Below are 198,532 nucleotides of genomic sequence, written 5' to 3' on the forward strand. Positions count from 1 at the left end.
CTTCAGATACTTTAGAAACAACTACAGAACCTTCAAGACCTGCATTTTCAACAATAGTTCTTAACGGAGATTCAACAGCGCGAGAAACAATTTGAATTCCTGTTGCTTCATCAGCATTGTCTGCTTTTAAGTCTGCTAAAGCAAGTTTAGCTCTTAATAAAGCAACACCACCACCAGCAACGATTCCTTCTTCAACAGCAGCACGAGTTGCGTGTAACGCATCATCAACTCTGTCTTTTTTCTCTTTCATTTCAACTTCAGAAGCTGCACCAACGTAAAGAACTGCAACACCTCCAGCTAATTTAGCCAAACGTTCTTGCAATTTTTCTTTGTCATAATCAGAAGTCGTAGTTTCCATTTGACCTTTGATTTGGTTCACACGGTTTTTGATGATATCAGCTTCACCAGCACCGCTTACGATAGTTGTATTGTCTTTATCGATCGAAACTCTTTTTGCGTTTCCTAACATTTCGATAGTTGTATTTTCAAGAGTATAACCTCTTTCTTCAGAAATTACAGTTCCACCAGTTAAGATTGCGATATCTTCTAACATTGCTTTTCTTCTGTCTCCAAAACCTGGAGCTTTTACAGCAGCAATTTTAAGAGCTCCTCTTAATTTGTTTACTACTAAAGTAGAAAGTGCTTCACCGTCAACATCTTCAGCAATAATTAATAATGGTTTTCCTGATTGAGCAACTGGCTCCAAAACTGGAAGTAATTCTTTTAAAGAAGAAACTTTTTTGTCGTATAATAAGATGTATGGAGAGTCTAATTCAACTTCCATTTTCTCTGGATTTGTTACGAAGTAAGGAGAAAGATATCCTCTGTCAAACTGCATTCCTTCAACAACGTCAACGAAAGTATCAGTTCCTTTAGCTTCTTCAACAGTGATTACACCTTCTTTTCCAACTTTAGCGAAAGCTGTAGCGATTAATTCACCAATAACTTCGTCATTATTTGCAGAGATAGAAGCAATTTGTTTGATTTTGTCAGAATCACTTCCAACAACTTTAGCTTGTTTTGCTAAGTCAGCAACGATAGTTTCAACCGCTTTGTCGATACCACGTTTCAAGTCCATTGGATTTGCACCTGCAGCAACGTTTTTCAAACCTTCTTTTACTATCGCTTGTGCTAAAACTGTAGCCGTTGTAGTTCCGTCTCCAGCTAAATCATTAGTTTTAGAAGCAACTTCTTTTACCATTTGTGCGCCCATATTTTCTAATGGGTCTTTCAATTCGATTTCTTTTGCAACAGAAACACCATCTTTAGTAACAGTTGGTCCACCAAATGATTTTCCGATAATTACGTTACGACCTTTTGGTCCAAGAGTTACTTTTACAGCATTTGCCAATGCATCAACACCACGTTTTAAACCGTCACGTGCTTCAATATCAAATTTTATATCTTTTGCCATTTTTTTTATTGCTTTAGGCAGTAGGCTTTAAGCTTTATGCTTTTCTACTGCTGATTAGTAATTTTATTTGCTTTAGGCTTTAAGCAATAGTCTTTAGGCTTTGTTGAAAAGCTTAAAGCTTATAGCATATTGCTTACAGCTTTATTAATACTTGTTTTAACTTGTAAATTTTGCTTTTTATACTATTAATTTTTTCTAGTTGATTTTCAGCAATCTCATTATTTAGATATTGCAAATCTTTAGCTAAAATCATTAAATATTCGGTTTCATTCGCAGAACCCAAAGCTATGTTGAGAAATTGATTGAACTCTTTGTCACTGTTTCTTCCGCATCCTTCACTTATATTAGTTGGAATTGAGGAAGAAGCCCTTCTAATCTGACTTGTTAATCCATATAATTCTTCTTTTGGAAATGAAGAAGTCAATTTATAGATTTCTAAAGTTAAAGAATGACTAAGCTGCCAAATATCGTATTTTTTAAAATCTCTCATTATTTTTTGGCTTTACGCTTTAGGCAATAGGCTTTATGCTTTTTTACGTTTTTAGAAAAAGCTTATAGCTTAAAGCTTACGGCTTATAGCGAAATTAAATAATTGCTAAGATGTCGTCTTCGCGCATAATCAAATAATCAGTACCTTCTAATTTTAATTCTGTACCAGCATATTTTCCGTAAAGTACAGTATCTCCAACCTTAACAGTCATTGTGTGATCTTTAGATCCGTTTCCTACTGCAACTACAGTTCCTTTTTGTGGTTTTTCTTTGGCAGTATCAGGAATAAAAATACCTGAGGCAGTTTTAGTTTCAGCTGCAACAGGCTCAATAAGTACGCGGTCTGAAAGCGGTTTAATGTTTAATGCCATGATTTTATGTTATTATAAGTTATACGTTTTTTTATGTTCTATAAACTTTCAGAAATTATGCCATGCTAGAAAAACTGACATTATTTCTTAAAAAAAATGCCAGCTTTGACAGGCTGGCATTAGATTTTTATATCGAGCTAAAATTATTTTGTAGCTGGTGCTGCTGGAGCAGGAGTATTTCCTTGTGCTGGAGCTGCAGGTGCATTTACAGGAGCTTCAGTTTTGTCAATGATTTTAGATTCTGTATCGCTTAAAGATCCAGAGAAGCTTAAGCTTGAAAGTAAAATTAGCACAATTAAAACAGTAGCTAAAGTCCAAGTACTTTTATCTAAAAAGTCAGTTGTTTTTTGTACTCCACCTAACATCTGCGTTCCGCTGATAGTAGAAGACAATCCGCCTCCTTTAGGGTTTTGTACCATAATAACTACGATCAATAGAAAACAAACTATTGTGATTAAAACTAAAAAAATTGAAAATGTGCTCATTACTTAATTATTGTTATTGTTATTTTGTTGTAAAATCTTAATATCCGATATGCGGTCTGCAAAGAAAGTAATTTTTTCTGGATATTTCAAAATTAATATTTCATATGCCTGAATTGCCTTTGTATATTTCTTTTGTTCCAGATAAACTCTAGCCAAAGTCTCTGTCATTAGGTATGAATTGTCCTCAGGACCGCTCTCAATTTGCACTGCTGGAGCATTGTTTCCAGGTTTTATTGGAGAGATTTTCGGGTTGCTTACGATAAACTTATCGATAATTTCAGCTTTTTTTTGTTTCTCTTCAATAATTAATTGCTCTTGTCGGGCTCTTCCTGCTTCCTGTTCTTCTGGAGAAAGTTCGCTTGAACGGTCAATAGGTTCTGTTCTAGATAATTGCAGCCATTCTTGAAAAGAGTGTTTTTCACTTAAAGAAAAATCCAAAGGTTTTCCGATTTCTAAATGTTCTGCAGCTGTTTTTGCAGGTTCATTAGATTCTTCTTCTTCGATTATTTCTTCAATCGTGTCTTCGTTTTCCTCTTTTATTTCTTCTTCCTTATCCTCAGATTTAATAACTTCTTGAATTTCTTCTTTTGGCTCTGTAGGTGCTTTTGTCTCAGATTCTTTAATTGAAGAAAGAATAGATCGTTCAACGGTATTCATTTTAAACTCCGGAATAATCATTTCTTCAATAACACTGTCATCTTCCTCTTCTTCAACCGAGTTTAGAGAAGGCTCTTCTACAGCAGGTTCTTCTATAATAGGATCAGCTTTTGCTTCTTCAGTTTTTACAGGCTGCTCGATAGTCGCTTCTGCTTCTTTGATAGAACTTAAAATTGAGTTTTCGATTCGCTCATTTTTTGGTTCTTCCTTGAGTTCTTTGGTTTCTACAGGTTCTGGTGCAGAAAGTGTTTCAGAAACTTTAATAGAGTTTAAAATTGAATTTTCTACGCGATCAATTTTAGGTTCTTCAGTTTGTGTTGGTTCTGAAAAGGAAGCTCTTTCAGCTTCTTCTGCATCATGCGAATTACTAAGTTCAACAGAATCAACTTTCTTTTCTTCCTCTATTACCGGTTTTTCAAAAGTTACGTTTTGGGCAGCTTTTATTGCGGTTAAAGTAGATAAATCTATTTCAGGAAGCAGTTCTGGTTTTTCAAAAGTTACAGTTTGCGCTTCTTTTATTGCGGCAAAAATGGAAAAATCTATTTCAGGAATTGGTTTTAGCTCTTCCTCTTTTATTATTGGTTTTTCAAAAGTTACAGTTTGCGCTTCTTTTATTGCAAGAAAAATAGAAGGATCTATTTCTGGCAGTTTTTTAGGCTCTTCTATAATTATTGGTTCTTGAGCCTTTATTTCCTCGGCTTGTACGAGTTCTTCGGTTTTTACAGAATCTTCAATTTGTACAGACTGTACAACTGAAGGCGTTTCAATAACAGAAATTTGAGCTTCTTTAATTGCTTCTAAAAAAGGCTGTTTTTCAATGTCGGCTTTTACTTCAATTGCTTTTTGAATCTGCTCTGGCGATATTATTTCACTATCAAAAACAGTAATTTCAAGAAGATCTCTCAATTTTTGTTCGTAAAAATCATTTTGAATAGAAGTAAAGGCCTCAGAAGTTATAAAATCAAACAAAACAGAACGATCAGACGTATATGCAGCCGTAACTTTTAAAGCATAATTATACTTAAAACTGTTCTGATTGTAAAGCCCTTTTAATCGCAATGCGCGTGCACTTTGGAAATATGGGAATTCATTCAGAACACTTCCTAATGCGTCCGCCTGCTTCTCTGTAATAGCATCGGGTTTGTTCATTAAGTAGATATAATCGCTAACGTTCATTGTTTTTTGTTTAATCGTTTATTTGTTTAATCGCTTATTTATTTTGTCTAACTTTTAATCGATTAAACGGTTAGACGATTAAACGATTTAACAAGTTGAACTACCATTTTGCTAATGAAGCGTTAAAGATATCTTGGGTAATTCTTTCAAAAATAACTCTGATTGCTTCATTTAAAACAGAACCTGTAGGAAGATCTCGTCCAGGGAAATCATAATAGAATTCAAAAGATCTTTCAAAATCATCTGTTTCTTTCTTTTTATTCATGAATCGCACATTGACACGAATAGACAAACGGTTTTGTGCCGCTTGCTGATCTGCAGTTGCAGTCATTGGCGTTATTCTATAATCTGTAATTTCACCTTCATAAACCAAATCACCACCATTGCTAACTAAGTTTAAGTTGGTTTGATTCATAATCAAATCCTGTAAAGTCAAAGTAAAAGTTCTATCAATTCCAGGTTCAATTAAGTCTGCATTATTCTGGAAAAAGTTAACTTGAAATGTTTTAGCATCAATTTTTCCAGTTCCAGTAAAGTTGTAAACAGAACAGCCACTTAGCATGAAAAGACTTAATAAGGCAAAAAGAGAATATATTTTTTTCATAATGTTTATTGGTAAAATTCCAATCCCGAAGTGTCGGGATAAAATCCCAAATTCCAATTGCGTTCAAATATAGTAATTGGATTTTTTAAAATTGAAATTTAATTATTTTTATAAATCGAATTGTTTGATTTTGCGGTATAGAGTTCGTTCAGAAATACCCAATTCGTCTGCCGCGGCTTTACGTTTTCCTTTATTTTTTTCTAATGATTTTTTGATCATTTCGATTTCTTTTTGTTCCAAACGTAAAATTTCTTCCTCTTCGATGGTTTCAGCAAACAAATAATTGTCGTCTTGAATTTGATAATTATCTTCACGAACAACAGGAGTTGTTACAACAGCAGTTCTTGGTTCTTCTTCAAAATCAATTTCGCTGTCATTTTGCTGATTTCCGTATATTTTCTGAATCAAATTCGGATTAATATCTTGTACTTTCGAAGTGCCATTTTTCATCAACTCGAGAGTCAGTTTTTTCAAATCGTTCAAATCACTTCTCATGTCAAAAAGCACTTTGTACAAAATGTCTCTTTCAGTGCTAAAGTCACTTTCTTTTTTGCTATCGCTAATAACAGAAGGCAGATTGCTTCCTTCGGCTGGCAAATAAGATTTAAGAATTGATAATGTTATATCACGATTAGTTTCTAAAACAGAAATTTGTTCCGCCACATTTCGAAGCTGACGAATATTTCCGCTCCATCTAAATTTCTGTAATAGCTGAACAGCGTCATCATCCAGTCTTAAAGGTGGCATTTTGTATTTATGAGCAAAATCGGCCACAAACTTTCTGAACAACAGATGAATATCGTCATTTCTTTCGCGTAAAGGCGGTAACGTGATTTCGACTGTACTTAAACGATAGTACAAATCTTCACGGAATTTTCCTTTTTCGATGGCGTTAAATAAATTCACATTTGTTGCAGCAACAATACGAACATTTGTTTTTTGAACTTGAGACGAACCTACTTTTATAAATTCACCATTTTCCAAAACACGAAGTAATCTCACCTGAGTTGTTAATGGTAATTCTCCAACTTCATCAAGAAAAATTGTTCCGCCGTCTGCCACTTCAAAATAACCTTCACGCGTACTTGTAGCTCCTGTAAAAGCGCCTTTTTCGTGACCAAAAAGTTCACTGTCAATGGTTCCCTCCGGAATCGCTCCGCAGTTTACGGCGATATATTTACCATGCTTTCTGTGCGAAAGCGAATGTATAATTCTTGGAATATTTTCTTTACCAACACCACTTTCCCCAGTTACCATAACCGAAATATCAGTTGGAGCAACCTGAATGGCCTTTTCGATAGCACGATTTAATTTCGGATCATTTCCAATAATCTCAAATCGTTGTTTTATTGCTTGAACTGTTTCCATGTTAGATTTTGTTTCAAGTTTCTATTTGTTTTAGGTTTTGCCTAAAACTTTGGCTTGTATTTTTTTTGTTTTGCCACAGATTAAAAGGATTAAAAAGATTTTTTTAAATTTAAATAATATATCTTTTATGTTGAAGAGATTTTGTTTGAAAATTGACTAACAAACCAACTTCTGAATTTGATAATTTTATATAATTTAAAATTTGCGCAATATGCTCACTTGAAAATTCTTTAATAGCCTTTACTTCTAAAATTATGTCTTCATTAATTACAAAATCAGCATAAAATCTATGAGGCAACACTTTTCCTTTGTACTCAATTGAATATTCTTTTTCTCTTTCAAATGGAATATTATTTTCTTTAAATTCTACTTCAAGAGCATCTTTGTAAACCACTTCTAATAAACCTGGACCAAGATTTCGATGCACTTCCATGCAAATTCCGATAATCTTATAAGTTTCTTCTTTTCTATAATATTGCATAAATTTTAATTTTTCATCACGATTTAAAAGTAAGAAAAATATTAAAAAAATCCTTCTAATCCTTTTAATCTGTGGCTAAAAAAAATTAATTCATGCTGCTCAAACCAACAGCTTCACCTTTTAAAGTTCCGCTTGTACAGCTTGTGATTTTTACGTTTACGAAATCTCCAATTTTGTAGTTTTCTTTTGGGAAAACCACTGTAATACTTTGCGAGTTTCTTCCAGAGAATTCTTCTTTTGATTTTTTCGAAACTTTCTCCACTAAAACTTCAACAACTTGACCAACGAATTCTTCGCTTCTAAGCCAAGCGTGTTTTTGTTGCAAATCGACAATTTCCTGTAATCTTCTGGCTTTTGTTTCCTCTTCAACATCATCTTCCATTTTTCTTCCAGCCAAAGTTCCAGGGCGTTCCGAATACGAATACATATAACCGAAATTATATTTTACGTATTCCATCAAACTCATGGTGTCTTGGTGATCTTCTTCAGTTTCAGTTGGGAAACCGGCAATCATATCTTGCGAAATCGAAGCATCAGGAATAATTGCTTTAATTTTATCAATCAAAGCCATATATTCTTCACGAGAATGCAGACGATTCATTTCTTTCAAAATTCTGTTACTTCCAGATTGAACTGGCAAGTGAATGTGTTTACAGATATTCGGGTATTTCGCAATAACATGCAAAATACTTTCGTGCATATCCTGCGGATTAGAAGTCGAAAAACGAATACGCATTTTAGGAAAACCAACTGCAACCATTTCAAGCAATTGATCAAAATCAACCGCAGTTGCTTTTTGCATTTCAGAAGCATTTACAAAATCCTTTTTCAAACCGCCTCCGTACCAAAGGTAACTGTCAACGTTTTGTCCAAGAAGTGTAATTTCTTTAAAACCTTTGTTCCATAAATCCTGAATTTCAGCCATAATACTTTGTGGTTCACGACTTCTTTCGCGTCCGCGTGTAAAAGGCACAACGCAAAAAGTACACATATTATCGCAACCACGAGTGATTGAAACTAATGCAGTGATTCCGTTACTCATCAAACGAACAGGCGAAATATCTCCGTACGTTTCCTCTTTCGATAAAATTACGTTGATGGCGTCGCGTCCTTCTTCAACTTCAGCCAATAAATTTGGAAGATCTTTGTACGCATCTGGACCAACAACAAGATCAACTATTTTTTCTTCTTCCAAAAACTGACTCTTTAAACGTTCGGCCATACAGCCTAAAACGCCTACTTTCATTTTAGGATTAATACGTTTTACAGCGTTGTATTTTTCAAGACGTTTGCGAATAGTTTGTTCCGCTTTATCACGGATTGAGCAAGTGTTTACCAAAACCAAATCGGCTTCTTCTAAAACTGAAGTTGTGTTATATCCTCCGTCAGATAAAATGGAAGCTACGACTTCGCTGTCCGAAAAATTCATCGCACAGCCGTAACTTTCTATAAATAGTTTTTTAGTATTCTCAGGTTTATTTTCCAGAACAAGACTTTCGCCCTGTTTGCTTTCTTCAATAATCTTTTCCATTATAAAAATTCAAAGTGCAAAGATAGGTTAATTGTATCTAATATGACAAGATGGCAGAAAAAGAATTTTAGATTTCTGATTTTAGATTTTAGATTGGTCACAATCAAAAAAAGCGAAGCTTTTTAACAGAAAATCTAAAATCTAAAATCTAAAATCTAAAATCTAAAATCTAAAATCTAAAATCTAAAATCTAAAATCTAAAATCTAAAATCTAAAATCTAAAATCTAAAATCTAAAATCTAAAATCTAAAATCTATTAAGGAGCTATTTCCAGCTTTCCGTTTCAAGTCCTCATAAAAAAGCAAAGTTTCTAATGTTTAAAAAAGAGCTTCCGTTGGTCGCTTTTTTTAAACAAGAAACTTTTGCTTTTTTTACTCCGGGCTTTTCACTTCAATCTGGGCTAGGGAGAATCGGTTTCAAAAAGCACATTTCTCGGTCAGAAATCATTAAAAGTTATACCTATATATATAATAGAGAATATTACAGATAAATCTGCAATTTTAAGTTTCATAATATCAAAATACTTCAAAAATGCATTCGTAAGGTCAATATTTAAAAAAAATAGATACTTTTGTTGCAGAAAATAAGAGCAATGGCAAAGAATTTAGTAATAGTGGAGTCACCTGCAAAGGCGAAAACGATCGAGAAATTTCTCGGAAGTGATTTTCAGGTGGAGTCGAGTTATGGTCACATAGCCGATTTACCATCAAAGGAAATAGGAGTAGATGTAGAAAATGGTTTTAAACCTAAATATGAAGTTTCTCCGGATAAAAAAGCCTTGGTAACGAAACTAAAGTCACTTTCTAAGAATGCCGAAATGGTTTGGTTAGCGAGCGATGAGGACCGCGAGGGAGAGGCTATTTCATGGCACTTGGCGGAAGAATTGAAGCTAGATACAAAAAAAACCAAACGAATCGTTTTTCATGAGATTACAAAAACTGCGATTCTAAAAGCAATCGATAATCCAAGAGAAATTGATTATAATTTAGTAAACGCACAACAAGCACGTCGTGTTTTAGATCGTTTAGTAGGTTACGAATTATCTCCTGTTTTATGGAGAAAAATCAAAGGCGGACTTTCTGCTGGTCGTGTACAATCTGTTTCTGTACGTTTAATTGTAGAAAGAGAACGTGAAATTCAAAATTTTAATGCAGTTGCAACCTATTCAATTGTTGCAGAATTTGTAAACGAAACGGGAAAAGCTTTTAAAGCAAAACTTCCAAAAAATTTCAATACTAAAAAAGAGGCCGAAGATTTTTTAAATCAAAACATCGGTTCTAAATATAAGGTAGGAGATTTAGAAACTAAACCTACCAAAAAATCGCCAACAGCACCTTTTACAACTTCTACGTTGCAACAAGAGGCTGCAAGAAAATTGTACTTGCCAGTTGGTATCACAATGCAGTTAGCACAGCGTTTATACGAAGCGGGACTTATTACTTATATGAGAACTGACTCTGTGAATCTTTCTTCGGAGGCGATGAACGCGGCTGAGGCAGAAATCATAAAATCTTACGGAAAAGAATATTCTAAGCCTAGAACTTTTGCTAATAAAAACAAAGGAGCTCAAGAAGCGCACGAAGCAATTCGTCCGACAGATATGTCGCGACACACTGTAAATATTGATCGTGACCAAGCGCGTTTGTACGATTTGATCTGGAAAAGAACGTTGGCTTCTCAAATGAGCGATGCGCAATTGGAAAGAACAAACGTAAAAATCGAAGCAGATAATCATAGTGAAATTTTTACAGCTTCTGGAGAAGTATTGCTTTTTGAAGGTTTCTTAAAAGTATACTTAGAAGGTCATGATGACGATGAAGAAGAGCAAGAAGGAATGCTTCCTGCTTTAAAAGTAAATGAAAAATTGGCCAACAATTATATTACAGCCACAGAACGATATTCAAGACCGCCTGCACGTTATACAGAGGCATCTTTAGTTAAGAAATTAGAGGAACTTGGAATTGGTCGTCCTTCTACTTATGCACCAACTATTTCGACAATTATTAATAGAAATTATGTTGAAAAAGGAACATTGGAAGGTGTAGAACGTAATTATACTCAGCTGACTTTGCAAAATAGTAAAGTAGGAGAAAAAGTTCTTAAAGAAAATACAGGTTCTGATAAAGGAAAATTAGTTCCAACAGATATCGGAACTATCGTTACAGATTTCTTAGTAAAGAATTTTGGAAACATTTTAGATTATAATTTCACGGCAAAAGTAGAGCAAGACTTTGACGAAATTGCTGAAGGAAATATTGATTGGGCTAAAATGATGCAGGATTTCTACAATAAATTTCACCCAAATGTTAAAGAAGTTGAAGCAAATGCTGAACGCGAAAGCGGTGAGAGAATTCTAGGAAAAGATGCAGACGGAAGACAAGTTTCTGTTCGTTTAGGAAAATTTGGACCAATGGCTCAAATTGGAGAAGCAGATGATGAAGATAAAAAGTTTGCAAGTTTAATGGCAGACCAAAATATAGGAAACATTACACTTGAGGAAGCTTTGAATTTATTTTTACTTCCAAAGAGTTTAGGTGAATATAAAGGAGAAGAGGTTGAAGTAAGTAATGGACGTTATGGTCCGTATGTTCGCCACGGAAGTGTATTTATTTCATTGCCAAGAGGAGAAGATCCGCTTAATGTTTCTAAAGAAAGAGCTCAGGAATTAATTGACGAAAAAGCACTTGCAGATGCGCCAATTGCAGTTTATAAAGGAGAAGCAGTTCAAAAAGGAGTGGGACGTTTTGGGCCATTCATTAAATGGAACGGACTTTTTGTAAATGTAAGCAAGAAATACAATTTTGATGATTTATCTCAGGCTGATGTTGAGGAATTAATTGAAGATAAACTTCAGAAAAACATTGACAAAGTTCTTCATAATTGGGAAGAAGAAGGAATTGTAGTAGAAAAAGCCCGTTGGGGACGTTCTGTGATTCTGAAAGGAAAAATCAAAATTGAATTAAGTAAAGATGTTGATGCAACAAAATTAACATTAGCTCAGGTTCAAGAAATGATTGCCGCAAAAACACCAGCAAAGAAAACTGCTGCTAAAAAAACAACAACAGCTAAAAAAGCACCAGCTAAAAAAACAGCTGCTAAAAAGAAATAAGTATATAAATGGAATTTGATTTTCTAGAACCAGTTAATGACGGAATTGTAAAATTCGTCGGAGCACTGTCTTCACAAGAGCTTGGAAGCAAAGTTGTCTTCCATACCCAAGATCAGTTTCCTGATATTGCACAGATTAATATTGCTATAATTGGTGTTTTAGAAGACCGTACAAATATTAATATAATTAACGAAGTTAATCTTTCTGCTGTACGTAAAAAGTTATATGGTATGTTTCCAGGTAACTGGGATGCTTCAATTGCCGACTTAGGAGATATTCTTGCAGGTGATTCTGTAGAGGATACATATTATGCATTAAAGAAAGTAACTTCTGCATTAATTAAGAATAAAGTCATTCCTATAGTCCTGGGAGGTTCTCAAGATTTGACCTATGCATTATACCGTGCTTACGATGATTTGGAGCAGATGGTAAATCTGGTTGCGGTCGATAATAGATTTGATTTTGGTAAAGAAAATGAGTCAGTTTCTGCTAATTCATATCTGACAAAAATCATTATTGATGAGCCAAATAACCTTTTCAATTACTGTAATATAGGATATCAAACCTATTATAATTCACAAGAAGAAATCGACTTGATCGAAAAGTTGTTTTTTGATGCTTATCGTTTGGGTGAAATTTCGAATAAAATTACTTTGGCTGAACCTGTTTTTAGAGATGCAGACTTGGTAAGTATAGATTTGAATTCTGTAAAATCCTCTGCTTCAGCAAATATGGTTACTTTCGAACCAAATGGGTTTAATGGAAAAGAAATTTGTGCTTTGGCTAGATATGCTGGTATTAGCGATAAAGTTTCTTCTTTTGGAATATTTAATCATAATAGCACAACGGCCGAATCGGCTATTATTGCTCAGATTGTATGGTATTTTATCGAAGGATACCACTACCGCTCAAAAGAATATCCATTTGGAAGTCGCGCAAACTATTTAAAGTATATAATTCCGCTTGATGATGAAGAATTAATATTTTATAAAAGTGATAAAACGGATCGTTGGTGGATAGAAATTCCATTTGAATCAAACGGCAACAATAAATTGAAAAGAAATACGTTATTACCATGTTCTTACGACGAATATTTGTCGGCTTGCAATCAAGAATTGCCAGAAAGATGGTGGAAAGCACAACGAAAAAACGCTTTATAGATCAAAAATTTAAGAGAAATTTTAAATTTTAAAAATATGTCTAAAAATGTTAAAATAAATTAGTAGGAAAAAATATATAATATATAAAATTTAACGTTTTACATCGGTTTTTTGTCACAGTTTATCGATCAAATATTTTTTTTTTATTTTTTTTAACATTATTTTTGAACGGTAAAATAAATTCGCAAGTAGTATTGTTTTTTAGATAAATAATAAATACGTTTACGGACTTTTAATAATGAATAGATAATCCCAAATTTATATGAAGAAGTTTATTGCATTTGCAGCAATGTTAACACTAGTAATCGGCTGTGGTAAGTCAGGTGACAAAGGTGAATTAGTTGGTGTTACAGGAGGGAAATGGCATCCCGAGAAGCCTTATGGAATGACATTAGTTCCGGGCGGGTCTTTTATTATGGGTAAATCAGATGCTGATTTAGCTAATGTAGAAGATGCTCCAACTAAAACCGTAACTGTTCGTTCATTCTATATGGATGAAACTGAAATTACAAATAGTGAGTATCGTCAATTTGTAGAATGGGTAAAAGATTCTACAATGAGAGTTCGTTTAGCAATCTTAGCTGACGAAACAGGGCAGAAACCCGCTGAAGGAAAAGGAAATAAAGCTGGAAGTATTTCTGACTACGCTTTTAATGATTCTGATCCAGAAAAAATGACAGCTTATGATAAGTATATGTATGACAACTACTATAGTGTTGGTACAAAAGATGATCCGTATGCTGGAAGAAAATTAAACAAAAAAGTTAAATTAATTAAGGATACAAAAGCATACCCAGATGAGTATTACACTGAAGTAATGGATTCTATGTATTTGCCAATTGAAGAATCATACAATGGTTTAAGAACAATTGACGTAAATAAATTGAAATTCCGTTATTCTTGGATGGATATTCAAGCTGCTGCAAAAGCAAAAGTTGGAAAAAGAAGTGACTTCGTAAAAACTGAGCAGGTAAATGTTTATCCTGATACTGCAGTTTGGATTAAAGATTTTGCTTACTCATATAATGAGCCAATGCATAACGATTATTTCTGGCACAAAGCTTATGGAGATTATCCTGTGGTAGGTGTTACTTGGAAACAAGCTAAAGCATTCTGTGCTTGGAGAACTTTAAACAAAAACAGTTATATTAAATCTAAGAAAAAAGGACGTGACTTAGTAAACTCTTTCAGATTACCAACAGAGGCAGAGTGGGAGTACGCTGCTAGAGGAGGTCTGGAGTCTGCTACTTACCCATGGGGAGGTCCTTACACTAAGAGTGATAGAGGTTGTTTCTTAGCAAACTTTAAGCCAAGTAGAGGAGATTATGCTGCTGACGAAGCTTTATATACTGTTGAAGCTAAATCTTACGACGTAAACGGTTACGGATTATATAACATGGCAGGAAACGTTTCTGAGTGGACAGATTCAGCTTATAATCCAAATGCTTACGAATATGTATCAACAATGAATCCAAACGTAATTGACGGTAAAAACCAAAGAAAAGTAGTTCGCGGAGGTTCTTGGAAAGACGTTGCTTATTTCCTACAGGTAAGTACTCGTGACCACGAATATGCAGATTCTGCTAGAAGTTATATCGGATTCAGAACAGTACAAGATTACATGGGAACGCAAGTTACCGGAAACAGAAAAAAGTAATTTTATAATTTTATCAATATCCAACAAATCTATTTTAAACCTAAAAAAAAAGTATTATGGCATTATTAAGTAAAAAAGCAATGAATTTCGCTTATGGTATGGGAGCGGCAGTGGTAATCGTTGGAGCGTTATTCAAAATTACTCACTTTGAGATTGGACCATTAACAGGTACAGTTATGCTTTCAGTAGGATTACTTACTGAGGCGTTAATTTTTGCGCTTTCTGCTTTCGAACCAGTTGAAGACGAACTAGATTGGACTCTAGTTTACCCAGAATTAGCTAACGGACAAGCTAGAGAGAAAAAAGCTAAAGTTGAGAACTCAACAGAAGCTCAAGGATTATTGTCTCAAAAATTAGACGCAATGTTGAAAGAAGCTAAAATTGATGGTGAATTAATGTCAAGCTTAGGAAACTCAATCAAAAACTTCGAAGGAGCTGCAAAAGCGATTTCTCCAACTGTAGATTCAATCGCAGGACAAAAGAAATATGCTGAAGAAATGTCTACAGCAGCTGCACAAATGGAATCATTAAACAGTTTATATAAAGTTCAATTAGAAAGTGCTTCAAGAAATGCACAAGCAAACAGCGAAATTGCTGAAAACGCTTCTAAATTAAAAGAACAAATGGCATCTATGACTGCAAATATCGCTTCATTAAACAGCGTTTACGGTGGTATGCTTTCTGCAATGAGTAACAAAGGATAATTAGTTTTCAACTAATATTAAATTTATTAATAAAGAACTAATTAAAAAAAAATGGCAGGAGGAAAATTAACCCCTAGACAGAAGATGATCAACCTGATGTATCTGGTTTTCATCGCAATGTTAGCAATGAACGTATCAAAAGAAGTTATTTCTGCTTTTGGTTTGATGAATGAAAAATTCGAAGCTGCAAATACTTCATCGGTTACAACAAATACTTCTTTACTTCAATCATTAGATCAGAAGGCTAGTGAAGCAAAAGGTGAGTTCGCAATTGCTGCAGTTACTGCTCACAAAGTTGAAACTATCTCAAAAGAATTTTATGATTATATCGGAAGCTTAAAAGCTCAGTCTATCAAAGGTTTTGAAGTAGAAAAAGAAACTGGAAAATTACCTTACGAGGCAATGGATAGAGGTGATAATATCGACGACTGGTTCACAGGAGACGGTTACACTAAAAAAGGTAACGAAATTATCGCTAAAATCGAAAAATATAAAGCGGACATGAAAGCTGCTTTATCGGATAAAAAATATGGTCCAATTATCGCAGAGATTGAAAAGAAATTTGATGTTTCTGACGTAAAAAACAAAGAAGGTATAAAAGAAAAATACTTAGCTTACCACTTTAAAGGATTTCCTGCAATTGCATCGGCTGCAAAACTTTCAGCTTGGCAAAATGACGTTAAAAAAGCAGAAACTGATGTTTACAACAGTGCTTTAGGAAAAGCTGCAGTTGCTGCTGCTTCTTATAGCAACTATCAAGCGATTGTTGTTTTAGATAAGAACGCTTATTTCCAAGGTGAAAAAGTTACAGGTAAAGTTGTTTTAGGTCGTTATGATGAAAACACTACACCTACTTCATTCCAAGGTCCTGGACAAATTGTTAACGGACAAGCTGTTATCTCTTTAACTGCTGGTGGAGTTGGAGAACAAGACATCAACGGACAATTTACTTTCTTAGAGGATGGGAAAAACATTCCTTTAAAATTCTCTGGAAAATATGTTGTAGTTCCAAGACCAAACGCTGCTACAATCTCTGCAGACAAAATGAACGTTGTATATAGAGGAGTTGTTAACCCAATCTCTGTATCTTTCGCAGGTGTTGATGCAAACAAAATTGTTGCTAGTGCTCCAGGTTTAGCTTCTGCTGGAAAACCAGGAAAATATAACATGAGCCCAGGTCAAGGTACTGAAGCTACAATTTCTGTAACAGGTACTTTACCAAACGGTGATAAAGTAACAGATAAGAAAACATTCAGAATTAAAGGTATTCCTGGTCCAACAGGAACAATTAGAGGTGAAATGGGTGTTGTAAAAGGACCTAAATCTAACCTTGAAATTGCTACTATTGGGGCTAAACTTCTTGATTTTGATTTTGAAGTTGGTTTAGATGTTGTTGGATTCAATATGAAAATTGCTGGACAGCCTACAGTTGTTGTTACAGGAAACAAAATGAATGCACAATGTAAACAAGTACTTGCAAGAGCAGGAAAAGGAGACCAAGTTACTATTTCTGAAATTAAAACTAAACTTGTTGGAGCTGGTAGTTATTTATTACCAAGAACTGCTCCTGTAATTTACGAAATACAATAATAAAGTAGTGTAAACTACGATTCAATATCTTATAACGATACAAGATGAAAGTAAGAAATTTATTAATAGCTATTGTTTCTATCGCTGGAGGTTTTGCTTCTAATGCGCAATCTAATTTGCTAAACGCTAAAACTCCTGCTCAGATTGGACTTAAAACTCCTGCTCAATTAATATCTGATAATGATAAGCCTTTGGCTTATGGTTATGTAGATGATAGAGATGTCTTGATGGGAAAAACAACATGGGAAATTATTGATTTAAATGAAAAAATTAACTTTCCAATGTATTTTCCGGTAGATACAGCTAATATTGGTCCTAACAGACGTTCTCTTTATGACGTTTTAACTAAAGCTATTAAAAGTGGGAAAGTTACTGAAGTGTATACTGACAGTTATTTCAACACTAAAAAATCTATGAAAGACATCGAAGGATCATTATCTCGTATTGATACAACAGATGCAGGTAGAGAGTTGATTAACCAGTATCCTGATGACTACAAATCACGTGTTGTGAAGAAAAAAGTAGTTTCTGGTAAAGGTAAAAATAAGTCAGTTTCTTATGTTGAAGAGACAGTTGGACCAACAAGAACGGTTCCTGCTGAGTATATCTTAAAACAAGATTTAACTGCTGCAGATGTTACACAGTATAAAATTAAAGGATACTGGTATTTTGATAAACGTCAAAGTGAATTGAAATATCGTTTACTTGGACTTTGTCCAGTAACTCCAGACGTTTATACTATGAATAGTGATGAAAAGGATTATATTGAATTGTTTTGGATATTCTTCCCAAATGCCAGAGAAGCATTGCATGAAGCAAAAGCTTTCAATGACAACAACTCAGCTCTTCCAATTTCATTTGATCAGATTTTAAATTCTAGACGCTTTAATGCTGTGGTTTACAAAGAGGAAAACCTTTATGGTGACAGAGCAATTAGCGATTATATGAAAGACAACGCACAAAATCAGTTGTTAGAATCTGAAAGAGTGAAAGAAAAAATTCGCAACTTTGAACAAGATATGTGGAACTACTAAGTTGATACATAGCACAATAATTGAAAAACTCTTACTACATTTGTAGTAAGAGTTTTTTTTATGTCAATAAATTTGTGAAAGATGACTAGATAGCTACTAGCTGCATTATTTTTATTTATGTAAGAAAAATAACAATATTTATAATAAAATTTCGTTTAATGACTTGTAAAAATTATAATGATGAAAGTAGAAAATTTATTAATTGCTATTGTTACTGTTCTTGGGAGCTTATCTTCCAGTGCTCAGCCTAATTTGCTTAATGCCAAAACTGCTGATCAGATAGGGATTAAGACGCCTGCTCAAATGATATCTGATAACGACAAACCTTTAGCGTATGGTTATGTTGATGATCGAGATGTTTTGATGGGAAAAATGGTTTGGGAGATTATCGATTTAAATGAAAAAATTAATTTCCCGCTGTATTTTCCTGTTGATACTGCTAATATTGGACCAGATAGGCGTTCGCTTTATGACGTTTTGACGAAAGCGATCAGAAATGGAAAGATTACTGAGGTTTACGCAGACAGTTATTTTAATACTAAAAAGTCTTTAAAGGATATTCAAGGAGCATTATCCCGTGTAGATACTACCGATGCAGGTCGAGAGCTTATTAATCAATATCCTGATGATTACAAAACACGTGTTGTGAAGAAAAAAGTAGTTTCTGGTAAAGGTAAAAATAAGTCAGTTTCTTATGTTGAAGAAACGGTTGGTCCAACTAGAACAGTTCCTGCTGAATATATTTTAAAACAAGATTTGACTGCTGCAGATGTTAGTATGTATAAAATTAAAGGTTTTTGGTATTTTGATAAAAGAGAAAGTGATTTAAAATATCGTTTGCTCGGAATTTGTCCGGTAACTCCTGATGTTTATACAATGAATAGTGATGAAAAAGATTATATCGAACTCTTTTGGGTTTTCTTCCCAAATGCTCGGAATGTCTTGCATGAAGCAAAAGCTTTTAATGATCAAAATTCAGCGTTGCCTATTTCATTCGATCAGATCTTAAACTCGCGACGTTTTAATTCTATAATATATAAAGAAGAAAATGTATATGGTGATCGCGAGATTAAGGATTATATTAGGGATGATGCACAAAGCCAATTGTTAGAATCGGAAAGAGTAAAAGAGAAGATTCGTAATTTTGAACAAGATATGTGGAATTACTAAGGTTTTAAACCAGATAATAAGGAAAACTCTTGCTACCTTTGTAGTAAGAGTTTTTATTTTATCTATATTGCCAATGCTTGATTATTTAATCGTCGGATCTGGGCTTGCCGGTATTTCCTTTGCAGAAATAGCCTTAAAGAACAATAAATCTATTTTAGTTGTTGATGACAAATCGCAAAATTCTTCGCGAATTGCGGGAGGTTTGTATAATCCAGTAATTTTGAAACGTTTCAGTGAAGTTTGGAATGCAAAAGAGCATTTGGTTTTAATGAACGAGTTTTATGATCAGATTGAAGGCAAACTACAGGAAAAATTCAACTTTAAAATGCCTATTTTGAGAAAGTTTTTTTCGATTGAAGAACAGAACAATTGGTTTGCTGCCTCTGACAAAATTAATTTAGCTCCTTTTTTGTCTACAAAACTAATCACAAAAAAATATAATAGTATTCATTCTCCTTACGATTATGGAGAAGTTTTGCATACTGGTTATGTTAAAACGGGTCAATTATTAGAAAGCTACAGAGAATATTTAAAAGAAAATAATTTACTTTTGGAAGAATCTTTTCATAGCTCTTTTCTGGATATTCTTGATTCAGGAATTCAATATAAAAGTATTAAAGCCCGCAATATTATTTTTGCAGAAGGTTTTGGATTGCATAAAAATCCATATTTTAATTATCTGCCTTTGGATGGCACAAAAGGGGAGCTGTTTTTAATAAAAGCACCTAATTTGAAATTAGATGTTATTGTCAATACAAGTGTTTTTATTCTGCCAATAGGAGGTAATTTGTTTAAAGTTGGAGCAACCTACAATTGGCATGACAAAACAGATCTTCCGACCGAAGAGGGTAAACAAGAGCTTTTAGATCGTATAAAAGAGATTATTACCTGTGATTTTGAAATAGTAAAACATTTTGCTGGCGTTCGTCCAACAGTTGCCGATAGGCGGCCTTTAGTAGGAACTCATGAAGCATACAAAAGTATTCATCTTCTTAATGGATTAGGAACACGTGGTGTGATGTTGGGACCTGCTTTGGCAAAAATGCTATATGATAAAATCGAAACAGGAGCTCCAATAGATAAAGAAGCAGATATAAAACGTTTCCACAAAAGATATTTAAAATCTCTTAATTTTGACCAGCGTTAGGATCATAAGAAACAAACATATTAATGTATAGGTTTCTTGAAAGACGTAATACGAACGGAAATAAAACAACCAATGTGACGATAATTGAAATGAAAGCCTGTTCTATTGTTGCTCCAAAAAAGACAAAAGAAACAATAAAAGCTGCAATTCCGACTGCAACATTTAGCCCGTAACTAACATACATAGCGCCATAAAAAAACGAAGGTTCGATTTGATATTTGAATCCGCAGTGGCTGCAATTTTCATTCATTTTGAGCACTTTACTCAAATGAAGTGGATTCTTGTCTTCATACATACTTTCTTTTTGGCATTTTGGACAACTTCCTGTTATTATGCTATTTAGTTTGGAGCCTCTTTTGAACATTTTAAGTAATTTTTTTTAGTCTTTTAATTCGCCTCAATTGTATTGGAATGCCAGTATGAATAGGAGAATTTATTTGAGCAAATATAAGGTATTTTCAAGCTTTAAGCTATTTAAATCAGGATAAAAACTTACAGCTTATCTTGATTTGACTCAATGCAGAAAATTAAAAAATTAGACAAGGTTTTTGGTTTTTGAATTTTCCAAAAGCTATTGTTTTTCAGTATAAATACTTCAATTAAAAGTCATACTTTTGCACTTTCAAAATTGTAAATTATAATAGTTTATTTGCAGTTTGTTTTTTATTAATGAAATAAAGGTTTTTTAATCTTTAGTTTTTGATCAAATTATGCTTAATATACACAATCTTTCTGTTTCTTTTGGAGGAACCTATTTATTTGAAGAAGTAACGTTCCGTTTAGGTGCTGGCGACCGCGTAGGTCTTGTTGGTAAAAATGGAGCAGGTAAATCTACAATGCTGAAGATGCTGGCAGGAGATTTCAAACCAGATTCAGGAGTTATTTCTCAAGAGAAAGATATTAGAATGGGATTCCTTCGTCAGGATATTGATTTTGAACAAGGAAGAACTGTTTTGGAAGAAGCGTATGAAGCCTTTACAGAAATTAAAATTGTAGAGAAAAAATTAGAAGAAATCAATCATCAATTGGTTACCAGAACCGATTATGAAAGTGAAGAATATGGACAAATTATAGAAGATTTGTCTGATTACACGCATCGTTTTGATCTTCTTGGAGGATATAATTATGTTGGAGATACAGAGAAAATTCTTTTAGGTCTTGGTTTCAAAAGAGACGTTTTTAATAACCAAACAGAAACGTTTTCTGGAGGGTGGAGAATGCGTATCGAGCTTGCAAAACTTTTATTGCAGGCAAATGATGTGTTGCTTCTGGATGAGCCAACCAACCACTTAGATATTGAAAGTATTATTTGGTTAGAGAATTTCCTTCGCAACTATCCTGGAGTTGTGGTGATCGTATCGCACGATAAAATGTTCTTGGACAATGTTACCAATAGAACAATCGAAATTTCTTTAGGAAAGGCTTACGATTTTAATAAACCATATTCTCAATATTTAGAATTGCGTCATGAGATTCGTGAGAAGCAATTAGCAACTCAAAAGAATCAGCAAAAAAAGATTGAAGAAACAGAAAAATTAATCGAGAAATTCCGTGCAAAAGCTTCTAAAGCTTCGATGGCACAATCGTTAATTAAAAAGTTAGATAAAGTAGAAAGAATCGAAGTTGACGAAGATGATAATTCGGTAATGAATATCTCTTTTCCAGTTTCTAAAGAACCAGGAAAAGTTGTTATTGAAGCTGAACATGTAACGAAAGCTTATGGAGACAAAACGATTCTTAAAGATATTAATCTGCTTGTAGAAAGAGGAAGTAAAATTGCTTTCGTTGGACAAAATGGACAAGGAAAATCGACTTTCATCAAAGCTCTTGTAAATGAGTTTGAATACGATGGAACTATTAAATTAGGACACAATGTTCAATTAGGATATTTTGCTCAAAATCAAGCTGAATATTTAGACGGAGAAATTACTTTGCTTCAAACAATGGAAGATGCGGCAACAGATACAAACCGCATGAAAGTTAGAGATATGTTAGGTTCTTTCCTTTTTCGTGGAGATGATGTCGAGAAAAAAGTAAAAGTGCTTTCTGGAGGTGAACGTAACCGTTTGGCGCTTTGTAAATTGTTATTGCAACCAATCAATGTGTTGCTGATGGATGAGCCTACGAACCACTTAGATATTAAATCTAAAAACGTTTTAAAAGCGGCACTTCAAAAATTTGGCGGGACTTTATTATTAGTTTCTCACGACAGGGATTTTCTTCAAGGAATGTCAAATATCGTTTACGAATTTAAAGATCAAAAAATTAAACAATATCTTGGAGACATCAACTTTTTCTTAGAACAGCGTAATTTGGAAAATATGCGTGAGGTTGAGAAAAAAGATGTTGTTAAAAAAGAGGCTCCAAAAGAGAAAGAAGTTAGCAAAGTATCTTACGAGGATCAAAAGAAAACAAAAGCGCTTCAGAATAAATTAAGCAAAATCGAAAGTCAGATTCAGCAGTTAGAAAAAGAGATTCAACAAAATGATAAAATGCTAGAATCGAATTATGACAAACATATTGAAGATGCGTCATTCTTTACTGCGTACAACAAAAAGAAAGCGGATTTAGATCAATTGTTGATTGACTGGGAAGTTGTTCAAGAAGAAATTGATAGCTTTAACTTATAGTTTTCAGTCGCAGTCTCGGTTTTCAGTCACAGTGAAATATTAAAAAACCTTTGTCAGAGTTCTAAACTTTGACAAAGGTTTTTAAGTTTAAGATTATCCAAAATAAAGTCCATCAAGAGACTGAAAACCGAGACTGCGACCGATAACTAAAAAAAATCTATTTAATAATCCCAATAGATCTAGAATGTTCAATCGCTTTGCTGCTTTCTTTAAAATAGCAAACGGAAACATTTAGGCTTTCTAAATTATTTAAAATTCTCTTTACTTCTTTTTTCTGAGTTTTGCCTGTTTGCCTAATATAAACTGCAATGACTGTAACGGGGAATATTTTGCAGATTCTTTCATAAAGCATTGGATCATGTTGGGAATCGTCTCCCATTAAAACATATTTTAGGGTAGGATAAAATTCAACGACATGTTTGATTTTTTCGAATTTATGATCATGATTTCCTCGACCGCTCATAAAGAAATCGGTAATTCCCCTTTTGATGTCTTTTAGCAAAAAAACTGCTTTTGGCAATTTGTTAATTCGAGTGAATTTAGCAATAAATCGGTACAAGTTCCATTCGCTGCTTGAAATGAAAAAAAAGGCATTCACTTCTTCTGCGTTATCTCTTCCTGCAGAACTTAAAGCTTGATAGTGAGGTACAACGTCTTTAAAGACTTTTCGATCATTTACATTTTTAAACAATAAAATATAAATTTTCCGAAAGAAATTATTTGTGTGCGAGATCAGAAAAGTGTCGTCAATGTCAGATATAATTCCGAGTTTTCCTTTGTGAGGCCGAATAAAACTGCCTTTGCAGGTTACATTTTCATTTTGATATTTTAAGCTGACTTCGTAAGGCATCCATCCAAAATGGGTTTCTTTTTCTACCGGAATACAAAACTTAAAATAACCATCATCTAACGTTTTGGTATGAATTATTGCGCCATTATAATGAAGATAAACATCAAAATTTTTAATGGTTTTTATTCGGAACAATTTAAGGATAGAAGTGGCATTTTTTAATTTCCTTTTTTCGAAATTATAGTTCTGTTCTCTTTTTAAAACGTGCCCCATTACAATTAACTCTTGCTGATTTGCATAACCGCGATATAATTGTAAAATTGGTTTCATTAATTACGTATATTTATGTAACTGTAATTTACTTATTTTAATTGGTTTTAAAAATAAAATTTTGAAAAAGAATATCATATTCATCGTAAACCCTATATCGGGAGACCTTGATAAATCTGAATTAATTGAAGCTGTAGAAGAATTTGCAACTACAAATCATTTTGATCTGCAAGTTTATGAAACCACAGGTAAAAGCGATTCTAAAGCGATACAAACATTGTACAATCAATATAATCCAGAGCGAATAATTGTTGCTGGAGGAGATGGAACCATAAAGATGGTGGCCGAGGCAATGGAGGAACACGATGTAATAATCGGGATTTTGCCTGCGGGTTCTGCAAACGGACTTTCGGTTGACTTAAATCTTCCCAACGGAATCGAGGAGAATCTTAAAATAGCGTTTTTGCACCATTATATCGAAATGGATATGATTTGCATCAACGGTAAAAAAAGCATTCATTTAAGCGATCTTGGTTTGAATGCAAATCTGGTTAAAAACTACGAGCAAAGCGATGTTCGAGGTTTTTGGGGATATGCATTGCAGGCTTTTACAACGCTCAAAGAATCAGAAGAACCTTTTGTGGCAACAATTTCAGCAAATAATAAAACGGTAGAGCATGTTGCAAGAATGATTGTAATTGCCAATTCGCAAAAATATGGAACAGGCGTAGTTATTAATCCAAATGGTGCTATGAATGACGGAAAGTTTGAGCTTGTAATTTTGAAAAGTCTTGATCTGCTTTTAATTGGCAAAATTATTACCGGAAATATGCCAATCGATTCTGATGATATTGTGATTATTTCAACTGACAAAGCAGAAATAAAAACAGATTATCCCGTTAATTTTCAAATTGATGGAGAATATTGCGGAGCACAAACTTCATTAGAAATTAAAATTCTTCACAAACAAATGAAAATTGCTGTTCCTTGATTTTATTTAAACGGATTACGTTCTTGCCATTCCGTTTTTGGTTCCAAATAATTAAAAAACCTTGAAATGTTATGGTTGATTAATGCATTGCTATGCGTAATTAAACCATACATTTTTACAGGTTTTGCCCCAACAGAACTTTTGATTTCGAGAGCTGTTCTTGCAAAAACAATTTCTTTGAAACCTTTTTTAATAGAATAAGCAATCATATCGTAGAGCATGTTTAAATACAACATTTTTTCGCGCTGTATACTTTCGTCATAACCGAGAAAATAGGTATCCATTACCTCTCCATTTTTGATTAAGGTATTGAATCCAATTAGTTTTTCGTCTAAGAAATAGCCATACAGAAGAAAGTTTTCGCCCATGATTTCTTTGAAAAAGCTGAAATGATTTCTTGCTAGAAAAAAGGTATTGAAAGGCGCATTTTTTGCAACATGAAAATACAAATCGTAAATCACATCTTCATATTGTTTAATGTCAGAAAGCGACATTTGCTGTTTTACAATTCCTTCCGATTTTTTGCGCGCTCGTTTGAATTGATCACGATATTTTTTGGATAACGCATCAATATAATCTTGTTCTGTTTTCCAGTTTTCATTGATTTCAAAAATCATATTTGGCTGTGTAGAAAACGTATAATTGTTTTTGAATTCAGCCTGAAGAGGTTCGATTTCTTTTGCTGTAAAATCTTTTATGCTGGTAATATGAACTTTCTTTCCGTTTTCTTTTAAATCCTTTTTTAACTGATTAATCGCTTTGTGAAGTGTTTTTATTGCTTTCGATTCTTTTATTTTTTTATCAAAAATAAAAGCATTCTGTCCTGTAAGCATATTGTTTCCAACGAATAAAACGTGCGAAGCAAAATTCTTTAAAGCAAAATTACGAACAGAAGTTTTTAAGCATTTATCACGTTCTCCGAAAGATTCTAGTTTTTCTGCAAATAGGAATTGCGTTAATACAATTCCGATTAGTTTTTTTTCTTCAAAAAGACCGATAAAATGACAAGTCATATTTACTGGACAAGAATTTTCCAGTACTTCGAGATATTCTCGTGTCAAAAAAATATTATTTACTGCGAGCGAGTTCCATTCTAAAGGCAATAACGATGCGCTTTTGTAAATCTGGAAAGAATAAGTTGTATTCAAAAGAGAGAGCTAATTTCTTCAAAATTAGATAATATTTATAATAACTACCCTGCTTTAAGTTATTATTAATAAAATCCCGTTTGAAAAGAGTTTTTCAAACGGGATTTTATATGTTGTTTTTTAAGCAAATCCGCAAATGATTCCGCCCATAAGAGTTAAGGTAAGAATCCAATATCCAGCGTGAATGAAAATATATTTCCAAGATTTTCTTTCGAATAAACCGTTAATTCCAATTAGCGGAAACGCGAAAAATAATCCAGACATAAAACCGTGAAGTGCACCATGTTTAAAGGTTCTGTAGGCCATGCCGTAATCTGCCATAAAAGCAGTAAATGAAGGTTTTGCACTGTCGATCAACGGTGGTCCGCCAACCATTCCGATTGCTCCAGACTGATGAATAGTTAGCGACATTAAAGTTGTCGTAATCATTAGCGAAAAAACATACGTCAATCCGAAGATTTTAAGCATATTTCCCTTTTTTAACTCTTCTTGAGTCAGATTGTTTTCTTTCATCCAGATCGTTCCGAATACTTTTGGGCTGTACCAGATAAAACCGGTTACAAGGGTGACAATTGCTGCGACAAACAAAGTAATGAAGTTAATTTGCATGATATGAGGTTTTTAGGGTTAGTTCTTCAAATGTAATAAAAATATTAAGCACTAAATTGTTTTGATATTTATTAAACGAAATCTTGATTGACACAATCCAAATTTGAGAATGTTCTAAGCTAGGTTTAAGAAAAGTGTTAAGATAGTTGTGAAAAGATTGTTTATTTGTTGGTATTTTGTGGATGTTTTTGTGAATTATGTCAAACGAATTATATAATTTTACACACGTAACAAATCCCAAATCTGTTATGAAAATTTTAATTACATTTTCTTTATTATTTGCTTTTTCGCAAAGCATTTTGGCAAATACCGTTTCGGATAAAGAAAAAGAGGCGCTTATAAAATTGTATCATGCAACAAACGGTTTGCAATGGAAAAAACAGTGGAATTTAAGTCTGTCTGTTTCGACTTGGTACGGTGTTAAAGCTGAAAATGGAAAAGTAGTAGCACTCAATTTAGCAGATAATAATCTGCAAGGAGAATTGCCTGATGCGCTTTACGATCTTGTAAATTTAGAATCGCTCAATTTGGAAAAGAATAAAATTGAAGGAAGCTTGTCTTCTTCTATTTTTAATCTGAAAGAATTAGAGTTGCTCAATATTGCGGACAATAAATTATCTGGTGCAATTCCGGCATCAATTTGTCAATTAGCGAAATTGAAAGATTTAGAGCTTTTTATGAATAATATTTCTGGAGAGCTTCCGTCGGATATTGGAAAGCTGAATCAGTTGGAAATTTTAGCTGTTTTTAGCAACAAAATTACCGGGAAACTGCCTGTTTCTATTTATAAAATTTCTGGGCTGAAAGTGCTGCTGTTGAACAACAATAAGTTGTCAGGAAGTTTGGCTAATGAAATCATAAATTGGAACGCACTCGAGAATTTTAGTTTGTTTGATAATGATTTTACGGGCGAGATTCCTTTGGAAATTGAAAAGCTTGCCAATTTGGAAGAATTAAATCTTTCGTACAATAAATTTACAGGCGAGGTTTCAAAAAAGATAGCGCTGTTAGACGCTTTAAATATGACAATGATGGATGAGAAAGGAAATCCATTTTTATTAGAAATAAACCAAGAAAATAAATTACAATAGTTCACCCAAAATTAATCGATGCTTATGAATGAATTTTACATTTAGTTAATTGTTAAAACCGTAATTTCTTACGGTTTTTCGTTTTTTTAAACTTAAAGGTTTCTTGAAAAAATAACATATAATTTAGAAAGGATTTTTTATGTTTGTCTAAAATTTTTATAACTTTAATTAAAGTATTAAAAACACAAAAGCTGATTATTAAGCGTTAGTCCTAACCAATTAAAAAAGAAAATTATGACACTTCAATATCAAGGTGAACAATACGGAAAACCAACAACTTTTACAATTAGAATTATTGGTAATAACTTGTCAAAAAGCAGTTCAAACTATCAGATTGATCTTTTGGTTGGAGATAAAAAACTGCCAACTTTTACAAGTGAAATTCACCAAAGCCTTTCTAATTGCTTAAAAGAAATCTACTTGTTTAGAAAACACAACGGGATCAAATTTGAAGAATCAACAGAAAAAATTGTTTCGCTTTATGTTCCTTATGATGAAGTTTTGTACAATCACAATAAATATGCTTTGTTTAGAGCATAAATTTTTCTCAAAATAGAATAGAATAGCAAAAAAGACCAATTGTATTGGTCTTTTTTATTTTATTACAATAAAAAAAAGAGAAGTGATTTCAGATGAAAAAACTTCTCTTTTTTGTTTATCGGATTATCTTCAAATAAGCGCTATAAGGATTGTCTGCAATTGAGGTACGCATATAATATACATTTTCGTCTTTTTCTTTTAAATCGAACTGAATTAAGCCTGCGTCGCAATAATAGTAAAGCAAGTTGTCATCATTTGGAAATTCAATATTTGAAATTGGAAGTGTTGTTAGTTTTTCTTCAAAAGCTATTTCGCCGTTTGATAAGTCCAGTTCAAAAAGTTTCTTATTGCGAGTGTATCCCCAAAGATTATCAACTTCTTTAATGATATATTCTACGTTATCGCCTTTAAAATCCGTTTTCCAAAGCTGAGTTCCTGTTTTGGAATCAACAGCATAAATAGATGAAACTTCTGAGCCTTGTGCTGCAAAATATAGTTTTTTGTCGTGACAAACTATACGTTCCTTCACGTTATTTTGATTTTCGTCTATTTTAAACTGCCACAGAACATCTAGGCTATTTGGTTTTAAAGCGTACAGCCAGTTTTTGTCGCCAGCTATAAAAATATTTTCGCCATCCGTAACAGGTTTTCCAGTCATGGTTTCGTCAAAACTTTTTTGGTTTAGCAGTTTTCCTGTGCTGGCTTCAAAACAATACACATTGTTTCCGCTTTGGGTGAAAATCTTATTATCGAAAAATAATGGCTCAATGTCGTTGTTTGGAGTGTCTAATTTGTAGTTCCAAGCCAAGCTTCCGTCTTTTAAATCCAAAGCATACAAATTACTGCTCTGATTTTGATTTTGAGCAGTTATAAAAAGTTTTCCATTAGCTATAATTGGAGTTTGGTCTTTCAAAACAACCTGATCTTTGATGTTGCCTAATCTAGATTTCCAAAAAATAGTTCCAGTTCCGTTGTCAGCTGCATAAATTTCACCATTTATGAACGGAATATACACAACTCCATCATGAATAGTTATTTTGTTAGCGCACATTTCAGCATGAGCATCAGAAGCTTTTACAGTCCAAACAATGCTTTCTACTTCCAAATCCCAAGAAAAAAGTGAACCGTCATAATCGTAAATTAAAATGGAAGTATCGTCTAAAGAGATCTTTTTTAGCGGTTTTAAAGACTTGTTAGTCACAGCTTCCTCGGCAGGTAATTTGCTGTTAGTATAATTAGTTTTGCTGGCAGGGGCTTGTCCAGACATATTTGCAAAGGCGAATACAAATAAAAGGGCAATAAGATTTTGTTTCATTTTAAGATCTGGGTTGATTTTCTGATTGTTTTTTAGTAACCTGAAATTACTCATTCATAACTTTTTGTTTACTCAGTTATTGTGTTTGCTGTGTTATGTTTAATATTTAGGACATATTTGTAGGTTTTGTAGGTTCTCAATATTATTCTCAAAACGTTCAAACATTTAACGAAGTAAATATAAACAAAAAAAGCTCCAGATTTCTCTGAAGCTTTTGTCTTAGTAAGTAGTCCGTGGGGGAATCGAACCCCCCTTACCAGGATGAAAACCTGGCGTCCTAACCGATAGACGAACGGACCTGCTTTGCTATTGCGGGTGCAAAAGTGCAACTATTTTTGGATTGTACAAAGCTTTTTTGAAAAAACTTTTTGAGCAATTTTGAAAAAAGACCCCCTTTGATCAATTTTTGTTTGTTGGTAATCGAGGTTAATGGTTTTGTATTTATTTGATTAATAATTATTTGTTTTGAGTGTAAAGGTTGAAAAAAGGCAGTTTTGCGATTTTTTTTGAGGAGGAAATATTTTTTAAAAAACATTGTTTTTTTTATAATTGAAAGAATATATTTACTTGTTTTTTCATGTTGCAAATTGAAAGTTCTAGATTTCTCAGAAGCTTTTGTCTAGATTTTATCTTTTTTGAAAAAATAATTATGAATTTATGCAAATAAGAAGAACGTACTTAAAATTAACACTAATAAAAAAAGAGACAGTAGAGTCTCTTTTTAATCAATTATTTTTTCTTTTAGTAATTTCTCTAAAGCCTGAATTTGTTCGTCTTTTGCTTTCAAAAGCTCCAAATTTAATCTTTTAATTTCTTCTAAAGCTTCAAGCCATTTTTCAACAGGATTTATGTTGAAAGTTGAATTAGGATTTCCAACACATGCATTATCTCCAAAAGTATTAGAAATAATATTTATCGCCTGTTCTTCATCAAAATTCTGAAAAGCTTCAACAGGAATTCTTAAAGAGTTCGAGATTTGTTTAAGCAGAGAATCTTCAATAACATCTTTTTGCTCCAGCATAGAAATTTTCTTCTGGTTCCAATCTTCGCCTAGATCATAAGCCAATGCTTCTTGTTTGATGCCAAGCATTTCTCTGAATCGTTTTACGTTTCTTCCCTGGTGAATTTTCTGTTCCATAAATGAATCTTGATTTTCTGATGGCTCAAAGATAAAGCCATTTCGATTAAAAAAACCTGAATTTCAAAGATAAAAAAATATCCCGTAAAATATTATTTTGTCAGATATTATATCGAAATTTGAAATGGTTTATCCTTTTGGAAGAATATAATTTTTTCCTCGCTTCATTTAATTTGAAATTTGTGAAATGTCTAATTAACAACGAGATAATATGGAAGTAAAGATCATAGAGCTAGAAAAAAAATACTGGCACGGAGTTGAAAAAAATGATTATGAAACGGTAAAAAATCTGACGCTGTTTCCTTGTATAGTTGCCGGAAAAAACGGTGTTCAAAGTATCAGCGAGGATGAGTTCAAAAAAATGTTCGACTCTGGGCAGACCAATAAAATAAAAGTGCTTAACATCTACGATGTAAAAGAAAAGATAATTGCCGAAAATACTGCTGTAATAGGATATCTTTTGGATTTTACAATATTAGATGACAGTCAAACACCTATAAAATGTGCCTGCACTTCGACTTGGATTAAAGAAAATAACAAATGGGCGTGTGTGCAGCATACTGAAACAGAACTAGAAAAATAATAATATAAAGTCTCGACAAAAGTCTAGAAAATAAAAAAGCTTCAGATTTCTCTGAAGCTTTTTTTTGAATTATTAAGTTTTTAGAAAAAGAAATAACCAACAGAAACTTGAAACACTCCGTTTTTATTTTTGATAGAAGAGCCTTCTACATTATTAATATCGGTTAAACCTAGATTGTATCTTACGCCAAAATTAAGTCCGTTTTCCAATTTATAGCCTACGCCAAAATTAACTCCAAAATCGACAGTATTAAATGCATCTTTTACATTGACACTTTCATTTTTAGCAGAAACTAAGAAACCTATTTGCGGTCCAGCTTCAAGACTCAATCCTTTTGTTACATAATATTTTCCCATTAAAGGAATGTTCAAATAATTTAAAGCAACAATATCATTATCGAAACTATATCCCTGACGAGAATACATCAACTCGGGTTGAAAAGAAAATTTTTCAGAAATTGGAATTTCTGATACAGCACCAAAATGATATGATGTTACAGAATCAACATTTTCGGTATTATCTCCGCCAACAATTGCAAAGTTTAAACCTGCTTTTGCTCCAAATTTAATTTTTTGGGCATTTACATTCACAAATCCTAAAACTGTAAAAACAGCTAGTAATAAAATTTTTTTCATAAAAGTTAATTTGAATTATTTGAAGCCAAAATTCGAATAAGAAAAAATAGAAAAGGTTTCAAAAGCTTAAAATTGTATAAATCGGGACTTATTTGCGTGTGTTTTTATATTCATTTGGCGTCTGGCCAGTTGCTTTTTTAAAGGCTTTGTAAAAAGTTGTTTTTGAAGTAAATCCAGATTCCAATCCCATTGCCAGCAAATTATAGTTTTCATATTCAGAATTTGAAATCATTTCCTTGACGGCTTCAATTCGATAGTTATTGATGTAATTGGCAAAGTTATCTCCAGTTATTGTGTTCACAATTTGAGAAACATATCCAGGGCTTATGCCTAACTGTTCTGCTATTTTTTCTCTGTTTAATGTACTGTCAGTATAAATGTGATGTTCTTTGCAAAGAAGTTCTAATTTTTGGAAATAGAGATTATCGGCAGTTATGGTTTCTCTATATTCTTCTTGACTGCTGTCTTCCGTAATATGCAAATCGGCAGATGAAATCGCCAAATCGCTGTTTAGAAAATTGTATACAGCATCTTTGTTTTTAGCCAATCTATATCTGTAAATGCCTACATAAGCGGTCCAATGAATTATGAATGTTGCAGATAAAGCCAAAACATTCATAGTAGGAGAAATATCAAATTGAAGAAATAAGCCAGCAAGAGCAGTAATTAGAAAAGCAAATAGCAATGAAATAATAATTGTTAATAAGGTAATTATCCATTTCTTTTCCTCAGAATCTTTTATGTGTCTTACCTTAAAATAAGAGTAAATTGGAAGGATTGGCAGGAATGTAACGGCTAATGCGAGATGAATCAGCCCAAGTATATTAAGAAGAGTGTTGTATGAATCGGGAATGGTATAAAGTCCTGTAACATGATCAAGATCTTGTGAAATGCAAAGGACAGCGGAATAAATAAATGGAATAAAACACCAATACTGTTTTTGTTTGCTTTTTTGGGTGTCATCAATCCGGTTGATAATAAACAAGAACAGGAAAGCAGGTATTAGAAATGTCCACTCGATGTGTTCAATAAAGTGTAAAATAGGATAGGAAGTTGCCACTTTTTCAACTTCAAAAACATGATTTAGTAAAATGATTGAAAATGTAAATAGCAAATAGGCTAGGTATTTATTTGATTTACTATTGAAAAGTGAAGACTTTAAAATGACTAAGCCTAAAACGATTCCCTGAAAAATTGCAATATTTAAAAGTGTGGTATAAATCAAGTTTTTAAAATAAAAGTTCTATAAGATTTTGTTCTTTGGGATTGTAAAATATAGCTTATTTCATACGAATTAACAGAACGAATTTAGAGTAATGCGAATGATTTTCTTAACGGATTAAGAAATGATTAACTAAAATGTTAAAGTGTTCTTGGTCTTTCAATTAAGGAAAAAGAAGATGCGAGCCAGAGAATTCGGCTATGATTATTTATAAATCGGCTCATATTAATTGTTTTTTTATTTGGTTTTAATTGTAAATCCTTTAACAGTAAATGAAATGAATTAACTATAGTTTCGTCCAATAAAATAATAGGAAATAGACTAAAAACAATTTTATACTGTAGCCCAATACTTATAGTATATTAAAAAAACTGCTTATAGATTGATCTTTACACTTTTCTTTAACACAGCCATTTTTCAAGGTATAGTTCTTGGAACCATTATCTTAAAATCACCATTATTTAAGAGCAATGCCAATAAATATCTGGCTTATGCAATATTTGCACTTTCCATTCTTATTGCCAATCTCGTTTTCGAAATAATTGATGTTTACACCAGTATGCCTTTTCTACGATTTCTGGATGATGTTGAATGGGCTTTTATCTTTCCGGTTTTCATCTTTATGTTTGTAATACATCAGGTGAATCATCCCATCAGAAATTCGAAAAAGATTCGATGGCTTTATGTGCCATTTTTGTATTCGGCTTTTTCAAATATTTTTTATGATTGTGATGCTGTTGCGCACATTTTTACTATTCCTGTTTCTCTTAAAAGCTTTTTAGAAACGCTAGGTAATTTTGATTTTTTTATAATTCTTGTGTTTATGCCTTTTATGGCTGTTTTTACTTTCAGTTTTATTAAATTTTCAAAGGACAAACAAGAAAAAAAATGGATCACTTTTTTATGGTTTCTGGTTTATGCATTAATGCTGTCTTGGATAATGGCAATTTTTATAGCACTGTTTTTTCAGTATGATGTTTCCTATACCATGAAAATTCTCGCTCTTTTTGCTACGTTTTTAATTCATTGCACAGCATATTACGGCGTGTTTAGATATAGGCTGGCTGATAATAAGGAAGGAATAGAAAAGTTGCTGTATCAAGAAATATCCTCAGAGAATTTTGCATCTGTTGAAGAGGTTATTCTTAAAAAAGAAAACGAGGTAAATGCATTGGATTTGTTTACAAAAGAAAATCCTTATTTCAAAAGACTGCAGTCACTTTGTGAAGAACATGAAATTTACAGAGACAGCAGTCTAAACAGAGAAAAAGTAGCAGAAGAGTTAGGAATAAGTGCAGGGTATGTTTCGCAACTTGTAAATGCCATTACCGAAGACAACTTTGCCAATTACATTAATAACTATAGAGTGGAAGCAGTTAAGAAAATGATTCTCGATTCGGACTATGAAAACTACAGTTTGTTGGCTATAGGTTTGGAATCAGGTTTCACTTCAAAAACTACATTTCACAACGCATTCAAAAAGGCTACAGGAATGACGCCAAACAGTTTTCGCAACAGCAATAAATAAGTTCGGATTTCTCCAGTTTTAAGATATTCGGACTTTGGCATTTTTTAATTCATATAGTTTTGGCCATGATAATCAACTTAATCATTTCAAAACTATATGAAATTAAATCGGCTTCTGTTTAGTGCGGCTATTTTGTCTGCAGTATCTGTTCAATCCCAAACTACTCCCAAAAAGAATCAGCTCGAGTTTTCTGTTGGAAACAATTTTGGGTATTTGAAAAATCTTGAATTTGCTCCCGTAGCATTGTATGAGTATGAAGGGCTGGTCTATAAATTAAATTATACCCGAACCAGTAAAAGAGAGAATCTTTTTGAAGTAAAACTGGACTACCTTTCAGCGGGACTGAAGACCGATAAGCTTTCCAATCTTAATACAGATTTTGCAAAATTCGGCTTAGGCTTTTCCTATCTGAAAAAGATTTACAGTACCGATAAATTTACAGTACAAGCAGGAATTCAGTCGCAGACCAATATTTCTATTTATGATAATCCGGATCAGTCTGTTTTTAGCAATGGGGACTACTATACATTACATCAAGAATTAGGAATAGCAGGCAAATTGAGATACCAATTTGCTAAAAAACACTATCTATCTTCAAAATTAACTCTTCCTCTTGTTCTGCTTAGAGTTACCAATGCCGAAGGTAAATTTTATACTTTAGATAATTATCAGAGTGTTTTATGGAATTTAGAATATGGATATGAAATTTCCAATCATTTTGATGTAAAGGCAACTTACAACTTTAATTATTCCCGACTTCAAATTCCGAGCGCTTATAGAGAATTACAGCATCAATTAAACCTTGGCATTAACTATAAATTCTAATCATGAAATATATCAAATCTACAGTTTACGCATTTATTTTTCTGTCTGCTTTTCTGTTAACGTCTTGCGCCGATATGCTAGTGGGAGATGAAGGGAAATATGACGAAGATGTCTATTTAAATTACAAAACAAAAACAGTGCTGGAATTGCCTTTTGAAGAGGACTGGTACATCGTTGCGGGCGGAAAATCGCTAGAAAAAAATCATCATTTTATGCCTAGTCGCCACCAGAGATATGCGCTCGACATGGTCCAAATAGTAAACAGAAGCAACAAAACAGGAGACGGAACCAAAAATGAAGATTATTATTGTTTTGGCAAACGATTAAACGCACCTGGCGACGGAAAAATTATTGCAATGGAAAATGCCATAGAAGACAATGTTCTTGGAGTTAAAAACAGCAAACAGCCATTAGGCAATTATATTATAATTGATCATTTGAATGGAGAATATTCCTTTATGATTCATTTTAAAAAGAATTCCATTATCGTTGCAGTAGGAGATACTGTCGTGAGAGGGCAGCAAGTAGGTTTGGCAGGAAATAGCGGTTATTCTACTGGCCCGCATTTGCATTATCATTTACAGACAACTCCGTTGCTAGATACTGGCGTTGGTATTCCCATACAATTTGTAAACTATTATACCGACGATGTTTTTACACAAAGAGGAGAACCTGTTACTTCTCAAACAGTGAGGAAAAATTGAGAATTTATACAAACAAAAAAAAGCTTCAGAGAAATCTGAAGCTTTTTCTTAGTAGCGGGAACAGGACTCGAACCTGTGACCTTCGGGTTATGAGCCCGACGAGCTGCCTACTGCTCTATCCCGCGATGTTTCGGGTGCAAAGATACACACTAAATACGGTTATGCAAATAATTTCGGCACTTTATTTTTTATAATTTAAAAAAAGGATGTCTTTTTTTATAATTTATAAGCTAGTAATTCTTCGTAAATATTTCCTTTTAAGCCTAATAGCAAGCCAAATGCAGGTTCGGTTTTTAGACCTTTTTCTTTTAATTTTATGATTTCTAATCGGAAGTTTTCGTCTCTAGAACATAGAATTTGATGTTCAATAAGCATATGTCTATACCCATTTTGAAGTTCGGTTGGCGTATTTTGTCCAAAGATTTCGATTTCAAAAGCGTCAATAAAGAAGTTGGCAATAATAGATTCTCGGTTATTTATAAGATCTTCTCGAATGGTAAAATGGTTTTCTTTTCCGAAAAGCAGTTTTGTTTTTTCTAAGAAATCAGATTTGTTTTTCCAATAGCAGATAATATCCAAATCGCTGTTTTCGATATCAATGTTTATCGGAATTGTACCAACCAAAATAGAATCAAATTCGGCAAGATTTTCCAAAACTTTATATTTGGTTAAAATAGTGAATGCGGCTTGCTGTTTAAGATTTCCGGTTTGTAAATATGATAAGTCCTTGAAATTAATCATTTATGATGTCGCTTTTTTCTTCGTTGATTTCCTGTTCTAATCTTTTATTGATGTCGATTTTGGCATTCGTGAAAACAAAAATCGTAGCGCCGTATTCTCTCGCATACTGATTGGTGATTTGACCGCCAATTGCTGCCGATTCAAAATACGGACTTGTTTCTTTTAATTCTTCATTGTTTTCGTCAAATTCCTTAACGCGAATAAGGTTTTTATAGCGAATGCTGAGATCAAACCAATTCACATAATCTGCGTTGAAAGAAACCGCTTTGATTCCTTTTTTAGAATAAAAATTAATGGCTCCAGCTTGTCCGTAATTATCGCAAAGCACAATAGTTTCTTTCTGATTTGGGAGTAAAGCATATACCGAATCTGTTTTTCTAGCCAATTCTTTCCAACCCAACATATCGGCAAAATCTTGAGGCAGATGATGATCTTTTCCATCTTCCCAGCGAAGCATTCCTAGTTTTTTGTATGGCTCTGGATGTGCAACCATATATTCAGGACTTTTATTTGGAAAAGCAACATTGTAAATCGGAATAAAAAGCAATAACGGAATCAGAATAAAAACAGGTTTTAGAAAACGTTTCCATCCATTATTAAGAATTTCTGAAATATAAACAGCTCCAAAAGCGAGATAAATAGGATATAATCCAATGGCATAATACGCTTTTGCTTTGAAGTAAATAAAAATTAAAAGCGTGAAAATAAATGAGGCAAAAAAGAGCTGATATTTTCTGAAAGGCTGATAGAATAAAACGGCGTAAAGTCCAGCTAAAATCACTAATAATCCGCCAATGAAAAACAGAATTTGTTCTTTTAAAAAATCACCTAAATCAACATTCACCAATTGCGTTTCTGCTAATTCCTTCATGTGATGCACAATCGGAAAATGATTGCTGTACTGCCAATATAGATTTGGTAAAATAAGAATGAGTCCGAGAATCAAAGCAAAATAAAATTCTTTTTTTGCTAGTATTTTGCGCTGTTTAGAAAGTAAAATAGCAGGAATTAATCCGAGTAATAAAAACACGATATTGTACTTGTTCAAGAAACCGAAGGCAAAAACTACTGCGCCAAAATAAAGCCATTTTGTATTTTCTGAAGACAGATATTGTATTAAAACATAATAAAGTGCTGTCCAGCATAAAATATCAAAAGAGTTCGGCTGATAAAGCATGTTTAAACGCAACAAACACGAAAACAAAACGCACAATCCACCTAAAATTAAAGCGTAAAGATTGCCTTTTAAAAGCTCGATAGCTTTCCAAACAATCAAAAGTGTCAAGGCGCCAAATAGGGCAGGGAAGAACTTAACCCAGAAAATCGAATTTCCAAACAGTAGAATAATATATGAAAACCAAGACGTAACTGGCGGAACAGATAAATAACCCCAAGCCAAATGATGGGCTTGATCTAAATGCAGATATTCGTCGCGCTGTAAATCGTATTCGGGACTAATTAATACATATTGAAGTATGAATTTTAGAATTATAAATCCGAATAAAATCAGGTTTTTTTGGGTCATGTGATTTTGGTTTTTGGTCTTCGATTGATAATCTACAGCTAATATATTATTTATTTTGAATTAAAGTTAAACAGATGAATTTTAGGGAAATAAAAAAAGCTCCAGATAATTCTGAAGCTCTTTATTTTTTTATGCATTTAGGATATTATTCCTCTGAAGCAGTTTCAAATTCCATGTGATCGACAATTTCAACCTCTGGTTTTTCTGGCTTAGAAGCTTTTAATGTATTGAATCTTTCTAACATTTCTGTTTCTCCTTCTTCACCGCTGAAATAAGGAAAAACATCCATAATTGCTGTTTCTGTAATAGCCGGAATAGAATATTCTCCCATTGTACTTTTCATTACATGAAGCGTGTTGTCAAAAGCTTCGCGAACATCATTTGCCTGAATCAGCATATACATGCTCGTTTTTCTCTCTTTTCCGCTTTCTTCATCATAAGCAATTAAAGTGATTTTAGATTTAAACCATCTGTCTGCATTTTCAAAAGGATGAATTTCGGCATAATTTGCCACTTTAATAGCCGTGATTTTAAATTCTTCACTAGTATAAGCGGCCATTTCTTCGGTCATTCTTTTTTCAGCTTCTGTATAAGACAAAGCGTCAACCAAATAAGGCTCGGTTAAAACTTTTTGCCCTCCAGTTTCATCTGTTTTTCTATATTTTACTTTGCATTCGTACCAAATTGCGCTCATCTGTTTTAAAATTTTAAGGATGTCAAAGATAGATTATACTGCAAAATAAACAGTTAAATCTTCAAATAGATATTCACAATTTTGCTTCGTTTTGGTAACATTTTGATGTTCTGAAAGTTGTGTTTTTAATACGCAATTTATCTTCATTACAAAAAAATAAAAATTTTCTGATTTCTTTTTTTGGGGCTAAAGTGATGGAAAACAGGTGTTTTTTTGTTTTGAAATAACAATTGAAAAAAATCTGAAAATTTCTTAAATCCAAAGAATCGATTTGTACGTAAGTGTCCATAACAATAGCTAGAAATAAGGTAAATTCAAGTGATATTGGTTTTTGGAACATATTGAATCTTACCGCATTTCTAGCTATTGTTATTTTATGAATTATTAAAAATAATAGGTTGGGGAAATTAGACGTTCTTAAGTTGAAAGAGACTTTGAAATATTTGGAAAGCAAACAGGGTGAATTAAAAAGACAGAATCAGAACGATACGAGAAGTCTAGAATCAATGATTAAATATTTGAAAAAAGATATGATGGAACAGTATAATTTGTCCGATCATCATCAGCTGATAAAACAAGAAATAAAAGACACCGAAACTTTTATCGAGAACGTAAAAAACATCATAATAATCAATTCGTTAACATAGTTTAGTATTGTAAAATTTTACTTTTATTCTAACTTAAATTTTTCGTTTTTGCAATCCAGAATTAATTTGTGATTGAGGAAAAGTTTGTTGCCAATCATTCCCTGCATTCCAGAACGCTTCATTAAAAACTTTTGAAGGTCTGAAGTGCCTTCTATATACGTAACTTCAGAAAGATCTAAAGTCAATTTCTTAAATTTTATTTTCCTTTTCGCGGAAGCGGAATATACGCTCAATGTATTTCCCCAAGAATTACCTTTTTCGGTTTTTACAGCGCTGTTTTTAATTCTGTATTTCTGCCAAATTTCTTTTGTTGTTATAAGTTCATAACCGCTTGATCCAGAATCGTACAGCAATTTTAGATTTTCATTTTCGATATTTGAAGGAATTAAAATTTTACGTTTTTTGAATTCAAAATTGGTAAAATCAGTTTCTTCAATTTTTTCAATAAAAGAGCATTGATTGTTTTTAAAATCTAAAATGGTAATTCGTTTTTCTAATAAATCGGTTCCGATTGTGCCAATTATGTTCTTCGCTTTTGAATCATGAAAATTGATTTTTTTGCCATAATCTAAAACTTCAAAAGTATTTGAAATAACCTTCATATTTCCGATTGTAAAAGCTGTTGAAATTTTATTGTTTTTAATATCAATTTCTGACTGATTTTGAAATTTTTCAGCGATCGATTCCAATGATTTTTTGTAGAAAACCGTAGAATGTGAACCCGAATCAAACTGCATGAAAAACGTTTGATCGATTCCTTCAATTTTTATTGGCAGAAGCAAAGCAGAATGAGAATTTTCGTCGCTAGAAATCCATTTTATCGGAATGTTTTCGGCAATTCCAGAAACCTTTAAATAGTTATCTGGTGGAGTAAATTTCTTCTGAAAATAAAAATATCCTCCGAACAAGAATAAAACGATGCTGGCTAAAAATACGAGTGCAATTTTCTTAAATAATTTCATGGTCTATTTTTTCTGCAAGATTCGGGTTTCGATTCCGATTTCTGTGCAAAACCCATACGACAGTTTTACGCCATTTTTATGACTTTTGTTATAAGAAGTTGTTTTTCAATTTTATAGATAATTCTTGTTTTTGGTTTAAACTGATTCCGTTTACAATAACGATTAAAAGTTTTAAGCTGAGAAATGCAATTAAAGGAATAATAAAAAGGGGAAATTTTAAAGAAAATGCACTTTGGATAAAAGGACACGCAATCATCAAAACGGAAAGAATAAGGCTTAAAACAATTTGAAGACTTACAATTTGTTTTCCCAATTCTTTGTTTGTAATATCTTGCGTTTTGTAAGTTAAGATTAAAGGAAAAATAACGCTTCCAAACGGAATAAAAAGTCCAGATAAAACAGAAAAATTAATGAGTTTGGCTCTTTCGATTTGAATATTTTCCTTTTTAATAATGAGATTTTCAGGATTTGTTTCTAGAGCTTCAGAAATGGTTTTTAAGGTGAAGCCTTTCAGAATATTTCCAGCTTCAATTCTTTGAATAGTCCGCAAAGAAAGACCCGATTTTTCGGCAAGTTCGTTTTGAGTCATGTTTTTTTCTTCTCTCAAAAATTTGACTTTATTCTTCATTGTTTTAGGTTGAGGTCTAGAGACGAAATTATGAAAAAAACTTTTGATGAAAGCAGCATTTAAAAACCTTGAATTATAGGCAAATTCGAAGTTTTAATAAAAAATTAAGTTTTTTTCTTTAACAAAAATTACTAACTTGTTGTGTAATAAAAGATTTCTTAATGTTATTGTTATAAAATTTTCCAGTTATGCGAGTATCCGTTGTTCGAAAAAATATAAAATTATTACCAGATTCAAAAAGAGTTGTTGCCCGATATTTTATGAATGGGCAGGAAAGAACCCAGCAAATGGTGCTTCGGATTATGATGTTGGATGAAAAACAAGTTCTGCAAACTTTAGAGCAGACACTTCGTGAATTTGCAAGAAGGCATCGAAATATTTCGGCAGTATTTTTTAGACACTGCGAACGAATTCGCCCTATAATTGAAGGAATGCAAATTGATTATGAAGGCATGTCACTTGACAGAAAAATGCTGATTGGATCGTATTGCACAATGGAATACGCCATAGAATCGGCTGCAATTTTTAATCCATCAATTGTAGAAGATTCTGACCAGACAGGATTAGAGATTGGTGAAAAACGCGTTATTATTTCTTTTCGTGCAACTGGAGAAGGTCATATCTCTTCAATTGTATTTAGAAGAGCAATCTTAGATCGAGATAATAATCTGCAAATCATGAAAATTGGAAGTCATATTGACAAGGCAGAAATTGAGCATAAAACGTTATTTAATAAAGAACGATTTTTGAGTAAGTTATATGAAATGCATACTACAGACAAGTATATTGCTCAAATTATGCAGGATTTACCAGAAGAGTTTGAATTTGCAGTTCTCAAAAATACTTTGCTTGAGGCTTTGCAAGATCCTTTAATTCGTGAGGAAAGAAAAGTGGCACTGCAAGAAATATTATGGCTGGCCAATTCTTTTTACGATTTACAGTTCAAACATGATTCTGATATAACAGAACGTGTCATATTTCCGATTTCCGATTCTGAAAGCCGCGGAATAGAAGATGCGCGTTTTGTGCGTTTTTATGATGATGATGGTTCTACTCGAGTGATGGCAACTTATACGGCTTATAATGGACATACAATTTTGCCTAAATTAATTTCGACAGAAGATTTTTATAGTTTTAGAGTTATGCCCCTGCATGGAGAAGGAGCGCAGAATAAAAATCTAGCTTTGTTTCCTCGAAAAATAAAAGGGAAATATGCCATGCTTGCCAGAATTGATGGCGTTAATAATTATATCATGTATTCGGACCGTGTGACACAATGGAATACGCCTGTCTTACTGCAAGAACCTCGTTATCCTTGGGAATTTACGCAAATAGGAAATTGCGGTTCACCACTTTGGACAGAAGAAGGCTGGCTTGTTATCACACATGGAGTTGGTACAATGAGACGCTATTGCATTGGAGCTTCACTATTTGATTTAGATGATCCTTCAAAAGAAATAGGAAGACTTACAGAGCCATTGCTTTCTCCTTTAGAAGATGAGCGAGAAGGTTATGTCCCAAATGTCGTGTATTCTTGCGGAGCGATTATTCATAACAACAGTTTGATTTTGCCTTATGCGGTGTCAGATTATTGTTCAACTTATGCTGTGGTAGATATGGTTGAGTTGCTAGATGCGCTTAAGAAAAGCAAATAATAATCTTGATTTAATTTAAGTCAACAGTTTTATTTAATCTGTATAATCTGCTTTAATTTTTTTTAATCTGCGTGAAATACTTTTGCACATTGATTTTTCACGCAGATTTGAAAAGATTAAAGCAGATCAAATTAGATTTTTATCTTTTATTGAGGTTTGGGATTTTCTCCGTTAGATTTTTCCAATATCGTTTTGGCATGTGTTTGATATGAAGCTTCGTGTTTTTTCTCGATTCTATATTGACACTTCTGAAATAATTACGCCATAAATTCTGGAAAAACTCTTCGTTTTCATCATTGATTTCGGCTAAAAAACTCGACGAAGAATTCGATTCAAATTGCATTTCTACAGTCGAGACATTTTCAAGATCATAGTAAATTCCGTACTTGCGTTTTGAATCGTAAATGAGCCAGCGCTGGTCTGCATAGCGGTTTTTAAAATGCTGTTCAATAAGCGGTAAAACATCACAATCTGGTTCTACAATCGCATAATACAATTCATCTTTTGTTAGTTTAAAACGAACAAAGGCTTTCATTCTATGACTTTCTTTTCCAGTTAAATGTGCTGCTTTTTTTACATTCAAAACTTCACTTCGGCTTAAATCTCCTTCGATATTAATCGGACTTGCAAAAACATATTCAACAAATCGAAACAAGGTTTCTTCTATCTGTTCCAATTCAGATAAAAAAGCAAAATAAAGATTGTTGAAACCTTGATGCGAAAGGCGTTGCTGTAAACCATTTAAAACTCGATTTGCTTTTTCATTATCTGTTATTACAAAATGGGTATTGGAGAAAAGCAACGTATTTGAAATCTCTTCTTTAGCAAAAACAATGTCTTTTAGTTTGTATTCGTAGATTTCAAAAACAGCTGTTAACCAACCTTCATAACTTCCATCATAAATTATTTGTGTCATTTGAATTAAAATAAAGCAAGCTGATTCGAAAAATTATTCTTGTATTTACTGTTTTGCAAATTCAAAATCTGATTTTTTATTTGAGTGGAAGTCAGGTCTTTCTGCATATAAAAAGGCGAAGAAAAAGCCAAGAAAAACTTCGATCGGTTATAGGCAATTCCTAGTTTCTTTAAATCTTCGGGCTGTAATTTTTTGAAAGTTCTAGCAGCAACAATTTTTTTAGCGCTCAAAAATCCTATTCCAGGAATTCGCTGAATTAATTCTAAATCTGCAGTATTAATATCAACTGGAAACTGATGCATATTTCGCAAAGCCCATCCTAATTTCGGATCAATATCCAAGTCAAGATTGGGCTGGTCAAAACCAACAATTTCATTGACATTAAATCCGTAATAACGAATTAGCCAATCGGCTTGATACAATCGGTTTTCGCGAATCATCGGAACAGGAGTTCCAATCGCTGGAAGCCTGTTGTCGTAGCTTATCGGCACATAACCCGAATAATAGACGCGGCGCATTTTCATTTGTTCGTAAAAATAATTGGCCATTCCGAGAATTTCCATGTCATTTTCTTTTGTTGCGCCAATCACCATTTGCGTGCTTTGTCCGGCAGGAGCAAAAAGCGGTGTTTTGTAATTGGATTTTTTCTCTTCTTGATAACCGATAATTTCATTTTTAAGATATTCCATCGGTTTAATTACATCTTTATGATTTTTGTCTGGAGCCAGCAATTTAAGACTTTGTTCTGTCGGCATTTCGACATTTACACTCAAACGGTCGGCATATAATCCCGCTTCTTTTAACAATTCTTCGCTGGCACCTGGAATCGCTTTTAGGTGAATGTAACCATTAAAATTTTCTTCAAGCCTTAGTTTTTTGACGATTTTTACCAGACGTTCCATAGTATAATCGGGATTATCAAAGATTCCTGAACTTAGAAATAAGCCTTCAATGTAATTTCTTCGATAAAAACCAATCGTTAAATCGACAACTTCCTGAACAGTAAAAGCAGCACGCTTGATATCGTTGCTTTTTCGACTCACACAATAGGCGCAGTCAAAAATGCAATGATTGGTTAGCAGGATTTTAAGAAGAGAAACACAGCGTCCGTCTTCTGTATAGGCATGGCAAATCCCGCTTCCAGTATCACCTAATCCCTTGTTTTTGTTTTTACGGGTACTTTGTCCCGATGAGCAAGAAACATCATATTTGGCTGCATCTGCTAAAATTGCTAATTTTTCCATCACTCTTTCCTGTACCATTTTGCTCTTTTTTTAGTTGTTTTTGGAATAAAAATTCATCCTTTCAAAACTAAGAATTCATCTTAAAAAAGGTGTAAAAGAGGCTGTTCTAAATTGTATCAATTTTTTTTTGAAAGGTTATTTTTACATTAAAAAAATAACTATATTTAAAACTCAAAAAACAGGTATAAATACGGTATTATAAATTGTTGAAACTTTATATATTCGTCGAAATTGAAAAACTGATTTCCCCCCTTAACATTAGTTTTTCAGATTTAGAAGTATTAGCAAATATTAGAAACAAACGGCTAAAACAATGAAATTTGTAAAAGGACAAGATGTTTCCTACACAGCATTGAGTGGGATATCTTATAAGGGAACCATTATCGAAAGAAAAATGGATTTTAAAAAGGGGTTTATAATAAAATCGACTTCGAAAGAAAGAGATTTTCATTATCTTATTGAAATACAAAAAAATGGCACGACTGAGAAAATCCTATGTGCCGAAAATCATCTTAAATTATTGGAAAAGAAAAAACGCACGGCAAAAAAAGCAGCTTAGTTTTTTTTCCGAGTTGAGAGAAAGACTCAATTTCGAGAATTTCTCTTTGTAACCGAATTAGTTTTTTATGTTTTGTAAAGAATCAAATTTCGTCTTTCAGTCCGATTCTTTTTAAACTGTTTACCATTCTAAAAACAACCTCATCAGAAAGTATAAAACTAGAAAGTATTTCTTTAATTTCTGTTGCAGTTTGAGTTTGTAGTTCTAGAAGGTTATTTAAGTGGTTTTTTGCTTTTGCATCTTCATTTAAGAGAGAAAACGAAACAGCTTTCAGCAAAGAATCCCAGATTGTCTCGCTAAAATCCATTTTCTCTGCCCAATAGAGCGATTTTTGATATTCTTTTTTGTGAATGTAATAGCAGCAATATCCAATATTAATCCACCAAGGATGCGAAGGATTTATACGTGTTGCATTTTCCAATAAATTAAATCCTTTTTCATAATAGCCAGCAAAAATTAGCATGCAGCCAATTCCAGAAGCAATTCCAGACGAATTAGGATTTATTTTGATGCATTGTTCTGCAGCAGAAAGACAGTTGTCCTGATCTTTTTTAAAGCAGTTTATAAGCGTCTGTGCGTACCAAGCCTGCTGGCAACTTGGATCTGTTTTTAAAGCTTTTGAAATGCAATGACTGCTCTTATCAATTGTTTTTTTGCAATTATCTATTCCAAGAGCGATAGAAGCCAGATGCATTTCGCCGAGCATTGCCCAAACAATAGCGTGGTTTGGATCTAATTCTACGGCTTCATTTAAGTTCGATAAAGCATTTGCATAATTCTCGACTGTGTAAGAACATTGATATTCATGATAGCTGCAGATCGCCTTTAAAATACTCGAATTATTGGCTATTTTAGAAGGCGCTGTTTTTACCATTTCTTTAAAAATAATGCCGTAATAGCCGCCCATTGTAGAAACGATATCTTTTACAATTTCATTTTGAATTTTAATTCCGTCATCGATCGTAGCAGGCGTAAACACTTTAGTTAATATAAACTTTCCAGAAGATGAGTCTACTAAATTGATTCTGATTTGCAGTTTATTATCGATAATTTGAATGTGTCCTGTAATGATAAAATCGGCTCCAACGAGACTGGCAGCTTCCAAAATATTTTCATTAATTTTTGAAATTACACCAGGAGGAAAATGACCTATAACAGAAATATCTTGAAAACGCGAAAGTTCCGCGCTTATTTCTTCGGAAAGAATTTGCGAAAAAGCTTCTAAATCTGGTCTTTGAGTGATTGATTTGAAAGGAAAAACCGTAATCACCGGATTTGTTTTACTGGTACTGATAGGGAGATCAATGTGTCTCATTTTGTTGTTATGAATAAATTCAGGAACGTAACCACCTTTTGGGACATGAATAATCACCGAATTGTCTTTTCCGTCGGTAGAATAATATTCATTGAGTAATTTTCTTAATCTTCCTGCATGAATGCGCACCATTGCATCGTCATGAGGATTAAAATGAGAAGGTCTGCTTAAAGCATTTACAGCTATAGAATATTCTTTAATGAATTGCTGCCTTTCATCAATAGTTTCTGTCACGATATAGCGCAGAAAATTACTCAACAGCATCGAGTTTTTGAAAGAATAAAACTTTAAAACATTTTCCAGTTCATTATAAATGGTATCCGTGGGGATTTTTTTTATAGACTCCATAATAAATTATTTAAAATTATTAATGGCGAAAAAAAAAGTCTCAGGCGTATAAAATGTTAAATATGATGTACTTACAAATTTATAAAATTATGTGAATATTTAACATATTAATATTATTAATCTGATGTTTTAACGGTTAAATGTAACGGTTAATAACTCTAATGGTGCATTAGCATTGATTATATTTGTTTGATAATCAGCTGGTGTAGGTTTGTTTTTTTGCTTTTTTAACAAAAAAACAAGCGGCATTTATGAAGTTTTTGATTTTTTGTCTACCCAAAAAACGAAATCTCAGGAATATTGAAAAAAACTTTAGGAGCCAAAACCAGTGCTGAGAAATACAGATTTTTAAAATGAAGTGACTTTTATTTTAAGCCCAGATTGTAAAAAACAAATGAATAGTTAAGTAGTATCCCACAATAAACAAACTATAATCATTATGAAAAAAAGGTTTTTACAAATGGTAGCGATGAGACATCGAGCCATTATAATTTGTTTTCTCATTTCCACTTTTGCTCAGGCTCAAGATGAAGGGTCTAAAAGCATGGAAATCTACGGTTTTATTATGACCGACATTGGTTATAATTTTAATCAAATTCAATCCGATTGGTATGATGTGGTAAGACCGACTAAATTGCCTTCATACAAAAATGAGTACGGCCCAGATGGAAGTTATTACGCTTCTGTCCGCCAGACGAGATTAGGTTTTAAAAATTACTTTGATACTGGACTTGGAGAATTAAAAACACAATTCGAATTTGAATTATTTGGAACAGGTGTAGACGCCGGACAAACTACCTTTCGTTTGCGTCATGCGTATGCCGAATTAGGAAAATTTGGAGCAGGGCAAACTTGGAGCCCATTTATGGATATTGGTGTATTTCCGAATTCATTAGAATATTGGGGACCAACCGGAATGGTTTTCTTCCGTAACATTCAAATTCGCTACATGCCAATTCAAGGCGATACTCGTTTAACCATTGCATTAGAAAGACCTGGAGCAAGTGCCGATCAAGGAGATTATGGTAATCGTGTTGAACTGCAAGGTGTAAAAGCCAGATTTCCGTTGCCAGATCTTTCAGCAGAATATCACGTTGGAACGAAATGGGGATATGTGGAGTTAGCTGGTATCTTAAGAAAGATTGAGTGGAAAGACCAAAATAATGATCAGTTCGATTTATCTGGAGATGCTGTAGGATGGGGACTTAACTTAAGTACCAATATCAACTTTAGTAAAAATGATGTTTTTAGAGGGCAAGTGGTATATGGGGAAGGAATTCAGAACTACATGAATGACGCTCCCGTAGACGTGGCAATTGAAAATACTCCTGGTAATATAACAAGACCTGTAAAAGGTGTTGCGCTTCCTTTGGTGGGTGTTGTAGCCTTTTTAGATCATACTTGGAGTGATAAATTCAGCACCGCAATTGGATATTCTATGATTGACATAGATAACTCAGATGGACAAACAGACGACGCTTTTAAAAAGGGACAATACGCTCTGGTAAATGTCTTGTATACTCCTGTAAAAAATTGTACGGTTGGAGCAGAATTTCAGTGGGGTGACCGCGAAAATTTCAACGACGGATGGAGCACTTCTATAAGCAAGTTGCAGTTTTCTTTTAAATATAACTTCTCAGAAGCATTTTATAAAAAGAACCAATAAGGCTTCCTGTTTTTAATCAATAAAAAAGAAAAAATATGTATAAAACTGTACAATATCTGATGTTGTTCGGATTGTCTATAAGTGCTCTTAATGCTCAGACCCGAACAGAAAAAGATCTTCTAGGAGAAAAACAGATTCCTGCAAACGCATACTACGGAGTGCAGACAGCCCGCGCATTAGAAAATTTTCAGATAAGCGGAATGACAACGCAATTTTACCCTGATTATGTAAGAGCCTTTGCCATAGTAAAATTGGCTGCAGCGCGTGCCAATGCCGATGTGGGTCGACTTAAAAAAGACAGATTGGCTGCCATTGAAAAAGCTTGCCAAGCAGTAATCGACGGAAAATATCACGATCAATTTTTGGTTGATTTGTATCAAGGTGGCGCGGGTACTTCTGCGAATATGAATGTGAATGAAGTTCTTGCGAATATTGCATTGGAACTAAGCGGACATAAAAAAGGTGAATATCAATTTATCGAGCCTCACGATGATTTGAATATGGGACAATCAACAAATGATGTCTACCCAACAGCCATAAAAGTAGCCTTATTGCTTCATAACGATAAACTGGTTAAAGAAGCTGATCTTTTAGCGAAAGCATTTCATAAAAAAGGAGATGAATTTAAAGACATCATAAAAATGGGACGAACTGAAGGTCAGGATGCTGTACCAATGACAGTGGGGCAGGAATTTCATGCCTTTGGAAATCAGCTTGATGCGGAGATTGGCGCTTTAAAGAAATCTGAAGTTTTTTTATGTGAACAAAATATGGGCGCTACTGCCATCGGAACAGGAATTACGGCCTCTCCAGGATATGCTGAAAAAGTAGCGACACATCTTGCTAAAATTACAGGAAAACCAATTGTAATGAGCAAAGACCTCATCGCCGCAACAACTAGTCAGCAGGGATTTGTAATGTATTCTTCTACGCTAAAAAGTATGGCGGTTGCCTTGTCAAAAATAAGCAGTGATTTAATCATTTTGGCTTCTGGTCCGCGTACAGGACTTTTCGAAATCAATTTGCCAGCACTTCAGCCAGGATCTTCTATCATGCCAGGAAAAGTAAATCCGGTTATGCCAGAACTTATGAATCAATTGTGTTTTAAAGTAATCGGAAATGATCTTACCGTTACCCTCGCGGCGCATTCTGGTTTATTACAGTTAAATGCTTTCGAACCTGTTGAAGCCATTGCTATGATGGAATCTCAAGGATTATTTTTTAAAGCGATGCCTCTTTTTAGAAAAAATTGTATAGACGGAATTACAGTTAACAAAGACATTTTAGCGCATTACATGGATAGAAGTGTGGGAGTTGTAACGGCTCTGAATCCGATTTTGGGTTACGAAAAAACAACTGAATTGGCAAAAGAAGCACTTGCAACCAATAAAGGAATTTTGGAGCTTATTCGTGAGAAGAAATTATTGACAGAAGATCAAATTAAAAAACTTCTTGATCCAGCGACTTTGACAGGCCAAAAATAAACTCAAACCAAAAAGAAAAAATCATGAAATCAAATATAAACTTTTGCAATAAGATGTTCTTACTGATGATGCTTTCGCTAAGTGTCGGCATGTTTGGACAGGCTAAGCCTAAAGTATTAATCTTAGCAACAGGTGGAACAATTGCAGGTTCTGCGAAAAGCGGAGTGCAATCTGGATATACTTCGGGACAAGTAACTATTGATGCGATGGTAAATGCGGTTCCCGATGCTATGAAATTGGCGGATATTAAAGGTGAACAAATCTCAAATGTAGGATCTCAGGACATGTCATTTGAAATTATGCTAAAAGTTGCCAACAGAATTAACGAATTAGCTTCTAGTAAAGACGTTGATGGTTTTGTAATTACACACGGAACGGATACTATGGAAGAAACAGCTTATTTCTTAAATCTAGTGGCTAAAACAGATAAACCAGTAGTGCTTGTAGGTTCAATGCGTCCATCGACAGCCATTAGCGCAGACGGACCTTTAAATCTTTATAACGCTATTGCAGTCGCTGCAGATCCTAAAGCTAAAGGATACGGAGTGCTTTTGGTAATGAACGATTGGATTCATTCGGCACAATCTTTAACAAAAGTGAGTACTACAGCGGTGCAAACTTTTATGTCTCCAATTCGCGGACTTATCGGAACTACTTCTTATGGAGTAAATGATTTCTTCCACCATCCTGATCAAAAATTTGGAAAAACGTCAGAATTTGATGTTAAAGGTGTAAGCGCTTTTCCTCGTGTAGATATTATTTACGCTGATGCGGATATGAAAGCAGACTTAATTGATGCTTCGATTGAAAAAGGAGCAAAAGGAATTGTAATTGCCGGAGTTGGAAACGGAAATATGAATAAAGCTTCTCTTGATGCTTGCGCGAAAGCGAGTAAAAAAGGAATTATAGTGGTAAGAAGTACACGTGTTGCTACAGGAATTGTAGGGCGCAATGTAGAATGCAATGATGACGAATTAGGTCTTATTGCGTCTTACGGATTGAATCCGCAGAAGTCTAGAATTCTATTGTCTGTTGCTTTGCTTAAACAGAGAAGTTTGGCAGAACTTCAAAAGATATTCGAAGAGTATTAGACTTTTTATACAGTCCAATTGAAAAAATAAACGCAAACCAATCAAAAAAAAGCAAAATGAAAACAAATCTAAAATTCATAATCTTACTTCTATTGATGCTTGTAAATCCATTGATTAATAAAGTATCAGCTCAAAAAGAATTGGCTTATCAAGCTGCTATCGATCGCGCTTATGATAAATATAAAGATCTGAAAGAAGGTAAAAATGCAGATTACATAAAAGAATTGGCCAATGTTGATCCGAATATTTTCGGAATTGCCATTGTAACAGCTGATGGGAAAGTTTACAGCAAAGGAGATCTAAATCAGCGTGTTTCTATTCAATCCATTTCAAAAGTTTTTACACTGGCGCGCGTTATCGAAGAACAAGGGCCAAGAGTGGTGGCAGATAAAATTGGCGTAGATGCAACAGGTCTTCGCTTTAATTCGATTGTGGCTGTTGAACTTCAAAAAGGAAAAGAAATCAATCCGTTGGTAAATCCAGGAGCAATTGCAGCTGTGAGTTTGATAAAAGGAAATGATTCTGTAGCAAAATGGAAAAGTATTCAAGATACTCACAATGCTTTTGCAGGAACTAAATTGAAATTAAATATGCCAGTTTATATAAGCGAAGCAGGAGATAATTTAAGAAATCAGGCAATTGCACATTTGCTTTTAGCATATGGACGTATGTATTTTGATCCAGTTCAATCTACAGATGTATATACCAAACAATGTGCAATTAATGTAAATGCAAAAGAGCTTGCGGTTATGGCATCGACTTTGGCAAACGGAGGCGTAAATCCAATTACAAAAGAAAAAGTGGTTTCGCCAGAAACTTGCGCCTTCACAATGGGAATTATGTCTACAGCGGGACTTTATGATGATTCTGGACAATGGCTGTACGCTGTTGGTCTTCCTGCAAAAAGTGGTGTCGGAGGAGGTCTAATCGCTGTTTGTCCGGGCAAATTTGGAATCGCGGTTATTTCGCCTCCGCTAAATGCAGCTGGAAATAGCGTAAAAGCCCAAAAAGCCATTTTTGATATTGCAAAAGAACTTGGCGTAAACCCTTATATCGTTACACCAAAAAAATAAGCTTTTTGACTTTCAAAAGTAATAAACGAAGTTTAATCTAAGCCTGTAAGCGTATGCAGAGAAAAATAAAAATAAGTGCGATACTGTTTCTTTTATGCATACAGTCTATTGTTTTATTTGGACAGAAAAAAGATGATTATTTATTTAATGACAGTCATTTTCATCTGACCAATTATATACAGGAGGGAATCTCCATCGATAAGTTCTTAGAAATTATGGGGAATAAGGCAGGACGTTCCACCTTATTCGGAATTCCGTTGCAACAGCAATGGTCGTATCAAAACTCGGGCAATTATAGTCCGACGTATTATCTCCAGACTGATGCTCCTTTGTACTATTACTCTTTTACCGATGCTTTTATTGCCATGCAGTATAAATCGCTTAGCAAAGAGAAACAAGCGAGATTAGATCCTATGATTACAGGATTCAATCCGTCAGACATGTATGCGTACAAACACATTGAACGCGTGTTGCGAACTTTTCCTGGAGTTTTTACAGGAATTGGAGAGTTTTCGATACACAAAGAATTCGTATCCTCAAAAGTAGCAGGCGAGGTGGCCAGTTTGACTAATCCGGCTTTAGACAGCATTATGGATTTTGCTGGAAAAGCAGGTTTGCTGGTTATCCTTCATAATGATATGGATATGCCAATGGCCAAACAAAAAACAGAACCGGTGTATTTGAATGATATGAGAGAGTTGCTAAAACGTCATTCCAAAACAACTATAATCTGGGCTCATATCGGACTTGGAAGAATTGTATATCCTGCAGGTTACGGAAACGATTCTTCAACCGATAGACCACCAAATCATGTTGATATTGTAGAAAATATCTTGAATGATCCAGCTTATGCAAATGTCTATTTTGATATTTCTTGGGATGAAGTGGCGAAATACATTGTCTCATCGCCAGAAATTATTAAAAAATGCGCCGAATTAATGGATAAATATCCCGACAGATTTTTGTTCGGAACAGATGTAGTAGCTCCTCCAGATCAGAAATTTTATATGGCTGTTTACGAAAAGTATCAGCCACTTTGGAAAGCCCTCAAGCCTGAAACAAGCGAAAAAATTAGAAAACAGAATTATATTAAGCTTTTTGACGAAGCCCGCAAAAAAGTGCGAGCATGGGAAAAAGCCAATGTAAAACAGTGATTTTTTATTTGTTGAGGTAAGTATTTGCAAATTTTTTAAAAGCCATTTTATATGAAAATAAGATATCTCTTTTTAGTATTTGTGTGCCATTTTTCTTGGGGACAGATAATGAATACAACCATGCCAGACAGCACTTTCGTTAAAGAAACAGAAGACGAAGGTCATCGCGGAGGAACTGGCTTTAAGCTGGCCGACGGCAAATATGGTTCAATGACACTTTCTTTTTATGTTTTAGCTCGATATTTAAACCAGATGGGTATAGATGACAGTTATACCAATTATAAAGGAGAAGTTATTCCGATCGATAGAAGACAAGATCTTCAGTTTCAAAAAGCTAACCTTTATTTTAGAGGATGGGTTGCTGACCCAAAAATAAGATATACTGTTTTCGTTTGGACTTCAAATGCCACTTTAGGACAAGGTGCGCAAATTGTGGTAGCAGGAAATCTACAGTATAAGTTTAATAAATATTTTGAATTAGGAATCGGCATTAATGGTCTGCCATCTGTACGTTCTATTTTAGGCCAGTGGCCAGAATGGCTCCGATCAGACGCCAGACCAATTGCTGATGAATATTTCAGAGGTTCTTTTACCACTGGTATTTACGCACAGGGACAAATTGCAGACAATGTTTATTATAAAACAATGCTTGGTAACAATCTTAGTCAGTTAGGAGTAGATGCTGGTCAATTAGACAATACAATGGACACTTGGAGCGGTGCCATTTGGTGGGTAACCAACAATTTTGGAAGAATTCCAACTTATGGCGATTACGAAAAACATGCTAAACCAGCTACAATTTTAGGAGGAGCTTTTACACGAAGCACCGAGAATCGCCAATCTCAGCCAGATACAAATGCTCCAGAAAACTCTCAAATTCGATTGTCTGATGGTACGGGGATTTTTGCTTTAAATGCTTTTGCTCCAAATACGCAGGTTATCAATGCAAAATATGAAATGGCAGCTTTTAATACTGGTGTAAAGTACAACGGTTATTCGCTAGATGCTGAGGTATTTATGCGTTGGCTTTCAAAATTTGAAACATCAGGAGAAATTCCAGTAAACAAACTTTTTGATTCAGGATTTACAGTTCAAGGTTCTGCAATGCTAGTAGATAAAAAACTACAGGCATACAGCACGTATTCTTATATAAATGGAGATTACGGAAAACCTTGGGAAGTGACCTTGGGAGTAAACTGGTTTCCGTTTAAAACCAAATTTTTTCGCATAAACCCAGAGGTAATGTACGAAAGCCATACGCCAGTTGGATATTTAAGTTATCCGACACAAGTTGGATCAAAAGGTGTAATTGGTATGTTAAACGTTGAATTGAATTACTAAAAAGACCTGTATTTACAAACATATTTTAAGCCTGTTTGTAAAAGGAAATAATCTTATAACAAATCGAAAATTAAATGCGTATGAAAAATAAAATAACTACAAGAGCGGTTCTAGCAGGGTTCTGTGTTTTATTGGTTTCCTGCAATACAAAAAAGGAAGAAAATGCAGTGATTGACTTAAAGCAAGTCAAGAAAGATATTCAGGCAAAAGAAAATGAATATGCTGCAACATACAATGCTGGCCAGTTGAAAGAGATCGGGTATTATGCTGATGACGCGATTACTTTTTATCAAAACAGACCGCCAATTATTGGTAAAGATGCTAGATATGAATTTTTAAAATCAGATTTAGAAAATAATACGAATGTGATATCATTCGAAACCAAAGAAGTTTTTGTTTCTCATGATGGCAATCAGGTTGTAGAAGTAGGATATTATAAAGTAACCGACTCTACAAATGTTCCAATTAATACAGGAAACTATATGAGCCTTTTCGAAAAAAGAGATGGCAAATATGTGTGCTTAAGAGACATGAGTGCTTCTGATGGATTGACAGAATAAAGCAACATTCGAAAAGTATAAACATTTTATTCCAAAAAAATAATAATTTAAAAAATACAGTTATGAAAAACTTACACTTATTATTCGCTATTTTTTTACTAACAGCAGGAGCGGCAAATGCTCAAACTGCCAATTCATTTTTGCTTAATTTGTATGGAGGTTATACCTTTTCTGATAAGGTAGATTTTGATTCTTCATATGCAAAAATAGAAGATGGTTTTGAATATGGATTAGGTCTGGAATATTTTATAATGGATAACGCTTCTATTGAATTAAAGTATAACAGACTTGATACAAATATGCCTTTGTATACGAAAGCTACTATACCTAATAATGGTAATCCTATTCCGCCAGGAACTCAGGTTAATGCAGGAGATGACAAAGGCGCTATTAATTACATATTAGCAGATTACACGTATTACTTCGGTTCAAGTTCTCAAAAGGCGCTTCCATTTTTGGGTGCAGGCTTAGGGGTGGCTATTCTCGAAACGCCAAAGAGCGGCAGCGGAACTTATTTTGCATGGGAAATTAAGGCTGGTGTAAAAGTAAAAACTAATTCGCCATTATCGATTAATCTTCATGCTTATCTGCAGTCTATGTCGGCAGCTGTAGGATATGATTATTATTGGGATTACTATTGGGGTCCAGTAGCAGTTACTGATTATGCCTCAACATTTCAATTTGGACTTGGCGCTTCTTTAAGCTATGACTTTAGCAAATAATTAAAAACTTAAAAAACTTAAAATTATGAAAAAGATACTATTTATACTTTCATTAGCTTTTGGATTGAATGTAACTGCACAGGGTTCTATGAATGAAATTAAGATGATCCAAGATCTTTATGGAAAATCAAAGACAGATGTTGTACATGAATATTTAGGTTTAACCGAAGCTCAAGAAACAGCATTTACGCCTATTTATGATAAATACGAAGCAGAACGAAAAGCTTTAAGTCAGCAGAAGATTAGAATTCTAGAAGACTATGCAAATAATTATGCAACCTTGAGCGAAGCTAAAGCGACAGAATTAACCGCAGCAAACTTAAAATACAATCAAGATTCTGATAAATTGCTTTCTAAAACACATTCTAAATTGGCAAAAGCCATTGGCGGAATCAACGCGGCAAAATTTGTACAGTTAGAGTTGTATTTGCAAGTAACGATACGTGCCGAAATTCAGGATGCCATTCCTTTTATTGGCGAATTGGATAAAACCAAAAAGCACTAGACGATTTCTGGGTACAGAGTAGAAAGTATAGAAAGAATCATTTTCTACTCCGCTTATTAATATTTTATACTCTTACTATGATAAAGAAATTCACAAAATATTTGACAGTTGCATTAATCATGTTTGCCCAGCTAATTTTTAGCCAGTCTGATGGCGAAGCAAAAGAACTTGGACTTCCTGGGGATAATCTTGATTTGTATGCTGTGATGACTCTGTTTCAGAAATCAAAAACCATTGAGGAGTTTGAAAAAAACCTGAATCTGGAGAAAACAGGAATTAATAACTTGGACTTGAATCTGGATAAAAAAGTAGACTTCATAAAAGTAAACACCAAGAAAAATGGTGACTCGTTTACATTTGTCCTTCAAGTTGCGGTAAACAAAAAAGAGAATCAAGACGTTGCCGTTATTTTGGTTGATAAAGACAAAAGTGGCAAAGTAAAAATGCAGATTGTGGGCGATGAGCTATTATACGGAAAAGATTATGTTATAGAACCCGTAAGCAAATCGACTCCTGCAAAAACAGCAAATCCTGGGTATACAGGAAACGAACCTGTAGCTAGCGCGCCAGCTGTAACAGCAGTTGTGGTAGAAACGGTGCCAATTGTACAATATGTGTATTCACCGGCTTATGTGCCGTATTATCCGCCTTATTACTACGGATTTTACCCTCCTTACTTTGCAGCTTTTACAGTAATGGCAGTAGGTATTTATCGTCATAACCATTATTACCATCATCATGGTTATCACGGTGGGCATTATCATGGAGGAAATAACGTATATATTAATAACAGAAGCAATTTTAATAACTACAACAATAATAAAATGCGGTCTAATACGGTGCGAAATAATACTACCAATAATCGATACAATACCAATCGAGGAGGAGCATCTGCAAGCACACGACCATCAGCAGGAAATACTGGCACATCAGGAAGAACACGCCAAAGTTCATTGCCAAGTGCAGGGACTTCAAACCTTAATAATAATAGAGGAAGTTCTTCAAATTTTAATAATAATAGAAGTAGTTCTTCCAATTCCAATTTTAATCGAGGAGGATCTTCATCAAGAGCAAGCGCAGGACAAATGGGCGGAGGCTCTCGAAGTATGGGAGGCGGAGGCTTCGGTGGAGGTGGAAGAAGAAGATAACTGTAGTTTAAAGCAAATGATATAAAATAGGTCGAATTTTATATGGCGTTTTAAAATGCTTCATCAAAAAAATGCGTAAGTTCTTTTGGGTTTACGCATTTTTGGTTTTTAAATACAACTTATTTTATTTTCTTTTAGACAAGTTTCAATATTGGTTAAGGTTCCACTTTTTCTTTTTTCGTTGGAGTTTATATCGTGCGCCAAAAAGTGAGTACACATATTTATGGCTGCAGAATCTCTTTCTAAATCCGATTCAAATCCTCCAATAAAATTCCATTGACTTGCTTTTGTTTTGTATTTATCTGGTGCATACCTTGGTCTTTCTCCCATATGCAGAACAGTAACATTTGGTGTTGCACACTTAAGAACTTCCATTGTTAAAGTATCTACGCCTTTAAAATCACAAACTATAAAATGTACATTTTCAGATTCTAATAATTTATCTATAGCGTTTTTGTAATGATGTATATAATCACTAAAGCTGAGGTTGCCATTGCCGAAGATGTAGACTTTTTGAGACATATTTTATAAAAGAAATTAGAATCTAAATAATTCGATATAATCTATTTGCAATGCATCACAAACTTTTTCTAATGTTGAAAGTGTCGCATTAGAATTTCCTTTTTCCAATCGAGACATATTGCTTTTTTCGAAATTACATTTCGAAGCTAAATCTTGTTGAGAAATGTTTTTCTGAATTCTAATTTCTTGAATTCGTTTTCCGACTTTCTGTTGAATGGTTTCTTTCAAAATAAATTATCTTTTATGATAATTCAAATTTTGTTATATATTTGCCTAAATAGGTTATCATAAAAGATAACTTAAAAAATAATTATATGGAAACTAAAGAATTAAAAGACTTAGAATACATCAAAAAACAATCGGCTCAATATTTAAATATTCTAAAACCAACAGGTAATAAAAGCTGTAATGCTGAGGTAAAAGTTTTAAATTATTCTGAATTAGGCTGTTTGATCACAAACACATTAAAGCTTTGTATTTTGGCTTTAGAAAATGAGAATTATAAAAACCCTCCAATAGATGTAGGATTGGTTTTAGAACAAGCGCTTCATTTATTTCCTACAGACGAAATGGAATTGCTGGATATTATTAATGAAAGACTCATAAAATCAAGGTTGAGGTGAATTAAAGTTTTTTGCATTCATCTTATTTTCTACATTTATCAAAAATTGTATAATGTATAAAATGAAAAAAAGTAGACTCTTATTTTTTGCTGTTTTCTTCGTAGCTTTTTTTAATTGTTTTGGGCAATCAAAAGAAACAAAACTGGATAGTTTATTTGGTGAAGCGCATAAACAGAAAGTGTTTAACGGAAATGTTTTAATTGTTCAAAAAGGCAAAAAAATATACGAAAAAGCTTTTGGACAAGCAGATGCTAGTGGTGCAATTCAGTTAAATACAAAATACCGTTTTCATATTGGTTCAATTGCCAAAGAGTTTAATGCAGTTGGTATTATGATGCTTAAAGAAGAAGGAAAATTGAAGCTTGACGATCCGATTTCTAAGTTTTTGCCAGAGCTTCCTTCTTGGGCAGAAAAAATTAAAATCATTAATTTGCTTCAATACACAAGCGGACTTCCTCAAATAAAATGGAGTCAGGTTAATCAGGATTCTGATAATATGGCCGATTTGCAAAAGGCAACAGCTCTTGATTTTGAACCAGGAACGCAATATGATTACAATAATAACAATGTATTCTTGCAAAGAAGAATTATAGAAAAAATAACCAAAATGCCTTTTAATTCTTTTGTAACAAAAAAAATGCTTCAGCCATTCGGAATAAAAAACGGAGTTGTTGATCCAGCCGAAAACGAAAAGCTTTTTGCAAAGTCTTACAATAGCAGCGGAAAACAAGATGCAATTAAATACAATATTTCGGGCTGGACGGCATTAAATGTTGAAGATTTCTACAAATGGTCTGAAGCAATAAATACTTTTAAACTGATTTCGCCAGAATCGACAAACGAACTTTTTGTTGCTTTTTCTAACGAAAGCCAAACTGGTCTTGGAGAAGGAAGTATGCAATCTGGAAAAGTAGTCAATCATATACACGACGGAGCGGCTTTCAATTATCAAGCTTTATTGATTAGTAATCCAAACTTCACCATTATTTTGACAACCAATAATAAGCAGAATAATTTGTACCCAATTAGTGCCTCAGTGCAATCTATACTTGAAGGAAAACCTTATAAGTTTATCGGAAAATCTAAAGAAAACTAAATCTAAATATCAAAAAAGCTCCAGATTTCTCTGAAGCTTTTTTGATATTTAGTCTAAGGATTATTTTACTTTTTCTGGCTGTGGCATTTTCCAGACATTATTAATTACATCTGGCTGTGGACCATAAATTCTTAAAACGAAATTGAAATTTTGGTTTTTAGGAGTTGGCAGCCAATTGCTTTCTTTCTCTTTTCCTGGCGATTCAGAGTACAAATAAATAATCAAATCTCCATTAGACTCATATTTCAGGCCTTTTGTTTTGGCTCCAATAGAATATCTGTTTATCGGATTTGGAACCAAAAATCGTTTAGGCAGATTGTACATGGTTATGCTCCAAAAATATTTAGCCTCAGGAAGCTGACCTTTTGGAAATTTCAAAATGTATTTGTTATTGCCCGACAACGGCTGGTTGTCTTTATCGGTAGCGCTACCTGTATAGACAGCCTCTTCTTTAGTATTTCCGTAAAGTCCAGTAGCTGCTGCAATTGCACGGTTGGTGTAATTGTTTTTCAGAGCGGCTCGTGTACCAAATAAACTGCCAGAATCTGTAATCTCTTTTGTTTTAGAATCTAATTCTAGTTTTGCTTCGGCAATTCCTTTTTCGATGGCTTTTAATGTTTCTGGTGCTAATTTAGAACTGTCAAAAGGCACGCCTGGTACAATTCCAATTTTTGCAAAATTAGCTCGAAGTTCTTTCTCGCTACTGTCTTCGCTTGTATATTGAAGTAAAGCATTCAAAACATTGATAAACTCTACCGAACTATAATCGGCTTCTTTCCATTCGGGAAGGGGCATATTGTATTTTTTTGCAGGAGGAGCTGCTTGTTTGGTATATTCATGTAACGGAATCAATTTATATTGTTCCTGTATTTTTTTTAAATTAGGAACATCGCTTGGACTATCAAGCTCGGTACGTCCAATTAAAAAGATTAAATTAGTTTCTGAACGAAGAACTTTGTCGATGCCTTTTGGAGTTTCGCCTTTCCAATCTGGACCCGCAACGAGATATTTTCCACCTTGATTTCCTGTGGCTCGCGAGCCAACGTATTCAAAATTAAAAGTATAAAGATCTGTAAACTGCATTACAAAATACCTGTCGCCTTCAATTTTTGGAATTTGAAGAATAACAGGTTCGTCAGAAACATCAATTGCTGCAGTAGAATAAGGTGTGTCATTATTTATTGTTACAACCAAAGTATCTGATGGTGTGGCACTGTTCGAATAACTTTTAAATTTATTAAAACCAACATATGTTTTCGCTCCCTTAGCAATAGCGCTGGCATACATGGTTTTGTAATTATAGAACATTGGATATCCATAAATCCAAGCTTGCTTTGCAATTGCAGTGATGGAGTCAGAAGAAGTGGCAGAATCTGCACTGTTTTTATTATCTGTAGCAGAATTTTTTTTGCAAGCTGTTACACTCAAGAATAAGACAATTAAAAGTAAGACTGAATTTTTCATAATTCAAAAAGAGTTAGATTTTGTAAAAGAATCAAGATTATTATCAAGTCTTAAAGTTAGATTTTATGAAGGAATCTCAGTTTTTTTTCGAGTCAAAGATGGTTTCAACTTATAATTTGCAACCATTTTATGTTTTATAAATTGAAAACAAAAAAGCTTCAGATTTCTCTGAAGCTTTTTTGATATTTTGGGAAAAGGAAAATACTTAGAAATTAGTATTGATCTTTTTTGAACGATCAGCAATATAAGAAATCAACCAGATAACTTGACCTTCTTTTACAAAGTAAATTTTCTTTGTTGCATAGTCTGGAATACTTTCAAGACAAGTTACAAGAATGTTGTTTGCCGAAATCAGGTATTTTTGGTCGTATGTGCTTAAAACTCTCGCAGCTTCTTTGTTTGTTTTTGCAAGAGTTGTAAACTTACTGAAGTTGTTTTTAAGGATAGCATCATAATCGATAACATCCTGAAGAGTTAACGGAACGTAATGTTCTTTATTAGCATTTTCATCATAAAAAAGAGTAGAAAATGCCCAAACCGCACCACCAGATAAGTATAATTTATCCTTTTTTGCCAAAGGAGGATTAGCATTAAATAATTCTTTGGTTTTTTTACGTAGAATTACATTATAATCAAAAGATTTTTCCTGATAAGTTGACATATCGTTTACCTGACTTTTATTTACCACTGTTTTTTCTACAGCATCAGTAAGCGTCATTGTTCCGAAACTAAGTTCTAAAGGAATAAACTCTAATTTACCGTCTTTAAGTTCGTCGATATAACCACCTTTAGTAGTTTGAGCGCCAATATCAAGAAGGAAAGCAGTAGCAAAATCAACAGGAGGTATAGCACCTTTAACAAGTGTTTTTGCCTCTTCGTTAACCTCTAAAACCTCTAATTGTTTTCCAGTTAAAAGAGCAATTTTGTTTTTAAGAACATCTAAGTTGCGTGCACCCGAAAAAACTGGAGCTGCTACAACAAAAATATTTTCTTCAAGAAGTTTATTCTCAGATCTAATTTTCTGCAATTGATTGGTAACCGTAACAGTAGTTCTAGTAATATCTTCTGCAGTAAGTTCTCCATTAGCAGTAATATGGTCAGCAAATGGAATTCTCTCAGTCCAGAAAGAAAGAATTTTATAATCAGCTTTTCTGATATTGCTTACATCAATAACAGAAACTTTTATAGCTCTACGTCCGATTTCGATTCCGGCATAGACACTTTTTTGAGCGAATAAATTACCAGAAAAAAATAAAGTTAAAAGGGTAAAGAATAGGATTAGGGGGTTGTGTTTGTTTTGCATTGTGTTGATTTGCGGTTATAATATAATTAAAGTTTGTTCTAATGTTTTAGTGGGCTTAAATGAAATCTGCAATCAAACCTAGAATAACGAGGAACAAAACCTACGAATTTTAAAGCTGCAAATTTATGAAAAACATCTGCTAATAGAAAGCCAAGAATTAAGAAAATATTATTTTAACAGAGTAAAAAGCTGTTAAAGATGCTGAATATTGAAAATTATAGTCGGAAATCGAAGATTTGTAGTGTAAAATTTCCGTTGAGGACGATTTTCTCGGAATGAGAAAAGGAATGATCAAGATAAATTTATTGTAGTAATAATATTTCATTATTTTCGTTGTGAAAATCAATCAATTAATCAATCAAAATGAACAAACAATTATTTCTTTATTTTACGGCTTTGCTTTTTACAAGCACAATCTCTGGACAAGAGATAAAAGATTTCTTTTCAACACTTGCTAAAAACAATGTTTTTTATGGCAGTGTTTTAATTTCTAAATCGGAACAAAAAGTTTTTTCTAATTTTTACGGATATTCTAATGTCGAAAAGAAAGAAAAAATCAATGAACAATCTCAATTTCCAATTGCATCGGTCTCAAAAACGTTTACCGCGACAGCAATTCTGCAACTCAAACAAAAAGGGAAATTGAATATTGATGATCCAGTTCAAAAATATCTTCTAGATTTTCCGTATCCAAATGTCAGCATCAGGCACCTCCTAAACCATACTTCTGGATTAGTACAATATTATCGTCTATTTGATAATTTGATAAAAGAAAAACCAGAAAAAGTTCTTTCTAACGAAGATATTATACCAGCATTAATAGATAATAAAGTGCAACTTTTATCTTCGCCAGGAAGTAAATGGGAATACAATAATGTGAATTTTTGTCTTGCGGCATTAATAGTAGAAAAAATAGCTGGAATTAGTTTTAGAGATTATCTGGAAAAAAATATTTTCGGACCTGTTAACATGAAAGATTCTTTTCTCCCAAAGGATAGAAGACTTAAAGCGGCGAATCAAGTAGAATTGTATACTTATCCAAACTTTTATTCGATGGATGTAGTGAATGTTCAAACTTTAAAAGAAACTTTTTTAATAGATGAGAAAAGTAATTTTTATGGAAGCGGCGGAATTGTTAGTACAGCTTTAGATTTGCAGAAGTACCAAAAAGCATTGTTCAGCTATCAGATTTTAGGCAAGCAAGAATTAGAAGAAGCTTTAACACCAGCCAAGCTTAATGATGGAAAAACGGCTTCTTATCGCTCAGAAGAGAAAGAGATAGCTTATTGTTTGGGTTGGCAAACATACACAAATGAGAGTAACGAAAAAATAGTTTTTCATGATGGATTAAATACTGGACTTACTTCTCTTTTGATGCATAATATTACTAAAAACGAAACGGTTATTTTAATATCCAATACGGCTAGTCCAGTTTTTGCAACAGCCAATGAAGTTTTAAAATTAATTGATAACAAGCCTTATAAAATGCCACTTCAGAATCTTTCAAGAGTTTACGGGAATTTGCTTGAAAGTGGAAATAAAGAAAAAGCAAATCAGTTAATTGACGAATGTTTAAAAAACCCAAACAGTTACGAAGCAACAGAAAGAGATTTTAATAGACTGGGTTATCAATTTCTGAGACTTCAAAAAACAGAAAATTCTCTGTTGACATTTGCTTCGGCGGCATTACTTTTTCCAAAGAGCTCCAATATATACGATAGCTACGGCGAGGCATTGCTTCAAAGCGGCAAAAAAGATGACGCAATTAAGATGTATCAAAAATCTGTTGAGCTAAATCCAGATAATGAAAATGGTAAGAAGGTATTAAAAGAATTGCTTTGATGTAGAGAATATAAAAGTCACGATAAAAATTTAGAAAATAAAAAGCTTTAGAGAAATCTGAAGCTTTTTCTCTTAGTAGTGGAAAAGTTATCCTAAACATTCAATAAATTAGAAGTCTTTTTAATGAAGTGATATAGAATTATCAATATATTTGATTTAGGAAGTATGGCACGGGCAATGCAGATATAATTGTAATATGGATATATGGTAATTAATGAAGATGAATTTACTCGGGCAAAAATATTAGAGAATTCAATTCTTTTGTTTTCCGATTTTTTGAATGTATTGTCAGATGGATATAATCCAACAATTCTCGACATAAAAATTAGCATCGACAAAAGATTGAACGATCGAGATCGATTTATATTTCCTTCACCAAACAATAGCGGTACAGAATTTTTTTTCATAGAAAAGATTCAACCCACAAGAAAAGATGTTGATAAGATCAAAGAGAGAATAAATGAGAATTTTTCTTGGTGCCTTGACCATTTATCTGCATTTAATATAGCTCCTGATGTATTCAAAAGTAATTATCATCTTGAAAACCTAAATCAATTAGTAGAAAAAATAAAAAAGAGTATTTTTGATTTGACTGACTTATGGAACGTAACTAGTTACGAATACTTGATTGATAATAAAGACGGAAGTTTAGTCAGAGTTCTTTTTATTCATTCAGACAATAAATCATTGATTTTGGACTTTGGAAATTATATTCACTAAAAAATCCTTTACACAAATTGTAGATCTATCAGTAGCCATTTAGTACGGGATTGAATGAGAACAGAATAAGTTGAAAGTAATAATTTGGAATTTTTGAGCGGAATTTATAAATCTTAAAATTATTTATCTTAGCAAGTAAAATAAAATTAGTTTCTGTTTTCACATGACAATAAACCTTTGTCAATAAATTCTTGCGGATAAGCTATCTTAGTCCCAGGTAAGTTTGAATTATCAAGCCATATATCTTGAATGTCACTTATATGAGAGTTATTTCTTGAAGCTCCTTTTGCAGCGCCATTTAAAGGATAGATTTTTCCATTATCTGCTTTGAAATAAAGTTCATCATAACCATTACAATAAACTTCAATTTCGTTTACTGAATATGGCCATTTGTCTCCATAATCACTTTTTTTAAATTTAATACCTTCTTTTTTATTGCATGACGCAACGATAATTGCTAATACCAGAAAAATTATTTTTTTCATAATTCTCAAATTAATTTACATTTTGGAAAAACTTCCTGAACATTGTTGTTTGTTCAAAAATATATGTTATTGATATTTTTTTGTTATGGTTATCCGTAATTACTATTGTTTTTCCTTTATTTTTTAAATTTATTTCATAAAAAAAAGCTTCAGATTTCTCTGAAGCTTTTGTCTTAGTAGCGGGAACAGGACTCGAACCTGTGACCTTCGGGTTATGAGCCCGACGAGCTGCCTACTGCTCTATCCCGCGATGTTTCGGGTGCAAAGATACGCCGATTTTTTACATTTCCAACGAAAACTTAAAAAAATGTTTTATTTTCTGTATTGACTTGATATGACTACCTTTGCAAAATAAATAAAACAAAAAATGTCACATAAAGCAGGTTTCGTAAACATTATCGGAAATCCAAATGTTGGAAAATCAACATTAATGAACGCTTTCGTTGGAGAACGATTGTCGATCATTACATCAAAAGCCCAAACTACACGTCATAGGATTTTAGGAATCGTAAACGGAGAAGACTTTCAATTGGTCTTGTCTGATACTCCCGGAATCATAAAACCAGCATACGAAATGCAGGAATCGATGATGAACTTCGTAAAGTCGGCTTTTGAAGACGCTGACATTTTAATCTACATGGTCGAAATAGGAGAGCAGGATTTAAAAGACGAAGCTTTTTTTAATAAAATCATCCACGCTAAGATTCCGGTTTTATTACTTTTAAATAAAATCGATAACTCAAATCAGGAGCAATTAGAAGAACAAGTTTCTTTTTGGAAAGAAAAAGTGCCAAATGCAGAAATTTTCCCAATTTCGGCTTTGCAGAATTTCAACGTTCCGGAAGTTTTTGGAAGAATTATCGAATTATTGCCAGAATCTCCAGCTTATTATCCTAAAGATCAATTAACAGACAAACCAGAGCGTTTCTTTGTTAACGAAACTATTCGTGAGAAAATCTTGTTGAATTACAGCAAAGAGATTCCATACGCAGTTGAAATCGTAACAGAAGAATTCTTCGAAGATGAAAAAATTATCAGAATCCGTTCGGTAATTATGGTAGAACGCGAAACTCAAAAAGGAATTATTATTGGTCATAAAGGTGCAGCTTTGAAAAAAGTTGGAACAGATGCTCGTGCTGATTTAGAGAAATTCTTTGGAAAACAAATTCATATTGAACTTTATGTTAAAGTGAACAAAAACTGGAGAAGCAATGCTAATATGTTGAAGAGATTCGGATATAATCAATAAAAAAGAGTTTTTAGTCGCAGTCTCAGTCTGAAAACTGCGACTGCGACTAAAAAATATAAAAAACTTAGGTACTTAGAAACTTAGCGTCTCAGCAACTTTTTTTAACTACCTTTGCAAAAAATTTAAAAACAGCATTTTGGATTACAAGTGTTTGGGTTTTTAAGTAATTAAAAATCTAAAATCTAAAATCTAAAATCTAAAATTAACAAAAATGAATAATAACATTGTTGCGATAGTAGGAAGACCTAACGTGGGGAAATCGACCCTGTTTAATAGGCTGATACAAAGAAGAGAAGCTATTGTAGATTCAGTATCTGGGGTTACCCGTGATAGAAACTATGGTAAAAGCGAGTGGAACGGAAAAGAGTTTTCTGTCATTGATACAGGTGGATACGTTCGAGGGTCTGATGACGTTTTCGAAGGTGAAATTCGTAAGCAGGTTGAACTTGCTATCGATGAAGCCGATGTTATTATTTTTGTGGTTGATGTTGAAGAAGGAATTACGCCAATGGATGAAACCGTTGCAAAATTGCTTCGTAAAGTAACAAAACCAGTTTTATTGGCTGTAAATAAGGTTGATAACGCAATGCGTGAAAAAGATGCGATTGAGTTTTATAATCTTGGTTTAGGAGATTATTATACTTTCGCAAGTATTTCAGGAAGTGGAACAGGAGATTTATTAGATGCTTTAATTGATGCTTTTCCTGAAAAACCAGAAGTTGAAGTTAAAGAAGATTTGCCACGTTTTGCAGTTGTAGGACGCCCGAATGCTGGAAAATCTAGTTTTATCAATGCTTTGATTGGTAAAGATCGTTATATTGTAACAGATATTGCTGGAACAACTCGGGATGCAATTGATACGAAATTTGACCGTTTTGGTTTCGAATTTAATTTGGTTGATACTGCGGGAATTCGTCGTAAAGCAAAAGTAAAAGAAGATTTAGAGTTTTATTCTGTAATGCGTTCTGTTAGAGCAATTGAGCATGCAGATATTTGTATATTGGTTATCGATGCAACCCGCGGATTTGAAGGTCAGGATCAGAGTATTTTCTGGTTGGCTGAGAAAAACCGAAAAGGTGTTGTAATCTTGGTAAACAAATGGGATTTGGTTGAAAAAGATACGATGTCAACTCGTGATTACGAAGAGAAAATCAAAAAAGAATTGATGCCTTTTACAGATGTGCCAATTTTATTCGTTTCGGCTTTAACAAAACAACGTTTATTAAAAGCTCTTGAAGCTACAGTTCAGGTTTTCGAAAATAGAAAACAAAGAATTGCAACTTCAAAATTCAACGAGTATATGTTGAAAGTGATTGAAGCCTATCCGCCACCAGCGACAAAAGGTAAATATGTGAAAATTAAATATTGCATGCAATTGCCAACTCAAACGCCTCAGTTTGTGTTTTTTGCTAATATGCCGCAATATGTTAAAGAGCCATATAAAAGATATCTTGAAAATAAAATCAGAGAGAAATGGGATTTTGCCGGAGTTCCAATCGATATTTATATTAGAGAAAAATAAAAAAAGAATCCCCTCAAATAGGGGATTTTTTTATGTTTTACGTCTACATAATTAAAAGATCAAGCTTTTTATTGGCATTATATTTGAATAAATGTAAAAAATACAATTAAACCTTTTGCCTTTTTTTTAGTCTTACTGATCTAACTAACCCAATTTTATGACCAAGATTTATTCATTTCTATTGTTTTTAGCTTTTATTTATTCGGCGAATGCCCAAAATAATATTGTTATTAAAGGAACTGTAGTAGATATTAATTCGCAGCTTCCGCTGGAGCTCGCCACCGTTTATTTTACAGCTGTAAAAGATTCTACGATTATCGAATATGCTACTACCGATAAAAACGGAAATTTTATTATCAATACTAAAAAGTATGACAAACCCGTTTTCTTAAAAGTAAATTATACTGGCTATCAAGCTTATTACGAAGAACAAAAAGGACTTACAGAAAGTAAAGACTTTGGAAAATTGTATATGCTTGAAAATGCAAATGTTTTAAATGAAGTAGTAATTAAAAGTGAAGCACCGCCAATTACAATTAAAAAAGATACTTTAGAATTTAATGCAGGTTCTTATAAAGTGCGTCCAGATGCAAATGTGGAGACTTTACTGAAACAACTTCCTGGCTTTGATGTCGATAATACAGGAAAAATTACCGTAAACGGGCGAGAAGTCAATCAGGTTTTAGTCAACGGAAAAGCATTTTTTGACAAAGATGGAGCGATTGCCATTAAAAATCTCCCTGCTGATATTATTAAAAAAGTTCAGGTTTCTGATTTTAAAACCAAAAAAGAAGAACTTGCTAAACAAGAATCGACTTCAGATTATTCGAGTATAAATATTACAATTGATGAAAAGAAAAACAAGGGATATTTTGGAAAAGTCCTTGGCGGATATGGTTCAGACGAACGCTACGAAAGCAGTTTGATGATGAACTTCTTCAAAAACAAACAAAAAATTAGTGTTTTAGCTTCTTCAAATAACATCAACTCAACCGGATTTTCTATGGATGAAGTTTTTGATAATATGGGAGGCGGAAGAAATGCAAAAGGAGGCAATCAAGGCGCAAGCAGTGGCGGAAAAGGAATTACGCAGTCTACTTTGGCCGGAATTAATTATTCTGACGATTGGTCAAAAGATTTGGAGTTTATGAGCAGTTATAACTTTACAAATGCTGTGACTAAAAACGAAAGCAAATCGAATCAGCTTAGTTTATTGCCGACAGGAAATATTTTGACCGAAGCAGATTCTAAAACGAGAAATGAAAATACTGGAAACAACGTCAATTTTGAATTAGAATACAAATTAAATCCTACGATGCAGATTGTTTTTGCTCCTAGATTGAATTTGTCGGAATCAAATAGTAATTCTTCTTCTTCAAGTTTTTCTGAAAATGAAAATGGCGATGCATTGAACGAAAGTACAGCAACATCGCATACGGAAAGTTCAAATACGAGTTTTGCGAATAGCATCAATTTCAATAAAACTTTTGAAAAGAAATCTCGAAATTTAAGTGTAGTTTTCAATAACAATAACACTAAAAATGATTCGAACGGAATTAATATTTCTGAGACTATTTTTTATCAGGATGCAAAACCAAATGATGAAAGAAATCAGAATGCAAAAAATACTTCTAAAAGTGATGCTTATTCGTTTGATGTAGAATATACGGAGCCAATTACAGATTCACTTCGAGTTCGTTTTGGAACCGATTTTGACTGGCAGAGTTCTATGAACGATCAAAAGACATTTAATTTTGACGATGCCTCACAAGATTATTCAGATTTGAATTTGGCATTGACCAATTATACAACATCAGAACAAAATTCGATTACTCCAAAAGTGGGTATTACTTGGCAGAAAAGCAAGTTTTCGCTTAACATCGATTCGAGAACATCAATTGTAGAGTTTGATAATCATTCGTTTTACTTAAATCAAGCAACCGATTTAAATAAAAGATACATGCTTCCATACGGAAGGGCTCAGCTTCGATACAAATTTGACCGTTCTAAAAATTTAACTTTTAAATACGATTATTCTAATGCGCTTCCGTCTGCGACTCAATTAATGCCGGTTGCAGATTTAAATAATCCACTGAATAGTGTAATTGGTAACCCGAACTTAAATCCGATTGAAAAAAATACTGCAGGTATAGATTTTAAAAATTTTGATTTTAGAACGCGTTCTGGCTACAGTTTATTTCTTAAAGGAGATTATTATAATAATGATATAGTTTCGACTTCTATTTATGATGAAAGCGGAAAAAGAAACACAACTTATGTGAATATTTCAGGAACTTATTCGGCTTCGGTTGGAGGAAACTGGAATCAGCAGATTAAAAAAGATGCGCATACAGTTCGATACGGTTTGCGTTTAAGCGGTAATTATAATTTTGATAAAGGATTTACAAATGCTGTTATGTATAATGCAAAATCGGTTGTAATTACGCCAAGCGTTTATGCTTCTTACGATTATGGAGAAGTTCTTTCGATTGCGCCATCTTATAGTTTGTCGTACAACGAAACACGTTATGAAAATTTTTCAAGAGACGCGACTTCAAATGTAATTCATAGAATTAATATGCAGACAACTTCGTATTGGCCGGCTAATTTAATTTTCGGAAATGATTTTGGATATACTTATAATTCAAACATTTCAGACGATTTTAAAAAGGATTTTTTCCTTTGGAATACAAGTTTGTCTTATGGATTTTTGGATAAAAAGCTTTACGCGAAAGTGAAGGTTTATGATGTTTTGAATCAGAATCAAAGTGCGACAAGAACTATTTCGCCAACGTCTATTCGTGATGAAGAAAACACGGTTTTAAAACGATACGTGATATTTTCTCTAGCTTATAAAATTGGAAACTTTGCCGAAAGCAAAAAAGGAAGAAAGCAAAGAGGATCATAGTTTTTTTGAGGTTCAAAGGCTTAGAGGAACAAAGTTACGAAGGTTGTAAAAATGCCGATCAAATTTAATTTGATCGGCATTTTTTGTATAACTCATAACTCATAACTCATAACTCATAACTCATAACTCATAACTCATAACTCATAACTCATAACTCATAACTCATAACTCATAATTTATAATTTATAATTTTTTACGATTAATTCGATGATAAACCGTAAGTCTGAAAATATCACGATCGTAAAAATCTACACCGCTAGCGCGTCTTTGAAAGTTCTTTAAATAACCCAATTCCAAACCAAGATTTGGATTGAAATGATAACGTAAAGCAACGTAAATACGGTTTTGGTCAAATGTATTTCTGCGATTGTCTTTTCCAAAATTGAATAAAATCTCGTCAGAAATAGTTCCTTTTATACTTTTGCCTTCTTTTTCCCAAAGGGTAAACATGGATTGCAAACGATATCTAAATCGAAAGGCATAAGAGAAGTCGTTCAGAAGACCGCTTTTATCTGCTTTTTGAATGAAACGTTCTTCTAGCTGAAAACGATTATGGAAAGTAATTTTAGCAATATCATTAATCAGAGTTACGTCTTGCTGTCCTCTATATTCGGGAACAGAATAATCAGGATCAATATATGGATTTTGAGTATTTACACTAAAAAAAGCAAATCCAGCTCCTAACTCAACCATTTTATTTGCTCTAAAACGAGCTTGAGATCTTATAACAAAAAGGTTTTCATGAACAGGATTTACAAAACTTCGATTGTCAAACTCAGAATGTAGTGCCCATTTCTCAGTCAAAGGGAAAATATTATAATATCGAATCCAAGTCAGAGTCTGCTGGTCGATATTTCTTTGATTTTGCCCTGTAATTATTTGATTAATAAAGAGTAAAGCGAATGTAAGTTTAAAAATCCGGTTCAATTGCTATAAATTCAGGCTGCGAATTTATACAAATGATCTCATTCCTAATTAATTTAAAATCTGTTTTGTAATTTTTTTTGTGAAAATAAAAAAACGAGACACATTCTAAAATGCATCTCGTTTTTAATACTAAAACTAACTAACCGCTTACAGTGAATACTTAAAAGTAACTCCGTAAGTTCTTTGATCTCCAAGTACTCCAGCATATTGACCTGTGTTTCCACCTGCAGGCAATAATTGCTCATAGTAATCTTTATTAAAAAGGTTTCTTCCCCAAATTTGAATAGATAATCCTTGAGTAGCGCGGAAACCTAAACGAGCATTGAAGATTGCATAACCTTGAACTACTAAATATTTTGAAGCCGAAGGGCTTGAAGAAAATTCAGAACGAGCATATCCATCAGCAGCGAAGTAAATTTTCCCTGCATTTCCAAAGAATTTTGCACGATCAGATAGTTCGCCTCCAAGAGAACCAGCCCATCTTGAAGCTCCTGGCAATTCAGTTCCAGAAACATCTTTGAAGGCTACAGGAGCTCCAGTTTCTTCTAAAGGAAGTGGTGCATTTGTAAACTTTACATATTTACCATCTGTGTAAGTTGCAGCACCATTAATCGTTACATGAGAATTGATAACAAAACTTGCATCCAATTCGGCACCTCTTACGCGTACTTTATCTGCATTGGCAAGATAACCACGATTTACACCAAGCTCAGCTGCCTGAACATTAGTTTGGAAATCTTTGATATCAGTATTAAAGAACGTTAAGTTGAAGATTGAATTTTTAAATGGAGACGTTTTTACTCCAATTTCATAATGATTTACTTTTTCAGGTTTAACTACAGCAAGTTCTGTTAATGGTTGTCCTGCTGCGTTTGATGGAAGTCCAGCTACGTTAACTCCAACTGGTTTGTAACTTTTAGCATAAGTTGCGTAAGCGTTGATTTTGTCTGATGCTTTATATGTAAGCGTCAAGTTTCCAGAAAAGTCTGTGTTATCTGTGTCAGAATCAAAGGCTTGGTCAGAGTAAACTGATTTCTTTAAAGCTAATAAGGCAGGATCTGTAGTTTGAAGACCTCCGTAAGTTTTACGAGAATAACTTGCATCTTTTTTATCAAAATTATATCTCAAACCTGGTAAAATATGGAATCTCTCTGTAACTGCCCAATCAAGCTGACCAAATACTGCAGCACTCGAAGCTCTAATTCTCGCGTCCGTTTTGATTCCGTATCCTTCAAAAAGACCAGGAGTTTTCCATAATGCACTTGTCGAGCTTTGAGAGAATCTCCATTGTGCATTTCCAGATTCTTCTGTACCATCTGTTTGAGAAGTTTGATCAATAAAAAATACTCCCCCAACACCGCTAATTTTTGATGTTAATTGTCCTGCGTAGCGAATCTCTTGTGTAATCTGTGTTTGTCTTGTTGGATTTTGAGATTTAGCTAAAACTTGTAATCCTGTGAAATCTCTGTCATTAGACGGATCCCAGTTCCAGAAACGCCAAGCAGTTGTAGAAGTTAGTGTTCCTCCTCCAATTTTGGTGTCAATATTTAATGAAACCCCTCCTAAATCTTGTCCAGAACGCCAAGGAGTATCGTGATCTATTTTACGGTCAAAAGCATTTAAACTTGGCAATTGGTAATTTAAATCGGCAATAATAGCATCAAACTGACGGTATGCAGCCCTTTGAGTAGGGGCAACACCAGCAACAACCTGTGCATATCCGTCAGGACGCTGTGTTGTAAGATCTCCTGCAAAAGTAACATTTGTATTTTCTGTAGGAGTCCATAATAATTGTCCTCTAAAACCTTGATTATTCAAAGTATTGGTTGCTCTTCCTGTAGCAACGTTATCGATTAAACCATCGCGTTGTGTACCTGAGAAAGATAAACGGCCTGCCACTTTTTTTCCTAAAGCTCCTGTGATAGACGCTTTGGCTTGTAAAAAGGCATAATTTCCATAACTAAGCTCAAAATCGGCACCTGATGTAAAACTTGGTTTGCGAGAAGTGATGTTAAAAGCTCCAGAAGTAGTATTTTTTCCAAATAAAGAACCTTGTGGCCCACGTAATACTTCGATTTGTTCTACATCGATAAAATCTAATGTAGTCGCTGCCGGACGTGCATAGTAAACACCATCAACGTAGAAACCAACTCCAGGATCGATACCATCATTTGTAAGTCCGAAAGGTGAACCTAAACTTCTAATGTTGATTCCGGTATTTCTTGGATTAGAAGAATACAATTGAACAGAAGGAACTAATTCTTTAATTCGGTTTACGTTAAATGCACCAGCTTGTTCTGCTTGTTTTCCTGTAACAACAGAAACCGCGATCGGCACATCTTGTACTTTTTCGATTCTTCTTCTTGAAGAAACTACAACTTCTACAAGTTTATTTTCTTCACGTAAAGTGACCAATAACGGCGAAGCTGGTATAGCTGTAATTTCAAGTTCAGCAGTATTATAACCAATATATTGAACTAAAAGTGTAAGCGGTAATTTTCCTTGTGATTCTATAGAAAACCTTCCCTCAGAATCTGTTATTGTGCTAAAAGTTGTTCCTTTAATTACCACATTGGCTGCTTCTAAAGGAATATTTTGATCTGTTGTAATAACCCCTTCAATTTTTTGTGCGAATGAGATTGAGAACGTTAAAACTGCAAGTATTGTAAATATATTTTTTAAAGATGTTTTCATTTTTATATTAAGTATATGTGATTAGTAGAATTTAAATTTAAATTTTTTTTACCAACACATACACATCATAAATGAAGCAGTATTTAAACTTGTGAATTTATAATTATGGTTTTTTTGCAAAAGATTTTTTCCACCTGATTTACTAGAATGTACTTTCATGAGTTAAAATTTTGTAAATGATTAGTTAATTATTTTTGGCAAATATATAATTAATTCTATCGATTTACTAGGATTTAGAAAATATTTTTTTATTTCTTGACCAATGAAGCGATTGTAATGCCTTCCATAGCCTTCAAAGTTTTGTCTCTGATAAGCATAAGACCGTGACGCAGACTGCATTCAGACTCGGTTTTACAATCAGCGCAAGGCTCGTAAAAATTTAAAGAAGCGCATGGCAAAAGAGCAATTGCACCGTCAAATAATCGGTGAATTTCTGCCAAAGTAATATCGTTTTTAGACTTTATCAGATAATATCCACCAAATTTTCCTTGCTTACTGCTCACAAAACGACCGCGTTTTAAATCTAACAAAATCTGTTCTAGGAACTTTTTAGGAATATTTGCCCCTTCAGCAATTTCCACTGTTCTAGAAATGTGATTTTCGTCTTGTTCTGCTAAATAAAGTAAGGCCTTAAGGGCGTATTTTGCTTTATGTGATAACATCTATATTTTTAATTATGAATTGTGAATTATAAATTATGAATTAAATTTTGAAACTAAAATATTTTCAAAGATAACTTGAAACTTTAAACAAAACTTAAAATAGGAAGCAAAATTTAATTACCAGCCTCCGCTAGATCCTCCTCCAGAGAAACCTCCACCGCCAAATCCGCCGCCGAAGCCACCGCCACCGCCAGATGATCCGCCACCGAAGCCTCCAAATCCACCTCCGCCACTTCTTCCAAGATTACTCAGAATAATAACGTCAAGCAGGCTAGGACCGCCGCCCCCATTGTTACCCGAATTGCCTCCACCGCCTCTTTTGTTTCGAGAAAGTAAAATTAAAACTATTACAACAATTACAATAAAGGGTAGGAAAGGAAAGTCTTGTCCTTTAATTTGTTTGCGTTCGCCTTTAAATTTTCCTTTAAAAACATCAATAATAGCATCAGTTCCTTTATCAAGACCGTTGTAAAAACTGCCTGCTTTAAATTCTGGAATAATAATGTTTCTGATGATTGTTCCGCCAATACCAGCCGTTAAACGATCTTCAAGACCGTAACCCGGATTGATGGCAATTTTCTTCTCATTTTTAGCTAAAAGAATGACAACGCCATTATCGTCTTCCTTAGTTCCTCCAATTCCCCAAGTTTGTCCCCATTTTGTTGCTAACTGGCTTACATCTTCTCCTTTTAAACTTTCAATTGTAATAACAACAATTTGAGTGGTAGTCGAATCAGAGTAGCGGATTAGCTTTTCTTCTAATTGCGCTTTCTCCGTAGAGCTTAAAACGTTAGCATAATCGTAAACAGAAGTCTGAAAACTTGGCTTTGGCGGAATCTCAAATTGCGCAAAAATAGCATTGCTAATAAATAATGCGATAAACAAAAAGGTAATCTGAAAAATTCTATTAGAATTTGGGATTTTAATTTTGGAATTTTTCATTATTTATCCTTTTGAGATTTCGTTAGATAATTCGTTTACATCATCTTCCTGAGAAGGAAAATATTTTTTAAGCTGTTCTCCGGCATTCAAAATACCATCAACAATTCCTTGTTTGAAGTTTCCAGCTTTAAAATGATTGATCATAATGTCTTTGGTGCAATCCCAAAAATCATTGGCTACCAAATCATTAATTCCTTTGTCTCCACAAATTACAAAGTTTTTGTCTTCAACTGCAAAATAGAGCAATACGCCATTTTTCAGTTTAGTTTCATCCATTCGCAATTCATGAAAAACTTCTAAAGCCCTATCAAAATGGACTTTAGAAGTTGTTTTTTCTATATGTACTCTAATTTCGCCAGAAGTATTATTTTCAGCCATGCGAATAGCTTCAACAATTTCTTTCTCCTCTTCTTTGGTTAAAAAATCTTCTACTTTTGACATGAAAATGATTTTAGAGTTTGATTTACTTACAGTCTGAAATTTTAGTCAGATTAATTATTTATTAAAATCAATATCAACTGGTTTATCTGCGCCAGCAACTGATTTAAAATATGGTTTCTCTTTATATTCTCCTAAAAACCATTTGTTTGGTATAGATAAGATGTATCCATTATATTCTTGTACAGCTTCATTAAAACGAGTTCTTGCTGTTAAGATCTGGTTTTCAGTACTTGGTAATTCATCCTGTAATTTTTGGAAACTTTCTGTAGCTTTTAATTCAGGATATTTTTCAACGGTAACCAATAATCTAGATAAAGATGAAGAAACACCACTCTGTGCCTGATTGAATTGTTCTAATTGTTCTGGTGTAACATTGCTTGGATCAATTGTTACAGAAGTAGCTTTAGCACGAGCTTCAATTACCGCAGTTAGAGTCCCTTTTTCAAAATCAGCAGTTGCTTTTACTGTTTTCACTAAATTTGGAATAAGGTCATTACGTCTTTGGTAAGCTGTTTCAACATTTCCCCACTCTTTATTAACTGCTTGATTATATTTTAACCCAGTATTTTTTATACCAATCGACCAAAATGCGATAATAGCAATAAATACTACAATAATTCCTACAGGGATTAACCACTTTTTCATATTTGTTTTGATTTTAGTTTATTTCTATTTTTAATTACAATTCGTTTTTTATGTCGTTCAGCTGCGTTTTAATCGACTCTAATTTACGTATTATTTCGAATTTATCTAACGTTTTCTTCTGACCCTCTTTTAAGTGTGTTTTAGCGCCTTCAAGCGTAAATCCTCTTTCTTTTACCAAGTGATAGATCAATTGAAGATTGGTAATGTCTTCTGGTGTGAACATTCTATTTCCTTTGGCATTTTTTTTAGGTTTTAGAATGTCAAATTCACTGTCCCAAAATCGTATCAACGAAGCATTGACATTAAAAGCTTTGGCAACTTCGCCAATACTGTAATATCTTTTGTCTTTAGAAAGTTCAATATGCATGGTTCGTTTTTTCTATTTTACTTCAAAAATAGTATTTTTTGTACTATTAATCTAATGATTGGTTTTCTTGGTTTGCCATTTGCGAAATCGCGATATATTCTACAGCCGAAATATTTCCATAATAAAAATTCAGCGGATTTACCACTTTTCCGTCTTTATGAACTTCATAATGACAGTGCGGACCTTCAGATCTTCCTGTGCTTCCAACAAAACCAATAACATCACCACGTTTTACATGCTGTCCTGGGCGACAGTTGTATTTGCTTAAATGCGCATACAAACTTTCATATCCAAAACCATGCCTGATCACAACATGATTTCCATATCCCGAGGCAGTGTTGTCAGCTCTGTCTACAACGCCGTCTCCTGTTGCATATATCGGAGCGCCTGTATTGGCGGTAAAGTCCATTCCGTTGTGCATTTTTCGCACTTTCGTGAAAGGGTCGATACGGTATCCAAAACCTGACGCGACACGTTTTAAATTTTCATTTCGGACTGGCTGAATGGCAGGAATTGCCAACAATAAATTTTCTTTAGCTCCAGCTAATTTCAAAATATCATCGAGAGATTTCGATTGAATTGCCAATTCCTTTGAAAGTTTATCAATTCTTTTTGTGGTGTTTAAAACCAGTTGAGAATTATTGTATCCTTCTAAAACTTTATATTTGTCAGAATTTTTAAAACCAGCTTTTCTAATAGAATCTGGAATTTCAGTTTTGTTAAAATAAACGCGATAAATATTATTGTCACGTTCTTCTAGCGCATCTGCTGCTTCATCAATTTCGTCCAATTTTTTATTCAAAATAGCATATTGCAGTTTTAAATTTTCGATTTCGCGCGCTTGTAAACGGTCTTTTGGGGTTTCAAAATAAGGAGTGTTTATTAAAAGGACAAAAACTAAAAATCCAAATAGAGCTGAAGCCAACAAAAACAGGAATGCATAACCAATTTTTATTCTTTTTCTGGTTTTTATTTTCGTATAAGCCAGATTTTCTGAGTCGTAATAATATTTTACTTTCGCCATATTTTAAAATACGCTATTTTTGCAGCTTGTAAAATAAGTTAGACGAACAATATTGTAAAATGTTTCAGTAGTCCGACGTTATTTTTACAAGAATTAATGATTAGATATTGGGGCTATTTTATCATTAGATAATGCGCAAAATAGACAATTTATTGTTTATAATATAAGTTTTTTGATTTCATTTTAAAAACTTAACGTATTATCAAATGAAACAATTATCTAATTGTCTAATTTTCAAATTGACACATTAAACTGATACATTTTCTAATTAAAATATGAAATCACAAGACGTACGTAAACAATTTTTAGATTTTTTTGAGAGTAAAGGGCATACAATTGTCCCATCGGCTCCTATTGTCCTTAAAGACGACCCAACCTTAATGTTCAATAACTCGGGAATGGCCCAGTTTAAAGAATTTTTCTTAGGGAACGGAACTCCAAAAAGTAAAAGAATAGCCGATACGCAAAAATGTCTTCGTGTTTCAGGAAAACATAATGATCTTGAAGAGGTTGGTATTGATACTTACCACCATACTATGTTTGAAATGTTAGGAAACTGGTCTTTTGGTGATTATTTCAAAAAAGAAGCTATCAGCTGGGCTTGGGAATTATTGACGGAAGTTTATAAAATTCCAAAAGAGAATCTTTATGTTTCTGTTTTTGAAGGAAGTAAAGAAGATAATGTTCCGTTTGACCAAGAAGCTTGGGATTTATGGAAAGAATTAATAGACGAAGACCGAATTATTTTAGGAAATAAAAAAGATAATTTCTGGGAAATGGGAGATCAAGGACCATGCGGACCTTGTTCTGAAATTCACGTTGATTTACGTTCTGCAGAAGAAAAAGCTTTAGTTTCAGGAAAAAGCTTAGTGAATAATGATCACCCTCAAGTTGTTGAAATCTGGAATAATGTATTCATGGAATTCAACCGTAAAGCGGATGGTTCTCTAGAAAAACTTCCTGCACAGCACGTAGATACCGGAATGGGATTTGAGCGTTTGTGTATGGCATTGCAAGGAAAAACATCAAACTATGATACCGATGTTTTCATGCCATTGATTAGAGAGATCGAAACGATTACGGGTGCAAAGTATACTGTAAAAGCTTCAAACGAAGAGGAAGAAAAAATAAATATTGCGATTCGTGTTATTGCAGATCACGTTCGTGCGGTAGCTTTTGCTATTGCAGATGGTCAGTTGCCATCTAATACTGGTGCTGGATATGTAATCAGAAGAATTTTGCGTCGTGCAATTCGTTACGGATTCACTTTCTTAAATACTAAAGAAGCTTTTATCTATAAATTGGTAGAAACTTTAAGCGAGCAAATGGGAGATTCTTTCCCAGAAATCAGAACGCAGAAAGCGCTTTGTTCAAATGTCATTCGTGAAGAAGAAAATTCTTTCTTAAGAACATTAGATCAGGGATTAATTCTTTTGGATGCTGTAATTTTAAATAATACAGGAGATACAATCGATGGTAAAAAAGCTTTCGAATTGTATGACACTTACGGATTCCCAATCGATTTAACCGCTTTGATTCTTTCAGAAAAAGGATTGAAATTGGATGAAAAAGGATTCCAAGAACAATTGCAATTGCAAAAAGAAAGATCTCGTGCAGCTTCTAAGGTAACTGCTGGAGATTGGCATGTAATTGTTGAAGATGATGTTCAGGAATTTGTTGGTTATGATAGATTATCACAACAAGTTAAAATCACGAAATACAGAAGAGTTGAAAGTGTAAAAGATGGAGAGATTTTCCAATTGGTTTTCAATGCAACCCCATTTTATGGAGAAAGCGGAGGACAAACTGGAGATAAAGGATATTTAGAAGCGCAAAACGGAGATATTATTTATATCATCGATACTAAAAAAGAAAACAACCAAACGGTACATTTGGCAAAATCATTGCCAGAGAATCTTACAGGAACGTTTAATGCTGTTGTTGATGCGATTCAAAGAGCTAAAACTTCTTCAAACCACTCGGCTACGCACTTGTTACACCAAGGTTTACGTAAGATTTTAGGAACGCATATCGAGCAAAAAGGTTCGATGGTTCGTAATGCCTCACTTCGTTTTGACTTTTCTCATTTTGCTAAAGTTACGGATGAGGAGTTATTAGAGGTTGAAAACTTTGTAAATGCAAGGATTCGTGAGAGTTTGCCATTAATTGAGAAAAGAGCAATTCCAAAAGATCAAGCTCTTGAAGATGGTGCAATTGCTTTGTTCGGCGAAAAATACGGCGATTTAGTTCGTACCATTAAATTCGGAGATTCTGTCGAATTATGCGGAGGAACTCACGTTGCTAATACATCTGACATTTGGCACTTTAAAATCATTTCTGAAGGAGCTGTTGCGGCTGGAATTAGAAGAATTGAAGCAATTACGAGCGAAGCAGCAAAAGAATATTTTGAGTCTCAGGCAATTTCTTTCGGAGAAATCAAAGAAGTGCTAAAAAATGCTCCAGATCCAGTAAAAGCGATTCAAGCATTGCAAGACGAAAATGCTCAATTGAAAAAACAATTAGAAGTTTTATTGAAAGATAAAGCTAAAAATATGAAAGCTGATTTGGCTAAAGAATTACAAGAAATTAACGGAGTTCGATTCTTAGCTAAACAAGTTGATTTAAATCCTGAGGGAGCAAAAGATTTAGCTTACGAGTTAGGAAATTCATATAACGATTTATTTGTTGTTTTGGCTACAGCTCACGAAGGAAAACCAATGTTGACTTGCTATGTTTCTAAAGAAATTGTAGCAAGCAAAAACTTAAACGCTGGACAAGTAGTTCGCGAATTAGGGAAATATATCCAAGGTGGAGGAGGAGGACAACCTTTCTTCGCAACCGCAGGAGGTAAAAATGTTGACGGAATTGGTGAGGCGCTTGCTAAAGCAGTTGAGTTTGTGAAGTAAGAAGATAAATATAAATTATTTTCAACCCTTTTAAAGTTCTAAATTTAAAAGGGTTTTTTTGTGTTCTTTTCGTAGTACAAAAACTACCTTTATCAAAGGTTTTAATCTACAGTGTGTTTTGGTTTGGACATTTATTTTTGGTTAAAATTTAATTAGAAATAACCATGAAAAAATTACTTTATTTATTTACAGCCATTTCGTTTGTTTTTACTTCTTGCAGTTCTGATGAAAAATCTTCTGATGATTCTAAGCAAAAAGTTCTTATTTTACCAAAAAGTTTAACTTCAGCCGACCATACTAGTGATGATATTTTTGCAGAAATTGTTGCATATGTTTATGACGGCAATAAAATTGTAAGTGCTACATCTACTACTAATGGTTCAAAAACGGAATACATTTATGAAGGGAATGTAATTGTTAAAGAAAAGGGTAGCCATCTTGATCCTATAAATGGAAAAAGCACTGATGTATATGAAATTAATTATACATATGTTGATAACAAATTAGCTTCTTCCACTTTTATACCTCATACAGTAGGGCCTAATGGCGTAACAATGAAAATAATTAAATATTCATATAATTCTGATGGAACAGTTTTTGAAGAAATAAAAACGTCAAAGGGAAATGGGTTAAGTGCTAGGGACGAATATGAATATTTTATTTGCTATTATAAAAATGGAAATCTGATCAAAAAAGAAAGCGAACCAATAGTTTATCCAAATGGAACAGTTAGTTCTAACCTGCTATATTTATATGAGTATGATTCTAAAAATAACCCTTTTAAAGATGTTTTAGGATTTAATTTATTACTTAACCATGAAGGGTTTTCAACTTCGAATAATGTTATAAATACGACAATAGATTATGGAAATAATATAAAAAATTATTTACCAGTAGAATATATTTATGATTCGAATGGGTATCCTATAAGTTCACGTGAATTTTTGGAATATGAAGGAGGCCAAAAAGTTCTTCATAAAATGCAAGAAATAAAATATTAATTACATTCAATTTGTAGTCACAGATTATAATAATCATTAAAAGTCAAATATATATATTGTATTTGGCTTTTTTGTTTTTCCTCATTTTATATCACTTAACAAAGGAGAAATCTTCACAAGTAGCTCTATAAAGATTGGCTTTTTGTCGTGGAGTTACTTGAGAAGATTTCTCCTTAGTCGATATGACAAATATTGAAATTCAATTGCGTCTAGCTTTAACTGGATGAAAAGTATAATTTAAGAATAAGGCTTTAGCCAAACATAACAGTTTGGCTAAAGCCTTTATTTATAAAACTTTTATCCTCCAGCTAAAGCAGGAGGCAATTCAAAAACTTAGCAACTTAAGGCCTTAGCATCTTAGTAGCTTAAAAAAAACTATTTACGTTCCCCAATTTGCTGGCGCCACATAGCATAATACAATCCTTTCTCCACAATTAAATCTTCGTGTTTGCCTTGTTCGATGATTTTACCTTGCTCCAAAACAAAAATTATGTCGGCATGCATTACGGTTGACAAGCGGTGTGCAATTAAAACTGTAATTCTGTTTTTGTCTGAGATATTTCTAATCGTATCATTAATTTCTTCTTCGGTAATCGAATCCAAAGCAGAAGTTGCTTCGTCAAAAATCAATAAATTCGGATTTCTTAAGATTGCTCTGGCTATAGATAAACGTTGCTTTTCACCGCCAGAAACTTTGATTCCGCCTTCTCCGATTGTAGTGTTTAAACCATCTTCTGCACGTCTTAAAAGCTTATCACAGCTGGCTCTTTTTAGGGCATCATATAAATCTTCGTCGGTTGCATTTGGTTTAACGAATAATAAGTTTTCGCGAATGGTTCCTGAGAATAATTGAGCATCCTGTGTTACAAATCCAAGCTGTTTTCTTAAATCTAATAAATCAACATCTGTAGAATCAATATCGTTATATAAAACCTGACCTTCAGCGGGAGTGTATAATCCGACTAACAATTTTACCAAAGTTGTTTTTCCAGATCCTGATGGACCAACAAAGGCGACTGTTTGTCCTTGTTTGATTTCGAAATTAATATTTTCAACCGCTTTAAATTTGGCTGTTTTGTGTTGAAAACTAACATTCTCAAAAAGCAGTTTCTGAATTGCACCGATATGTTTAGGACTTTTTGGGCGAAATTCTTTTGGAGCATTCAATAAATTTTTGAAGTTTTCCATAGAAACTTTTGTTTCGTTCAGAGCAATGATGAAGTTTCCTAATTCCTGTAAAGGGCCAAAAATAAAGAAAGTAAAAAATACCATTGTCAATAAATCACCAACAATAATTTTTCCTCCGAATAAGAAATAATAAAGCGAAAAAACAACACAAGTTCTCAAGAAATGAACGGTTGTTCCTTGAATAAAACTCAAACTTCTGATAAAACGGATTTTTTCCAATTCTAATTGAAGAATTTTAAAAGTGTTTAAATTCAGACGTTTTTCCTCTTGATATGTTAAACCAAGACTTTTTACTAACTCGATGTTTCGTAAACTTTCAGTCGTAGAACCTGCAAGAGCATTAGTTTGATTCACAATCTTTCTAGAAACGATTTTGATTTTTTTACCTAAATACAAACTAATCAAAGCAATAATAGGTGCTGTAACTAAAAAGATAAGAGAGATTCTAAAATCGATTCTGGCAACATAAACTATTACGAAAATGAAACCAATGATAGTTTGAAAAATTAACGAAATGGAGAGTGTAATCAGTTTTTCGGAATCAATTCTAACTTTTGTCAGTTTGCTCAAAGTTTCACCGCTTCGCTGATCTTCAAATTCAGCATACGGAAGATCAAGTGATTTTTTAATTCCGTCTGTATACATTTGAGCTCCAGTGCGCTGAATGACAACATTGGTAAAATAATCTTGAAAATTTTTGGTGATTCTCGAAATCATCGCTGCGCCAAGCGAAAGCCCAAGCCAGAAAGATAATGATTTGATAAATCCGATTTCGTTTCCTTTATATTTTGCCAGACCAACCCCGCAATCCTGCATCAATTTTCCGGTAATTACTGAGTCTGACAAACTGAAACAAATGTTGATAGTAGCCATAATCAAAGCAAAAAACAATAACAATTTATGCTTGACAATGTAAGTATATAATAATTTCATATAAGATTTTAAAAAAATGGAAGATGCAAAAATAAGGAATTGTTTTAGTTTGTAGAGATGGTTTTTGTTATTAAAAATGTAAATTTTTTACAGGTGAATCATTAGTGCTTTAAGCAATATATGTCTTAGCTAAATTTCTTATTCGGTTTATATTATTTAGTTAGTTTGAAATTTGAGGATTAATAAATTAATCGTAACAATTTGCATTAGATGTGGAATCCCGTAAGGTTTTGATTTTTAGCTGTACTACGTTTGCAACATTAAAAACTTTTAACCAAATCAAAATGAAAAAATTATTATGCCTTTTTGGTGCTTTAGCACTAATTTTAACATCTTGTTCAAGCGATGATTCAAATTCGTCAGATCTTGTTTTACTTAAGAAAACCATTATCACAAGCCCAGATGGTGATAAAGCTACTGTTGATTATAAGTACGACGGTAACAAAATAGTAAGTGTAACAGATAATACCGGATTTTTCAATCTGCATTATACTTATACAGGAGATTTAATTACAAAAATTGATTTCAAGCTTCCTAATGGAAAATCAGAACAAGTAAATACTTTTACTTATGCTACTGATGGAAAGTTATCAACTTTCGTAAGAGTTGAATATGAAGATGAGGATGGAGAACCGGTACTAAGAGGATATAAAGAAGTTTATACTTATAATACAGATGGTACAATTTCAGTAAAAGGATATTCAGGAAACGATGTTTCTCAAACTGTTCAATCAGGAACAGCTACAATTAAATTTGTAAATGGTGAGATAAGCGAAATTATAAGCTCTAACTCACCAAATCACAAATATACTTATGACGATAAAAATAATCCAACAAAGAATATTTTAGGAATGGATAAAATAGCATTTGTTGATGGAGAAGGAAATGGTGTTAAATTCAATATATTAACAGACAATTCAGATGGTGATTTGTGGACAAAAAGCACTTTTACTTACAATGAAGCTGGATACCCAACAAAAGAGGTTGATACAGGATCTGATAGTTTAGGGAATACTGAATATTTTTATTAAAATTGGAACAAATCTATTAAATATTATAAAAGCCAGTTGCAAATGCTTCTGGCTTTCTTAATTTTGAAAAAAAATAACTTAATCTCTCAATTTTGAAAAAACAATTATGGCTTTTTGGTGCTCTAGCATTACTGCTATCATCATGTTCTAGTGATGAAAAACCTTCTACTGAAGAAATTGATTCGACACTCCCTAAAACCCTCTCGCACATTTATCCTTCTCCACAATTAGGAACAAATGTTACTCAAACGGCTTCCTATAATGGAAATAAAATAGTTAGCCTTGTAAGTAATGGTTCAAAAGCAGTATTTACTTATGATGGAAATACAATTGTTAAGCAAGAAGTTTTTGATGTAGATCAGAGCGGGAAAGAAACAAAAAATGAAGAAGTTTCATATTCGTATGAAAACGGAAAGCTTAAAACGAAAGTAATAAGAGAAGATTTCACTGCAGAATATCCAAGTGGGTATTACATTGAGAAAGTAGTCTTTACTCATACTTCAAACGAAGTTATTTCTTATGTAGACTATTCAGTTGATAAAGACACTAAAGCAGAAACTAAAAACAGTGAAGGAAAGCTGACATATAAAGAGGGAAATCTGGTTAAGGATGAGCAAAAATTCAGTTCTGTAACAGAAAGATGGGTTTATGAATATGATGCTAAAAACAATCCTTTAAAAAATATAGCAGGATTCAATTTATTATTAAATGAAGTTGATGGTTTTGCAAAGAATAATATTGTAAAAACAATAAAGACTTCATCTGAGTTTCCTAACGCAGCTGTTTATGTGACAACATACATTTATAACGAGAATAATTATCCAACAAGAAATACTTCATTTGATGGAGGAGGTAAGAATATTGAATATGAAATTGAATATACTTATTAATTCCAACTGATATTTAAATTTAGATAAACCAAATGCTTTTAGTATTTGGTTTTTTTATTGCTGAAAATAAAAAATATGGAAAAAGCTTTTTGATATTTTTTTTTTTAATTACAGTTTGCATATTGCTTGTTATTAGTATTTTAAAAAATGTTTGCGTTGTTTGGTATATTTTAATGTGGAATCCCGTAAGGTTTTGGCTTTTAAATGTAGTACGTTTGCGCCAATAATAAATTTAACCAAGTCAAAATGAAAAAAATTTTATGCCTTTTTAGTGCTTTAGTACTAGTTTTAACATCTTGTTCAAGTGATGATAATCAAGAGGGAACTGCTATTTTGCCAAAAACAATTAAATATTCTAGTGTAGCATATCCTTCAGACAATTCTACGTATGTAGCAACTTACAATGGTACTAAAATTGTAAGCATGAAAGATGAGGCAGGAAGATCTGACTATACTTATGAGGGTAATCTTGTGGTAAAAGAAATTAATTATGATACAGAAAGTGGTAAAGATATCATTAGTGATATAACGACTTATAAATATACTAACGGAAAGCTTACAGAATCTACATATGCAGAAGGCTTTTCAACGGCATTTCCTAATGGTCAATATAAAAGTAGAATAGTATTTACACATAACGCAGATGGAACAGTAAAAAGAGAGCGTTATTCAATAGATGGCACTACAGGAGCAGAAACAAAAAGTATTTATTCTGAGGTGTTAACTTTTGCGAACGGAAATCTAGTTAAAAGTGTTCAAACAGAGTCAGAAACGGGTAGTGTATTTACAGCTGAATATGAATATGATAATAAAAACAATCCATACAAAAATATTACAGGATTCAATTTGCTAATAGACCATAGTGAAGGTGAAGGTTCTATATATAGCTCAGTGAACAATATTGTTAAGTATACAGCATCTTATTTAAATCAAACAGCAAATGTATACAAAAGCGAAATTGTATATGATGTAAATAATTTTCCGACAAAAATCACGAATTTCAAAAAAGACGGAACAACACCGGCAGAATCAAATGAGTATTTTTACTAAGTAAAGACATGCTTTTAAATAAAAAACCAAATACTTTTGTATTTGGTTTTTTTATTGGTTAAAATTGATGAAATTCGTGTGTAAATTAGAAAAAGCCATGCAATTCAGAACCCAAATTCCAATTTCAAAAAGTAACAATCCGATTGATTATAATTCGAAAGTACTTTCTATTGGTTCTTGTTTTGCAGAAAATATGGCAGAGAAATTCGATTATTTTAAGTTTCAAAATGAAACCAATCCGTTTGGGATAATTTTTAATCCAGTTTCGATTGAAAAATTATTTGATAGAATTTCTAAACAAGAAATGTTCGAGGAGAAAGACGTTTTCTTTCATAACGAGCGCTGGAACAGTTACGAAGTACATTCCGACTTGAGTAATTCAGATCGCCAAGAATTACTGGAAACACTTAATAAGGCAATTACTGAAACGCACAAACAAATAAAAGAAGCGACACATATTATTATCACTTTCGGAACATCTTGGATTTACAGAAATTTAGAAAAAGATGAAATTGTAGCCAATTGCCATAAAGTTCCTCAAAAGCAATTTTCAAAAGAATTATTATCAGCAGAAGTAATTCAGAAAAGTATTCAAAATACAATTGAAGCGATTCACACTTTAAATTCAAATACAAATTTCATTTTTACGATTTCTCCAGTTCGCCACATTAAAGATGGTTTTGTAGAAAACCAATTAAGTAAATCACATTTATTTACGGCTTTGCACGGTATTCTAAAATCTGAAATCTACAATCTAAAATTAGAATATTTCCCTTCTTACGAAATCATGATGGACGAGCTTCGTGATTATCGTTTTTATAACGAAGATATGCTTCATCCTAACCAAATTGCGATAGATTATATTTGGAAGCTTTTCAGCGAAAATTACGTTGCAGAAAATGATTTTTCGATAGTGAATGAAGTAGACGAAATCCAAAAAAGTCTGCGCCACAGAAGTTTCAATCCAGAATCAGACCAGCATCAAAAATTTCTAGCAAAACTGCAGCAGAAAATTGAAGCCCTAGGACAAAAACAGCCACACATTAAATTCTAATTTTGTTTTAAAAGCAACGCAGAATTAAAAAAGAAACTTCGTGTCTTAGAGCCATCCTGGCAAGAAAAAACTCATTTAGCAATAAAATTTTAGAATAATTCCTCATAATTATGTAAATTGTTAAGATTAAAATTTTACATTTTTGTAAAATGTCTAATCCTGCTTTTTCCAGAAGCAATTTAATCTTAAATGATTTTATTGAGGTATGAATAAGAAAACCACTCATTATTTAAAAAAAACGCTTCGAATACTGCTTTGGTGCGTGGTTTCTATAGTTGCACTTTTATTACTTCTAATTGTTTTAATTCAGGTTCCATCAGTCCAGAATTTCGTTAAGGATAAAGCGATAACATATCTTCAAGGCAAGATAAAAACCAAAGTTTCTTTAGATAAAATATTAATTAAATTTCCAAAAGATGTAGTGCTGGAAGGTTTTTATTTTGAAGATCAAAAAAAAGATACTTTGTTGGCTGGTAAACGATTAGAAGTTGATGTTGATCTTTTTAAATTGGTAAGCAGCGAATTGGAAATCAATTCTGTTTCCTTGGAAAATGTGAAAGCGAATATTTCAAGAAACAAAGATGGCGTTTTCAATTTCGATTATATCATAAAAGCATTCGAATCGAAAGAACCAAAAGTTGAAGATCCAAATGCTAAACCTTTCAAAATTTCTGTTGTAAAGGTAAATCTCGATCAAGTTAAATTTAATTTTAAAGATGATTTTTCGAAAAATGATATTCGAGTAAATCTGACACATTTTGATACCAAATTCAAGAAATTCGATTTAGATCAAATGGATTTTAATATTCCAAACATCAATTTAAACGGACTAAAAGTCGTTTTAGATCAAGATGTTGTGGAGAAAATCGCAGAAGTTTCGGTTAAAACGGTCGATACCATTTCGAAAAGCCCAGATTTTAAATTGAAATTGGATAAAATAGCTTTGTCTAAAATTGATATTTTATATGATAATAAAGACTCGAAATTAAATTCGGGCATTAGTTTAGGAAATTTAAATTTATTAGTAAATGAGATTGATCTTAATAAACAGTTTTTGGATTTTGATACTTTTGAAGTTAAAAATCTTAAAGGAAATTTACGTCTGGGTGCAAAAGATAAGCAGATCCAGACACCAAATTTAGATACAACTGCCATAAAAAAAGCAGGTTGGAAAGTAAAACTTAACGAAACCAATTTAGAAAATATCGCTTTCAAATTTGAAGATATGCAGTCGAAACCGAAAACTAAAGGTTTAGATTATGCACATTTAGATTTGAGTAAATTCAATTTTAAAGCCGAGAAATTGTATTACGCAAATGATACGATTTCTGGAAATATAAAAACTTTGACCGTCAACGAAAAAAGCGGTTTGCAAATTCAGGCTTTAAAAACAGATTTCTTTTATGGACCGAAAAATGCTTCTTTAGAAAATCTGTATTTAAAAACACCACAAACGCTTGTACAAGATAAAGTTAAAGCTCAATACAAATCATTAGAATCGCTTCAAAAAGATTTAGGAAATCTTGCGATTGATGCCAATTTAAAACAATCAAAAATTGGTTTTAAAGACATTTTATTGTTCGTTCCAGATTTGCAGAAAACGAATCCGTTTAAAAGTAATCCAAATGCGATTTTGTATGTGGACAGCCGTGTGAGCGGAAAAGTAAAAGATTTGAATATTTCGAAATTTGAAATGAGCGGAATTGGTTCTACAAAAGTTTCCCTTTCGGGGAAAATCGCCGGGCTTCCTGATGCTCAAAAAGCTTATTATGATCTGAATATCAAAAAGATTTCGAGTACTTCAAAAGATATCAATATGTTTGTGCCTGCGGGAACAATTCCGAAGAATATTCAATTGCCTTCGCAGTTGAGTTTGCAAGGAAAATTTAAAGGTTCCGTGCAGAATTTCAAAACCAATCTGGCTTTAAACAGTAGTTTTGGAAATGCAAAAATAGACGCTCTTTTTAATCAGCGAATTAAGAAAAAAGAAAAATACGATGCAGATGTTTCGTTGCAGGAATTCGATTTAGGCCGATTAATTAAAAACGATTCGATCGGAAAAATTACGCTTAAAGCGAAAGTCAAAGGGAATGGATTAGACCCAAAAACGGCAAATGCAGCGATTGATGGTTTAGTGCAGAAAGCAGTTTTTAATCGATACACTTATCGAGATTTGGCTTTAAAAGGAAATATAGAAAATGGCTCTTTTGCCGTAAAATCTGGAATGAAAGATCCGAACTTGAATTTTGATTTAGTTGCAAGCGGAGACACAAAAGAAAAATATCCGACAGTAAAATTAAAACTGAATTTGGATATCGCCGATTTAGAAAAATTGAATCTTCATGCAGGCCCAATGAAACTTCGCGGAAATGTTGATGCCGATATTGCAAACAGTAATCCTGATTTTCTAAACGGAAAAGTGTTTTTGTCTAACATTCAGATTTTGCAAGATGCTGAGCCAATTGTATTGGATTCGATTCGTGTTTTGGCTTTCGCGGATAAAGACAGCAATTCGATTAAAATTTCGTCTCAATTTCTAAAAGCTGAAGTGACTGGAAAATACAAATTGACGACTTTAGCAAATTCAATTCAAAAATCATTATCGAAATATATTGATCTTAAAAATCCGAAAGTTAACGCAGAATCAGACGAGCAAAGATTGGCGTTTACACTTAAAGTAGATAATGATCCAGTACTTTTTAAATTACTTCCAAAACTGACAGGTTTAGAGCCTTTTACGATTAATGGGAAATACAATAATAAGACAGATTCTTTGGAAGTAAAAGGAACGATTCCGAGAATTGTTTATGCAGACAATACTATTTCTGATGGGAAAATTAATATTGAAGCCAAAGAAAATGCTTTAGAATATTCTGTTTCTGTTGCAACAATTGAAAGCGGTTCTTTAAAAATTCCGTTTACAAGTTTAAGCGGAGAAATTCAAAACAATATTTTGACTTATGCGCTTGAAGTTCAAGATGCAAAACAAAAACAGCAGTATTTTATTGCGGGCGAATTTAAAGCAGAAGATTCTAAAAATATAGTAAAACTGGATTCTGAAAACTTCATTTTAAATTATGATAAATGGAATGTTGATCCAGAAAATTCAATTGAAATTGGAGAAAAAAGATTGTATATCAATAAATTCAATTTGAATAATAACGGAAATGAATTAAAAATACAATCGCAAGGAAATCAAGACAATGCGCCGTTGCAAGTCGATTTTGTAAACTTCAAAATTGAGACCATTATGAATATGGTTAAAAAAGACGAATTGTTGATGCAAGGTTTGATAAACGGAAATGCTTTGGTTGAAAACGTGATGACCAATCCGACTTTTACATCAGATTTAAAAATAGATGATTTTACTTTTAAAGGATCAAAAGTTGGTGATTTAGAAATAAAAGTAGATAATAAAACTGCTAATACGCTTGCCGCGAATGTAACGCTGAGTGATGAAGGAAACGATCTGAAACTAACGGGAGATTACAAATTAGACGCTGGAAATTTTGATTTTGATGTTGCAATTAACAAATTGTACATCAAAAGTATTCAAGGTTTTAGTATGGGAAATATTACGGAAGGACAAGGCTTTTTATCTGGAAATTTTAAGTTGAAAGGAAATACTTCGGCTCCAAAAATTAACGGAGAATTGAACTTTAATGATGCTGGTTTTAGAGTAACGCAACTCAATTCGTATTTCAAGACTAAAAACGAAAAAATCACTTTCAGCAATGAAACCATTTCATTTGATAAATTTTCTCTTTTCGACGAAAATGATAATGAATTATATTTAAACGGAACTATTCAATCTCCTGATTTTATCAAATATAAATTCAATTTGGTTGTTGAAGCAAACGATTTTAGAGCAATAAATTCAAAAGCAAAAGACAATGATTTGTTCTATGGCGATTTGTTTTTAGACACCAAACTTAATATTAAAGGAGATCTTGATAGTCCTGTTATTGATGGAACGATTAAAATTAATAAAGAAACCAAATTTACGGTCGTAATGCCACAATCTGATCCTTCAATTGCAGATCGAGAAGGAATTGTAGAATTTGTTGATGAAGATAATGCGTATCTCAAACAAACTGTTGAGTTGCAGAATAAACTGAATCAATCAGAATTGAAAGGAATGAACGTAAATGTGGGAATTTCGATCAATAAAGAAGCAGAATTAACATTGCTGATTGATAAAGCAAATGGCGATTACTTGAATTTGAAAGGTGAAGCTGAATTAGTTGGTGGAATCGATCAATCTGGAAAAACAACCTTGACAGGAAAATATGAGTTTTCAGATGGTTCTTATCAAATGAATTTCAACGGAATAAAAAGAAAATTTGATATTCAGAAAGGCAGTTTTATTACTTGGAATGGCGAGCCGACAATGGCTACTTTAAATATTACAGCTATTTATAAAGTAAACACAGCGCCGATTGATTTATTAGGTAATCAGTTGAAAAGTCAGCCTCAATCAGTTCAAAATACCTACAAACAAAAACTTCCTTTTCAGACTTTGCTGAAAATGAATGGAGAGTTGCTGAAACCAGAAATTTCATTTGGAATTGTGCTTCCTGAAGGAAATTATAATGTTTCTACAGATGTTGTAGAAATGACGCAGACAAAACTGAAACAATTAGAACAAGATCCTGCGGAATTGAACAAACAGGTTTTTGCACTTTTAATATTGAATCGATTTGTGGGCGAAAATCCGTTTGCAAGTGAAAGCGGCGGAACCAATGCGGAATCTTTTGCTAGACAAAGTGTGAGTAAAATCCTTTCGCAGCAATTAAATAATCTGGCAGGAGATCTTATCGAAGGATTTGAAGTGAATTTTGACTTAGAATCAACGGAAGATTATACTACAGGAACGATGCAAAACAGAACCGATTTGAATGTCGAAGTTTCTAAAAAATTGCTTGACGATCGATTGAAAGTTACTGTTGGAAGCAGTTTCGGAGTAGAAGGACAGGAACGTGCCAACGAAGAAACTACTAATATCGCTGGCGATGTTGCTTTAGATTATCAATTGACAAAAGATGGCCGCTATATGATTCGTGCGTATCGTAAAAATCAATATCAGGTTGCAGTTGAAGGTCAGGTAATTGAGACTGGAGTTGCATTTGTTATCACGATGAGTTACAATAAATTCAGAGAACTTTTTCATCGTTCGGAAGAAGAAAAAGAATTAATTAAAGAAGAAAAAATTCGCAAGGAAAAAGAAAAACAGAAAAAGAAAGAGCAGAAGGAAAAAGAAAAATTGCAAGACAACGAAGACGAAAAAACAATTGAAGGAAATGAGCAGAAAACATAATCATATAAACCCATTTTATATAAAGTGTATCGCACTGCTTTCCTTGTTTTTTGTAGTAGGATGCAGTAATACAAAATATCTTCCAGAAGGCGATTTGCTTTACACAGGCGGTTCTGTGACCATAAAAGATTCGATTATGAAAAAGAAAAATCGAAAAGCTTTGGAAAAAGAACTCGAAGGTTTATTGCGTCCAAAACCAAACAAACAAATCTTTGGCTTGCGTCCAAAACTATTAATTTATAATCTTGCTGGCGAACCCAAAAAAGATAAAGGAACAAGATATTGGCTGCGCAATAAAGTTGGAGAAGCGCCAGTGCTTTTTAGTCAGGTTGATTTGGATTATAATGCTTCTGTTCTTCGAAATTTCACAGAAAACAGAGGTTATTTTAAAACCCGTGTCAGCGCCGACTCGACTGTTCGAAATAAAAGAGTTACGGCAGAATATATCGTTATGCCAAGACAGCAATACATTATAAAAAGCGTCACGTTTCCGGATGATTCCTTAAAAATGTCAAAGATTATCGCAAAAAGCCACAGAAGAAGTTTGCTTAAAGTTGGTGCGCCTTATGATCTAGATTTAATAAAAGCAGAAAGAGAAAGAATCGATGCGAGATTGAAGGAAAAAGGTTATTTCTATTTTAATCCAGATTATATTTTGGCGAAAGTAGACAGCAGTAAAGGCGATCACGAAGTAAAAATCAGATTGGTTATAAAAGACGATACGCCAGTAAAAGCTTTGACAGCATACAAGATTGATAAGATTTTTGTGTATCCGAATTATTCGCTAACGAATGATAGTACAGTTTATCGAAAAAGAAATGTTACACAATACAAAGATTTTACGATTATTTATACGACAGATACTTTTAAACCAAGAATTTACGATCGAACGATTTATTTCAAAAAAGGAGATGTTTACAACAGAAAAGATCATAATCTGACTTTAAATCGATTTGTAAATCTGGGCACTTTCAGTTTTGTGAAGAATGAATTTAAGCCGTCAGATTCAATTCCCAATGCATTAGATTCTTATTATTATTTGACTCTTTTGCCTAAAAAATTTATTCGTGTTGAAGTTATCGGCAAAACAAATTCTGCGAGTTATACAGGTACAGAATTGAATTTAAATTGGAACAACCGAAATTTTTTAAAAGGAGCAGAATTATTTACCGCTTCTGTTTTTGGAGGAGCTGATTTTCAGCTTGGCGGAACAAATAAAGGAAAGAATATTTATAAACTTGGAGGTGAAGTTAGTTTGACTTGGCCACGATTTATAACGCCTTTCAATATTGAAGGAAACAGCGAATATGTGCCGAGAACCAAAGCAACGTTACGTTATGAATATCAGAAAAGAACACAGCTTTATGCCTTGAATTCTTTTAATACTTCTTTTGGATATATGTGGAAGGAAAATATTCGTAAAGAACATCAATTGAATGTTATTGATATAACTTATGTGAGTCCAAATCATGTTACGCCAGAATATTTAGCCGATATAGAACAAGATGAAGCGCTTGGAAAAGTGATTGAAAAACAATTGATTTTTGGTCCGACATACAATTATACGTACACCAATACGATGCAAAAACGTAAAAAGCATACGATATATTTTAATGGAGAATTGGATTTGGCAGGAAATCTAACAGGGGCGATTACTGGAGCCAATATCAAGAAAAATGATACGATAAAAATCTTTGATGTTCCGTTTAGCCAATATGTAAAAATCAAATCTGATTTTAGGCATTATTTAAAACTAGGAAAAGAAAGCGAATTAGCCAGCAGATTGATTGTTGGTGCTGGTTTTGCTTACGGAAATTCGAGAACACTTCCAGCATCTAAGCAGTTTGTGGTAGGAGGAACCAATAGTATTCGAGCTTTTAGGGCAAGAACTTTAGGACCAGGTAGCTATGTTATTCCGCCGACAACAAATGATAATTATACGCCAGATCAATCAGCTGATTTGAAATTAGAGTTCAATACAGAATATCGCGCTAAGTTATTTAGTATTGTGAGAGGAGCCGTATTTCTAGACGCAGGAAATATTTGGCTTCTTCATGCCGATCCTAATAAACCTGGAGCTGAAATTTCAAAAGATTTTATGAAAGAAATAGCGATTGGAGCGGGAGCAGGTTTGCGTTTTGACTTATCATTTTTGGTTTTAAGAACCGATTTAGCTATTCCGCTTCGAAATCCTGCCTTGCCAGACGGTCAAAGATGGGTAATTGACGACATTAATTTTGGAAGCAGTTCTTGGCGAAAAGACAACCTAATTCTGAATATCGCAATCGGATATCCATTCTAGTTTTTTGCTGGGGTCGATTCGCCACGAATTCACGAATTAGTTCTAATTTACTAACGTTAAGTTCAAATTATTGGAATTTTAATTCGAGGAATAGAAACATTAGTTTTCTCAAAGAGATTAGCGAAAATTCGTGAATTCGTGGCGAAAAAAAGAAACAATTTCGTGGCGAAAAAAACAATAAAAAGAAGTAAATTGGTCTAAAATATTTTAAGAGAATGCAAAACTTGATCAAAAGAATTATAGGTGTCGGAGCTATTGTTTTACTTATTGTCTTGGCTTTTAAATACTGCCAATTCAAAAAAGAAGACGATTCAGATATAAACTACAATACCAATTTAATTCAGCAGCAGATTCTTAACGTTGGAAAACTGGTTGTAACCGAAGGACATTTCTCTGAAGTGATTACTTATAAAAATCAGCAGAAATATTTAATGGATATGGTTTCTTTCGAAAAGAAAGCATTAGTTGTGGTAAATGCAAATGTTACTGTTGCTTACGATTTGCATCAAATGAAATATGATATTGATGAAAAAAACAAGACCATCACGATTTTAAATATTCCAAAAGAAGAAATTACTATAAATCCAGATATTCAGTTTTACGATGTTGAACAAAGCAAACTGAATCCGTTTACGGGAGACGATTACAATAAAATCAATAAATCGGTTAAAGCAAATCTGGCTAAAAAAATCGAAAAATCTACACTTAAAACGAACGCCCAAAATAGACTAATAAGTGAATTGTCTAAGATTTTAATCATGACCAATTCAATGGGTTGGAAATTGCAGTATGAAGGGAAGACGATTGAATCAGAGACTGAATTGACTCAGGATTTGAAATTGTAGGGTTTTGCCACGAAGACACCAAGACGCTAAGTTTTTTATTTTTAAATTTCCTCCAGCTAAAGCTGGAGGAAATTTAAAAAATCCAATAGAAATTCCGCGATCTAGCTCCCGATAGCTATCGGATTGCGAGATTAAAAAAATCAGCACAATCAGCTTAAATCAACAATAATCTGCGTGAAATAAATAAAAAGAAATACTTCGCGTCTTAGTGTCTTTGTGGCAAATTAGGCAAAGAATCAAAAATCAAATCCAATCCGCCAGAAATTAAATGCGCAATTTCAGGACGTCTTTCTTTCAATTGATCTAGATAAACTAAAACTTCTTGTAAAAGCTGTTTTTCGTTGGAATCTTTTAAAACCTCAGCAATTTCAATTGTTAAAAGCCAATCATTTGAATGATTACTTTTAACTTTTTCAAAAACTGATTTTAACTCCGCTTTGGAATCTTTATTATTTCTGATGTTTCGAACTGTAGCGTACAAAATTTCCAATTCGTCACGTTCGTCAGTATGTTTTGCTTTAATGGTTTTAGTCGAAGGAACGATATTAATTAGGTCAAAACTATTGGCATCGGCTGGACCAGAAAAAGCAGAAATTACTTTTTTACCAATTGCCATATCGTAATTTCCCCATTCTGGCTGAAACAAAATCATTTCGCCATGCGTTACGGTACAATTTCTAAAACTAATTAAGATGATTTCTCCATGTAAATTTCGAGAACCCGTAATAATTTCTCCTTGAACAATAATATTGCCTTCAAACTCCAGTTTTACCGTTTCGTTTTCTACAATTCGGTAAGCTTGCAAGTCCTTCGGGCTCATGTCTTCAATCGCAAGATTAAAGCCTTTCAGTTTCCCAATCGGACTTCCAAATCCCTGTGGATGAGTCAAAGTTCCGTGTCCAACTAATTCTTTTTCTCGGTAAGAAAGAGCAGTTTTTCCAGTAGTTTGAATATAAACAGGTTTTCCTTCTTCTTCAATAACATTAGTGAAAACTCCTGAAATTTGTAAACCTGTACTCAATTCTATTGTGCCTAAAGCATTCGATTGAATCAGTTTTTTAATGCCCGATAAACCTCCAGTTCGCAAAGCCATTTTATTGGCAAATTCTTCCAAAATCAAACTCAAATGAGAGAAAGTAGGTGTTACATAAAGCTGTGGCTGTAACTGCGTAATATCAAAATTCTGATTGGCAGCAGAAATATCATAAGGGATTTTCTTCACATTATCGGTCATACAGTGTGCACTTTCACCAATTGAAGAAAGCAATCCCGCACCATAAATTTTCGGGTTTTCAACAGTTCCAATCAAACCGTATTCTACTGTCCACCAATGCAAATTTCTAATTTGAGCCATTTCAGACAATTCGCCCATATCATTTTGTAAATCGGCAACGGCTTTTTCAGCTTCGTCGATTTTTTCCTGCGGCGTATCTTCTGCTTCTTTTAAAATAGAAAGCAAACGAATCGCTTCGTACATCTGGTAATCTTTATGAGAAGAAATCGCTTTACAGCCAATTTCACCAAAACGTCTTAAATATTCAGCATATTCAGGATTGGCAATAATAGGAGCGTGGCCTGCACCTTCGTGAATGATATCAGGAGCAGGAGTATATTCAATATGTTCTAATTGTCTAATGTCTGAAGCAATAACCAAAACGTTATATGCCTGAAATTCCATAAAAGCATTTGGCGGAATAAATCCGTCAACGGCAACGGCTGCCCAGCCAATTTCGCTTAGAATTCGGTTCATTCCATACATACTCGGAATAGAATCAACTTCAATTCCGGTTTTTCTTAAACCTTCCAAATAAGAATGATGTGCCACCTTAGAAAGATAATCTACATTCTTGCGCATAACATATCGCCAAACTGCTTGATTGATAGGAGTATAATCGCTATAATCTTGTGGTTTGATAAATTGCTGTAAATGCTTCGGCAATCGCTCTAATAACGGGTTGGTTTCAATATTTGGATTCATTTCGAAAACGATGTAGATTAGATTGTAAAATTACGAATTTACAGCTCGATTTTTTACCATCCATCATAAAATTTTTATTCGAAACAAAGTTTTATTGCGGTTTTATTGATTTTGAAGTCTTGAGAGGAAAAGTGTTTTTAGCAATCGTTATTTTCAAAACTCACTCTTTCCATTGTGCTTTCGTAGCTTTCAATCTCTTTTTTTGTCATTGAAGCTTCTTTAATTTCTACTTTTAGCTGTTTTTTAGTATCAGGGCTAATCCATAAACCAGAAAAAGTATTTCCTATTTTCTTCAAAATTAAAACGCCACTAAAACCATGTTCAACCATGACAAATTCATTTTTAACCTTTTCACTTTGGGTTGGATAAAGTTGAATCCATTTTTCTGATTTATAACGATACATTGCTACATATTCTAAATCGGCATTGCATTGATTTTCTCGAGTCATAATATAAAAGGTTACGGGAATTTTTCCGTCGACAGTTCCTTTGTATAAATTAGAAACCGACTCTTGAGATTGTGCTGATAATTGATTGAAGAACGAGAAACAGATTGCAATAAAGAAAAGTACTTTTTTCATAAATAAAAGAATATAGATTTGGGTTTAATTCATTTTAATCAAATATAAAACGCTACTTTTTATTTGAAAGAATTTCTTTAAGATTTTTTTGTTGCGTTTCTCATTTCGTTTTCTGCATTTCTAAAATATTCAATTTTATGGCTGAACATAAGAGCCATATTGGTAGCACGCATTTTCGCTTCTTCGGTTATTGGCCCTGCAAATTGAGCATCTATTGTCGAATTAAAAATGGCAATCCAACGGTCAAAATGTGTTTTATCTACAGGCAATTGCTTGTGTGGAGGGAAAGGAGTTCCAGAATATGCGCGAACATCAAATAGAATTGTCTGCCAAAAATTGTACATTTTTTGCAAATGCGGCTCCCAGCGATCTTGGAGTTTATCATTAAAGATTGGGCCAATTAAATCGTCTTTTCGGACATTAGCATAAAAGCTGTTAACCATTTGCTGAATGTCTTCTATAGTGGAAATATCTTTAAGGGCTGTCATTTTTTTATATTTAAATTGGAAAGCAAAAATACGATAAGTTCTTTTTTGTTTAATGATATTTATCAGTATCAGAAATCACTAACCAATCAATTGTGTAAACAGATCTTGATTATCATTTAGATATTGAAATTCAAAACCATTTTCGGTCATTTTCAATTTAATTGGCATAATATCATTTTTGTTTTTCAATTCTAAACCAACGACAACAGAACCAACTTCACGGCTATTTTTCTTCGCAAACTGGAAATAAGTGATGTCATCATCTGGACCTAAAATATTATTGACAAATTCTTTCAGTGCTCCAGGACGTTGGGGAAACTGAATCATAAAATAATGCATTAAACCTTCATAAAGTAGAGAACGCTCTTTTATTTCGGCAGTTCTTTCAATGTCATTGTTGCTTCCGCTAACAATGCAAACTACATTTTTGCCTTTAATTTTTTCTTTATAAAAATCCAAAGCAGCAATTGTTAAAGCGCCAGCAGGTTCTACAACCATTGCTTCTTCATTATACAATCTTAGAATTGTGGTGCAGACTTTTCCTTCAGGTACCAGAATTATATCTTCTAAATTATATCGGCAGATTTCAAAAGTTTTATCGCCGACTTGTTTTACCGCAGCACCATCTACAAATTTGTCAATTGTTTTTAGCGGTGTGTTTTTGTTTTCTTCAATAGAAGTTTTCATCGAAGGGGCACCTTTTGGCTCAACTCCAATGATTTTAGTATGCGGACTCAAATGTTTAAAAACTTCGGATAATCCAGATGCTAGTCCTCCGCCGCCAATTGGAACAAAAACATAATCGATTGGTTCTTTAAAGCTTTCTAGGATTTCTAAACCAACAGTTCCTTGTCCAGCGATTACTTTTTCATCATCAAAAGGATGAATAAATGTTTTGTGGTTTTTGATGGCATCAGCAGTTGCAGAAGCATAAGCGTCATCAAAAGTATCCCCTGTTAAAACAATTTCTACAAACGATTTTCCGAATAGCTGAACTTGTTTTACTTTCTGTTTTGGAGTGGTTTTTGGCATGTAAATTTTACCATGAATCTTCAGAAGATTACAAGAATAAGCAACGCCTTGCGCGTGATTTCCAGCACTGGCACATACAGTTCCGTTTGCTTTTTCTTTTTCACTTAACGAAGAAATCTTATTGTACGCGCCCCGAATTTTATACGAGCGAACAATTTGTAAATCTTCTCTTTTTAATAAAATAGTAGATTCAAATTCGTCTGAAAGATTTAAATTTTGTGTAAGGGGAGTGGCAGCAACGACATCTTCGAGTTGCTTTTTTGCATTAAGTACTTCGTTAAATAAATTCATAATAAGTTGTTTTTTTGCCACGAATTATACGAATGAGCACGAATTGATTTTTTTAAATAAAAATTAGTGTCAATTGGTGTAATTCGTGGCGATATTAAAAAATAAAAAACCTCCCAATTGGGAGGTTCTTATAAATTATATTTTACAAACTTATATAACACCTCGCCACTATTGCTGAATTGCAATAATGCTAATAATAGCGATAATAATGTTATTAAGGTTTTTCATTTTTTAGTTGATTGAATAACAAAAGTAAAAAATATATTTAAGTAGCCAACTTCAATTTTAAAGTTTTACATGAAAACTGGAAACTGAGACTGAAAACTATTTTTTTACTGGCGGATATTGAGCTAAAATTTTAGCTACGAATTCAGCAATTTTCTCATCTTTTTTATCGATGTTTCTTGTCAAAGTTCCGACTCCTTCACCTTGCCAAATCATTTCTTTCTTTTTAGCATCGATTAAATCAATGTACAAAGTGCCTTGAGTAGAAGTCGAAACTGTAGTTTGATTTCCATACATCATATAAGGATTCCAACCCCAGCCCCAGCCGTAACCCCAGCCAGCACTAAATTGGTTTACATCTACTTGCTCTCTTGATTTTGTGAAAATATTTATTAGCAAATCTGGATTGTCACTTTTTGTAAATCCTTTCGCTTGCATTTGATCATCGATAGCGCGTAAAATTCTTCTTTTGTCTAAATCTGATATTTCAACCTTGTCAATTCCGGGCTTAAAGTAAGCGTATGTTTTATAAGGCGCAAAATCGACAGTTTTGTCATAGTCAGAATAAACAGTCACACTGCTACATGAATTGACAAGCATCAAGAGCAGGAAAAACGGAATTAACTTTAGTGTTTTCATATATTCAAAAATTAAATGTTCAGTTTTAGTTAAAGCAAACTTTCGTCAACTAGATTTGGCAAAGTCACTTTTAATAGAGGCTCAACTTCCATTGCTCTTTTTATAGCAAAAACAGCACCTTCATTTCGAGCCCAGCTTCTTCTTGAAATTCCGTTGTTAACATCCCAGAAAAGCATTGATGCTAAACGTTTTGAAGCCTCAGTAGAACCATCAAGAACCATACCAAATCCCCCATTTATAACCTCTCCCCAGCCAACGCCTCCACCATTATGAATAGAAACCCAAGTGGCACCTCTAAAGCTGTCTCCAATCACGTTATGAATCGCCATATCAGCCGTAAAACGAGATCCGTCGTAGATATTTGAAGTTTCTCTGTAAGGTGAATCAGTTCCAGAAACGTCATGATGATCGCGTCCTAAAACCACAGCGCCAATTTCGCCTTTTGCAATTGCCTGATTAAAAGCTTCAGCAATTTTGATTCTTCCTTCTGCATCAGCATACAAAATACGCGCTTGTGAACCTACAACCAGTTTATTTTCTTGTGCGCCTTTGATCCATTTAATGTTATCCTGCATTTGCTGCTGAATTTCATTTGGAGCAGTTTCAGCCATTTTCTCTAAAACTTCGCAAGCAATCGCATCGGTTTTTAATAAATCTTCCGGTTTTCCAGAAGTACAAACCCAACGGAAAGGTCCAAATCCGTAATCGAAACACATTGGTCCCATAATATCCTGAACGTAACTTGGATATTTAAAATCGATATTATTTTCTGCCATAACATCTGCTCCTGCGCGAGAAGCTTCTAATAAAAAGGCATTTCCGTAATCGAAAAAGTAAGTTCCTTTTGCAGTATGTTTATTGATAGCATCCGCGTGACGGCGTAAAGTTTCTTTAACTTTTTCTTTGAATAATTCCGGATTTTCAGCCATCATTTTATTAGCTTCTTCAAACGGAATTCCAACCGGATAATAACCTCCAGCCCAAGGATTATGTAGTGAAGTCTGATCTGAACCTAAATCAATTTTAATATTTTCTTGATCGAAACGTTCCCAAACATCAACCACATTTCCTAAATAAGCGATCGAAACGGTTTCTTTTTTGGCTTTCGCCGAATTTACTCTGGCAACCAATTCGTCTGTGGAAGTTACGACTTCATTAATCCATCGTTGTTCGTGACGAATTTTAGTAATCTTCGGATTTACTTCAGCACAAACCGTAATACATCCTGCAATATTTCCTGCTTTTGGCTGCGCGCCAGACATTCCGCCAAGACCAGAAGTTACAAATAAATTCCCTTCTGGATTTTGTTTTATTTTTCTAAAACCGTTTAAAACCGTAATCGTAGTTCCGTGAACAATTCCTTGCGGACCAATATACATATAACTTCCTGCAGTCATTTGTCCGTATTGAGAAACTCCAAGAGCATTCATTTTTTCCCAATCGTCAGGTTTAGAATAATTTGGAATCACCATTCCGTTTGTAACCACAACTCTCGGCGCTTCTTTATGCGAAGGGAATAATCCCATCGGATGTCCAGAATACATTGTTAAAGTTTGCTCATCTGTCATTTCAGACAAATATTGCATCGTCAATAAGTATTGTGCCCAGTTTTGGAAAACCGCTCCATTTCCGCCATAAGTAATCAATTCGTGCGGGTGTTGCGCCACAGCATAATCCAAATTGTTCTGAATCATGTGCATAATCGCTTTTGCCTGCAATGATTTCCCTGGATATTCATCAATTGGTCTTGCGTACATTTTATATTCTGGACGAAGACGATACATATAAATACGCCCGTAAGTCTCTAATTCTTCTGAAAATTCAGGAAGTAATTCAGCGTGATGTTTTGGATCAAAATAACGCAAAGCATTTTTCAACGCCAGCTTTTTTTCTTCTGCCGAAAGAATTTCTTTTCTTTTCGGAGCATGATTAATAGCGATGTCGTATGCTTGTTTTGGAGGCAATATAGAAGGTATTCCTTGTTGTATTTGGTCTTTGAAAGTCATTTATTTTTAAGATGCTGAGTTGCTAAGATTCTAAGCTACTAAGTTGCTAAAGTAGTTTTGTTAGATTAACAACAGATTAATTTTTGTTTTTTAATTATCTAATTCACAAATTGTCACATTTTCTAACTAAAAAACTAGGGATAACGGATATCCGACCTGTGATACGATTTATAAATCGTAATCTTAAACTTTCTTGAACGAATATCCATCTTTAAATTTTAGATTTTAGATTGTTGATTTTAGAATTATCTAATTTTCAAATTGCCACATTTTCTAATTGTAAACCTCTTCATTAACACAAAACGGCATTTTTTTATCTTCAAAAAGCGCGATTATATTTTGTGCAGCGCAAACCGCCATTCCGTTTCGAGCTTCGTAAGTTGCGGAACCAATGTGCGGTAAAACACAGCAATTTGGAAGCGACAATAACGGATTATCAAATTTCATAGGTTCTGGATTCGTTACATCCAATCCAGCGCCCCAGATTATATTATTCGTTAAAGCATCAAACAAATCATTTTCATTTTGAAATTTCCCTCTTGCGGTGTTGATGAAAATTGCATTCTTTTTCATTTTCGAAAAAGTGTTTTTATTGAAAAGTTCATTGTTTTCTTCGCTGTAATTCGAATGAATACTTAAAACATCACTTTCTGCAAGTAAGGTTTCAAAATCTACATATTTTGCATCCAATTCTTTTTCGGCTGCTTCATTATGAGAACGATTGTGGTAAATAATATTCATTCCGAAAGCGGCTTTACATTTTTTAGCCATTTCAATGCCAATTCTTCCCAAACCGAAAATCCCTAAAGTTTTACCATAAAGTTCCTGACCTAAATTGGCTAACGGATCAAAACTTCCCCAATCATCGTTTAAAATTCTTTTGTGATTGAAAAATGATTTTCTCGCAACACTTTGCATCAATAAAAAAGCAACATCAGATGTAGCTCGGCTTAAAACATCTGGCGTATTTCCAACGGGAATTTTTCTGCTATTTGCTGATGAAATATTCACAGCATCAAATCCGACAGAAAATAAAGCGATACCTTTTAAATTTGGACATTGCTGAAAAAAATCTTCGTCTAATTTATTTGTTCCAACATTCAAAAGCGCATCATGTTCTTGACAGATTTTTATAAACTCATCTCTGGATAATACATTTTCAGTTGGATTTATTGTAAAGTTAATTCCTTTATCTTGAAGCAGTTTAATGCCAGCTTCGGGTATATTTTTATTTATAAAAACTTTCATGTTGTGGTATTCTAATTTTTATTTATTCGTCCTGTTTTTTTATCATATCCGTATGGACAGTGGCGACAACCGCTTTTGCAGCAATAACCACGTTTTAAATGATGTTTTTCAGTAAAGCATTTGTAACCTTCGGGCGTATAGTAAAAATCTTCGCCTTCGATTAATTTATTTTCATTACTTTGCTCTTTCATAAATCTGTTTCGGGTTCAATTTCGAGTGAACTTAAAATCAAAAATAATAATATTTGATTATGATTTTATCGAAATTGAATAATTCTATAGCTACAAATTTATAAATTTTACAGCCAATGTTTCTGATTGTTGCTAAATATTTAATTCCGAAAGGATATCGAGGAATGGCTTTATTTCCTTTCGTTTTAGTTAAATATGATTTTGATAAAACAAACGGAACTTTCGTAAATCATGAAAAAATACATTTGCGCCAACAATTAGAATTACTAATTCTTCCGTTTTTTATTTGGTACGTTTTGGAGTTTTTTATTCGTTTAATTCAATACAAAAACAAAGATTTAGCGTATCGAAATATTAGTTTTGAAAGAGAAGCTTACGAAAAAGAAATGGACTTAAACTATTTAAAAAGCCGATCTTTTTTTCAGTTTTTAAATTACATCAAATTAAAATGAATCCTGTTTTTAACCAAAATATAAATATTCAATTTCCGAATGATATTTCGCTGAAAATTAAGCGTGAAGATTTAATTCATCCTTTTGTTTCAGGAAATAAATTCAGAAAACTGAAATACAATTTACTTCAGGCGAAAGCCGAAAACAAAACGACTTTATTGACTTTTGGCGGAGCATTTTCCAATCATATTGCAGCAGTTGCTTATGCAGGAAAGGAGCAAGGTTTTAAAACCATAGGCATCATTCGCGGAGACGAACTTTTAGATAAAATTGAAGAAAATCCAACCTTGAAATTCGCTCAAGAAAACGGGATGCAATTTGAATTTGTTTCGAGAGAAGAGTATCGTTTAAAAAATGAAACTTCATTTATAGAAAAGCTAAAGGATAAGTTTGGTGATTTTTATTTGGTTCCAGAAGGCGGTACAAACGAATTGGCGGTAAAAGGCTGCGAAGAGATTTTGACAGATGAAGATTCGGTTTTTAATTACGTTTGCTGCGCGGTTGGAACAGGTGGTACGATTTCGGGATTAATTAATAGTTCGCTGCAAAATCAGAAAATTTTGGGCTTTCCAGCGTTAAAAGGTGACTTTTTAAAGGATGAAATTCGTATTTTTGCAAAAAAAGATAACTGGAATTTAATTTCTGACTATCATTTTGGAGGTTATGGAAAGATAAATTTAGAATTAATCGAATTTATTAATGCTTTTTTTGAAGAAACAAAAGTGTCCTTAGATCCAATTTATACAGGAAAGATGGTTTTTGGCGTTATAGATTTAATTAGCAAAAATTATTTTCCTGCACATTCCAAAATTTTACTCATTCACACAGGCGGATTGCAGGGAATTGACGGAATGAATATAAAGTTGAAGCAGAAGAAATTACCAATACTCAAAACCAATGATTAAAAAAATTGTATTACTTCTCGTAATATTAGCTTTAGCAAGTTGCTCTTCTAGTAAGCCTGCCATCGCGACGACTAAAAAAGCGGCAGCAGTTCAATCTCGAACGGCCGCAACAAAAAGAAGTACTCCTGCTAAACCAATCGGAAAAAATTACCCTTCTACAAATAATACAACTGAGGTTATTCAATCTACTTCCAAAACAGTTGTTACCAGTGATTTAATTAATAATTATGTGTTGCAATTCAAAGATATTGCAATGGGAAACATGAAAACTTACGGAATCCCGGCGAGTATTATTTTGGCGCAAGGAATTTTAGAATCGGGTGCAGGTAGAGGAGATTTAGCTGTAGATGCTAATAATCATTTTGGAATAAAATGTCATAATGATTGGTTGGGAGAAAGTGTTCGCCATGACGATGACTCGGCTCAGGAATGTTTTAGAAAATATCCTCAAGCATCAGAATCGTATAGAGATCACGCTTTGTTTTTGGTTGGAAAAAAACGATATGCTACTTTATTTACTTATGAAAAAGACGATTATAAAGCTTGGGCAAAAGGACTGAGAGCTGCTGGCTATGCAACAGATCCGAAATATCCAGACAAATTAATTAGTTATATCGAGCGTTACAATTTGCATCAATACGATTGTCAGGTTACGGGAAGGAATTATGAACCGATAAACAAATCACTTCCTACAAGAAGTTCATCTTCGGTTGCAAACTCTGATCCAAAGATAAATATGAATCCATACGATTCGAATTTGTACGAAGTTCAAAAAGGAGATACATTGTATTCCATTTCAAAGAAATTCAATTTATTAGTTGAGGATTTAAAGAGAAAAAATAATCTGACTGATAATGCGATTTCGATAGGACAGAGGTTAAAAGTTAAGTAAGTTTTCAGTCTCAGTCTCAGTTTTCAGTTTGGATAATGAAGAAGAAAATTTCAGTTTTGATTTTAATTTCTGGGATAGGTTTTTTAACGATCAGACTTTTTTGTGGAGTTTATGAACATGATGAGTTTGCAGAAACAAATGTTTTCATAAAACATCGGCCAACTTGGAAATGGAGATTTTATTCTCCAATAGGTATGTCTGATATGAAAATGGAAGAACTTTCAAGAGAAAAACAAATAGAACAACAATATTTCAATGAGTTTATAACAGACCAAGGTTTAAGTAGATAGTTTAAATCTAAAATCTGAACTCAAAAATCTAAAATTAAATGTTATATAAAAGAAGTAGTCAGCTTTTTGCTGAAGCAGAAAAAGTAATTCCGGGAGGAGTAAATTCACCAGTAAGAGCATTTAAAGCCGTTGGCGGAACTCCGATTTTTGTAAAAAGCGCAAAAGGTGCTTATTTATATGATGAAGACGGAAATAAATTAATAGATTATATTAACTCTTGGGGACCAATGGTTTTGGGTCATGCGTATCAGCCGGTTGTTGATGCTGTGATTGAAAAAGCTAAACTAGGAACTTCATTTGGTATGCCAACAGAATTGGAAACAGAAATAGCAGCTTTGGCTGTTTCGATGGTTCCAAATATTGATAAAATACGTTTTGTAAATTCTGGTACAGAAGCTTGTATGAGCGCGATTCGTCTGGCTCGTGGATTTACAAAAAGAGATAAAATTGTAAAATTTGCGGGTTGTTACCACGGACATTCAGATTCATTTTTGATTCAAGCAGGAAGTGGAGCGGTTACTTTTGGTTCGCCAAACAGTCCTGGAGTTACAGAAGGAACGGCAAAAGATACTTTGTTAGCAAAATACAATGATTTAGAAAATGTAAAAACTCTAGTTGAAGCTAATAAAGGAGAAATCGCTGCAATTATTATTGAAGCGGTTGCAGGAAACATGGGATGTATTGTTCCTAAAGAAGGTTTCTTGCAAGGATTAAGAGACTTGTGTACAGCAAACGGAATCTTATTGATTTTTGACGAAGTAATGACAGGTTTCCGTTTGGCTCGCGGTGGAGTTCAGGAATTGTATGGAATTGATGCTGATATCGTGACTTTCGGAAAAGTTATTGGTGGAGGACTTCCAGTTGGAGCTTTTGCTGCACGCGAAGAAATCATGAATTATTTAGCGCCTCTTGGACCAGTTTATCAAGCAGGAACATTATCTGGAAATCCGTTGGCAATGGCTGCTGGATTGGCGATGTTAAAAGCGCTTGATAATGACAGAGAAATTTTTACTCGTTTAGAAGAAAAAACAGCATATTTGGAAGTAGGAATCGACAGAGTTTTAAAAGCAAATAATGTTGTTTTCACAATCAATAGAGTAGGTTCTATGATTTCGGTTCACTTTGATGCAAATCCAGTTACCGATTTCCAAACTGCTGCAAAAGGAGATAACGAAACATTCAAGAAATTCTTCCACGGATTATTGCAAGAAGGCGTTTACATCGCGCCATCTGCTTACGAAACGTGGTTTATTACAGATGCATTGACTTACGAAGATTTAGATTTTACAATCAATGCGATTGACAAAGTATCAAAATCATTTTAATACAAAAGGAGGCTTTAAGCCTCCTTTTCTTTTTTAGAACCAAGATTATTTTTTGTCTTTTTTGTGTTCTTTCATTTTGTCTTTATACTCTTTTTGAATTGAAGTCCATTTTTTATATTGGTCAGCATTCAAAATCGATTTCATTTTGGCATCATAAGCTTTATGATCTTCTTCCATTTGTTTTTTCATGGCTTTCTTTTCAGCTTCAGTTGGCTGAACACCAGAATCTCTTCGGCTTTTTTTAAGCATTGCCATTTTTGTGCTTCTGTCAGATAAAAGCTCGCTAACTTGTTTTTGCTGATCTGCGTTTAAGTTCAAATCAGTTGTTAGTTTTTGCAAATGCGCTTGATCACGTTCTTGAGGAGATTTATGGTCTTTTCCTCTATGATGATCTTTATGCTCTTTTTTTAGTGCCGTCCATTTTGTGTATTGATCAGCATTTAAAATTGATTTCATTTTAGCGTCAGTTGCTGCTTTGTCTGCATCCATTTGTTTCTTGAAAGCGGCTTTTTCTTCGGCAGTTGGAGGCGTTTTACTGTCTTTTCTACTTTCTTTGAATTTCTCCGCTTTGGCACTTTTTTCCGCGATAAGCTGTTTTACCTGATCTTGCTGTTTTATATCTAAATTCAAATCAGAAGTTAATTTTTGTAAATGCTTTTCGTTACGCTGTTCTGGAGTTAATTTTTCTCGTTGATCACGTGTCGGCTTCTGATTGATGTCTTGCGCAAAACTTACTATTCCAACGAATAATAAAGCTGCAATAAATAATTTTTTCATTTTTCGTTTCTTTAAAGGTTTATAGCAATTAGACTTCAAGAGAATTATTAAGTTTAATGGCATTTTCAGGTTTATCTTTTATTTAACAGAAACTATTAAAAAAGGTTTAAAGAACGCTTAGAAGCAAAAAAGAGGCTTAATTGCCTCTTTTATTTAGTTTTTATCTTTTCTGTTTTCTTTCATTTTTTCTCTTGCTTTGTCTTTGTTTTCTTCTTGAATGGTTTTCCATTTAGTGTATTGGTCAGCATTCAAAATCGATTTCATTTTAGCATCGTTTGCTTCTTTCTCCGCTATCATTTCTTTTTTAAAGGCTTCTTTTTCTGCAGCAGTAAGTTTAGTGCCGTTTTCTTTTTGTTCTTGGCGAGCGTCTCTTAATTTTTCAACTTTTGCACTCCTGTCTGCCAAAAGCTGTTTTACTTGAGTTTGCTGATTAGCATCAAGATTTAATTCTGCAGTTAATTTTTGTAAATGTTTTTCGTTACGCTGTTCTGGCGTTAATTTTTCTTTTTGTGTTTGAGCAAAACTTGCTATTCCAACAAATAACATAGCAGCAATTAATAATTTTTTCATGTTAGAGTTTTTTAATTGTTATAAGAGATTAGACTTTTTTTAAGGAAACTGGTTTAATTGAAATCTAAAAATTATATTTAATTTAACATGTTGATTTGTAATTTATTAAGAAGTATAAACAAACGAAATGTGAAAATATTTTCTTATTTTAGTGAAAAAACAAATTGTAATTTCCAATTTATATTTTATGAATTCAACCATTGAAAACAAAATTGCTTTTTTCTCGACTCAGCCTTACGATAAAACCTTTTTTAATAAATACAATGAAGATTTTGGCTATCAATTGGATTTTTTTGAAACCCAGCTAAATCCACAAACAGTTGCATTAATTGAAGCTTGTGAAATTGTTTGTGTTTTTGTAAATGATATTGTAAACGAAACAGTTATTAAACAATTAGCAGAAAAAAACGTCAAAATAATTGCACTACGCTGTGCCGGATTCAACAATGTAGATTTAGAAGCCGCTAAAAAATATAATATCAAAGTTTGTCGTGTTCCAGCTTATTCTCCGCAAGCCGTTGCAGAACATGCCATGGCAATGATTTTGACTTTAAATAGAAAAACTCATAAAGCATACAATAGAGTTCGTGAACAGAATTTCTCTTTAAATGGATTGTTAGGTTTTGATTTATTCGGAAAAACAATCGGAATTATCGGAACGGGTAACATAGGAAAAGCATTTTCTAAAATTGCATTAGGTTTTGGCTGTAAAGTTTTGGCGTATGATATTGTGGAAAGCGAAGAAATGAAAAAGGACGGCGTTTCTTTTGTGGTTTTAGAAGAGATTTTGAAATCGAGTGATATTATTTCATTGCATTGTCCGCTAAACGATCAGACGAAACACGTTATCAATAAAACTTCGCTGACTTTTATGAAAGACAGCGTTATGATTATCAACACAAGTCGTGGCGGATTAATAGAAACATCATCAGTTATTGAAGGGTTGAAAGAAGGAAAAATTGGCTATTTAGGAATTGACGTTTACGAACAGGAAGAAAAACTGTTCTTTAGAGATCTTTCTGCAGATATTATTCAAGATGATGCCATTCAGCGTTTAATGAGTTTTCCGAATGTTTTGGTAACAGCGCATCAGGCATTTTTTACCAACGAAGCTTTAACGCAGATTGCATTGGTTACGTTCAATAATATAAAATCATTATTGGCGAAGAATGATATTGAAAATAAAACAGCATTATTAGTGTAAACTATTGTGAATTTAAAGCATATGATTATGAAAAATAAAATTCTGATTTTAGTTGCAATTTTGGCATTATCTTCTTGTCAAAACAAAGACAATTCGAAGAATATTGTAAAAACAATTGTTCAAGATACATTGTCTAAAACCCTTGGTGGGACAGCAGATTTAAGTGATGTCTCTGAGAAAAATAATAAAGAAGTAGAACTCATCGAAAAACAATTGTTGGTTTTATTGAAGAAAGATTTGGTAGCAATGACCAAAGAAGATAGATCGTTCTATTATGAAGCTTTCGATTTGGATAATGACAAGAAAGACGAATACTTTGTAGGTTTTTCTAATTCGTATTTCTGCGGAAGCGGAGGCTGTTCAGGTTATATTTTAAATAATGACGGAAGCGTAATCAATCATTTCTCAGTAACCAATTTTCCGATTTTAGTAACAACAGATTCTTCAGAGAAATTCTATAATCTTCTAATGAAAAGTGGAGGCGCATTTCATCTCATGAAAATGAAAAACGGAAAGTATCCATCAAATCCTTCGGTAGAAGAAAAATGGAAAGGAGAAGTTCCAAAAGAAACTACATCTGTTTTGGATATTCAAGGAAAGCAATTGGAGAAGTATTCGTTTTAAATTATACTTAAATAAAAAAATAAACCCGACAGATTTTAAAATTTGTCGGGTTTAATATTTAGTAAAAGCTGTAATTTCTAAAATTCAAATTCTCCAATTAGAATTTTACTGTCACTTTCGCGTTTGTTTTCTTTTTGACTTTGGAAAACCGCAATTTTTCTTTCCTGTCTACCATCAGAATAATAAAGGTAAACTTCTGCCATCACCGTTGTTGGTCCAGAAAGAATATTTTGTCTTTCACCAAAGAAATTAGTTTTGATTTTATATTTTCCTTTAATTGCTTTTTTTAGTAAAAACTGTTCAGGACCAAAACCTTGAGTGAAATCATTGCTTAATCTTCCTCCAATTTCTGTCGATTTATGTGAGTACGAACAATCTTCTCCTCTTGGATCTGTAACCCAAAGATCAATATCTGTATTGTCTTTATTCCAGTTAATAACTACACGAATATCAACAGGAAGATTTGCTTTTAAACGATCATCTACTTTGCTTGCATCAACATTTTTGTTTTGGCTCAAAATATTATTGATTTCCATAATCAAAATCTCCTCAATGCCATTGTCTCTTACAGAAATCTCATCGGTATATTCTTGATAAAGCATTCCTCTATAGATGTTAAGAGCTTCTTGAGGTTTTTTATTGTCAACCAAAGCCAATGCATAATCTCTATGACTTTGAGCATCAAAAGGTCTCCATTCTAGAATTTTTTGGGTAATCCACAATTCTTTTTCATAATTTCCTCTCTGTTTCAATAGATAAGAGATCGTTTTGTACAACTCTTCATTTTCTAAATCAAGTTCTGCTAATGTGCTTAAAACCTTTAAAGAAAGTACTTTGTCTCCTTTTTTGAATAGCAGTTTAGAAACATCAAAATAATACGTTACTTGTTTCTCGTATTTTGAACGATTTTCAAGATACTTTTGGTAAATCAATTCAGCAGACTGTAAAGATTGAAAATCTTTCATGTACTCTTGAGTGCTTTCTACATCTACCAAAGTTATTTTTCCAGAAGATGTTTTTTTATCGCTTGCTCTGCTTTCTGCAGAAGATACGGCGTTATCGCTAACAACACTTTCTTCTGAAGACAATTTTTGTGATTGCTTAGAAATTTTAGGATACAGTTTTTTTTCTGTAGGCTTAAATTCACTATTCCACCAAGTTGTCAGTTCACGTGTTTTATCAAAAGCTTTAGATAGAAGATTTCTTCTTTTTTCTAAAACTTCTCTCTTGTTTTGCGAAACGATTTTGTTGTATTCTGATAATAATTCCTCTGGAGGAGTAATGCCAAAACGAACATAATCATTTACATCTTCCAATACGATAAGACTGGTGTTCTTGCTTACAACTCCAAACTGCTCGCTCAGATTTCTAATTTCATCACTATTTTGTGTTGAATTAAGTTCCAGATCATTAATTTTTCGTTGTGCCCAAAATTGCGCAAGAGGCCAATTATCTACTTGTACAGCGTTATTGAAATCTACTGGCACTTCAAATTTCTTATTTCCTACTGAAAAAACAGCAGTAAGTTTGCTCAAGTTTGAAGATGAAATTCCGAATATATTTACTGGTTCGTTTACCGCAGTTCCAACATTTGGAAACAATTCTTGAAGCGTATTCGTTTCTTTAAAACCTAAAAATACAATAGGAAGTCTTTTATATGTTTTTAGAGCAGATTGCGTATCTAATTCGTTAAGATTGATAAAATTCCCTCCTGATTGTGAAGCTAAAAGTTTCAGCAAATTAAAATCAGAAGTTGGCGTGCTCGTTATGCTGTTAACTGGTTTTTTGAATTTTAGAGTTAAATCTCCAAAATTTGAAATTCCGTCAGAAAAAAAAAGATATTCGTCTATTGATGAAATTTCTTTTAAAGCACTAAAATCAGTTCCACCATCGTATTTTAGATTAAGGATTCTTTCTTTTAATGCATTCCAATTTCCTCCAGAAACAGTAAATTCTTCTGTTTTTTCAAGGATATTATTTAAAAGAATAAAAGAGACTGCGACATTCTTGTTATCTAAGAAATAAGCATTAAGAAAGTCCAGTTCTTTTTGACGATCTCTCTTTGATCCGCTGAATGAATTGTCCCAAATAATAGCAATTTTTTGAGATTTTGCTTTTTCTTGTACAGGGAAATTCATCGAAACGCTTGCCGCAAAATACGACTTATCGTCAGAAGCTTTTTGAAGCATTACATTCGAAGACTCATTTACTTTTGGAATGCTTATTTTTAGGCTTTCAATCGGCGTAAAATTCGTTTTCTTAATTTCAGCAACCCATTGATTTCCTTTTTTCTCAAAAGTAAAACTTCCATCTGGATTTTCAGTAATTTTTGGAGTTGTCAGGCCTTCATTAACCAATACTTTCAGATTAAATTTCGGAATACTAAACGCATTAGCAAAACTTAAAAAATACTGATAATCAGTAGCCGAATTTTTTAATTCCTGATTGTAAGTAATTCTAATGATTCTGCTGCCTCTAGCTGTAATTGGATAAATTCTGGTTCTGAAATTATTTCCAGCTACTTTTTCAATAATACCTGGATCTACATTTCTTTTTTCAATACTTTCAAATACTTCTTTAGCTCGTTCTTTTGGAACAGGAACAGCGTCTCTTAAACTTCCGTTAATGTCTAAAGCATAACCGCTTACACTTACTCCTTCTGGTAATGGAAGTGTAAAATTTGCTTCTAAGATTCTGTCGCCAGGATTGTAAAATGTATAAGTTGCTGTAGTCGATGCAAGATTTCCTAAAATCTTGGTTTCAATTTGTACTTCTTGTAAGATTACTGAATTTTTTTTCTGATTTTCGACATCCAAAGATGGAATCTGTGAAAAAGCGGCACTAAAGAATAGTAGTGCACAGATAGTAAAAAATTTATTCATAATTAATAAGCGCAATTTTATTTGATTTGAAATGTGAAAATCCGATTAGCTTTAAAGTCTTTATTTTTTGAATTTTTTCAAATTAAAGGGATAGAATATGCTTAGCTACAATTCCAAAATTGAAACCCTGAACCTGATCAAATCCACTGAAATTAACCGCGATTAGTTGGCCACATTCATTAAAAACCGGCGAACCACTAGCACCGTGTGTAGAAGTTATACTGTATTGAATTTTATTTCCATCAGATTCTTTACTTATTTGACCATCATAAAGTTGTACTTTAATGCCTGAATTTGTCTGTGCCAAATCTATTCCCATCGGATAACCCACCATTATCGCTTTTTGCCCAGGAGCTAAAGAAGCATCATTGTCAACGATATTATCGAGACTAATGATATTGGTAACAGTTGACGGAGTTTTATGATTGGCTACTTGTAAAAGACCTAAATCAATATTGCTGTCATCAGAAACTTTTTTCATTTCACAATTAATCCATTCGCTATCAGAGTTATGAAGAGCAACCTGAATGTCTACAGTTTTTATAAATACTTCAATGTTTTCTATAGAAACATATTCTTTCACCGGAATAGACGCTGCTAAATCAGTTGTTACTTGAGATGTATCTGCTTCTGTTTCATTAGAACTAACAAATTCTTCACCTGCAGACTCACTAGTTTCTTCACTAGATTCCTCATAATCTCCCTCTTCTTCACCTTCACTATATGAAACGGAAGCATGTGACCAGTTGTTATTAATAAAACTTTCATATTCATCTTCAGAAACATCGGTCGTTAAAATAGAAGCAACTTTCATTCTTAGATTTCGTATGTTAGCATTTACTTTTTCGCTCTCTTCTTCTGTTGAATTCCATGGCTGTAAAACATGTCTATTGGTGATCATGTCTCCTTCTGTATCTACAAAAAAGCCAGTTCCGTAAATTGTTTCTTCCTTTGCGTCTTCAGCAGTAAGTTGAAATTCTTTTCCATTAATTTTAACAAAATAGCCATATCTATGTTTTACAAGCACAACTGCATTTTTATAAGTATCATAGATTTTGGTGTCTGTGCCTAAGCAAACACTTTCTTTTTTTGGTTTAAAATATTTAAATCCTAAAAAGCCTGCAGCCGAGAGAACGATAATAGCGATAAGAACAAACTTGTAACGGTTTCTTTTTTTGTTGACTGTTGTTTCTAAATCTTCGTTGGGAGAGATTTTTCTAATTTTCATTTAGAGTATTGGTTGAAAAATGTTAATTGAATTGGGTTTTTGGGTGAAAAATAGATTTTTATAAAAAGCCTATTTTCCGTGCCAAATGTAGTAATTTATTTCCCAAAAAAAACGAATGAAAAATCAATTTTATGTTCAATTGATTGAGATTTTTTTTTGTTTTTTAATGTTAAAAAGAAAAACCCGACAGGTTTTTAAAACCTGTCGGGTTTGAATTTATATACTGTTAAGCCATTCAAGATCTTCTTTATCCAAATCTTCTTGAGAAATGACTCTTCCGTATTTTATATCATCTTCACTTTGTTTAAGGATGTCTATTTCTTGTTCATCAAGGTGATAAAATTCTTGATTGCTCATTTGACTTAGGCTGATTTGAAATATTTAAAATTTTATAAAATTACCTTCTGAAAATTCCGAATTATATTGTTTAAATAAAACTTTACGGGCTTGATCTCCAGCTTTAATTACTCTTGATTTGGATTGAAAACAAATTTGAGAAAAAATCGAAACTGAACTTAGGTCAATTTTTGAATTATAAAATTTAATTGTAGCAATTAATTGTTCAGTTGCATCATTTCTTTCTTTTCTTCTATTTCGTGGTTTGACATCTTTGGATTCAACGAAATAAATGTTTTTGTTTTCATAAACTGCCCAGTCACATTTTTTTGAATTTTCATTCTTCATGACTGAATATTCATTTTCGAGAAACAAAATTTCTTTCGAATTTTCGTTTTCTAAACATAGATTCCAATATTCTTCTTCCGATTTAAATGTAACGACTGAATCTTTTATTTCTTCAAGAAAGTAAAGAGGATCTATTAAAATTTTGTAGCAAACATCTTTTTCTAAATCAGGAAAATTAGCTAATAAATCTTCAAAACTCATAAATCTAGTAGTTTATCAAATTCATCAACAAAAGTATCAGAAACACCATCAATCATATTTTCAGAAATCTGCCCTAATTTATCATTCATTATTTTTTTTGCTTTACCATTTTTCAATTCGTAAGCAATAAAGTTTTTAGGATTTAGCCAAGATTCTTTTTTTATAATTTTATTTACTTCTTTTGGAAATTTTTGCCCTTTCTCATAAGCTAATAATAAATTATTTATAGATGCTAAAACAAATGGGCTATGTGTCGTAAGAATTAAATTTTTTCTATCAAATAAACAGTTTTCAACTAGATACTTAATTAATTCATGTTGTGCTTTTGGATATAAATTTAGTTCTGGTTCTTCCACAACAAAATTAAAATTGTATTCTTCTTTTAGTGATTTGGAATATTCAACTAAAAGCAAAATTGGAATAATTGATTGTAATCCAGATGCGGATTCTAATAAATCTACTTTTTCATTATCATTATGATATATATAAGAAGTTTTTCCTTCTCGTTTATATTTGACTTTTTTATCAATAATTTTTAATGGTAATTCTTTTATTGTTTGAACTGCTTTTTCATAATCCTGTCCACTATTTAGCAAGTGTTTAGGTATTTGAACGTTGTTATTTATTAAACCCAATGTATTCTCTGCTATCAAGTGCAGAAAATTTCGTTCAGAAGGTATGTATATAGAATCAAATAAATATAAATTTGGAAAAAGATTAATTAATTGCTCAAGTATCCAAATGTAATTTTCGATGCTTTTATCTCTTTCAAGAATTTCAAGAATTTCATCAGAACATTTTTCTTTGATATCTTGATGGATTTTAGTACTAATGAACTTTTGAAATTTTATCTTTTGAGGTTTAGTACTAAAAATTTTAAGTGTTTTTTCGAAATCATTTAGTAAGCAATCGATTATTTCGGAGTTTAAATTTTTTTTTAAAATTTCAGCCGCCTTTTTTTGATTTGAATTAGGATTTTTGCTTATTTCTTTAATCACTGATAAAAATCTATAAGCAGTTGCTTTAGAAAAAACACCCTCTACATATTTTAGTTTAAAAGGGCTTTTTTCACCATAATCTATATTATCGTAAGATATAAAAGTGTCTTTTTTTAAGTAATTGAAGATATTATATTTTTTTAATTCTTCTTCAAAAGAAATATTATCATCTCTTCTAAATTTTTCATCTTCAAATATTGAAAGAAGTTTAGCTAAGGTACTTTTGCCTGAAGCTTGCGCACCAATAAAAGTAACCATTTCTCTAACTTCGATATCAATATCTTTTAGAGGTCCGAAATTTTTAACAATAAGTTTTGCTCTTTCCATGTTTCCAAAATTAAGGAAAATATTTATATATGAAAAAGGAGCTTAAATAAAAGCCCCTTTTTAAATTTTATATGATTTTAAAGGAATTTACCCCACCAATTCCACAAATTTAAATTCACCTTCAACAGCAACTTTAGTCAAACCGTATTTAGATAAGTTTTTCATCGAAGCATCCCATTTTTTACCGCTTAAATTTGCGGTAATTTTTAATTGCTGAAGATCCATTTTATTTTCATTTCCTTTCAATAAATCAACGATAAATTTCTCTTCATCAGATAATTCAACAGTTTGTTTTTTCTCAGGACGCATTTGCGGGAACAATAAAACCTCTTGAATCGAAGCATTATTTGTCAAATACATAATCAAACGATCCATTCCAATTCCCATTCCAGAAGTAGGAGGCATACCGTACTCAAGCGCTCTTAAGAAATCTTCGTCGATAATTCCGTTTGCTTCATCATCACCTTTTGCTGCCAAACGCATTTGATCTTCAAAACGCTCTCTTTGGTCAATAGGGTCATTTAATTCAGAATAAGCATTTGCGATTTCTTTTCCGCAAACCATTAATTCAAAACGCTCAGTCAAATCTGGATTATCGCGGTGCTCTTTACAAAGCGGAGACATTTCTTTTGGATAATCTGTAATGAAAGTTGGCTGAATATAATTTCCTTCACATTTCGCTCCAAAAATCTCATCAATCAGTTTTCCTTTACCCATTGTGTTGTCAACCTCGATTCCCATTCCTCTTGCAGCTTCGAACAATTCCTGTTCTGTTTTTCCAGAAATATCAAAACCAGTAAAATGTTTGATAGAATCGGTCATTGTAACACGAGCGTAAGGCGCTTTAAAGTTGATTGTGTGCTCGCCAAAAGTAACTTCGCTAGTTCCATTTACAGCGATAGCACAATGCTCAAGTAAACCTTCAGCAAATTCCATCATCCAATTGTAGTCTTTGTAAGCTACATATATTTCCATTGCAGTAAACTCAGGATTATGCGTTCTGTCCATTCCTTCGTTACGGAAGTTTCTAGAGAACTCATAAACACCTTCAAATCCACCAACAATTAATCTTTTCAAATACAATTCGTTCGCAATACGCATGTAAAGCGGAATGTCAAGCGAGTTATGGTGCGTAATAAATGGTCTTGCCGAAGCGCCACCAGGAATCGATTGCAAAACTGGAGTATCAACTTCAAGATATCCTGCATCGTTAAAATAACCACGCATTGCAGTAAACAACTTTGTACGTTTAATAAAAGTTTCTTTAACCTGCGGATTTACAGTTAAATCAACATAACGCATTCTGTAGCGCAATTCAGCGTCTTTAAAAGCATCATGAACGTTTCCGTCTGTATCAACTCTTGGCAACGGAAGCGGACGTAACGTTTTACTTAAGAAAGTAAGACCAGTTACACGAACACATTGTGCGCCAACTTGTGTAGTAAACAACTCACCTTCAATTCCAATAAAATCACCTAAATCAGTTAATTTTTTGAAAACTGTGTTGTACAAAGTTTTATCATCACCTTCACACAAAACATCGCGATTCACGTACAATTGAATACGTCCTTCGCTATCCTGCAATTCAGCAAAACAAGCTTTACCTTGATCACGAACACTCATTAAACGTCCAGCAACGATAACCTTCTTACCTTCCTCAAAAGTTTCTTTTATCTGCTTCGAAGTATGATTTACAGGAAAAAGATTAGCCGGATAAGGATTGATTCCTAAGTTGCGTAAGTTCTGAAGTTTTTCTCTTCTAATGATTTCTTGTTCTGATAATGCCATTTTTGCTTTATTTTTTAAGTCTGCAAAGATAAAAAAAAGAATGTAGATTTTAGAATGCAGATTTTAGATTTTTTGCAGCATCAAATTATTGGGTTTCAATCAACTTTAGTCCCGCTATCCATTTCAATCTTTTATGCCGAACACCGGCACAAAAGGATTTCCATTTCTATCGGGGCTAGATTAGAAATTTTTGTTTTCATAAGAGTTTTTAGTTGGAACGTAGCGACTAAAAAAACTTAGTATCTTAGCCACTATGAACCTTAGAATCTTTAAAATAATGAAATATTTAGCTGTTTTTCTTGTACTAATTTTTTTTGCAAGCTGTCAAATTACAGAAACGCTAGTCCTAAATTCAGATGGAAGCGGTACAATAGAAATGGAACAACTTCGAGAAGAAAATAGCTATATGCAATTGGCTGGAGAAGAATATTCTAAAGAAAATGTTTTTAAGGATACAACTTATATCTTCAAAGATTATATCAATAAATACAGCGAGAACTTTGAAAAATATAAACTAGAAGAACAACAGTTATTTCAAAAATATGCCAATGTAGAAGTAAAAATAAAAAGAAGCTCTTTCGAAAAAGAATTTAGAACGCTTTTTACGCTTCATTTTGATAAAGCCTCAGAAATTCCAGATTTATTTAAAACAGAAGATTATGCTTCAGATATTCAGCATAATTATGCTTTAACGGCAGAAAACCATTATTTCAGAATTTCATATGCTTTTGATGGTAAAATTTTTAAACGTTCTGTAACCATTATAAACACAGCTGAATTAGAAAAAGTAAGAGAAGAATCGCAAAAATTCAAAGCAAATTATGGTTCTTCAAAATTGATTCAGTCGTATACTTTAAAATATCATTTTCCAAAAAAGATCAAATCAGTTTCAAATTCAAAAGCGGTTATAGGGGCAGACAAAAAATCTCTAACCTTAGAATTTCAGCTTTCAGATTTTCTTTATGATCCTGAAATTAGTAATCTCAATGTTGTTTTAGAATAAAATTAAAATAATTCAGAAAAGAAAGTATCTTCGCTCATATAACTTAATTAGCCTAAAATAATGAAAAGAATTCTACTTTGCTTTTTTATAATGTTTTGTATTACAAGCTGTACGCTTAAGGAAAAAGTGGTCATGAACGAAGATGGATCAGGAACTTTCTCTTACGGATTTGACATGTCACCTATGTATAAACTCGGAATGAAAAAAGCAGATTCTACAAAAGTCAGTAAGGTAGTGGATACCACTTTTACTTTCAAAGAGGTATTTGACAAAGTCAAAGACAGTATTTCTAAATTGCCAAATGGTGACAAAGAAAAATTGGAGCTGTTAGAAAAAGAAAAGGAGAAACTTGAAATTCTACAGGATTTTAAAGTGAGCATAAAAATCAACGAAGAAAAAAAGGAATTTGAATATAGTATGATATTTGATTTCCCTAGCGGAACAGGATATAAAACTATTGCAACACCTGCCGAAAGTTTAGAAGGATTGGCTGCAGCAGATAAAAAAAATCTTGGACTCTTAAGTGCTATGCCCAAACCAGAAGAAAAATCGGCTACAACTATTTTTTATGATGGTAAGGTTTTTATTAAGGCTGTAACACTTGGTAAAGACGATAAAAAAGGTAAAAAGAAAAAAGAAGCCAAGAAAGAAAAAAACGATGATCCGTTCTCTAAAAAAATGGAAGAAATGATGAAAGAATGCAAGTATATTGCCGAATATCATTTTCCTAAAAAGATCAAAACTGTTTCGCTTAAAAACGCGGTTCTAACGCAAGATAGAAAAGGTTTTACTCTTGAAATTCCTTTAGACAACGCGCAGGAAAGCAGTGTCGATTTTGGTTTTAAAGTAGAATTTGAGCAATAATTTGAGGTTTCCAACAAAATGTATTTTTAAGAATAGTCTTTGTATCTTTGATAAAAATATAACTACGATGAAATTATATAAACTACTTAGTTTTTCTTTTTTAATAGCGACGTTAACCAGCTGTACTTTCACTGAAAACATTTACATAAACGATAACGGAACCGGAAAATTCGCTGTAGATATGGATGGTTCCGCTTTAATGGAAATGGCTGGCGATCAAATTGCAGGTCAAATGGGAGAGGCTAAAAAAGATATTGATACTACTTTTACTTTCAAACAAATGTTTGAAGAGAAAAAAGACAGTATCGCTAAGTTGTCGCCAGAAACGCAAAAGGAGCTTAAGAAATTGGAAAATTTCGTTGTGTCAACAAAAATGAGTTCAGAGAAAAAACAGTTTCAAATGATAATGAAAACTGATTTTAAAAATGTAAATGAACTTCAAGATATTTTGCAGACATTAGGCACACTTCAGAAATTAGAAGGAGGCTCAAATCCTATGGGAAGCGGTTTTGGAGATAACGGCAGTAAATTGAGTTACACTTATGATGGGAAAAAATTTACGAGAAAGGCGGTTGTCGATTTGCAAAAAAAGGCAGCAAAAGCAAAAGACTCTGCAGGAGATATGTCAAAAATGATGTTTGCTTCATCTAGCTATATCGTAAATTATCATTTTCCAAAAAAAATAAAGAAAGTTTCAAATCCAACTGCTTTATTTAGCGATGATCGCAAATCAATTACAATTCAATACACTTTTACGGATTATATGGAGAATCCTGACAAACTGAACTTTGACGTTGAGTTTGAAAAATAATTAAAATGAATAAAAAAATCCAACTTCAGGATCTGGGCAAAAAAGATTACAAATCGACTTGGGAATATCAGGAAGAAATCTTTAAAGACATTGTCGATTTAAAAATCAAGAACAGAAGAGAAGAACTAGATCTGCCAACGCCAAATTATTTATTATTAGTTGAGCATCCGCATGTTTACACTTTAGGAAAAAGCGGCGATCTGGAGAACTTATTATTAAACGAAAAACAGCTCGAAGCCAAAGGGGCAACTTTTTATAAAATCAACCGTGGTGGCGATATTACCTATCACGGACCTGGACAAATTGTAGGTTATCCTATTTTGGATTTAGAAAATTTCTTTACGGATATTCATAAATACTTACGTTTGCTAGAAGAATCAATTATTCTGACTTTGGCAGAATATGGTTTAGAATCGGGCAGAAGCGAAGGAGAAACAGGAGTTTGGCTTGGTGTAGGAACTCCATTTGCACGCAAAATCTGCGCAATGGGTGTTCGCGCTTCAAGATGGGTAACTATGCACGGATTTGCCTTAAACGCAAATGTCGATTTAGGATATTTTGATAATATTATTCCGTGTGGAATTCGCGGAAAAGGCGTTACTTCTCTCAATCTAGAACTTGGTGTAGAAAAAGTAGACGAAGAAGAAGTAAAAGCTAAAATTATAAAACATTTCAAAGAGCTCTTCGAAGCTGAATTTGTTTAAAAATAGCGCTAAAAAAGTAAACCGTTTCAAGTATTTTATTTGAAACGGTTTTTTGTTTCGTCTCATTTTTTAGATAGAAAGCTGTTTTTTTCTAAAAATATATTGAAAAAAGGGAAAAACCATTTCGCAAAAGTTAAGATTTTGAAGGAAAGACAAATTATGCGTTACACGTCATTCTCATTGGTATTTGTGCTAAATTTGAGTACTTACTATTAAAATTTTAATCCTGATGGCTTATGAGAAAAATCTACTTATTCTGTTTCCTTTTTGTGCTTAATGGTCTTTTTGCCCAAAAGAAAGATAAATTATATCCCGTTGCAGTTTATGAAAAAGTGTGGCAGGAAAAAAATAGCGATACCAGATTAAAAATGATTAAATCGATTTGGTTGGAAGATAGTACTTTCGAAGATCCTTCGGCTTCAATAAAGGGAACCGTGGCATTTAATAACGTGATCAACGAATTCTACAAGAAAAACCCAGATGCAGTATTAACTTCGGGAGCCAAAATCGTAAAAGACAATTATGTAACCTGGGAATGGAAAGTTCTAGATTCTAAAAATAATCTTATAATGGCTGGGCGCGACTTTGCGCGTTTAAATGGCAAAGGACAGGTAAGTAAAATTATTGGTTTCTGGGATAAAGGAGCAACTTTATCTGAAGCGGATATTTTGAAAAATCTAGAAGCTGATAATCTAAAAGTAGTGGCTAAATACTACGAAAGCCTTTTTAAAACAAGAGATTTTGATGCTTTAGGAGCTTTAATTGCAGACGGAGCGGTTTACAATCAAGCTGCGGGTTTGCCTTACGGAGGAAATTATATCGGTTTTGGCGAATGGACCAAAATGTTTACAAAATCAACAGAATTTTTTGATTTACAGATAGAGAAAGAACCGGTTTATTTTAGCGATGCTTCTAAAAATGAAGTGATCATTTATTTTACAATAAACTGTAAATCTAAAAAATCGGGTAAAACAATGTCGGTTCCAATTTCAGAGCATTTAGATTTGAAGGACGGAAAAATTACTGCTGTTAGATCTTTTTATTATGATACAAAAACATTTGCAGAATTTTTGAAAAGTAAAAAATAAAAAAACGACCTGATTAGGTCGTTTTTTTATTCAAAAACAAGTTCTAATTGTTCTGGCAAAAGCCTAAAACTCATTCTGTGGTATTTTGTGGTTCCGAATTCTTTAATGGCTTCTCGGTGTTCTTTGGTTGGATATCCTTTGTTTTGCTTCCAATTGTACATTGGGAATTCTTCATGAATTTGATCCATATATTCGTCACGATACGTTTTTGCTAAAACAGATGCGGCGGCAATACTCAGATATTTTCCATCTCCTTTAATAATACTTTGGTTTGGAATAGATTTTAAAAGTGTAATCTCATCTTCAGAAAACTGTTTTCCGAAAGTGTTTTTGAGTCCGAGTTTTGCATTTAAAGAACGATTTCCGTCAACAATAATATATTCCGGAACATGTTTTAGCTTTAAAATACATTCCTGCATTCCTTTCATAGAAGCATTTAAAATATTTATTTCATCAATTTCATCTGGAAATAAATGCGTAACGGCAAAACATAAAGCTTCTTTTTCTATGATAGGTCTTAAAAGCGCTCTCGTTTTTTCAGACAATTGTTTACTGTCATTGAGAATCGTATTTTCAAAATGTTCGGGTAAAATTATAGCCGCTGCAGTAACTGGCCCAGCAAGACATCCTCTGCCAGCCTCGTCGGTTCCAGTTTCTAAAACAAATCCTGAGAAATTTTTTTCGAGCATTTTTTAGGTTTTAAATAACAAATTAGATGAAATTTTCAGCAAAAATATTCGTTTTCGTACTGTCAGCCAAGGCAATTGTATAAAATGAAGTGTTTTTTTATTTATTTGTTTTTTAATTTACCTTTGCTTAGCAAATTTTGTCAAAATAAATTTATACAAAGCCATCAAATGAGAATATTCATTTTTCTATATCTATTAGTTATTCCAACTTTATTGTTTTCGCAAGAAAAAAAAACTGCTTCTAAAAATAATTTAGATATGAATACGGAATATTCTAGTATTACAGATAGCGTAAAAAAGAAAAAACAAAAAATAGCCAAAATAGACCAGTACAAAATTGTCACTTTAGAACATGATACAATTTATGCTGATACTTCGCTAACGCTTAAAAGTGCATACAAACAAAATCATCTCAGAAAGGATCTTTTTGGACTTATGGAGTTTTCTAATATTGGGCAGCCTATAAGTACACTGCAATACAGTTTGACAAGTTTTTCTCCATATCCTGAAATTGGTTTCAGCGGAAAACATTCTCTTTATATGCAAGCGGATCAAATTAGATATTACTCTGTTGCAACGCCTCTTACTGAGTTGTTTTTTAATACGACTATAAAAAAAGGTCAGAACGTAGATTCTTTTATCACATTAAACGCTTCTAAAAACCTTAATTTCTCAATTGCTTATAAAGGACTAAGATCTGAAGGAGATTATAATAATCAATTAGTTAGTGCCGGTAATTTAAGGATAACAACTAGTTATGCAACAACTGAGAAAAGATATGCAATAAATGCGCATTTTACGAATCAGGATATTATGAATGAGGAAAATGGCGGTATAACGAACGATGCTGATTTTGAAAGCGATAATAATGATTATAAAAATAGACAAAGATTACAGGTTTATCTAACCGATGCCGAATCATTTTTAAAAGGAAGAAGATTGTTTTTTGATCATGCTTTTAGAATAAATCCAAGTGAAGGAAGCAATAATCTATATATAACGCATCAATTTAATTACGAGTATAAAGCTTATGAATATAAACAGCCAACTGTAATTTCGACCATAACCGACAACAATGGATCTTCAACACGTGTACAGCGATTTGGAGAGTCTTATGCGGCAAGTAATATTAATGATCAGACTAAATATGAAAGGCTTTATAACAAAGTTGGAGCGGCTTATGAAAATTCGCTTTTAGGTAAATTCATATTTTTTGTTGATGATTATAGATCTAATTATAAATATAATAGAGTTATTGTTGATACAGATGGAAGTGCAATTCCAGACAATTTGTACTTGCAGTTTAATAATTTTGGCGCTCAATACGAATATCAAAAAAACAAATGGAATGGTAGATTTTTGTATTCAAGATCAATTACCAATCAGTCGCTTTCAGATTTAGATGCTAAACTGCGATATGATATGAGCGAAAAAATTAAGTTTGACTTTAGATATCGTAACATCAATAAACTGCCTAATAACAATTATAATTTGTACCAAAGCAGCTGGATTTCGTACAATTGGTCTAATGATTTTAAAAACGAAAAAATTAATACGCTAAGTGCAGAAATCACAACTCCTTGGCTGACAGGACAAGTTCAATATACAGTATTGAACGATCATTTGTATTTTAAAGATGATGCTTCAATTGAACAAAAAGCAGCAGGCCAGCAGATCGTTAAACCATTGCAGTACGGAAACGCAATTAATTATTTAGAGATAAAAGTAAGCAGAGAGTTCAAATTCGGACCTTTTGCGTTAGATAACACACTTTTGTATCAAAAAGTAGATCAATCAGATTTAATTTTAAATGTGCCTGATTTTGTAACTAGAAATACATTTTATTATTCTAATCACTTGTTCAAAAAAGCGTTATTTCTTCAAACAGGTATTGTATTTAATTATCTTACTAAATATTACGGAGATGATTATAACCCTGTTATTTCTGAATTCTTTGTGCAGCAGGATAAAAAAATAGGTGGTTTTGCAACATTCGATTTCTTCGTAAATGCTAGAATACGCCAGACACGTTTTTATTTAAGAGCAGAGCACTTTAATGCGGCTTTTACACAAAGCAATTATTACTCGGCGCCTCATAATCCGTATCGTGATTTTGTATTGCGTTTTGGTCTGGTTTGGAATTTCTTCCAATAAAAACCGGCTTATTTTTTTATTTAGAACCACTAATAAAACTTAAATAAAAATGGACTTTTCAAATAATATTTTAGAAACAATTGGTAACACACCATTGGTAAAACTCAACAAAATTGTTGCTGAAATTGATGCATTAGTATTGGCAAAAGTCGAAACCTTTAATCCTGGTAATTCTGTAAAAGACAGAATGGCTGTAAAAATGATTGAAGATGCAGAGGCAGATGGCCGACTAAAACCTGGAGGAACTATTATTGAAGGAACTTCTGGAAATACAGGAATGGGACTTGCACTTGTGGCAATCGTAAAAGGCTACAAATTAATTTGTGTAATCTCAGACAAACAGTCTAAAGAAAAAATGGATATTCTTCGTGCTGTTGGTGCAAAAGTTGTTGTTTGCCCTACAGATGTTGAGCCTACAGATCCACGTTCATATTACTCGGTTTCAAGGCGTTTGGCAGAAGAAACGCCAAATTCTTGGTACGTAAACCAGTACGATAATATGTCAAATTCATTGGCGCATTATGAGCAGACTGGGCCAGAAATCTGGAAACAGACTGAAGGAAAAATTACACACTTTGTTGTTGGTGTTGGAACAGGAGGAACTATTTCTGGAGTTGGAAAATACTTGAAAGAACAAAATCCGAATATTAAAATCTGGGGAATTGATACTTATGGTTCTGTTTTTAAGAAATACCACGAAACAGGAATTTTTGACGAAAATGAAATCTACTCCTATATTACAGAAGGTATTGGAGAAGATATTCTGCCTAAAAATGTTGATTTTTCTCTAATTGATGGTTTCACAAAAGTAACCGATAAAGACGCAGCTGTCTATACTAGAAAGATTGCGCTTGAAGAAGGTATTTTTGTTGGGAATTCTGCAGGAGCTTGTCTAAAAGGCTTGTTACAGCTGAAAGAACATTTTAAACCGGAAGATGTTGTTGTGGTATTATTTCACGATTCTGGAAGCCGTTATGTTGGAAAAATGTTTAACGACGACTGGATGCGCGAGCGCGGATTCTTAGAAGAAAACGTAACAAAAGCAGAAGATGTCATCAAAGATCATATTGATAAAGAGTTAATCGTTGTTCGTACAGAAGAATTGGTTTCACACGCTATTGAGCGTATGCGTAAATATAAAATTTCGCAAATTCCAGTTGTAGACATCAATGGATTTGTTGGTTCTGTAGATGAAACAGATTTATTTAGAAGCTATGTGGCGGATAAAAATGTTGCAGAAAAACCAATAAAAGAGGTGATGGGCAAACCTTTCCCAATTGTAAAATTAGGAACACCAATTGAGGAAGTTTCAAAACTTTTTAGCAAAGAAAATGATGCTGTTTTGGTTGATTTAGGAAATGGAAATCACCATATCATTACTAAATATGATATTATTGGCTCAATAAAATAAGCCTTTGTAAATAATAAATAATCCATAAATCTTATTGTAAAACAATTAGGTTTATGGATTTGTCTTTTAAAAATATAAAATGAATTTTACTGCTATTGATTTTGAAACTGCAACAGGATATCATCCCTGTTCGGTAGGTATTGTGACCGTTGAAAACGGAATTATCGTTGATGAATATGTGACTTTAATAAAGCCACCAAATAACGTTTACAATCCTTTTACGATTCGTGTTCATGGCATTTATCCAAAAGATACCATCAACGCAAAATCTTTCTTTCAAATCTATCCCGAAATTGAAAAGAGACTAAAAAATAGAGTTGTAGTTGCGCACAATGAAAGTTTTGACCGCAACGTTTTAATGAAAACAATGTTGCTTCATGGTTTAAATTATGAGGATTTGAATATTGCCACAAAATGGGAATGTACGGTAAAAATCTACAAGGCAAAAGGTGTAAAGCCTACAAAATTAAGTGATTGCTGTCGCGAAATGGATATTCAGCTAAATCACCACGAAGCTTTGTCAGACGCAAGAGCTTGTGCTAAGTTATATATGCTCCGTTAAATATTTTATTTTGTAAGAATAATATTAAAAAATGAATTACTTTTAGATTTTGTAATTATACTATAAAATCTAAAATGAAAGAAGACTTCCTTCATTATCTCTGGAAATTCAAGAAATTTGATAGCTTGAATTTAAGATCGGCTCAAGGCGAATTGATAACTATTCTTAAGTTTGGGGATTATCTGGAACTTGCAGGGCCTGATTTTTTTAATGCTCATATTGAAATTGGAAATCAAAAATGGGCAGGCAATGTAGAAATCCATTTAAAATCGTCAGACTGGTATTTGCACAATCATGAGAAAGATCCTGCTTATAAAAATGTAATTCTTCATGTTGTTTGGGAGAATGATACCGCTATTTTCAGAGAGGATAATACTGAGATTCCTGTTTTAGTTCTTAAAGATTATGTTTCAAAAGAAATAATCGAAAACTACAATGCATTAATTGCTCCAAAAACTTGGATTTCTTGCGAAAGGCAATTAAAAGAAATCGACAGCTTTGTTTTTAAAAACTGGCAGGAAAGATTATTTTTTGAACGCTTAGAGCGAAAATCAAAGTTTATATATCAATTATTAGAAGATACCAATCAAGATTGGGAAGCCGTCTTATTTTGCCTTTTAGCGAAGAATTTTGGTTTGAATACAAATGGGAATTCCTTTCTTCAAATCTCTAAGGCTATTCCGTTTTCAATAATCAGAAAAGAAAGTTTTGAAGTCGAAAATTTAGAAGCCCTCCTTTTTGGAACTTCAAATTTATTAGAAGTAGAAAAAGAAGATGTTTATTATAAAGATCTTAAGTTTCGCTATTTTTATTTGTTGCATAAATATCAAATAGAAAAAACATATACAGAACCGCTTCAGTTTTTTAAACTTCGTCCAGATAATTTCCCTACAATTAGACTTTCCCAATTAGCAGGTTTGTATCATAAACATCAAAATCTATTTTCAAAAATTATTGATTTAAAATCTGCTGATGCTGTATGTCATTTGCTAAATGTATCTGCAAGCTCGTATTGGCGAAATCATTATCAGTTTGATAAGGAAAGTCCAAAGAAATCTAAAATGCTTTCTAAATCATTTATAGATCTACTAATTATAAATACGATTATACCGCTTCAATTTGCTTATTCAAGTATTATGGGCGAGTCAATTGCTGAAGATTTAATTGATTTTATGAATGAAGTCATTTCAGAGAAAAATGCTATTATTGATAAGTTTAATTCGTTTGGTGTCAAGTCAAAAACAGCATTTGAAAGTCAGACATTATTAGAACTTAAAAATGAATATTGTGAACACAAAGCTTGCCTAAAATGTGGAATAGGAATAGAATTGCTTAAAAATAATTAGTGAATTAGAAAATTTGATAATTAGATAATTCTTATTTTTGTAAATCTAAAATCTAAAAAAGAAATGTCAGCAATTTTAAAACTTAAATTCTTTTTTGAAAAATATGGTTTTCATGTTTCTTCAAGACTAGCAGATAAACTCGGAATGCGTGTAACAAGTGTGCGATTGTTTTTTATCTATATTTCTTTTGTTACAGCCGGTTTAGGATTTGGAGTTTATTTAACTCTTGCTTTTTGGATCAGGCTAAAAGATTTAATTCGCTCAAAAAGAACATCAGTATTTGATTTATAAAAAAGCTCCAAATTTAATTTGGAGCTTTTTTTATGAAGTTGTATTCAATTATTCTTCTGTTGTATTGTTAAGTCTAGATCTTTTCTTACTATATCCAAAGTATACAATTATACCAATAAGAAGCCATCCAAAAGATAATAACTGTGCATCTTTACTTAGATTAAAAATCAAATAAGAATTGATTGCAATTCCTAAAACTGCAATTACTGGTAAAGCAGGAACTTTAAAAGTTCTTGTTAAGCCTGGTTGTTTTACTCTTAAAATCCAAACAGCGATACACACCATCGTAAAGGCAAACAAAGTACCAAAACTTGTCATATCAGCCAATTTGTTGATTGGAGTAAAAGCAGCAACAGTTGCGATAACACCACCAAGAATCATTAAGTTCGTTTTTGGAGTTCCAGAAATAGGGTTTACTTTAGAGAAAACCTGCGGAATTAAGCCATCTTTAGACATTCCAAGGAAAATTCTAGATTGTCCCATAATCATTACCATTAATACAGAAACCAAACCGATAGTTGCTGCAACAGTAATAATAGAACCAGCCCAGCCTTGTCCTGCAATATCAAACGCATAAGCAACAGGAGCTTTGATAGCTTCAGGATATTTTCCTAGTGGGTTAAAGTCTTGGTAATTCATCATTCCTGTTAATACTAAAGAAACTAGAATGTATAAAGTAGTACAAATTAATAAAGAAGCGATAATTGCAAAAGGAACATCTTTTTTAGGATTAATAGCTTCTCCTGCTTGTGTAGAAACAGCATCAAAACCAACATATGCGAAGAAAATAGCAGCTGCTCCAGAAACAATACCTCCAATTCCGTAAGCATTGTGAGTGGTCTCTTTTTCAATAATTTGAGTTGCTTCAGGAATAAACGGACTCCAGTTTGCTGTATTAATAAAGAAAAGACCAGCAATAATTACAAAGATTACAGCAGCTACTTTAAGAATAACAATTGCATTATTTGCTTTTGCTGCACTTTTTGTTCCTTTAATAAGTAATGAAATAACTAAAATGACGATCAAGAAAGCTGGAAGATTCATAGAAAAACCTTCTCCCGTATAACTTGCAGGATCTGTAGTTAACCAATCAGGAAGGTGAATATGAAATATTTTGAGCAATTTATTAAAGTATCCGGACCAGGAAACCGCAACAGTCATCGATCCCATTGCATACTCGAGAATTAGTCCCCATCCGATAATCCAGGCGAAAACTTCTCCAATAGTACCGTAAGCATATGCGTAAGCAGATCCTTCAACAGGTAAAATGGAAGCAAATTCAGAATAGCAAAGAGCCGCAAAAACACAAGCAATACCTGCGATGATAAACGAAATTGCTAATGCTGGACCTGCATGATAATAAGCCCCAGTACCTGTAAGTACAAAAATTCCTCCACCGATAATGGCACCAACACCAATGGCAGTAAGGCTCCATTTTCCTAGGACTCTCTTTAAATCACTTTTTTTCATATCGGCCTCAAAGGCTGATATAGGTTTAACTCTCCAAATTGACATATTATTTTATTGGTTTATTTGTTATTAAGCTCCAAATGTATTGTTTTTTGTAAAAAATAAAAACAATTATCATGTTTTAAGTTATAAAATCTTTGTTTTTTTTACAGTAGTCGTAAGAAAGCTTCTGTAAGTATTGATATTCATTAAATTAATTGGTCATTTATGAAAGATTCGATAATTTTTTAAAAGATATTTTTCTTACTAATTTTCTTAATAAATTTGAAAGATTTTTCTTTCTTTAATTTTAAAAAGTAATTCCTATTATGAATTTTAAATCTTTAAATAAATACTTTCATTTTACAAAACAACAGCGTGTAGGTCTTTTTATGCTTTTTGTTGTAATGATTATATTGCAGTTGTTTTATTTTTTGTCTGATTTTAGTACCTCTCAAACGAAGAGTACAGAGAAAGAGCAATGGCTAGCTCTGCAATCAGAAATTGATCAGGAGAAATTGGCCAATAAAAGTACAAAGCCGGTTAATTATCCTTTCAATCCAAATTTTATTTCTGATTATAAAGGATACAAGCTTGGAATGTCGGTAGAAGAGATTGATCGTTTAATGGCATTTCGTAAAGAAAATAAATATGTAAACTCAGCAGAAGAATTTCAAAAAATCACTGGTGTTTCTGATTCATTATTAAATAAAATTTCTCCTCTATTTAAATTTCCAGATTGGAAACAGAATAAAAATAATTATGGTACTGAGAAAAAAGTATTTAATGTAATGAATTTTCCTAAAAAAGAAAAGCTTGTAATATTGGATATTAATGAGGCAACTCAAGAAGACTTGATGAAAGTTTACGGAATAGGAGAAGGGCTGTCTTCTAGAATTCTAAAACAAAAAGAAATTCTGGGCTCGTTTGTATCAATGGAACAGATGAAAGATATTTGGGGGCTTTCGCCAGAAGTTATTAATGAATTAAATATTCATTTTAAAGCTGTGCCTCCTTCAAATTTGAAGAAAATAAATGTAAACGAGGCGTCATTAAAAGAATTAGCACAATTTTCATACTTTAAATATGGACTTGCAAAACAAATAGTAACATATAGAAGTATGAACGGAAATTTTAATAATATTGAGGATTTAGCAAAAATTAAAGATTTTCCTGTTGAAAAAGCAAAAATAATTAGTTTATATTTGGAGTTCTAAAAGAAACTAACTCATGAACTTTGATTACAACGAAACACAACTAATGATTGCGCAGTCTATAAAAGACTTTGCAGAAAAAAATATTAGACCTTATATAATGGAATGGGATGAAACGCAGATTTTTCCAATTCCGTTGTTTAAGCAACTTGGCGAGATGGGCTTCATGGGCGTTTTAGTTCCAGAAGAATATGGCGGTTCAGGTTTAGGTTATCACGAATATATTACAGTTATAGAAGAGATTTCAAAAGTAGATCCTTCAATTGGTTTGTCTGTTGCGGCGCATAATTCTTTGTGTACCAATCATATTTTAACTTTTGGAAACGAAGAGCAAAAGAAAAAATGGCTTCCAAAACTAGCTAGTGCCGAATTTATTGGCGCTTGGGGATTAACAGAGCACAATACCGGTTCTGATGCTGGTGGAATGAATACAACAGCCGTTAAAGATGGAGACCACTGGATTGTAAACGGAGCCAAAAACTTTATTACACACGCAATCTCTGGTGATATTGCTGTCGTTATAGTGCGAACTGGCGAAAAAGGTGATTCTAAAGGAATGACGGCTTTTGTTTTTGAAAAGGGAATGAAAGGTTTTTCATCAGGTAAAAAAGAAAATAAATTAGGAATGAGAGCAAGCGAAACCGCTGAATTGGTTTTTGATAATTGCCGCGTTCCAGATGAAAATAGATTAGGAGAAGTTGGTCAAGGTTTTGTTCAGGCTATGAAAATTCTAGACGGAGGAAGAATCTCTATCGGAGCTTTGTCCTTAGGAATTGCAAAAGGAGCGTATGAAGCCGCATTGAAATATTCAAAAGAAAGACATCAATTTGGACAGCCAATTAGCAATTTTCAAGGAATTTCTTTTAAGTTGGCAGATATGGCAACAGAAATTGAAGCTTCAGAATTATTGCTTCATAAAGCGGCTTTCTTAAAACAAAAACATAAACCCGTAACAACATTAGGTGCTATGGCAAAAATGTATGCTTCAGAAGCATGTGTTAAAATCGCAAATGATGCCGTTCAAATTCATGGAGGTTATGGTTACACTAAAGATTTTCCTGTAGAAAAATTCTATAGAGATTCTAAATTATGTACCATAGGAGAGGGAACAACTGAAATTCAAAAGCTTGTTATCTCTAGAAATTTATTAAAATAAAGAGTTTAATAATTGGTTTTGTTTTTCTGTTTTCATCCTAGAAAAAATAATTCATAATTTATAACTCATAATTCATAATTAATACATACCTTTGCACCCTTAACGAGAGGAGGTGTCTATATTATGTTAATTATACCAATTAAAGACGGAGAAAATATCGATAGAGCATTAAAGCGCTATAAAAGAAAATTTGATAAAACAGGAACTGTTCGTCAATTAAGAGCACGTACTGCTTTTATTAAGCCTTCTGTTATCAAAAGAGCTCAAATTCAAAAAGCTGCTTACATCCAAGGCTTGAAAGATAGTTTAGAGAGTTAGTATTAGCTTTTCAAAAACAATTACCGTTAGTGGTCAAAATGTTTTAATTTTGATGCTAACGGTTTTTTTATGCCTAATATTTAGATTTTATGAAAACGAATAAAGAAGCTTTCTCTGATTATCTTTTGTTGGAAAAAAAATATTCTTCGCATACTGTTGGGGCTTATTTGAGTGATATAATTTCTTTTGAGTCTTTTGTGAAAGAATCTTTTGATCAGGAAAGTATTGATTTGGTAAATTATAGTCAGGTCAGAAGTTGGATTGTTTCTTTGGTTGATCAGGATATTTCAAATGTTTCTGTTAATAGAAAAATGGCGTCTTTAAAAGCTTTTTATAAATTTCTTTTAAAGACAAAGCAGATAGAGGTTAGTCCGATGCTGAAGCATAAATCTTTAAAAACTCCTAACGTAGTTCAGATTCCTTTTTCAGAAAAAGAATTGAGCGATTTGCTTACTGTAATAGATGCTCCTGTTGATTTTGAAGAAATTCGAGATAAGCTTATTGTGGAAATGTTTTATGTGACAGGAATGCGTCGAGCGGAATTAATTCATTTAATGATAAAAAATGTTGATTGTTCAGGCAATACGATTAAAGTTTTAGGAAAAAGAAATAAAGAACGCATTATTCCAATTTTGCCAATTATTGCGGGTCAAATTGATTTGTATATAAAGGAGAGAGAGGGTTTGGAGAGTTTGGTGGATTATGACTATTTTTTTGTTTCGAAAAAAGGGTTAAAATTGAGTGAATCTTTTGTTTATCGTTTAATAAATTCATACTTTAGTAGGGTCTCAGAAAAGGTGAAAAAAAGTCCGCATGTGCTTCGTCATACTTTTGCAACTCATCTGTTAAATAATGGGGCGGATTTGAATTCAGTTAAAGAATTGCTAGGGCATTCTAGTTTGGCGTCTACGCAGGTTTATACGCATAACAGTTTGGCGGAACTTAAAAAAGTGTATATAGGTGCGCATCCAAGAAGTGAATAGTGATTCTAAATGTTAAACCTAAAATTTTTATTATGAAGGTAGATGTTCATGCAGTTAATTTTACTGTCGACAGAAAATTGGTCGATTTTATCCAAGAAAGAATGGGTAAGCTAGAGAAATACTACGATCGAGTGGTTTCATCAGATGTTTTTTTAAAAGTTGAAAGAACAAGTGATAAAGAGAATAAGATGGTGGAAATAAAGATTAATGTTCCTGGTGACGATTTTTTGGTAAAAAAACAGTGTAAAACATTTGAGGAAGCTGTTGAGCTTTCGGCAGAATCTTTAGAACGTTTGCTTGTAAAAAGGAAAGAAAAAATAAGAGCGCATATTTAATTGAAATTTTTTTCAAAAAATGTTTTGATTAAAAGATAAAATAGCTACATTTGCAGTCCGTTAGAAATAGCGGACTTTTTTAATGTAATTGCCAGCGTAGCTCAGTTGGCTAGAGCAGCTGATTTGTAATCAGCAGGTCGTGGGTTCGAGTCCCTCCGCCGGCTCTAAAATTTCAAATGCGATTTGAAATAGTTCATGCAATTATTGATGAAAAATTAGGGGAGATACTCAAGCGGCCAACGAGGGCAGACTGTAAATCTGCTGTGTGAACTTCGCAGGTTCGAATCCTGCTCTCCCCACAAATTTTGATTTCGGATTGTATGATTTTAGAGTTTAGATATGATTCAATCTAAAATCAGAAGTCAGAAATCTAAAATTGAAAGCTCTGCCGGTGTAGCTCAGGGGTAGAGTGCTTCCTTGGTAAGGAAGAGGTCTCGGGTTCAATTCCCGACATTGGCTCAAGTAAGTAGGAAATTGAAAATTAATATATAACTAAGATTAAAAATTAAGTAAAATGGCAAAGGAGAATTTTAATCGTTCCAAACCGCACTTAAACATAGGTACAATTGGACACGTGGATCACGGAAAAACTACATTAACTGCTGCAATTACAAAAGTATTGTCAGATGCTGGTTACTGTCAAGCAAAATCGTTTGATCAAATCGATAACGCTCCAGAGGAGAAAGAAAGAGGTATTACTATTAATACATCACACGTAGAGTATGAAACTGCTAACCGTCACTACGCACACGTTGACTGTCCAGGTCACGCGGATTACGTTAAGAACATGGTTACTGGTGCTGCTCAAATGGACGGAGCTATCTTAGTAGTTGCTGCTACAGATGGTCCAATGCCACAAACTCGTGAGCACATCCTTTTAGGACGTCAGGTTGGTATTCCAAGAATCGTTGTTTTCATGAACAAAGTGGATATGGTTGATGATGCTGAGTTATTAGAGCTTGTTGAAATGGAAATTAGAGATTTATTATCTTTCTACGAATATGATGGAGATAATGGTCCTGTTGTTCAAGGTTCTGCTTTAGGAGGATTGAATAATGATCCTGCTTGGGTACCAAAAATCATTGAATTAATGGAAGCTGTTGATGCTTGGATCGAAGAGCCAGTGCGTGACGTAGCTAAACCATTCTTGATGCCGGTTGAGGATGTATTTACAATTACAGGTCGTGGAACTGTTGCTACAGGTCGTATCGAAACTGGTATTGCTAATACAGGTGATGCTGTTGAAATCATTGGTATGGGAGCTGATAAATTAACTTCTACTATTACAGGAGTTGAGATGTTCCGTAAAATCCTTGATAGAGGTGAAGCTGGAGATAACGTAGGTTTATTGTTAAGAGGTATTGATAAAGAATCTATCAAAAGAGGAATGGTTATCATTAAGCCAGGATCAGTAAAACCACACGCTACTTTCAAAGCTGAGGTTTATATCTTGAAAAAAGAAGAAGGTGGACGTCATACTCCATTCCATAATAACTACCGTCCACAGTTCTACGTACGTACAACTGACGTAACAGGAGTTATTACTTTACCAGAAGGAGTAGAGATGGTAATGCCAGGAGATAACTTGACAATTAATGTTGCTTTATTAAGCCCAATCGCAATGAGCGTTGGTTTACGTTTCGCTATCCGTGAAGGTGGTAGAACTGTAGGAGCAGGTCAGGTGACTGAAATCGTAGGATAATCCTATAAAAAACTATAAAAAGCCAGTTGATTTTCATAACTGAAATCACTGGCTTTTAATTACGGGCGTAGTTCAAGGGTAGAATAGCGGTCTCCAAAACCGTTGATGGGGGTTCGAATCCCTCCGCCCGTGCAATAAAAAATATATCAAATGACAAAAGTTACTAATTATTTATCAGAGGCTTTCGAAGAGTTAAAGTCAAATGTTACTTGGCCAGCTTGGGCTGAAGTTCAGAAATTGACAATTGTTGTGGCTGTATTTTCGATCTTATTCGCTTTGGCAACATGGGGAGTAGACGAGTTTTTTGCAAAAGCTTTAGCTGGATTTTTTAACTGGTTAAAAGGATAATTTTTTTGTGATGGCAGATAATAATGTGAAAAAATGGTACGTAGTTAGAGCTGTAAGTGGCCAAGAAAATAAGGTTAAAGCTTACATTGAAACTGAGATTGCCAGATTAGGGATGGAGGATTATGTTTCTCAAGTTTTAGTTCCTACGGAAAAAGTAGTGACTGTAAAAGAGGGAAAGAAAATGTCTAAGGATAAAGTTTACTTTCCTGGATATGTTATGATCGAAGCTAACTTGGTTGGTGAGATTCCTCATATTATTAAGTCAATTACTAGTGTTATTGGATTTTTAGGAGAGATTAAAGGTGGGGAACCTGTTCCTTTGAGACTTTCTGAAGTAAACCGTATGTTAGGTAAAGTAGATGAGTTGGCTGTTAATACAGATACTCGTTCTATTCCGTTTAGTGTTGGAGAGACTGTGAAAGTAATTGACGGTCCTTTCAACGGATTTAATGGATCGGTTGAAAAAATCAATGAAGAAAAGCGTAAGCTTGAGGTAATGGTTAAGATTTTCGGAAGAAAAACTCCATTAGAGTTAAGTTTTATGCAAGTAGAAAAAGTATAATTTTTGTTACACTATAATAAACCATTGTAATCGCTTCCACTGATTACGATGTTAAATTTTTTAAAAATGGCTAAAGAAATTAGTAAGGTAGTTAAACTACAAGTTAAGGGAGGTGCTGCGAACCCGTCGCCACCGGTTGGACCTGCTTTAGGAGCTGCTGGGGTTAATATCATGGAGTTTTGTAAGCAATTTAATGCTAGAACTCAAGATAAACCTGGCAAAATTTGTCCAGTGCAAATCACTGTGTACAAAGACAAATCATTTGATTTTGTTGTTAAGACTCCTCCAGCGGCAGTTCAGTTAATGGAAGCTGCAAAGCTAAAATCTGGTTCTGGTGAGCCTAATCGTAAAAAAGTAGCTAGCGTTACTTGGGAACAAATTAGAACTATTGCTGAAGACAAAATGCCAGACTTAAACGCTTTCACAATTGAGAAAGCTATGAGTATGGTTGCTGGAACAGCTAGATCTATGGGTATAACTGTATCAGGAGATGCTCCTTTTTAATTAAGAAAAAGAAATGGCAAAATTAACAAAAAAGCAAAAAGAGGCTGCTTCAAAAATTGAAAAGAACAAATTATACTCTCTTAAAGATGCTGCGGCATTATTAAAAGTAGTTGCTTCTGCAAAATTTGATGAGTCTGTTGATATCGCAGTTCGTTTGGGTGTAGATCCAAGAAAAGCGAATCAAATGGTAAGAGGTGTGGTTACATTACCTCACGGAACAGGTAAAGATGTTAAAGTTTTAGCATTAGTTACTCCAGATAAAGAAGCGGAAGCTAAAGAAGCTGGTGCAGACTATGTAGGTCTTGATGACTATTTACAAAAAATTAAAGATGGTTGGACAGATGTTGATGTTATCATCACTATGCCAGCTGTTATGGGTAAATTAGGTCCATTAGGTCGTATTTTAGGACCTAGAGGTTTAATGCCAAACCCTAAAACAGGTACTGTAACTATGGATGTTGCAAAAGCTGTTGCAGAGGTAAAAGCTGGTAAAATTGACTTTAAAGTTGATAAAACTGGTATCGTTCACGCAGGAATTGGTAAAGTTTCTTTTGGAGCTGAGCAAATTGTTGACAACGCACACGAAATTATTCAAACATTAATAAAACTTAAACCAACTGCTGCTAAAGGTACATACATTAAAGGTATCCACCTTACAAGCACTATGAGTCCTGCTATTGCATTAGACCCAAAAGCAGTATAATTGGTAGTTAAAAATTTTTAGTATGACTAGAGAAGAAAAATCAATCGCGATTGAAAATTTAACTGCGCAGTTAGCTGGTACAAATATCATTTATGTATCTGATATTTCTGGTTTAAACGCAGAGACAACTTCAAACTTACGTAGAGCTTGTTTTAAAGCAGGTATCAAATTAGAGGTTGTAAAGAACACTTTGCTTGCAAAAGCAATGGAAGCTTCTGCTAATGATTATGGTGATTTGCCTACTGTTTTAACAGGGAATAGTGCTATCTTCATTTCTGATGTAGCTAATGCTCCTGGAAAAATTATCAAAGATTTCCGTAAGAAATCTGATAAACCAGTTTTAAAAGGTGCTTTCATTAACAATGAAATTTACATTGGAGATAATCAATTAGATGCATTAGCAACTATTAAATCTAAAGAAGAGCTTCTTGGAGAACTTATTGGATTATTACAATCTCCAGCTCAAAGAATTATTTCTGCTTTACAAAACAAATTCGCAGGTAGCGAAGAAGAAACTGAAGCATAATAATTATTGCAAGGAAATTTTCCTTGTAGCTTAAATAGCGCACAATAAACAAAATATAATTTTTACAAATCATTTTAAACGATAGAAAAAATGGCAGATTTGAAACAATTCGCAGAACAATTAGTTAACTTAACAGTTAAAGAAGTTAACGAATTAGCAACAATATTAAAAGACGAGTATGGTATCGAGCCTGCTGCTGCAGCTGTAGTAGTTGCTGCTGGTGGTGGAGAAGGTGCTGCTGAAGAAGCACAAACTGAATTTACAGTTGTATTAAAAGAGGCTGGAGCTTCTAAATTAGCAGTTGTGAAATTAGTAAAAGAACTTACAGGTTTAGGTTTGAAAGAAGCTAAAGATGTAGTTGACGGTGCTCCAAGTAACGTTAAAGAAGGTGTTTCTAAAGAAGAGGCTGAAGGTCTTAAAAAATCATTAGAAGAAGCTGGAGCTGTAGTTGAATTAAAATAATTCAACTCGGTTTTAAGAACTAGGTTTAGGTCCTGAGTTAACACTCAAAGGCCTAAACCATTTTTCGTATAATAAAATACATTAAATTTTATTATCAAATAGTTTAAAATACGAAAAAGTTTTTGATCAATACGAAGAAAAAAATTAAACTGAATTTTTATCTGTTTATTTTTAAAGATGTATTGATTTTAAAAAGAAAGTATAAACTAAGCAGTGTGTTTTTACACAAAATAAATTACTTTTTTTTAATCAAAATTTTGTCCATTGATGATAACAAATCAGACTGAAAGATTGAATTTTGCCTCTACAAAAAATATTCCTGACTATCCAGATTTCTTGGATGTTCAGGTTAAATCTTTTAAAGATTTCTTCCAATTAGAAACGAAATCTGACGAAAGAGGCAACGAAGGGTTATACAATACCTTCATGGAAAACTTCCCAATTACAGATACGAGAAACAACTTCGTATTGGAGTTCCTAGATTATTTTGTTGATCCACCACGTTATACAATTCAAGAATGTATAGAGAGAGGTCTTACTTATAGTGTGCCTTTAAAAGCTAGGTTAAAACTATACTGTACAGATCCAGAACACGAAGATTTTGAAACAATTGTGCAAGATGTTTATCTTGGTACAATACCTTATATGACTCCAAGTGGTACTTTTGTAATCAATGGTGCCGAGCGTGTTGTAGTATCTCAATTACACCGTTCTCCAGGAGTTTTCTTTGGACAGTCATTCCACGCAAATGGAACTAAACTTTATTCTGCGAGAGTAATTCCTTTTAAAGGTTCTTGGATAGAGTTCTCTACAGATATCAACAGCGTAATGTACGCATATATCGATAGAAAGAAAAAATTACCTGTAACAACTTTATTCCGTGCTATTGGATTCGAAAGAGACAAAGATATCCTTGAGATTTTCGACTTAGCGGAAGAAATTAAAGTTTCTAAAACTGGTATTAAAAAATATATTGGAAGAAGACTTGCTGCACGTGTATTGAACACATGGCACGAGGATTTCGTAGATGAGGATACTGGTGAAGTTGTTTCTATCGAACGTAACGAAATCATCCTTGATCGTGATACTATTATCGATAAAGATAATGTTGAAGAAATCATTGATTCTAATGTTAAATCTATTTTGTTGCATAAAGAGGATAATAACCAAGCAGATTATGCTATTATCCACAATACGTTACAAAAAGATCCAACAAACTCTGAAAAAGAAGCTGTAGAGCACATTTACCGTCAGTTGCGTAACGCTGAACCGCCTGATGAGGAAACTGCTCGTGGTATTATAGATAAATTGTTCTTCTCTGACCAACGTTACAACTTAGGTGAAGTAGGTCGTTACAGAATGAACAAAAAATTGAATTTAGATATCCCTATGGATAAGCAAGTGCTTACCAAAGAAGATATTATTACAATTGTAAAATATTTGATCGAATTGATCAACTCTAAAGCAGAGATTGATGATATTGATCACTTATCAAACCGTCGTGTTAGAACAGTTGGTGAACAATTGTCTCAACAATTCGGTGTTGGTTTAGCACGTATGGCTAGAACTATTCGTGAGAGAATGAACGTTAGAGATAACGAGGTGTTTACACCAATTGATTTGATTAATGCTAAAACATTATCATCAGTTATCAACTCTTTCTTTGGTACTAACCAGTTATCTCAATTTATGGATCAAACGAATCCATTGGCTGAGATTACGCACAAAAGAAGACTTTCTGCACTTGGACCAGGTGGACTTTCGAGAGAGAGAGCTGGTTTCGAGGTTCGTGACGTTCACTATACTCATTATGGTCGTTTGTGTCCGATTGAAACTCCTGAGGGACCAAACATTGGTTTGATTTCATCTCTTGGTGTTTATGCAAAAGTTAACGGAATGGGATTCATTGAAACTCCATACCGTAAAGTAACTAATGGTGTAGTTGATTTAGAAAGTACTCCAATTTACTTAAGTGCTGAAGAAGAAGAAGGAAAAATGATTGCTCAGGCAAACATTGAAATGGATGCTTCTGGTAAAATTACAGCTAGCAATGTTATTGCTCGTGAGGAAGGTGACTTCCCGGTTGTTGAGCCATCAGTAGTTCATTATACAGACGTTGCTCCTAACCAGATCGCTTCGATTTCTGCATCTTTGATTCCTTTCTTGGAGCATGATGATGCGAACCGTGCGTTGATGGGATCGAACATGATGCGTCAGGCAGTTCCTTTGATCCGTCCTGAAGCACCAATTGTAGGTACAGGTTTAGAGCGTCAGGTAGCTTCAGATTCTAGAGTATTAATCAATGCTGAAGGGCATGGAACTGTAGAATATGTTGATGCTAACATTATTACTATTAAATACGATCGTACAGAAGACGAAAGAATGGTTAGTTTTGATGCTGATGAGAAAACGTACAACCTTATTAAATTTAGAAAAACCAATCAAGGTACAAGTATCAACTTGAAGCCAATCGTAAGAAGAGGTGACAGAGTTGTTCCTGGACAAGTATTGTCTGAAGGATATGCTACTCAAAATGGAGAATTAGCTTTAGGTAGAAACTTAAAAGTTGCGTTCATGCCATGGAAAGGGTATAACTTCGAGGATGCGATTGTAATTTCTGAGAAAGTAGTTCGTGATGATATTTTTACTTCTATCCACGTTGATGATTATTCATTAGAGGTTAGAGATACTAAGTTAGGAAACGAAGAGTTAACAAACGATATTCCTAACGTTTCTGAAGAAGCTACTAAAGATTTAGATGAAAACGGTATGATTAGAATTGGAGCAGAGGTTAAACCTGGCGACATTTTGATCGGAAAAATTACACCAAAAGGAGAATCAGATCCAACTCCAGAGGAGAAATTGCTTCGTGCAATCTTCGGGGATAAAGCTGGTGATGTAAAAGATGCTTCATTAAAAGCATCTCCATCTTTACATGGTGTAGTTCTTGACAAAAAATTATTTGCAAGAGCCGTAAAAGATAAACGTAAACGTACACAGGATAAAGATGCTTTAGGCGCTTTAGAAATGGAGTTTGAAACTAAATTTGTTGAATTAAAAGACAGATTGGTTGAAAAATTATTCTTGATCGTTAACGGAAAAACATCTCAGGGTGTAATGAATGATTTGGGTGAAGAAGTTTTACCAAAAGGTAAAAAATATACTCAAAAAATGCTTTACGCAGTAGAAGATTTCGCCCACTTAAGCAAAGGTCAATGGGTTGCTGATGATGCAACTAATAAAATGGTTAATGATTTGATTCATAACTATAAAATTAAGTTGAACGACTTACAAGGATCTTTAAGAAGAGAGAAATTCACTATTACAGTTGGAGATGAATTACCATCTGGAATCTTGAAATTAGCTAAGATTTATATTGCTAAGAAACGTAAGTTGAAAGTAGGGGATAAAATGGCGGGACGTCACGGTAACAAAGGTATTGTTGCAAGAATCGTTCGTCATGAAGATATGCCTTTCCTTGAAGACGGAACACCAGTTGATATCGTATTGAATCCACTTGGGGTACCTTCACGTATGAACATTGGTCAGATTTATGAAACTGTTCTTGGATGGGCTGGTATGAACTTGGGTAGAAAATTTGCTACTCCAATTTTTGACGGTGCTTCTTTAGATCAAATCAATGCCTTGACTGATGAAGCTGGAGTACCACGTTTCGGACATACGCACCTTTATGATGGTGGTACTGGAGAGCGTTTCCATCAAGCAGCAACTGTGGGAGTAATTTACATGCTTAAATTAGGACACATGGTTGATGATAAGATGCACGCACGTTCTATCGGACCATACTCGTTGATCACTCAACAGCCACTTGGAGGTAAAGCTCAATTTGGAGGTCAGCGTTTTGGAGAGATGGAGGTTTGGGCACTTGAAGCTTATGGAGCATCAAGTACACTTCGTGAAATCTTGACAGTTAAATCGGATGACGTTATTGGTAGAGCTAAAACTTACGAAGCTATCGTTAAGGGTGAGTCTATGCCAGAACCAGGATTGCCTGAATCATTCAATGTATTGATGCATGAATTGAAAGGTCTTGGACTTGACATTCGTTTAGAAGAATAATAAAAGTTTTGTAATCAGTCTCATTTTTTAATGGGGCTGATTACTCATTTATAAAAGTTTTTAAGGATTTATACCCGTAACCCGTTCCGATTTTTTATAATAATGCAAGCATTTTATAACTAGCGCTTCAATTTAATTTTGAAGTTTAGAGAAGTAATCCGAGGTAGTATTTTAGTCCAAAGTCTAATGTCTCAAAGTCTTAAAGTCCAGAAATGGCTTTCGACTTTCGACTTTAAAACTTTCGACTTAAATGAAAATCAATTTTTTAATTGCAAATAAATCAATAGTAAAAACTATGATGAATAATAGAAACAATAATAAAGATAAGAATCCAGTAAAAAGATTTAACAAAATCTCTATTGGATTGGCTTCACCAGAATCTATCCTAAAAGAATCAAGAGGAGAGGTTTTAAAGCCAGAAACAATTAACTATAGAACTCACAAACCAGAGCGTGACGGACTTTTCTGCGAAAGAATCTTCGGACCAGTAAAAGATTTCGAATGTGCTTGTGGTAAGTATAAAAGAATTCGTTACAAAGGTATCATCTGTGACCGTTGTGGTGTTGAAGTTACTGAAAAAAAAGTACGTAGAGATAGAGTAGGACACATCAACCTTGTTGTGCCAATTGCTCACATCTGGTACTTCCGTTCTCTTCCAAACAAAATTGGTTATATCCTTGGTCTTCCATCTAAGAAATTAGATATGATCATTTACTACGAAAGATATGTAGTAATTCAAGCTGGTATCGCTAAAAATGCAGATGGAGAATCATTACAAAGATTAGATTTCTTAACTGAAGAAGAATATTTGAATATTTTAGATACTCTTCCTCAGGAAAATCAATATTTAGATGATATGGATCCTAATAAATTTGTTGCCAAAATGGGAGCAGAGTGTATTATGGATTTATTAGCTCGTATTGACTTAGATGAGTTGTCTTACCAATTGAGACACAGCGCTAACAATGAGACTTCTAAACAAAGAAAAACTGAAGCTTTAAAAAGATTGCAAGTTGTTGAGTCTTTCCGTGAGTCTAACTTAAACCGTGAAAATCGTCCAGAATGGATGATTATGAAAGTGGTTCCAGTTATTCCACCAGAATTACGTCCGCTTGTTCCACTTGATGGAGGTCGTTTTGCAACTTCAGATTTGAACGATTTATATCGTCGTGTAATCATCCGTAACAACCGTTTGAAAAGATTAATGGAGATTAAAGCTCCAGAAGTTATCTTAAGAAACGAGAAACGTATGTTACAAGAATCTGTAGACTCATTATTCGATAACACACGTAAAGCTTCTGCTGTTAAAACAGAATCTAACAGACCATTAAAATCATTATCTGACTCATTAAAAGGTAAGCAAGGACGTTTCCGTCAAAACTTACTTGGAAAACGTGTGGATTATTCTGCTCGTTCGGTAATTGTTGTTGGTCCTGAGTTAAAATTATTCGAATGCGGATTGCCAAAAGATATGGCATCTGAGTTATACAAACCTTTCGTTATCCGTAAATTGATTGAAAGAGGTATTGTAAAAACAGTAAAATCTGCTAAGAAAATTATTGACAAAAAAGAGCCAGTAGTTTGGGATATCCTTGAAAACGTAATTAAAGGACACCCAGTATTACTTAACCGTGCTCCTACTTTGCACAGACTTGGTATTCAGGCATTCCAACCTAAATTAATTGAAGGAAAAGCGATCCAGTTACACCCATTAGTATGTACGGCTTTCAACGCCGATTTCGATGGTGACCAGATGGCGGTTCACTTACCATTAGGACCAGAAGCTATTTTAGAGGCACAATTATTAATGTTGGCTTCTCACAATATCTTGAACCCTGCAAATGGTGCTCCAATTACTGTACCTTCTCAGGATATGGTCTTGGGTCTATATTATATGACCAAAGAGCGTATTTCTACAGAAGATCACATTATTTTAGGTCAGGATTTGACTTTCTATTCTGCTGAAGAAGTAAACATTGCATTAAACGAAGGAAGATTAGAATTGAATGCTCGTGTGAAAATCCGTGCAAAAGATTTTAATGACGCTGGAGAATTAGTATACCAAATTATTCAAACAACTGCAGGACGTGTATTATTTAACGAAGTAGTACCTGAAGCAGCTGGATATATCAATGACGTATTGACTAAGAAAAACCTTAGAGATATTATCGGACACATTTTAAGTGTGACTGATGTACCTACAACTGCAGCTTTCTTGGATAATATGAAAGATATGGGTTATAAATTCGCATTTAGAGGAGGTTTATCATTCTCTTTAGGTGATATTAGAATTCCAGAACAAAAAACTAAGTTAATTGCTGATGCCAGAGAGCAAGTTGAAGGTATCTCAACTAACTATAACATGGGTCTTATCACAAATAACGAGCGTTACAACCAAGTTATTGACGTATGGACTTCTGCGAATGCTCAGTTAACAGAGTTAGCAATGAAAAATATTAGAGAAGACCAACAAGGTTTCAACTCTGTATATATGATGCTTGACTCTGGGGCGAGGGGTTCTAAGGAGCAGATTCGTCAGTTAACTGGTATGCGTGGTTTGATGGCTAAGCCTAAAAAATCTACTGCTGGTGGTGGTGAGATTATTGAAAACCCGATTCTTTCTAACTTTAAGGAAGGTCTTTCGATCCTTGAGTACTTCATTTCTACTCACGGTGCTCGTAAAGGTCTTGCGGATACGGCTCTTAAAACAGCCGATGCTGGTTACTTGACAAGAAGACTTCATGACGTTTCTCAAGATGTTATTGTTAATATCGAAGATTGTGGAACTTTAAGAGGTGTTGAAGTTGCTGCATTGAAGAAAAATGAGGAAATCGTTGAATCTTTAGGAGAGAGAATTTTAGGACGTGTTGCATTGCAGGACGTAATTAATCCTCTTACTAATGAAGTAATGGTTCAATCAGGTCAACAAATTACTGAAGCAATTATGAGAACTATCGAAGCTTCTCCAATTGAAAAAGTAGAGGTTAGATCTCCATTAACTTGTGAAGCTACAAAAGGTATTTGTGCGAAATGTTACGGTAGAAACTTAGCTACTGGTAAGATGACACAAAGAGGTGAAGCTGTCGGAGTTATTGCAGCTCAGTCTATTGGAGAGCCAGGTACACAGTTGACACTTCGTACGTTCCACGTTGGAGGGGTTGCTGGAGGTATCTCTGAAGAGTCTAGTATTGTTACAAGATTCGCAGGTAGACTTGAAATTGAAGATTTAAAAACAGTTAAAGGTGAAGACGGAGAAGGAAACTCTGTTGATATCGTAGTTTCACGTTCAACGGAATTAAAATTAGTTGACGAAAAAACTGGAATTGTTTTGAATACACATAACATTCCTTACGGATCTAGTATTTTTGTTAATGATGGAGATACTGTTGCAAAAGGAACTGTAATCTGTAAATGGGATCCATATAATGGTGTAATTGTTTCTGAATTTACTGGTAAGATTGCTTACGAAGATTTAGAGCAAGGACAATCGTTCATGGTTGAGATCGATGAGCAGACTGGTTTCCAGGAAAAAGTAATTTCTGAGGCTAGAAACAAAAAACTAATCCCAACTTTATTGGTTTACGGTAAAGAAGGTGAATTAATTCGTTCTTACAACTTACCAGTAGGTGCACACTTAATGGTTGAAAATGGTGAGAAAATTAAAGCAGGTAAGGTATTAGTTAAGATTCCTCGTCGTTCTTCTAAAGCAGGCGATATCACGGGAGGTCTTCCAAGAATTACTGAGTTGCTTGAGGCTCGTAACCCTTCAAACCCAGCGGTTGTATCTGAAATTGATGGTGTTGTATCTTTTGGGAAAATTAAGAGAGGTAACCGTGAGATCGTTATTGAGTCTAAATTTGGTGAGATTAAAAAGTATTTAGTTAAACTTTCTAGCCAAATCTTAGTACAAGAAAATGACTTCGTAAGAGCGGGAGTTCCATTGTCCGATGGTGCAATTACACCAGATGACATCTTAAGAATTCAAGGACCAGCTGCTGTTCAACAGTACTTGGTAAATGAAATTCAAGAGGTTTACCGTTTACAAGGGGTAAAAATCAATGACAAGCACTTTGAGGTAGTTATTCGTCAAATGATGCGTAAAGTAAGAGTTCAGGATCCAGGTGATACTTTATTCTTAGAGGATCAATTAATTCACACTAAAGATTTCATCGTTCAAAACGATAAATTATATGGTATGAAAGTAGTTGAAGATGCTGGAGATTCTTCAGTATTGAAACCAGGTCAGATTATTACACCTCGTGAATTACGTGATGAGAATTCATTATTGAAACGAAATGATAAAAATCTTGTTGTAGCAAGAGACGTAATTACTGCAACTGCAACGCCAGTTCTTCAAGGTATTACAAGAGCTTCGTTACAAACTAAATCATTCATTTCTGCGGCTTCATTCCAGGAGACAACGAAAGTACTTAACGAAGCTGCAGTAGCTGGTAAAGTAGATGATCTAGAAGGATTAAAAGAAAATGTAATTGTTGGACACAGAATTCCTGCGGGAACTGGTATGAGAGAATATGATAACACTATCGTAGGATCTAAAGACGATTACAACGAAATGATGGCTAATAAAGAAGAATACATTTATTAATTAGGAAACTATGAGTAATCCGAAACAACAACAAGAGCAAATTAATATAGAGTTAGACGAAACTATTGCAGAAGGAATTTATTCTAATCTTGCGATAATTAATCACTCATCATCAGAGTTTGTTTTAGATTTTGTGAGCATTATGCCGGGTATTCCTAAAGCCAAGGTAAAGTCAAGAATTGTCTTGACACCACAACATGCTAAAAGATTATTAAAAGCAATTGGCGAAAACATCCACAGATTTGAAGCCGCTCATGGCGAAATCAAAGAAACGGAACAAGCACCAATTCCGCTTAATTTTGGTCCAACTGGACAAGCATAAATTTTAAAGCCCCTTTTTTAAGGGGCTTTTTTTTGAATACTGTAAAAGAATGTAGTTTGTCTGATTTAATTTACTTTAGTCGACTAAATTTCTTTTCAATTATGTATTGTTTTAAATTGGTATTACCTAAAAAGATTGAATTTTGAAATATAATGACTTAGTAAAGGTTGATTAATTCAAATTATAAAAAAGCGCTAATACATTTAGTGCTTTTTTTATGCTGAAAATTTAGTGTGATTTTTTTTGTTTTCTTCCCAACCTTTTCATGCAAAATCTACTCTATATAATTGAGAGGTCTAATGAAAGATTTCTAAATTTTAAATAGAAGCATCATGAAAAAGAAATTCACCTTAGAAATAGCAAGTCCATGTTCTGAAAATTTTGAAAAAATGATTCCTAATGCAAATGGGTCATTTTGCGATTCTTGCATGAAAAATGTAATTGACTTAAGTAAAAAAACGAACTCTGAAGTCGCTAGATTTATTTCAGAAAGCAAAGACAGAAATATTTGTGCAAGATTAAAAACAACACAATTAGAGGAAGAATTTCAATTCAATGAAACTTCGAAAATAAATAATTTAAAATATGCAGCCGTTGCAGCTTCTCTTTTGCTTGCTTCGAATGTTGCAGGACAAGAAAAAACGACTGTTGAAACAGAAATACACTGTGAAAAACCAAATGATAACATTGTTGGTAAGATTGCTTATAACATTTCGGTAGAGCAGGAAATTTCGATAATAATAAAAGGTAAGTTATTAGAAGCTAAAACAAATAAGCCCTTTAATAGAAAGGAGTATTCTAATTTAGTGCTATCCATAAATAATTCAGAAAGTGTAGCAAAAATAAATGCTAAAACAGGCGAATTTTCAATCCCTGTAAAAGTTTTAAAAAATAGCACAACACTTGCTTTAACCATTATGGGGAATGATTATTATTTTTCAAAAACAATTTCTTTTGATGTCAATTCAGTGAAAGATAATGTATTGCATCAAAATATAGTTGTCCCAGCTGATGAGCTTTCTAGAATTTACATTGCAGGCGGATTAGGAATTAATTATATTCCTTAAAAAAGAACAAAGGAAATTTAAAATACAAAAGGCTGTTTAAATTTTTAAACAGCCTTTTGTATTTTAATAATAATATTTTTAATCAAACTCTGATGTAAAGAATAATTTCACTGATGGATATTTGCTTTGCGTCATTTGAATTGTAAAATCAGAATCTGCTAAGAATACCAATTGACCGTATTTATCGTGAGCAAGAAATTTTTGTTTGATACGTTTAAATTCTTTAAACTCTTCATTTTTAGCATCATCTGGTTTAACCCAACAAGCTTTGTGTACAGGGAAGTTCTCGTAAGTACATTTAGCTCCATATTCGTGCTCTAAACGGTATTGAATTACCTCATATTGAAGTGCTCCAACCGTTCCGATAACTTTACGATTATTCATTTCTAAAGTAAACAACTGTGCAACTCCTTCATCCATTAACTGATCAACTCCTTTTTCTAATTGCTTAGCTTTCATTGGATCAGCATTATTAATATATCTAAAGTGTTCTGGAGAGAAACTTGGAATACCTTTGAAGCTCATAATTTCACCTTCAGTTAAAGTATCTCCAATTTTAAAGTTTCCTGTATCGTGTAAACCAACAATGTCACCAGGATAAGAAATATCTACAATTTCTTTTTTCTCAGCGAAAAAGGCGTTCGGACTTGAGAATTTTAAATTTTTCTTCTGACGAACGTGGTAATACGGTTTATTTCTTTCAAAAGTTCCAGAAACGATTTTGATAAAGGCTAAACGGTCACGGTGTTTTGGATCCATATTCGCGTGGATTTTGAAAACAAATCCAGACATTTTTTCTTCAGCCGGATCAACTAAACGTGTCTCTGAATCTTTCGGTCTTGGAGATGGAGCGATAGTAATGAAACAATCTAACAATTCGCGAACCCCAAAATTATTTAAAGCTGAACCAAAGAATACTGGCTGAATTTTTCCATCCAAATAATCTTGACGCTCAAATTTTGGATAAACCTCATCAATCAATTCTAATTCTTCACGTAGTTTATTGGCTGCTTTTTCGCCTACAATTTTATCTAATTCTGGATTGTTTTGAACATCAGAAAAAGCAATTGTTTCTTCAATATTTTTACGACTGTCTCCGCTGAAAAGGTTAATGTTTTCTTCCCATAAGTTGTAAATTCCTTGGAAATCATAACCCATTCCGATCGGGAAACTTAATGGAGTAACTTTCAAGCCTAATTTCTGTTCTACCTCATCCATTAGATCGAAAGCATCTTTACCTTCACGGTCTAATTTATTGATGAAAACAATCATCGGAATGTTACGCATTCTACAAACTGCAACCAATTTTTCAGTCTGTTCCTCAACCCCTTTTGCAACGTCAATCACAACGATTACGCTATCAACAGCAGTTAAAGTTCTAAATGTATCTTCAGCAAAATCCTTGTGTCCAGGAGTATCAAGGATATTGATTTTTTTATCTTTATAATTAAAAGCAAGTACAGAAGTCGAAACCGAGATACCTCTTTGGCGTTCGATTTCCATAAAGTCACTCGTTGCTCCTTTTTTAATTTTGTTATTTTTTACAGCTCCTGCTTCTTGAATTGCACCTCCAAATAAAAGTAATTTCTCTGTTAGTGTCGTTTTACCAGCATCGGGATGCGAGATAATTCCAAATGTTCTTCTGCGTTGTATTTCTTTTAAAAAGCTCATATTTCGTATAAATAGGTTGCAAAAGTACTATTAAATTACGGCTTTATAAAAATATTCAGTTCTTAAATTTGGAAGTCTTTTTCTAAATGGATTTTCAAAAAAAAAATAAGGCTGTTTTGCAACAGCCTTAAATAGTCATTTTAAATTACTGATTAATTGACCAAATTGAATATCCTTTTGGAGGACATTGTATTTTTACCCATTTGTCTGCCTGTGTAGTTGGGAACCAAGTTGAGTTTTCTGTGAAATCTTTAATTTGAGTATTAGCCCAATTGGTTTGAATCCATCTCTCTTGCCAAACGTCTGAGTTGTTAATGTAAACTACTAATCCTGGGTTTCCATTATATCCGTTTCTTCTCGCAACATATTCGTCATTGTCAGAATATAAAATAGAAGTTGTTCCTGTTGCTTTATTATTGTGGATCCAGATTAGGTTGTTCAATTTGTTTTTGTCAAGCCATTCTTCATAATCTCTGTAGAAAATAGTCGGATAACCTTCATGAGTTAATATATAGGAGTAAGCTAACATTTTGCTCCAAATTTCATCGGTGTCATGATTGGTTACAAAAGTCACCGCCTTATATGGATTACGTTTCCACATCATGTCATCATTCAAAAGTGCCAAATTATTTCCGTCAAAAGCATCATTCATTTTGTAATAACAAGCAAAGTCAAAAACAGAACTGTTGGCATTATTTGCCCAGTCATTTAATACATTAACATTAGAATCCCATAATTCTCCGACAGAAAATCCGCCAACATTGGCATTCCAAGCATTTACAACCCACGCGCCAAAACCTTTTACATAATCAAATCTCCAACCATCAAATTTCATGGTGTTTTTATAATATTTACCAACTCCGTCAGTTCTAAGCCAAAGCCAGTTTTGAACATTTGGTGCGGCATGACATAAATCTGGAAAACCTCCAAAAGCACCTTCATCATTATTCCCGTAACTGTTTTTATAAAAATCATTATAATTGCGTGGAAATTTCCCAGAAGCAACTCCTGTAAAATTGGTCCAAGTATTTGTTCCCGTAAATGGATTAGCTTCAGATTGCCCGCCACTATTATGATTAATTACAATGTCTGCATACACTTTTATATTTTCGTTGTGAGCAGCAGTAATTAAGTTTACTAATTCAGTTTTAGATCCGAATCTCGTTTCGGTACTTCCGTTCTGATTGTAATCCCCAAAATCAAAATAATCTGTTGGGTCATATCCCATAGAAAATGCGCCATTTTGAGCTTTAGAAGCAGGTGGTAGCCAAATTGAACCAATTCCTGCATTTCCCCATGCAGTAACTTTACCGCTTACGGTATTCCACCAATTCCCACCAGCAGGAACATCCCAATAGAAAGCCTGCATCATAACCCCTCCGCCAGGATTGTCGACATATTTTCCTGTTGTGGAAGAATTTGAAACCCCTGTGCTAAAAGGTTTGCCATCGTGATGCGTAACATCAATAACTTTAAATTTTTGACTTTCGGCTTTTGAATCAGACTCGTTAATTTCGTTTTGAGAACACGAATACATAAGTCCAGTAAATGCTGTGATGAGGCATAATTTTAAAATAGGTTTTTTCATAATAGATGTGGTTAAGTTAAATAGTAAGTTTGCAATTATTTAATTTTTAGCTTTAAAAAAGTAAATATTGTTATTTTTAGACGCTGTAAATTGATAATTACACATCTAAAGTAAAGGTTTTTTGATTTAATTTTAATCTGTAAGAAAATAACTTATCACGAAAACGTTGTAGTGTTAAGAACTTTTTGATATGATGCTTATAATTAGGTATTTATTTATTTGTGAATACTAAAAATCGGTAGCAATGATAAAAATGTATTTAGCTGAATTTGAAAAATCGAAATGGACTATCCTATAATTTTTTGTTAATAGTATATCGGATAGTTGGATTATGTAATTGAATTGTTATTTTTGTTCGTTATATGTTACGAAAGAACTATACTTTAATTATTTATGTTTAAGTTCAACATCAATAATTTGAGGGGGATTATCTAAAACAGGCTTACATTCAAATAAAAATTAAAATAATGCTATTAAAAAAATTACAGCTAAAAACAATTGATTACAAGTTTGCACTAACAATTTGTTTTTTTCTTTTTTTTGCTCCAATTATCACAGCGCAAGAAATTATTCCTGATGTTGTTGCTCAAAAACCAGTTGAAGCTCCTTCTGGTGGGAAATTGAAAATCGACGGAATCATTGCGACAGTAGGAGATTATATCGTTTTAGATTCAGATATCGATAAAGGATTTTTGGAAATTACTGCTCAAGGCGGATCTGTAAAAGATATTACTAGATGCCAGATGCTAGGTAAGCTTTTAGAAGATAAATTATATGCTCACCAAGCAATTCAGGATAGTATTATTGTTAGTGATGCAGAGGTTAGAAGTATGATGGATGAGCGTCTTAACTATATGACACAGCAAGTTGGTGATATCAATAAAGTAGTCGAATACTATAAGAAAAGTTCTGTTGAAGAATTTAAAACTTATTTTGCCGATATCTTAAAAGAGCAAAAATTAGCTTCTGAAATGAGAGATAAGATCATTAAAGATGTTGAAATTACTCCAGAAGAAGTTCGTAATTTCTTTAAAAAAATCCCAAAAGACGAATTGCCAACTTTTGGCGCTGAAATGGAAGTAGCGCAAATTGTTGTTGAACCTAAAATTTCTAAAGAAGACAAGCAAAAGGTTATAGATAGATTAAATGCTATAAGACAAGACGTTCTTGAAGGTTCTAGTTTTGCAACAAAAGCAGTTTTATACTCTCAGGATCCAGGATCTTCGCCAAACGGAGGATATTACAAAATGACAAGAAAAACTCCTTTCGTTAAAGAGTTTAAAGATGTTGCTTTTAGTTTGCAGGCAGGTGAGATTTCTCAGCCATTTGAAACTACTTTTGGATTCCATATTATTATGGTAGAAAAAATTAAAGGACAAGAAGTTGAACTTCGTCATATTTTGATTTCTCCAACAGTTTCGGAAGCTGCTTTAAAAGAAGCTAAAGAGAGAATTACAAATGTTAGAAATAAAATAATCAATAAAGAAGTGACTTTTGCTGAAGCGGCAAGAACAGAGTCTGATGAAAAAGAGACTAGAACAAATGGAGGAACATTAGTAAATCCAACAACACAAGATACTCGATTTGAGTTGACTAAAATGGATCCAACATTGTACAGTCAAGTTTCAAATTTAAAAGGAAATGAGGTTTCTCAACCGCTTTTAAATACTGATGATAAAGGTAAAAAAACATACAAACTAATTACAGTTACCAACAGAATTGACGAGCACACTGCAGACTATGCTAAAGATTATACTAAGATTAAAGAATTAGCATTAAAAGAAAAGCAAATCAATGCAATTGCAAAATGGTTTGATACTAAAATTAAAGATACTTACATCAAAATTATTGGAGAGTATAAAGACTGTACTTTCGCAAACAATTGGTTGAAAAAATAAGTTTTAATAAATAAATAAAAAGAGTTAGTTTTATGAATTCATAGAATTAACTCTTTTTAATTTTAAATACATTCATAAATGTCTGACGTAACAGCAATTCACAATTTAGTTCAAAAAAGAAACGAATTAAAAAAAGAAATAGCGAAGATCATTGTAGGGCAAGACGCCGTTGTAGATCAAATTTTACTTTGTATATTTTCCGGAGGGCATGCACTTTTAATAGGAGTTCCAGGTTTAGCAAAAACCTTAATGATAAATACTTTGTCTCAGGCTTTGGGTCTAGATTTTAAAAGAATTCAGTTTACGCCAGATTTGATGCCTTCTGATATTTTAGGAAGTGAAATTTTGGATGAAAACAGAAATTTCAAATTCATTAAAGGGCCAATTTTCTCTAATATTATTTTGGCTGATGAGATAAACAGAACACCGCCAAAAACACAAGCAGCTTTGTTAGAGGCGATGCAGGAAAGGTCGGTTACCATTGCAGGACAGCATCATAAATTAGATTTGCCTTATTTTGTTTTGGCAACTCAAAACCCTATTGAGCAGGAGGGAACCTATCCTTTGCCAGAAGCTCAATTAGACCGTTTTATGTTTGCTATTAAATTGGAATATCCAACTTTTGAAGAAGAAGTTCAAGTAGTAAAAAGAACAACTTCTGATGTTAAAACAGAAATTAATCCGTTGTTTACTGCTCAGGAAATTATCGATTTTCAGCACTTAATCCGTAGAATTCCTGTTGCAGATAATGTTATTGAATACGCAGTAACTTTAGTAAGCAAAACTCGTCCTGATAATAGTTTGACTAACGATTTTGTAAAAAACTATTTAGATTGGGGAGCAGGGCCTAGAGCATCACAAAACTTGATTCTGGCAGCAAAAGCACATGCGGCTTTTAATGGAAAGTTTTCACCAGATATTGAAGATGTTCAAGCAGTTGCGACGGGTATTTTAAGACACAGAATTATTAAAAACTATAAAGCCGATGCTGAAGGAATAACTGAAGAAGTTATTATTAAAAAATTGATGTAAAATCATAAATACATTTACTAGGATCCTGATAATTTATTGTCAGGATTTTTTACTTTTAGCAAGTCTGAAAACTCTTCTCAAACGACGTTTAAAATTCCAACTATAACGTTATAATTGCTTATTTAGAAAGATTCTTCTTGAAAATAGATGTAAAAACCTACTTGTTTTGCAACAACCAATTTCGACTTTGTTAAAGAAAAGATCTTTAAATGTTAATAATTCATTATTTTGATGTAAAATTGAGTTTTTGGTAAAAACAAGCAGTGAAAATCGTTTTTTAGCAATAATAATTTTTGAAAAGGCTTGTTCTATTAAATTTTTTTTAATTATCGTCATTAATGCTTAAATTTGCCTCAAAAAAATAAATCCGCTTTTATTATGAATATTTATCAGGATTACATTCAAGAAATTGAAGAAAGAAAAAGTCAAGGGTTACACCCTAAACCAATCGATGGAGCTGAATTATTAAGCGAAATCATTGCTCAAATTAAAGATGTTGATAACGCATACCGCGCAGACTCTCTTAAGTTTTTTATTTACAATACATTACCTGGTACTACTAGTGCTGCAGGTGAAAAAGCAAAGTTTTTAAAAGAAATTATTTTAGGACAATCAATTGTAGCGGAAATCACTCCAGATTTTGCTTTTGAATTGTTATCGCACATGAAGGGTGGACCTTCAATCGAGGTGTTATTAGACTTAGCTTTAGGAAATGATACTGCAATTGCTAAACAAGCAGGAGATGTTCTTAGAACTCAAGTTTTCCTTTACGATGCTGATACAGATCGTTTAAAAGAAGCGTTCAAAAACGGTAATGCAATTGCTAAAGAAGTTATTGAAAGTTATGCTCAAGCTGAATTCTTCACTAAACTTCCAGAAATAGCTGAAGAAATTAAGGTTGTTACTTATATCGCTGGTGAAGGAGATATCTCTACAGATTTACTTTCTCCAGGAAACCAAGCGCACTCTCGTTCTGACCGTGAACTTCACGGAAAATGTATGATTACTCCTGAAGCGCAAAAAGAAATTCAGGCGCTTCAGGCAAAACATCCAGATGCAAGTGTGATGTTAATTGCTGAAAAAGGAACAATGGGAGTTGGTTCTTCTAGAATGTCAGGTGTAAACAACGTGGCACTTTGGACAGGAAAACAAGCTAGTCCTTATGTTCCATTCGTAAATATTGCTCCAATTGTTGGAGGAACAAATGGTATTTCTCCAATTTTCTTAACTACAGTTGACGTAACTGGAGGTATTGGAGTTGACCTTAAAAACTGGGTTAAAAAAGTTGACGCAGAAGGAAATGTTGTTCGTAACGAAAATAACGAGCCAATTCTAGAAGAAGCATATTCTGTTGCTACAGGAACTGTTTTGACAATCAATACGCAGACTAAAAAATTATATAATGGTGATCAGGAATTAATTGATATTTCTAGATCATTCACTCCTCAAAAGAAAGAATTCATTAGAGCTGGAGGTTCTTATGCAATTGTTTTCGGTAAAAAATTACAAACTTTTGCGGCTAAATTATTAGATATTCAGGCGCCTGCTGTATTTGCTCCGTCTAAAGAAATTTCTAATGAAGGACAAGGTTTAACAGCGGTTGAAAAAATCTTCAATAAAAATGCTGTTGGTATCGCTCCAGGAAAAGTTTTACATGCTGGTTCTGACGTTCGTGTAGAGGTAAACATTGTAGGTTCTCAGGATACTACAGGTCTTATGACTGCTCAGGAATTAGAGTCAATGGCTGCTACAGTTATTTCTCCAATTGTTGATGGTGCTTACCAATCAGGTTGTCATACTGCTTCAGTTTGGGATAAAAAAGCGCAGGCAAACATTCCTAAATTGATGAAATTCATGAACAACTTTGGTTTGATCACGGCTCGTGACCCTAAAGGTGTTTACCATTCAATGACAGACGTTATCCATAAAGTGCTTAACGATATTACTATCGATGAGTGGGCTATCATTATCGGTGGTGACTCTCATACAAGAATGTCTAAAGGTGTTGCTTTTGGTGCTGACTCAGGAACTGTTGCTCTTGCTCTTGCTACTGGAGAGGCTTCTATGCCAATTCCAGAATCTGTAAAAGTGACTTTCAAAGGAGATATGAAGGGTTATATGGATTTCCGTGATGTGGTTCACGCTACTCAGGCTCAAATGCTTCAAAAATTTGGTGGTGAGAACGTATTCCAAGGTAGAATCATTGAGGTTCACATTGGAACTTTAAATGCCGATCAAGCCTTCACATTTACTGACTGGACTGCAGAAATGAAAGCTAAAGCTTCTATCTGTATTTCTGAAGATGATACATTAATTGAATCTTTAGAAATTGCAAAAGGCAGAATCCAGATCATGATCGACAAAGGAATGGACAATGAAAAACAAGTTCTTCAAGGATTGATCAATAAAGCAGATAAAAGAATTGCAGAGATTAAATCGGCTGAAAAACCAGCTCTTACTCCAGATGCAAATGCTAAATATTATGCTGAAGTTGTAGTTGATTTGGATCAGATTGCTGAACCAATGATTGCAGATCCAGACGTAAATAATAAAGACGTTTCGAAACGTTATACTCACGATACTATCCGACCATTATCTTTCTATGGTGGTGTGAAAAAAGTAGATCTTGGATTTATCGGTTCTTGTATGGTTCATAAAGGAGATATGAAAATCCTTGCTCAAATGTTGAAAAATGTTGAAGCACAAAAAGGAAAAGTTGAATTTAATGCTCCGCTTGTAGTTGCTCCTCCAACTTACAACATCGTAGATGAATTAAAAGCTGAAGGAGATTGGGAAGTTCTTCAAAAATACTCAGGTTTCGAATTCGACGATAATGCTCCAAAAGGTGCAGCGCGTACAGAATATGAAAACATGTTGTATTTAGAGCGTCCAGGATGTAATCTTTGTATGGGTAATCAGGAAAAAGCGGCTAAAGGAGATACTGTGATGGCAACTTCTACACGTCTTTTCCAAGGAAGAGTTGTAGAAGATACAGAAGGTAAAAAAGGAGAATCATTGCTTTCTTCTACACCAGTTGTGGTTCTTTCTACAATTCTTGGAAGAACTCCAACTATTGAAGAATATACAGCTGCAGTAGATGGTATCAATTTAACTAAGTTTGCGCCATCAAACAAGCAGTTAGTGATGTAATCAAGACTAATTATAAATCAAAAGCCCGAGCCATAAAACTCGGGCTTTTTTTGTAATAATTGCTCTATTTTTTGTAACTTGTCATGTTCAAAAAAGAATAATAAAAACAAAAAATCTATGGCTTTTGATATCGAAATGATTAAAAAAGTGTACGAAAACATGCCAGGTCGCGTTGATAAAGCTCGCGAGATTGTTGGTCGTCCGCTTACTTTAACAGAGAAAATTTTATACAATCACCTTTGGGATGGAAATCCAACTAAGGCGTTTGGAAGAGGAGTTGATTACGTTGATTTTGCACCAGATCGCGTAGCTTGTCAAGATGCAACCGCACAAATGGCATTATTACAATTTATGCATGCTGGTAAATCTAAAGTAGCAGTTCCAACAACTGTTCACTGTGATCACTTAATTCAGGCAAAAGTGGATGCTGCAACCGATTTAGCAAGAGCAAAAACACAAAGTAATGAGGTTTTTGATTTTTTATCATCAGTTTCTAATAAATACGGAATCGGTTTCTGGAAACCAGGAGCTGGAATTATTCACCAAGTTGTACTTGAAAATTATGCTTTCCCTGGCGGAATGATGATTGGTACCGATTCTCACACTGTAAATGCAGGTGGTTTAGGAATGGTAGCAATTGGTGTTGGTGGAGCCGATGCTGTAGACGTTATGTCTGGAATGGCTTGGGAACTTAAGTTTCCTAAATTAATTGGAGTAAAATTGACTGGTAAATTATCAGGATGGACAGCTCCTAAAGATGTTATTCTTAAAGTTGCGGGAATTTTGACTGTAAAAGGAGGAACGGGTGCAATCGTTGAATATTTTGGTGAAGGTGCAACTGCGATGTCTTGTACAGGTAAAGGAACAATTTGTAATATGGGTGCTGAAATTGGAGCAACAACTTCAACTTTTGGTTATGATGATTCAATGAGTCGTTACCTTCGTTCTACAAACAGAGCCGATGTTGCTGATGCTGCTGATAAAGTAGCTTCTTATTTAACAGGAGATCCTGAAGTATATGCAAATCCAGAGCAGTATTTTGATCAAGTAATCGAAATCAATTTATCTACATTAGAACCACATTTAAATGGTCCTTTTACACCAGATTTAGCAACGCCAATTTCTAAAATGAAAGAAGAAGCAATCAAAAATAACTGGCCATTGCAAATTCAGGTTGGTTTAATTGGTTCTTGTACAAACTCTTCTTATGAAGATATTTCTCGTGCAGCTTCGTTGGCAAAACAAGTTGCTGATAAGAATTTAAAAACGAAATCACAATTTACAATCACTCCGGGTTCTGAAGTAGTTCGTTCTACAATCGAAAGAGACGGATTTATTGATACTTTTCATAAAATTGGAGCAACTGTTTTTGCTAATGCTTGCGGACCATGTATAGGTATGTGGGATAGAGAAGGAGCAGAAAAAGAAGAAAGAAACACAATCGTACACTCTTTCAACCGTAACTTCTCAAAACGTGCAGATGGTAACCCAAATACTTTAGCTTTCGTTGGTTCTCCAGAATTGGTAACGGCTTTAGCTATTGCGGGTGATTTAAGTTTTAATCCATTAACAGACACATTAATCAACGAAGATGGAGAAGAAGTAAAACTTGATGCTCCAACAGGAGACGAACTTCCTTCTAAAGGTTTCTACGCTGAAGATCCAGGATTTCAAGCTCCAGCTGCGGATGGTTCAGGAGTTCAGGTTGTAGTTAGTCCAACTTCTGAGCGTTTGCAATTATTGGCTCCATTTAATGCTTGGGATGGAAAAAATATCACTGGTGCTAAATTGTTAATTAAAGCATTCGGAAAATGTACTACAGACCACATTTCTATGGCTGGACCTTGGTTGCGCTTCCGCGGACATTTGGATAATATTTCTAACAATATGTTGATTGGAGCTGTAAATGCATTCAATCAAAAAACAAATTCGGTTAAAAATCAATTAACTGGGGAATATGATGCTGTACCGGCTGTAGCTCGTGCATATAAAGCGGCTGGAGTTCCTTCTATTGTAGTTGGAGATCATAATTATGGAGAAGGGTCTTCTCGTGAGCATGCGGCAATGGAGCCACGTTTCTTAGGTGTTAAAGCAGTTTTAGTAAAATCTTTTGCTCGTATCCACGAAACAAACCTTAAAAAACAAGGTCTTTTAGGATTGACTTTTGCAAACGAAGCAGATTACGATAAAATTCAGGAAAATGATACAATCAATTTCTTAGATTTAACTGAGTTTGCTCCAGGTAAACCGTTGACATTGGAATTTGTTCACGCAGATGGTTCAAAAGATATAATCTTGGCAAATCATACTTATAATGAAGGACAGATTGGATGGTTTGTTGCAGGTTCTGCTTTAAACTTAATTGCAGCTGGAAAAGCTTAATACTTAGATTAGATATATTTCAAAAATGCCCTGTTCTTACAGGGCATTTTATTTTGATGATTATTTGTTGAAAATTAGTCTGCTTTGGCTAAATTATTTGTGGTTAAAACTCTAATTAGATTGGGTCTTGTATTGTCAAATTCGTCCAGAGAAACGCTGTATGTTTTTGATGACGGAGAAGTGCTATAGTTAGTGAAATCATAACCTCCAATGATATATAATTTGTTATTAATGAAATGCATTGCGGCAGATTTTATCTCGAGATTGATAAGGTATTCTTTAATTACTTTCGATTTTGTATCGTAAACAAACAGTTTCCCATTTTCAAACATGTATATAATATCTTCATTGTAGGTAATTGCAGGATTTTCGAGTCGGCAAAGCAGAGTCGCTTCATGTTTCCAGCTTTCATTTGTTAAATCAAAACTTTGGATTTCAGAAAAACTTTTCTTGTTAGCATTGCCAATTGTAAAGATTTTATCGCCAACCAAAACTCCATTTACTTCTTGAGCTACTGGCATTTTGGCTAACTCATACCATAGTCCAGAAGTTAAATTATACAAATGAACCTTGTTGGTAAAAGTTTTTATTCCACTTTCAGTTGATTTTATTGAACCGCCCATGACAATAATATTATCATGATAAACGAAAGAAGCAAAGTTTACAGCTTGGTGCGGATTGGTTTTGTCAAATACAAGTTTATTTGTGTTAAGATCGAAAACTTCAATTATGTTATTCAGATATTCACGTCTTTTGTTGAGTGGCGTGCTTTTTCCGCCTAAAACATACAGTGTGTTGTTGTAAAAATTCAAACTATGATAAGCTCTTTTTTTAAAGTTTTGATTCGATTTCTCCCACAAATCTGTTTTTGGATCATACATAAATAGATTACCCTCGAAAAAAATTCTTTCAGCAGGATCGCCACCCAGTTCTTGCAGGTATCTGTTTGTAAATCCAGGGTCGTTAAATCTAGTAGGGTCGCCGCCTATGTTTTTTGATTTAATAGTGGTTAAAATGTTCCATTGATCGCTGGCATCACCTCCAACGACATAAATTTTACCATTAGCAGCTACAGAACCAAAAGAATAAATGCCATATTCTAAAGATGATAGTTTGGTAAAATCAAGTTTGGATTTTAATTTTGTCCATCGATTATCGGTGATATTAACGTTTTTTAAAGCCTCAATGTCTTCTTCAAGTGATATGATAAAATTTAATTTTTTTAAATCTATAATTGCGATTTTTGTTGTAGTATATCCAACATGAGAAATCTCAAGAGTATCATTTAGCTTTATTTTTTTGTTCAATGAAAATTCTCCTTTCTCATTGGTTAAAGTACCAATTTTAGTGCTCACTGCATATATATTAGCATCTTCTACAGGTAAATTACTAATTTTAGATGTAACAATTCCTTTGATTATTTGTGCGTTTGTAATAAAGGGCACTAAAATGATAATGAACAGTAATTTTTTCACAATATAATACAGTTGAGTTTTGTTTGGAAATCTTTATAAAAATAAGAAAAGTTTGCTAAATTTCTTTGGTAAGCTGGTTAATTTTGAAATAAATCTATTATTAAATTGTTTAAATAGAAATGAAAAATGCCCTGTTTTTACAGGGCATTTCGTACTTTATAATTGTTTATTGCTTAAGATTAATTTCTCTGCGCTAGCTTATCTTGGGATAAAATTCTAATACGATTTGGTCTTGTGGTATCAAATTCGTCAACAGAAATACTATATACTTTTTTTGAAGGAGTCATGATATATTGAGTAAATGTATGTCCTCCAATTATGTATAGTTTGTTATTTAAAAAATGCATTGAGGCAGCTTTTAATTCAAGTTGAACCAAATATTCTTTGATTTGCTTCGATTTTGTATTGTAAACTAACAGCTTTCCATCTTCAAATAAGTATATGGTATCATCGTTATAAGCAACAGCAGGATTTTCTAGACGAGAAAATAAGGTAGTTTCATTTTTCCAGCTTTCGTTTGTTAAATCAAAACTATGAATTTCTGAAAGGCTTTTGCTGTCAGTATTACCAATAGTGAAAATTTTGTCGCCAATTAAAGCGCCTTTTATTTCTTGGGCTACAGGCATTTTTGCTAACTCGTACCATAATCCAGAAGTAATATTGTACATATGGACTTGATCAGTAAAAATTTTTTGATTTTTTTCGTTTGATTTTATCGAACCACCCATAACAATAATATTGTCTTTGCATACGAAAGACAAAAAATCAGCTGCCTTATGAGGATTGGTTTTGTCAATTGCAATTGTATTTTTATTCATGTCAAAGACTTCAATCTCATTATCTAAATATTCCAACTTTTTACTTGTAGATAATCTTTTGCCTCCTAAGACATAAAGTGTGTTGTCGTAATAATTTAGACTATGATAAGCTCTTTTTTTAAATTTTTCACTCAATTTCTGCCATGCATCCGTTTTCGGATCGTAAACTAATAAATCTCCATTGTAAAAATTTTTGCTGCCTTGAAAGGCAACTAATTGTAGGTATTTTTGTTCAAATTTAGGATCTTCACTGTCTATTCCTTTTTCTTTTAAAGTATGTAATGCATTTGATTCTTCGCTGCTATCACCTCCCATTACATAAATTTTATCATTTACAACTGTGGAACCAAAAGAATAAATGCTTTTTTCTAGAGACGCCAGTTCAGTAAAATCAAGTTTAGATTTTAATTTTACCTTACGATTTGTGATGTTTATATTGTTTAGTGTTTCGATATCTTCTTCGAGTGAAATGATGAAATTAGATTTCTTTAAATCTCTAATTGCAATTTTTATTGTGATGTATCCAATATGAGAAACCTGAAGAGTATCATTTGATTTTGCTTTATTATTTAGTGTAAATTCTCCATTCTCGTTAGTTAATGTTCCGACTTGAGTATGCAACGCGTATACATTAGCATCTTCTATCGGTAAATTACCAATTTGAGATTGAACAATTCCGTTTATTGTTTGCGCATTTGCAATAAAAGGCAGAAAAATGATAAGGTAGAGTAGTTTTTTCATGGTACATAAATCTGTTTTGGCTAGAATTAGTGTAAAAATAAGTCTTTTATGTAAAAAACTGCATTTCAAAAAGTTGGCTCAATTTTTATGCCGAGACTGTTAATCTGAGGTAAAATAATTGTTAAAAAAGCCATTTTTTATACTTTAAAAAGTTAAATTCGCATTTGACATAATATATTTGTAATTTTTAAGTTTAATTCTGTAATTGAGCTTAAAAAAAGAGTGCTAACTTAAAAGATAGATATGGTTTTTAGATTCATAATAGTTTTGATTTTTTTCAGCGTTGGAGCTTTCGCTCAGGATAATTTTGTTAAACACAAGATTTCACAAGGAGAAAATCTTTCTGTTATTGCTAAAAAATATGGAGTAAAAGTTAAAGATATTGCAGATGCAAATCCAAATGCTCCTAAAATTCTAAAACTAAATTCGACTCTCTTAATTCCAAACAAAAATAAAAGCACTGCAAAAGCAAAAACTAAAAATGTTGAAGTTGCAGTAAATGATACCCCTCCTAATACTTCTGGAACTCACGAAGTAGCCTCAAAAGAAACACTTTGGGGAATTTCTAAAAAATACAATGTTTCTGTTGATGATTTAAAGAAAGCAAATCCGCTTTTGGAGACAGAAGGATTGAAAATAGGGCAACAAATTATTATTCCTTCTGATGTAGCTTTGATAAATGAAAAACCGATAGAAACTAGTGCTGAAGTGGTTTCAACAGATGTTGAGTTTATCAGAGAAGTCAAATCCAAAGAAACAAAATATGGTATTTCTAAGGAATATGGTATTACAGTTGCAGAACTAGAGCGCCAGAATCCTTCAATTAAAGGGAAAGTGCCGGTTGGATACTTATTGAAAATTCGTCTTCCAAAAGAAAAAGCGGATGCAATTCAGGCAGCAAATGCATTGCAGGAAGCAAACGCACAGACAGATGCTTCTTCTAATCAAGTAGCTGAAACTGCTCCAGAAATCAAAAAAGATTCTTCTTTTGTAAGGCCAATAATTGGCAATCAATCTGAGTTAATAGAGCAACTTATAGCTAATGCTACCGAAAATATCGGAACAAGATACAGGTCTGGAGGTACAACTAAAGCAGGTTTCGATTGTTCAGGTTTAATGATTTGTACATTTAACAGCTTTGATATTAAATTGCCAAGAAGTTCTATAGAACAATCGCGTTTCGGAACAAAAGTAAGTGCTGACGAAGCTCAAAAAGGAGATTTGATTTTCTTTAGAACTAATGGACGACGCCATATAAATCATGTTGGAATGATTGTGGAAGTGGCTGAAAGCGGAGAAATTAAATTTGTTCATTCATCTACACATGGCGGAGTAATTATTTCTTCTACAAAAGAACCTTATTATACAAGAGCTTTTTCTCAAGTAAACCGTGTTTTGAATTAAAATTGAATAAAAGTACTTTTCAATATCTCTAATCGAAAAGGTTTGTTCCAGAAATCAGAAACATACTTGTTTTCTTTAACTTTTTTGATTTCATCACTATCTAAAGTGGAAGAAAGTACAAAAATTTCAATTCTTTCTTTTACATTTTCAGGAAGTCTGTCAAATTCTTCCAAAAATTCAAACCCATTCATAATAGGCATTTGAATGTCTAAAAGAATAACCAACGGATTTGAGTTCTGATTTTTTAGCAGCCAGTTTATTCCCTCTTTTCCATTGTTAGCAATGTAGACAGGATTAATATCAAGCCCTTTTTTCAACAACTTTTTAGTGACAAATTGATCGATCAAATTGTCTTCTATGATTATAAATTGAGATCTATACGGCATAAGAATTTGGTATTGTTACTATAAATTTACTTCCAACGCTACTTTCTGAAAAAACAGAAATATCACCTCTAATATTTTCAACAGCTTCTTTTACAATATATAAGCCTAATCCAGAACCTTTGTTTTTATTTGTCCCAAAATACATGTCAAAAATATTGGCTTTGTGATCTTCATGAATTCCGATTCCATTATCTGTTACTTCAATTTTATTTAAACCTTCAATAAAATAAGTTCGAATTGTAATAAACATTTCTTGTTTGTTGCAATCGGCATATTTTATGGCATTAGAAAGCAAGTTGTTAATTATGATTTTTAAACGAAGCCCATCGCTTTCAATCTCGTCAACCAAAAGTTCCTGCGTGAATTTAATTCTATTTGCATTTTCAATATGCATTAGTTGTAAAATAGCTTCATTGCACAACTCTTTCAGACTCACAGGTTCCATTATTACTTCTTTCCTTTTGTTCTTAGAATAATCAATAATGTCACTAATAAACTGATCTTGTCTGGCAAGACTTTGATGCATCATTTGAAGATAAGTTCTAACTTGCTGTACGTCATCTTCTAATGCTGTTATTTCAATAAGTCCTTTTAATGAAGTAATTGGCGATCTCAAATCGTGCGATGCACTGTAGACAAATCGGTCCAACTCGCGATTTACTATAATGAGATTTTCATTTTTCACATCTGTTTCTTTCTTCGATACTAACAGCCTTTTTACCATGATAGAATAGTAAAGACAAACACTGCAGATGATAATCAGAATAAAAAAGATGTTTGTTATAATTAGCAAATCTTTTATTTTTCGGGTTCCTTCTCCTAATGTATTAGAAAAATTGCGCTCATTTATAGTCAATCGGTCGCTTATAAAACTTATTTCTTTTAAATATTTTTTTTGATCTTCGGCGGTTAATATATTATGCTGTATTTTGGCATTAATCTGTTGGCCAATAACAAATAAATCAAAAATTAATTTATCTCCTTGTCCCCATTCGTTTATGGCTTTAGATAAGAAGTTTACATTTTTGAAGTTTTCAAACAGCCAGATAATGTCGTCTAAATCATCTTCGTTATTTCTACCGATAAGAAATCCTTTTCTGGCAACTTTATTGTCTCCTGCTTTTAAAAGTGTAATTCTCGCAATACCATCGCCCTGTGGAACTTTTAGTTCTTCAAGATATAATTTCCACTGTATGGGATTTTTTGTAAATAAATAGGTAATCAAATGTCTCGATGCATCTTTTTGTCCTTTTGAATAATGTGATTCTCCGTTTACATATGCTCTATTGGCAGATAAAATCTTAATAGTAAAAAAATTAATGCAGATTAGTAATGCGCATGAAATAAAAACTACTAAAATAAGTATGAAAACATTTGGAAAACGAAAGTTTTTTAAAGCTTGCAATTTAGACATGATTTTAAAATTAGTAGGTTAATGAAAAAGTGCCTTTTGCGCGTTTTTTGGATGTGTGAATAAATAGTATGGGGAAAATTAATTCATTGACAAACATTAAACACTTGTTAACTTATTTCGTTGTTTTTAAATGCTATTGAAATGATTCTCTCAAATGTAATAAAATTTATCTTATAGTTTTCGCAAAAATAATCATCCGGATATAAAATATTTTTAATTGAAATATTTTTATTTAATTATTTTAAAATCAATTAGTTAAATTGTTTTGTGGTGTTGTTTTTTTGAAGTTTTGGAATTGAAAAAGCTAATTTTTAATCAGAATTCCAAATTCAAAAAGAAAATAAGGAGGTATGGAATATAAAAAACACAGCTTATTTTTGTTTAAGTATTGTGGTCAGCTTTGTTGAGGTGTTTTTATCAAAATTGAGCATAAATAATCAATCGTCTAAATGCATAGATTGATGGAACTTCAGGAAAATAAGTATCTATTCTTTTTTTAAATTCGGTTGCTAATGCTGCAAATTCCTGTTCTTTTAATCTTTCTTGATAAACAGTCAAAGCAGAGCCAGAAATGAAGTCGAAAAAGTCGTCTTTTTTAGTAGAAATTAAAGGATAAACTTTCTCATACAAAACGAGATCTTTGCCACCATTTTCGAACAAGATTTTAGCGTATTCGTCTAATGTTAATACCGGCGAAGGACGTGTCCAGTTTTTAAGATAAGATGTAAAAGGTTCTTCCTGTACTAATTGCAAAAGTATTTTGTTAAGAATGTTTTCATTTTGCTGTGGCATCTGAACAGCCAGCTGTCCACCTGAGTTTATACGAGAAATAATTTTTGGAAAAAGTTCGTTATGATTATCAATCCACTGCAATGCGGCGTTCGAAAAAATCAAATCCCACTTATTTTCTTCGTTAATCTGCTCTAAAATGGTTTTTTCATTAAACTCAAGATTTTCATGTGAAGGAGCTTTTACAAGAATTTCCGGAGAATTATCAATACCAAGAACAAATGGATCAGTAAGTTTTTGATACAACTTTTTAGTGAGTTCACCTGTTCCGCATCCGAGATCAATAACTTTCAGATTTGGTTTGTCAATAATATGACTCGTAAGATCGTAAAATGGTTTAGAACGTTCTTCTTTAAACTCATTGTATTTTTTAGGATCCCAAGTCATAATGGAAGATTATTTAAAGTTATTCTAATTCGTGCCAAAAGTGACCGCAGCCATTTTTGCATTCTGTATTTCTTCTTTCAGTATCTGTAACTTTGAAAATCCAAAGTAAAGAGGTTATTACTTTTTTACTTTCATTTTCTGGTAATGAAGCTAACTTTTTGAAAGCAATTTTGCTTGAAAAATTTTTTAAGATTACAATTGGAGTATAAGTTGGTCTTAATGGAAGGCTATTTATAGCTTTTTGATAGGCTTCTGAATTGTAGTCTGTTTTGTTTGGAATAGAATTAAAAATATAGTTGTGAAGAGTATTAAAAAGTTCTTTGAAACTATAATTTTCTTCTACCAGAATATGTAATCCAAGATGAAAATCTATTTTATCTTGAGCAATTTTATTGATTATTTCCTCTGTCCTCTTCAATGTATTTATTCTTTAAAGCTAATTTAGCAGATTTTTGAATATGGATCTGAAAGTTATTATACTTTTTTTGCCGTTTGCGTAAGAGATAGAATTTATGGAATCTATAAATTGAAGATTAAGATTTCCAAAAAAAGTATATCTTTAGCCTACTTAAACCAATAAAAATGCAAGAAAACGACCAAGAAAATTTTAAAAGAGAACTCGGCCTCTTAGATGGAACCATGCTTGTGGTTGGCTCTATGATCGGATCCGGGATATTTATTGTAAGCGCCGATATTGCCAGACAAGTGGGCTCGGCAGGATGGCTTACATTGATCTGGCTTCTGTCTGGATTTATTACTGTTGTCGCAGCAGTTAGTTACGGCGAATTGAGCGCGATGTTTCCTAAAGCTGGAGGGCAATATGTTTACTTGAAAGAAGCTTACAACAAACTGATTGCCTTTTTGTATGGCTGGAGTTTTTTTGCAGTTATTCAAACTGGAACTATCGCAGCGGTAGGAGTTGCTTTTTCAAAATTTGCAGCTTATTTGTATGAGCCGTTAAGTGACGAAAATATTCTTTACGAATTAGGTGCTTCTAAATTGAATGCGGCTCAGTTAGTTTCGATTTTAACCATTATTATACTGACTTTTATTAATAGTCGCGGTGTGAAAAACGGAAAAATTCTGCAAACTGTTTTAACAATAATTAAAATTCTATCGCTTCTTGGATTAGTCATTTTTGGATTAACGCTTGCCGCTAAAGCTTCTGTTTGGGATGCCAATTGGGCAGACGGATGGAGCACAAAAACATTTGACAAAGAAAGCGGGTCTTGGCTTCCAATTAGCGGAACGGCTTTGATTTCTGGAATTTCAGCAGCAATGGTTGGATCATTATTCTCTAGTGATGCTTGGAATGGTGTAACTTTTATTGCGGGTGAAATTAAAAATCCGAAACGAAATGTTGGACTTAGTCTGTTTCTAGGAACTTTTATTGTGACATGTCTTTATGTTGTAACAAATCTAATGTATTTGGCTGTAGTTCCGTTTGATGAGATTGCAACAGCAAAATTTGATCGAGTGGCGGTTGTAGCTTCAGATTATATTTTTGGAAATATAGGCGCCTTGATTATCGCAATTATGATTATGATTTCGACTTTTGCCTGCAACAACGGATTAATCATGGCTGGAGCAAGAGTGTATTACACGATGGCAAAAGACGGTTTGTTTTTCAAAAAAGCAGCTGTTTTAAATAGTTCAAGCGTTCCTGCATGGGCACTATGGGCGCAATGTTTTTGGGCTTCGGCTTTGTGTTTGACGGGGAAATATGGCGATTTGCTGGATTTTGTAATTATCATTGTATTGATTTTTTACATCCTGACTATCTATGGAATTTTTATTCTAAGAAAAAAGATGCCAGATGCAGAAAGACCTTATAAAGCATTCGGGTATCCGTTTTTGCCAATGGTGTATATTATTGTTGCAACAGCAATTTGTGTTTCGTTATTAATTACAAAATTCTCAACTTGCGGGTGGGGAGTGCTAATTATGTTAACTGGAATTCCAGTTTACTATTTAACAAAACCAAGCGAATAAAGTTCTATTATAAGTTGAAAATCGACTTAATAAAAGCATCTTGATTTTTCAAGATGCTTTTTTATTTTGAATATTAATCAGATAAATCGTTGGTAATTCTGTCTTCTGTTGGTCTTAGAAAAATAAGATAAACAATAAGAAGGATTCCAAATAATATAAATTCAGGTTTTATGAATAGTATTAAAAAAGCCGCACCTTCTAGAACTGCCCATCGCATGATAGAAGCCGCTTGATAAACAGGCAGTTTGTCTTCGAGTTTCAGTTTAGGATTAATCTGTTTTAACTGCGCTTTAAACAATATGCTGCTTAAAACTAACGAAAGAATTGGAATTGCAAGATATAGTGCTGAATTAGAATCAATAATAGGAATTTTAAATGTTTTTAATGAAATATCGCCCACAATAAAATAAGCGACAATTGTTCCAGCACAAATGGCAAGATGGATAATTTGCAAAGCTTTGATTTTTTCGGTCATGATTTGGTTAGATTTGAGGTTGATAATGCAAGTTAAGATTAATTGTCTTTAAATGAATAGTTTATGTTTGTGTTTTACTGATCAGAATAGTCTCTAAACAAAAAAAGACACTATAATTAGTGTCTTTTAAATGTAAATAATCGTTGAAAACTCTAGTTATATTGCAACTGGTTCGTCAACAGATTTTATAGTTGAATTAATAATAGACAAAGTAAGAGGATCGGTTTCTCCAGAGAAGAAAGCGTCCAAAATTTCTTGAAACACAGGATTTGCATTTTCAACCAAAGAAAACAAAGTCATGCATGAACGCAATTTTCGAGCATCTAAATCTCCAAAAATCCCATCAGCCGATTTCATTTTGAAAGTTAAAAGTAATTCTGAAATCTCAATTAAATGTTTTCCTAAAATTGGATGTTCCAAATAATCAGTAGCTTCTTTTAAATCATTAATGGCATAAAGATTTGCAGTATCGCTTTTTCCTAAGCCTTTTATTTGCGGAAAAATGAACCACATCCAGTGTGTTTCTTTTTTCCCTTTACTGATTTCAGAAAGAGCGGTAAGATAAAGTTTGTTCTGTGCGTCTAAAAAACGCGCTAAATCATTGTTCGAATAAGCCATTACGGTATTGTATTTTAAAAAAGGTTGCAAAAATAGTAAAAAAGATAGGTTCTGCCTAGTAAAAGGTTCATAGAGTGTGTGTTTTAACTTTTTAAAGAAGGAATATCCTACGCTGTTTAAGTTGAAAAACACTGCTTTTTTGGAGTTCAATTCTATAAAAATCAAAGATTTCGATTGGTTCTTCTAAAGGTAAGATTGATCCTTGGCAAAACATCTCGAGCTGTTTTTGGAACTTGATGTTGCCAAAAACTATTAGTTGTTCCAGCCATCAATAAGAAAGATCCATGATGCAAAGGAATCTCAATTGGCGGAATTTCTTTTCTGAATTTATGTCGAAGTTTAAACATTCTCGTTTCTCCAAAAGTAACGGAAGCAATAATAGGATCGGGTCCTGTATTATCTTCTCTGTCGCTATGCCAGCCCACGCCATCATTTCCGTCGCGATATAAATTGAGCAGTACAGCATTAAAATCAAGCTGTGTTTCTTTTTCAACACGGCCTCTTATTTTTAGCAATTCGTATGTCCAGTCTGGACCTTTTGGATCTGCTCCTTCGTTATCTTTGTCTTCGTACCAAGCAATCATTCTAGGAACAGTATAAGTTTTATCATAAATTTCCATTTCATGTTCTCTCCATTTAGTTTTGCGAAGTATTCTTTCATAAAAACTATCAGACTCTTCTTTGGTGAAGAAGTTATCAATCAAAATCAATTCAGAATCTGGAATGTCAAATATTTTTTTCCCTTCCAAACCTGTGGTAAATAATTCGGTATCGCTAAATAGTGTCATAATTCAGATTTTAGTTTTACAGCTCTATTTTATTTGTATTTGGTTTAGGAAATGAAAAGTTGTTTGTTAAAGAATATTTTTCGTGGATGTTTTTCTGCGTAAGCAAAAATTAACTGTTCGATATATTGATTGCTTTTATAAGGCGTAACATAATTTTTAACCTCATCAGAATCGTTGATAGCAACATCTCTCGGAATGTAGCCCATGCCATAAAAATGCCCATTTTCAATCCAGATACAGCTTCTTTCATCAGAAGATCTTCCTTTGTCTATAATGGCAAAACTTGGTCTGTTGTTCAATAAAAAATCAATTGCATTATCGACTTGTTTGTTGTGAAGTATCGGATCTGGTAATTCTTTTATTTCATTATTGTAGAAAAATTCGCCTTCCTCAGGTCTTGAATATTTACAGAAACGATGGTCGATTTCGAATTGTTCTGCAAGATTTCGCAATAAATGAATACCAGTATGTTGGTTATTGAATTCGTGAATACAAGTTTGGAATTTGCTCATTTTTCCGATTGCTAGATATTTATAGCCATTTCGAGCTTCGTATTGATAAATGCCAAACTTAGCTTCAAAACGTTTTAAAGCTCTGTTATAAGCTGGCCAAAGTTTTTTTATTTCGGTACATTCTAAAAGAAGCGCCATAAGTTCGGTTGCACAGATTTCGAAAGAAATTCCGTGAATGTCTCTTAAAAAATGCTGTCTTTGCTGATTAATGTTATTTCCTGTAAAGTGAGATGTAACTCGCTTTTTTAAATTTATAGCCTTTCCAACATAAATCACTTTTTTCTGCTGATTATAGAAATAATAGATTCCAGGTTTAGCGGGTAAATTATTAAAATCGTCTGCAGGAAGATTTGGGGGCAATCGCTGATCTTCTGATGTTTTCTTAATCATTTTATCAATTTCTCCGGCATCGTCCCATTCTAATAAAAGAGAAAATAATAGAGCAGTTGCATCTGCATCTCCGCCAGCACGGTGTCGGTTTTCTAAAGATATATTTAAAGAATTGCACAGATTTCCCAAACTATAAGAACCTAATCCGGGTTTGATTTTTCTCGCAGCACGAACGGTGCAAAGTTTTCTCGCAGACCATTTAAAACCAGCTTGCTCCAATTGATGATGCACAAACGAATAATCGAAGTTGACATTGTGCGCAACAAAAATTCTATCCGTTAGCATTTCTAAAACTTTCTCTGAAATATCATCGAAGATTGGCGCATTGGCTACCATTTCATTATCAATACCTGTCAATCCAAAGATAGAAGGAGGGATGTCCTGTTCAGGATTTACAAGTGTTTCGTAACGATCCAACACATCTGTACCGTCATGAATAATAATGGCAATTTCTGTAATACGGCTTCCACTGGCATTACCGCCTGTGGTTTCAATATCGACTATGGCATATTCTTGCTTCTTCATTTTTATATAACGTAAAATGTTCTTTTTCTGTTGTTTAAGCTTTAACCGTAATAACATCTTTAAGAGATGTAGAAAATTTTGGAGATAATCTGTTTTGCTTCATTTTCCATTGCCTTCCTAAAGATTGCACTCCGAATTTAATTTTATTATTCCCGTAGTTTTGGTTCATTTTATCTATCACACTCATTAATGGCTGATGTTTTGGATTTGAAGTTTCGAATAAATTCAGTTGTGTTTCACTGTTTGGGGTTAGTCCCATTACAATTACACCAGCTTTTTTATAACGATATCCTTCTTTGAAAATAGTTTTAAATCCTTTTTGTGCAGCGGCATTAAGTTCTATGGTTGAGTTAGTTGGGAAATCAGTTGTAATCGTTATGCTTCTTGAATATTTAGAATTTTCGTCGCCCAAGAAATCAGTTTGGATAAAAACGGTTACCATATTGCAATGACAATTTTGGCGTCTTAATTTTTCGGCACAAGAAGCTGTAAACGTGCTAATTCGTTCTGATATTTCTTCATAAGTTGTATATCTTTTTTCGAAAGATCTTGTAGTAGCAATCATTTTTCGATCTGCAGCTTCTTCTAAATCCAAAGTTGGTTTTCCTTCTAATTCATGTTTTAATCTAAGTCCGACTACAGACATTTCTTTTCTTACCCAAGCATCTGGAAGCTGAGTAAATTCATAAGCTGTATTGATTTTTCTTGACTTAAGTCGTTTGGCAAGTTTTCTTCCAATTCCCCAGACGTCTTCAATCTTAGTCCATTTTAAAGCTTTAATTCTTTTTTCTTCAGAATCAATACAATAAACATTTTGAGTGCGATCGGCGAATTTTCGAGCAATTTTATTCGCCATTTTAGCCAAAGCTTTAGTAGGAGCAATACCTACACTAACAGGAATTCCCGTTCCTTGTGTTACTTCTTTTCGCATTTTTAAACCCAATATATTTAGGTCAAATAAATCGTAACCTGAAAATTTTAGGAAAGCTTCATCAATACTATATATTTCAATTTCGGGAGTGTAAGCTCGAAGAAGGTTCATTACCCTATTACTCATATCGCCATAAAGAGGATAATTAGAAGAATAAACAAAAATATTTTTTTCTTTAAAAATAGCTTCATATTTAAAAGCCGGAATAGCCATAGGTATTCCTAGAGCTTTAGCTTCATCAGAACGAGAAATAACACAACCATCATTATTAGAGAGAATTACAATAGGTTTTTCTCTTAAATGTGGTTCAAATACTCTTTGGCAAGAAGCATAAAAATTGTTACAATCGACTAAAGCAAACATTTCTAAATTTAAAAAGATTTAATACAATGAATTACAATTCCCCAAATCACAAAATTATTTTCTGGAGTTACTTTTATAGGCTGATAATCTTCATTTTCGGCAATAAGCCAAATAATGTCTTTTTCTATTCTGATGCGTTTTACAGTAAATTCGCCATCGATTTGACAAACAGCAATTTTATTGTTTTGAGGCTCCAAGCTTTTATCAATAATTAATAAATCGCCGTCATTGATGCCAACGTTTTTCATAGAATGTCCTTTTACTCTAGCAAAATAAGTCGTGTATTTATGTTTGACGAATTCTTTGTTGAGATCAATCGTTAATTCTATAAAATCATCAGCAGGCGAAGGAAAACCAGCACTGATACCCACATCAAAAAAAGGCAGTTTTATTTCCGAACTTATATCGGGAATATAGAATTCTATTGATTTTGTGGTATTTATATTTTTCAATTTCATGATCACTTCAAAAAAGAGTATTTTTTCATATTACAAAATTAGTACAGGTGGTAACATTTTTTCGTATATTTGCTGTTCCAAATTATAACAAATTAATTATGTCCTTATTTTCAGACAACATCCGAGCATTAAGGGTTAAGCATAAAATATCTCAAGAGAAATTAGCTGAAAACCTTAGCATTACCAGAGGCAGATACGTAAAATATGAAGACGGAACTTCAGAAGCTCCGTATGATATCTTGAAAAAGATTGCCTTGTATTTTCATATGAGTATCGATTTGATATTATCTGTCGATATACGTAAAATTGATGTGCAAAATTTGATAAAACTGGAAGGTAACCGACTTATTTTGCCAATTCAAGTGGATAGTTTTGGAGAAAATTTTATTGAAATTGTATCTCAAAAAGCAAAAGCAGGTTATCTAAACGGCTATGCTGACCCAGAATATATTGAAAGTTTACAGCAGATTACACTTCCGTTTTTAGGACCTGGAAAACATCGCGGATTTCCCGTTGAGGGCGATTCAATGCCTCCGCACGAAGACGGTTCTATTATTATTGGTCGTTATGTAGAAAAGCTAGGAGAGGTCATGGACGGCAAAACTTATATTCTCATTACTAAAAATGAAGGAATGGTGTATAAGCGTCTCAATAAAAACAAAAAGAACTCTTTGGTTTTAGAATCTGACAACAGTTTTTACCCGAATTATGAAGTGAAAGCTTCTGATATTTTGGAGATTTGGGAATACGAATGCAACATCGGACGCTCGGATAAAAAACAAGAAATGACAGAAACTGGAGCAATGAAAGATTTGCTTTTGGAATTGAAACGTGAAGTTCGAGAGATTAAGAATAATACTTCGAATGCTTAAATTCATTAAAAAAAATTAAATTAAGAATTAATGATATTTATTGTTTATACAGGCACTGTGAGTTTTATAACAAGAACAGAATTAACACTTGCAGAGTGGGATAAAAGATTTGATAAGCTTCTAAGAGTTATTGGTTTTATTAGTGATGAAGAATTCCTTGATGAGCTTCGGTTTTCATATCGTGTTGATGACAAAACTGTTGAGGAGATTACTGAAATAATCAGCAAAAAGAATTTTGTCAGTATCAGAATTAAAAGCAACGTTTTTAAAGGTTTTGAATACGCTGAAAATTATTTAAACTTTATGAATGTCGAAGGGCAAATTTTGTATTTCGAAGATTGGAATTTTATATTTCGAGTGTTTAATGAAGAATATTTTCTTTGGTGCTTTTTAGGCGGAATAGCAGATGCCCAAAGAGAAATCAAGTTAAGCGAAGAGGATATAAAAAAATATAAAGAAATTGGCTTAGCGCAAATAGATTATTTGATTGATAATTTACAGAAAATAGATTCAATCGAATATGAAAAAGCAATTGCCGAAAATAGAAAATTACTTTAAACAGAGAACTTTAATGAACATCCAAAAAGCCAAAATCGAAGATCATATCCGTTTAACGGAAATCACCAAAAAGTCAAAAGCCTATTGGGGATATTCGGAAGAGCAAATGGAGAAATGGAGTAATAATCTAACGATCACGATAGATTATATCAAAACAAATCCTGTTTTTAATTTAATTGATGAAAATCAAATCATTGGTTATTATTCTTATTTAAAAGAAGAGGATAATCAGGTAAAATTGGACAACTTATTTATTTTACCCGAATGCATCGGAAAAGGATTTGGTTCTTTTTTAATGAATGATTTTTTAGAAAGAATGAGAAACGAAAAATTCAAGAAAATCATTTTAGATTCAGAACCCAATGCCGAACGATTTTATCAAAAAATCGGATTTACAAAAATCGGCGAATTTGAAACTTCCATAAAAAATAGATTTATGCCGATTATGGAAATGAAGCTATAAAGGTTCTAAGGTGCTGAAATGCTGAGGTTTTTAGTGTGGAAAATTCGCCACGAATTGCACCAATTTCCACGAATTATATTAGTTTAATTGTGCCATTTAAATAAAAATTTGTGCTAATTTGTGTAATTCGTGGCAAAAAAACTTTAAAAAACCTTCACAAATCCCAAACCATATTGTTGCCCATTATAAAAAGGCATAATCATCGAAGTCGATTTATTTTCTGCGGAAGATTTAAAAAGCTTTTTAGTGATATACGGATTAATCCAATACGCAATTTTCGTACTCATAATTCCGATTCCGGCTCCGGCAGCAACATCAGTCAGCCAATGACGATTGTTGTAAATTCTGAAAAGTCCGGTTCCGGTTGCAACGGCGTAACCCGCAATTCCGTACCAAATCGACTTGTCTTTATATTCCTGCCATAGAAATTCGGCTCCGGCAAAAGCAGTGGCAGTATGTCCGGAAGGGAAGGAGTTGTTAGAACTTCCATCAGGTCTTTCTTCATGCACAATCGATTTTAAACTCAAAACCGTTGTCGCCATAATCGCGTACGACGTCGCAAATATGACAGAGCGATCACGCATATTATTTTTTCCTTTTACGCCAAAACCATTCAACGCATAAACAGCTGCCGCGGGTGCGTATTGTGAGAAATCATCAATAGTGATTTTCTCGTCAATGTCTTCCGTAACTTCTGCCTTGATTTGATGGTTGAAACTTAAAAGCTGATCATTTCCAATTCCAATTACGCCGTAACCTATTAATACAGTCGGAATAATTAACTGTTTGTAATTGAATTTTAATTGATTTGAAGTGCTATCAATTTTTACAATCGAATCATTTTGTTGTGCATTCGCAGAAAATAATCCGAAGAGAAATACCAGAGAAATCGTTTTGTGGAACATTTTTCGTTGTCGTTATATAGTACAAAATTAACGAATGTTCGACCCAAGTATTTTACGCTTAATTGAACCTTAAGTGAATATTAACCAACGCAATGGAAATGGCAATTAAATGAATAAAGTTGATTATTTTAAACTTTCAACTTAAACCAAAAAGTACTCCCCAATCCTAAATTACTTTCTACGCCGACGCTTCCGTTTTGGGCTTCAATAAATTCTTTGCTAATCGCCAAACCTAATCCCGTTCCTGATTTCTGACTTCCTGGAATCTGGAAATATTTATCGAAAACTTTGTCTTTGTATCGCGGTTCAATTCCTTTTCCGGTATCGATAACCTGAAATACGATCTGATGGTTTTCTTCTTTTAATTTAATATGAATTGTACTTTTTTCAGATGAATATCGGATAGCATTTGATAAATAATTAATCAAAACCCAGCCTGTTTTTTCGGCATCGGCTTTTACGCTTTTCAGATTTTCATCAGCATTAATAATTAACTGAATTTGTTTTTGATCGGCTTGAACTTTTACTGCTTCTACAGCATATTTTACGATTTCAAGTGGATTGCTTTTTTCTATATTCAGCTGGATATTTCCCGTTTCCAATTGTGATAAATTCAGTAATTCGCCCGTGATTTTCAACAAACGCTGACTGTCATCTTTAATGCTTTCTACCAATTGTTTTTGGTCGTCGTTCATATCGCCCGTTTTGGAATTTTCAAGCAATTGAAGACTTAATTTTATAGATGCAATTGGCGTTTTTAATTCGTGCGAAACGGTGGCAATAAAATTGGTTTTGGCAAAATCCAATTCTTTAAAAAGCGTAATGTTTCTCAGAATAATCACATCGCCAATATTGATTTCTTTTTCCTCGCCTGTTGGCGTTATCGTGATACTGTGAATTTCTTTTTCGAAATAACTTTCTTTCCCATGAGCAAAAATTTTGAGAGGTTGTTTTTTCGGAGTTTCAGTTTCTTTCAGAAGTAAAGAACGAATTAAATCATTCGAAAGTGCTAATTCAGAAGCTGATTTTCCAATCATATCTTCCGATTTCAAACCAATAATTTTCAGCGCTTCATCATTCGCAAACAAAACAATTCCTTCATTATCCAAACCAATAATAGGATCGTTCATATTATTGATAAGCGTTTCCAGTCGTTTTTTCTCAAAAAGAAGTTTATAAACATTGCTATCATGATATTCTTCGAGTTTTTGCGCCATCGTATTAAACGATTTGGCAAGATCTCCAAATTCGCTATGACTCGTAAAATGAACACGTTCTGAATAGTTTTTATTCGCAATTTCCTTGATACTCAGCGTTAATTCCTTAATCGGATTTGCAATATTATTAGGTAGATTTACCAGTAAATTAAAAGCAATTAAAAAACACAAACTCCCCACAATGGCGATCCATAAATTGGCAGTTTCGGCAGTATGTTTGGCGATATCGCTCTTTTGTTTGATGGCACCAAGATTGAGTTTCATGATAGCAAAAATATCTTGACGAATTTGTGCTTTTGCTATTTCATCAGCGTTATTTTTTTCTAGAAGAGTGAAACTTTCTTTCAGCTTTTCGGTCGCCTGTTTCTCGCCAGGCTCCGTAATATTCTGCGTTTGCTTCTCAAGATTTTGTTCAAAATTTTGAATCGTTTCTTTTGAATTTGCTTTAATTTCATCCAAAGCAGAAATCATATTTCGCGAATATTCCAACGTATTGTAATTCGATTTCAGAATATTTTCAGTGTCCTGCTTAATCAAAAAAACAGAATAAGCACTCACTAAGGAGAGAATGATGATCATTAAAAATAACAATCCAACACCCAGATTCAATTTGGTTTTAATTCTCATTTTATAAAACAATTTTTTGAACCATATAAGTGATATAAGAAAATATTAGAAGCTTTTTTATCGCAAAGGCGCAAAGCACGCAAAGATTAAATAAAAAAAAACTCTAGCGAACTTTGCGTAAAACCTTGCGTTCTTTGCGGTTAAACTTCACATCCTAATTTAAATGAACTTATATTACTTATATGGTTTAATATTTTTTCATGACAAGATTACAAGGTCAACATTTGATAACGACAATTTATTTAGCAAACGCCTGAAAATTGTTGTAGACAAAATTACTTTAAATAAATTCAAATGCGGTTTTCCGATGCAGACAGTTGTAATTTGTTTTTCTTCGACCGTTGCCAAAATCGCATTGGCAATATTTGAATGTTCTACTTTAATAACTTCTGCGCCGAGTTGAACGGCGAGTTTAAAGTTATTAATTAAATAGCGTTGTTTGTCAAGCGCAATTCTTGTACTGCTTTCCTGCGGAGTTTCGACATACAAAACATACCATATTCCGTTATAATAACTTGCCAAACGCGCTGCTTTCCGAATTACGATTTTAGCTGTTTTTTCATTACTGCTAATGCAAGCCAACAATTTTTCATGTCGTAAAGCATGCAAATTCGGAACTTCATTTTCTACTTTTCGAACGACTTGACTTGCGACTTCCTTCAAAGCCAATTCACGCAATTGCAGAATTTGTTCCGATTTAAAGAAGTTCTGCAAAGCCATCTGAATTTTATCTGGCGTATAAATTTTCCCTTCCTTCAAACGCGTAATCAAATCTTCGGAAGTCAAATCGATATTCACGACTTCATCCGCTAGACGGAGAACATTATCCGGAATTCTTTCCTGAACATCAATTCCAGTTATACGTTTTACATCTTCATTTAAACTCTCAATATGCTGAATATTAACTGCCGAAATCACATTAATTCCAGCTTCCAAAATCTCCAAAACATCTTGCCAGCGTTTTTCGTTTTTGCTTCCCTCAATATTTGTATGCGCCAATTCATCAACGATAACCACTTCAGGTCTAAGGTTGATGATTGCCTGAACATCGAGTTCTTCGAGTTCTTTTCCTCTATAAAAAATTGTCCGCCGCGGAATAACCGGCAGACCAGACAATAACTCATGCGTTTCCTTCCGCATGTGCGTTTCGATGTAGCCAATTTTTACATCGATTCCGTTTTTTAATAACGAATGCGCTTCCTGAAGCATACGGAAAGTCTTGCCCACACCGGCGCTCATCCCAATGTAGATTTTAAATTTCCCTTTCCGGGATTTCTGAATCAAATCCAGAAAATGCTGTGCGTTATTTTCGTTTTCCATGTTTTAGGTTTTTGCCACGAAGGCGCTAAGACACTAAGTTTTTTTGTTTCACGCAGATTTAAAAGAATTTAAGCAGATATTCGCAGATTATTTAAATTAAAAATCCCATTAAATCTGCTGTAATCTGTAAAATCTGCGTGAAATAATTTTTTAGAAACTAATCGCCAAAGCAGTCGTTACAAAAGTATTCGTATCTGTTGGCAGATTGTTTTTGGTAAAAATTTCATCTTTGCTAGAAAGATTTCTCGCTTCAATTCTAAACATAACATTATCCGTAATTAAGTAATCAAAGTTAGCTGAAAATCCGTAAGTTTTGAATCCGTTTGGCGTTGAGGTTGCGATAATTACACCTTTTTCGTCGCTGTAATATTCCCCTCGTGCTGCCAACTGAATTTTATCTGTTGGTTTGTATTGCAGAATCAAAACTGGCGAAAACCAAGTATCATACTTATTACTATTTTTAGCCGATTGTTGCGAACCAATATCAAAACCAGCCGTTACATTTGTTTTATCCGTTACTTTAAATTGTCCGTAAAAGTTGTTGAAATAACGCCATTTTTTGTCAATATCCGGTTGTTCGTTTCCTGCGTATGTGCTCCAATTTAAAACAATTTCGTCCGAAGGTTTATACGTAACCTGTGTTCCAAAAGCTGGAGTCTGATTTCCGTCTATTTTTTGAATTCTTTGCCAGCCGTTCAAATACATCGCGGCCAAATACCATTCTCCCGATTCAGAAGTGTAACCAATTTTTACGCCCGCTTCATAATAAGGCGAATTCTCAGCCAGAATACTACGGGTCAAAGTCTGGCAATCTTTTCCAATTGCACTTTCAAAACCAATGTGCGCAGGCATAATTCCCGCATCAATCCATAAATTATGGTTTTGTGAAATCTTCACACCAACATTCGCTTCATAAATATTTTTCAGTAAATCCTGCTCAGCCGACATATTATATTGTGCATAAGTTCCCGCCATCAAAGCAAAATTTCCTCGGACATTTCCTTTTGAATAATTCACTTTCGCCAAACCCAAATTCAGGTTTACTTCATTGCTTCGGTTATAATTATAAAAAAATCCCGGGCGCGTATGATTTTCCGGTTTCCCGAAATCATAACTATAATAAACATCTACATATCCCGAAAACGTAAACGGACTTTTAGATTCTTCTTGTGCGTGTAAATTGCCAAAACCAAAAGCGATTAAAGCAGTAAGTATTATTTTTTTCATTGTTAATTGTCATTGCGAGGAACGAAGCAATCTCATCCTCTTTAGTTATTTATTAAGTAGATTTTTTAGGAGCTGTTTCCCGCTATCCGTTTCAATCTTTTTCTGGCTAAAGAAGCCAGAAAAAGGATTTCCACTACTATCGGGGCTAGGGCATTTGGGGTAAAAAAGGCGTCTAGTATCCTAACAGGTTTCCAAAACCTGTTAGGTATTTAATTTTAAAAGTTTAGTTTCTGCGTTAAGTTTGTCATTTCGACTGAAAGGAGAAATCGCACTAAAACTTCCACATAGAGAATCGACAATACTTTGTCGAGCTACTTGCGGAGATCCCTCGTTCCTCGGGATGACAAACGCTGTGGTTACTGTGCTTCTAAAGGGAAATCATACCTAACAGGTTTTCAAAACCTGTTAGGAGAGAAACCTTAGAAACTTAGTATCTCAGAACCTTAGCATCGTTTAGCGCAACGCATCTAAAGCCATATTCAACTCCAAAACATTCACAGTTTCAGGACCAACAACAGCCGTATTAATTTTAGATTCCACCAAAGCTTTTACTTTAGCTTCAGCTAAATGACGTTCTTTCGCAACGCGTTTAATTTGAACCAAAGCGCCTTGCGGAGAAATATTCGGATCTAAACCACTTCCTGAAGCCGTAACCATATCAGCAGGAATTTCAGCTTTTTTCAAGTACGGATGAACTACTAAAAAAGTATCGATTCTCTTTTGAACCAAAGCCAAATATTCAGCATTGCTTGGACCTTTATTGCTTCCGGCACTTCCTGCAGCATTATAATCAACTGCCGAAGGTCTTCCCCAGAAATAATTTGATTTATCGAACTTTTGTCCGATTTTTTGATAACCAACCACTTTTCCGTTAACCGAAAGTGTTTCTCCTTTTCCTTGATTAGGAGCAATTTGTGCGATTCCGTAAATCGCAAGAGGATAAATAACTGCGAACAAGATTAAAGTAACCGCAGTAAGTTTTAATAGTGAAAATATTGTTTTCATTTTTGTTGAGGTTCTAAGGTTCTGAGATGCTGAGGTTCCAAGGTTCTTCTCAGAACTAACAATTCAGAACCAATGTTTTTTATTTAAATTTTGATAGATTCTATTTTTTCCGATTCTAAGAGAAAACCTTAGTTCCTTAGAAGCTTAGCATCTTAGAACCTTACATAAAGATTGCAACGATCAAATCAATTAATTTTATTCCAATGAAAGGAACAATCAAACCGCCTAAACCATAAATCAAAAGATTACGTTTTAAAATGGCGCTCGCACCAATCGGACGATATTCAACACCTTTCAGCGCAAGTGGAATTAAAATCGGAATGATAATCGCATTGAAAATTACAGCCGATAAAATCGCACTTTCAGGACTGTGCAAATGCATAATATTCAAACCTTGCAATGCAGGAATCGCCGTAATAAAAAGGGCCGGAACAATTGCAAAATATTTAGCAACGTCATTGGCAATAGAGAAAGTAGTCAAAGTTCCACGAGTCATTAAAAGCTGTTTCCCGATTTCGACAATCTCGATAAGTTTCGTTGGGTCATTGTCAAGATCGACCATATTTCCAGCTTCTTTAGCAGCTTGAGTTCCGCTGTTCATGGCAACTCCTACGTTGGCTTGCGCAAGGGCAGGAGCGTCATTTGTTCCATCTCCCATCATGGCAACCAAACGACCTTCAGCTTGTTCTTTTCGGATGTAATTCATTTTATCCTCAGGTTTCGCTTCGGCGATAAAATCGTCAACTCCAGCTTTTTCAGCGATAAATTTAGCCGTCAGCGGATTATCACCCGTAACCATAACCGTTTTGATTCCCATTCTGCGTAAGCGTTCAAAACGTTCTTTCATTCCGGTTTTAATGATATCTTGTAATTCGATAACACCTTGAATTTCGTTGTTTTTGATGACTACCAAAGGCGTTCCTCCGTTAGAAGAAATTGTAATAACTTGTTGCAAAGTATCTTCAGGAAAAGCATTTCCAGCTTGTTCTGCGATTTTTTTAGCAGCGTCTTGCGCACCTTTTCGAATATTTGTTCCATCTTTTAAAATCACACCCGAAGTTCTGGTTTCAGCAGTAAATTTTATTGTATGTGAAATATCAGAAGTTGTTTGTAAAAAACTTGCTTTCGCTTCATTTTTTACATCAATCATTTCACTTAATTCCAAGATGCTTTTTCCTTCGGGAGTATCATCAGCAAGTGAACTCAATACAGCAGATTTAACGAAATCTTCAAAAGAAATGCCTTTTGTTGGATAGAAATTAGTTGCTTTTCTGTTTCCAATTGTGATTGTTCCTGTTTTATCCAAAAGTAAAACGTCAATATCTCCAGCAGTTTCAACCGCTTTCCCTGATTTTGTAATTACGTTGGCACGCAAAGCTCTGTCCATTCCCGCAATTCCAATTGCAGAAAGCAAACCTCCAATTGTCGTTGGAATCAAACAAACGAACAACGCAATAAAAGCAGCAATTGTAATAGGAGCGTTGGCGTAATCGGCAAAAGGTTTCAAGGTAACGCAGACAATTACAAAGATTAAGGTAAAAGCAGCTAACAAAATCGTCAAGGCAATTTCGTTTGGCGTTTTCTGACGGCTTGCGCCTTCCACCAAAGCAATCATTTTATCCAAAAAGCTTTCGCCAGGTTCTGAGGTTACTTTTACTTTGATTTTATCAGACAACACTTTTGTTCCTCCAGTAACAGACGATTTGTCTCCGCCTGATTCACGAATTACTGGAGCACTTTCTCCTGTAATCGCACTTTCGTCGATTGTTGCCAGACCTTCGATAATTTCTCCGTCGGCAGCAATTAAATCGCCGGCTTCGCAAATAAAAATATCATCTTTTTTAAGTTGTGAAGAACTGATGTTTCTGATTTCTCCATTTGGCAGAATTTGTCTTGCTGGAGTTTCTTCACGGGTTTTTCTTAAACTGTCGGCTTGTGCTTTTCCTCTGGCTTCGGCAATTGCTTCAGCGAAATTGGCAAACAAAAGCGTTACCAATAAGATTAGAAAAACAATTAAATTATAAATAAAACTGCCCTGATCGGTTGCGCCCATTAAGATCGAAACGCAAACGGCAAACATAATGGCAGTCCCTATTTCTACGGTAAACATTACCGGATTTTTAATCATCATTTTTGGATTCAGCTTCACGAAAGACTGCAATAAAGCTTCTTTTACCTGTTTACTTTCAAACAATGATGTGGATTTTGTATTAGTCATTTCTTTATATTATTTAGTTGACTGTTTTCTAACACATAGAAACATAGATTTTACTTTGAGATTAAGTCGTTTCACTCGCATACATTCATCCCGAAGCTTCGGGACTATGTGTGAAAAACGAGTTTTTCTTAATCATCTTTTTTTAAATTTTCATTCTATGTTTCTATGTGTTAAAATTTATTGTTAAGCATTATGTGTTATAGTGAAAAATATTCTGCCAATGGTCCTAGAGCTAATGCAGGAAAGAAAGATAAAGCAGCAATAATAGCAATCACAGCAAAAATCATAATTCCGAAAATCGTCGTATCGGTTTTTAAAGTTCCTGCACTTTCCGGAATGTATTTTTTATTAGCCAATAAACCTGCAATCGCCAAAGGCCCAATGATCGGAATAAAACGGCTTAACAATAAAACAATTCCTGTAGTGATATTCCAAAACGGATTATTATCTCCCAAACCTTCAAAGCCAGAACCGTTGTTGGCAACGCTCGAAGTATATTCGTATAACATTTCAGAGAATCCGTGATTTCCAGGATTGTTTAGCCAGCCTGTTGCATTTCCGCTGAACCAATAACCCATTGCCGTATCATTCGCAGCAAAATAAGAAGCCAAAGCTGTTCCTGCCAAAATTAATAAAGGGTGAAGAATAGCAATAAAAGCAGCGATTTTTACTTCTCGGGCTTCGATTTTCTTCCCTAAAAATTCAGGAGTTCGACCAACCATTAATCCAGAAATAAAAACCGCCAGAATAATGAAAATATAAAAGTTGAGGTAACCAACGCCGCATCCGCCATAAAAAGCATTAACCATCATGGCCAATAATTGCATAGCACCTGAAATTGGCATTGAACTGTCGTGCATACTGTTTACTGATCCTGTAGAAATTACAGTTGTAGCAATACTCCAAAAACCTGAAATCGCTGGACCAAAACGGACTTCTTTTCCTTCCATCGCTCCGTTTAATTGAGAAATTCCCATTTTTTCGATAGCAGGATTTCCGCTGATTTCGCTTGACATTGTCGGAATTACCAAGAGTAAAAAGCCAACGGTCATTACACCAAAAATGATGTAAGCGAATTTTTGTTTTTTAAGAAAGAAACCAAGCGCGAAAATCATTGCAAACGGAACAATCAGCTGTGCCCAAAGTTCAACTGCATTCGTAAAATAAGTTGGATTTTCTAAAGGATGAGCTGAGTTGGCTCCGAAGAATCCACCGCCGTTTGTACCAATATGTTTAATGGCGATAAAAGCAGCAGCTGGTCCGCGAGAAACTTCAACGTGATCGCCTTGCAAAGTAGTAATCGCATCTTTTCCTTCAAAAGTCATAGGAGTTCCGCTAAAAACTAATGCAATTGCTACAATTGCGGAAAGCGGTAATAATATACGAGTACAGCTTTTTACAAAATAGTTGTAGAAATTCCCCAATTTGTCTGTTGTTCTTTCGCGCATAGCGGTAAAAACCATTGCAGCAGCTGCAATTCCGACACCAGCCGAAACAAATTGTAAAAACATTAAGACAATTTGCGATAAGTAAGAAACGCCACTTTCGCCAGAATAATGTTGTAAATCACAATTGACTAAAAACGAAATAGCCGTATTAAAAGCCAAATCTGGAGTCATTGACGGATTGTTATCCGGATTTAATGGTAACGAACCTTGGAACATGAGAACAAAAAAGCAAAGAAAGAACCAAACCATATTGATGCTTAAAAGGGCTTTTAAATGTTGTTTCCAGTTCATTTCTTCAGCTGGATTGATACCGCTGATTTTAAAAATAAATTTTTCAATTGGATTGAAAATTGGGTCAAGAAGTGTTTTATCTCCTAAAAAAACTTTAGCAATATATTTTCCAAAAGGAATTGCTAAAACAATGGTTAGGAGAAAAATACTGATGACACCTAATAATTCTGTATTCATAATGAGTGAGTTGTTGATTGTAAAAAGTGAGATGTTATTTGTATGAAAGACATCTAACATTTCACTTTTGACTTTTACATGATTTAAAATTTTTCAGGTTTGATTAATACATAAATCAAATACACGAAAACGGCGATTGAAATAATAAAGAGTGCTGTCATGATTTAGATTTTTTCAAAGAATTCAACAGAGAGAAAACAAATAGCGAATAATAAAACGGCTAAACCGAGTAAAAGAAAAGTGATCATAAGAGGAATTTTAGATTTAAGATTGTAGATTATTGTGAGCAACGATTAAACAATTAAACAGTTAACCGATTAAACTTTTTAGACTCCCGAAGCGTTAACCTGCTTGATATATTCTGTCTTAAGCGTTTGCGGGAAAAGATGCGAGATATTACAATGGCGCATTTCCATGAAAGACGAAACTGAAAAAACATACACGTTTGAAATGGCATTTTTAGTTTCGATGCTTCCAGTAATAAATAACCGTTCAGCAAGTGCTAAACACTTTTTAGCCCGAACGATATTGCCAGATATAATTGATTTTTTTGTAATCTCAGCAAACCGTTCGGCCTGTTTGTAGATTGAGGTGACTTGATTTTTCATCAGAAGGAATTTTAATGTTCTTCCTCCTTATGCCAAAATATATTCCGAAAATGTAGAGTAGAGTGTAAGGTGTTGTACAATAATAGATTATTGTTTTGTGCCAAAAATCAGGCATAAAAAAAGCCTATCATTTTGATAAGCTTTTATTAAAATGATAGGCTTTTTTTGTCGTTCCTGCAAGGTTTCCAAAACCTTGTAGGTATTCTAGGTTTATCTAATACTTTAAAATTTAAACCTATAAGGTTTTGGAAACCTTGCAGGATTGCAGATTATAAGTTGTACTCTTCAATTTTTCGATACAAAGTCGCAATCCCAATTTCCAACAATCTAGCTGTTTCAGCTTTATTTCCTTTAGTATAATTCAAAACTTTTTGAATATGCAGTTTCTCAATACTCTGCATTGAAAAAGCAGACATCGGTTTTGTGCTTTTTTCCGTTTGATGTTGCATTTCATAAGGCAAAACATCCGAAGTCAAAATATCTCCATTGCTCAAAATAACCGATCTTTCGATTACATTTTTTAACTCTCGAATATTTCCCGGCCAGGAATAGTTTTCTAGTTTTTCCAGAAAATCAGGAGCAACATTTAAAGTTTTTTTATTCGTTTTTTCAGAAAACTGTTTCACATAAAAATTAGCTAGCAACGGAATATCTTTTGCTCTTTCGCGAAGCGAAGGCAGTTTGATTTCGAAAATATTCAAACGGAAATACAAATCAGAACGAAAACGATGCGCTTCACTTTCTTCCTTTAAATCGCGATTTGTCGCAGCAATTAATCTGAAATTTGATTTTTTAGGAGTTGTGTCTCCAACGGGAATATATTCACTGGTTTCTAAAACGCGCAATAATTTCGCCTGAAGTTCGATTGGCATTTCTCCAATTTCATCCAAAAACAAAGTTCCACCGTTTGCTTCTTCAATAAAACCTTTTTTATCTTTTAAAGCTCCCGTAAAAGCGCCCTGTTTGTGTCCGAAAAGTTCACTTTCTAAAATTTCTTTACTAAACGTACTACAATTCAAAGCCACAAAAGATTTTCCTACTCGATTACTATTTTCGTGAATTGCTTGCGCGAAAACCTCTTTTCCGGTTCCTGTTTCTCCAGTCAATAAAACGGTCGAATCGGTTTTGGCAACTTTTTGAGCCAAATCAATAACCTGTTCAATTCCTTTTGATTTTCCAATTATGGTATTGAAGGAATATTTATCACCAATACGTTTTTCGAGTTGTTGTACCTTTTTCTGCAAATGCACTTTTTCGACCGCTTTATAAAGAAGCGGAATAATTTTGTCGTTATCATCACCTTTTACAATATAATCGAAAGCGCCATTTTTCATTGCCTGCACACCATCTGGAATATTTCCAAAAGCGGTCAGCAGAATAACTTCCGTCAACGGAAAACTTCCTTTTATATTTTGAAGAAAATCAACGCCGTTTCCGTCAGGAAGTTTTACATCACACAAAACAACATCAATATCGGTTTGTTCCAGTTTTTTAAAACCGGACTTTAAATCTTTCGCTTCAAAAACTTCAAATCCTTCCGATTTAATAATGCGAACCAACAGACTTCTCAGTTTTTCTTCGTCGTCTATAATTAAAATTTTGTGTGTCATTTGCAGATATGCTAAAACCAAGTTTGGTATTTGATGTACAAATTTAGGTTTAAAATCAGTTCACTTTTTTGATTCCGCCTAAATTATTTTTAAGAGAATAATCCGTTTTAAAATATTTGTTTCAAAAAGAAATGTACTTTTAGTTCGAAAATGAACCACTAAAAATTTATGCCAAAACGAATTCTCCTTATAATAATTGCGGTAATATTTTGTACTTCTAATGTTTTTTCAAATGGAATTATTGAAAAAGATTCTTCAAAACCGAAAACCATTTCATTCAAAATAAAATTAAAATCGGCTGATAAAATCAAAGTAGAGGTTTCTCCCTTAAAATATAATAAACATTTTGCGTACAGTTTTACGTTAGATGACGGATATCGCTCAGCATATTTAACGGCTTTTCCATTATTGAATGGAGGAAAAATAAGTCCAAAAATGATTAATGAGTGGAAAATTGATCAAGGCGGAGACGGAACAACTTCAGAAGGACTTTTTTATTCTGACGGAATGGGGAATAAAATTCCGTTTAAATTAGCATTGGCAATTAATGGAGGAGTAATTCGGGATTTACCAGAAAAAGGAGGACATCTTTCATGGACTGAAGTAAAAGAAATGTACGATGCTGGTTGGGATATTTTAAATCACGGTTTTCATCACGCAACCAAACACGGAACAAATTTTCTAAATGAAGTAACCGAAAATACAACTTCAATCAAACAAAATCTGGATTTCAGAATGTCTCATTTTGTTGTTCCCGGCGGAGAGGGCGATGAGAAATACTATTTAGAGTATGAAAAAGAGGCGCTTAATAACGGACATTTTTCGGTAGCCTCTTATTATGGTGTCGGTCCAGTTTTTAAAGCGGATTCAAAAGTAGATCTAGATAAAATGATTTCTGCTAGAACTTTTGTGCAGAGTTCAAAAGATACAATCACTTTTAAAATGATGGATCGTTATCTAAAAACTTTAGATTCAATAGTGAAACAGCCCAATACTGTTTGGTTTAACGAATTCACACACGGAACAGGAAATACAAATCTGTGGAATCTTAGCATGCGTTTTTCAGATTTCAAATATTATATGACTGCGCTTGCCAATAAATACGGATCAAAAGGTAATGATTCAATCTGGATGGCGCCGTGGCAGGAAGTTTATGAATACATTTGGTTGCGCGACCGAATAAAAATTAATTCGGAACAAGAAAATAAAGAGGTTACAGTAACAATTAATCTTCCTAAAATTTCTGAAACTTTCAGGCATCGCGCAATTTCATTGAAAATTAATACTTCTTCAAAGTTTGAAGTAGAATCAAATTCACCTGATTTTATTATTTCTTCCGATGGAAAAACGACACACAAACTAGTAAATGTTGAATTGAGATAACACATTTGTAGCTACAAATATTATAATTCTATTAACAGTCAAAAATAAGCGACATCTGTAGAAATGAATTAATTTTGCCTTTTAGCATTATTTTATATGAAAAAACCAATTTCAGTCTCAATATTAGAACTAGCTATCATCACTCAGGATAGCAACGCAACCGAAACATTTCAGAAAACAAAAGAAATTGCTCAATTAGCCGATAAATTAGGATATAATAGAATTTGGCTTGCCGAACATCACAATATGGCGCACGTTGCAAGTACGGCAACTGTCGTGTTAATTGGTTTTATAGCTGGTGCAACTCAAAATATCCGTGTTGGTTCTGGCGGAATCATGTTGCCAAATCATTCTCCCTTGGTAGTTGCGGAGCAATTTGGGACACTCGAAACCTTATATCCTAACCGAATTGATTTAGGTTTAGGAAGAGCACCAGGAACAGATCAGCCAACGGCCGAAGCAATTCGAAAAGACTTTTTTGAGCAGGCGCAGCGATTTCCCCAAAACGTAACGAAACTTCAAGACTATTTTTCTGCAGACAATGCAACGGCAAAAGTGCGTGCTTTTCCCGCAGAAGGGCTTAATGTTCCCATCTGGATTTTAGGTTCAAGTATGGAAAGCGCAGCTTTAGCCGCCGCTTACGGATTGCCTTATGCTTTCGCCGGGCATTTTGCGCCGCGTTTAATGATACAGGCATTTGAGTTTTATCGCGAAAATTTTCAATCTTCGGCAGTTTTAGACAAACCAAAAACAATGGCATGTGTAAATATCATTGCAGCAGACACAAATGAAGAAGCCGAATTGCTTTCAACAAGTTTGTATCAAATGTTCCTGAACTTAATTCGCAACGATCGTAAAGGTTTACAGCCACCGGTTCCGTCTTTAGATGATATTATGAGCGAAGAAGAGCGTTTTCACGTCAATCAAATGACAGCCGGAACATTTACCGGAAACAAAGAACAGTTAACAATAGATATTAAAAAGTTTGTTGACTACGCCAGAATCGATGAACTAATGGTTACAAGTCCAATTTTCGATCATCAGGCAAAACTAAAAAGCATTCAGATCACCAAAGAAGTAATAGATGCGCTGAATTAAGTTTTATACTTATATATAGGTATGGTTTTTTACTATAATATATATAAGAGTAATTCGTATTCTCAACCCGACAGTTTTTCCAAACCTGTCGGGTTTATTATTTGTACATATATATAAATACAAAGTTTGTCCAGCTGAGCGAAGCCGAAGCCTTTTGGAGTTTGGGATTTGAACATTGGTTTTAATGAGGAGCTTAATCCCGCTATCCGCTGCAATCTTTTGTGCCGAACCCCGGCACAAAAGGATTTTCGCTACTATCGGGGCTAGGGCATCGGTTTTCAGAAGAAGATAAAGGTAAATTTGGCACCTTGGCGACTCCGCGAGATTCAAAAAAACACCGAAAAACAGAAAAAAGGTTAAAAAACCAATAATTGAAACCCGGGAAAACGAGGTAAAAATGCCAAAACCATACCTAAAACAAGAAAAACCCTACGCAGGACCAAAAAAAGATGAAATGTAAAGCGGGAGTTGTCAGCGAGTTAAGAAAAAGAGTGGAAAAACATTGAAAAAAGGGGTAAAAAAGGCTTGTATAAGTGGAAAGATGTGCTACTTTTGCACCCGCAACAGCGAAAGACGTTCACTGAAATACTGGCAAGAAGATTTAAACCGGGTTGAAAATTTATTTTCAAAAAAGGTTAAAAAAAGCTTGTGAGATTCGGAAATGCTTTTTACATTTGCACCCCGCAAAACGCGTAAAGTTCCTTGAGAGATTGGTAAGAAAAATGAGAGAATGGAAACGAAAAAAAGTTTCAAAATTTTTTCAAATTTTTCTTGCGAGAAACAAAAAGAATTTTTAGTTTTGCATCCGCTTTGAGATACAGGCGAAAAGACAGAAATACACGTTCGTAGACATATTGAATTGACAGCCGTTCCGATGAAAATCGGAACAAAAGAAATAAGAGCAGTAGAATCGGAAGATTTTAAAAGAACCTGAATAAGGCATCGAGATATAATATTAAAATATACGATGAAGAGTTTGATCCTGGCTCAGGATGAACGCTAGCGGCAGGCTTAACACATGCAAGTCGAGGGGTATATGTCTTCGGATGTAGAGACCGGCGCACGGGTGCGTAACGCGTATGCAATCTGCCTTTCACAGAGGGATAGCCCAGAGAAATTTGGATTAATACCTCATAGCATTATAGGATGGCATCATTTTATAATTAAAGTCACAACGGTGAAAGATGAGCATGCGTCCCATTAGCTAGTTGGTAAGGTAACGGCTTACCAAGGCTACGATGGGTAGGGGTCCTGAGAGGGAGATCCCCCACACTGGTACTGAGACACGGACCAGACTCCTACGGGAGGCAGCAGTGAGGAATATTGGTCAATGGGCGCAAGCCTGAACCAGCCATGCCGCGTGCAGGATGACGGTCCTATGGATTGTAAACTGCTTTTGCACAGGAAGAAACACTTGCTCGTGAGCAAGCTTGACGGTACTGTGAGAATAAGGATCGGCTAACTCCGTGCCAGCAGCCGCGGTAATACGGAGGATCCAAGCGTTATCCGGAATCATTGGGTTTAAAGGGTCCGTAGGCGGTCTTGTAAGTCAGTGGTGAAAGCCCATCGCTCAACGGTGGAACGGCCATTGATACTGCAGGACTTGAATTATTGGGAAGTAACTAGAATATGTAGTGTAGCGGTGAAATGCTTAGAGATTACATGGAATACCAATTGCGAAGGCAGGTTACTACCAATTGATTGACGCTGATGGACGAAAGCGTGGGTAGCGAACAGGATTAGATACCCTGGTAGTCCACGCCGTAAACGATGGATACTAGCTGTTGGGCGCAAGTTCAGTGGCTAAGCGAAAGTGATAAGTATCCCACCTGGGGAGTACGTTCGCAAGAATGAAACTCAAAGGAATTGACGGGGGCCCGCACAAGCGGTGGAGCATGTGGTTTAATTCGATGATACGCGAGGAACCTTACCAAGGCTTAAATGTAGATTGACCGGTTTGGAAACAGACCTTTCGCAAGACAATTTACAAGGTGCTGCATGGTTGTCGTCAGCTCGTGCCGTGAGGTGTCAGGTTAAGTCCTATAACGAGCGCAACCCCTGTTGTTAGTTGCCAGCGAGTCAAGTCGGGAACTCTAACAAGACTGCCAGTGCAAACTGTGAGGAAGGTGGGGATG

The 198,532-nt window shown here is 33.6% G+C and carries 170 protein-coding genes, 7 tRNA genes and 1 rRNA gene (2 of these 178 cut by a window edge); 94 read left to right on the forward strand and 84 right to left on the reverse strand.

Annotated features, from left to right (window positions below; genetic code table 11):
• The 9 genes from groL to miaB all read right to left on the reverse strand — a co-directional run.
• Window positions 1-1,414: the 5' portion of a chaperonin GroEL gene (groL, locus tag QLQ96_RS09060; protein ID WP_482496371.1), read on the reverse strand. 215 nt of this gene lie to the left of the window's left edge; 1,414 of the gene's 1,629 nt are visible here — the first part of the coding sequence; it begins with the start codon at window positions 1,412-1,414; the stop codon falls past the left edge of the window.
• A 133-nt stretch (window positions 1,415-1,547) separates the two neighbouring features.
• Complete coding sequence (locus QLQ96_RS09065) at window positions 1,548-1,904, reverse strand: four helix bundle protein (protein ID WP_482496372.1); 357 nt, start codon at window positions 1,902-1,904, stop codon at window positions 1,548-1,550.
• Window positions 1,905-1,998: 94 nt separating this feature from the next.
• The gene (locus tag QLQ96_RS09070) at window positions 1,999-2,274 is read right to left on the reverse strand and encodes a co-chaperone GroES (RefSeq protein WP_012023920.1); all 276 of its coding nucleotides are present in this window, start codon (window positions 2,272-2,274) and stop codon (window positions 1,999-2,001) included.
• Between the two features lie 143 nt (window positions 2,275-2,417).
• The gene (gene secG, locus QLQ96_RS09075; RefSeq protein ID WP_260672699.1) at window positions 2,418-2,759 is read right to left on the reverse strand and encodes a preprotein translocase subunit SecG; all 342 of its coding nucleotides are present in this window, start codon (window positions 2,757-2,759) and stop codon (window positions 2,418-2,420) included.
• Between the two features lie 3 nt (window positions 2,760-2,762).
• Window positions 2,763-4,592, reverse strand: coding sequence for a tetratricopeptide repeat protein (locus QLQ96_RS09080; RefSeq protein WP_482496373.1), 1,830 nt, complete (start codon window positions 4,590-4,592; stop codon window positions 2,763-2,765).
• Between the two features lie 100 nt (window positions 4,593-4,692).
• On the reverse strand, window positions 4,693-5,196 hold the full coding sequence (locus tag QLQ96_RS09085; protein ID WP_482496374.1) for an LptE family protein: 504 nt from the start codon (window positions 5,194-5,196) through the stop codon (window positions 4,693-4,695).
• Between the two features lie 108 nt (window positions 5,197-5,304).
• Window positions 5,305-6,564, reverse strand: coding sequence for a sigma-54 interaction domain-containing protein (locus QLQ96_RS09090; RefSeq protein WP_482496375.1), 1,260 nt, complete (start codon window positions 6,562-6,564; stop codon window positions 5,305-5,307).
• A gap of 109 nt (window positions 6,565-6,673) precedes the next feature.
• A complete protein-coding gene (locus QLQ96_RS09095) occupies window positions 6,674-7,045 on the reverse strand; it encodes a GxxExxY protein (protein ID WP_482496376.1) in 372 nt (123 codons plus the stop codon).
• An 85-nt stretch (window positions 7,046-7,130) separates the two neighbouring features.
• On the reverse strand, window positions 7,131-8,576 hold the full coding sequence (gene miaB, locus QLQ96_RS09100) for a tRNA (N6-isopentenyl adenosine(37)-C2)-methylthiotransferase MiaB (RefSeq protein ID WP_482496377.1): 1,446 nt from the start codon (window positions 8,574-8,576) through the stop codon (window positions 7,131-7,133).
• Window positions 8,577-9,168: 592 nt separating this feature from the next.
• On the opposite strand from miaB, the gene topA reads away from it, so the two are divergent.
• The 8 genes from topA (at window position 9,169) to QLQ96_RS09140 (ending at window position 20,147) form a co-directional block, all read left to right on the forward strand.
• Complete coding sequence (gene topA / locus QLQ96_RS09105; protein WP_482496378.1) at window positions 9,169-11,685, forward strand: type I DNA topoisomerase; 2,517 nt, start codon at window positions 9,169-9,171, stop codon at window positions 11,683-11,685.
• Window positions 11,686-11,693: 8 nt separating this feature from the next.
• On the forward strand, window positions 11,694-12,845 hold the full coding sequence (locus tag QLQ96_RS09110) for a formimidoylglutamase (RefSeq protein WP_482496379.1): 1,152 nt from the start codon (window positions 11,694-11,696) through the stop codon (window positions 12,843-12,845).
• Between the two features lie 262 nt (window positions 12,846-13,107).
• Window positions 13,108-14,502: a T9SS ring complex lipoprotein PorK/GldK gene (gene porK / locus QLQ96_RS09115; RefSeq protein WP_482496380.1), complete on the forward strand. Its 1,395-nt coding sequence runs from the start codon at window positions 13,108-13,110 to the stop codon at window positions 14,500-14,502.
• Window positions 14,503-14,558: 56 nt separating this feature from the next.
• On the forward strand, window positions 14,559-15,206 hold the full coding sequence (porL, locus tag QLQ96_RS09120; protein WP_482496381.1) for a type IX secretion system motor protein PorL/GldL: 648 nt from the start codon (window positions 14,559-14,561) through the stop codon (window positions 15,204-15,206).
• Window positions 15,207-15,257: 51 nt separating this feature from the next.
• On the forward strand, window positions 15,258-16,796 hold the full coding sequence (porM, locus tag QLQ96_RS09125; RefSeq protein WP_482496382.1) for a type IX secretion system motor protein PorM/GldM: 1,539 nt from the start codon (window positions 15,258-15,260) through the stop codon (window positions 16,794-16,796).
• Between the two features lie 44 nt (window positions 16,797-16,840).
• On the forward strand, window positions 16,841-17,830 hold the full coding sequence (gene porN, locus QLQ96_RS09130; protein WP_482496383.1) for a type IX secretion system ring subunit PorN/GldN: 990 nt from the start codon (window positions 16,841-16,843) through the stop codon (window positions 17,828-17,830).
• A gap of 180 nt (window positions 17,831-18,010) precedes the next feature.
• Window positions 18,011-19,000, forward strand: a complete 990-nt coding sequence (porN, locus tag QLQ96_RS09135) for a type IX secretion system ring subunit PorN/GldN (protein WP_482496943.1) — start codon at window positions 18,011-18,013, stop codon at window positions 18,998-19,000.
• A 73-nt stretch (window positions 19,001-19,073) separates the two neighbouring features.
• On the forward strand, window positions 19,074-20,147 hold the full coding sequence (locus QLQ96_RS09140) for an NAD(P)/FAD-dependent oxidoreductase (RefSeq protein WP_482496384.1): 1,074 nt from the start codon (window positions 19,074-19,076) through the stop codon (window positions 20,145-20,147).
• Here the strand turns inward: QLQ96_RS09140 and QLQ96_RS09145 are convergent.
• Window positions 20,128-20,511, reverse strand: a complete 384-nt coding sequence (locus QLQ96_RS09145; RefSeq protein ID WP_379701027.1) for a DUF983 domain-containing protein — start codon at window positions 20,509-20,511, stop codon at window positions 20,128-20,130. The genes QLQ96_RS09140 and QLQ96_RS09145 overlap by 20 nt on opposite strands.
• 346 nt (window positions 20,512-20,857) lie before the next feature.
• Between QLQ96_RS09145 and QLQ96_RS09150 the strand changes: the two genes are divergently transcribed.
• The gene (locus QLQ96_RS09150; RefSeq protein ID WP_482496385.1) at window positions 20,858-22,777 is read left to right on the forward strand and encodes an ABC-F family ATP-binding cassette domain-containing protein; all 1,920 of its coding nucleotides are present in this window, start codon (window positions 20,858-20,860) and stop codon (window positions 22,775-22,777) included.
• 157 nt (window positions 22,778-22,934) lie between these two features.
• Here QLQ96_RS09150 and QLQ96_RS09155 read toward each other — a convergent pair whose 3' ends face one another.
• The gene (locus QLQ96_RS09155; RefSeq protein WP_482496386.1) at window positions 22,935-23,897 is read right to left on the reverse strand and encodes an App1 family protein; all 963 of its coding nucleotides are present in this window, start codon (window positions 23,895-23,897) and stop codon (window positions 22,935-22,937) included.
• A gap of 61 nt (window positions 23,898-23,958) precedes the next feature.
• On the opposite strand from QLQ96_RS09155, the gene QLQ96_RS09160 reads away from it, so the two are divergent.
• Complete coding sequence (locus QLQ96_RS09160; protein ID WP_482496387.1) at window positions 23,959-24,828, forward strand: diacylglycerol/lipid kinase family protein; 870 nt, start codon at window positions 23,959-23,961, stop codon at window positions 24,826-24,828.
• A gap of 2 nt (window positions 24,829-24,830) precedes the next feature.
• Here QLQ96_RS09160 and QLQ96_RS09165 read toward each other — a convergent pair whose 3' ends face one another.
• Window positions 24,831-25,976: a peptidogalycan biosysnthesis protein gene (locus tag QLQ96_RS09165; RefSeq protein ID WP_482496388.1), complete on the reverse strand. Its 1,146-nt coding sequence runs from the start codon at window positions 25,974-25,976 to the stop codon at window positions 24,831-24,833.
• A 120-nt stretch (window positions 25,977-26,096) separates the two neighbouring features.
• The gene (locus QLQ96_RS09170) at window positions 26,097-26,585 is read right to left on the reverse strand and encodes a DUF1761 domain-containing protein (RefSeq protein WP_482496389.1); all 489 of its coding nucleotides are present in this window, start codon (window positions 26,583-26,585) and stop codon (window positions 26,097-26,099) included.
• A 248-nt stretch (window positions 26,586-26,833) separates the two neighbouring features.
• Between QLQ96_RS09170 and QLQ96_RS09175 the strand changes: the two genes are divergently transcribed.
• On the forward strand, window positions 26,834-27,676 hold the full coding sequence (locus QLQ96_RS09175) for a leucine-rich repeat domain-containing protein (RefSeq protein ID WP_482496390.1): 843 nt from the start codon (window positions 26,834-26,836) through the stop codon (window positions 27,674-27,676).
• A 234-nt stretch (window positions 27,677-27,910) separates the two neighbouring features.
• Window positions 27,911-28,216 (forward strand): hypothetical protein, encoded by a 306-nt coding sequence (locus tag QLQ96_RS09180; protein ID WP_482496391.1) that lies wholly within the window; start codon window positions 27,911-27,913, stop codon window positions 28,214-28,216.
• Between the two features lie 115 nt (window positions 28,217-28,331).
• On the opposite strand, the gene QLQ96_RS09185 is transcribed toward QLQ96_RS09180, so the two are convergent.
• The 3 genes from QLQ96_RS09185 to QLQ96_RS09195 form a co-directional block, all read right to left on the reverse strand.
• A complete protein-coding gene (locus QLQ96_RS09185) occupies window positions 28,332-29,585 on the reverse strand; it encodes an outer membrane protein assembly factor BamB family protein (protein WP_482496392.1) in 1,254 nt (417 codons plus the stop codon).
• A gap of 173 nt (window positions 29,586-29,758) precedes the next feature.
• Window positions 29,759-29,830: transfer RNA gene (locus QLQ96_RS09190), tRNA-Glu, on the reverse strand.
• Between the two features lie 422 nt (window positions 29,831-30,252).
• Complete coding sequence (locus QLQ96_RS09195) at window positions 30,253-30,669, reverse strand: XRE family transcriptional regulator (RefSeq protein ID WP_482496393.1); 417 nt, start codon at window positions 30,667-30,669, stop codon at window positions 30,253-30,255.
• Between the two features lie 211 nt (window positions 30,670-30,880).
• Here QLQ96_RS09195 and QLQ96_RS09200 point away from each other — a divergent pair, with 211 nt between their 5' ends.
• Entirely contained in the window at window positions 30,881-31,252 is a 372-nt protein-coding gene (locus QLQ96_RS09200; protein WP_482496394.1) for a DUF4440 domain-containing protein, read from the forward strand.
• Window positions 31,253-31,332: 80 nt separating this feature from the next.
• Here QLQ96_RS09200 and QLQ96_RS09205 read toward each other — a convergent pair whose 3' ends face one another.
• Both QLQ96_RS09205 and QLQ96_RS09210 read right to left on the reverse strand, forming a co-directional pair.
• Window positions 31,333-31,887: a porin family protein gene (locus QLQ96_RS09205; protein WP_482496395.1), complete on the reverse strand. Its 555-nt coding sequence runs from the start codon at window positions 31,885-31,887 to the stop codon at window positions 31,333-31,335.
• 88 nt (window positions 31,888-31,975) lie between these two features.
• Window positions 31,976-33,112, reverse strand: coding sequence for a helix-turn-helix domain-containing protein (locus QLQ96_RS09210; protein WP_482496396.1), 1,137 nt, complete (start codon window positions 33,110-33,112; stop codon window positions 31,976-31,978).
• 379 nt (window positions 33,113-33,491) lie between these two features.
• On the opposite strand from QLQ96_RS09210, the gene QLQ96_RS09215 reads away from it, so the two are divergent.
• The 3 genes from QLQ96_RS09215 (at window position 33,492) to QLQ96_RS09225 (ending at window position 36,166) form a co-directional block, all read left to right on the forward strand.
• Window positions 33,492-34,637 carry a helix-turn-helix domain-containing protein gene (locus tag QLQ96_RS09215; RefSeq protein ID WP_482496397.1) on the forward strand — a complete coding sequence of 382 codons (1,146 nt, stop codon included), beginning with the start codon at window positions 33,492-33,494 and terminating at the stop codon, window positions 34,635-34,637.
• A gap of 96 nt (window positions 34,638-34,733) precedes the next feature.
• Entirely contained in the window at window positions 34,734-35,462 is a 729-nt protein-coding gene (locus QLQ96_RS09220) for a hypothetical protein (RefSeq protein ID WP_482496398.1), read from the forward strand.
• Between the two features lie 2 nt (window positions 35,463-35,464).
• Window positions 35,465-36,166 carry a M23 family metallopeptidase gene (locus tag QLQ96_RS09225; RefSeq protein ID WP_482496399.1) on the forward strand — a complete coding sequence of 234 codons (702 nt, stop codon included), beginning with the start codon at window positions 35,465-35,467 and terminating at the stop codon, window positions 36,164-36,166.
• Window positions 36,167-36,218: 52 nt separating this feature from the next.
• Here the strand turns inward: QLQ96_RS09225 and QLQ96_RS09230 are convergent.
• The 4 genes from QLQ96_RS09230 to QLQ96_RS09245 form a co-directional block, all read right to left on the reverse strand.
• Window positions 36,219-36,291, reverse strand: a tRNA-Met gene (locus QLQ96_RS09230).
• 91 nt (window positions 36,292-36,382) lie between these two features.
• A complete protein-coding gene (locus tag QLQ96_RS09235) occupies window positions 36,383-36,907 on the reverse strand; it encodes a DUF4269 domain-containing protein (RefSeq protein WP_482496400.1) in 525 nt (174 codons plus the stop codon).
• Window positions 36,900-38,432, reverse strand: coding sequence for a glycosyltransferase family 39 protein (locus tag QLQ96_RS09240; protein ID WP_482496401.1), 1,533 nt, complete (start codon window positions 38,430-38,432; stop codon window positions 36,900-36,902). Before QLQ96_RS09240 ends, QLQ96_RS09235 begins: the two co-directional genes overlap by 8 nt.
• Before the next feature lie 145 nt (window positions 38,433-38,577).
• Complete coding sequence (locus QLQ96_RS09245; protein WP_482496402.1) at window positions 38,578-39,126, reverse strand: DUF4494 domain-containing protein; 549 nt, start codon at window positions 39,124-39,126, stop codon at window positions 38,578-38,580.
• Window positions 39,127-39,524: 398 nt separating this feature from the next.
• On the opposite strand from QLQ96_RS09245, the gene QLQ96_RS09250 reads away from it, so the two are divergent.
• Window positions 39,525-39,773 carry a hypothetical protein gene (locus QLQ96_RS09250; RefSeq protein WP_482496403.1) on the forward strand — a complete coding sequence of 83 codons (249 nt, stop codon included), beginning with the start codon at window positions 39,525-39,527 and terminating at the stop codon, window positions 39,771-39,773.
• Between the two features lie 23 nt (window positions 39,774-39,796).
• Here the strand turns inward: QLQ96_RS09250 and QLQ96_RS09255 are convergent, their stop codons facing one another.
• Both QLQ96_RS09255 and QLQ96_RS09260 read right to left on the reverse strand, forming a co-directional pair.
• Window positions 39,797-40,735, reverse strand: coding sequence for a hypothetical protein (locus QLQ96_RS09255; protein ID WP_482496404.1), 939 nt, complete (start codon window positions 40,733-40,735; stop codon window positions 39,797-39,799).
• Window positions 40,736-40,823: 88 nt separating this feature from the next.
• Entirely contained in the window at window positions 40,824-41,363 is a 540-nt protein-coding gene (locus tag QLQ96_RS09260) for a helix-turn-helix domain-containing protein (RefSeq protein WP_482496405.1), read from the reverse strand.
• A 188-nt stretch (window positions 41,364-41,551) separates the two neighbouring features.
• On the opposite strand from QLQ96_RS09260, the gene QLQ96_RS09265 reads away from it, so the two are divergent.
• On the forward strand, window positions 41,552-43,018 hold the full coding sequence (locus QLQ96_RS09265; protein ID WP_482496406.1) for a glycoside hydrolase family 130 protein: 1,467 nt from the start codon (window positions 41,552-41,554) through the stop codon (window positions 43,016-43,018).
• A 139-nt stretch (window positions 43,019-43,157) separates the two neighbouring features.
• Here the strand turns inward: QLQ96_RS09265 and QLQ96_RS09270 are convergent, their stop codons facing one another.
• Window positions 43,158-43,934, reverse strand: a complete 777-nt coding sequence (locus QLQ96_RS09270; RefSeq protein WP_482496407.1) for a TIGR03915 family putative DNA repair protein — start codon at window positions 43,932-43,934, stop codon at window positions 43,158-43,160.
• A gap of 5 nt (window positions 43,935-43,939) precedes the next feature.
• Window positions 43,940-45,196 carry a putative DNA modification/repair radical SAM protein gene (locus tag QLQ96_RS09275; protein ID WP_482496408.1) on the reverse strand — a complete coding sequence of 419 codons (1,257 nt, stop codon included), beginning with the start codon at window positions 45,194-45,196 and terminating at the stop codon, window positions 43,940-43,942.
• Window positions 45,197-45,491: 295 nt separating this feature from the next.
• On the opposite strand from QLQ96_RS09275, the gene QLQ96_RS09280 reads away from it, so the two are divergent.
• Window positions 45,492-45,737 carry a hypothetical protein gene (locus QLQ96_RS09280; protein ID WP_482496409.1) on the forward strand — a complete coding sequence of 82 codons (246 nt, stop codon included), beginning with the start codon at window positions 45,492-45,494 and terminating at the stop codon, window positions 45,735-45,737.
• An 82-nt stretch (window positions 45,738-45,819) separates the two neighbouring features.
• Here the strand turns inward: QLQ96_RS09280 and QLQ96_RS09285 are convergent, their stop codons facing one another.
• A complete protein-coding gene (locus QLQ96_RS09285; protein WP_482496410.1) occupies window positions 45,820-47,400 on the reverse strand; it encodes a tetratricopeptide repeat protein in 1,581 nt (526 codons plus the stop codon).
• A gap of 439 nt (window positions 47,401-47,839) precedes the next feature.
• Between QLQ96_RS09285 and QLQ96_RS09290 the strand changes: the two genes are divergently transcribed.
• The 10 genes from QLQ96_RS09290 to QLQ96_RS09335 all read left to right on the forward strand — a co-directional run bounded on the left by QLQ96_RS09290 (window position 47,840) and on the right by QLQ96_RS09335 (window position 58,144).
• A complete protein-coding gene (locus QLQ96_RS09290; RefSeq protein ID WP_482496411.1) occupies window positions 47,840-49,066 on the forward strand; it encodes a DcaP family trimeric outer membrane transporter in 1,227 nt (408 codons plus the stop codon).
• Window positions 49,067-49,125: 59 nt separating this feature from the next.
• Window positions 49,126-50,550 carry an aspartate ammonia-lyase gene (locus tag QLQ96_RS09295; protein WP_482496945.1) on the forward strand — a complete coding sequence of 475 codons (1,425 nt, stop codon included), beginning with the start codon at window positions 49,126-49,128 and terminating at the stop codon, window positions 50,548-50,550.
• A 23-nt stretch (window positions 50,551-50,573) separates the two neighbouring features.
• Complete coding sequence (locus QLQ96_RS09300) at window positions 50,574-51,641, forward strand: type II asparaginase (protein ID WP_482496412.1); 1,068 nt, start codon at window positions 50,574-50,576, stop codon at window positions 51,639-51,641.
• Between the two features lie 56 nt (window positions 51,642-51,697).
• Window positions 51,698-52,714: a glutaminase A gene (gene glsA, locus QLQ96_RS09305; protein ID WP_482496413.1), complete on the forward strand. Its 1,017-nt coding sequence runs from the start codon at window positions 51,698-51,700 to the stop codon at window positions 52,712-52,714.
• Window positions 52,715-52,767: 53 nt separating this feature from the next.
• The gene (locus QLQ96_RS09310) at window positions 52,768-53,868 is read left to right on the forward strand and encodes an amidohydrolase family protein (protein WP_482496414.1); all 1,101 of its coding nucleotides are present in this window, start codon (window positions 52,768-52,770) and stop codon (window positions 53,866-53,868) included.
• Window positions 53,869-53,919: 51 nt separating this feature from the next.
• On the forward strand, window positions 53,920-55,209 hold the full coding sequence (locus QLQ96_RS09315; protein ID WP_482496415.1) for a hypothetical protein: 1,290 nt from the start codon (window positions 53,920-53,922) through the stop codon (window positions 55,207-55,209).
• Window positions 55,210-55,289: 80 nt separating this feature from the next.
• Entirely contained in the window at window positions 55,290-55,769 is a 480-nt protein-coding gene (locus QLQ96_RS09320; RefSeq protein WP_482496416.1) for a YybH family protein, read from the forward strand.
• A gap of 62 nt (window positions 55,770-55,831) precedes the next feature.
• Entirely contained in the window at window positions 55,832-56,491 is a 660-nt protein-coding gene (locus QLQ96_RS09325) for an outer membrane beta-barrel protein (RefSeq protein WP_482496417.1), read from the forward strand.
• A gap of 25 nt (window positions 56,492-56,516) precedes the next feature.
• Window positions 56,517-56,996: a hypothetical protein gene (locus tag QLQ96_RS09330; protein WP_482496418.1), complete on the forward strand. Its 480-nt coding sequence runs from the start codon at window positions 56,517-56,519 to the stop codon at window positions 56,994-56,996.
• A gap of 77 nt (window positions 56,997-57,073) precedes the next feature.
• A complete protein-coding gene (locus tag QLQ96_RS09335) occupies window positions 57,074-58,144 on the forward strand; it encodes a hypothetical protein (RefSeq protein WP_482496419.1) in 1,071 nt (356 codons plus the stop codon).
• Window positions 58,145-58,252: 108 nt separating this feature from the next.
• Here the strand turns inward: QLQ96_RS09335 and QLQ96_RS09340 are convergent, their stop codons facing one another.
• The gene (locus QLQ96_RS09340; RefSeq protein ID WP_379697960.1) at window positions 58,253-58,666 is read right to left on the reverse strand and encodes a hypothetical protein; all 414 of its coding nucleotides are present in this window, start codon (window positions 58,664-58,666) and stop codon (window positions 58,253-58,255) included.
• 15 nt (window positions 58,667-58,681) lie between these two features.
• Window positions 58,682-58,894, reverse strand: coding sequence for a helix-turn-helix domain-containing protein (locus QLQ96_RS09345; RefSeq protein ID WP_379697962.1), 213 nt, complete (start codon window positions 58,892-58,894; stop codon window positions 58,682-58,684).
• Between the two features lie 86 nt (window positions 58,895-58,980).
• On the opposite strand from QLQ96_RS09345, the gene QLQ96_RS09350 reads away from it, so the two are divergent.
• Together QLQ96_RS09350 and QLQ96_RS09355 are read left to right on the forward strand one after the other, a co-directional pair.
• On the forward strand, window positions 58,981-59,289 hold the full coding sequence (locus QLQ96_RS09350) for a hypothetical protein (RefSeq protein ID WP_482496420.1): 309 nt from the start codon (window positions 58,981-58,983) through the stop codon (window positions 59,287-59,289).
• Between the two features lie 61 nt (window positions 59,290-59,350).
• Complete coding sequence (locus QLQ96_RS09355; protein ID WP_482496421.1) at window positions 59,351-60,385, forward strand: serine hydrolase domain-containing protein; 1,035 nt, start codon at window positions 59,351-59,353, stop codon at window positions 60,383-60,385.
• A 60-nt stretch (window positions 60,386-60,445) separates the two neighbouring features.
• Here the strand turns inward: QLQ96_RS09355 and QLQ96_RS09360 are convergent, their stop codons facing one another.
• Together QLQ96_RS09360 and QLQ96_RS09365 are read right to left on the reverse strand one after the other, a co-directional pair.
• Entirely contained in the window at window positions 60,446-61,849 is a 1,404-nt protein-coding gene (locus tag QLQ96_RS09360; RefSeq protein WP_482496422.1) for a DUF1254 domain-containing protein, read from the reverse strand.
• 205 nt (window positions 61,850-62,054) lie between these two features.
• Window positions 62,055-63,152 carry an exopolyphosphatase gene (locus QLQ96_RS09365; RefSeq protein ID WP_482496423.1) on the reverse strand — a complete coding sequence of 366 codons (1,098 nt, stop codon included), beginning with the start codon at window positions 63,150-63,152 and terminating at the stop codon, window positions 62,055-62,057.
• A gap of 363 nt (window positions 63,153-63,515) precedes the next feature.
• On the opposite strand from QLQ96_RS09365, the gene QLQ96_RS09370 reads away from it, so the two are divergent.
• Both QLQ96_RS09370 and QLQ96_RS09375 read left to right on the forward strand, forming a co-directional pair.
• Window positions 63,516-64,994, forward strand: a complete 1,479-nt coding sequence (locus QLQ96_RS09370; RefSeq protein WP_482496424.1) for a serine hydrolase — start codon at window positions 63,516-63,518, stop codon at window positions 64,992-64,994.
• Between the two features lie 204 nt (window positions 64,995-65,198).
• Window positions 65,199-65,714, forward strand: a complete 516-nt coding sequence (locus QLQ96_RS09375) for a hypothetical protein (RefSeq protein ID WP_482496425.1) — start codon at window positions 65,199-65,201, stop codon at window positions 65,712-65,714.
• A 146-nt stretch (window positions 65,715-65,860) separates the two neighbouring features.
• Here the strand turns inward: QLQ96_RS09375 and QLQ96_RS09380 are convergent, their stop codons facing one another.
• On the reverse strand, window positions 65,861-66,199 hold the full coding sequence (locus QLQ96_RS09380; RefSeq protein WP_482496426.1) for a DUF2511 domain-containing protein: 339 nt from the start codon (window positions 66,197-66,199) through the stop codon (window positions 65,861-65,863).
• 177 nt (window positions 66,200-66,376) lie between these two features.
• Window positions 66,377-66,449, reverse strand: a tRNA-Met gene (locus QLQ96_RS09385).
• Window positions 66,450-66,566: 117 nt separating this feature from the next.
• Here QLQ96_RS09385 and era point away from each other — a divergent pair.
• The 3 genes from era to QLQ96_RS09400 all read left to right on the forward strand — a co-directional run bounded on the left by era (window position 66,567) and on the right by QLQ96_RS09400 (window position 71,878).
• On the forward strand, window positions 66,567-67,448 hold the full coding sequence (era, locus tag QLQ96_RS09390; RefSeq protein ID WP_095953592.1) for a GTPase Era: 882 nt from the start codon (window positions 66,567-66,569) through the stop codon (window positions 67,446-67,448).
• 211 nt (window positions 67,449-67,659) lie between these two features.
• Window positions 67,660-68,970 carry a ribosome biogenesis GTPase Der gene (gene der / locus QLQ96_RS09395; RefSeq protein ID WP_482496427.1) on the forward strand — a complete coding sequence of 437 codons (1,311 nt, stop codon included), beginning with the start codon at window positions 67,660-67,662 and terminating at the stop codon, window positions 68,968-68,970.
• A 157-nt stretch (window positions 68,971-69,127) separates the two neighbouring features.
• Window positions 69,128-71,878, forward strand: a complete 2,751-nt coding sequence (locus QLQ96_RS09400; RefSeq protein ID WP_482496428.1) for an outer membrane beta-barrel protein — start codon at window positions 69,128-69,130, stop codon at window positions 71,876-71,878.
• A 183-nt stretch (window positions 71,879-72,061) separates the two neighbouring features.
• Here the strand turns inward: QLQ96_RS09400 and QLQ96_RS09405 are convergent, their stop codons facing one another.
• From QLQ96_RS09405 to QLQ96_RS09440, 8 genes are all read right to left on the reverse strand, one after another.
• Complete coding sequence (locus QLQ96_RS09405) at window positions 72,062-72,805, reverse strand: DUF2490 domain-containing protein (protein WP_482496429.1); 744 nt, start codon at window positions 72,803-72,805, stop codon at window positions 72,062-72,064.
• Between the two features lie 147 nt (window positions 72,806-72,952).
• Entirely contained in the window at window positions 72,953-75,499 is a 2,547-nt protein-coding gene (locus QLQ96_RS09410; RefSeq protein WP_482496430.1) for a TonB-dependent receptor, read from the reverse strand.
• A 248-nt stretch (window positions 75,500-75,747) separates the two neighbouring features.
• Window positions 75,748-76,161 carry an RrF2 family transcriptional regulator gene (locus QLQ96_RS09415; protein WP_379698057.1) on the reverse strand — a complete coding sequence of 138 codons (414 nt, stop codon included), beginning with the start codon at window positions 76,159-76,161 and terminating at the stop codon, window positions 75,748-75,750.
• Window positions 76,162-76,278: 117 nt separating this feature from the next.
• Window positions 76,279-77,103 (reverse strand): TPM domain-containing protein, encoded by an 825-nt coding sequence (locus tag QLQ96_RS09420; protein WP_482496431.1) that lies wholly within the window; start codon window positions 77,101-77,103, stop codon window positions 76,279-76,281.
• Between the two features lie 3 nt (window positions 77,104-77,106).
• A complete protein-coding gene (locus QLQ96_RS09425) occupies window positions 77,107-77,544 on the reverse strand; it encodes a TPM domain-containing protein (RefSeq protein WP_482496432.1) in 438 nt (145 codons plus the stop codon).
• Between the two features lie 54 nt (window positions 77,545-77,598).
• A complete protein-coding gene (locus tag QLQ96_RS09430; protein ID WP_482496433.1) occupies window positions 77,599-78,189 on the reverse strand; it encodes a LemA family protein in 591 nt (196 codons plus the stop codon).
• Window positions 78,190-78,223: 34 nt separating this feature from the next.
• The gene (locus QLQ96_RS09435; RefSeq protein WP_012023968.1) at window positions 78,224-78,556 is read right to left on the reverse strand and encodes a MerR family transcriptional regulator; all 333 of its coding nucleotides are present in this window, start codon (window positions 78,554-78,556) and stop codon (window positions 78,224-78,226) included.
• Between the two features lie 46 nt (window positions 78,557-78,602).
• Entirely contained in the window at window positions 78,603-79,580 is a 978-nt protein-coding gene (locus tag QLQ96_RS09440; RefSeq protein WP_482496434.1) for a peptidoglycan DD-metalloendopeptidase family protein, read from the reverse strand.
• Between the two features lie 275 nt (window positions 79,581-79,855).
• Between QLQ96_RS09440 and alaS the strand changes: the two genes are divergently transcribed.
• Together alaS and QLQ96_RS09450 are read left to right on the forward strand one after the other, a co-directional pair.
• Complete coding sequence (alaS, locus tag QLQ96_RS09445; protein ID WP_482496435.1) at window positions 79,856-82,486, forward strand: alanine--tRNA ligase; 2,631 nt, start codon at window positions 79,856-79,858, stop codon at window positions 82,484-82,486.
• 164 nt (window positions 82,487-82,650) lie between these two features.
• A complete protein-coding gene (locus QLQ96_RS09450) occupies window positions 82,651-83,487 on the forward strand; it encodes a hypothetical protein (protein WP_482496436.1) in 837 nt (278 codons plus the stop codon).
• A 375-nt stretch (window positions 83,488-83,862) separates the two neighbouring features.
• On the opposite strand, the gene QLQ96_RS09455 is transcribed toward QLQ96_RS09450, so the two are convergent.
• Window positions 83,863-85,608 carry an ABC transporter ATP-binding protein gene (locus tag QLQ96_RS09455; protein WP_482496437.1) on the reverse strand — a complete coding sequence of 582 codons (1,746 nt, stop codon included), beginning with the start codon at window positions 85,606-85,608 and terminating at the stop codon, window positions 83,863-83,865.
• A 284-nt stretch (window positions 85,609-85,892) separates the two neighbouring features.
• Here QLQ96_RS09455 and QLQ96_RS09460 point away from each other — a divergent pair, with 284 nt between their 5' ends.
• The 7 genes from QLQ96_RS09460 to QLQ96_RS09490 all read left to right on the forward strand — a co-directional run bounded on the left by QLQ96_RS09460 (window position 85,893) and on the right by QLQ96_RS09490 (window position 98,097).
• Window positions 85,893-86,639 (forward strand): hypothetical protein, encoded by a 747-nt coding sequence (locus tag QLQ96_RS09460; RefSeq protein WP_482496438.1) that lies wholly within the window; start codon window positions 85,893-85,895, stop codon window positions 86,637-86,639.
• A 92-nt stretch (window positions 86,640-86,731) separates the two neighbouring features.
• Complete coding sequence (locus QLQ96_RS09465) at window positions 86,732-87,529, forward strand: hypothetical protein (protein ID WP_482496439.1); 798 nt, start codon at window positions 86,732-86,734, stop codon at window positions 87,527-87,529.
• Window positions 87,530-87,775: 246 nt separating this feature from the next.
• Complete coding sequence (locus QLQ96_RS09470) at window positions 87,776-88,579, forward strand: hypothetical protein (protein WP_482496440.1); 804 nt, start codon at window positions 87,776-87,778, stop codon at window positions 88,577-88,579.
• A gap of 97 nt (window positions 88,580-88,676) precedes the next feature.
• Complete coding sequence (locus QLQ96_RS09475; protein WP_482496946.1) at window positions 88,677-89,633, forward strand: GSCFA domain-containing protein; 957 nt, start codon at window positions 88,677-88,679, stop codon at window positions 89,631-89,633.
• A gap of 205 nt (window positions 89,634-89,838) precedes the next feature.
• A complete protein-coding gene (locus QLQ96_RS09480) occupies window positions 89,839-94,950 on the forward strand; it encodes a translocation/assembly module TamB domain-containing protein (RefSeq protein WP_482496441.1) in 5,112 nt (1,703 codons plus the stop codon).
• The gene (tamL, locus tag QLQ96_RS09485; protein WP_482496442.1) at window positions 94,934-97,252 is read left to right on the forward strand and encodes a translocation and assembly module lipoprotein TamL; all 2,319 of its coding nucleotides are present in this window, start codon (window positions 94,934-94,936) and stop codon (window positions 97,250-97,252) included. The genes QLQ96_RS09480 and tamL overlap by 17 nt, the downstream gene beginning before the upstream one ends.
• 215 nt (window positions 97,253-97,467) lie before the next feature.
• Window positions 97,468-98,097, forward strand: coding sequence for a DUF4230 domain-containing protein (locus tag QLQ96_RS09490; protein WP_482496443.1), 630 nt, complete (start codon window positions 97,468-97,470; stop codon window positions 98,095-98,097).
• Window positions 98,098-98,302: 205 nt separating this feature from the next.
• Here QLQ96_RS09490 and QLQ96_RS09495 read toward each other — a convergent pair whose 3' ends face one another.
• The 8 genes from QLQ96_RS09495 to QLQ96_RS09530 form a co-directional block, all read right to left on the reverse strand.
• Window positions 98,303-100,075 carry an aromatic amino acid hydroxylase gene (locus QLQ96_RS09495; protein ID WP_482496444.1) on the reverse strand — a complete coding sequence of 591 codons (1,773 nt, stop codon included), beginning with the start codon at window positions 100,073-100,075 and terminating at the stop codon, window positions 98,303-98,305.
• Between the two features lie 137 nt (window positions 100,076-100,212).
• On the reverse strand, window positions 100,213-100,656 hold the full coding sequence (locus tag QLQ96_RS09500; RefSeq protein WP_482496445.1) for a hypothetical protein: 444 nt from the start codon (window positions 100,654-100,656) through the stop codon (window positions 100,213-100,215).
• 77 nt (window positions 100,657-100,733) lie between these two features.
• Entirely contained in the window at window positions 100,734-101,144 is a 411-nt protein-coding gene (locus tag QLQ96_RS09505) for a group III truncated hemoglobin (protein WP_482496446.1), read from the reverse strand.
• A 78-nt stretch (window positions 101,145-101,222) separates the two neighbouring features.
• Window positions 101,223-102,467: a threonine ammonia-lyase IlvA gene (gene ilvA / locus QLQ96_RS09510; RefSeq protein WP_482496447.1), complete on the reverse strand. Its 1,245-nt coding sequence runs from the start codon at window positions 102,465-102,467 to the stop codon at window positions 101,223-101,225.
• A gap of 324 nt (window positions 102,468-102,791) precedes the next feature.
• Entirely contained in the window at window positions 102,792-103,331 is a 540-nt protein-coding gene (locus QLQ96_RS09515; RefSeq protein WP_482496448.1) for a DUF4136 domain-containing protein, read from the reverse strand.
• Window positions 103,332-103,360: 29 nt separating this feature from the next.
• Window positions 103,361-105,337 carry a urocanate hydratase gene (locus QLQ96_RS09520; RefSeq protein ID WP_482496449.1) on the reverse strand — a complete coding sequence of 659 codons (1,977 nt, stop codon included), beginning with the start codon at window positions 105,335-105,337 and terminating at the stop codon, window positions 103,361-103,363.
• 273 nt (window positions 105,338-105,610) lie between these two features.
• Entirely contained in the window at window positions 105,611-106,585 is a 975-nt protein-coding gene (locus QLQ96_RS09525; RefSeq protein ID WP_482496450.1) for a 2-hydroxyacid dehydrogenase, read from the reverse strand.
• A gap of 11 nt (window positions 106,586-106,596) precedes the next feature.
• The gene (locus QLQ96_RS09530; RefSeq protein WP_095928730.1) at window positions 106,597-106,776 is read right to left on the reverse strand and encodes a C1orf53 family protein; all 180 of its coding nucleotides are present in this window, start codon (window positions 106,774-106,776) and stop codon (window positions 106,597-106,599) included.
• Window positions 106,777-106,892: 116 nt separating this feature from the next.
• On the opposite strand from QLQ96_RS09530, the gene QLQ96_RS09535 reads away from it, so the two are divergent.
• From QLQ96_RS09535 to hemL, 5 genes are read left to right on the forward strand one after another with little or no spacing between them, the layout of a single operon-like run.
• Window positions 106,893-107,228: a hypothetical protein gene (locus QLQ96_RS09535; protein WP_482496451.1), complete on the forward strand. Its 336-nt coding sequence runs from the start codon at window positions 106,893-106,895 to the stop codon at window positions 107,226-107,228.
• On the forward strand, window positions 107,225-108,133 hold the full coding sequence (locus QLQ96_RS09540) for a 1-aminocyclopropane-1-carboxylate deaminase/D-cysteine desulfhydrase (RefSeq protein WP_482496452.1): 909 nt from the start codon (window positions 107,225-107,227) through the stop codon (window positions 108,131-108,133). Before QLQ96_RS09535 ends, QLQ96_RS09540 begins: the two co-directional genes overlap by 4 nt.
• Window positions 108,126-109,025 (forward strand): glucosaminidase domain-containing protein, encoded by a 900-nt coding sequence (locus QLQ96_RS09545; protein WP_482496453.1) that lies wholly within the window; start codon window positions 108,126-108,128, stop codon window positions 109,023-109,025. Before QLQ96_RS09540 ends, QLQ96_RS09545 begins: the two co-directional genes overlap by 8 nt.
• 35 nt (window positions 109,026-109,060) lie before the next feature.
• Window positions 109,061-109,315: a hypothetical protein gene (locus tag QLQ96_RS09550; RefSeq protein WP_482496454.1), complete on the forward strand. Its 255-nt coding sequence runs from the start codon at window positions 109,061-109,063 to the stop codon at window positions 109,313-109,315.
• Between the two features lie 38 nt (window positions 109,316-109,353).
• Complete coding sequence (gene hemL, locus QLQ96_RS09555) at window positions 109,354-110,640, forward strand: glutamate-1-semialdehyde 2,1-aminomutase (RefSeq protein WP_482496455.1); 1,287 nt, start codon at window positions 109,354-109,356, stop codon at window positions 110,638-110,640.
• Window positions 110,641-110,685: 45 nt separating this feature from the next.
• On the opposite strand, the gene QLQ96_RS09560 is transcribed toward hemL, so the two are convergent.
• Together QLQ96_RS09560 and QLQ96_RS09565 are read right to left on the reverse strand one after the other, a co-directional pair.
• Window positions 110,686-111,417 (reverse strand): hypothetical protein, encoded by a 732-nt coding sequence (locus tag QLQ96_RS09560; RefSeq protein ID WP_482496456.1) that lies wholly within the window; start codon window positions 111,415-111,417, stop codon window positions 110,686-110,688.
• 153 nt (window positions 111,418-111,570) lie between these two features.
• Window positions 111,571-111,987 carry a hypothetical protein gene (locus QLQ96_RS09565; protein ID WP_482496457.1) on the reverse strand — a complete coding sequence of 139 codons (417 nt, stop codon included), beginning with the start codon at window positions 111,985-111,987 and terminating at the stop codon, window positions 111,571-111,573.
• A gap of 187 nt (window positions 111,988-112,174) precedes the next feature.
• Between QLQ96_RS09565 and QLQ96_RS09570 the strand changes: the two genes are divergently transcribed.
• Window positions 112,175-113,191 (forward strand): 2-hydroxyacid dehydrogenase, encoded by a 1,017-nt coding sequence (locus tag QLQ96_RS09570; protein WP_482496458.1) that lies wholly within the window; start codon window positions 112,175-112,177, stop codon window positions 113,189-113,191.
• A gap of 27 nt (window positions 113,192-113,218) precedes the next feature.
• Entirely contained in the window at window positions 113,219-113,815 is a 597-nt protein-coding gene (locus QLQ96_RS09575; RefSeq protein ID WP_482496459.1) for a hypothetical protein, read from the forward strand.
• 77 nt (window positions 113,816-113,892) lie between these two features.
• Here QLQ96_RS09575 and QLQ96_RS09580 read toward each other — a convergent pair whose 3' ends face one another.
• From QLQ96_RS09580 to lysS, 6 genes are all read right to left on the reverse strand, one after another.
• The gene (locus tag QLQ96_RS09580) at window positions 113,893-116,697 is read right to left on the reverse strand and encodes a VIT domain-containing protein (RefSeq protein ID WP_482496460.1); all 2,805 of its coding nucleotides are present in this window, start codon (window positions 116,695-116,697) and stop codon (window positions 113,893-113,895) included.
• Between the two features lie 82 nt (window positions 116,698-116,779).
• Window positions 116,780-117,925, reverse strand: a complete 1,146-nt coding sequence (locus QLQ96_RS09585; protein WP_482496461.1) for a S1 family peptidase — start codon at window positions 117,923-117,925, stop codon at window positions 116,780-116,782.
• A gap of 216 nt (window positions 117,926-118,141) precedes the next feature.
• Window positions 118,142-118,282, reverse strand: a complete 141-nt coding sequence (locus tag QLQ96_RS09590; protein ID WP_482496462.1) for a hypothetical protein — start codon at window positions 118,280-118,282, stop codon at window positions 118,142-118,144.
• 24 nt (window positions 118,283-118,306) lie between these two features.
• Window positions 118,307-118,810 carry a hypothetical protein gene (locus QLQ96_RS09595; protein ID WP_482496463.1) on the reverse strand — a complete coding sequence of 168 codons (504 nt, stop codon included), beginning with the start codon at window positions 118,808-118,810 and terminating at the stop codon, window positions 118,307-118,309.
• The gene (locus QLQ96_RS09600) at window positions 118,807-120,135 is read right to left on the reverse strand and encodes an AAA family ATPase (protein WP_482496464.1); all 1,329 of its coding nucleotides are present in this window, start codon (window positions 120,133-120,135) and stop codon (window positions 118,807-118,809) included. Before QLQ96_RS09600 ends, QLQ96_RS09595 begins: the two co-directional genes overlap by 4 nt.
• Window positions 120,136-120,222: 87 nt before the next feature.
• Window positions 120,223-121,923 carry a lysine--tRNA ligase gene (lysS, locus tag QLQ96_RS09605; RefSeq protein WP_482496465.1) on the reverse strand — a complete coding sequence of 567 codons (1,701 nt, stop codon included), beginning with the start codon at window positions 121,921-121,923 and terminating at the stop codon, window positions 120,223-120,225.
• 277 nt (window positions 121,924-122,200) lie between these two features.
• Between lysS and QLQ96_RS09610 the strand changes: the two genes are divergently transcribed.
• From QLQ96_RS09610 to QLQ96_RS09630, 5 genes are all read left to right on the forward strand, one after another.
• On the forward strand, window positions 122,201-122,926 hold the full coding sequence (locus QLQ96_RS09610) for a hypothetical protein (protein WP_482496466.1): 726 nt from the start codon (window positions 122,201-122,203) through the stop codon (window positions 122,924-122,926).
• 60 nt (window positions 122,927-122,986) lie between these two features.
• Window positions 122,987-123,790, forward strand: coding sequence for a hypothetical protein (locus QLQ96_RS09615; protein ID WP_482496467.1), 804 nt, complete (start codon window positions 122,987-122,989; stop codon window positions 123,788-123,790).
• 67 nt (window positions 123,791-123,857) lie between these two features.
• The gene (locus tag QLQ96_RS09620) at window positions 123,858-124,601 is read left to right on the forward strand and encodes a hypothetical protein (protein ID WP_482496468.1); all 744 of its coding nucleotides are present in this window, start codon (window positions 123,858-123,860) and stop codon (window positions 124,599-124,601) included.
• 5 nt (window positions 124,602-124,606) lie between these two features.
• A complete protein-coding gene (lipB, locus tag QLQ96_RS09625; RefSeq protein WP_482496469.1) occupies window positions 124,607-125,305 on the forward strand; it encodes a lipoyl(octanoyl) transferase LipB in 699 nt (232 codons plus the stop codon).
• Between the two features lie 236 nt (window positions 125,306-125,541).
• Window positions 125,542-126,393, forward strand: a complete 852-nt coding sequence (locus QLQ96_RS09630) for a nuclear transport factor 2 family protein (RefSeq protein ID WP_482496470.1) — start codon at window positions 125,542-125,544, stop codon at window positions 126,391-126,393.
• Window positions 126,394-126,419: 26 nt separating this feature from the next.
• Here the strand turns inward: QLQ96_RS09630 and QLQ96_RS09635 are convergent, their stop codons facing one another.
• Window positions 126,420-127,082 (reverse strand): ribonuclease HII, encoded by a 663-nt coding sequence (locus QLQ96_RS09635; RefSeq protein WP_482496471.1) that lies wholly within the window; start codon window positions 127,080-127,082, stop codon window positions 126,420-126,422.
• Window positions 127,083-127,250: 168 nt separating this feature from the next.
• Between QLQ96_RS09635 and QLQ96_RS09640 the strand changes: the two genes are divergently transcribed.
• The 5 genes from QLQ96_RS09640 to QLQ96_RS09660 all read left to right on the forward strand — a co-directional run bounded on the left by QLQ96_RS09640 (window position 127,251) and on the right by QLQ96_RS09660 (window position 132,846).
• Window positions 127,251-129,236 (forward strand): putative porin, encoded by a 1,986-nt coding sequence (locus QLQ96_RS09640; RefSeq protein ID WP_482496472.1) that lies wholly within the window; start codon window positions 127,251-127,253, stop codon window positions 129,234-129,236.
• A gap of 49 nt (window positions 129,237-129,285) precedes the next feature.
• Entirely contained in the window at window positions 129,286-130,647 is a 1,362-nt protein-coding gene (locus QLQ96_RS09645) for a pyridoxal-phosphate dependent enzyme (protein ID WP_482496473.1), read from the forward strand.
• 79 nt (window positions 130,648-130,726) lie between these two features.
• A complete protein-coding gene (locus tag QLQ96_RS09650; RefSeq protein WP_482496474.1) occupies window positions 130,727-131,209 on the forward strand; it encodes a 3'-5' exonuclease in 483 nt (160 codons plus the stop codon).
• A gap of 74 nt (window positions 131,210-131,283) precedes the next feature.
• Window positions 131,284-132,555 (forward strand): DUF2851 family protein, encoded by a 1,272-nt coding sequence (locus QLQ96_RS09655; RefSeq protein WP_482496475.1) that lies wholly within the window; start codon window positions 131,284-131,286, stop codon window positions 132,553-132,555.
• A gap of 63 nt (window positions 132,556-132,618) precedes the next feature.
• Window positions 132,619-132,846 carry a PspC family transcriptional regulator gene (locus tag QLQ96_RS09660; protein WP_008466940.1) on the forward strand — a complete coding sequence of 76 codons (228 nt, stop codon included), beginning with the start codon at window positions 132,619-132,621 and terminating at the stop codon, window positions 132,844-132,846.
• Window positions 132,847-132,894: 48 nt separating this feature from the next.
• On the opposite strand, the gene QLQ96_RS09665 is transcribed toward QLQ96_RS09660, so the two are convergent.
• Window positions 132,895-134,361, reverse strand: a complete 1,467-nt coding sequence (locus QLQ96_RS09665) for an APC family permease (RefSeq protein WP_482496476.1) — start codon at window positions 134,359-134,361, stop codon at window positions 132,895-132,897.
• Window positions 134,362-134,687: 326 nt separating this feature from the next.
• On the opposite strand from QLQ96_RS09665, the gene QLQ96_RS09670 reads away from it, so the two are divergent.
• The 20 genes from QLQ96_RS09670 to QLQ96_RS09765 all read left to right on the forward strand — a co-directional run bounded on the left by QLQ96_RS09670 (window position 134,688) and on the right by QLQ96_RS09765 (window position 153,183).
• A complete protein-coding gene (locus QLQ96_RS09670) occupies window positions 134,688-135,512 on the forward strand; it encodes a ComEA family DNA-binding protein (RefSeq protein WP_482496477.1) in 825 nt (274 codons plus the stop codon).
• A 13-nt stretch (window positions 135,513-135,525) separates the two neighbouring features.
• Entirely contained in the window at window positions 135,526-136,665 is a 1,140-nt protein-coding gene (locus QLQ96_RS09675; protein WP_482496478.1) for an acyl-CoA dehydrogenase family protein, read from the forward strand.
• 123 nt (window positions 136,666-136,788) lie between these two features.
• Window positions 136,789-136,983 (forward strand): 30S ribosomal protein S21, encoded by a 195-nt coding sequence (gene rpsU / locus QLQ96_RS09680; RefSeq protein WP_026730435.1) that lies wholly within the window; start codon window positions 136,789-136,791, stop codon window positions 136,981-136,983.
• Between the two features lie 89 nt (window positions 136,984-137,072).
• Window positions 137,073-137,966 (forward strand): tyrosine-type recombinase/integrase, encoded by an 894-nt coding sequence (locus QLQ96_RS09685; RefSeq protein WP_482496479.1) that lies wholly within the window; start codon window positions 137,073-137,075, stop codon window positions 137,964-137,966.
• Between the two features lie 32 nt (window positions 137,967-137,998).
• On the forward strand, window positions 137,999-138,301 hold the full coding sequence (gene hpf, locus QLQ96_RS09690; protein ID WP_125722466.1) for a ribosome hibernation-promoting factor, HPF/YfiA family: 303 nt from the start codon (window positions 137,999-138,001) through the stop codon (window positions 138,299-138,301).
• A 90-nt stretch (window positions 138,302-138,391) separates the two neighbouring features.
• A tRNA-Thr gene (locus QLQ96_RS09695) sits at window positions 138,392-138,465 on the forward strand.
• Between the two features lie 54 nt (window positions 138,466-138,519).
• A tRNA-Tyr gene (locus QLQ96_RS09700) sits at window positions 138,520-138,600 on the forward strand.
• An 88-nt stretch (window positions 138,601-138,688) separates the two neighbouring features.
• A tRNA-Thr gene (locus QLQ96_RS09705) sits at window positions 138,689-138,760 on the forward strand.
• A 55-nt stretch (window positions 138,761-138,815) separates the two neighbouring features.
• Window positions 138,816-140,003: an elongation factor Tu gene (gene tuf / locus QLQ96_RS09710; protein ID WP_056205346.1), complete on the forward strand. Its 1,188-nt coding sequence runs from the start codon at window positions 138,816-138,818 to the stop codon at window positions 140,001-140,003.
• A 61-nt stretch (window positions 140,004-140,064) separates the two neighbouring features.
• A tRNA-Trp gene (locus tag QLQ96_RS09715) sits at window positions 140,065-140,135 on the forward strand.
• An 18-nt stretch (window positions 140,136-140,153) separates the two neighbouring features.
• Window positions 140,154-140,351 (forward strand): preprotein translocase subunit SecE, encoded by a 198-nt coding sequence (gene secE, locus QLQ96_RS09720; protein WP_008466927.1) that lies wholly within the window; start codon window positions 140,154-140,156, stop codon window positions 140,349-140,351.
• A gap of 10 nt (window positions 140,352-140,361) precedes the next feature.
• The gene (gene nusG / locus QLQ96_RS09725) at window positions 140,362-140,913 is read left to right on the forward strand and encodes a transcription termination/antitermination protein NusG (protein WP_482496480.1); all 552 of its coding nucleotides are present in this window, start codon (window positions 140,362-140,364) and stop codon (window positions 140,911-140,913) included.
• 66 nt (window positions 140,914-140,979) lie between these two features.
• Window positions 140,980-141,417, forward strand: a complete 438-nt coding sequence (gene rplK, locus QLQ96_RS09730; RefSeq protein WP_008466923.1) for a 50S ribosomal protein L11 — start codon at window positions 140,980-140,982, stop codon at window positions 141,415-141,417.
• Between the two features lie 13 nt (window positions 141,418-141,430).
• The gene (gene rplA, locus QLQ96_RS09735) at window positions 141,431-142,120 is read left to right on the forward strand and encodes a 50S ribosomal protein L1 (RefSeq protein ID WP_017496725.1); all 690 of its coding nucleotides are present in this window, start codon (window positions 141,431-141,433) and stop codon (window positions 142,118-142,120) included.
• Between the two features lie 22 nt (window positions 142,121-142,142).
• Window positions 142,143-142,646 (forward strand): 50S ribosomal protein L10, encoded by a 504-nt coding sequence (gene rplJ / locus QLQ96_RS09740; protein ID WP_017496726.1) that lies wholly within the window; start codon window positions 142,143-142,145, stop codon window positions 142,644-142,646.
• Window positions 142,647-142,736: 90 nt separating this feature from the next.
• Window positions 142,737-143,108, forward strand: a complete 372-nt coding sequence (rplL, locus tag QLQ96_RS09745; RefSeq protein WP_007807437.1) for a 50S ribosomal protein L7/L12 — start codon at window positions 142,737-142,739, stop codon at window positions 143,106-143,108.
• 267 nt (window positions 143,109-143,375) lie between these two features.
• Window positions 143,376-147,188 carry a DNA-directed RNA polymerase subunit beta gene (gene rpoB, locus QLQ96_RS09750; RefSeq protein WP_482496481.1) on the forward strand — a complete coding sequence of 1,271 codons (3,813 nt, stop codon included), beginning with the start codon at window positions 143,376-143,378 and terminating at the stop codon, window positions 147,186-147,188.
• Between the two features lie 295 nt (window positions 147,189-147,483).
• Window positions 147,484-151,794, forward strand: coding sequence for a DNA-directed RNA polymerase subunit beta' (gene rpoC / locus QLQ96_RS09755; protein ID WP_482496947.1), 4,311 nt, complete (start codon window positions 147,484-147,486; stop codon window positions 151,792-151,794).
• A gap of 10 nt (window positions 151,795-151,804) precedes the next feature.
• Window positions 151,805-152,116 carry a DUF3467 domain-containing protein gene (locus QLQ96_RS09760; protein ID WP_055094614.1) on the forward strand — a complete coding sequence of 104 codons (312 nt, stop codon included), beginning with the start codon at window positions 151,805-151,807 and terminating at the stop codon, window positions 152,114-152,116.
• A 332-nt stretch (window positions 152,117-152,448) separates the two neighbouring features.
• Complete coding sequence (locus QLQ96_RS09765) at window positions 152,449-153,183, forward strand: hypothetical protein (protein WP_482496482.1); 735 nt, start codon at window positions 152,449-152,451, stop codon at window positions 153,181-153,183.
• A gap of 78 nt (window positions 153,184-153,261) precedes the next feature.
• On the opposite strand, the gene QLQ96_RS09770 is transcribed toward QLQ96_RS09765, so the two are convergent.
• On the reverse strand, window positions 153,262-154,854 hold the full coding sequence (locus tag QLQ96_RS09770) for a peptide chain release factor 3 (RefSeq protein ID WP_482496483.1): 1,593 nt from the start codon (window positions 154,852-154,854) through the stop codon (window positions 153,262-153,264).
• Window positions 154,855-154,999: 145 nt separating this feature from the next.
• Entirely contained in the window at window positions 155,000-156,442 is a 1,443-nt protein-coding gene (locus QLQ96_RS09775) for an alpha-amylase (RefSeq protein WP_482496484.1), read from the reverse strand.
• Between the two features lie 467 nt (window positions 156,443-156,909).
• On the opposite strand from QLQ96_RS09775, the gene QLQ96_RS09780 reads away from it, so the two are divergent.
• The 4 genes from QLQ96_RS09780 (at window position 156,910) to QLQ96_RS09795 (ending at window position 164,904) form a co-directional block, all read left to right on the forward strand.
• Entirely contained in the window at window positions 156,910-158,340 is a 1,431-nt protein-coding gene (locus QLQ96_RS09780) for a peptidylprolyl isomerase (protein WP_482496485.1), read from the forward strand.
• A 78-nt stretch (window positions 158,341-158,418) separates the two neighbouring features.
• Window positions 158,419-159,372 (forward strand): AAA family ATPase, encoded by a 954-nt coding sequence (locus tag QLQ96_RS09785; RefSeq protein WP_095928768.1) that lies wholly within the window; start codon window positions 158,419-158,421, stop codon window positions 159,370-159,372.
• Window positions 159,373-159,750: 378 nt separating this feature from the next.
• Window positions 159,751-162,522: a bifunctional aconitate hydratase 2/2-methylisocitrate dehydratase gene (locus tag QLQ96_RS09790; protein WP_482496486.1), complete on the forward strand. Its 2,772-nt coding sequence runs from the start codon at window positions 159,751-159,753 to the stop codon at window positions 162,520-162,522.
• Between the two features lie 117 nt (window positions 162,523-162,639).
• A complete protein-coding gene (locus tag QLQ96_RS09795) occupies window positions 162,640-164,904 on the forward strand; it encodes an aconitate hydratase (RefSeq protein ID WP_482496487.1) in 2,265 nt (754 codons plus the stop codon).
• Window positions 164,905-164,978: 74 nt separating this feature from the next.
• Here QLQ96_RS09795 and QLQ96_RS09800 read toward each other — a convergent pair whose 3' ends face one another.
• Complete coding sequence (locus tag QLQ96_RS09800) at window positions 164,979-166,379, reverse strand: Kelch repeat-containing protein (RefSeq protein ID WP_482496488.1); 1,401 nt, start codon at window positions 166,377-166,379, stop codon at window positions 164,979-164,981.
• Between the two features lie 179 nt (window positions 166,380-166,558).
• The gene (locus tag QLQ96_RS09805) at window positions 166,559-167,938 is read right to left on the reverse strand and encodes a Kelch repeat-containing protein (RefSeq protein WP_482496489.1); all 1,380 of its coding nucleotides are present in this window, start codon (window positions 167,936-167,938) and stop codon (window positions 166,559-166,561) included.
• Between the two features lie 243 nt (window positions 167,939-168,181).
• Between QLQ96_RS09805 and QLQ96_RS09810 the strand changes: the two genes are divergently transcribed.
• Window positions 168,182-169,342: a C40 family peptidase gene (locus QLQ96_RS09810; protein WP_482496490.1), complete on the forward strand. Its 1,161-nt coding sequence runs from the start codon at window positions 168,182-168,184 to the stop codon at window positions 169,340-169,342.
• Here the strand turns inward: QLQ96_RS09810 and QLQ96_RS09815 are convergent.
• The 4 genes from QLQ96_RS09815 to QLQ96_RS09830 all read right to left on the reverse strand — a co-directional run bounded on the left by QLQ96_RS09815 (window position 169,339) and on the right by QLQ96_RS09830 (window position 172,736).
• Entirely contained in the window at window positions 169,339-169,728 is a 390-nt protein-coding gene (locus QLQ96_RS09815) for a response regulator (protein ID WP_482496491.1), read from the reverse strand. The two genes, QLQ96_RS09810 and QLQ96_RS09815, sit on opposite strands and share 4 nt — an antisense overlap.
• Window positions 169,718-171,142: a sensor histidine kinase gene (locus QLQ96_RS09820; protein ID WP_482496492.1), complete on the reverse strand. Its 1,425-nt coding sequence runs from the start codon at window positions 171,140-171,142 to the stop codon at window positions 169,718-169,720. Before QLQ96_RS09820 ends, QLQ96_RS09815 begins: the two co-directional genes overlap by 11 nt.
• A 417-nt stretch (window positions 171,143-171,559) precedes the next feature.
• Window positions 171,560-172,318: a methyltransferase domain-containing protein gene (locus tag QLQ96_RS09825; RefSeq protein WP_482496493.1), complete on the reverse strand. Its 759-nt coding sequence runs from the start codon at window positions 172,316-172,318 to the stop codon at window positions 171,560-171,562.
• Between the two features lie 19 nt (window positions 172,319-172,337).
• Window positions 172,338-172,736, reverse strand: a complete 399-nt coding sequence (locus tag QLQ96_RS09830; protein WP_482496494.1) for a DUF5958 family protein — start codon at window positions 172,734-172,736, stop codon at window positions 172,338-172,340.
• Between the two features lie 164 nt (window positions 172,737-172,900).
• Here QLQ96_RS09830 and QLQ96_RS09835 point away from each other — a divergent pair, with 164 nt between their 5' ends.
• Window positions 172,901-174,310, forward strand: a complete 1,410-nt coding sequence (locus QLQ96_RS09835; RefSeq protein ID WP_482496495.1) for an APC family permease — start codon at window positions 172,901-172,903, stop codon at window positions 174,308-174,310.
• Window positions 174,311-174,383: 73 nt separating this feature from the next.
• Here QLQ96_RS09835 and QLQ96_RS09840 read toward each other — a convergent pair whose 3' ends face one another.
• The 6 genes from QLQ96_RS09840 to QLQ96_RS09865 form a co-directional block, all read right to left on the reverse strand.
• A complete protein-coding gene (locus QLQ96_RS09840) occupies window positions 174,384-174,785 on the reverse strand; it encodes an MFS transporter (RefSeq protein WP_482496496.1) in 402 nt (133 codons plus the stop codon).
• Between the two features lie 156 nt (window positions 174,786-174,941).
• The gene (locus QLQ96_RS09845) at window positions 174,942-175,403 is read right to left on the reverse strand and encodes a DUF1810 domain-containing protein (RefSeq protein WP_482496497.1); all 462 of its coding nucleotides are present in this window, start codon (window positions 175,401-175,403) and stop codon (window positions 174,942-174,944) included.
• Window positions 175,404-175,564: 161 nt separating this feature from the next.
• Window positions 175,565-176,191 (reverse strand): alpha-ketoglutarate-dependent dioxygenase AlkB family protein, encoded by a 627-nt coding sequence (locus tag QLQ96_RS09850; RefSeq protein WP_482496498.1) that lies wholly within the window; start codon window positions 176,189-176,191, stop codon window positions 175,565-175,567.
• A 44-nt stretch (window positions 176,192-176,235) separates the two neighbouring features.
• On the reverse strand, window positions 176,236-177,618 hold the full coding sequence (locus tag QLQ96_RS09855) for an exonuclease domain-containing protein (protein ID WP_482496499.1): 1,383 nt from the start codon (window positions 177,616-177,618) through the stop codon (window positions 176,236-176,238).
• A gap of 34 nt (window positions 177,619-177,652) precedes the next feature.
• On the reverse strand, window positions 177,653-178,912 hold the full coding sequence (locus QLQ96_RS09860; protein WP_482496500.1) for a Y-family DNA polymerase: 1,260 nt from the start codon (window positions 178,910-178,912) through the stop codon (window positions 177,653-177,655).
• Window positions 178,913-178,920: 8 nt separating this feature from the next.
• Window positions 178,921-179,370 (reverse strand): LexA family protein, encoded by a 450-nt coding sequence (locus QLQ96_RS09865; RefSeq protein WP_379698278.1) that lies wholly within the window; start codon window positions 179,368-179,370, stop codon window positions 178,921-178,923.
• Window positions 179,371-179,468: 98 nt separating this feature from the next.
• Between QLQ96_RS09865 and QLQ96_RS09870 the strand changes: the two genes are divergently transcribed.
• From QLQ96_RS09870 to QLQ96_RS09880, 3 genes are read left to right on the forward strand one after another with little or no spacing between them, the layout of a single operon-like run.
• Window positions 179,469-180,242 (forward strand): XRE family transcriptional regulator, encoded by a 774-nt coding sequence (locus QLQ96_RS09870; protein ID WP_379698281.1) that lies wholly within the window; start codon window positions 179,469-179,471, stop codon window positions 180,240-180,242.
• 30 nt (window positions 180,243-180,272) lie between these two features.
• A complete protein-coding gene (locus QLQ96_RS09875; RefSeq protein WP_482496501.1) occupies window positions 180,273-180,800 on the forward strand; it encodes a hypothetical protein in 528 nt (175 codons plus the stop codon).
• A gap of 13 nt (window positions 180,801-180,813) precedes the next feature.
• A complete protein-coding gene (locus tag QLQ96_RS09880) occupies window positions 180,814-181,263 on the forward strand; it encodes a GNAT family N-acetyltransferase (protein WP_482496502.1) in 450 nt (149 codons plus the stop codon).
• A 143-nt stretch (window positions 181,264-181,406) separates the two neighbouring features.
• Here the strand turns inward: QLQ96_RS09880 and QLQ96_RS09885 are convergent, their stop codons facing one another.
• The 10 genes from QLQ96_RS09885 to QLQ96_RS09930 form a co-directional block, all read right to left on the reverse strand.
• Window positions 181,407-182,168, reverse strand: a complete 762-nt coding sequence (locus QLQ96_RS09885) for a phosphatase PAP2 family protein (protein ID WP_482496503.1) — start codon at window positions 182,166-182,168, stop codon at window positions 181,407-181,409.
• Between the two features lie 128 nt (window positions 182,169-182,296).
• On the reverse strand, window positions 182,297-184,012 hold the full coding sequence (locus QLQ96_RS09890) for a sensor histidine kinase (protein WP_482496504.1): 1,716 nt from the start codon (window positions 184,010-184,012) through the stop codon (window positions 182,297-182,299).
• A gap of 198 nt (window positions 184,013-184,210) precedes the next feature.
• Window positions 184,211-185,332 (reverse strand): sensor protein KdpD, encoded by a 1,122-nt coding sequence (locus QLQ96_RS09895; protein ID WP_482496505.1) that lies wholly within the window; start codon window positions 185,330-185,332, stop codon window positions 184,211-184,213.
• A 150-nt stretch (window positions 185,333-185,482) separates the two neighbouring features.
• Window positions 185,483-186,559: a porin gene (locus QLQ96_RS09900; protein WP_482496506.1), complete on the reverse strand. Its 1,077-nt coding sequence runs from the start codon at window positions 186,557-186,559 to the stop codon at window positions 185,483-185,485.
• A 453-nt stretch (window positions 186,560-187,012) separates the two neighbouring features.
• Entirely contained in the window at window positions 187,013-187,564 is a 552-nt protein-coding gene (locus tag QLQ96_RS09905; protein ID WP_482496507.1) for a K(+)-transporting ATPase subunit C, read from the reverse strand.
• 160 nt (window positions 187,565-187,724) lie between these two features.
• On the reverse strand, window positions 187,725-189,782 hold the full coding sequence (kdpB, locus tag QLQ96_RS09910; RefSeq protein WP_482496508.1) for a potassium-transporting ATPase subunit KdpB: 2,058 nt from the start codon (window positions 189,780-189,782) through the stop codon (window positions 187,725-187,727).
• 197 nt (window positions 189,783-189,979) lie between these two features.
• On the reverse strand, window positions 189,980-191,698 hold the full coding sequence (kdpA, locus tag QLQ96_RS09915) for a potassium-transporting ATPase subunit KdpA (protein ID WP_482496509.1): 1,719 nt from the start codon (window positions 191,696-191,698) through the stop codon (window positions 189,980-189,982).
• Window positions 191,699-191,781: 83 nt separating this feature from the next.
• Complete coding sequence (gene kdpF, locus QLQ96_RS09920; RefSeq protein WP_073099479.1) at window positions 191,782-191,859, reverse strand: K(+)-transporting ATPase subunit F; 78 nt, start codon at window positions 191,857-191,859, stop codon at window positions 191,782-191,784.
• A 165-nt stretch (window positions 191,860-192,024) separates the two neighbouring features.
• Entirely contained in the window at window positions 192,025-192,306 is a 282-nt protein-coding gene (locus QLQ96_RS09925; RefSeq protein WP_379826280.1) for a DUF7674 family protein, read from the reverse strand.
• Window positions 192,307-192,575: 269 nt separating this feature from the next.
• Window positions 192,576-193,916 carry a sigma-54-dependent transcriptional regulator gene (locus QLQ96_RS09930; protein WP_482496510.1) on the reverse strand — a complete coding sequence of 447 codons (1,341 nt, stop codon included), beginning with the start codon at window positions 193,914-193,916 and terminating at the stop codon, window positions 192,576-192,578.
• A 168-nt stretch (window positions 193,917-194,084) separates the two neighbouring features.
• Between QLQ96_RS09930 and QLQ96_RS09935 the strand changes: the two genes are divergently transcribed.
• The 3 genes from QLQ96_RS09935 to QLQ96_RS09945 all read left to right on the forward strand — a co-directional run.
• Window positions 194,085-195,299: a polysaccharide deacetylase family protein gene (locus tag QLQ96_RS09935; RefSeq protein WP_482496511.1), complete on the forward strand. Its 1,215-nt coding sequence runs from the start codon at window positions 194,085-194,087 to the stop codon at window positions 195,297-195,299.
• Window positions 195,300-195,395: 96 nt separating this feature from the next.
• Window positions 195,396-196,397, forward strand: a complete 1,002-nt coding sequence (locus QLQ96_RS09940) for an LLM class flavin-dependent oxidoreductase (RefSeq protein WP_482496512.1) — start codon at window positions 195,396-195,398, stop codon at window positions 196,395-196,397.
• A 964-nt stretch (window positions 196,398-197,361) separates the two neighbouring features.
• Window positions 197,362-198,532, forward strand: a 16S ribosomal RNA gene (locus tag QLQ96_RS09945) (it continues 343 nt past the right edge of the window).

The organism is Flavobacterium sp. B167r (assembly GCF_056824315.1).

Excerpts from the sequence above, each read along its gene's own strand:
- QLQ96_RS09065 (WP_482496372.1), bottom strand. The coding sequence starts at position 1,904 with ATGAGAGATTTTAAAAAATACGATATTTGGCAGCTTAGTCATTCTTTA.
- QLQ96_RS09070 (WP_012023920.1), bottom strand. The coding sequence starts at position 2,274 with ATGGCATTAAACATTAAACCGCTTTCAGACCGCGTACTTATTGAGCCT.
- secG (WP_260672699.1), bottom strand. The coding sequence starts at position 2,759 with ATGAGCACATTTTCAATTTTTTTAGTTTTAATCACAATAGTTTGTTTT.
- QLQ96_RS09080 (WP_482496373.1), bottom strand. The coding sequence starts at position 4,592 with ATGAACGTTAGCGATTATATCTACTTAATGAACAAACCCGATGCTATT.
- QLQ96_RS09085 (WP_482496374.1), bottom strand. The coding sequence starts at position 5,196 with ATGAAAAAAATATATTCTCTTTTTGCCTTATTAAGTCTTTTCATGCTA.
- QLQ96_RS09090 (WP_482496375.1), bottom strand. The coding sequence starts at position 6,564 with ATGGAAACAGTTCAAGCAATAAAACAACGATTTGAGATTATTGGAAAT.
- QLQ96_RS09095 (WP_482496376.1), bottom strand. The coding sequence starts at position 7,045 with ATGCAATATTATAGAAAAGAAGAAACTTATAAGATTATCGGAATTTGC.
- miaB (WP_482496377.1), bottom strand. The coding sequence starts at position 8,576 with ATGGAAAAGATTATTGAAGAAAGCAAACAGGGCGAAAGTCTTGTTCTG.
- topA (WP_482496378.1), top strand. The coding sequence starts at position 9,169 with ATGGCAAAGAATTTAGTAATAGTGGAGTCACCTGCAAAGGCGAAAACG.
- QLQ96_RS09110 (WP_482496379.1), top strand. The coding sequence starts at position 11,694 with ATGGAATTTGATTTTCTAGAACCAGTTAATGACGGAATTGTAAAATTC.
- porK (WP_482496380.1), top strand. The coding sequence starts at position 13,108 with ATGAAGAAGTTTATTGCATTTGCAGCAATGTTAACACTAGTAATCGGC.
- porL (WP_482496381.1), top strand. The coding sequence starts at position 14,559 with ATGGCATTATTAAGTAAAAAAGCAATGAATTTCGCTTATGGTATGGGA.
- porM (WP_482496382.1), top strand. The coding sequence starts at position 15,258 with ATGGCAGGAGGAAAATTAACCCCTAGACAGAAGATGATCAACCTGATG.
- porN (WP_482496383.1), top strand. The coding sequence starts at position 16,841 with ATGAAAGTAAGAAATTTATTAATAGCTATTGTTTCTATCGCTGGAGGT.
- porN (WP_482496943.1), top strand. The coding sequence starts at position 18,011 with ATGAAAGTAGAAAATTTATTAATTGCTATTGTTACTGTTCTTGGGAGC.
- QLQ96_RS09140 (WP_482496384.1), top strand. The coding sequence starts at position 19,074 with ATGCTTGATTATTTAATCGTCGGATCTGGGCTTGCCGGTATTTCCTTT.
- QLQ96_RS09145 (WP_379701027.1), bottom strand. The coding sequence starts at position 20,511 with ATGTTCAAAAGAGGCTCCAAACTAAATAGCATAATAACAGGAAGTTGT.
- QLQ96_RS09150 (WP_482496385.1), top strand. The coding sequence starts at position 20,858 with ATGCTTAATATACACAATCTTTCTGTTTCTTTTGGAGGAACCTATTTA.
- QLQ96_RS09155 (WP_482496386.1), bottom strand. The coding sequence starts at position 23,897 with ATGAAACCAATTTTACAATTATATCGCGGTTATGCAAATCAGCAAGAG.
- QLQ96_RS09170 (WP_482496389.1), bottom strand. The coding sequence starts at position 26,585 with ATGCAAATTAACTTCATTACTTTGTTTGTCGCAGCAATTGTCACCCTT.
- QLQ96_RS09175 (WP_482496390.1), top strand. The coding sequence starts at position 26,834 with ATGAAAATTTTAATTACATTTTCTTTATTATTTGCTTTTTCGCAAAGC.
- QLQ96_RS09180 (WP_482496391.1), top strand. The coding sequence starts at position 27,911 with ATGACACTTCAATATCAAGGTGAACAATACGGAAAACCAACAACTTTT.
- QLQ96_RS09185 (WP_482496392.1), bottom strand. The coding sequence starts at position 29,585 with ATGAGTAATTTCAGGTTACTAAAAAACAATCAGAAAATCAACCCAGAT.
- QLQ96_RS09195 (WP_482496393.1), bottom strand. The coding sequence starts at position 30,669 with ATGGAACAGAAAATTCACCAGGGAAGAAACGTAAAACGATTCAGAGAA.
- QLQ96_RS09200 (WP_482496394.1), top strand. The coding sequence starts at position 30,881 with ATGGAAGTAAAGATCATAGAGCTAGAAAAAAAATACTGGCACGGAGTT.
- QLQ96_RS09205 (WP_482496395.1), bottom strand. The coding sequence starts at position 31,887 with ATGAAAAAAATTTTATTACTAGCTGTTTTTACAGTTTTAGGATTTGTG.
- QLQ96_RS09220 (WP_482496398.1), top strand. The coding sequence starts at position 34,734 with ATGAAATTAAATCGGCTTCTGTTTAGTGCGGCTATTTTGTCTGCAGTA.
- QLQ96_RS09225 (WP_482496399.1), top strand. The coding sequence starts at position 35,465 with ATGAAATATATCAAATCTACAGTTTACGCATTTATTTTTCTGTCTGCT.
- QLQ96_RS09235 (WP_482496400.1), bottom strand. The coding sequence starts at position 36,907 with ATGATTAATTTCAAGGACTTATCATATTTACAAACCGGAAATCTTAAA.
- QLQ96_RS09240 (WP_482496401.1), bottom strand. The coding sequence starts at position 38,432 with ATGACCCAAAAAAACCTGATTTTATTCGGATTTATAATTCTAAAATTC.
- QLQ96_RS09245 (WP_482496402.1), bottom strand. The coding sequence starts at position 39,126 with ATGAGCGCAATTTGGTACGAATGCAAAGTAAAATATAGAAAAACAGAT.
- QLQ96_RS09255 (WP_482496404.1), bottom strand. The coding sequence starts at position 40,735 with ATGAAATTATTTAAGAAAATTGCACTCGTATTTTTAGCCAGCATCGTT.
- QLQ96_RS09260 (WP_482496405.1), bottom strand. The coding sequence starts at position 41,363 with ATGAAGAATAAAGTCAAATTTTTGAGAGAAGAAAAAAACATGACTCAA.
- QLQ96_RS09265 (WP_482496406.1), top strand. The coding sequence starts at position 41,552 with ATGCGAGTATCCGTTGTTCGAAAAAATATAAAATTATTACCAGATTCA.
- QLQ96_RS09270 (WP_482496407.1), bottom strand. The coding sequence starts at position 43,934 with ATGACACAAATAATTTATGATGGAAGTTATGAAGGTTGGTTAACAGCT.
- QLQ96_RS09275 (WP_482496408.1), bottom strand. The coding sequence starts at position 45,196 with ATGGTACAGGAAAGAGTGATGGAAAAATTAGCAATTTTAGCAGATGCA.
- QLQ96_RS09280 (WP_482496409.1), top strand. The coding sequence starts at position 45,492 with ATGAAATTTGTAAAAGGACAAGATGTTTCCTACACAGCATTGAGTGGG.
- QLQ96_RS09285 (WP_482496410.1), bottom strand. The coding sequence starts at position 47,400 with ATGGAGTCTATAAAAAAAATCCCCACGGATACCATTTATAATGAACTG.
- QLQ96_RS09290 (WP_482496411.1), top strand. The coding sequence starts at position 47,840 with ATGAAAAAAAGGTTTTTACAAATGGTAGCGATGAGACATCGAGCCATT.
- QLQ96_RS09295 (WP_482496945.1), top strand. The coding sequence starts at position 49,126 with ATGTTGTTCGGATTGTCTATAAGTGCTCTTAATGCTCAGACCCGAACA.
- QLQ96_RS09300 (WP_482496412.1), top strand. The coding sequence starts at position 50,574 with ATGAAATCAAATATAAACTTTTGCAATAAGATGTTCTTACTGATGATG.
- glsA (WP_482496413.1), top strand. The coding sequence starts at position 51,698 with ATGAAAACAAATCTAAAATTCATAATCTTACTTCTATTGATGCTTGTA.
- QLQ96_RS09310 (WP_482496414.1), top strand. The coding sequence starts at position 52,768 with ATGCAGAGAAAAATAAAAATAAGTGCGATACTGTTTCTTTTATGCATA.
- QLQ96_RS09315 (WP_482496415.1), top strand. The coding sequence starts at position 53,920 with ATGAAAATAAGATATCTCTTTTTAGTATTTGTGTGCCATTTTTCTTGG.
- QLQ96_RS09320 (WP_482496416.1), top strand. The coding sequence starts at position 55,290 with ATGAAAAATAAAATAACTACAAGAGCGGTTCTAGCAGGGTTCTGTGTT.
- QLQ96_RS09325 (WP_482496417.1), top strand. The coding sequence starts at position 55,832 with ATGAAAAACTTACACTTATTATTCGCTATTTTTTTACTAACAGCAGGA.
- QLQ96_RS09330 (WP_482496418.1), top strand. The coding sequence starts at position 56,517 with ATGAAAAAGATACTATTTATACTTTCATTAGCTTTTGGATTGAATGTA.
- QLQ96_RS09335 (WP_482496419.1), top strand. The coding sequence starts at position 57,074 with ATGATAAAGAAATTCACAAAATATTTGACAGTTGCATTAATCATGTTT.
- QLQ96_RS09340 (WP_379697960.1), bottom strand. The coding sequence starts at position 58,666 with ATGTCTCAAAAAGTCTACATCTTCGGCAATGGCAACCTCAGCTTTAGT.
- QLQ96_RS09350 (WP_482496420.1), top strand. The coding sequence starts at position 58,981 with ATGGAAACTAAAGAATTAAAAGACTTAGAATACATCAAAAAACAATCG.
- QLQ96_RS09355 (WP_482496421.1), top strand. The coding sequence starts at position 59,351 with ATGAAAAAAAGTAGACTCTTATTTTTTGCTGTTTTCTTCGTAGCTTTT.
- QLQ96_RS09360 (WP_482496422.1), bottom strand. The coding sequence starts at position 61,849 with ATGAAAAATTCAGTCTTACTTTTAATTGTCTTATTCTTGAGTGTAACA.
- QLQ96_RS09365 (WP_482496423.1), bottom strand. The coding sequence starts at position 63,152 with ATGCAAAACAAACACAACCCCCTAATCCTATTCTTTACCCTTTTAACT.
- QLQ96_RS09370 (WP_482496424.1), top strand. The coding sequence starts at position 63,516 with ATGAACAAACAATTATTTCTTTATTTTACGGCTTTGCTTTTTACAAGC.
- QLQ96_RS09375 (WP_482496425.1), top strand. The coding sequence starts at position 65,199 with ATGGTAATTAATGAAGATGAATTTACTCGGGCAAAAATATTAGAGAAT.
- QLQ96_RS09380 (WP_482496426.1), bottom strand. The coding sequence starts at position 66,199 with ATGAAAAAAATAATTTTTCTGGTATTAGCAATTATCGTTGCGTCATGC.
- era (WP_095953592.1), top strand. The coding sequence starts at position 66,567 with ATGTCACATAAAGCAGGTTTCGTAAACATTATCGGAAATCCAAATGTT.
- der (WP_482496427.1), top strand. The coding sequence starts at position 67,660 with ATGAATAATAACATTGTTGCGATAGTAGGAAGACCTAACGTGGGGAAA.
- QLQ96_RS09400 (WP_482496428.1), top strand. The coding sequence starts at position 69,128 with ATGACCAAGATTTATTCATTTCTATTGTTTTTAGCTTTTATTTATTCG.
- QLQ96_RS09410 (WP_482496430.1), bottom strand. The coding sequence starts at position 75,499 with ATGAAAACATCTTTAAAAAATATATTTACAATACTTGCAGTTTTAACG.
- QLQ96_RS09415 (WP_379698057.1), bottom strand. The coding sequence starts at position 76,161 with ATGTTATCACATAAAGCAAAATACGCCCTTAAGGCCTTACTTTATTTA.
- QLQ96_RS09420 (WP_482496431.1), bottom strand. The coding sequence starts at position 77,103 with ATGAAAAATTCCAAAATTAAAATCCCAAATTCTAATAGAATTTTTCAG.
- QLQ96_RS09425 (WP_482496432.1), bottom strand. The coding sequence starts at position 77,544 with ATGTCAAAAGTAGAAGATTTTTTAACCAAAGAAGAGGAGAAAGAAATT.
- QLQ96_RS09430 (WP_482496433.1), bottom strand. The coding sequence starts at position 78,189 with ATGAAAAAGTGGTTAATCCCTGTAGGAATTATTGTAGTATTTATTGCT.
- QLQ96_RS09435 (WP_012023968.1), bottom strand. The coding sequence starts at position 78,556 with ATGCATATTGAACTTTCTAAAGACAAAAGATATTACAGTATTGGCGAA.
- QLQ96_RS09440 (WP_482496434.1), bottom strand. The coding sequence starts at position 79,580 with ATGGCGAAAGTAAAATATTATTACGACTCAGAAAATCTGGCTTATACG.
- alaS (WP_482496435.1), top strand. The coding sequence starts at position 79,856 with ATGAAATCACAAGACGTACGTAAACAATTTTTAGATTTTTTTGAGAGT.
- QLQ96_RS09450 (WP_482496436.1), top strand. The coding sequence starts at position 82,651 with ATGAAAAAATTACTTTATTTATTTACAGCCATTTCGTTTGTTTTTACT.
- QLQ96_RS09455 (WP_482496437.1), bottom strand. The coding sequence starts at position 85,608 with ATGAAATTATTATATACTTACATTGTCAAGCATAAATTGTTATTGTTT.
- QLQ96_RS09460 (WP_482496438.1), top strand. The coding sequence starts at position 85,893 with ATGAAAAAATTATTATGCCTTTTTGGTGCTTTAGCACTAATTTTAACA.
- QLQ96_RS09470 (WP_482496440.1), top strand. The coding sequence starts at position 87,776 with ATGAAAAAAATTTTATGCCTTTTTAGTGCTTTAGTACTAGTTTTAACA.
- QLQ96_RS09475 (WP_482496946.1), top strand. The coding sequence starts at position 88,677 with ATGCAATTCAGAACCCAAATTCCAATTTCAAAAAGTAACAATCCGATT.
- QLQ96_RS09480 (WP_482496441.1), top strand. The coding sequence starts at position 89,839 with ATGAATAAGAAAACCACTCATTATTTAAAAAAAACGCTTCGAATACTG.
- tamL (WP_482496442.1), top strand. The coding sequence starts at position 94,934 with ATGAGCAGAAAACATAATCATATAAACCCATTTTATATAAAGTGTATC.
- QLQ96_RS09490 (WP_482496443.1), top strand. The coding sequence starts at position 97,468 with ATGCAAAACTTGATCAAAAGAATTATAGGTGTCGGAGCTATTGTTTTA.
- QLQ96_RS09495 (WP_482496444.1), bottom strand. The coding sequence starts at position 100,075 with ATGAATCCAAATATTGAAACCAACCCGTTATTAGAGCGATTGCCGAAG.
- QLQ96_RS09500 (WP_482496445.1), bottom strand. The coding sequence starts at position 100,656 with ATGAAAAAAGTACTTTTCTTTATTGCAATCTGTTTCTCGTTCTTCAAT.
- QLQ96_RS09505 (WP_482496446.1), bottom strand. The coding sequence starts at position 101,144 with ATGACAGCCCTTAAAGATATTTCCACTATAGAAGACATTCAGCAAATG.
- ilvA (WP_482496447.1), bottom strand. The coding sequence starts at position 102,467 with ATGAATTTATTTAACGAAGTACTTAATGCAAAAAAGCAACTCGAAGAT.
- QLQ96_RS09515 (WP_482496448.1), bottom strand. The coding sequence starts at position 103,331 with ATGAAAACACTAAAGTTAATTCCGTTTTTCCTGCTCTTGATGCTTGTC.
- QLQ96_RS09520 (WP_482496449.1), bottom strand. The coding sequence starts at position 105,337 with ATGACTTTCAAAGACCAAATACAACAAGGAATACCTTCTATATTGCCT.
- QLQ96_RS09525 (WP_482496450.1), bottom strand. The coding sequence starts at position 106,585 with ATGAAAGTTTTTATAAATAAAAATATACCCGAAGCTGGCATTAAACTG.
- QLQ96_RS09530 (WP_095928730.1), bottom strand. The coding sequence starts at position 106,776 with ATGAAAGAGCAAAGTAATGAAAATAAATTAATCGAAGGCGAAGATTTT.
- QLQ96_RS09535 (WP_482496451.1), top strand. The coding sequence starts at position 106,893 with ATGTTTCTGATTGTTGCTAAATATTTAATTCCGAAAGGATATCGAGGA.
- QLQ96_RS09540 (WP_482496452.1), top strand. The coding sequence starts at position 107,225 with ATGAATCCTGTTTTTAACCAAAATATAAATATTCAATTTCCGAATGAT.
- QLQ96_RS09545 (WP_482496453.1), top strand. The coding sequence starts at position 108,126 with ATGATTAAAAAAATTGTATTACTTCTCGTAATATTAGCTTTAGCAAGT.
- QLQ96_RS09550 (WP_482496454.1), top strand. The coding sequence starts at position 109,061 with ATGAAGAAGAAAATTTCAGTTTTGATTTTAATTTCTGGGATAGGTTTT.
- hemL (WP_482496455.1), top strand. The coding sequence starts at position 109,354 with ATGTTATATAAAAGAAGTAGTCAGCTTTTTGCTGAAGCAGAAAAAGTA.
- QLQ96_RS09560 (WP_482496456.1), bottom strand. The coding sequence starts at position 111,417 with ATGAAAAAATTATTTATTGCAGCTTTATTATTCGTTGGAATAGTAAGT.
- QLQ96_RS09565 (WP_482496457.1), bottom strand. The coding sequence starts at position 111,987 with ATGAAAAAATTATTAATTGCTGCTATGTTATTTGTTGGAATAGCAAGT.
- QLQ96_RS09570 (WP_482496458.1), top strand. The coding sequence starts at position 112,175 with ATGAATTCAACCATTGAAAACAAAATTGCTTTTTTCTCGACTCAGCCT.
- QLQ96_RS09575 (WP_482496459.1), top strand. The coding sequence starts at position 113,219 with ATGAAAAATAAAATTCTGATTTTAGTTGCAATTTTGGCATTATCTTCT.
- QLQ96_RS09580 (WP_482496460.1), bottom strand. The coding sequence starts at position 116,697 with ATGAATAAATTTTTTACTATCTGTGCACTACTATTCTTTAGTGCCGCT.
- QLQ96_RS09585 (WP_482496461.1), bottom strand. The coding sequence starts at position 117,925 with ATGAAAATTAGAAAAATCTCTCCCAACGAAGATTTAGAAACAACAGTC.
- QLQ96_RS09590 (WP_482496462.1), bottom strand. The coding sequence starts at position 118,282 with ATGAGCAATCAAGAATTTTATCACCTTGATGAACAAGAAATAGACATC.
- QLQ96_RS09595 (WP_482496463.1), bottom strand. The coding sequence starts at position 118,810 with ATGAGTTTTGAAGATTTATTAGCTAATTTTCCTGATTTAGAAAAAGAT.
- QLQ96_RS09600 (WP_482496464.1), bottom strand. The coding sequence starts at position 120,135 with ATGGAAAGAGCAAAACTTATTGTTAAAAATTTCGGACCTCTAAAAGAT.
- lysS (WP_482496465.1), bottom strand. The coding sequence starts at position 121,923 with ATGGCATTATCAGAACAAGAAATCATTAGAAGAGAAAAACTTCAGAAC.
- QLQ96_RS09610 (WP_482496466.1), top strand. The coding sequence starts at position 122,201 with ATGAAATATTTAGCTGTTTTTCTTGTACTAATTTTTTTTGCAAGCTGT.
- QLQ96_RS09615 (WP_482496467.1), top strand. The coding sequence starts at position 122,987 with ATGAAAAGAATTCTACTTTGCTTTTTTATAATGTTTTGTATTACAAGC.
- QLQ96_RS09620 (WP_482496468.1), top strand. The coding sequence starts at position 123,858 with ATGAAATTATATAAACTACTTAGTTTTTCTTTTTTAATAGCGACGTTA.
- lipB (WP_482496469.1), top strand. The coding sequence starts at position 124,607 with ATGAATAAAAAAATCCAACTTCAGGATCTGGGCAAAAAAGATTACAAA.
- QLQ96_RS09630 (WP_482496470.1), top strand. The coding sequence starts at position 125,542 with ATGAGAAAAATCTACTTATTCTGTTTCCTTTTTGTGCTTAATGGTCTT.
- QLQ96_RS09635 (WP_482496471.1), bottom strand. The coding sequence starts at position 127,082 with ATGCTCGAAAAAAATTTCTCAGGATTTGTTTTAGAAACTGGAACCGAC.
- QLQ96_RS09640 (WP_482496472.1), top strand. The coding sequence starts at position 127,251 with ATGAGAATATTCATTTTTCTATATCTATTAGTTATTCCAACTTTATTG.
- QLQ96_RS09645 (WP_482496473.1), top strand. The coding sequence starts at position 129,286 with ATGGACTTTTCAAATAATATTTTAGAAACAATTGGTAACACACCATTG.
- QLQ96_RS09650 (WP_482496474.1), top strand. The coding sequence starts at position 130,727 with ATGAATTTTACTGCTATTGATTTTGAAACTGCAACAGGATATCATCCC.
- QLQ96_RS09655 (WP_482496475.1), top strand. The coding sequence starts at position 131,284 with ATGAAAGAAGACTTCCTTCATTATCTCTGGAAATTCAAGAAATTTGAT.
- QLQ96_RS09660 (WP_008466940.1), top strand. The coding sequence starts at position 132,619 with ATGTCAGCAATTTTAAAACTTAAATTCTTTTTTGAAAAATATGGTTTT.
- QLQ96_RS09665 (WP_482496476.1), bottom strand. The coding sequence starts at position 134,361 with ATGTCAATTTGGAGAGTTAAACCTATATCAGCCTTTGAGGCCGATATG.
- QLQ96_RS09670 (WP_482496477.1), top strand. The coding sequence starts at position 134,688 with ATGCTTTTTGTTGTAATGATTATATTGCAGTTGTTTTATTTTTTGTCT.
- QLQ96_RS09675 (WP_482496478.1), top strand. The coding sequence starts at position 135,526 with ATGAACTTTGATTACAACGAAACACAACTAATGATTGCGCAGTCTATA.
- rpsU (WP_026730435.1), top strand. The coding sequence starts at position 136,789 with ATGTTAATTATACCAATTAAAGACGGAGAAAATATCGATAGAGCATTA.
- QLQ96_RS09685 (WP_482496479.1), top strand. The coding sequence starts at position 137,073 with ATGAAAACGAATAAAGAAGCTTTCTCTGATTATCTTTTGTTGGAAAAA.
- hpf (WP_125722466.1), top strand. The coding sequence starts at position 137,999 with ATGAAGGTAGATGTTCATGCAGTTAATTTTACTGTCGACAGAAAATTG.
- tuf (WP_056205346.1), top strand. The coding sequence starts at position 138,816 with ATGGCAAAGGAGAATTTTAATCGTTCCAAACCGCACTTAAACATAGGT.
- secE (WP_008466927.1), top strand. The coding sequence starts at position 140,154 with ATGACAAAAGTTACTAATTATTTATCAGAGGCTTTCGAAGAGTTAAAG.
- nusG (WP_482496480.1), top strand. The coding sequence starts at position 140,362 with ATGGCAGATAATAATGTGAAAAAATGGTACGTAGTTAGAGCTGTAAGT.
- rplK (WP_008466923.1), top strand. The coding sequence starts at position 140,980 with ATGGCTAAAGAAATTAGTAAGGTAGTTAAACTACAAGTTAAGGGAGGT.
- rplA (WP_017496725.1), top strand. The coding sequence starts at position 141,431 with ATGGCAAAATTAACAAAAAAGCAAAAAGAGGCTGCTTCAAAAATTGAA.
- rplJ (WP_017496726.1), top strand. The coding sequence starts at position 142,143 with ATGACTAGAGAAGAAAAATCAATCGCGATTGAAAATTTAACTGCGCAG.
- rplL (WP_007807437.1), top strand. The coding sequence starts at position 142,737 with ATGGCAGATTTGAAACAATTCGCAGAACAATTAGTTAACTTAACAGTT.
- rpoB (WP_482496481.1), top strand. The coding sequence starts at position 143,376 with ATGATAACAAATCAGACTGAAAGATTGAATTTTGCCTCTACAAAAAAT.
- rpoC (WP_482496947.1), top strand. The coding sequence starts at position 147,484 with ATGATGAATAATAGAAACAATAATAAAGATAAGAATCCAGTAAAAAGA.
- QLQ96_RS09760 (WP_055094614.1), top strand. The coding sequence starts at position 151,805 with ATGAGTAATCCGAAACAACAACAAGAGCAAATTAATATAGAGTTAGAC.
- QLQ96_RS09765 (WP_482496482.1), top strand. The coding sequence starts at position 152,449 with ATGAAAAAGAAATTCACCTTAGAAATAGCAAGTCCATGTTCTGAAAAT.
- QLQ96_RS09770 (WP_482496483.1), bottom strand. The coding sequence starts at position 154,854 with ATGAGCTTTTTAAAAGAAATACAACGCAGAAGAACATTTGGAATTATC.
- QLQ96_RS09775 (WP_482496484.1), bottom strand. The coding sequence starts at position 156,442 with ATGAAAAAACCTATTTTAAAATTATGCCTCATCACAGCATTTACTGGA.
- QLQ96_RS09780 (WP_482496485.1), top strand. The coding sequence starts at position 156,910 with ATGCTATTAAAAAAATTACAGCTAAAAACAATTGATTACAAGTTTGCA.
- QLQ96_RS09785 (WP_095928768.1), top strand. The coding sequence starts at position 158,419 with ATGTCTGACGTAACAGCAATTCACAATTTAGTTCAAAAAAGAAACGAA.
- QLQ96_RS09790 (WP_482496486.1), top strand. The coding sequence starts at position 159,751 with ATGAATATTTATCAGGATTACATTCAAGAAATTGAAGAAAGAAAAAGT.
- QLQ96_RS09795 (WP_482496487.1), top strand. The coding sequence starts at position 162,640 with ATGGCTTTTGATATCGAAATGATTAAAAAAGTGTACGAAAACATGCCA.
- QLQ96_RS09805 (WP_482496489.1), bottom strand. The coding sequence starts at position 167,938 with ATGAAAAAACTACTCTACCTTATCATTTTTCTGCCTTTTATTGCAAAT.
- QLQ96_RS09810 (WP_482496490.1), top strand. The coding sequence starts at position 168,182 with ATGGTTTTTAGATTCATAATAGTTTTGATTTTTTTCAGCGTTGGAGCT.
- QLQ96_RS09815 (WP_482496491.1), bottom strand. The coding sequence starts at position 169,728 with ATGCCGTATAGATCTCAATTTATAATCATAGAAGACAATTTGATCGAT.
- QLQ96_RS09820 (WP_482496492.1), bottom strand. The coding sequence starts at position 171,142 with ATGTCTAAATTGCAAGCTTTAAAAAACTTTCGTTTTCCAAATGTTTTC.
- QLQ96_RS09825 (WP_482496493.1), bottom strand. The coding sequence starts at position 172,318 with ATGACTTGGGATCCTAAAAAATACAATGAGTTTAAAGAAGAACGTTCT.
- QLQ96_RS09835 (WP_482496495.1), top strand. The coding sequence starts at position 172,901 with ATGCAAGAAAACGACCAAGAAAATTTTAAAAGAGAACTCGGCCTCTTA.
- QLQ96_RS09840 (WP_482496496.1), bottom strand. The coding sequence starts at position 174,785 with ATGACCGAAAAAATCAAAGCTTTGCAAATTATCCATCTTGCCATTTGT.
- QLQ96_RS09845 (WP_482496497.1), bottom strand. The coding sequence starts at position 175,403 with ATGGCTTATTCGAACAATGATTTAGCGCGTTTTTTAGACGCACAGAAC.
- QLQ96_RS09850 (WP_482496498.1), bottom strand. The coding sequence starts at position 176,191 with ATGACACTATTTAGCGATACCGAATTATTTACCACAGGTTTGGAAGGG.
- QLQ96_RS09855 (WP_482496499.1), bottom strand. The coding sequence starts at position 177,618 with ATGAAGAAGCAAGAATATGCCATAGTCGATATTGAAACCACAGGCGGT.
- QLQ96_RS09860 (WP_482496500.1), bottom strand. The coding sequence starts at position 178,912 with ATGTTTGCTTTAGTCGATTGTAACAATTTTTATGCTTCTTGCCAAAGA.
- QLQ96_RS09865 (WP_379698278.1), bottom strand. The coding sequence starts at position 179,370 with ATGAAATTGAAAAATATAAATACCACAAAATCAATAGAATTCTATATT.
- QLQ96_RS09870 (WP_379698281.1), top strand. The coding sequence starts at position 179,469 with ATGTCCTTATTTTCAGACAACATCCGAGCATTAAGGGTTAAGCATAAA.
- QLQ96_RS09875 (WP_482496501.1), top strand. The coding sequence starts at position 180,273 with ATGATATTTATTGTTTATACAGGCACTGTGAGTTTTATAACAAGAACA.
- QLQ96_RS09880 (WP_482496502.1), top strand. The coding sequence starts at position 180,814 with ATGAACATCCAAAAAGCCAAAATCGAAGATCATATCCGTTTAACGGAA.
- QLQ96_RS09885 (WP_482496503.1), bottom strand. The coding sequence starts at position 182,168 with ATGTTCCACAAAACGATTTCTCTGGTATTTCTCTTCGGATTATTTTCT.
- QLQ96_RS09890 (WP_482496504.1), bottom strand. The coding sequence starts at position 184,012 with ATGAGAATTAAAACCAAATTGAATCTGGGTGTTGGATTGTTATTTTTA.
- QLQ96_RS09895 (WP_482496505.1), bottom strand. The coding sequence starts at position 185,332 with ATGGAAAACGAAAATAACGCACAGCATTTTCTGGATTTGATTCAGAAA.
- QLQ96_RS09900 (WP_482496506.1), bottom strand. The coding sequence starts at position 186,559 with ATGAAAAAAATAATACTTACTGCTTTAATCGCTTTTGGTTTTGGCAAT.
- QLQ96_RS09905 (WP_482496507.1), bottom strand. The coding sequence starts at position 187,564 with ATGAAAACAATATTTTCACTATTAAAACTTACTGCGGTTACTTTAATC.
- kdpB (WP_482496508.1), bottom strand. The coding sequence starts at position 189,782 with ATGACTAATACAAAATCCACATCATTGTTTGAAAGTAAACAGGTAAAA.
- kdpA (WP_482496509.1), bottom strand. The coding sequence starts at position 191,698 with ATGAATACAGAATTATTAGGTGTCATCAGTATTTTTCTCCTAACCATT.
- kdpF (WP_073099479.1), bottom strand. The coding sequence starts at position 191,859 with ATGACAGCACTCTTTATTATTTCAATCGCCGTTTTCGTGTATTTGATT.
- QLQ96_RS09925 (WP_379826280.1), bottom strand. The coding sequence starts at position 192,306 with ATGAAAAATCAAGTCACCTCAATCTACAAACAGGCCGAACGGTTTGCT.
- QLQ96_RS09930 (WP_482496510.1), bottom strand. The coding sequence starts at position 193,916 with ATGACACACAAAATTTTAATTATAGACGACGAAGAAAAACTGAGAAGT.
- QLQ96_RS09935 (WP_482496511.1), top strand. The coding sequence starts at position 194,085 with ATGCCAAAACGAATTCTCCTTATAATAATTGCGGTAATATTTTGTACT.
- QLQ96_RS09940 (WP_482496512.1), top strand. The coding sequence starts at position 195,396 with ATGAAAAAACCAATTTCAGTCTCAATATTAGAACTAGCTATCATCACT.